Source organism: Streptomyces sp. NPDC097640 (assembly GCF_040302705.1).
Taxonomy (GTDB): Bacteria; Actinomycetota; Actinomycetes; order Streptomycetales; family Streptomycetaceae; genus Streptomyces.
On the sequence record NZ_JBEOSB010000004.1, the window covers coordinates 170,007 to 399,592 of the forward strand.

Sequence of the window (229,586 nt, forward strand, 5' to 3'; positions counted from 1 at the left end):
CTCACGGTCGGGGGCGATGACCGCGATCCATCCCGCGGCGCTCTGGGGTACGGGGCCGCCGGGGGCGCCGCCGTGGGGCGCGGGGCCGCCCGGCATGCCGCCCTGGGTGAAGTGGGCGGGCGGCCCCTGGTGCGGCCCGGGCGCCGGGGGGCTCGAAAAGTCGCCGCCGTAGGGCGGACCGGGCGGCGCCGGGGCATGGTGCGGGTGCCCGTACTGGAGCGGGGGCGCGGGGGCGTTCGGCGGCGCGGGGGCGCCCGCGGCGGCGTTCGGCGGCGGAAGCGTCCAGTCGTCGTCGGCGAAGGCCGGGCCGGGGGGCTGGGCATGCGGCGCCGTGTACTCGTGCGGCGGCGGGGCCTGCGGCGGATGGAAGCCGCCGGGGCCGGGCGGTGGCGGCGGGGCGTACGAGGTGGCCGACTGGGTCAGGAAGTTGTAGCGGCACTCCTCGCAGAAGGGCGCCTGCGCCTCACGGGGCGTACGGCACTGCGGGCACAGCTCCGCCTGGAAGGCGGCCTCCGGCGGCTGCGGGACGGGCGGCGCGGGGTAGCCGTAGCCCCCGGGCGCGCCCTGGGGCCCCGGACCGCCGGGCCCAGGAATACCGGGCCCAGGAACACCCGGGGGCGGCCCGCCGGGATAGCCCATGCCGTCCGGGAACCCGGGCGGGCCGGGCATCGGCGGGGGCGGTGGCGGTGGGACGGCGCCCGAGGGCACGGGCGTCCCCGACATCCGGTGGCCACACACCTCGCACCAGTCGTCGGCCGCTGATTGGTGACCGTTAGGGCATGTCGGCATGTCGGTGTTCCCCCTCTTGTGCCGTTCTTGGCGCTTGTTGCCGCTTTACGCGCTTTTCGCGTTACTTCTTGTCGCTTTTGACGCGAACCGTCTTGGTCGAACGCGTTTCGAGAGTCATCTCATCCGCCTCCGCGACCTTCGCTTTCAGTCGCACAGTACCTGTCGCCGCGTCGACGACGTCCACCACCTTCGCAAGCAGTTTCGCCGTGTCTTCGTTCCCCGAGGCGCTGGCCAGCTGGACGGCACGTCCCAGCTTCGCCGTTGCTCCATCCATATCTCCAGCTTTGCGGGCATCCAGTCCCTGCTGGATGGCCTGTGCCAGTTCGGCCTGGCCCGTATAGTGCGCGACCTGCGGATTCATCGCGGTGGAGGCGACCATGTCATCCGTCCAGACGGCCCGCACCAGCCCCTGGGCGAGGGGGGCCGGGAGCCCGCCGTCGGGCTGTGGCAGTACCAGGGAGACCCGGGCGGCCAGCATCTCCTGCCCGACGTCGGCAGCGGGTACCCGGACACACAGGTGGTAGTCGCGGGACTCGTCGCCCCACGAGCCCGTCGGATAGTCGCCCGCCCGCGCTCCGGCCTCGGCGCGCCGGTCGGTCAGGTCCTCGACCGTGGGCGCCACCTGCTTGACGAACGCCACCTCGGCGCCCAGCGGGGTCCAGACGCGCAGGCTGACGTCCGCGACCTCCTTGCCCATCGCGTTCTCCATCATGCGGGTGAAGTCCGCGGCCAGCGCGGCCAGATCGGAGGGGTCGGCCACGATATCGGCCGAGCCGAGCAACGCGGAGGCGACGCCGGTGACCTCCTTGACCTCCCAGTCGGTGCCCACCCCGCGCGCGTCGCAGGTGAAGCGGCCCGCGCAGGCGTCCAGCGCGGCCCGCAGCTCCTCCGGCTTCTCGTGCTCGTTGCGGCCGTCGGTGAGCAGGATGCCGTGCCGGATCGGCACATCGGCCGAGGCCAGCAGCCGGTCGGCGAGGCGCAGCCAGGTGCCGATCGCGGTGCCGCCGTCGGCGCGCAGCCGGCGCAGCGCGTCCTTGGCGCGGGCCCGGGTGGCCGGGTCGGCGATCGCCAGCCGGCCCTCGCCCGGGAACACCTCCTCCGCCTTGTGGGTGCCGGCGACCACGGCGAAGGCGACGCCGTCGCGGACCGTGTCGATCGCGGCGGCCGTCGCGTCCCGCGCGTTGCGCATCTTGGTCGGCGGATAGTCCATGGAGCCGGAGCAGTCGACCATGATGACCACGGCCGCGCCGGGGGACGGGCCGCCGTCCTGGTCCGGGGCCGGGGCGGGCGCAGGGATCGCCGGGATGGGCATCCCCCCGGTGGTGCCGCCGCCGGTCGAGGTGACCGTGACGATCGCGTTCACCTCGCGGCCCTCCTCGGGGAGGTGCTCGTTCTGGAAGACCTCGACCGAGAACCGGGGCACGGTGGTCTTGGCGAAATTGGCCATCAGATCGGCTCCTTGGTCAGATCCGCTCCCGAGGGGTGCGTCCGGAGAATCAGCCGGATCCTGCCCTGCCCGGCTCCGCGGGGAACGGCAGGACTGCCACTGTTACGTTGTCGTGGCCCCCGCCCTCCAGGGCGTGGCCGACCAGGGCGCGGGCGCTGTGCATCGGCCGGATACGGGCGTCCGGCGGCACCGCGCGGGCCATCTCCTGCGCCGATTCGGCGTAGTTCCACAGCCCGTCGGTGCACACCACCACCACACCGGGCCGGTCCGGTTTGAAGGACGCGGTGTGCGGGTCCAGTTCATAGGCGTCGGCGCCCAGCCAGCCGGTGATGGCGTGGGCCCGCTCGTCCGCGTACGCCTCGGCCTCGGACATCAGCCCCGCGGCCACCATCTGGGCCGCCCAGGAGTCGTCCTCGGTGAGCCGGGCGGGCGGGGCCGAACGGTCGTCGGGCACCCAGTAGACGCGGCTGTCGCCGATCCAGCCGACGGTCAGGATGCCGGTGGTGACCACCGCGCTGACGATGGTGCAGGCCGGCGCGTTCTGCTGGCGCTGGTGGGGCTCGTCGTGCCGCCCGGCCCCACAGGCCTCCGCCGCCAGGGAGTTCACGGCCTCGGCCGCGGCGACGATCGCCTCGTTCATGGCCTGCTGGGGGTGGACGCCGCGGGGGAGCGCGGCGAGCAGCGACTGACCGGCGGCGTGGGCGGCGGCCGCGGACGCGTCGTCGGGGCGGGTCGCCGAGGAGACCCCGTCGCAGACGACCGCGAGGACGGCCGGTGAGCCGTCGGGCAGCGCGGCGGCGGACACGGCGAACGCGTCCTCGTTGCGGTGGTGGCGCAGGCCGCGGTCGCTGGCCGCCGCGACGCCCGCCAGCTCCCGCTCCATGTGGTCGCGCTCCCGCGGCTGGGCGTGCCCGCAGGAGTCGCAGTATCCGTCCTGGTCGATGGTGCCCTCCCGGCATGCGCCGCACAGGCGGCCGCCGCTGTTCGTGTCGGTGTGTGTGGTGGTGTGCGGCGCGCCCGGCGCCCCGGGGGCCGGCTGGCCCCCGAGCGCCGCGGCGGACCGCGGGTCGGCCGCAGCGGCGCTGTCCGGCGCGGCCGGGGTGTCCCAGGCGACCGGGCCGGCCGGAGCCGCCGCGCCGGCCGGGAGAGTCGGGTCGGCCTGGCCGGCCGGGGCAGCCGGGGCGGGGGCCGGCAGCGGGTAGTCCTCCGGCTCCTGCCGCCTGGCCCGTGGCGCTCCGTTCACCGGCGGCGCCGGGCGGTCCACGGCCACGGCGGCCTCCGGCGGGGCCGACGCCACGTCGGCCCCGCACACACCGCAGAAGTTGTCACCCGACTCCAGCGGCTCTTCACAGGTCGGGCAGGCTGCCACCCGGGGCAGCTGCGGCATCTGCGGCATGATCACACCCACGTCCTGGGGCGGAAACGGTTGGCCCGTTCCACCAGTTCGATCCTTTCCTCGCCGCGCTGCGCGAGCCTGGCGAGCACCCGGTACGAGCGTTCCAAACCGAAGCGCAGTCCCCGCTCGTCCAGACTGCTGCCGAGCAGGGACGGCCGGGCGGCGTTCGGCGGTGCGCCGCTGCTGCCGGACAGTACCCAATCCAGGGCGCTGCCCAGTACTTCCGTGCACAGCCGCTCATAACGCACCGCGTCGAGGCCCAATTGTCCCAGCCGATCGACCTGTTGGGCCGAGGCCGTCAGATCGGCCAGCAGCGGCTCGTGCGCGGCGCGCTGCCGCAGCCGGGCCCGCACCGCCGCGACCCGGGCCGCCGTGTAGTGGATGGACGACTCCGGTACGGACTCGAGGGCCGCCACGGCCCCCGCGCGGTCCCCGGCGTACAGCAGCACCCGGGCCAGCCCGAAGGCGGCGCTCACATGGTTCGGGTCGGCCGTCCACACCAGCCGGTAGTACTCCGCCGCGTTGTCCAGCTGGCCGAGCACCTCGGCGCACACGCCGAGCGCCAGCTTCGGCGCGGGCTCACCGGGGAACGCGTCGTAGACGGCGTCGAAGGACAGGGCCGCGGTCTCGTTGTCCCCGGTCGCCAGCGCGTGCAGGCCCCGGTGCCAGACGATCCGCCAGTCGTCGGGATAGCCGGCCTCCAGACCGTCCAGCGCGATTCCGGCCTCGCGCGCGTGCCCCAGCTCCAGCTGGGCGCGGATGCGGCGCAGCCGCAGCTCGAGCGAGTCGGCGGGGGCGGCCCGCAGCGCCGCGTGCAGCTCGGTCGGGGTGGAGGTCAGCAGCCCGGCGAGGAACCCGGCGTTGGCGTCGTCCGGGTCCACCAGCGGCATCGGCACCGCCAGGGCGGTGGCCCGGGCGTCCGGTGGCGCGATCGCGGGCAGCGGCAGCGCGAGCACGCCCTGCGGGCGGGGCGGCTCGGCGGCCGCGGAACCCCGGCCCACGCGGCCTCCGAGCGCGGACGGATCCTGGCCCTGCTCGGCGAACAGCTGGGTGTCCACCACCCGCGGCTCGGGCCCGAACAGCGTGGACAGCGCGGGCCGGGGCCGGCCCGTCTGGAGCGCCACGACCTCCCGCAGCACCCCCGTCAGCTGGTCGGCCATCTCTTGGGCGGAGGCGAACCGGCGGTCCGGGTCGGGGTCCGTGGCCCGCACCAGCAGCCGGTAGAACGACTCGTAGCGGCGGAAGACCTCGATGTTCCCCGGGTCGGGCAGGCTGTCCGCGAAGACGTTCGTATAACCCTGGAAGTCGAAGGTGAGCACCGCGAGGGTGCGCGCCACCGTGTACAGATCCGAGGCGACCGACGGGCCCAGCTCCGAGACCTCGGGGGCCTGATAGCCGACCGTGCCGTAGATGGGGCTCTCGTCGTCGTCCATCCGCCGCACCGCGCCCATGTCGATCAGCTTGAGCTGGTCCTGCTGCTGGATGGCGTTGTCGACCTTGAAGTCGCAGTAGAGCAGATTGCGGCTGTGCAGATGGCCCAGGGCCTCCAGGGCCTCGATGCCGTACGCGCACGCCTGCTCGACCGGCAGCGGATCGCGCCTGCCGTCCGGCGCGCGGCGCGCGTTGGCGATGTCCTTCAGCGACTTGCCGCCCACGTACTCCATCACGATGTAGCCGTCGAGGCTGCCGGTGCGCTGGTCGAGGTGTTCGACGAAGTTGTAGATGCGGACGATGTTGGAGTGCTCGATCTCGGCGAGGAACCGGCGCTCCGACACGGCGACGGACAGCGCCTCCTCGTCGCCGGTGTCCAGCAGGCCCTTGAGGACCACCCAGCGGTCGGACACCGCCCGGTCGATGGCCAGATAGATCCAGCCGAGACCGCCGTGTGCCAGACAGCCCGCCACCTCGTACTGGCCGTGCACGATGTCACCCGGGCGCAGCTTGGGCACGAAGGAGTACGGATGGCCGCACTTGGTGCAGAAGCCCTCGGTGCGCCCCGGCCTTTCGCCGCGCGCCCGCCCCACCGGCGCCGCGCAGTCGCTCCGGCTGCAGAACCGCTTGCGCTCGGGCACTTCGGGGTCGGCCAGCACCGCCGTACGCGGGTCGGGGCGCGGCACCTCGGGAACGCTGACCAGGCCCGCGCCCAGGCGGCTGCGCCCGGAGCGGGCCACGGCGGAGGAGCGGGAGCTGCGCACCGACACGGAACGGGACGAGGACCGCCCCGACCCCAGCGACCGCGACAGCCGCCCGGACACCGAGCGCCGGGACGAGGCGGACCGGGACGACGACGGGCGCGAGGAGGCCCGGGAGCCGCTGCCCGACGACCCGCTCACCCCGTCGCCCCGCCTGCTGCCGGCGATGCCGGTGGGCGGCGAGCCGACCATGCCGTCACGCGAGACGACCGGGGCCATCCCGCAGGTGTCGCAGTACAGCTGGCCGCCGCCGACGTCCTCGTACGACCCGCCGCACGCGCGCCGCTGACACCTGCCCGCGTTCATAGGACTTCCCCCGTTCTACGATCCCGTGGCCCCATCTGACGCGGGACCAGGACCTCGGACGCGGCCTGCTGGTAGCGCAGCACCGCCGCTTCGGCGGCGCGCAGATCGCAGGGCGCGCTCCACAGCATCCGGCGCGCCGTGTCGTAACGCTCGATCAGCAGCGGGTCCTCGGCCATGCCGTGGCGGGCGACCTTCGCCTTGTACGCGTCCAGCCTGCCGCGCAGCTCGGCGCGGACGGCCAGCGGCGCGGTCACCGCGGTCAGCGACTCCCGGGCGCGCAGCAGCTCGTCGTCGGCGCGCTCCTCCAGGGACTCCAGCAGCGGGGAGAGCCGGTGCCACTGGGCGCGCCTGCGGTACTCGGCCGCCGTCACCAACTGCTCCTGAAGCACGGTCGGCGGGCCGCTGACCGCGGGCACCTCGGAGGCCGCGATCTTGGCCAGCACCTCGCCGCGCGCCTGCCGCGCCTCGGCGAGGGTGCGGTCCGCGCGGGAGAGCACATCGCGCAGCCGCATCAGCCGCCGCTCCGCGTCCTGCCGCACATCGAGGACCGCCTCGATCTCGCGCCGCACATCCTCCAGGGCACGGGCCGCGGCGTCGTAACGGGTGGTGTCGGGGCGGCCGCCGCCGGGCGCGGAACTCGGCGACGCACCGGACCAGAAGGCGAGCGGGTCGGAGACGACCTCGGCGCGCAGCGAGGTCAGCTCCGCGGTGATCCGCTCCAGATCGTCGCCGGAGGGGTGCTCGCCGGGGCGCACCCCGACGGAGTGGGCGAGGGAGCGGGTGCGCCGCAGCTCGGCGGAGAGCATGTCGATACGGGCGGGCAGCGCGGACCACACGGCGTCGGCCGTGACGATGACATCGAGAGCCTCGGCGTACCAGCGGTTCATCCGGTCGACCATCGCCTCGAGCGTCAGCTGCTCGCTGAGCAGCGGGGCTCCGCTGAGCGAGGCGCTGCTGGGCAGCGTGATGCCGGGGCCGCGCAGCAGCTCGGTGAGCTCGGCCAACTCGCCGGGCGTGGACCAGCGGTGGCGGGAGCGCACCTCACGGGCGGTGTGCAGCGCGTCCGTATAGGCGTCGAAGTACGTCCACAGCAGGGAGATGGCCTGCTCGGTGGTGGCCCACCGGTCCTTGGTGACGCCCGTCAGCTCGGCGCCTTCGAGGAGTCTGCGGCCGGCGTGGTCCTGGAGGGCGAGCAGCGAGGACTCGATCGCCTCGTGTTCGGCGCCGAGTCTCGCCAGTACGCGGTCCACCTCCTCGCGGCCCATGACCGGCTTGTCGGGTTCCCCCGTGGAGCTGGGGAAGGGTCCCGTGCCCCCCATCGATCACCTCTCCGTGTCCGTGCTGTGTGATCCGCGTGATCCGTATTCGCTCATCCCTGCTGCGTGCACTTACTGCGTGCATCCCTACCGCGCGCGGACCGGCCGCTAATCCTTGGCCGCTCATCCTTCGCGGGTTAATCCCTGTAGGCGGGCGCCGGTGCCGCCGGATTCTCCTCCGTTCTGCCGAGATCTTCCGCGAGCCACTTGCGGTAGGCCCGCATCCAGGGGCTGCCGGAACCGCCGGAGCGGTACTCCTCCAGCACCTTGTTGACCCGGCGTACCAGGTCCTTGTCGTCCTTGTTCATCGCCACGCCGTAGAACTCCTCGGTGAACGGCTTGCCGACGAGCTTGACGGACGGGTCCTGGGCCGCCTGTCCGGCCGCCAGGGCGTTGTCCGTGATCACGGCGTCGACCTGGCCCAGCTGTAGCCTGACCAGGCAGTCCAGCTGATTGGGCACCGGGGCGACCTTGATCGCGCCCAGGTCCTTCGCGCCGCCCTTCTCCTGGTCCAGCTCGGCCTCGGCGGTGGAACCCTGCGCCGTGCAGACCTTCTTGCCGCGCAGCGAGGTGTTGTACCCGGTGACGGACGAGCCCTTGGGGACCAGCACCTGCTGCCCCGCCTTGAAGTAGGCGGTGGAGAACGCGACGTCCTTGAGGCGGGCGCAGTTGATGGTCATGGTGCGGACGACGATGTCCACCTTGCCCTGCTGGAGGGCGTTGACCCGCTGGCTGGTGGGGATGGCGCGGTAGATGACCGCGTCAGGGTCGCCGAAGATGTCCTTGGCGATGGCGCGCACCAGGTCGATGTCGAAGCCGGTGAGGTCGCCGGTGGCCGGGTCGCGATAGCCCCAGCGGTAGCTGTTCTGGTCGACCCCGGCGATCAGCTTGCCCAGCTTGCGGCCCTCGACCTGGCGGTTCTTGATGCGCTCTATGGCCGGGCCGCTCGCGCTCGACGGCCGCAGGCTCGCCTCCGGCCGGACGCACTTCTCCGGGGCGGCGGCCGTCGTCCGCACGGACCGCGGGTGCGCCTGCCCCTCGCCGAGCCGGCTCCCGGCCCCGCCGCCCTGATCGTCCAGCGCCGTGGGCACGAAGATCGCCGTGGCCACCCCCAGGGCACACACGGCCACCGCGGTGCCCGATCGCACTGATCGCATCCTCACGCCCCCCGTCGCCCTCACCGGTACTCCGACAGCCGGCGGCCTATGCCCATCAGCGCCGCGGCCGCTCCCAACAGGGCCAGCGCGCCGGCTCCTGGCGCCAGTCCGGTCAGCGCGCCGCGCCCGTCGTCCGCCGCCCGCTTGAACTCCAACTGCTCGTGCTCCAGGGCCTTCGCCAGCAGCGCGTCGACCTGGTCGAAGGACTCGCCCGTGCTGCCCTCGCCGCCGATGACCTTCGCCCGCGCGTCGTTGTAGTTGCCCGCGTCGTCGGCGGCGCGGGCGACCTTGTGGCGCGCCTGCCACTCCCGTACGCGGGTGACGGCCTCGTTCACCGGGGCGCGGCCCGCGTCGTCGTCCGCGAGGTCCCGCGCCCGGGCCAGCAGGCTGCCGGGGGCGGCCCCGGCCTTGCCGCCCGCCTCGCTTCCGGTGTCGGCGCCGTCGTCGCCTATGAGGCCGGACATCTGCTCGGCGTAGCCCACCTCATAGGCGTCCTTGCCCTGGTTCTCGCCTTCCTTGTCGACGACGACCGCGCCGCGCGCGACCAGCGTCAGGTTCTCGTCGCCACGGGCGCGCAGCGAGTCGATGCGGGCCTCGTTGAGCACATGCAGGGACTTGGCCCCGTGCTCGTCGGAGTCGTTCAGCGCGGCGCGGGCGAGGCCGTGGCCGGCCGCCAGCCACAGCAGCACCACCGCCGAGGCGGCGGCCGAGGCCAGCAGCCCCCGGTTGAACACCCGGTTGGTGCGCAGGAAGTCGCGGCGCTGGGCCCAGCCCAGGGCGGCCAGCGCGACGACGCCGGTGCCGATCGCCGCCCACGGCCAGGATTTCGCCGCCGTGTAGTCCTCGCCGAGCCGCGCGGTCTCGGCCTGGTACAGCCGCCCCGCGGCCGGCAGCAGCTTGCCCCGCATCGTGTCGTTGGCGTACCGCAGATATGCCCCGCCCAGCGGCAGCCCCTGGCGGTTGTTGGCGCGCGCGGCTTCGACCAGGCCCGTGTAGACCGGGAGGAGTTCGTTGATCCGGCGTATCTCCTCGCGGGCGGTGGCCGAGCCTTCCGTGTTGGCCGCGGCCCGCACCAGCAGCTTGGACGCCCGGTCGATGTCCTCCTCGTACCGCCGGCGCACCTTGGCCGGCTCCTGCCCGCCGGCCAGGAAGGCGCTCGCCGCGGTGGTGTCCGCGTCGGCGAGGGAGCGGTAGATGTTCGCCGCGTCGGCGCTCAGCGGCTGGCTGTGCTCGGCCACCGCGTCGGCCGCGGTCTGTCGGTCGGAGACCTGCCAGGCCGTCACCGCCCCGAAGGCCACCACCAACGCCGCGAGCACGGCTCCGATCACGCGCAGCCTGCCCGGCTCGGTCGTCGCTGCGGCCCGGGCCCGCTCGACGCCCTCCCGCCATGCGGCCCGCCGCGGGCCCGCGGATGCGGCCGCGCCGGTGGTCGGCGGGTATGCCACGAGACCTCCCCCTCGGTCCTGACCCCTCAGTCACTGTCGGCGGCCCGTCGCCCGGTGCGGCGGGGGACAGGTATCCGGGCAGCAGTATGGACGCAGCCGCAGGCGAGCACACCTGTCGTGCCCGGATCTTGGCCCGATCGCGATCTTCGCCTCGGGGTCGTCGGTCCCGGGGTGTCCGCGTCGTCCTCCTTCTCCCAACTTCTCATACGCTTCTCAGCGCGTTTCGGTTCCCAATGACCCCCCGCGACCTGGAACGTCGGCGCCCTCAGCGCCGGGCGTAGTGTGCCCGCAGCGCGGTGTACGCGGCCGCCGGAGCGCCCGTGCGGTCCAGGCCCAGCAGTGCGGCCCCGAGCACCGGCGGCGCGGTGACCACCCTCGGTTCGGCCTTGGGCGCGCGTTCGGCGAGCAACTCGCGCACCCGGTCGTCCAGGAGCGGGTGGCGGGCCGCGAGCACACCGCCGCCGAGGACCACGGGCGTCTGCTCACCGAGCAGTTCCAGCCGGGTCAGGGCGACCGTGGCCATGGTGACCACCTCCTCGGCCTGCCGGGCGACCAGGGCGCGGGCGATCTCGTCGCCGGAGTCGGCCACCGCGAAGAGCACCGGCGCCAGTTCGTGGCGCCGGGCCGGGGCGATCCGCCCCAGGTGCAGCGCCTCGATCAGCTCGTACATGCTGGCCAGGCCGAAGTGCTCGGGCAGGGCGCGGGCCAGGGCGGTCGGCTCGCCGCGGCCGTCCTCCGCGCGCGCGGCCCACCACATCGCCTCCTTCGACAGATCGCCGCCGCCGCCCCAGTCGCCGGAGATCCGGCCGATGGCGGGGAACCGCGCGGTCCGGCCGTCGTGGCCCAGGCCCGCGCAGTTGATGCCCGCGCCGCAGACGACGGCGACGCCGGTCGGCTCTCCGTTGTCCGCGACCCCGGCCCGCAGCAGCGCGAAGGTGTCGTTGGCGACCGTGACGGTGGCCCCCCAGCCGTGGGCCGCCAGCAGCGGAGTGACCTGTTCCTCCTCAGCCGGGAGGTCCACATTGGCCAGGCAGGCCGAGACATGCTCGGCCCGCGGCGGCCCGTCGAACCCCGCGGCCCGCGCCGCCCGCGCCACCAGCGGGGCGAGCGAGGCGACGGCGGCCTCGGCGCCGACGACGGGCGGCGCGAAGCCGCCGCCGCGCGCGGTGCCGAGGACCGCCCCGTCCGGGCCGATCAGCGCCACGTCGGTCTTGCTGTTGCCCGCGTCGACCGCCAGGACGGTGGCGCGCGGCGGTTGGGCGGTCAGACCCTGGGACTGCGTCAGGCCCACGCCAGATGCTCCCGGTTGTGTGCGATGAGGGTGTCGGTCAGTTTCTCCGCGTACTCGATCTGGCCGATCAGGGGGTGGGCCAGCAGGGCGTCGAAGACCCGCTCGCGGCCGCCCTTCAGCGCCGCCTCCAGCGCCAGGTCCTCGTACGCGGTGACATGGGCGACCAGCCCCGCGTAAAGGGGCTCCAGGGGACGCACGGGCAGCGGGATCGCGCCGCGCCCGTCCACGGCCGCGGGGACCTCGATCACCGCGTCGTCCGGGAGGAAGGGCAGGGTGCCTTGGTTGAACGTGTTGACGATGCGCACCTCGCCAGTGTCCCGCAGCAGCGACGAGGTCAGATCGACCGCCGCCTCCGAGTAGAAGGCGCCGCCGCGCTTGCCCAGCAGCTCGGGCTTCTCGTCGAGCGCCGGGTCGGCGTACATCTCCAGCAGCCGGCGCTCGATCGCCGCGACCTCGGCGGCCCGCGACGGCTTGGTCCTGAGCTCCCGAACCACCGCGTCGTGCTGGTAGAAGTAGCGCAGATAGTAGGACGGCACGACGCCGAGGCGGTCGAGCAGCGCGCGCGGCATCCGCAGGTCGTCGGAGATCGCGTCGCCGTGCTCGGCGAGCAGCTTGGGCAGCACGTCCTCGCCGTCCGGGCCGCCGAGCCGCACGGCGCGCTCCCAGGTGAGGTGGTTGAGGCCGACGTGGTCCAGCGACACCTCGTCCGGGGCCACGCCCAGCAGCTTCGCGAACTTCCGCTGGAAGCCGATCGCGACATTGCACAGCCCGACGGCCCGGTGCCCCGCCGTCAGCAGCGCACGGGTCACGATGCCGACGGGGTTGGTGAAGTCCACGATCCACGCGTCGGGGTTGCGGCGGCGCACCCGCTCGGCGATGTCCAGCACCACCGGGACCGTGCGCAGCGCCTTGGCGAGCCCGCCCGCGCCGGTGGTCTCCTGCCCGACACAGCCGCACTCCAGCGGCCAGGTCTCGTCCTGGTTCCGGGCGGCCTGCCCGCCGACGCGCAGCTGGAGCAGCACCGCGTCCGCGCCGTCCACGCCCGCGTCCAGGTCGTCGGTCCAGGAGATCCGGCCGGGGTGGCCCTGCCTGGCGAAGATCCGCCGCGCCAGCCCGCCGACCAGCTCCAGCCGGTCGGCGGCCGGGTCGACCAGGACCAGCTCCTCCATCGGCAGCACATCCCGCAAGCGGGCGAATCCGTCGACGAGTTCGGGGGTGTAGGTGGATCCGCCACCCACCACTGCGAGCTTCAACCCTTGACTCCTGTCAGTGTGACGCCTTCGACGAAGGCTTTCTGAGCGAAGAAGAAGACGATGATGACGGGGGCCATGACCAGCAGCGTCGCGGCCATCGTCAGATTCCAGTTGACGCTGTGCGCGCTCTTGAAGCTCTCCAGGCCGTACGAGAGCGTCCAGGCGCCCGGATTCTGCGCGGCGTAGATCTGCGGGCCGAAGTAGTCGTTCCAGCAGTAGAAGAACTGGAAGAGCGCGACGGCCGCGATGCCCGGCTTGGCCATGGGCACGATGATCCGCAGCAGGGTCCGCAGCTCCCCGCAGCCGTCGACCTTCGCGGATTCCAGATATTCCTTGGGGATCGTCAGCAGGAACTGCCGGAGCAGAAAGATGGAGTACGCGTCGCCGAACGCCATCGGGATGATCAACGGCCACAGCGATCCCGACAGATGGAACTGCTGTGCCCACACCAGATACATCGGGACCACCACGACCTGCGGCGGCAGCATCATCGTGGAGATGACCAGGATCATGGCGGTGCGGCGGCCGCGGAAGCGGAATCTGGCGAGCGCATAGGCGACCGGCACCGACGAGAGGAGCGTGAAGGCCGTGCCGAGCCCCGCGTAGATCAGAGAGTTGCGCCACCAGTCCAGAAAGCCCGGGGTGTTGAAGACCTCGGTGTAATTGGACCAGTGCCATGCGTCGGGCCACAGATCGCCGCTCATCGCCTGGCTGTCGCTCATCACCGAGGTCAGGAAGACGAAGACGAACGGCAGCACGAAGAAGAGCGCGGCGGCGACGGCGACCGCGTGCACGGCGATCCAGTGCAGTACGGCCTTGCGGCGGGCGGCCGGGGCGGAGGAGGGGCGGGCGGCGGGCCGTACCGGTGCGGACGGTGCCGAGAGGGTGGTGGTGGTCATATCGGTTGGTCCTCTCAAGCCTTCTCAGTCGTCCGCCGACAGCAGGCCGGCACGCCGGCGCATCAGCAGGGTGGTGACGGCCATCGCGATCGCGAAGAGCACGAGCGAGAGCACACAGGCGGCGCCGGTGTTGAAGTTCTGGAAGCCCAGCGAATAGACGAGCTGTGGCACGGTGAGTGTGGAGTGGTCGGGATAGCCGGGCTGGATGACCGTGCCAGGGCCGATGCTGACGCCCGAGGCCAGCTTTCCGGCGACCAGGGCCTGGGTGTAGTGCTGCATGGTCTGCACCACACCCGTCACCACCGCGAACATCACAATGGGTGTGATCGACGGCCAGGTGACATAACGGAACTTGGTGAACGCCCCGGCGCCGTCCAGCTCGGCCGCCTCGTACTGCTCCTTGGGCACATCCAGCAGCGCGGCCATGAAGATGACCATCAGGTCGCCGATGCCCCACAGGGACAGCAGCACCAGGGAGGGCTTGGCCCAGGCCGGGTCGTTGAACCAGTTCGGCGCGTCGATCCCGACCTTGCCGAGAATTCCGTTCACCGGACCGCTGGCGGGGTTGAGGAGAAAGACGAACGCCACGGTCGCCGCGACCGGCGGGGCGAGATAGGGGAGATAGAAGGCGGTGCGGAAGAAACCGACCCCCGACTTTATCTTTGTGATCAGCAGTCCGATGCCCAGGCCGAAGACGACGCGCAGCGCGACCATCACCACGACCAGCCACAGCGTGTTCCACAGCGCCGGGCCGAACAGCGGCATCTGTTCCAGCACATACCGCCAGTTGCGCAGGCCCACGAAGGTCGGCGCCTTGATCTGGTTGTAGTGCATGAAGGAGAAGTAGACGGTGGCGATCAGCGGATAGCCGAAAAAGACGGTGAAACCGACCAGCCAGGGGGAGAGAAAACCGAGGGTGCTCAGCCGCCGGCGCAGATGCTTGCGGCGCAGGGCGGGGGCGTCTGTCGTCATCGTGGCCATGGTCGCCCTCCTCAGTCCTGAGCCTGGAGAATGTCGGCGTCTATCTGGTCGTCAAGTTCCCTGAGGCCCTTGTCCAGGTCATGGACCTTTCCCGCCTCCACGTTGTACGAGAAGTCCTGGAGCGAGGTCACGTACTGTCCGCCGTTGACCGAGGGCGGAAGGGCGTTGCTGTACTTGTTCTGCGCGATGTCGAGGAAGGCGCGGAAGGTCGGATCGGGGTCCAGCTTCGGCGAGGTGAGCGCCGCCCTGGTGGACGGCACATTGTGAATGGCGTTGGCGAAGGTGACCACCTGATCGGTGTCGGCGGTCAGGAAGCGCACCAGTTCCCAGGCGGCGTTCTGGTGTCTGCTGCTGTGCGCGATGCCCGTGACGGTGCCGGTGAGATATCCCCGGCCGTAGGTGTCTGCCTGGTCGTCGGGCACGGGCAGCGGGGCGGTGCCCCACGTGAATTTGGTGTCCTTGAGGAAGAGGCCGCGCCATTCACCGTCCAGGTGCATGGCCAGCTTGCCGGTCAGAAAGGCGTTCTGGGAGGAGAACTCATCGCCGAAGGAGGCACGGAACGTCTCCAGAGCCCCGTATCCGCCCTGTTCCCCGATCAGGTCCCGCACGGTGGCATAGAATTCCTTGATCTTTCCCTCCTTCTCCAGCCGTGCCTTTCCGCTCTTGTCGAAGTACGTCGGGCCCCACTGGGCGAAGAGCCGGTCCGGGCTGTTCTGGTAGAGCCGGAAGTTGGGCATGAAGCCTACGCGCTCCAGGCCGCCGCCCTTGGTGCGCTTGGTCAGCTTGGCGGCATCCCGCTTGAGCTCCGACATGGTGCGCGGGGGCCGCGCGATACCCGCTTCCTTGAAAGCGTCCTTGTTGTAGTACATGCCGTAGGCGTCGGCGAGCAGCGGCAGCGCACACTGCTTGCCCTCATAACTGGTGTAGTCCAGAAGCGTCTTGGGGAAGACCTTCTTCTTGTCGAGACCGGTTTTCTTCATGAACGGGTCGAGATCGGCCCACATTCCGGACGAGCAGTACTGGCCCACATTGTTGGTGGTGAAGGAGGTGACGACGTCGGGGGCGTCGCCGCCGCCCGCGCGCAGCGCCTGATTGATGGTCTCGTCGGTGACATTGCCGACGGACTTCACCTTGATATTGGGGTGGAGCTTCTCGAAGCGGGCGATGCTGGCGTTGATCGCGTTGACTTCGTTCTTCTCCGACCAGCCGTGCCAGAACTTGAGCGTGACCGGTTTGGTCGGGTCGTCGTCTGCGCTGCCGGTGCTCGGGTTGGCGCAGCCCGCGAGGAGCAGGGCGGCGGCGCCGAGCGCCGACGCGAGGTGGGCCAATGGTCGTCGTGGCATGGGCGGACTTCCTTGTGCACGGGGGAAACGGCAGGGGAAGCGGCGGTGCGGGGCGCCGGGCGGGGGGTTGGGTACGGCGGGAACCGGAAAGGGCCGGGCGGTGTATAGGAGACAGGCGATAGGGGACAGGGGAAGGGGTCAGGCGGTGTCGAAGACGGTGTGGCGGGCATCGGCGAGCGCCCTCTGGAGCGCGCCGATGAGGATCGGGTCCCCCTCGATGGCGCTGATCCGCAGCTGCGGCCGGGGCAGCGCGAGCCCGGTCATCTCGGCCTCGACCAGTTCGCGCAGCCGCTCCCCGCCGGCCTGGGCGACCTGCCCGGAGAGCACCACCAGCTCCGGGTCGACCACCGCCACGACCGAGGCGAGCCCGGTGGCCAGGCGGCGGGCCAGCTCGGTGAGGACGGCGTCGCCGGCGCCGGGCGTGCGCAGCGCGGTGGCGAGCGCCTTGGCGGCGGTGGGTGCCTCGATGCCGTGCTCCCGGGCCAGTTCGACCACGGCGGGGGAGCCGACCAGCTTCTGGAAGCCCCCGCCCGCGTCCGGCCGGGCGGCGCTGTCGTCCCCGCCGCGCGCGAGCGGAGCGCCGGGCAGCGGCATATAGCCGATCTCCCCGGCACCGCCGGTGGCCCCGCGCAGCAGTGTGCCGCCGAGCACGATGGCCGCGCCGACGCCGTCGTCGGCCCAGACCAGCGCGAAGTCGTCGAAGTCCTGCGCGGTGCCGTGGTGCTGCTCCGCGACGGCCGCGAGGTTGACGTCGTTCTCGATCACCAGGGGCGTGCCCAGCACCTCGGCCAGCTCGTCGCGCATGGTGCGGGACTGCCAGCCCGGCAGATGCGGCGCGTAGCGCAGCACCCCGGTGTGCGGGTCGAGCGCGCCGGGGGTGCCGATGACGGTCTGCCGCAGCTCGTCCCGGGTCAGCCCGGCGGCGGCCAGCGCGCCGTCCACCGCCTCGGCGACCAGCTCGCCGGTGCGGTTGCGCACCGACTCGGAGGTCGCCTCGGCGTTCACCCGGTGCTCGCCGAGGATCCGGCCGGTGATGTCGGCGACGGCGGCGGTGATGCCCTCCTGGTCGACGGCGAGCGCCGCGACATGGGCGGCGGCCGGGTTGATCTCGTACAGCTGGGCGTTGGGCCCCGGCCGTCCGGTGACGTTCCCGGTCGTCCTCACCAGTCCGGCGGCCTCCAGACGGGTCAGCAGCTGGGAGGCGGTGGGCTTGGAGAGCCCGGTCAGCTCGCCGAGCCGGGTCCTGGTCAGCGGTCCGTGCGCGACCAGCAGTTCGAGCGCGGCCCGGTCGTTCATGGCGCGCAGCACGCGCGGCGTCCCCGGAGTGCCTGATGCCGCCATGGTGGGTGCCCCCGTATCGCTCGAGCTTCTCTGTTAAGAAACTTTCCTATTGATGAACAGCAAGGTAAGGGGCGGCGCCGCGAGGCGTCAATGGGTGCGGCCGGGTCAGTGGGGTGGGCTGAGGGATCCTCCACCGGAGGTCCAGCGGCGCCTGCCACGGTCGCGGCCAGTCGAGAGAACGGGGAGTCGATGAAAAAGACCTCACGAGGGCCGCTCACGGTGCTGATCGCCGTGCTGCTCGCGGTCGCCGCCGGCGCCGGTGGAGCGACGGCCGCGTCGGGCGGCCCGGGTGGCGCCGGTGGCGCGAGGGCCGTCTCGGGCGGCGCGGGCACGGCGTCGGCGGCGCTGACGGACTCCGGAGGTGCCCGGGCCACCGACCGGGCGGCCGCGGCCGACGCGGTCCGGGCGTACTGGACGCCGGAGCGCATGCGGCACGCCGAATACGAGGGCGGCGGCCTGCCCCGAGGCGCGATGGAGCGCGTCCGGCGGCAGGTCGCGGACCCCACCGGCGAGCCCGGCTCCGTCCCCCCGGCCGCGGCGAGCAGTTCGGGCCCGCCCGCCGCGGCCGCCGAGATCCCGACCCGCGTCGGGCGGATCTTCTACGTCGACCCGTTCGACGGCATGGACAAGGCATGCGACGGCAACCCGCTGAACAGCGGCTCGCGCCGGCTGGTGGTCACCTCCGGCAGCTGTGTGTTCAGCAGGGCCGCGCACACCTGGATGAGCAACTGGGTGTTCATTCCCGGCTATTTCAGGGGGAGCGCGCCCTACGGCAAGTTCGTCGGCGACTGGGGATACACGTTCAACGCGTGGATCGACAACGGCAACATGAACTACGACTTCGGGCTGGCGACCACCCACCCCAACGAGTCCGGCCAACGGCTCGTCGACAGGGTCGGCGGCGACGGCTTCGCCTGGAATCAGCCCAAGGAAGTGTTCGTGAGCGCCAACGGATACTCCGTCAACGGGCAGATCCCCTCCGGGTGCGGCGGCTACACCCGCCCCGCCTCCTTCGGGGGCATCGAGCTGCCCTGCGCCCCGTCGGGCGGCGGGCTCTCCCGGGGCGGCCGCTGGCTGATGAGCATCGATCCCGACACCTCGCTCGGCTACGTCAACGGTGTGACGAGCATTCACCAGCCCAGCGGCTGGCTACAGAGCCCCTACGTCAACACCGAGTTCAGGGACTTCTTCTACCGGGTCGCCGACAGCTGACCGGGAGGGACCATCATGCGCGCTCTGAAGACACTCGCCGCCCGCGCCGCGCTCGCGGTGGGCACGGCCCTGGCGGTCTCCACCGCCCTTCTCGTCCCGGCCGCCCAGGCCGCGGTGGCGCCCGCGGCCGCCGAGCGGGTGGCCGCCGGGCCCACGCTGATCAGCTACGACATCCAGTCCAAGACCCTGACCGGCAGCGGCTTCCTGCCCAGCCACCGGGTGTGGGTCAGGACCGCCGTCTCGGGCGCGGTGCCGACCTGCGGCACCGTCGTCCTCACCGACCTCCGCACCAGCCCCACGCTGCTCCAGACCACGTCCGATCCGTCCGGGAACATCTCCGTCCCGGTGGACCCCAAGGCCACGCTGCCGCCCCTGCTCGTCTGCCCCAACCCGATCATCTACCTCTACGGGGCGTATCCGGGCGAGCACGTCCACTTCAGTGCCCACGACGAGCGCTATGAGAACGGCCGTCTGGTCTGGAGCAACACGCTGACCGTCACGGCGTGAGACGCCGCGCAACGTAAGACCCCGTACGCACAGCCGCGCGACCACCGAGGCTGTGCGTACGGCCGTGTCCCGGCTGCGGCGGTCCCGGCTGCGGCGCGGCTACTTCTGGACGGGCGGGGCGGCCGGCGGCGCGGCGGGCGGCGGGATCGGGGTCGTGGCCATGGACTGGGCGGAGTCCGGGTTGGACAGGGCCGACGGCGCCGCGGCGGTCGCCCCCGCCGAGTTGGCGTCCTCCTCGGGCTGGAGATCCGGGTCCACGGGGCGGCCGACGATGAGGATGCCCGCCTCGTCCAGCGCCTTCTTGATCCTCCACCGCAGCTCGCGCTCGACGCCGACTGCCTTGCCCGGCATCGTCCGTGCGGACACCCTCACGACCATGGAGTCCAGGTAGACCGCGTCCAGCCCGAGCACCTCGATCGGCTCCCACAGCCGCTCGTTCCAGGGCTCTTCCTTCGCCATGTCCACGCCGACCTGCGTGATCAGCGCGCGCACCTCGTCCAGGTCCTCGTCCGCACGGATCTGGACGTCCACGCCGGCCGTGGCCCAGCCCTGGCTGAGGTTGCCGATCCGCTTGACCTCGCCGTTGCGCACGTACCAGATCTCGCCGTTGTCACCGCGCAGCTTGGTGACGCGCAGCCCGACCTCGATCACCTCGCCGGAGGCCACCCCCGCGTCGATCGAGTCGCCGACCCCGTACTGGTCCTCCAGGATCATGAACACGCCGGACAGAAAGTCGGTGACCAGGTTGCGGGCGCCGAAACCGATGGCCACACCCGCGACCCCGGCGCTGGCCAGCAGCGGCGCCAGGTTGATCTGGAGCGTCGCCAGGATCATCAGCGCCGCCGTGCCCATGATCAGGAACGAGGCGACGGAGCGCAGCACCGAGCCGATCGCCGCCGATCGCTGACGCCGCCGCTCGGCGTTGACCAGCAGACCGGCCAGCGCGGTGCCGTCCACGGCCTGGGCGGTGCGGTTCATGCGTTCGATCAGCTTGGTGATCGCACGCCGCACGACGGACCGGAGCACGAACGCGATCACCAGGATCAAGGCGATGCGCAGCCCGATGCTGAGCCAGGTGGACCAGTTCTCCTCCACCCAGCCCGCGGCGTTGGTGGCGCTCTGCTGCGCGTCCTTCAGCGTCGTGGGAGGAGGCGTGGCGTCTGCGGCCGTAGCAGCGGACCAGAACACAGCGAAACCCTTCATGTGCGACATGCCCGCACGGAGGACCGCACGCGCAACCCCTCACACACTAGCCGGGCAAGGGAATGTGCCGTTCCTGTGTTCGAGAGCGCGTGAGGGCGCCGAGGGGGCGTACAAGAGCGGGGTGAGGGCGTCAGCCCAGCGGTTTCCGCCTCGGCCCTTCGGCGGCCCGTGATTCTCGCCACTCCCATGGGCTTCCACGGGCTCGGAAGGCCCCCGGATTCCGCTCTTCCGGCGGTATCCGCGCGGTACGCGGAAATGCCTCTCAACCGTTAACCCGGTGATGGTGGCGTTCCGGCCGGGGTTCAGGGGAAACTGGGGGAGATCGTCCCGGCGCGAGCCACGCGCCGCCGGCGTACAAGGAGGCACCCGTGCCGCATGTCCTGGTCCTCAACGCGTCGTACGAGCCGCTCGGCGTCGTACCGCTCCGCCGCGCGCTCGTACTCGTCCTCAACGACAAGGCCGTCAGCCTTGAGGACTCAGGCGCCCTGATGCACAGCGCGACCCGTGTCATACCCGCACCCAGCGTGGTCCGCCTCAAGCGTTTCGTCCGGGTGCCCTACCGGGGCCCCGTTCCGCTCACCCGCCGCGCCCTGTTCGCCCGTGACGGCGGGCGATGTGCGTACTGCGGCGGCGTGGCGACCAGCGTCGACCACGTCATTCCGCGCAGTCGCGGCGGCCAGCACACCTGGGAGAACGTGGTCGCCGCGTGTCGTCGCTGCAACCATGTCAAGGCCGACCGCCATGTCGCGGAGATCGGCTGGCGGCTGCGGCATCAGCCCGCGCCGCCGTCGGGCCTGGCCTGGCGGATCATCGGCACAGGGCATAGGGACCCGCGCTGGCTGCCATACCTGCAGCCGTACGGCGCGGACGACGCCATGGCCCGGATCGACGGCAAATCTGCCTGAGACCGGGCCATCGTCGTGTCTGCGGAGCGTTCGCGGACGGGGCCCGCGGCGGAGCGGGGGCCGCACGCGGGTTCGCTCCGCGGGGCGGTGTGGGGGCTGGTCGGCGTCCAGCGGATCGTTCCCCGCCCCGCCCCTTCCCGAACCAAGGGCTTGGCCCCTGGACCCCGTATCCGTGGCGGAGCCCCGGTTTCGGGAAGGGGCGGGGCGGGGCAGTGCCCGATGTGCGGTCCGCCGCGTGGCCGCCGCTGGCGTCAAGATCCGCCGGACACCCCGCTAGTCGGCTGTCACCGCGTATGCGGCGACCGACCACAGGGAGTAGCCGAAGCGAGTGGCGCGCTCGGCGCCCTGGATGCGGATGAAGCGGGTGCCGGGGGCGTCCATCCGTACGGTCTCGTGTCCGCCCCGGCCGTCGGAGACGGTCGCCGCCGTGCGCCAGGCGCGGCCGTCGGCCGAGACCTGGACGCGGTAGCGCGAGGCGTAGGCGTCCTGCCAGTGCAGCTCGAGCCGGCCGACGCGGGCCGGGCGGGCCAGCTCCAGCTGGAGCCAGGCGCCGTCCTCGGCGGGGGAGGACCAGCGGGTGGCGGGGTCGCCGTCGATCGCGGCGGAGGCCGGGAAGTCGGGGGTCTCGTCGGCGGAGGACGTGGCCTCGGCGCCGTCCGCGCGGGCCAGGTCCGGGCCGCCGGTGGGCGGGAAGACCCGTACGGTCAGCTCGCTCTCCTGCGAGCCGAAGCGCACCGGCACGGTGAAAGTCCCCGTCTTGGTGGACTCCGGGATCGAAACCTGGATCCGGGCGGTCGCCGTGCCCCCGCGCGGGGCGGTCACCGTCTTGTCGGCCGTGACGCGGACGCCGCGCGGCGCGCGGACGGTGAGCTTGCCGTGGATGTCCTCGGGGCGGCGGGCGGTGACGCGGGCCTCGACGACGGCGCGGCCGCCGGTCTCCGCGTCGACCACGTCCTGGGACAGCCGCAGATCGGCGGCCGGGGTGTCGGCGAACCAGGGGGTGATCTCGTGCACGGCGGGCGGAGTGGTGCCCTCCGCCCAGGTCAGCCGCACCGCGTCGGCCGTTACGCCACGGCCCGCGAGCTGCGTCCAGCCGCTGCCGGAGACCGCGCCGAGCCGCCGCCAGCCCTCCCCGGGGACATGGGCCCAGGCGGTGCCCGGCGAGTCGGCGGCGTGGCCGGTGAGGGCGGAGACGGCGCTGAGCGGGCGGGCGCGGTCGAAGCGCACGGTGACCGGCCCGTCCGGGTCCAGTGAGGTCGCCGCGTCGCCGTCGGCGGCGGCGCGCTGCGCCGCGGAGGTGCGCAGCGAGCTCAGGTCCGCGCCGTCCAGGCCCGCCCAGGCGTCGGCGCGGGCGACGGCCTCCTTCAGGAAGGGGTTCAGGACGCCCTTGCCCACCGTCACCCGGCTCCGCGCGATCTTCTCGCGCAGCCCCTGCACCTCGGTCCGGGCCCGCCAGCCCGCCGCCCCGTCGCCGCGCGCCTGGGCGGTGAGCATGTCCACGGCCCGTACCCCGGCGTCGCCGTAGCGCCCCAGCTGGTCGAGCCAGGGGCCCAGTTCGCCGCCCAGGGTCGCGGCGAGCCGGACGGGGGCGTCCCGCATCGTCGCGAAAGCCGAGCGCAGCCGGTCCGCCGCCCGGTCCAGACGCTTGTCGTCGCCCCCGGACAGCGCCGTCCAGAACTCCTCGATCAGCGGGCGCAGATACGCGGACTCCTCGCCGCCGAGGACCGAGGACGCGTCGTTCCCGGCGAGGGCGCGCAGGGCCGCGCGGGTGCGTGCGTCGGGCCCGGCCAGGTCGTCGACGGCCGCCCGCCAGGACTCCTGGGGGCGGTATCCGCGCGGGTTCCAGGCGAAGTCGGCCGCGGTGAACAGCGCGATACGGGAGGCGGTCGGCTGCTCCATGGCGTTGGCGAGCAGCCCGGCCGACTGGGTGGCGAGGGCCGGGTCGCGCCCGGTGTAGGGGCCGAGGAAGACGCGGTCCTGGGCGTAGTCGTTGACCGGGTAGTTGTCCATGGTGACCAGCGCGTGGCCGAACGCGGCGCGGGCGCCGGCCAGTTCGCTCCCGGTGATGGTCTTGGGCACCACGCCGACGCCGGTCCAGGCGACCTGCACGCCGTGGTCGAGCCGGCCGGCCAGCTCGCGCCGGAAGTCGGTGTCGCCGTCCTGGTAGTACTCGGTCGGCATCAGGGAGAGCGGGGCGGCGTCCGGATGGCGCGCGGCCAGGTGGCTCGCGACCGCGTTGGCGACCTCGGCCTGGGCCTTCGCCGCGGCTTCGGGGCCCGAGCCGAAGGTCTCGGCGTCGCTGTCGCAGTGCCACTCGCTGTAGCTGACGTCCTGGAACTGGAGTTGGAAGGCGCGCACGCCGAGCGCCCACATGGCGTCCACCTTGCGGTTGAGCGCCCTGAGGTCGTCGGCGGAGGAGAAGCACAGCTCCTGGCCGGGGGAGACCGCCCAGCCCAGGGTGACGTGGTTGCGGCGGGCGCGGTCGGCCAGCTCCCGGAACTGCTCGCGCCGCTCGGCGGGGTACGGGTCGCGCCAGCGGGCCTGGCGGTAGGGGTCGTCGCCGGGCGCGTAGAGATAGCGGTTCTGCTTCGTACGGCCCATGAAGTCGAGCTGGGCGAGCCGGTCCCGGTGGGACCAGGGCTCGCCGTAGAAGCCCTCGGTGGTGCCGCGCACGGTGGCCGCGGGCCAGTCGCGCACGGTCACCCCGGGGAAGGTGCCCCCGGTGCCCCCGCCGTTCGCGGGCCGGACCAGGAGCTGGCGCAGCGTCTGGATCGCGTGGAAGAGCCCGTCCGGGCCATTGCCGGACAGCGCGACCGTCGGCACCCCGGCCGCCCGGCCGGCCGCCAGGCGGTAGCCGCCGGAGGGCAGGTCGCCGTCTTCGGGTGCGCCCAGGGCGCGCAGCGCGCTCTGCGCGCCCCGCCCGCCGACGCGCACCACCAGCCCGTCCGCCAGGGGCATGCCCTTGGGGGTGGGCTCGGTGGCCTCGTTGACGATGCGCGCCCCGGCATCGTGCAGCAGGGCGCGCAGCGCGTCCAGCGCGTACGGGTCGGAGTCGGCGTCGGCTATGAGCGTGACCTCCCGGCCCACGCTCACCCCGGATCCCTGGGCGCGCAGCGACTGCGGACGTGGCCAGACGGGCGGCACGCCGCCGTCGCGCTCCCGGTCCGCCGTCGAGGTGCCGGGGGCACCGGGATCCCTGGGTGCGGCGGCCGCGCCCGGCGCGCCTCCCAGCAGTCCGCCGATGACGGCGGCGGCCATGGCCGTGGCACCGGCCGCCCTCGACCTTCGCCCTCGGGTTCCGCGCAGCTGCACGGGCTTCTCCTCGATACGGACTGGTGGTGCGCCTAGGTCTGGCCCTGGTACGCGCCGAGCCCACCACCGCACGCGTGAGGGTGTCAACGACGGTGACCGAAGTGCCGGTAATGCCATGGTGTGTGGTGTGACGAGATGCGCATCACGGCGGGCCGGGGCTGTGTCGAGGAGCGGCTGCGCCGCGTGGCCGCCGGACGCCCCGGACGCCCCCCGGGCGGGCCGGAGCGCGGGTGGTGACTCCGCAAGTCTCACGCCGGAAACCCGGGTTGGTCAGTAAGCTATGTGTCTCGGATCCCTTACTGCCGTCAAATCGCCTGGACCAGGGGAATGTGACCTGAAGCACGCCAGGGGGCCGATTACGTCTGCGGCCGCCTTTCATGGGTAGGCCTGCACCTGTCCCACTGCCGACATCCCACGGAGGCCCGTGTGGCCACGTCAGCTCAGCTTCTGTTCTCCGCCCTCTCCAAACCCGTGACCGCAGCGGGGGAGCCCGACCCGTTCGCCGGGGTCTCCCACCCCGACTGCGGCCTGTGTGGCCTCGAGGGATCCGGTCTGCACACGGAGGCGCCGCTCACCAGTGAGCCCGCGCCCGCCGACTTCGCCCCCCTGACCAGTGAGCCCCCGCTCGCCGCCGAGCCGCCGCTGACGAGCGAGCCGACCGGTGCCGCGTTCGGCATCGGGGCGGGCGCGGAGCCCATGGAGTTCTGAATGGAGTCCTGATGGGCAGAGCGCTCCTCGCCGAGCTGCACGGCGTCGCCACCTCGTACGAGCCCGCCCCCGGTCGCACCGTGCGGGTGTCCGACGACACCGTCGTCGCCGTGCTCGCCGCGCTCGGCGTGGACGCCTCGACCCCCGACTCCGTACAGGCCGCGCTGGAGCGGCACGAGCGCGAGATGCTCGCCCGGCTGCTGCCGCCGTGCGTCGTGGTGCGCCCCGGCAGGCCGCCGCGGCTGCGGCTGCCCGAGGGCACCGCGCTGCGGGTGGAGACCGAGGACGGCGCGGTGCGCGACTGGCGGCCCGGGGCCGACGGCCCCGCGGCCGCCGCGCCGCCCCTGGGCAGCCACACCGTGCACGCCCAGGCCCCCGACGGCCGCTCGGCCGCCGCCACCCTGATCGTCGCCCCCGACCGGATGCCGCAGCCCCCGGCGCGCAGCCACGGCTTCCTCGTCCAGCTGTACTCGCTGCTGTCCGCGCGCTCCTGGGGGATGGGCGACCTCGGCGACCTGGCCGATCTCGCCGCCTGGTCGGGCCGGGCGCTGGGCGCCGGGTTCGTCCAGCTCAACCCGCTGCACGCGGCGGTGCCCGGCACGCCCACCGAGCCCACCGACCCCTCGCCCTACCGCCCCTCCTCGCGCCGCTTCCCCGACCCGGTCCATCTGCGGGTCGAGGACGTGCCCGAGTACGCCCAGCTGCGCGGCGCCCCGCGCGAGCGGGTCGACCAGCTGCTGGACCGGGCCGCCGCGCTGCGCACCGCCGTGCTCCATGAGGGCGCGCTGATCGACCGGGACGCGGTGTGGACGCTCAAGCGGGAGGCACTGGAGCTGGTGCGGGCCGTGCCGCTGAGCCCCGGCCGCCGGGCCGCCTACTGCGACTTCCTGGCCGAGCGCGGCCAGGCCCTGGAAGACCACGCCATCTGGAGCGCGCTCGCCGAGATCCACGGCCCCGCGTGGCGCTCCTGGCCGCACGGCCTGGCCGACCCCGGCTCCGCCGCGGTCGCCCGCGCCCGCGGCGAGCACCTGGACCGGGCCGACTTCCACTGCTGGCTGGCCTGGCTGACGGACGGGCAGCTGGCCGCCGCCCAGCGCGCCGCGCTCGACGCCGGGATGGCCATCGGCCTGGTGCACGACCTGGCGGTCGGGGTGCACCCGTCGGGAGCCGACGCCTGGGCGCTGCGGGACGTCTTCGCGTCCGGGATGTCGATCGGCGCGCCGCCGGACGCGTTCAACTCCCACGGCCAGGACTGGGGGCTGCCGCCGTGGCGGCCGGACGCCCTGGCCGCCACGGGCTACGCCGCCTACCGCGATCTGCTGCGCGGGCTGCTGCGGCACGCGGGCGCGCTGCGCATCGACCATGTGATGGGCCTGTTCCGGCTGTGGTGGGTGCCGGAGGGGCGGGAACCGACCGAGGGCTGTTACGTCCGCTACGACGCGGAGGCCATGCTCGGCGTGCTCGCCCTGGAGGCGCATCGCGCCGGGGCGGTGATCATCGGCGAGGACCTCGGCACGGTCGAGCCGGGGGTGCGGGAGACGCTGGCCGGGCGCGGGGTGCTGGGCACGTCGGTGCTGTGGTTCGAGCGGAACTACCCCAGTGGGGACGGCGGGGACGGCGAGGACGGCGGGGACGGCGAGCAGGGCCGGGGCGAGGCGAGCGGGGAGACCGGGGGTGGGGTGCCCGTCCGCGCCCGCCCGCTGACGCCCGAGGAGTGGCGCGCCGACTGCCTGGCCACCGTCACCACCCACGACCTGCCGAGCACCGCTGCCCGGCTCACCGGCGGCCATGTCGAGCTGCGCCACCGGCTCGGCCTGGTCACCGGCCCGCTCGAGCGCGAACGGGCCGAGGACGCAGTGGAGGTCGCGGAGTGGCTGACGCTGCTGGGGCGGCTGGGGCTGCTGCCGGAGGGGCCGGGCGACGAGGAGGCGGCCGTCAAGGCGGTCCACCGCTTTCTGCTGCGCACTCCGGCGAAGCTGGTCGGCATATGGCTGCCGGACACGGTGGGGGACCGGCGCCCGCAGAACCTCCCCGGTACGTGGAACGAGTACCCGAACTGGCGGCTGCCCATCGCGGACGCGGCCGGCCGCCCCGTATCCCTGGAGGACCTGGTGGCCTCGCCGAGGCTGCACGCCCTGATGGGCGAGGTCACCCGGGAGGCGGGGCGTGCGGGCGGGCGTGCGGGTGTGGGCAGGCCCACCCCGGGCACGCGCGGCGCTAGGCCGTCCGATACCGTGAGTGCGTGAGCAACAAGGTCAAAAAGAACGCCGTTCGCGCCGGTGCCGTCATCGCCGCGACGACGGCCATGCTGATGGTGTCGTCCCCCGCGTTCGCGTTCCGCGACGACGGTGACGACCCGGGTCCGGGCCTGAGCGTCGCTGAGACGCTGGGCCTCTACGTCGTCACTCCCCTTGTGCTGTTCGTCGTGATCGCCGGTCTGGTGATGCTCGGCGACAAGACCCGCAAGCGCAGTGACTGACACGAACTGACACCTAGGACGCTGTGACGAGGGCGCCCCCGGCCGACCGCCGGTGGGCGCCCTTGTTGCGTTCCCGCAGTGACTCTGCCGAGCGACCCTCTCAAACGTCTTTCTCAAACATCTTTCCCGGCGCGTATCAAGCCGTTTATTTTCGCTTTAACCTACGGTGTCGTAACCTACGGAGCCGTAGGTAACGCATCGCACGACGACGTCCCCAGGAGCCCACTGTGACCCTCGCCCCCACTCGCCGTCACGGTCAGGCCGTATGGAGCGACAGCCGCCTGCTGTACGCACTCGAAGAGGTCGTCGAGGTGGAGCTCAACCGGCATCTGAAGGCCGCCAAGGAGTGGATGCCCCACGAGTACGTGCCGTGGAGCGACGGCCGCAACTTCGACGGCGTGATGGGCGGCGAGGCCTGGGCGCCCGAGCAGTCGAAGGTCACCGACGTGGGCCGGATCGCGCTCGTGGTCAACCTGCTCACCGAGGACAACCTCCCCAGCTACCACCACGAGATCGCCACGCTCTTCGGCCGCGACGGCGCGTGGGGCACCTGGGTGCACCGGTGGACGGCGGAGGAGGGCCGGCACGGCATCGTCATGCGGGACTACCTGCTCACCACCCGCGCGGTCGACCCGGTCGAGCTGGAGCGGTTCCGGATGGCGCACATGTCCGAGGGGTTCGAGTCGGACAACAACCACAGCATGCTGCACTCCGTCGCGTACGTGGCCTTCCAGGAGCTCGCCACGCGTATATCGCACCGCAACACCGGTCACCACTCCGGAGACCCGGCCTGCGACCGGATGCTCGCCCGCATCGCCACCGACGAGAACCTGCACATGGTCTTCTACCGGAATCTGCTGGGGAAGGCGTTCGAGCTGGCGCCCGACCAGACCATGTGCGCCGTCCGCGATGTGGTGGTCGGCTTCCGTATGCCGGGACACGGCATGCCCGGGTTCGAGCGGGCGGCCGCGCAGATGGCCATCGGCGGCATCTACAACCTGCGCATCCACCACGACGATGTGCTCCAGCCCGTGCTGCGCTTCCTGAAGGTGCTGGAGATCTCCGGGCTCACCGGCGACGGGCTCAAGGCGCAGGAGGAGCTCGGGCTGTACATGGGCGGCCTGGACGCGCAGGCCACGAAGTTCGACGAGCGGCGCGAGGCGATGCTGGCCCGCCGCGCGGCCCGCGCCGCCGAGCGCGTCTAGCGCGCCTGCGGCGGGCCGTTTCCCCCGCCCACGCGCGAACGGGCTGGATTCGCTCTGCGAGGCGAATCCAGCCCGTCCGGGGGAGGGCGTCAGCCCGCCGCGGCCGCCGCGTCCACCGCCTGCGCCCTGAGCGCGCGCTCGACGCCCGCCCGGCACTCCGTGACCAGGCGGCGCAGCGCCGCGCTGGGCTCGGCGGAGGCCAGCCAGGCGTCGGTCGCCTCCAGCGTCGCCTGCGAGATCTGCACCGTCGGGTAGAGGCCGACCGCGATCTGCTGCGCCATCTCGTGGCTGCGGCTGTCCCAGGCGCCCTTCACCGCGGCGAAGTACTTCTCGGCGTACGGCGCCAGCAGCTCACGCTGGTCGGTCTGGACGAAGCCGCGGATCACCGCCTCCTGCACCGCGTTCGGCAGCTTGTCGCCCTCCACGGCCGACGCCCACGCCTCGGCCTTCGCCTCCGGCGCCGGCCGCGAGGCGCGCGCGGTGGCCGCGTGCCGCTCGCCCGCCGAGGTGCGGTCCCGGCTCAGCTCCGCGGTGATCGCCTCCTCGTCGGCCCGGCCGGTCGCGGCGAGCCGCTCCAGCAGCGCCCAGCGCAGCTCGGTGTCGACGGTCAGGCCCTCGATGGTCTCGGTGCCCGCCAGCAGCCCCGACAGCAGGCCGAGCTGCTCGTCGGCGCGGGCGGTGTCGGCGAAGGCCCGGGCCCAGGCCAGCTGGTGGTCGCTGCCGGGGGCGGCGGCCCGCAGATGGGTCAGCGTGGCCTCGGTCCACTTCGCCAGGCCCGCCTCGCGCCACTCGGGGGCGGCGTACAGGTCCAGGGCCAGCTTGGCCTGGCGCTGTAGCGACTGCACGACGCCGATGTCCGACTCCTTGGCGATGCCGGACAGCACCAGGGAGAGGTAGTCGCGGGTGGCCAGCTCGCCGTCGCGGGTCATGTCCCAGGCCGAGGCCCAGCACAGGGCGCGCGGCAGGGAGGCCTCGAAGTCGCCCAGGTGCTCGGTGACCACGGCCAGCGACTCGGGGTCCAGCCGGACCTTCGCGTACGAGAGGTCGTCGTCGTTGAGGAGGATCACGGCGGGGCGCTTGCGGCCGGCCAGGGCCGCCACGGGGGTCAGCTCGCCGTCCACGTCGACCTCGATCCGGTCGCCGCGCAGCAGCTTGCCGGTGGCGCTGAGCTCGTACAGGCCGATCGCGACGCGGTGCGGGCGCAGCACAGGCTCGCCCTTGGCGCCGGGCGGCAGCGCCGGGGCCTCCTGGCGCACCGCGAAGGAGGTGATGGTGCCGGAGTCGTCGGTCTCGATCTCCGGGCGCAGGATGTTGATCCCGGCCGTCTCCAGCCACGCCTTCGACCAGGTCTTCAGGTCCCGGCCGCTGGTCTCCTCGAGCGCGCCCAGCAGGTCGGACAGCCGGGTGTTCCGGTACGCGTGGCGCTTGAAGTACGCCTGCACGCCCTTGAAGAACTCGTCCTGGCCCACATAGGCGACCAGCTGCTTGAGGACCGAGGCGCCCTTCGCGTACGTGATGCCGTCGAAGTTGACCAGGACGTCGTCCAGGTCGCGGATCTCGGCCATGATCGGGTGGGTGGACGGCAGCTGGTCCTGCCGGTAGGCCCAGGTCTTCATCGAGTTGGCGAAGGTGGTCCAGGCCTGCGGCCAGCGGCTGCCCGGCGCGTACGCCTGGCAGGCGATGGAGGTGTAGGTGGCGAACGACTCGTTCAGCCACAGGTCGTTCCACCACTCCATGGTCACCAGGTCGCCGAACCACATGTGGGCCAGCTCGTGGAGGATGGTCTCGGCGCGCGTCTCATAGGCCGCGTCCGTGACCTTGGAGCGGAAGACGTACTGGTCGCGGATGGTGACCGCGCCCGCGTTCTCCATCGCGCCGGCGTTGAACTCCGGCACGAACAGCTGGTCGTACTTGGCGAAGGGGTAGGCGTAGTCGAACTTCTCCTGGAACCAGTCGAAGCCCTGCCGCGTCACCTCGAAGATCGCGTCCGAGTCCAGGAACTCGGCGAGCGAGGGGCGGCAGTAGATACCCAGCGGCACCGACCGCCCCTGGCCCTCCCAGCTGCTGTGCACGCTGTGGTACGGCCCCACGATCAGCGCGGTGATGTACGTCGAGATGCGCGGGGTCGGCTCGAAGCGCCAGATGTTGTCCTTGGGCTCGGGCGTCGGCGAGTTGGAGATCACCGTCCAGCCCTCGGGCGCGGTCACGGTGAACTGGAAGGTAGCCTTCAGATCCGGCTGCTCGAAGTTCGCGAACACCCGGCGCGCGTCCGGCACCTCGAACTGTGTGTAGAGGTACGCCTGCTGGTCCACCGGGTCCACAAAGCGGTGCAGGCCCTCGCCGGTGTTGGTGTACGCGCAGTCCGCGACGACCCGCAGCTCGTTGCGCCCCTCCTGGAGACCGGTCAGCGCGATCCGGGAGTCCGCGAAGGCCTTGGCCGGGTCCAGCTCGTACCCGTTGAGCACCACCTGGTGCACGGTGGGGGCGACCAGGTCCGCGAAGGAGTCCGCGCCCGCCTTGGCCACGTCGAAGCGCACGGTGGTGACCGACCGGAAGGTGCCGCCCTCCTGCGCGCCGGAGAGATCGAGCTCGATCTCGTACGAGTCGACCGTGAGCAGCCGGGCCCGCCGCTGCGCCTCTTCGCGGGTCAGGTTCGTTCCAGGCACCTGGGCATCTCCTTCGAATACGACGTTTCGGCCATCCTTCCACGCAAAGCCGGTCCGCCGCCCGCGGTAATCGCCCGGCGCCGCGGGGCGCTCGTCAGGTGCCCGGAACGGGGGGCTCAGCTGAGCTCGGCCGCCACCAGCTCCGCGATCTGGACGGCGTTGAGCGCCGCCCCCTTGCGGAGGTTGTCGTTGGAGACGAAGAGCGCGAGGCCGTTGTCGACCGTCTCGTCCACCCGGATGCGCCCCACGTAGCTGGGGTCCTGGCCGGCCGCCTGGAGCGGGGTCGGGATCTCCGAGACCTCGACGCCCGGGGCGTCGGCGAGCAGCTCGTACGCGCGGGCCACGCTCAGCGGGTTCGCGAAGCGGGCGTTGAGCTGGAGCGAGTGGCCGGTGAAGACGGGGACGCGGACACAGGTGCCGGAGACCTTCAGCTCGGGGATCCCGAGGATCTTGCGGGACTCGTTGCGGAGCTTCTGCTCCTCGTCCGTCTCGAAGCGGCCGTCGTCGACGAGGTTGCCCGCGAACGGCAGCACATTGAAGGCGATGGGGCGCTTGTAGACGGCGGGCTCGGGGAACTGCGCGGCCGCGCCGTCGTGGGTCAGCGCGGTCGCGTCGTCGATGACCTTGCGAACCTGGCCGGCCAGCTCCTCCACCCCGGACAGGCCCGAGCCGGACACGGCCTGGTAGGTGGTGGCGACGAGAGCGGTGAGACCCGCCTCCTCGTGCAGCGGGCGCAGCACCGGCATGGCGGCCATGGTGGTGCAGTTCGGGTTGGCGATGATGCCCTTGGGGCGCTGCGCGACGGCGTCCGGGTTGACCTCGGAGACCACCAGCGGCACCTCGGGGTCCATCCGCCAGGCGGAGGAGTTGTCGATCACCACGGCGCCGGCCGCGGCGACCTTGGCCGCCAGCGCGCGGGAGGTCGCCCCGCCCGCGGAGAACAGCGCGATGTCCAGCCGCGAGTAGTCGGCGGTGGCCGCGTCCTCGACGGAGATCTCGGTGTCCCGCCAGGGGAGGGTGCGCCCGGCGGAGCGGGCCGAGGCGAACAGGCGCAGCTCCTCGACGGGGAAGTCCCGCTCGGTGAGGATCTTGCGCATGACCCCGCCGACCTGGCCGGTGGCTCCGACGATTCCGATCCTCACGACGCGCTCCTTGTGCTCTGTGCCTGGTGCTGGGTGCCTGGCGTGCCGTCCCATCATGCGGGTGGCCCCGGCGACCTTCCAATTTATTGTCCTGGTTCCTTGTCCGGATGCCTGGGACGGTGCATTGTCCGGTGCATGGGACAGGCCCGCGCCGGGCGTCCGCCGGCCGCGCGCCGGGCGTACGCCGTGGGCGCCCCGTGGCCTTGAGTCCCCTCGGCGTTCCCAGCTCCGGTGAACTCCGGGTGAGCGGCGGAATTCCGGCGGCGTAGTGCGGGATGACCGTTTGCTATCGCCAAGATCCACGTGCGCATTTCGGCGGCGGGCGTTGCCGCATCGTTAACTCGCAGGCCATCCCCGATGCCAACGATCCGAAGTGACAGGGCAGCCCGCTGCCCGACCGCATCCGCGTTCGCACTCGGGGAGATCCCGCATGTCCCGCATACGGTCCGCCGCCCACGCCGCCCTCGACCGCCGCACCCTTCTCGTCGCCGCCGCCTCCGCCGGTGCCGCGACCGGCCTCGGGTTCGCCTTCGGGCCCGGCGGCGGTTCGGCGACCGCCTCCCAGCCCGCCCGGGTGAGCGCCGCCGGCCGCAGGGTCGTCACCGCCCCCTCGCTCCCCTCGGAGGCCGGCACCACGCTGGAGACCTTCTCCGCCCCGCGCGGCACCGGCGCCTACCGCCGGCTCGGCGACGGCCCGGCCTGGGCCCGCACCGTGCGCACCGAGCTGGCCGGGGCCAAGAGCGGCCGGGAGGCCCGGCGCACCACGGTCGCCTCCTTCGTGCAACTCACCGACCTGCACCTCACCGATGTGCAGCACCCGCTGCGCTACGAGTTTCTGCGCGCCGGTCGCCCCGGGGCCTGGCGGCCCCACGAGGCGCTGACCGTCGTCGGCGCCGCGTCTCTGATCGAGCGGGTCAACGGCCTGCGCGGCGGACCGGCCACCGGCTCCCCGCTGTCCTTTGTCATGACCACCGGCGACAACACCGACAACAACGCGCGGGTCGAGCTGGACTGGTTCCTGGGCGTGATGAACGGCGGCCGGATCACCCCCAACACGGGCGACCCGCGCCGCTACGAGGGCGTGCAGAACAGCGGGATCAAGGCGTTCTGGCACCCGGACAGCGCGCTGCGCGACGCCGACAAGCAGGCCGGTTTCCCGCGTATCGAGGGCTTCCTGGCGGCCGCGCTGCGCACCGTCAACAGCCCCGGGCTGCGGCTGCCCTGGTACTCGACCATCGGCAACCACGACGACCTGGCCGGCGGCGTCTACTCCTTCGGCGGGAACTACTTCGCCGACCTCGCCACCGGCAGCCGCAAGCTCCAGATCATTTCGGCCGCCGAGGCCGCGGAGCGCTTCAAGGACGAGCGCAAGGGCGGCGACCCCACGGGTTCGGTCATGAAGGAGCTGCTGCGCGCCCACAAGAAGGACATGCGCACCGTCACCCCCGACGAGCGCCGCGCGCCGATCAGCCGCCACGACTACCTGGCCGCGCACCTCAGCCCCGCCCACACCGGCCCCGGCCCGGTCGGCCACGGCTACACCAAGGCCAACCTCGACGAGGGCACCTGCTACTACTCGTTCCGGATATCCGACGGCGTCCTCGGCATCAGCCTGGACACCACCGACCCGGGCGGCCACTACACCGGCTCCCTGGGCACCGCCCAGCTGCGCTGGCTGGAGCGGACGCTGAAGGCCCACAAGGACGACCGGATCCTGGTCTTCAGCCACCACTACAGCCGCAGCATGGACAATCCGAACCGCGACCCGGCCCGCCCGGGCGAGGCCCGGCACGGCGGCGACGAGGTCGTGGCCCTCTTCAAGCGCCACCCCCAGGTGCTGGCGTGGATCAACGGCCACAGCCACAAGAACGAGATCACCCCGCGCGGCACCTTCTGGGAGATCACCACCGCCTCGCACGTGGACTTCCCCCAGCTGGCCCGGGTGATCGAGGTCGTGGACAACCACGACGGCACGCTGTCGCTGTTCACCACGCTGATCGAGTCGGCCGCGCCGCGCCGCACGGACTACTCCGACCTGTCCCAGACCGGCCTCGCCGCGCTCTACCGCGAGCTGTCGTACAACGCCCCGGGGCGCAGCCAGGCCCTGGCGGGCGACGCGGACGACCGCAACACCGAGCTGCTGCTGCGCAAGGCGTGAGCCCTGGCCGGTGCGGGCCGGCCCCTCACCGGGGCCGGATCACGACGTAGGGCGCGGGCTCGCGGTCGACCGCCGCGATCAGCGCGGTGCGGACCACCGCGGCCTGCGCCTCCAGGCACTCGCGGAGCTTCCTTGGGGTGACGCGTACGACCGTGATGCCCATCCGCTCCATGTGTTCGCCCGCCGGCGCCAAGCCGCCCAGCGGGTCGTACCCGCCCTGGCGGGAGACGCGCGCGTCGATCTCCAGGGCCACGGCCTGGGCCGGCCAGTAGGCGTCCACCCCGGCCAGCAGGGTGCCGCCGGGCAGCCGCAGCTCCACGTTCCACAGCGGCTCGGGCAGGGCGTATCCGCGCACCATGTCGTACAGCAGCCCCTCGGCCATGGCCCGCCCCTCCGCCAGCAGGGCGTCGACGGCGTCGACGACATGCGGCCGGGCCAGCAGCCGGGCCCGGCTCAGCTCCGCCACGAGGGCCGACGCCTCGCAGTGGCCGTGGCGCACGGCCTCGACGAGCAGCCGGCGCACCGTCGCGGCGTCGGGCAGCTGGGCCACCGCGTCGGCGAGGGCGCGGGCGGCGGGGGCGGCCGGCAGGCCGGTGATCTCCCGGGGGCGGGGCAGGGCGGCGGCGCGGACGAAGCGCACATAGCCGGCCGGGCGGAGCCGCCGGGCGCGCGGTACGAGCACATCGACGCGGTCCAGGGCGCGCAGCGAGGGGGCGGCGGAGAAGCGGTGCAGGGCCAGCGCCGCCAGGCCGGTGATCATCGCCGCGCCGTACGGCCCGCCGCCGGCCCCGGGCACCGGGGAGCCGGCCGGGCCGCCCGCGCTGCCCGCGCGGTCCGCGCTGCCGGTGCCGCCGGCGCTGCTCGAGCCGTCCGGACCGCCCGCGCGCTCGCGGCTCGCGGCGTACAGGAGCGCCGCGCGCAGCCGCTCCTCGCCGGTCGCGGGGCCGGGGTGGAGCAGATGGACGCCCGGCAGGATCCGCTGCCAGGGGCCGCCGGGGCGGCAGCGCTCGGCGGCCTCCGCCGCCGTCACGCCGTGCTCGCGGAGTTGACGGCTCGTCAATACGCTGCGCCCGCCGTCCGGGAGGTGGTGCAGCGGGCGGGGCGAGAGCGGGGTGTCGGAGTTCATGACCCCGCCATTCCCGGGCCCGCCCGGCCCGCTAACCGCTGTTACACGCTCGTCGACAAATGCGGACAACGCCGCCCTAAAGTACGGCAGTTCGATTGCCGAAAACGCCTCATCTGCCGAAAACGCCCGTCAGACGGCCGAGCGAGCGTCGCACTCCTGTCCGCGCAGCGCCCGTGCGAGATCGTCCCGCGACTCCAGGACCAGCCGGCGCAGCGCGGGGGCCGCTCCCGGGTGGCCTGCCAGCCAGGCGTCGGCCGCCTCCAGGGTCGAGGCGTCGCCCTGCGCGGGGAACAGCCCGCGGACGATGGCCATCGCGATCTCGATCGACCGCTCCCGCCACACCCGCTCGATCGCCGCGAAGTACCGGTCCGCGTACGGCGCGAGCAGCTCCGCCTGCGACGGCTGGGCGAACCCCGCGATGGTGGCCTCCACCAGGGCGTTGGACAGGGCGTCGGACTCCACGACCGACGCCCATGCCTCGGCCTTGACCCCGGCCGACGGCCGGGCCGCCAGACAGCGCACCTGGTGGCGCCTGCCGGAGGCGGTGTCGTCGCGGGCCAGCTCCGCCGCGATCAGCGACTCGTCGGCCGCGCCCTGGGCGGCCAGCGAGGCCAGGAACGTCCAGCGCAGCTCCTGGTCGACGTCCAGCCCGTCGATCCGGGCCGTGCCGTCCAGCAGCCCGCGCAGCAGCCGCTGGTCCAGGTCCGTGGCCGCGGTCTGGGCGGAGAACCGCGCCCAGGCCAGCTGGTGGCCGCTGCCCGGGTCGGCCAGCCGCAGCTCGCGCAGCGCGCCCTCGGCGGCCCGCAGGCCGCCCTCCTCGCGCCACTCGGGCGCCGCGTAGTGCTGGAGCGCGGACTGGGCCCACGCCTGGACCATCTGGAGCACGCCGATGTCGGTCTCCGCCCCGGCGAACCGCTCCACCAGGTCCAGGAAGTCGCGGGCGGGCATCAGCGCGTCCCGCGTCAGGTTCCACAGGGCGGACCAGCACAGCGCCCGCGCGAGGGGGTCGGTCAGCTCGCCCAGATGGGCGCGCAGGGTGTCCAGCGAGACCTCGTCGAAGCGGACCTTGCAGTACGTGAGGTCGTCGTCGTTGACCAGGATCAGATCGGGCCGCTCGGCCCCGGTCAGCTCGGTCACGACCGTACGGGGGCCGTCCACGTCGACCTCGGCCCGGGCGTAGCGCACCAGCGCGCTAGTCTCGCCCGCCGCGGCGCCGTCCCGGCGGTAGAGGCCGACCGCGACCCGGTGCGGGCGCAGCGTCGGGTGCTCGGCGGAGGCGGCCTCCTGGAGGATCGACAGCTCGGTGATGTGGCCGCCCGCGTCATAGGTCGCCTGCGGGGTGAGCACATTGACCCCGGCCGTCTCCAGCCAGGCCCGCGACCAGGCGGCCATGTCCCGACCGGAGGTCTCGGTCAGCACCGACAGCAGATCGGCCAGGCGCGTGTTGCCGTACGCATGGCGCTTGAAGTAGCGGCGCGCGCCCTCCAGGAAGGCGTCCCGCCCGGCGTAGGCGACCAGCTGCTTGAGGACGGAGGCGCCCTTGGCGTAGGTGATTCCGTCGAAGTTGAGCTTGGCGTCCTCCAGGTCGTGGATGTCGGCCGTGACCGGGTGGGTGGAGGGCAGCTGGTCGGCGCGGTAGGCCCAGGCCTTGCGGCGGTTGGCGAAGGTGATCCAGCCGTCGGTGAAGCGGGTCGACTCGACGAGCGAGAAGGCGCCCATGAAGTCGGCGAAGGACTCCTTGAGCCACAGGTCGTCCCACCACTCCATGGTGACCAGGTCGCCGAACCACATATGGGCCATCTCGTGGAGGATCACATTGGCCCGGTGCTCGTACGAGGCCTGGGTGACCTTGCCGCGGAAGACGAACTCCTCGCGGAAGGTCACACAGCCCGGGTTCTCCATCGCGCCGATGTTGTACTCGGGCACGAACGCCTGGTCGTACTTCCCGAAGGGGTACGGATAGTCGAAGTGGTCGTGGAAGAAGTCCAGGCCCTGCTTGGTGACGGTGAAGATGTCGTCCGCGTCGAAGTGCTTGGCGAGCGAGGCGCGGCACAGCGCCCCCAGCGGGATCTCCAGGGCGGAGCCGTCCGGCAGGGCGCGGCTGTAGTGGTCCCGCACGTAGTGGTACGGGCCGGCGACGACCGCCGTGATGTAGGTGGAGATCGGCTCGGTCGGCGCGAAGCGGGTGGTGGCGAACCCCTCGCCGGCGTCCTGCGGCCCGGCCTCGGCCACCGCTCCGTTGCTGAGCACCGTCCAGTCCCGCGGGGCGGTCACCGAGAAGGTGAAGCGGGCCTTGAGGTCGGGCTGCTCGAAGTTCGCGAAGACACGGCGGGCGTCGGCCGGCTCGTACTGCGTGTACAGATAGACCTGGCCGTCCTCGGGGTCCACAAAGCGGTGCAGCCCCTCGCCCGTCCTGCTGTACGCGCACTGCGCGTCCACCACCAGCTCGTTCTCCGCGGCGAGGGAGTCGAGGACGATCCGCGCGCCGTCGAAGACGGCCGAAGGCGCGAGCTCCCGCCCGTTCAGCCGCACCGCGGTGACCCGCGGCGCGAGCAGATCGACGAAGGACGCGGCCCCCGGCTCGGCGCAGCGGAAGCGGATCGTGGTGGTGGAGCGGAAGGTGCGCGGCCCGCCGCCGGTGTACTCCCCGACCGCGGACCGCAGGTCCAGGGCCACGTCGTACGAGTCGACGGCCAGCAGCCGCGCTCGCTCCCGGGCTTCGTCACGGGTCAGGTTCTCGCCGGGCAAGACGCGGCTCCTTCGTCATCGTCTCGAAGATCGGAACACCCGAATCCGGGCAGTTCCGAAATCATGTCATGCGGCACTGACACCGGGAATCGGGGAATGGCCGCCGCGGCCGGACGTGTTCCCTGGAACAGCTATAGCTGTTTTCCGCATGCGCTCGTCCGAGGAGAAAACGTGACCGACACCGCCAAGACTCCTGCCGATTTCTGGTTCGACCCGCTGTGTCCCTGGGCCTGGATGACCTCCCGCTGGATGCTGGAGGTGGAGAAGGTCCGCCCGGTCGAGGTGCGCTGGCATGTGATGAGCCTGGCCGTGCTCAACGAGCCCAAGCTCGACGAACTGCCGGAGCAGTACCAGGAGATGATGCGCGGTCCCGCGTGGGGCCCGGTACGGGTGTGCATCGCCGCCGCGGACAAGCACGGTGACGAGGTGCTCGGCCCGCTCTACACCGCGCTGGGCACCCGCTTCCACAACCAGGGCCTGGAGCGGAACCGCGAGACGATCGTGGCCGCCCTGGAGGAGGTGGGCCTGCCCGCCGAGCTCGCGGACGCCGCCGACACCGACGCCTACGACGACCAGCTGCGCGCCTCCCACAAGGTCGGCATCGACCTGGTCGGCCAGGACGTGGGCACCCCGGTCATCGCGGTCCCCGGCTCGGACGGCGAGCAGATCGCGTTCTTCGGCCCGGTCGTCACCCCCGCGCCCAAGGGCGACGAGGCCGCCAAGCTGTGGGACGGCACCCTGATGGTCGCCTCGATACCCGGCTTCTACGAGATCAAGCGCACCCGCACCGTGGGCCCGATCTTCGACTGAGGAACGTCTCGCAGGACGTACGGCAGGGGCCCCGCGCGGCAGCGCCGCGCGGGGCCCTTTCACTCCCGGCCGGGGGTGGTCAGCCGCGCGCCGCCGCCACCCGCTGCTTGACGTATCCGACCACCGCGAGCGCCACCGTCAGCCCGGCCGAGAAGTACAGCTGGGTGCGGGTGTCGGACTCTCGCGTCATCAGCACCAGCACGGCGACGATCCCGGCCAGCGCCACCCACGTCAGATACGGGAACAGCCACATCTTCACCACGAGCTTCCCGGGCGCCTCGCGCTCCAGCCGCTTGCGCAGCGCCAGCTGTGAGAACGCGATGAAGCCCCACACGATCAGGACGGCCCCGCCGACCATGTTGAGCAGCCACTTGAAGACGGTGTCCGGCCACAGGTAGCTCAGCCCCACCGCGCAGAAGCCGAAGGTGGAGGAGGCGAGCACGGTGACCCGGGGCACCCCGCCGCTGACCTTGCCGAAAACGGCCGGCCCCTCGCCGCGCCTGGCGAGCGAGTACGCCATGCGGGAGGCGCCGTAGATGTTCGCGTTCATCGCGGAGAGCAGGGCCACCAGCACGATGACGTTCATGAGCTGGCCGGCCGCCGGAATGTCGAGGTGCTTGAGCACGGCCACGTACGGGCCTTCGACGACGACGGACGGGTCGTTCCACGGGATCAGGGTGACGGCGACCAGCATCGAGCCGATGTAGAACACCGCGATGCGCCACATCGCGGTGCGCACGGCGCTCGCGACCCCCTGGACCGGGCGCTCGGACTCGGCCGCCGCGATGGTGACCGTCTCCAGGCCGCCGTAGGCGAACACGGTGGCCGGCAGGCCCACGATCAGGCCGTCGAGGCCGTTGGGCATGAAGCCGTGGTTCCCGGTGAGGTTGGCGGTGCCCGGGGCGTCGGTGCCCGGGAGCACGCCGAGGATGGCCAGGACGCCCAGGATCAGGAAGAGCGAGATCGCGGTGATCTTCAGCGCGGCGAACCAGAACTCGAACTCGCCGAAGTTGCCGACGGCCGCGAGGTTCGCCCCACAGAACAGCACCATGAACAGCGCGACCCACATCCAGGACTCCGTGTCCGGCAGCCACTGGACCACGATCCCCGCCGCGCCGATCGCCTCGGCCGCGATGGCCACGCACAGCAGCGCGTAGAACATCCAGCCCACGGTGAACCCCGCCCACGGGCCGATCCCGCGCTCGGCGTGCACGGAGAAGGAGCCGGAGGCCGGGTTGGCCGCGGACATCTCGCCGAGCATGCGCATCACGAGCATCACGAGCAGCCCGGACACCACATACGCGAGCACGATCGACGGCCCGGCGGCCGCGATACCGGTGCCGGAGCTGACGAACAGGCCCGCGCCGATCACACCCCCGAGGGCGATCATCGACAGATGGCGCTGCTTCAGGCCGTGGGACAGCGGCGGGCCGCCGGCCCGGCCGTCGCCGACCGCCTCGGCGTCGTGCGCTTGCGCGGAGGACGCGGGTGTCCGGTTCATGTGTCTGTTGTGTCCATTACATGAGGTGGGGCAGATGTGTGAGGTGGTGCCAGATGCAAAACGACCTCAGTGTGCGGGGGCGCGTCCGCTCAGGACAACATGCGGGCCTGAGATGTCTGAATATCGGACCCTCGAGTGACGCTGCGTACCCACCCCATCGCCTGGCCGGCCGCCCGGTGACCGGTGGCCGCCTCCGGCTGCCGGAACTCTCCAAGCGGGCCGGTGCGGGTTTGTCGCTCGTCGACCGTGATCGCGGCCCGGCCCCCGGGTTACCGTCACCGTGTCCCACACTGCCTCTCACCTCGGAGAACCGCCGATGAGCACCGCTTCTGCCGCCACCGTCCACCCGGGCACGGTCCTCGCGGACGTGATCTTCCCGGCCCGCCGGGCCCGGCCGGTCGGCGCATCGGCCAGGTACGTCCTGACCCGGGACGCCGCCCTGGTCGTCGGCGGCGCCGCGCTCACCGGCCTCGCCGCGCAGATCTCCGTGCCCGTCCCCGGCTCCCCGGTCCCGGTGACCGGCCAGACCTTCGCGGCGCTGCTCGTCGGCACCTCGCTCGGCGCCCGGCGCGGCTTCCTCTCCCTCGCGCTCTACACCCTCCTCGGCATGGCGGGCCTGCCGTGGTTCGCCGAGGGCCACTCGGGCGCCGCGATGGCGTCCTTCGGCTATGTGCTGGGCATGCTGCTCGCCTCGGCCGCGGTGGGCGCCCTGGCGCGGCGCGGCGGGGACCGCGGGGTGCTGCGCACGGCGGGCACCATGGCGGTGGGCTCCGCGATCATCTACGCCGTCGGCGTCCCCTACCTGGCGCTGGCCGCGGACATCTCCCTCGGCCAGGCGGTCGCGGCGGGCCTCACGCCGTTCCTGATCGGCGACGCCCTGAAGGCCGCGCTGGCGATGGGCGCGCTGCCCGCCGCCTGGAAGCTGATCGGCCGCCGCGGCTGACGCCTCCCGTACGCACTCAGGCGCCGAGGGCCCATAGGGCCGTCGGCGCCTGAGTCATGCCGGGGGAGAAGCGGCTCTACGGGAGCGCGGACTCCGTGGGCTTGCCGCCGGCGCCGCCGGCCCCGTCGGAGCCCCCGACGGCCACGCGCCGGGCCGCCGGGAGCCGGTCGCGGACCAGCGCGAACGCCACGACGAGCACGGCCACGAGCGTGGAGAACAGCACCTGGTCGCGCCCGTCCTTGTCGGTCAGCATGTAGACCAGCACAAACGAGATCATCGCGATCGTCGCCCAGGTCAGATACGGGAACAGCCACATCCGGACGGTCAGCTTCTCCGGGGACTCGCGCTGGACGATCCCGCGCATCCTCAGCTGCGTGAAGCAGATCACCAGCCAGACGAACAGGGCGACCGCGCCCGAGGAGTTCAGCAGGAACTGGAAGACCGTGGTCGGCCACTGGTAGTTGAACCAGACCGCGACAAAGCCGAAGACGACCGACCCGAGGATCGCGGTCTGCGGCACCCCGCGCGAGGTGGTGCGCGCGAAGGCGGCCGGCGCGTCCCCGCGCTGCCCGAGCGAGAAGGCCATCCGGGAGGCGGTGTAGAGGCCGGAGTTCAGGCAGGACAGCACGGCGGTCAGCACGATCACATTCATGACCTGGCCCGCGTGCGGGATGCCGATCGAGTCGAGCGCGGATACGTAGCTGCCCTTGGTCTTGTCCGCGATCCCCGGGTCGTTCCACGGCAGCAGGGTCACCACGACGAAGATCGAGCCCAGGTAGAAGACCGCGATACGCCAGATGACGCTGTTGGTCGCCTTGGTCACCGCCCGCTGCGGGTCCTCGGACTCACCGGCGGCCAGGGTGACGATCTCGCTGCCCATGAAGGAGAAGACGACCAGCAGCACGCCGGTCAGGATCGCGCCCGCGCCGTGCGGCAGGAATCCGCCATGGTCGGTGAGGTGCTCGAACCCTGCCCCCTCGTTGTCCGAGCCGGGCAGCGCCCCGAAGGCGGCCAGCCCGCCCACCACGATGAACGCGGCGATCGCGACGACCTTGATCCCGGCGAACCAGAACTCGAACTCGCCGTAGGAGGAGACCGAGACCAGGTTGGCCGCGGTGAGCACCACCATCACGATCAGCGCCCAGGCCCACTGCGGCACCGCCGGCACCCAGCCCTCGAGGATCGTGGCGCCCGCGGTCGCCTCGACCGCCAGCACCACCACCCAGAAGAACCAGTAGAGCCAGCCGATCGAGAACCCGGCCCAGCGGCCGAGCGCCCGGTCGGCGTAGGCGGAGAAGGAACCCGAGGTCGGGTTGGCGGCGGCCATCTCGCCGAGCATCCGCATCACCAGGACGACCATGAGGCCGACCAGCGCGTAGGAGATGAGGATGCCGGGCCCGGCCTTGGCGATGCCGGCTCCGGACCCGACGAACAGCCCGGCGCCGATCACCCCGCCGATCGCGATCATCGACAGATGGCGGTTCTTGAGGCCCGCCTTGAGACCGTCGGGCGGGGCTCCGGGGTCGGAGGAACCGGCCTTCGCCTCGGCCGTGTTGGTCGCAGGTTGTGCGCTCATGCTCGGTCCTTTGCTCTTGGGTGACGAGCGTCGCCAGTGAAACCCAGGTGCATGATCGACTGAACCTTTGATTCTAGATTGTTACCTGGGGTTTCTCTGCGTTTCCTTGGTGCTACTAAGGGCTTCCGCAACTCGTACCCCGGGCGGTGGCGACCACACGGCCGTGTCACACTCGGGGCATGCGCGTGTACCTCGGCTCCGACCATGCCGGTTTTGAACTCAAGAACCACCTAGTGGAGTGGCTCCGGGCGGCCGGCCATGAGCCCGTCGACTGCGGCCCCCACATCTACGACGCCCAGGACGACTACCCGCCGTTCTGCCTGCGGGCCGCCGAGCGGACCGCGGCCGACCCCGACAGCCTCGGCATCGTGATCGGCGGCTCCGGCAACGGCGAGCAGATCGCCGCCAACAAGGTCAAGGGCGTGCGCGCCGCGCTGGCCTGGAGCGAGCAGACCGCCGAGCTCGGCCGTGAGCACAACAACGCCAATGTGATCAGCGTCGGCGCCCGGATGCACACGCAGGACGAGGCGACCAAGTTTGTCGAGATCTTCCTGAACACCCCGTACTCGGGTGAGGAGCGTCACACCCGGCGCATCGAGATGCTCTCGTCCTACGAGACCACCGGCGCCCTGCCGGCCATCCCCGCCCACCACCCGCAGCAGGACTGATGGCCTGATGCCCGAAGGGCACACCATCCACCGGCTGGCCGCCGACCACAGCGAGCTGTTCGGCGGCCGCGCCGTACGCGCGGCCAGCCCGCAGGGCAAGTTCGCGGACGGCGCCGCGCTGATCGACGGGCAGGTGCTCGAGCACGCCGAGGCCCACGGCAAGCACCTCTTCCTGAGCTTCGCGGCCACCGGCTGGGTCCATGTCCACCTCGGCCTGTTCGGGAAGTACAGCCTCGGCCCGGCGCCCGCCCCGCCGCCCACCGAGACCGTACGGCTGCGGCTGGCCGGCCAGGCGGTTTACGCGGACCTGCGCGGGCCGACCGCCTGCTCGCTGATCAGCGACGGCGAGAAGCAGGCGGTGCACGACCGGCTCGGCCCGGACCCGCTGCGCCCCGCGGACGACGCGGACCGCGCCTGGGCCCGGATCTCCCGCAGCCGCACCAGCGTCGCCGCGCTGCTGCTCGACCAGAAGGTGGTCGCGGGGGTCGGCAACGTCTACCGCGCCGAGGTCCTCTTCCGGCACGGCATCGACCCGTACCGTGCGGGCCGCGATCTGACCCGCACCGAGTGGGAGGCGATCTGGGCGGACCTCGTGGCGCTCATGCGCGAGGGCGTGCGGAACAACCGGATCGACACGGTCCGCCCCGAGCACACCCCCGAGGCGATGGGCCGCCCGCCGCGCGTCGACGACCACGGCGGCGAGGTCTACGTCTACCGCCGGGACCGGCGGCCCTGCCATGTCTGCGGCGGCGAGATCCGCACCGCGGACCTCGCCGCCCGCAACCTCTTCTGGTGCCCGAACTGCCAGCGCGATTAGGACCCTCAGAAGCTGTGCGGCAGCCAGGGCGCCGGGTCGCTGAGGAAGGCGGCCGACGCCTCGGCCAGCGCGCCCTGGCGCAGCTCCTGGACGCGCCCGGCGCCCGCCAGCGCGGACAGCGAAATCCCGCCAAGATATGCCGCGCCCAACTCCCGTGCGCCCAGCCGCAGCCCTGGCGCGTCGGTCGTCCGCTCACAGCTCCCGCCCTTGACGTCGCCGGCCAGCCGCCAGCGCCCCTCGTTCCACGGGCAGAAGGGGTCCGTGACCTCCAGGACCAGGTCCACCGGCAGGGCGTAGGCCCGCGCCGCGAGCGCCGCGCCCACGTCGACCGGGCGTACGTACAGCGCGTCGCGCAGCCGGACCTTGCACCTCCGGATGTCGGAGACCAGGTACTGCCACGGATCGTCTACCGGTCGGCTACCGGTCCGGATCGTGCAGGTGAGGTCGAGATCGAAGAGAAAACGCCACAGCGCGCCATAGGACGCCGGGTCCAGGGCCTCCAGATCGCGCACGATCACCACCCCCTTCGACCCGGCCAGATCCCAGTCCGGCCTGACCGCGAAGCGCACATAGCCGGTCACCGCGCCGTCCCGCTCGGCCAGCACACAGCGCAGCGGCGAGGCGCCCTCGCGGTCGTCCGGCGGGTCGAGCAGCGGCTGCCGCTCCCAGCCGGGGCGCCGCTCCAGCATCCCCGGCCGGGCGGTCACCCGCCGGGCGTAGACCGCCTCACAGGCATCCAGCCCGGCCTCGGGCGCCACCGCGCGCAGAGCCACCTCGTCGGCCCCCTCGGGGGCGCTCAGGCCCACCCGCACGGTGTCGATCTCGGCGGACGCGCTCTGGGCGGCCATGCCGAAGCCGAACCGGCCGTAGATCTCCGGCTCCGAGGCGGTCAGGACCGCCAGCGGCTCACCGGCGGCGCGGACGTCGTCCAACTGGCGGCGCATCATGGTGCGCAGCACCCCGCGCCTGCGGTGCGTCGGCTGCACGCCGACCAAGGTCAGCCCGGCCGCCGGCACCACGGCGCCGCCCGGCACCGACAAGCGGAAGCTGAACAGCCCCGCCGTCCCGGCGATCACGTCCCCGTCCCACACCCCGATCGAGCGGTCACATTCGGTCAAGTCGCGATCCAGGACGCGCTCCTCCGCGGACGGCTGGACCCCGCCGAAGGCGAGTATCAACGTTCCGTACCACTCGTCCCAGTGGGATGGGTCGAGCACACGCAGCTCCATCGTCATATTCCCATCCCTAGCAGCGGATTCCGGCACAGGCGAACGAATTTCGCTTACGATTGCCCACTCCGGTGGGTGGTTCGACGCGCCACGAATCGACGCGCGTCCGAACGGGTGGGTAGGGTCCCGATGCAATGACTGGTGGCGTAGACACTCCAACGGCCCGGATGCGCAAAGCGCTGCACCGGGCTCGCACTGGCGTGCGCAAAGCCGGAGTCGACTACTTTCGCGGCGGCGGCTCGGACCGGCTCGCCCTCACCCTGCTGCTGCTCGCCGTCCCCGCCATCGCCTTCGGCACCATCGCCCAGCCCGACTGGTGCGCCCCCGCCGCCCTCGTCCTGCCCATCGTCGCGGGCGGCCTCGTGCTGCGCCCCGCCAGCCTGCTCGCCCTCTATGGGGCGGCGGCCACCGCCCTCATCGTCGAATCCGCCGTCCTCGGTCCCTATACCGAGGAGGACACCTCCGCCCGGGTCACCCCCGGCACCATCCTGGTCGTCGCGGCCGTCGGCTTCTTCGGCCTGCTCATCGCCCAGTTCCGCAGCCGGGTAGGAGTGCCCTGGCGGCGCGGCGGCACCATGCTCTTCGACCTGCGCGAACGTATCCGCGTCCAGAGCAAGCTGCCCAGCCTGCCCAGCGGCTGGCACCGCGAGATGGCGCTGCGCCCGGCCGGCGGGCAGTCCTTCTCGGGCGACTTCGTGGTCGCGGCCCGTACGAACGGCGGCCGCACCCTCGAAGTCGTCCTCACCGACGTCTCCGGCAAGGGCATGGACGCGGCCTCCCGTGCCCTCCTGCTCTCCGGCGCCTTCGGCGGCCTCCTCGGCTCCCTGCCGCCCCACGGCTTCCTCCCCGCCGCCAACGGCTATCTGCTGCGCCAGGACTGGGACGAGGGCTTCGCGACCTCGATCCATCTCGTGCTCGACCTCGACAGCGGCGACTTCGAGCTCTTCTCGGCCGGACATCTGCCCGCGCTCCAGCTGAGCGCGGGCACGGGCAGGTGGGAGGAGAAGTCCGCCGACGGCCCCCTCCTCGGCGTCTACGACGGGGCCCAGTTCGACCCCACCAAGGGCACGCTGCGCGCCGGCGACGTCCTGATGCTCTTCACCGACGGCCTGGTCGAGACCGCGGAGCGCGACATCAGCGAGGGCATCGACCGGCTGACCGGCGAGGCCGACCGCTATGTCGCGGGCAACTTCCACGGCGCGGCGTGGCACCTGATCGAGACGGTCGCCAAGGACGTCAACGACGACCGGGCGCTGCTGCTCATCTGCCGCGAGTAGGCGGGCCTTCCCCCGCCCCGCCCTTCCCGGCCTCGGGCCCCTTCCTGGCCTCCGGGCGCTGTCGGAGACGGCCAGGGGCGCTGACGGGCGTTGTGCGGGCTTTTCCCCGCGGTTGACCTCCCGTCACCCCGGCGTCACCCTCGCGGGGCCTCCCGTGCCCTTCCAGGCCGTTCCAGGGCATGCCGGGGCGTCCCGGGGAACGTCCCCCGGCGCGCCCCGGCCGGGGCGCGGGAGGACCGGGCGGTGGCCGGGGGCCCGGCCGGGGGCTAGCCCTACCCCGGAAACGGCGGCAGCCGTCATGGCTGCGGAACCCCCGCCATCCGTAGGTTTCGAGGCATCGTCAAGCACCTCGGAAGGGCGGAGACCATGCGGCTGCGGAGGCGGCGCGAAGAGCGGCGCGAGGAGCGTCGGGGCGAGTGGGGGGAGGCCGCGGCCGACGCGGGCGGCGCAGCCGTCGAACTGCGCGGCGTGCGGCGGCAGTACGGCCGCGGCTCGCGCGCCGTGCACGCCCTGCGCGGCATCGACCTCACCCTCCCCCGGGGGAGCTTCACCGCCGTGATGGGCCCCTCCGGCTCCGGCAAGTCGACCTTCCTCCAGTGCGCCGCCGGCCTCGACCGGCCGACCGCGGGCTCGGTCCGCCTCGGCGGCACGGAGATCACCGGCATGACCGAGAACAAGCTCACCGCGCTGCGCCGCACCCGCCTCGGCTTCGTCTTCCAGTCCTTCAACCTCCTGCCCTCCCTCACCGTGGAGCAGAACGTGGTGCTCCCGATGCGGCTCGCGGGCGCGCGCCCCGACCGGGCCCGGGCCCGGGCCGTGCTCGCCCAGGTGGGGCTGCACGAGCACGGCGGGCGCCGCCCGGCCATGCTCTCCGGCGGGCAGCAGCAGCGGGTGGCCATCGCCCGCGCGCTCGTCACCAGCCCCGACGTGGTCTTCGCCGACGAGCCGACCGGTGCCCTGGACACCGGCACCGCCGCCGAGGTGCTCGGACTGCTGCGGCACGCCGTGGACGCGCTCGGCGCGACCGTCGTCATGGTCACGCACGACCCCGTGGCCGCGAGCTACGCCGACCAGGTGCTCTTTCTCGACGACGGCTCTGTCGCCGACAGCATGGCCCGCGCCGACGCCCAGGAGGTCACCGCCCGGATGGCCCGGCTCACCGCCCGCGCGGCCGCCGGCGCGCCGCCCCGTACGGCGAGCACGGCGACCGCACTGAGCACGGCGACCACGCCCGTCGGCGCGCCCTTGTCCGGAGAGACGGCCCGATGAGACCGCTCGGCAACGGGCTGGCCCGCGCCGCCGTCCGCTTCAAGCCCGCCGCCTTCGCGGGCACGTTCATCGCCCTGATACTGGCCGCCGCGATCGTGTCGGCCTGCGGGATCCTGCTGGAGACCGGGTTGCGGGCCGCGGTGCCGCCCGGGCGCTACGCGAGCGCCCCGGTCGTGGTCGCCCCGGACCAGCGGGTGGGGAACCGCGAGGCGTCGGAGCCCGCCCCCGACCGGGTCCGGCTCGACGCCTCGCTCGTCGCCACGGCCGCCCGCACCCCGGGCGCCGCGGCCGCCGCGCCCGACCTGACCTTCCCGGTCCGGGGCGGCGACGCCGCCCTGACCGCCCACGGCTGGGGCTCGGCCCCCTTCACCGGGGTCGCCCTCGGCTCCGGAGCGGCCCCGCGGGACGGCGAGGTCGTCCTGGACCCGGCGGCCGCCCGTGCGGCGCGCAGCGGCGTGGGCGGCCAGGTCACGCTGACCGCCGCCGACGGCGACCACCGCTTCCGGGTCTCCGGCATCACCCGTACGGACGGCGCGCCGGACCCCGGGCCCACCGTCTGGTTCACCGACTCCCGGGCGAGGGCCCTGTCCGGCCACCCCGCCACCGTCGACGCCGTCCTGGTCCGTCCGGAGCCCGGCACGACCCCCGCCGCGCTGGCGGACCGCCTCGGGCGCGCCCTCAAGGCGGCGCCCGGGGTACGCGTGCTCACCGGCGAGGGGCGCGGCGCGGCCCGGGAGCCTGGTCTCGCGGGGGCGAAGGACCTGCTGGAGGGGATCGGGGGTTCCTTCGGCGGGATCGCCACCATGGTCGCGATCTTCACCACCGCCGGGACCGCCGCCCTCTCCGTCGGCCAGCGCGGCCGCGAGATCGCGCTGCTGCGCGCGGTCGGCGCCACCCCGCGCCAGATCCGCCGGTCCATCGCCACGGAGGCGCTGCTGGTCGCCCCGCTCGCGGGCGCGATCGGCACGCTGCCCGGCATCGCGCTCGCGCACTGGTGGTTCGGACAGCTCCGGGACCGGGGCGCGATCCCGGCCGGGGTGGAGCTCTCGGTCTCCTGGATCCCGCTGGTCAGCGCGGTCGGCGCGGGGCTGGTCGCCGCGCTGTTCGCGGGCCTGGCCGCCGCCCGCAGACCGGCCCGGATCAAGCCGGGCCAGGCGCTGGGCGAGGCGGCCGCCGAGCCGTTCCGCCCCGGGGTGATCCGCACGCTGCTGGGCACCGCGGCCCTGGTCGGCGGCGGTGTGCTGACGGGCGTGGCGGCCTCCTCCTCGGGGGACGACGCGGCCGACGTCGCCCTCGGCATGGTGATGCTGTTCATGCTGGCCGTCGGGCTGCTCGGCCCGTTCGTCGCCCGCGGCTGCGCCTGGCTGGTCGGCCTGCCGCTGCGGGCGGGCCGGGCCCCCGCCGTCCTGGCCGCGGCCAACACCTGGGCCAACGCCCGCCGCCTGGCCTCGGCGATCACCCCGCTGGTGCTCGCGATGGCCTTCGCCTCGACGCTGGTGTTCCTGCACACCAGCGAGGACCACGCGACCGCCGGGCAGCGGAGCGCGGGCATCGTCGCCGACCACGTCGTCTCCGCGCCGGTCGGACTGCCCGCCGACGCAACGGCCCGCGCCGGCTCCGTCCGGGGCGTGGCGGCGGCGGTCGGGGTGCTGCGCACCGGAGTGCTGGTGCCGAGAGGCTCTGGCGACGGCGCCTGGCTGGCGAACGAGTCGGCGCAGGGCGTCTCGGAGGCCGGCCGGGCCCTGGCGGCCGTCCAGGACCTCGACGTCCGTACGGGCAGCCTGGCGGCGCTGGGGCGAGGCACGGCGGCCGTGGACGCCGACGTCGCCTCCGCGGTGGGGGTGAAGGTCGGCGACCGGCTCCGGCTGCGCCTCCCGGACGGCACGGCGGCCGCGCCCAAGGTCGTCGCGATCTACGGGCGGGGGCTGGGCCTGGCCCGGATCACTCTGCCCCGCGCGGCCCTGGCCTCCCATGTGACCTCGGCCTTCGACAGCCATGTGCTGGTACGGGACGCCGAGGGCGCCGACCCGGCGGCCGTCGCGGCCGAGCTCGGCCCGCTCGGCGAGGTCGCGGGACCCGGCGGCTACGCGGCCGCCCGGAACGAGGAGAGCGAGCTCAACGCGTGGGCCAACGCCGTGATGGCCGCGGTGCTGGGCGGCTTCGCCGCCGTGGCCGCAGCCAACACGCTGGTGATGACCGTGCTGGACCGCCGACGGGAGCTGGACATGCTGCGGCTGATCGGCTCGACGCGGCGGCAGGTCCTGGAGATGGTGCGCTGGGAGGCGCTGCTGGTGGTCGTCGCGGGGGTCGCGCTGGGCACGGCGATCGCGCTGGCCACACTCGTCCCGATGGCGCGCGGCCTGACCGGCGAGGGCCCGTACCTCCCGCCGCTGACGTACGCGGGCTTCGCGGGCGCCGCGCTGGCCCTCGGCCTGCTGGCGACGGCGCTGCCCGCCCGGGCGGTGCTCCGCCGCGGCCACTGACCGGCGAGAGGCAGGGGCCTGAAACAGGCCGGCGAAACGGCGAAGACCGCGCCGGGGCCGTCGTACACGGCCCCGGCGCGGTCTTCCGTCGTGCGCTCGGGTCGGGCGGTCAGGCCGCCGGGGTGGTGCGCTTCCGGGCCCGCTCGGCCGGGTCCTTGCGGAAGGCCCAGGCCATCTTCGGCTCCATCGCGAAGCGGAACACGCGCTGCACGGGTGGTGTGCAGAGCGCGGTGATCACCGCCGCGGCGATCACGGTCACCGCGATCTCACCCAGCGGCTTGTTCACCCACGGGTTGTCGTCGTACCAGCCCCAGAAGCGGGAGCCCTTGGCGAGGAAGCCGTGCAGCAGATAGCCGTACAGGGTCCCGGCGCCCAGGGCGGTGAACCACATCCGCCGCCGCGGCACCCAGGCGAAGAAGCAGGCGACCAGCACCATCGAGCAGCCGAACATCGCGAGGGTCATCACGGGCCCGGTCCACGGCGGCGCGGCCAGTTCCTGGACGCTGTCGCGGCGGTAGAACCACGCCTTGTTCATCCGCGGGCCCGCCCAGTAGGCGAACACGAACGCGGAGGCCAGCACCGGCAGCGCCAGGATCCGCGCCCGGCGCCCGCGCATCAGCTGGAAGTGCTCCGGCTTCATGTGCAGCCCGATCACGAAGAACGGCAGGAACTGGAGCACCCGCTGGAGATCGAGGTCGTCACCGATGTCGGGGGAGACCGAGGCGAGCGTCGCGATGGCCAGCGAGAGCGGGATGGGCCAGCGGATGATCTTCCAGATCGGGGTGGTCATCCGCCAGACGAACAGCGCGATCAGGAACCAGGTCAGATACCAGGGGTCCAGCAGGCTGAAGTCGAAGGTGGGGTCGTCGTCCGCCCAGCGCTTGAAGAAGGTGTACGCGATCTCGAAGATCAGATACGGCACCGCGATTCCGGTGATCAGCCGCTTGAGCCGGTCGGGCCGCATGTCGAAGCTGCGCGAGAAGTAGCCGGAGATGAGGATGAACGCCGGCATATGGAGCGAGTAGACGGTCATGTAGAGCGCTCTGGCGGTGCGGCTCCCGTCGGTGAGCGGCTCCCACGCGTGGCCCATGGCGACCAGGACGATCGCGAGGTACTTCGCGTTGTCGAAGAACGCGTCCCGCTGCTTGGGCTTGGGCCCGTTCGAAGCGGTCGGTGGACCCGTCTGATGCCCTGCTGTGTCGCTGTGCGGTGTGGGGGGAGTGGGCTCCGCCTCCCGGGCCGGGGGGAGCGGGGCCCGCTGAAAACCGTGCGGGCGCAGGGAGTTGGTCACAGGCCCTCCCACCAGGAGCTGGGGGAGAGAACCCGGGACCACACTGCGCGCCGGGGAGTGATGGCAGTGTGGAACATCTGAGGCACGATAGCCCCGAAACCTCTATTGCGTAAAACCTCGTTCAGTGCTTTGTTGCCTATCACATACATGGCCTGCACAGATACTTCTCGGGGGTAAGTCGACAAAGCGATCCCCGTGTTCGCCGCGGCGGCCCAAGCGCGCCCGATCTGTCGGGTTTCATCCAGCTTAAATGGCGACATATGCCCCGCAAGCGGCTCTGGCGGAATGTCTGGTTCATTGGCGCTTTGTCGTTATGCGCTGCGCCGCCGGAACGGTCTCGCCGGTAATTTGGAATTTCTCGCCAGACTATGTGATCAAGGCCAATTCTGATCGTCGGGCAAGTCGTCGAATTGTGGGCCGCGTCACCCTCTCCCGGCTCGTCCCGGACCGCTTCGGTGGGTAGGTGAGGTGCGGACCGACGGGCCGACGGTTGCGTCACGCGGCTCCAGTGCGGCGGCAGTTGATGGCACGATGGTGCCGCGGGGGTGTGCGAGGTCGCGTGCTTCCGGGGCCGGAGAGATGCGGAGCGACCGAGGGTGTGTGATCAGTCGTGGTCATAACAGTGTCTTTGGTGGTGCTGGTGGGGATCATCCTTGTGCTGATGGTCCGCAGCGGCAAGATCAAGTGGGGGCCCGCTCTTGTGGCGGCGCTCTTCGGGTTCCTACTCGCCTCGTCCGACCTGGCGCCGAACATCCAGGACTTCCTCGACTCGATCTCGCGCTCGATCAGCGAAATCGACCTCTGATCCGTCAGCGCCTCCGACCCGCGGAGCCGCCGGGACCCGGAAGACGGGTCCCAAGGGCGAGGCGGGTCCCGGGAAACGCGAACGGCCCGGCACTGGGGAATCCCCTGAACCGGGCCGCGAGCCATGGAGCGGGCGACGGGAATCGAACCCGCGTAGCCAGTTTGGAAGACTGGGGCTCTACCATTGAGCTACGCCCGCCTGCGCCGCCGCCCCGCCGGATGTCCCGGGCGCGGCCGCCGAGCGTGATCGCTCGACCCGCGGCACGGGAAGCATCGTAGCGGGTCCGCGCCGTATCCCGCACACCCTTGCCCACCAGTCGGAAAACCGGCAGCCGGGGCCCGCGCGGGCATGTACCCTACGTGTCGCACCGGCGGGGTGTGGCGCAGCTTGGTAGCGCGTCCGCTTTGGGAGCGGAAGGTCGTCGGTTCGAATCCGGCCACCCCGACCACTCACGATCACCACAAGCGCAAGATCGCATTGTGGGCCGCGTCATGCGTGCGGTTACTATGCAAGCTGCGCGTCTGTGACTTTCTCTAACCGGGCGCGATCCGCTGAAACGCATCACAGCAACGCAGCAGAACCCAAAGAAGTCAGCCCCAAGGAGACCGAACCGTGAAGAGCGCCGTGGAGACCCTGAACCCGACTCGGGTTCGGCTCACTGTCGAGGTGCCCTTCGAGGAGCTCAAGCCCAGCCTCGACGCGGCGTACAAGAAGATCAACCAGCAGGTCACGGTGCCCGGCTTCCGCAAGGGCAAGATCCCGGCCCGTGTGATCGACCAGCGCTTCGGCCGTGGCGCGGTGCTGGAGGAGGCCGTCAACGACGCGCTCCCGAAGTTCTACACCGATGCGGTCAACGAGGGTGAGCTGAACCCGCTCGGCCAGCCCGAGGTCGACATCACCGAGCTCAAGGACAACGAGCTGCTGGCCTTCACCGCCGAGGTGGACATCCGCCCGGCGATCGAGATCCCGGACTACTCCGGCATCGAGGTCACCGTCGACTCCGTCGAGGTCTCGGACGAGGACATCGACAAGGCCGTCGAACAGCTGCGCGACCGCTTCGCCACCACCAGCGCGGTCGAGCGTGCCGCCGCCGAGGGCGACATCGTGGTCGTCGACCTCGAGGCCAAGGTGGAGGGCGAGGTCCTCGAGGACGGCGTCGCCACCGGCGTCAACTACACGATCGGCTCCGGCGAGCTGCTCGAGGGCATCGACGAGGCGGTCACCGGCCTGGAGGCCGGCGGCTCCGCCACCTTCACCTCCGAGCTCAAGGGCGGTTCCGCCAAGGGCCAGGAGGCCGAGGTCACCGTCAAGGTCTCCGAGGTCAAGGCCCGCGAGCTGCCCGAGCTGGACGACGACTTCGCTCAGCTGGCCAGCGAGTTCGACACCTTCGAGGAGCTGCGCGGCGACACCCGCCGGCGCCTGGAGCAGTCGAAGAAGTTCGACCAGGCCACCCAGGCCCAGGAGAAGGTGCTCGACGCCCTCCTGGAGCTGGTCGAGGTCCCGATCCCCGAGAAGCTCCTCGAGGACGAGATCCAGACCCGCAAGCACAACCTGGAGCACCACCAGCTCGGCCAGATGGGTCTGACCCTGGACGCCTACCTGGAGATGCAGGAGAAGACGGCCGAGGAGTTCGAGGCCGAGCTCAAGGAGCAGGCCGAGAAGGGCATCAAGACCCAGTTCGTGCTCGACGAGCTGGTCAACAAGGAGAAGCTGTCCGTCGGCCAGGAGGAGCTCACCGAGCACCTGATGCGCCGTGCGCAGTCCTCCGGCATGAGCCCGGACCAGTTCGCCCAGGCCGTGGTCGAGGGCGGCCAGGTGCCGATGCTCGTGGGCGAGGTCGCCCGGGGCAAGGCCCTGGCGGTCGTGGTCGAGGCCGCGAAGGTCGTCGACGACAAGGGTGAGACCGTCGACCTGGACGACGAGGACGAGACGGGCGAGACCGTCGAGGCCGTCGAGGCCGCCGCCGAGGAGCCGGCTGCCGAGGCCGAGAAGGCCGAAGAGGCCGACAAGGCCGACAAGGGTGGGGAGAAGGCCGAGGGCTGATCGCCCCGCCGCCCTCTGAAAGCCCGTACGAGCGGGCCCGAACGTCTGAGCGCGTCCGGGCCCGTTCGTGGTTCCACGGCCCCGTGACGGCCCCTGGGAGGCGCCTCGCGGGAATTCCGCGGCGCGACCCCGTGCCCATGCCCCGCACACCCACGCGACCGGCAGGAACCTGCGCTCAGAGCGAACAGTTCCTGATGCGGGATGGCGCCCGCCGACCAGCGCGTTAGGGTCCGTAGATACGAGGGCAGGGGAGTCCCACGAGCCCGCCGGAGCGTACCGGCGGTTACGCCCCCCGCGTCCCAGAAGAAGACGCTGAGACGGCCAGTCGCCGTCAGAGACGAGCAGGTGGATACGTGACGAATACGATGCCTTCCGCCGCCGGCGAGCCGACCTTCGGAGGCCTCGGCGACCAGGTCTACAACCGGCTGCTCGGTGAGCGGATCATCTTCCTCGGCCAGCCGGTCGACGACGACATCGCCAACAAGATCACCGCGCAGCTGCTGCTGCTCGCCGCGGAGCCCGACAAGGACATCAACCTCTACATCAACTCTCCGGGCGGCTCGATCACGGCCGGCATGGCGATCTACGACACCATGCAGTACATCAAGAACGACGTGATCACCATCGCCATGGGCCTCGCCGCCTCGATGGGCCAGTTCCTGCTGAGCGCGGGCACCCCCGGCAAGCGCTTCGCGCTGCCGAACGCCGAGATCCTGATCCACCAGCCGTCCGCGGGCCTGGCGGGCTCCGCGTCGGACATCAAGATCCACGCCGAGCAGCTGCTGCGTACGAAGAAGAAGATGGCCGACCTCACCGCCTTCCACACCGGCCAGACCGTTGAGCAGATCACTCGCGACTCCGACCGCGACCGCTGGTTCTCGGCCGAGGAAGCCAAGGCGTACGGCCTGGTCGACGAGGTCATCGCCTCCGCGGCACACATCCCGGGCGGCGGTGGCACCGGGGCGTGAGCCGCCCGCTCCCAGCCGACCCAGCCCACTGCTCATCACCAGGACGGTGCATGTGAACACCCAGAACTTCCCCGGCAGGGACCTGTACGCCCGCCACGACGGCCCGCAGGCCGAGGCCCGCTATGTCGTACCGCGCTTCGTCGAGCGGACCTCCCAGGGCATCCGGGAGTACGACCCGTACGCGAAGCTCTTCGAAGAGCGCGTGATCTTCCTCGGCGTGCAGATCGACGACGCCTCCGCCAACGACGTCATGGCGCAGCTGCTGTGCCTGGAGTCGATGGACCCGGACCGTGACATCTCGATCTACATCAACTCGCCCGGCGGCTCGTTCACCGCGCTGACCGCCATCTACGACACCATGCAGTTCGTGAAGCCCGACATCCAGACGGTCTGCATGGGCCAGGCGGCCTCCGCCGCGGCTGTGCTGCTCTCCGCCGGCACGCCCGGCAAGCGGATGGCGCTGCCGAACGCCCGCGTGCTGATCCACCAGCCGTACAGCGAGACCGGGCGCGGTCAGGTCTCCGACCTGGAGATCGCGGCCAACGAGATCCTGCGGATGCGTTCGCAGCTCGAGGAAATGCTGGCCAAGCACTCCACGACGCCGATCGAGAAGATCCGCGACGACATCGAGCGGGACAAGATCCTCACGGCCGAGGAATCGCTGTCGTACGGTCTGATCGACCAGATCGTCTCGACCCGCAAGACCTCGGTGGGCCTGGGCTGAACTCCGGTATCGGCGCCCCCCTTGTATCCAGTAGCGCCAAGGGGGGCCCGAACGGGGCCCTGAGCAAGGTACCGTCATAGGGGGCTGGGGTCCGCCCCCGGTAACAGAAGCAGAAAGCGCAGCGCAAGCACCCGGATTCGGCTGAACAAAGCGGATCCAAGGCGAAGGGGAATCACCTCGTGGCACGCATCGGTGACGGCGGCGACCTGCTCAAGTGCTCGTTCTGCGGGAAGAGCCAGAAGCAGGTGAAGAAGCTCATCGCGGGCCCGGGTGTGTACATCTGCGATGAGTGCATCGATCTCTGCAACGAGATCATCGAGGAAGAGCTCGCCGAGACCTCCGAGGTGCGCTGGGAGGAACTCCCCAAGCCGCGCGAGATCTACGAGTTCCTCGAGGGCTATGTCGTCGGCCAGGAGGCCGCGAAAAAGGCGCTTTCCGTCGCCGTCTACAACCACTACAAGCGGGTCCAGGCCGGCGAGAACAGCGCCCACAACCGCGACGACGGCATCGAGTTGGCGAAGTCCAACATCCTGCTGCTCGGCCCGACCGGCTCCGGCAAGACCCTGCTGGCGCAGACCCTCGCCCGGATGCTCAACGTCCCCTTCGCGATCGCCGACGCCACCGCGCTCACCGAGGCGGGCTATGTCGGCGAGGACGTGGAGAACATCCTCCTGAAGCTGATCCAGGCCTCCGACTACGACGTCAAGAAGGCCGAGACGGGCATCATCTACATCGACGAGATCGACAAGGTGGCCCGCAAGAGCGAGAACCCCTCGATCACCCGTGATGTCTCCGGCGAGGGCGTGCAGCAGGCGCTGCTGAAGATCCTGGAGGGCACCACGGCCTCGGTGCCCCCGCAGGGCGGCCGTAAGCACCCGCACCAGGAGTTCATCCAGATCGACACCACGAATGTGCTGTTCATCGTGGGCGGCGCCTTCGCCGGTCTGGAGAAGATCATCGAGTCGCGGGCCGGCGCCAAGGGCATCGGCTTCGGCGCCACGATCCGCTCCAAGCGCGAGATCGAGGCCAGCGACCAGTTCCAGGAGGTCATGCCGGAGGACCTGGTGAAGTTCGGGATGATCCCGGAGTTCATCGGCCGCCTCCCGGTCATCACCTCCGTCCACAACCTGGACCGCGAGGCGCTGCTCCAGATCCTCGTCGAGCCGCGGAACGCGCTGGTGAAGCAGTACCAGCGGCTCTTCGAACTCGACGGTGTGGAGCTGCACTTCGACCGCCCGGCCCTGGAGGCCATCGCCGACCAGGCGATCCTGCGCGGCACCGGCGCGCGCGGTCTGCGCGCCATCATCGAAGAGGTCCTGATGTCGGCGATGTACGAGGTGCCGTCCCGCAAGGACGTCGCCCGCGTCGTCATCACCGAGGACGTCGTCCACTCCAACGTCAACCCGACCCTGGTGCCGCGCTCCCGCGGCAGCGAGCCGGGCGAGCGCCACGAGAAGAGCGCGTAGGGCCGAGGCCGCGCGGCAAGGCGCTGGAAGGCGCCACAGACGCGAGGAGGGCCCTGGGGAATCCCCCCGGGGCCCTCCTCGCGTCGTACGGCGTCAGCGCGCCGCTCAGGCGGGTTTGCGGGTGTCCTTGTAGATGCCCGCGGTCACCTCAGCGAACGCCTCCATGTCGGCGTCGTCCACGGTCGTGCTCTCCCCGTTGATGTCCAGCACCATGGCCGCGTCCGTCTTCTCGGCCCAGGCGCAGGCAGGGGCGTAGATCCGGTCGTACATCTTGACGACCTCGCACTCTATGCTCGGCCCGTTCTCGCCCTCGGGGTGGAACGTCTTGCGCTTCTTTTCGACCGTCGGGGAGGCGTCGCCGCCCGTGAAGCCCTTGAACATCTCGTCGCGGACCTTGTCGGGGTCGCTGAACTCCCCGTACACACCGGAGTAGGCCAGCCCCGAGTTCGAGTCGTCGGAGCGCGTGTACTGGGCGAGGACGGAGGTGGCGCCGTCGGGCATGCTGTCCTGCACGCTGGTGCCCTCGTTCTCGAGGTCCTTGGTGCCCTTGTCCAGGGTGTACGTGCCGTCGTCCAGCGACTTGGGGGCGACCAGCTTCATCGCCTTGGGCTTGTCCTCGCCCTGGCTGAGCACCACGGCGCCGGTGACGATCGCACCGATCACCACCAGACCGGCCGCCGAGATCGCGATGATCTTGGTCTTGTTGCGTCCCCCGGCGGGCGCCGCGGGCCCCGGGAAGGGCGCCTGGGGCTGGCCGTAAGGGGCGGTCGGCTGCTGGGGATAGCCGTAGCCTTGCTGCGGCTGCGGCTGCGGCTGCGGCTGCTGCTGGGGGTAGCCGTAGCCCGGCTGCTGTGCGTACGGATTGGGCTCCGCGGTCGGTTGCTGCGCCCCGCCGTACGGGTTGGGCTGACCGCCTCCGTACGGGTTGGGGCCCGTCTGGCCCCCGCCGTAAGGGCCGGGCTGCGGCGGCGGCTGGTTGTAGCTCATCGTGTGGGGGTCCCCCTCCGGGCTGCGCCTGTGAACTTCGCTGTGCGGGCCGCTACTTGATCTCCACGCGGGCGTCCTTGCGGACCTTCGCGGTGATGTCGGCGGCGGTGTCGATCGACATCCCCCCGCCGGAGAGCGCGGCCGACACGTCGGAGACGACCACATAGCCGACGGTGCTGTGGTCGGCCCACATGCACAGCGGGATGGTGAAGCTCTTGGTGGCCTCGGTGGTGCCGGTGAACTTCACGTTCTGGCACTTCATCACGGCGTCGTCCAGACCGGCCGGGGTGACCTGCTGCGGGCTGCCCTCGAGCTCGGCCTTGCCGCCGCTGCCGACGCTGGAGTCCTTCTGGGCCTCCTGCGAGATCTTCGCGAAGGCGCCGTCCACCACGGCCTGGGGGTTGTCGATCGTGCCCCACAGACCGTTGAGGCTCAGGACCTTCTGGCTCACGCCCGATCCGGCCTTGTAGCCGCCGCTGACGGACTCCGCGTTCTTGACGCCGAGCTTCTCGAAGTCGGCCTTGTCGCTCTCGCTGAGCCCGTCGCTGTTGCCGGAGGGGTCCTTGGTGTACTCGCCGGCCACCGTCTCGGGCGTGGTCAGCTTGTAGCGCTTGCCGTCGTCGGCGACGACGTTCTTGCCGCCGCCCTTGCCGCCCTTGTCGTCGTCCTTGTTGTTGTTGAACAGCAGGAACCCGCCGACCACCGCGGCCACCACGACCACCGCGCCGATGGCTATCGCCAGGCCCTTCTTGTTGCCGCCGCTCGGCGGGGGCGTCGGCTGGTACGGCCCGGGCATGCCCGGCTGCCCGTACGGCTGCTGGGGCTGCTGGCCGTAGGGGGCGGCGGGCTGCTGCCCCGGGTAGCCGTACCCGGGCTGGGGCTGCGGCGGCTGCGGCTGGCTGTACGGGTTCGGCTGGCCGTAGCCGCCGCCCTGCTGCGGGGGCTGCTGCGGGTAGCCGTAGCCGGGCTGTCCGGCCGCGCCGCCCTGCCCGTAGGGACCCGGCTGCTGGGGCTGCTGGCCGTACGGGCCCGGCTGGTTGTAGCTCATGTCTGTCCTTCGCTTTGTTGCCGGTTGTTGCTAGCTGTCTATTTGGACGCGCGCGTCGTCGCGCACCTTGACGGTGAGTTCGGCGGCGTCCTTCAGCGACATGCCGCCGCCCAGGACCGCGGCCGCCGGGTCCACCATCACGGTGATGCCCAAGGTGTCCTTGTCGCCCCAGACGCACGCGGGCGCCTGTACGGATCCCTGATCCGCGGTGAACTTCAGCGCCTGGCACTTCAGGACGTCCCCGTCGAAGCCGTCGGGGGAGAACTCCTGGGCGCTGCCCTGAGGCTGCGCCGTGCCGTTGTCCTGAAGCGCCTTGACGATGACCGCCAGGGCCAGGTCCGCCCCTCGCTTGGGGTCGGTCACCTTGCCCCAGACCCCGGTGAACTTCATCATGTTCTTCCCCGCGGACTGGTAGTCGGCCGCCACCAGATGCGGATCCTCGACGACCGGCACCTGCTGGAGGTCCTTCTTGCCGGCCTCGGACAGGTCGTTCTCGTTGGTGCCGGCCCCCTGGCGCTGATAGTCACCGGCGACCGTCTTGGGGGTGGTCAGCTTGTACGGCCCGTCGTCGCCGCCGAGCAGGAAGTAGGCCCCGCCGCCCGCGGCCCCCAGGGCGACGAGCGCGGCCACCGTGATACCCACGGCCCTGCCCTTGCGGCGGCCGCCGGCGGGTGGGGCCGGCTGCTGCGGGTAGCCGTAGCCGGGTCCCTGCGTCTGCTGTGGGGGCGGTGCCTGCTGCTGCGGCGGCTGGGCGTACGGATTCGGCTGGCCATAGGGGCCCGGCGCGCCGTAGCCGCCGTACGTACCGGGGCCGCCGTAGCCGCCCGGCGGGGCCGGCTGCTGCGGATAGCCGTAGCCCGGCTGCTGGGTGTAGGGATTATTGGGCACGGGCGGCTGGCCGGCGCCGTACGGACCCGGCTGCGCCCCGTAGGGGCCGGGCTGCGGCGGCGGCTGGTGGTAGCTCATCGTGCCCTCTCTTCGATGCCCATGACAGGTGCGCAACATCCTTCCTGACGCGTTGGCCTCCCTTTGCGGCGGGGGCACAACGGGTTCGTAACGGAGTGCCGCGGCCCTTTAGACTGCGGTCGTGACCGAGAACTCTCAGCAGCGCCCCGACAGCGGGCCCAACAGCCACCCCGAACTGCCGACCCAGTACGCGCCGGCCGATGTAGAGGGGCAGCTGTACGAGCGCTGGGTAGAGCGCGGTTACTTCGAGGCGGACGAGAACAGCGGCAAAGAGCCCTACACCATCGTCATCCCCCCGCCCAACGTCACCGGCTCCCTGCACCTCGGCCATGCCTTCGAGCACACCATCATCGATGCGCTCACGCGGCGCAAGCGCATGCAGGGCTTCGAGACGCTGTGGCAGCCCGGTATGGACCACGCGGGCATCGCCACACAGAACGTGGTGGAGCGTGAGCTGGCCAAGGAGGGCGTCTCCCGCCATGACCTGGGCCGCGAGGCGTTCGTCGAGCGGGTGTGGCAGTGGAAGGCGGAGTCCGGTGGGCAGATCTCCGGCCAGATGAGGCGCCTGGGCGACGGCGTCGCCTGGAACCGCGAGCGCTTCACCATGGACGAGGGGCTGTCCAAGGCCGTCCAGACCATCTTCAAGAAGCTCTACGACGACGAGCTGATCTACCGCGCCGAGCGGATCATCAACTGGTGCCCGCGCTGTCTGACGGCCATCTCCGACATCGAGGTGGAGTACCAGGACGACGACGGCGAGCTGGTCTCGATCCGTTACGGGGAGGGCGACGCCTCGATCGTCGTGGCCACGACCCGCGCCGAGACGATGCTCGGTGACACCGCGGTCGCCGTCCACCCCGACGACGAGCGCTACCGCCACCTGATCGGCACCGAGATCGAGCTGCCGCTCACCGGCCGCCGCATCCCGGTCGTCGCCGACGAGCACGTCGACCCGGAGTTCGGCACCGGCGCGGTCAAGGTGACCCCGGCCCATGACCCGAACGACTTCGAGATCGGCCAGCGCCACGGGCTGCCGAGCCTGACCGTCATGGACGAGCACGCGGTCATCACCGCCCACGGCCCCTTCCAGGGCCTGGACCGGCTGGAGGCGCGCAGCGCCATCGTCGGCGCGCTGCGCGCCGACGGCCGGATCGTGGCCGAGAAGCGGCCGTACGTCCACTCCGTCGGCCACTGCTCGCGCTGCAAGACGACCATCGAGCCGCGGCTGTCCATGCAGTGGTGGGTCAAGGTCGGCCCGCTGGCCAAGGCCGCGGGCGACGCGGTCCGCGACGGCCGGGTGAAGATCCACCCGGAGGACATGGCCAAGCGCTACTTCGACTGGGTCGACAACCTCCACGACTGGTGCATCTCGCGCCAGCTGTGGTGGGGCCACCGGATCCCGGTCTGGTACGGGCCGAACGGCGAGGTCGTGTGCGTCGGACCGGACGAGCAGCCGCCGTCCGGCGAGGGCTGGCACCAGGACAGCGACGTCCTGGACACCTGGTTCTCCTCGGGCCTGTGGCCGTTCTCCACGCTCGGCTGGCCGCAGGACACCGGCAGCCTGCGGAAGTTCTATCCGAACTCGGTCCTGGTCACCGGCTACGACATCCTGTTCTTCTGGGTCGCCCGGATGATGATGTTCGGCCTGTACGCGATGGACGGCACCCCGCCGTTCCACACCATCGCCCTGCACGGCATGGTGCGCGACCAGTTCGGCAAGAAGATGTCCAAGTCCTTCGGGAACGCGGTCAACCCCCTGGACTGGATGGACCAGTATGGCTCGGACGCGGTCCGCTTCACCCTCGCCCGGGGCGCCAACCCCGGCGTGGACGTGCCGATCGGCGAGGACTGGGTCCAGGCGTCCCGCAACTTCGCCAACAAGATCTGGAACGCCACGCGCTTCGCGCTGATGAACGGCGCGACGGTCGAGGGCGAACTGCCCGCCCCCGAGCGGCTGTCCGCGGCCGACCGCTGGATCCTGTCCCGGCTGAACACGGTGGTCGCCGAGGTCGACGCGTACTACGAGGACTACCAGTTCGCCAAGTTGTCGGACTCCCTCTACCACTTCGCGTGGGACGAGGTCTTCGACTGGTATGTCGAGCTGTCCAAGACCACCTTCGCGCAGGGCGGCGAGGCGGCCGACGCGTCCCGGCGGGTGCTCGGCGAGGTTCTGGACGTGATGCTGCGGCTGCTGCACCCGGTCGTCCCGTTCGTCACCGAGAAGCTGTGGACCGCGCTCACCGGCCGGGAGTCCTTGGTCATCGCCGACTGGCCGCGGGACAGCGGCTTCCGCGACGCCGCCGCCGAGCAGGAGATCACCACCGTCCAGCAGGTGGTCACCGAGGTCCGCAGGTTCCGTGCCGACCAGGGCCTCCAGCCCGGCCAGAAGGTCCCGGCGCGCCTCGACCTGTCCGGCACCCCGCTGGCGGTCCACGAGGACGCCATGCGCGCGCTGCTGAGGCTCCAGCCGGCCGGTGAGGACTTCACCGCCACCGCCTCGCTGCCGGTCGCGGGCGCGACCGTGGCTCTCGACCTGTCCGGCGCGATCGACGTCGAGGCCGAGCGCAAGCGGCTCGCCAAGGACCTCGCCGCAGCCGAGAAGGACAAGGCCCAGACCACGGCGAAGCTGAACAACGAGGCCTTCCTGGCCAAGGCGCCCGACCACGTCGTGGAGAAGATCCGGGGCCGGCAGTCGACCGCCGAGGCCGACATCGCCCGGATCACCGCCCAGTTGGCGGCCCTGCCCCAGGGCTGACCACCCAGCCGGTGCCGAAGCGCCCCCGCCCCCTCAGCCGAGGGCGGCGGGGGCGCTTCGCGTGTGTGCGGGGTCACAGCCGGGAACCAAAAGCGCCGATCCGGGAGTTATCCGCTCGTACGTCCCGGAAGGAGCACCGCCACCATGAACAAGCCGCTGCGACACGCCTCCGTGTTCAGCCTGCTGCTCGTGCTGGCCCTGCTCATCTGGGCCACCTGGATCCAGGTGGCCAGGGCCCACAGCCTCGACGACAACACCCACAACCCGCGCGTGGCCATCAAGGAGTACTCCGGGCCCCTCGGCGACATCCTGGTCGGCGGCAAGCCGGTCACCGGCTCCGCCGCCACCACCGGCGACCTGAAGTACAAGCGGACGTACACCGACGGCGAGCTGTACGCACCGGTCACCGGCTACGCCTCGCAGACCTACGGCACCACCCAGCTGGAGGCGCTCGACCGGGGCGTGCTGGACGGCTCGGACTCCCGGCTGGCCGGCCCCGACCAGCTGCTGACCCGGCAGCGGGCCAAGGCGGGCGATGTGCTCACCACCATCGACCCCGCCGCGCAGAAGGCCGCGTACGAGGGGCTCGGCAGCAAGACCGGCGCCGTCGTGGCCATCGACCCGAAGACGGGGAAGGTCCTCGCCCTGGCCAGCACCCCCTCCTACGACCCCGGCACCTTCGCGGGCTCCTCCGCCGCCGACCAGAAGGCGTGGAACGCGCTTCAGAAGGACGAGAAGCAGCCGATGCTCAACCGCGCGCTGCGCCAGACGTATCCGCCGGGCTCGGCCTTCAAGCTGGTCGTCGCCGCGGCGGCGCTGGAGGACGGGCTCTACGGCTCCGTGGACGAGCCGACGAAGAGCCCCGACCCGTATCGGCTGCCCGGCACGGTCACCGACATGACCAACGAGAGCGCGTCGGCCCCCTGCAAGAACGCGACGATACGCACCGCGCTCCAGTACTCCTGCAACACGGTCTTCGCGAAGATGGCGGTCGACCTGGGGCAGACCAAGGTCGCGGCCCAGGCGAAGAAGCTGGGCTTCGACGACTCCAAGCTGGACATCCCGGTGCGCGCCGCCAAGAGCGTCTACCCCAGCGGCATGGACGCCTCGCAGACCGCCCTGAGCGGCATGGGCCAGTTCGACGTCACCGCGACCCCGCTCCAGATGGCCATGGTCTCCGCGGCCATCGCGGACGGCGGCACCCTGATGAAGCCGTATCTGGTCGACCGCACCACCGACGGCAGCGGGGGCACCCTGGAGCGGACCGAGCCGGCCGCGTACAGCCGGGCCATGTCGTCGTCCACGGCCTCGCAGCTGCGGTCCGCGATGACGACGGTGGTGGAGCGGGGCACCGGCACCAGCGCACAGATCCCCGGGGTGACGGTCGGCGGCAAGACCGGCACCGCGCAGCACGGCGAGAACAACAGCGCGAACCCGTACGCGTGGTTTGTGAGTTACGCGGCTGACGGGCAGGGCCATCAGGTCGCGGTCGCGGTGGCGGTCGAGGACAGCGGCGCGGCCCGCGCCGACATCTCCGGCGGCGGCCTGGCCGGGCCGATCGCCAAGTCGGTGATGAAGGCGGCGCTGGGCATATGAGGGGCACCCGGCCCCCGGAGGAGGACCGAGCCCTAAAAGAGACGCGCCGGAAGCAGACCGAGCCCTGAAAGTAGACTGTGACCGTGAGCGAGAGCCCCCAGAACGAGCCCGATGAGTTCGACGAGATCGTCGGAGCCGAGACCGACCGCGACCCCGATCTCGCCGTGATCGAGGCCGGGAGCCGGACGCTGCGCACCCGGTCCGGGCCGGCGCAGGGGGACGGAGTGCCCTCCCGTCCGGCCGACCCGGAGCTGGACCGGGCGCTGCGGGAGGTGGAGGCGGAGCTCGCGGGGCGCTGGCCCGAGACCAAGCTGGACCCCTCGCTGGTGCGCGTCGAGGCGCTGATGGACATCCTCGGCTCCCCGCAACGCGCCTACCCCTCGATCCACATCACCGGCACAAACGGCAAGACCAGCACCGCCCGCATGATCGAGTCGCTGCTGGGCGCCTTCGACCTGCGCACCGGCCGCTACACCAGCCCGCACGTCCAGTCGATCACCGAGCGGATCAGCCTGGACGGGGCGCCGATCTCCGCCGAGCGGTTCATCGAGACCTACCAGGACATCCGGCCGTACGTCGACATGGTCGACGCCTCACAGGAGCACCGGCTCTCGTTCTTCGAGGTGCTCACCGGCATGGCGTACGCGGCCTTCGCGGACGCGCCGGTCGACATCGCGGTGGTCGAGGTCGGCATGGGCGGCGTCTGGGACGCCACCAATGTGATCGACGCCGGGGTCGCGGTGATCATGCCGATCTCGCTGGACCACACCGACCGGCTGGGCACCACTCCGGAGCAGATCGCGACGGAGAAGGCCGGGATAGTCAAGCAGGACGCCACGGTGGTGCTGGCACAGCAGCCGCTGGAGGCCGCGTCCGTGGTCCTCAAGCGCGCGGTCGAGGTGGATGCCACGGTCGCCCGCGAGGGCATGGAGTTCGGCGTGCTCTCCCGCGAGGTGGCGGTCGGCGGCCAGCTGCTGACCCTGCGCGGCCTCGGCGGTGAGTACCCGGAGGTCTTCCTCCCGCTGTACGGGGCCCACCAGGCGCACAACGCGGCGGTGGCGCTGGCCGCCGTGGAGGCGTTCTTCGGCGTCGGCTCGGAGCACGCCCGCATCCTGGACATCGACACGGTCCGCACCGCCTTCGCCTCCGTCACCTCCCCGGGCCGGCTCGAAGTGGTGCGCCGCAGCCCGACCGTGGTCCTGGACGCCGCGCACAACCCGGCCGGGGCGCGGGCGGCGGCCGAGGCGGTCACCGAGGCCTTCGGCTTCAGCAGGCTGATCGGTGTGGTCGGCGCGAGCGGCGACAAGGACGTACGCGGCGTCCTGGAGGCCTTCGAGCCGATCTTCGCGGAGGTGGTGATCACCCGCAACTCCACCGAGCGCGCGATGGACGTGGACGAGCTGGCCGGCTTCGCCGTCGAGGTCTTCGGCGCGGAGCGGGTGCAGGTCGAGCCGCGGCTGGACGACGCCCTGGAGGCGGCGATCACGCTCGCGGAGGAAGAGAGCGAGTACTCGGGCGCGGGCGTGCTGGTGACCGGGTCGGTGATAACGGTCGGCGAGGCCCGGCTGCTTCTGGGAAGGGGCTGACATGCGAACGCTGTGCGCATCCACCCTGATCGGTGAATTCTTTGTGATCGGCTTCGCCGGTCTGGTGGCCATGAAGGTCTCCGGCCTGTCCGTGGCCACGGTGTGGACGGTCTGCGGCATCGCCATGGCGCTGTGCGTCCTGCTGTGCGGGATGCTCGGCCGCCCCGGCGCGGTGCACATCGGCTGGGCCCTTCAGATCGGCCTGGTGCTGAGCGGCACCATCGTCACCACCATGTACGTTCTGGGCGCGGCCTTCGCGGGGCTGTGGTGGGCCTCGGTCCACTACGGCCGCAAGGTCGACGAGGCGAAGGCCCGTTTCGCTTCCGCCGGCGCCGGCACCGCCGGTGCTGACACTGCGTAACGTGGCCGTCGTTCACCCATGTAGCCTCGGCGGCACAGTTTCACCCGCATGCCACGTTCCAAGGGAGTTCTCGCAGTGACCCAGCGCACGCTCGTCCTTCTCAAGCCCGACGCCGTACGACGCGGACTGATCGGCGAGATCCTGAGCCGCATCGAGAAGAAGGCGGGCTGGACGATCAGCGCGCTGGAGCTGCGCGAGCTCGGCCGCGAGGTGCTGGAGCAGCACTACGCCGAGCACGTGGGCAAGGCCTTCTACGAGCCGCTGGTGGACTTCATGGCCTCCGGCCCGGTGGTCGCGCTGGTCGTCGAGGGCGAGCGCGTCATCGAGGGCGTACGGGCGCTGGCGGGGCCGACCGACCCGATCGCCGCGGCGCCGGGCTCCATCCGCGGCGACTTCGGCACGATCGTGCGGGAGAACCTGATCCACGCCTCCGACTCCGAGGAGTCCGCCCAGCGGGAGATCAAGATCTTCTTCCCCGGGCTCGCCTGAACCCGCCTGAACTCGTCCGGGCCGGGTTGACCGTTCATCACATGGTCACCCGGTCCCACCTGGGGCGGCCGCCATTGTTCGGCCGCCCTTCGGCATATGCGGGCCGATCGGGGGAACGCATCCCCGCGACACGACGTCACCATTAGCAGGGGGCGGGCCCGTGTTCTGCTGACAATGGCGGAGGACCCCCGCAGCGTGTTCGAGCGGGCGTGACTACGATGAGAGCTTCCGCGCCTCGCAGCGCACCACATCCTGCCGACCTCAAGCAAGCAATCGCTCAATTGGGAAGGCCTGACGCATCCTCATGGGGAACAACATGTCGTTCATCGGCCGTGACATGGCTGTCGACCTCGGGACCGCCAACACGCTGGTGTACGTCAGGGGCCGCGGGATCGTCCTCAACGAGCCGTCCGTCGTCGCCATCAACACCAACACCGGCGGAATCCTCGCGGTGGGCGCCGAGGCGAAGAAGATGATCGGCCGCACCCCTGGCAACATCGTGGCCGTGCGCCCGCTGAAGGACGGCGTGATCGCCGACTTCGAGATCACCGAGCGGATGCTGCGCTACTTCATCCTGAAGATCCACAAGCGCCGCTATCTCGCCCGCCCCCGCGTCGTCGTCTGCGTGCCCTCGGGCATCACCGGCGTCGAGCGCCGCGCGGTCATCGAGGCCTCCACCCAGGCGGGCGCCCGTCAGGTGCACATCATCGAGGAGCCCATGGCCGCCGCCATCGGCTCCGGCCTGCCCGTCCACGAGGCCACCGGCAACATGGTCGTGGACATCGGCGGCGGCACCACCGAGGTCGCGGTCATCTCGCTCGGCGGCATCGTCACCGCGCAGTCCATCCGGGTGGCGGGCGACGAGCTGGACAACGCGATCATCCAGCACATCAAGAAGGAGTACAGCCTTCTGCTCGGCGAGCGCACCGCCGAGAACATCAAGATCACGATCGGCTCCGCCTTCGAGGGCAAGGAGGAGGAGCACACCGAGATCCGCGGCCGTGACCTGGTCAGCGGTCTCCCCAAGACCGTGGTGATCTCCGCCGCCGAGGTCCGCAAGGCCATGGAGGAGCCGGTCAACTCGATCGTCGACGCGGTCAAGACCACCCTCGACAAGTGCCCGCCCGAGCTGTCCGGCGACGTCATGGACCGCGGCATCGTGCTCACCGGCGGCGGCGCCCTGCTGCGCGGCCTCGACGAGCGGCTGCGCCAGGAGACCGGCATGCCGATCCACATCGCCGAGGACCCGCTGGACTCGGTCGCGCTCGGCTCCGGCAAGTGCGTCGAGGAGTTCGAGGCGCTCCAGCAGGTGCTGGACGCCCAGCCCCGCAGATGACGATCCGGTGAATCCGCCGTACGGGTGGCCGACTTCCCGTACGGCGGAGCGGCGGTTCACTGATATACAGGCATTTGGCTCCCCATGACCGGCTACACGTGAAAATCGCCTGACGAATGACGTGGCCGGTCCGACTCCGACGAGGAAGGCACGTCGCCGCACGTGAGGGACACACGAGAGAGCCGGCTGCTCCTGGTGCTGCTGGTCGCCATCGCGTTCGCACTGATCACGGTGGACATCCGCGGCGGCGAGGACTCGCCCCTCGACGGCGCCAGGCAGGCCGCCGCATCCGTCTTCGGCCCTGTCGAGGACGGGGTCGCGTCCGCGGTCGACCCGGTCGGCAACGCCGTCGCGGCCGTACGGGACTCGGGCGAGCGGCATGACCGGATCAGCGCCCTGGAGCGGGAGAACGCGGAGCTCAAGCAGCGGCTCGGCAGCGACGACCGCAACCGCGCCCGCGTCGTCGAGCTGGACAAGCTGCGCAAGACCGCCGGCGCCGGCCAGTACGGCATCAAGGGCGCCCAGGTCATCGCCATAGGCGCGGCCCGGGGCTTCTCCTGGACCGTCACCATCGACGTGGGCAGCAAGGACGGCATCCGCCGCGACATGACCGTCATCAACGGCGACGGCCTGGTCGGCCGGGTCACCACCGTCGGCCCGTCCACGGCCACCGTCGTCCTGGCCATCGACCCGGAGTTCACCGTCGGCACCCGCATGGAGAAGTCCGGCGAGCTCGGCTTCGCCAACGGTCAGGGCGGCCGCTCGCTGCGCGTCCAGCTCCTCAACGGCAAGGCCAAGATCAAGAAGGGCGACCGGCTGGTCACCTTCGGCTCCCGCGCCAACAAGCCCTTCGTGCCCGGCGTTCCGGTCGGCGAGGTGGTCCGGGTCGACCCCTCGGGCGGCGATCTGACCCGCACCCTGCTGGTGCGCCCGTACGTGGGCTTCACCAAGCTCGACATCGTCGGGGTCGTCGTCGAGCCGCCGCGCGAGAACCCGCGGGACACGGTGCTGCCGCCCAAGCCCGCCAAGCCCAAGCCGGCGCCCACGGTCACCGTCACGGTCAAACCGACCTCGTCCCCGAGCGCCTCCGCCGACAGGAGCTGACCCATGCTGCGTCTGAACCGGGTCCTGCTCTCGACCCTCCTGGTGGTCATCGCCCTCGTCGTCCAGGTCTGTGTGCTCGCCCGGCTCCAGCTGCCCGGCGCGGTCCCCGACCTGCTGCTGCTCGTCGTGCTCGGCCTGGCGCTGGTCTACGGCCACACGGGCGGCGCGCTCATCGGCTTCGGCGCCGGCCTGCTCGCCGACCTCGCCCCGCCCGCCGACCACGCCGCCGGGCGGTACGCCCTGGTGCTGTGCGTCATCGGCTATCTGGCGGGCCTCGCCAAGCCCGAGACCGGCCAGCTCCGGTCGGCCACCGGGCCGATGCTCGTGGTCGTCGCGGCGGCCATCGGCAGCACGCTGCTGTACGCGGGCGTCGGCCAGCTCGTCGGCGACGACGCCTCCCGCCATGTGGGCCTGAGCAAGCTGTTGTTCACCGCGGCGCTGTACGACCTGCTGCTGGCGCCCTTCACCGTGCCGCTGATCATGGGGATGGCCAGAAAGAGCGAGAACGACCCGATGGCCGACAGCTCCGGCGGCTCCCGGGTCGGCAGCCAGCGCGGCGGCCTCCTGATGAAGGCCGCCAACCGAGGGACGGGACGGCTCAAGGGGGTCAAGCGCCTGTGAGGCCTCGATCCGACATTCAGTGGGGGAAGCTTTGAGGCTGCGTTCTTCCGGGGGACAACCCCCGTACCCCCGGCCTGACAACCAGTGGGGGCCGCTGTGAGCAACATCCCCGAGACCGGGCGGACTCCGCGCGTCACCATCCGGCTGGTCGCCATCCAGATCATCGTCTTCTCGCTGCTGCTCACCCTCGGCGGCCGCCTGTGGTACCTCCAGATCCGCAACGGCGACGAATACACCGCGGAAGCCGCCAACAACCACGTCCAGCAGGTCGTCCACCCCGCCGTGCGCGGCTCGATACTGGACGCCCGCGGCGTGCCGCTCGCCGACAACGAGACCCGCCTGGTCGTCTCCGCCAGCCGCACCGAGCTGATGAAGATGAAGGACGACGGGAAGGCCGTCCTCACCCGTCTCGCCGAGGTCCTGGACATGAAGCCCAAGGACGTGATGGACAAGGTCCGGCTGTGCGACGCCAAGACGGCCCAGCCCTGCTGGAACGGCTCGCCGTACCAGCCCATCCCCATCACCGACGAGGCCAGCCCCAAGCAGGCCCTCCAGATCCGCGAGCGCGAAGAGGACTTCCCGGGGATAAGCGCGGAGCCGACCGCCGTACGCCGCTACGCCGCCCCGGGCGACGCCAACGCCGCACAGGTGCTCGGCTACCTCTCCCCGGTCACCGACGAGGAGATCAAGAAGGCCGAGGACAGCCATTCGCCGCTGCTCCGCTCCGACCAGGTCGGCCGTAACGGCCTGGAGCGCGAGTACGACGACCAGCTGCGCGGCAAGGCCGGGGTCACCCGCTACGAGGTGGACAACCTCGGCCGGGTCATCGGCCAGGCGGAGAGCCAGAAGGCCCAGCCCGGCGCCAACGTCGTCACCAGCATCGACGCCCGGGTGCAGGCCGTCGCCGAAAAAGAGCTGGACCAGGCGATGAAGGACGCCCGCAAGGAGATGGACCGGAACACGGGCCGCAGGTACGAGGCGGACGCGGGCGCGGTCGTGGTCATGGAGGCGAAGACCGGCCGGGTGGTCGCGATGGCCTCCAACCCGACGTACGACCCCAACGCCTGGGTCGGCGGCATCTCCGGCAAGGACTACAAGAAGCTCACCGGCAAGAGCTCCAACTATCCGCTGCTGAACCGGGCGATCCAGGGCCAGTCGGCCCCCGGCTCGATCTTCAAGGTGATCCCGACGACGGCGGCGGTCAACGCCGGCTACCCCTTCGACGGCAACTACAACTGCTCCAGCTCGTTCAGCATCGGCTCACAGGTCTTCAAGAACTTCGAGTCGAAGGGCTACGGCCCGATCAGCCTCGGCCGGGCGCTCGAGGTCTCCTGCGACACCGTGTTCTACGACCTCTCGTACAAGCAGTGGCAGAAGGACGGCGGCAACAAGCCCAAGAAGCACCCGGCGGACTGGTTCTACAAGACTGCCCACCAGTTCGGCCTCGGCAAGGAGACCGGCATCGACCTCCCCAACGAGGTCACCGGCCGGATCCCGGACCGCCAGTGGAAGAAGGACTACTGGAAGGCCAACAAGAACGGCTGGTGCAAGTACGGCAAGAAGGACGGGAACTACGGCCAGCGGATCGCCTACGAGAACTGCCTCGAAGGCATGAAGATGCGCGCCGGTGACTCGGTGAACTACTCCATCGGCCAGGGCGACACGCTCGTCACCCCGATCCAGATGGCGACCATCTACGCCGCGATCAGCAACGGCGGCACGCTGTACGACCCGACCATCGGCAAGGCGATCATCAGCGCCGACGGCAAGAAGGTCCAGGAGATCAAGCCGAAGTCGCACGGCAAGCTGCCGATGGACGGGCAGACGCGCCGCCAGATAGACAGCGCCCTCGCGGGAGTCGCGACCCGCGGCACCGCCGCCTGGCGATTCGGCGGCTGGCCGCAGAACAAGATCCCGATGCACGCCAAGACGGGTACGGCCGAGGTCTACGGCAAGCAGACGACCTCGTGGTTCGCGACGTACACCAAGGACTACTCGATCGTCATGACGATCTCCCAGGGTGGTACCGGCTCCGGCGCCTCCGGCCCGGCCGTGCGCAACATCTACAACGCGCTCTACGGGGTGGACGCCAAGGGCGGCATCGACAACAAGAAGGCGCTGCTGCCCAAGCCCCAGGCGACCCTCCCCAAGATCGATTCCGATGGCACCATTCAGGCCCAGCCGCTGGGCCCGCCGGTCAAGGCGGTCGGAAGGCGGGACGAGCAAGCGTGAGTGCCTCTACGCACACGTACACCACGCGCCGGTTCACGCCCGAGCGCGGCACCTGGGGCAAGCTCATGGCGCGCGACTCGATCGTGCGCCGCCTGGACTGGATACTGCTGTTCGCCGCGCTGGCCCTGTCCGCCATCGGCTCCGTCCTCGTCTACTCCGCCACCCGCAACCGCACCGAGCTCAACCAGGGCGACCCGTACTACTTCCTGATCCGGCACGCCATGAACACCGGCATCGGGCTGGTGCTGGCCGTCGGCACGATCTGGCTCGGCCACCGCACGCTGCGCGGGGCCGTGCCGGTGCTGTACGCGCTGTCCGTGGTCCTCGTCCTCGCCGTCCTCACCCCGCTCGGCTCCACCATCAACGGGGCGCACGCGTGGATCGTGATCGGCGGCGGCTTCTCCCTCCAGCCCTCCGAGTTCGCCAAGATCACCATCATCCTGGGGATGGCGATGCTGCTGGCGGCGCGCGTGGACGCGGGGGACCGCGTCAACCCCGACCACCGCACCGTCGTCCAGGCCCTCGGGCTCGCCACGCTGCCCATCGCGATCGTGCTGCTCATGCCGGACCTCGGCTCGGTGATGGTCATGGCGGTGATCGTGCTCGGCGTGCTGCTCGCCTCGGGCGCGTCCAACCGCTGGGTCGTGGGGCTGATCGGCGCGGCCGTCATCGGCGCGGTCCTGATCTGGCAGCTCGGCGTGCTCGACCAGTACCAGATCGACCGCTTCGCCGCCTTCGCCAACCCGGCCCTCGACCCGGCGGGCGTCGGCTACAACACCAACCAGGCGCGGATCGCGATCGGCTCGGGCGGCCTCACCGGCAAGGGGCTGTTCCACGGCACCCAGACCACCGGCCAGTTCGTGCCCGAGCAGCAGACCGACTTCGTCTTCACGGTCGCGGGGGAGGAACTGGGCTTCCTCGGCGCGGGCCTGATCATCGTGCTGCTCGGCGTCGTGCTGTGGCGCGCCTGCCGCATCGCGCGGGACACCACCGAGCTCTACGGCACGGTCGTCGCCGCCGGGATCATCGCCTGGTTCGCCTTCCAGGCGTTCGAGAACATCGGCATGACGCTGGGCATCATGCCGGTGGCCGGTCTGCCGCTGCCGTTCGTCTCGTACGGCGGGTCGTCGATGTTCGCCGTGTGGATAGCGGTCGGCCTGCTTCAGTCGATCCGCGTACAGCGTCCCGTATCGGCCTGACGCCCGATCCGCCCGCCGCCGGGGCTGCCCTCAAACGCCGCACCGCAGTACATTCACGTCATGGCGGACACGGTGCGTGAGATCGAGCGAAAGTACGAGGCCCCCGACGACGGCCGGCTCCCCGATCTGACCGGGGTCGCCGGCGTCGCGGAGGTCGTGAACAAGGGCGTGGCCACGCTGGACGCCACGTACTACGACACCGCCGACCAGCGGCTCGCGGCGGACCGCATCACCCTGCGCCGCCGCACGGGCGGCAGCGACGCGGGGTGGCACCTCAAGCTGCCCGCCGGGCCGGACGCCCGCGACGAGATCCGCGCCCCGCTGTCGGACACACTGCCCGCCGAGCTCGCCGCCCTCGTACGCTCCCGCGTCCGCGACAAGGGGCTCGTCCCGCTGGTCCGCCTGGTGTCCGAGCGGGACGTCAGACACCTCGTGGACGCCGACGGCGCCCTGCTCGCCGAGCTGTCCGCCGACCGCGTCACCGCCAGCCGTCTGACCCCGGAGCAGAGCGAGCCGGTGGGGTGGACGGAGGTCGAGATGGAGCTCGCCCCGGGCGGCGACCCGGCGCTCCTCGACGTGCTCGAATCGCATCTGACGGAGGCGGGGCTGCGCCGCTCGGCCGCCCCGTCCAAGCTGGCCAGGGCGCTGGCCGAGACCGGCGTCGCGCGGGAGGGCACGAAGGGCGCCGAGTCGGCCGACAAGAAAGCCAAGGCGGGCAAGAAGGCGGGCAAGGGCGCGAAGGGCGCCGGGCCCACGGCGGGCGACGTGGTCCTCCGCTACGCACGCGCCCAGATAGCCGCCGTCGTCTCGCTCGACCCCGCCGTCCGCCTGGACGCGCCCGACTCCGTCCACCGCATGCGTGTCGCCACCCGCCGCCTGCGCAGCTCCTTCCGCTCCTACCGCAAGGTCCTGGACCGGGCCGTCACCGATCCCATCGGCGACGAGCTGAAGTGGCTGGCCGGCGAGCTCGGCATCGACCGCGACCGCGAGGTGCTCACCGCCCGGATCGAGGAGCGGCTCGCCGAGGTTCCCGACGAGCTGCGCGCCGGCCCCGTGGCGGAGCGGCTGGGCACCTGGTCGCGGACGAGCCGCCGTGGCTCGCGCGAGCGGCTGATCGGCGTGCTCGACGGCGAGCGCCACCTCGCCCTGCTGGCCTCCCTGGACGCGCTGTCCGCCGACCCGCCGCTGCGGCCCGCCGCCGACCGCCCCGCCGAGGACGTGATCCTCGCGGCCGTGCTGCGCGACTACGAACGGCTCGCCGCCCTCGTCGCCGCCGCCCTCGCCGCTCCCCCCGGGCACGACCGGGACATCGCCATGCACGAGGCGCGCAAGAAGGCCAAGCGCGCCCGCTACGCCGCCGAGGCCGCCCGCCCCGCGCTCGGCAAGCCCGCCAAAGCGTTCGCGGGGCTCATGACCGAGCTCCAGGAACTGCTCGGCGACCACCAGGACAGCGTGGTCGCCCGCGAGGCGCTGCGCGACCTGGCCGAGCAGGCGCACGCCGCCGGGGAGCGCGACTTCACCTTCGGCGTCCTGTACGCCCGGGAGGAGGCGCTGGCCGCGCGGCGGGAGGCCGAGCTGCCCGCGCTGTGGGCCGAGGTCTCGCGCGAGAAGCACCGGGCCGCGCTGCGGCCGTGAGCGGCGTCAGGGGTGTCCGCCGGGCGGGTTAGGCTTGGGGGTCACCCCTGTCAGCTCACGAAGGTCTCCCGGATGTCTGTCGAGTCGGTCTTTCCGCAGCTCGAGGCCCTGCTCCCGCATGTGCAGAAGCCGATCCAGTACGTAGGCGGGGAGCTGAACTCCACCGTCAAAACCTGGGACAGCTGCGACGTCCGCTGGGCGCTCATGTACCCGGACGCGTACGAGGTCGGTCTGCCCAACCAGGGCGTCATGATCCTTTACGAGGTGCTGAACGAGCGTGAGGGCGTGCTCGCGGAGCGCACGTACAGCGTCTGGCCGGACCTCGAAGCGCTCATGCGCGAGCACAAGGTGCCGCAGTTCACCGTTGACTCGCACCGCCCGGTCGCGGCCTTCGACGTCTTCGGGCTCTCCTTCTCCACCGAGCTCGGTTACACGAACATGCTCAGCGCGCTCGACCTGGCCGGGATCCCGCTCGACGCCGCGGACCGCACCGAGGACCACCCCGTCGTGGTCGCCGGTGGCCATGCCGCGTTCAACCCCGAGCCGATCGCGGACTTCATCGACTGCGCGGTGATCGGGGACGGCGAGCAGGCCGTCCTGGAGATGACCGAGATCATCCGCGCCTGGAAGGCCGAGGGCCGCCCCGGCGGCCGGGACGAGCTGCTGTTCCGCCTCGCCCGCACCGGCGGCGTCTATGTGCCGAAGTTCTACGACGTGGAGTACCTGCCCGACGGCCGGATCTCCCGCGTCGTGCCGAACCGCTCCGGCGTGCCGTGGCGGGTGTCCAAGCACACCGTGATGGACCTGGACGAATGGCCGTACCCCAAGCAGCCCCTGGTGCCGCTCGCCGAGACGGTCCATGAGCGGATGTCCGTCGAGATCTTCCGCGGCTGCACGCGCGGCTGCCGCTTCTGCCAGGCGGGCATGATCACCCGCCCGGTGCGCGAGCGCTCCATCACCGGCATCGGCGAGATGGTCGAGAAGGGTCTCAAGGCCACCGGCTTCGAGGAAGTCGGCCTGCTGTCCCTGTCCTCCGCGGACCACTCCGAGATCGGCGACGTCGCCAAGGGCCTCGCCGACCGCTACGAGGAAGACAAGATCGGGCTGTCGCTCCCGTCGACCCGGGTGGACGCCTTCAATATCGACCTCGCCAACGAGCTCACCCGCAACGGCCGCCGCTCCGGCCTCACCTTCGCCCCCGAGGGCGGCAGTGAGCGCATCCGCAAGGTCATCAACAAGATGGTCTCGGAAGACGACCTGATCAGGACCGTCGCCACCGCGTACGGCAACGGCTGGCGCCAGGTGAAGCTGTACTTCATGTGCGGCCTGCCAACCGAGACCGACGACGACGTGCTCCAGATCGCCGACATGGCCATGAAGGTCATCGCCAAGGGCCGCGAGGTCTCCGGCCAGAACGACATTCGCTGCACCGTCTCCATCGGCGGCTTCGTCCCCAAGCCGCACACCCCCTTCCAGTGGGCCCCGCAGCTCGGCGCCGAGGAGACGGACGCCCGCCTGGAGAAGCTGCGCGACAAGATCCGCGGCGACAAGAAGTACGGCCGCTCCATCGGCTTCCGCTACCACGACGGCAAGCCGGGCATCGTCGAGGGCCTGCTCTCCCGCGGCGACCGCCGGGTGGGCGCGGTCATCCGCGCGGTCTACGAGGACGGCGGCCGCTTCGACGGCTGGCGCGAGCACTTCAGCTACGACCGCTGGATGGAGTGCGCCGAGCGGGCGCTGCCCGAGTTCGGCGTGGACGTCGACTGGTACACCACCCGCGAGCGCGCCTACGAGGAGGTCCTGCCCTGGGACCACCTGGACTCCGGCCTCGACAAGGACTGGCTCTGGGAGGACTGGCAGGACGCCCTGGACGAGACCGAGGTCGACGACTGCCGCTGGACCCCGTGCTTCGACTGCGGCGTCTGCCCGCAGATGGACACGCAGATCCAGATCGGACCGACGGGCAAGAAGCTGCTGCCGCTGACGGTCAAGAACGCTGGTCCGACGCCTGCCGTGAGTGGTCACACGCACTGAGGACGAGGGCGAGGTGCCGCACCCTGGTCCACCCGGTCACTTGAGGATCTCGAGCAGCCGATCGGCGAGAGTCGCTGCTGAATGGGGATTCTGTCCGGTGATCAGGTTGCGGTCCTCCACCATGTACGGCTCCCATATCGGGCCGCGGCTGAATTCGACGCCGACCTGGTCCTTGAGTTCGGTCTCCAGCAGCCACGGTGCCCTGGAGGCCAGCCCGACCGCCTCTTCCTCCTCGTTGGTGAAGCACGTGACCCGGTAGCCCCTGAAGGGTGACTGGCCGTGAATTCTCGTGGCCAGCATCGCGGAAGGGGCGTGGCACACGATCGCGAGTGGCCTGCCGGAGGCGAGTTGCGCCGTCAGCAGGCGGCCGGCATCGGCGTCGAACGCCAAGTCCGACATGGGACCGTGACCACCGGGCAGATACACCGCGTCGTAGTCCTCGAGACGGACGTCCGAAAGTTTGAGGGGGCGGCGCAACACCTCGGCGTCACGGATGATGGCTTCCAGCTCGAGGGCTCCGTCCTCACCACCCGCCATCGAGGGGCGCAGGCTCATCATGTCGACGTTCGGGATCGCACCGCCGGGTGTCGCGACCACGACATCATGGCCGCCCTCCGTGATCTTCTTGTAGGGCATCGCGAACTCTTCGGCCCAATATCCCGTCGCATGCCTGGTGCCGTCCTTGAGCACCCAATACGTCGCCCCACTCACGATGAAGAGGACTTTCGCCACAGCGACTACCTCCCTGCCCTCTCTCCCTGCCTTCTGAATCGCTCGCACATTCATTGCACGCTCGGCACGGCAGCCCGGCAAGTCCGGTGACTCTCCGGGACACAGCCGTAGCCGAGAGAGGCGCTTCTGCCCACAGATGGACACGCGGATCCGGATCGGACCGACGGGCAGGAAGCTGCCGCCGCCGACGGCCGTCAAGTAACCCACGGCCCGACAAGTACGCTGGAAGGGGCACGGGCACGCACCCGCACAAGGTGAGGGCCCGGCCTCCGGCGTTCGACAGCAACACCTCGATCGCCAGACCTCGACAGCAAGGCTTCGACGGCAAGGAGAAGGACCCCTGGGCAAGCGACAGCCCGAAGGCCCGCCGCCCGCACCCGCGGTGCAGCGCATCCGTTTGCGCTACACCAAGCGCGGCCGCCTCCGGTTCACCAGCCACCGCGACTTCCAGCGCGCCTTCGAGCGGGCGCTGCGCCGCGCCGAGGTGCCCATGGCGTACTCGGCGGGGTTCACCCCGCACCCCAAGGTGTCGTACGCCAATGCCGCACCCACCGGCACGGGCAGTGAGGCCGAGTACCTGGAGATTCAGCTCACCGAGGCGCGCGACCCCGAAAGGCTGCGTGAGCTCCTCGACGAGTCGCTGCCCGCCGGGCTCGACGTCACCGAGGCCGTCGAGGCCCATACGCCGGGCCTGGCCGATCGGCTTCAGGCCTCCGTCTGGGAGATCCGGCTGAGCGGGGTCGCCCCCGAGGAGGCCGAGCGCGCCGTCGCCGCCTTCCTCGCCGCCGAAACGGTCGAGGTCGAACGCCGGACGAAAAACGGGTTGCGGTCCTTCGACGCACGTGGCGCCGTCGCCCGGCTCGAGGCCCTCGCGGCCCCGGTCGATAGGCCGGGGGACCCTGCCTGTGCGATACTGCGGCTGGTGGTACGGCATCTGACACCTGCCGTGCGACCCGACGACGTCCTGTCCGGTCTCCGCGCTACGGCCGACCTGGCGCCGCCGGTCCCCGCAGCGGTGACCAGGCTGGCGCAGGGGCTGCTCGATGAGGAGTCCGGCACGGTGACCGACCCGCTCGCGCCCGATCGCGAGGCAGTACCGGCCGCCCCACCCACGGCCGCCGGGCTGACCGCCGCGATGGCGCCGGAAGGTTCCGCGTAGGACCGCCGTCGATGCGCCGCCGGTGCACCAGGGAGCCACCCCGGGTCCGGCAGGCGCGCTGACCAGGAGACTTTCGCCGGTCCCGGCATTTCCGGTCCCGACGAGTGAGACGACAGCTCCCGTGCGGCGCCCGCGCCGCGGGCGGCGGCAATCGCGCAGAGCGCGGATTGCCGCCGAACGCGGACGCGGCGCCCGGGAGCGTGACGGGAGAAACGCCCGCATGCTCGAGCCTATTGAGCCGATCGAACCTATCCAGCCCTTGGGACAGCCCGCTCAGCGTGCTGTCGCCCCCAGGGACACCACCGAGAACAACACCCCCAGCGACACCCTGCCGCCGCGCCGCCGCCGCGCGGCCTCCCGGCCGGCCGGCCCGCCCGCGGCAGTGGTGGGCGACGAGGCGGCCCAGTCCGCCGCTCCGGCCATACCGGCCGCCTCGACCACCGATCTCGACGCCCAGGCCGCCGCGCCGTCCGCGTCGGCGGAGGAGCCGGTGCCCGCGCCGCGTACGCGCCGTCGCGCCACGCGGAAGGCGACGGCCCCGGCGGGCTCGCCGGAGACCGCCGAGACCGCGCTCTCCGCGGCGGAGTCCGCTCCCGCCGCTGAGGGCGGCACACCGGCCGAGGAGCCGGTGCCCGCGCCGCGCACGCGCCGCCGGGCCACGCGCAAGGCGACCGCTGAGGCGGGCTCGCCGGAGGCGGCCGCCCAGACCGCCGAGGACGCCGACGCCGCGGAGGAGGCCGCCGCGCCCGTCCGCGGGCGTCGCCGTGCGACCCGCCAGGCGTCCGCTCCTGCCGGTCCGGCAGAGCCCGCTGAGACCGTTGTCGCCGCCGAGGCCGCTGCCGTGCCCGACGAGGCGGCCGACGAGCAGCCTGCCGAGGAGTCCGATGAGGCCGCCGAGGCCGCGGCGCCGGTGCGCAAGCGCCGTCGCGCGACCCGCCAGGTGTCCGCTCCGGCCGCTTCGCCGGAGGCGGCCGAGGACGAGACCGCCGTCGCCGCCGAGGCCGCTGGCGAGGCCGCCGAGGCCGACGAGCCGGTCCGTAAGCGTCGTCGGGCGACGCGCAAGGTGACCGGCGACGAGCAGGCCGCGGAGGACGTGGCCGCGTCGGAGCCCGTCGGCGAGGACGCCGATGAGGAGGCCGTGGCTCCGGTCCGCAGGCGTCGTCGGGTGGCGCGCAAGGCGACCGCCCAGGCGGGCTCGCCGGAGGCCGCCACGGCGGAAGAGACCCAGCCCGCCGAGATCAACGAGACCGCCGAGACCGCTGACGCCGCCGCCCAGGCCGCGTCCGAGTCCGGCGCCGAGGCGGCGGAGGAGGCCGAGCCGACCGCGCGGCGTACCCGCCGCCGGGCGACGCGTAAGGCGACCGCCCCGGCAGGCTCGCCCGAGCCCGAGCCCGAGCCCGAGCCCGAGGCGCCGGAGGCGGCAGCCGCCGCTGCCGAGGTCTCTGCCGCACCCGCCGACGAGAGCGCCGCCGACGAGGACACCGCCGCGCCGCGCGCTCGTACCCGCCGTCGTACGACCCGTACGGCCGCCGCGCCCGCCGCCGACGAGTCGGCCGAGGCCCCGCGGCCGTCCGCCGGTGAGCCGGAGGCCGCCGAGGCCGAGCCGGAGGCTCCGGCCAGGGGCCGGCGCCGGGCCGTGCGCCCGCCGACCGCCGTGTTCCAGGCCCCGGTGTTCACCGAGCCGGTGTTCCAGACGCCCGAGAGCGCCGCCCTGGCCGCCGCCGCGGCCGCCGAGGAGGCGGACGAGACGGACGAGGCGGAGGACGAGGAGCCGTTCGCGGTCGCCGAGCAGGCGGCGCCCACGGCTGCCCGCCGCCGTCGCCGTCGCCGAGGTGAGCCGTTCGAAGACCAGTCTGCCCAGGCCGCCCGGGGCGCACAGCCCGAGCAGGCCGAAGCCGAAGAGACGGCCGAGACCGCCGAGGAGGCCGAGCTCGCGGACGGCGAGCACGGCGACGAGGAGTCGGGCGAGCGCCCGGCCCGCCGCCGTCGCCGCGGTGGCCGCCGCCGTCGCCGTGGCGAGGCCGCGGACGCCGAGGGTGCGGAGGGCCGCGCCGAGGGCGAGGCCGGCGAGCGCTACGAGGACGAGCACGCGGGCGAGGGCGCGGACGAGCAGGTCACCGGCGAGGCCGGGGCCGAGGAGTCCGAGGAGGACGAGGCCGGCGGCACCAGCAGCAGCCGTCGCCGCCGTCGCCGCCGCCGGCGCAGCGGGGACGCCGCCGAGGTCGAGTCGGGAGACGACCCGGAGCGTACGGTCGTCAAGATCCGCGAGCCGCGGGAGCGGCGCGCGAAGGAGGCCGAGTCCGGCGCCGACGAGGTGCAGTCCATCAAGGGCTCGACGCGCCTCGAGGCGAAGAAGCAGCGCCGCCGCGAGGGCCGTGAGCAGGGCCGCCGCCGGGTGCCGATCATCACGGAGGCCGAGTTCCTGGCCCGCCGTGAGGCGGTCGAGCGGGTGATGGTCGTCCGGGAGAACGGCGAGCGCACCCAGATCGGTGTGATGGAGGACAACGTCCTCGTCGAGCACTTCGTCAACAAGGAACAGTCGAACAGCTACGTCGGCAACGTCTACCTGGGCAAGGTGCAGAACGTCCTGCCGTCGATGGAGGCCGCCTTCGTCGACATCGGCAAGGGCCGCAACGCCGTGCTCTACGCGGGCGAGGTCAACTTCGAGGCGCTGGGGCTGTCCAACGGCCCGCGCCGGATCGAGACCGCGCTGAAGTCCGGCCAGTCCGTGCTGGTCCAGGTCACCAAGGACCCGATCGGTCACAAGGGCGCCCGGCTGACCAGCCAGGTCTCCCTCCCCGGCCGCTACCTGGTGTACGTGCCCGAGGGCTCGATGACCGGCATCAGCCGCAAGCTGCCGGACACCGAGCGCGCGCGTCTGAAGCAGATCCTCAAGAAGATCGTCCCCGAGAACGCGGGCGTTATCGTCCGGACCGCGGCCGAGGGCGCGAGCGAGGAGGAGCTGTCCCGCGACGTCAAGCGGCTTCAGGCGCAGTGGGAGGAGATCCAGAAGAAGGCGAAGGGCGGCGGCGCCCCGACGCTGCTCTACGGCGAGCCGGACATGACCGTCCGGGTTGTCCGCGACATCTTCAACGAGGACTTCTCCAAGGTCATCGTGAGCGGTGACGGCGCCTGGGACACGATCCACGGATACGTCTCGCACGTCGCCCCCGACCTCTCGGACCGGCTTCAGCGGTGGACGTCGGACGTCGACGTGTTCGCCACGTACCGGATCGACGAGCAGCTGATGAAGGCGCTGGACCGCAAGGTGTGGCTGCCCAGCGGCGGCTCCCTGGTGATCGACCGGACCGAGGCGATGGTCGTGGTCGACGTCAACACCGGCAAGTTCACCGGCCAGGGCGGCAACCTGGAGGAGACGGTCACCAGGAACAACCTGGAGGCGGCCGAGGAGATCGTGCGCCAGCTGCGGCTGCGCGACCTCGGCGGCATCATCGTGATCGACTTCATCGACATGGTGCTGGAGTCCAACCGGGACCTGGTGCTGCGGCGCCTCCTGGAGTGCCTGGGCCGGGACCGTACGAAGCACCAGGTGGCGGAGGTCACCTCGCTGGGCCTGGTCCAGATGACCCGCAAGCGGGTCGGCCAGGGCCTGCTGGAGTCGTTCTCCGAGCCCTGCGTGCACTGCAACGGCCGTGGTCTGCTCGTCCACATGGACCAGCCGACGGCGGTCGGCGGTGGCGGCAAGCGCAAGAAGAAGAAGGGTGCGGCGGCCCAGCCCGAGCAGGCGCCGGAGGTCGTCGAGGCCGCTGAGGCCGCCGAGGCGGCCGTGGTCGAGGCCGAGCCGGAGACGGTGGCCGAGGCCGCCGCCGAGGCCGCGGAGCACCGGCACGCGCCGGAGCCGGTGACCTTCGCCGCCGACGAGGAGCTGTACAGCAGCGCCGCGGAGGCCGAGGCGGCCGCGACGCGTGGCCGTACGCGGCGCCGGGCGACCCGGAAGGTGACCGCCCCCGCGGGCGCCCCGAAGGCCGCGGAGCAGCCGGAGGCGGCCGTGGTCGTGGTGCCGGTCGAGGAGCCGAAGGCCGAGGCGGCGGCTGAGCCGGAGCCGACCGTCGCGCCGGAGCCGGTGTCCGCGCCGCGTACGCGCCGTCGGGTGACCCGGAAGGTGTCCGCTCCCGCGGGCTCGCCTGCGGGCTCCGAGGAGGCGGCCGTGGTGGTCGTCAGCGCGGCCCAGGACGCCGAGCCGGAGCCGGAGCCCGAGGCCCCGGAGACGGCCCCCGAGGCGGCCGCTGAGACGGCTTCCGAGGTGGCTTCCGAGGCCGCGGCGGAGCCTGAGGAGGCGGCGGCCCCGGCGCCGGCGAAGAAGACGGCCCGCAAGGCCGCCAAGAAGGCGCCCGCGAAGAAGGCCGCGGCCAAGAAGACGGCGGCGAAGAAGACGACCGCCAAGAAGACCGCGGCGAAGAAGACGACGGCCAAGAAGCCGGTGGCCAAGAAGACCGCGGCGGCGGAGCAGCAGACGCCGTCCTCGGTCTCGGCCTCCACCGACGACTGACACCGGCGACTGACACCGGCGACCGACACCGGCGACCGAGCACGCCGCACCGGGATCCGGGGCGGGGGCTGTCCACCCGACAGGGGCGGACGCCCCCGCCCCGGCCCCGGTTTGACCCCCTGGTCCCGGCCCCGTAACCTTGACCGTCGGCGTTTGTACGCCAAACCCCTGAGCAAATCCCTCCCGCTCCGCCGGGAGAGGCCGCTCGCCGTTGCCCGGGCATCCCTTCGCGGGTGTACGCAGGTGATCGGTGAACCACTGACCGTGCCGGTCGGTGGGGAGTGGCTGGCATCAGAGGTCCCGATTACTGACGAGAGAGTGAGAACCGCGTGTACGCAATCGTGCGCACCGGCGGCCGCCAGCAGAAGGTGTCCGTGGGCGACGTCATCGAGGTCGACCGTTTGTCCAGCAGCAAGGTCGGCGACACGGTGGAGCTCTCGACTCTGCTCGTTGTCGACGGTGACGCCGTGACCAGCGACCCGTGGGTGCTGGCCGGGGTGAAGGTGCACGCCGAGGTTGTGGACCACCACAAGGGCGCCAAGATCGACATCCTGAAGTACAAGAACAAGACCGGCTACCGGAAGCGGATCGGTCACCGTCAGCTGCACACCGCGCTGAAGGTCACCAGCATCGACGCGGCTGCGAAGTAAGGGACTGAGGAGACATGGCACACAAGAAGGGCGCATCGTCCACTCGGAACGGTCGCGACTCCAACGCCCAGCGGCTCGGCGTCAAGCGCTTCGGCGGCCAGGTCGTCAACGCGGGTGAGATCCTGGTCCGCCAGCGCGGCACGCACTTCCACCCGGGTTCGGGCGTCGGCCGTGGCGGCGACGACACGCTGTTCGCGCTGGCCGCCGGTGCGGTGCAGTTCGGCACCGCGCGTGGCCGCAAGGTCGTGAACATCGTTCCGGTCGCTGAGTAATCAGCCCGGGGCGACACCACACACCTTTCCGAGGGCGGACCGCTCTTTCCCGTGACGGGGAAGCGGGTCCGCCCTCGGTGCGTTACGCCTAAGACATTCGGTACGTAAGGCGTACCGTACGTAGCTACTTTGGAGGCACAGCGTCATGACCACCTTCGTGGACCGCGTCGAGCTGCACGTCGCCGCGGGTAACGGAGGCCACGGCTGCGCCTCCGTGCACCGCGAGAAGTTCAAGCCGCTCGGCGGCCCGGACGGCGGCAACGGCGGCCGTGGCGGCGATGTGATCCTGGTCGTCGACCAGTCGGTCACCACGCTGCTCGACTACCACCACAGCCCGCACCGCAAGGCCACCAACGGCAAGCCGGGCGAGGGCGGCAACCGCTCCGGCAAGGACGGCACGGACCTGGTCCTGCCCGTCCCGGACGGCACCGTCGTCCTCGACAAGCAGGGCAACGTCCTGGCCGACCTGGTCGGGCAGGGCACCACCTTCGTCGCCGCCCAGGGCGGCCGCGGCGGCCTGGGCAACGCCGCGCTGGCCTCGGCCCGCCGCAAGGCCCCCGGCTTCGCGCTGCTGGGCGAGCCGGGCCAGGCCGGGGATGTGGTCCTGGAGCTCAAGACGGTCGCGGACGTGGCGCTGGTCGGCTACCCGAGCGCCGGAAAGTCCTCGCTGATCTCGGTGCTCTCGGCCGCCAAGCCGAAGATCGCCGACTATCCCTTCACCACCCTGGTGCCCAACCTCGGCGTGGTGACGGCCGGCTCCACCGTCTACACCATCGCCGATGTGCCGGGCCTGATCCCGGGCGCCAGCCAGGGCAAGGGCCTGGGCCTGGAGTTTCTGCGCCATGTCGAGCGCTGTTCGGTGCTCGTCCACGTCCTGGACACGGCGGCGCTCGAGTCCGAGCGCGACCCGCTGAGCGACCTGGACGTCATCGAGGCGGAGCTGGCGCAGTACGGCGGCCTCGGCGACCGGCCGCGGCTGGTCGCCCTCAACAAGGTCGACGTTCCCGACGGCCAGGACCTCGCCGACATCATCCGGCCGGACCTGGAGGCCCGGGGCTACCAGGTCGTCGAGGTGTCGGCGGTCTCCCGGCACGGCCTCAAGGAGCTCTCGTTCGCCCTGGCGAAGATTGTCGCGGAGGCGCGGGCGGCCAAGCCCCAGGAGGAGGCGACCCGTATCGTCATCCGCCCGAAGGCCGTGGACGACGCGGGCTTCAAGGTCGTCGCCGAGGACGGCTTCTACCGGGTGGTGGGCGAGAAGCCCGAGCGCTGGGTCCACCAGACCGACTTCAACAACGACGAGGCCGTCGGCTATCTCGCCGACCGGCTGGCCCGCCTGGGCGTCGAGGAGGCGCTGTTGAAGGCCGGGGCGCGGTCGGGCGACGAGGTCGTCATCGGCGCCACGGACGACGCCGTCGTCTTCGACTGGGAGCCGACCATCACGGCCGGCGCGGAGATGCTCGGCCGCCGCGGCGAGGACCACCGCTTCGAGGCCCCGCGCCCGGCCGCCCAGCGCCGCCGTGACCGTGACGCGGAGCGGGACGACGCCGAGGCCGAGTACGACGCGTTCAACCCCTTCTAGGGCGAGCGCGGCGCGTTAAACGCCCAGAGCACGGCGAGGGCCCCGGGAGAAAACTCCCGGGGCCCTCGCCGTGCTCTTGAGTCGGTGTGGGGCGTGTGCGGCGTCAGACCGCCGCCGTCTCCTCCGCCTCGGGCGAGCCCGACTCCAGCTCCGCCTCTTCCGCGGCGTCCCTGGCCTCGCGCTGCGCGGGGATCTCGTCCGCCAGCCGGGTGGCCATCCGGGCGCGGCGGGCGTCGGCCTCGGCGCACAGGTCCTGGGCGGCCTGGTCGAAGCGCACCAGCGACGGCGGGTCGGACGGGCCCAGCAGATGCACCTTCAGCTCGGCGCGGGCGGCCACGTGGGTGTCCTTCTCGGGGTCGCGGACCGACTCCAGGAGCTCGGTCACGCCCTTCGCGTCCGGGGCGAGGATGGTCGCGGCGCGCACCGTCGGGAAGCCCGACTTGAACTCGGCCTCGGTGAGCCCGCTGGTGTTCGCCACCGCGTACGGCTTCTCGCTGGTCAGGTAGTCCGAGACCACGCTCGAGACATCGCTGATCAGCAGGTCCGACTGGTTGAAGCAGGGGAAGATGGCGGGCCGGGGGCCGGTGATGATCTGGTGCTCCCACACCGGCACCGACGCCCAATAGGCGTTCTCCCAGGCCGCGGTGGCCGCGGCGACGACCGCGGCGCGGTCCTTGTCCGGGGAGCCCTGGAGGTTCATCCGCTCGATTTCGTCCGCGCTGGGGCGGAAGGAGGCGCTGGTGAGGCGGTTGAGCTCATCGGTGCGGCGGGCCAGTTCGGCGGTGGCCTCCGGGCCGGGCCGGGCGCCGCTCCGCTTGGCGTTGGCCTCGACGATCATCGCCTGGATGCGCTCGTTGGCGCGGCCCGCGCGCGGCTCGACCGAGCCGGTCATCGGGTGCGGCTTGTAGAGGAGGCGCACCTTGGGGTCGGCGAGCAGCTCGCGGACGATGTTCTCGCCGGCCAGGATGACCGAGGTGTTGCCCGGGTTGCCGTCCCAGCCCTCCCAGGTCGGCGCGTAGAGCACGGTGGTGAAGTGCTCCTCGCCCGCGCCGCCGAGCGCGCCGGTGGGCGTGGCCGCGTAGGGGCGGATCGGCGCCAGCTGCGGGCGGCCGACCTCGACGACGTCCTTGTCCTCGACGCCGATGTCGGCGAGCTGGTAGCGCTCGCGCGCCGCCGGACCCGCGACCCACACCTCGTCATACGCCTTGGCGTACGGGTTGCAGCTGGAGAGCTTGTCGCTCTCGCCGTGGTTGATGAAGGCGTGCTTGATCGACGGGATGCGCAACACCTGCGAGGTCTTGCCGGAGTTCGCCGGGTGCAGCAGCACCTTGAGCGTCGAGTGCTCCAGCCGCATCAGGTGCGCGACCTTCGGCAGACAGACGATCGGCACGTCCGTCGCCTCGATCTTCTGCACCATGAAGCGCTCACGGAGCACGATGATCGGCTTGCCGTCGAGCGCGGCGAGCGTGGAGAGCCACATGTTCGCCTGGTAGGCGGAGGTGGTGCCGCCGGAGAAGTACATGCCCACGGTCGGCTGGTACTCCGCCAGCCAAGTGTCCAGCCACGCCAGCGCCTTGGCCTCGCCGGCCACGCGCTTGCGCGGCAGCAGCCAGGTGCCCAGGTGGACGGTGCCGGCGATCGCGATCAGCAGGCCGACGGCCACGCCGATCGCGCCCCACACGGCGTCCTCGGTGCCCGCGGTGATCAGCAGGCCCGCGGTGACCGGCACCGACAGGCGCACCAGCCGGCGGCCGTGCTGGCGGGCGAACAGCCGTGGCGGGGCGTCGCTGAGTCCCAGCGCCGACGCGTCGATGTTGCGGGTGACGAACGGCAGCTGGCGGGTGCGGCGGACCAGTATGGCCACGGCCTGGCAGGCGAAGTGCGTCACATAGAACAGCAGCAGCCCGACCGTGAGCGGCGCCTGCTCGTGCAGCGGGTCGATGCCCTCTATGCGCAGCAGTCCGACCATGATGAGCATGTCTCTGAACAGCTGGCGCACCGTGACATCGAGGCGGACCTTGCTCAGCAGCGACAGCAGTCCCGGTTGCTGATGCTGGAGATAGAGATCGAGCGCGAGGCCACCCGCCGAGGCGGCGATGAGGAGGGGCACGTTCGGGAGTACGGCGCCGACGAGCTGTGTGGTGAAGAACACCAGCATCGCGAGTAGCGCCGCCAGCTGTACGGCCCGGCGGGGGGCGGTTCCGGCAGAGGGCACGGGTTGAGCTCCTGGCAGGAGAACGAGGGAAATGTATGGGGGGACCCCTGACCGTATGCCGCCGCCAGGCCCGGTGACAATCCGCGCCCGCGCCAACCGCCTCGAAACGGGTCCAATGGATCGGCCCGAGGCGCTCCGGGCGACCGGCGGGCGACGCCGGGGAGGCATCCAGGGGTCCGGCAGGCGGCCTGTGGGCGACTCTCGGGCGGCCGAAGGGCCCCCGGGTGCGTCCAGGGTGTGGCCCGTCGGTCCAGAGGCGTCCGTGGGAGGCGTCCAGGGGCGAGTCCCGGTGGCGTCCAGGGGCTGAAATGCGCGGGCGTGCGATGCCGTGGCTGACGTACATTGCCGGCTTGTCATGATGAGTGTGTAGGAGTGCGCTCGTCACGGCGTGGACGGGCAGCAGACCAGGGGACGAGCAGAGGAGCGGTGTGAGCGAGCAGGACGGGTCCGCGGCGGTAAGGGACGAGGTGACCGCGGCCCGCAGGATCGTGGTCAAGGTCGGCTCGTCCTCCCTCACCACCGCGGCGGGGGGCCTGGACGCCGACCGGGTCGACGCGCTGGTCGACGTCCTCGCCAAGTTCGCGGACGGCCCGGGCGGCCCCGGCGACGCGGACGGCAAGGAGATAGTCCTGGTCTCCTCCGGTGCCATCGCCGCGGGCCTGGCGCCGCTGGGGCTCGAGCGGCGCCCGCGCGACCTCGCCCGCCAGCAGGCCGCCGCCAGCGTCGGCCAGGGCCTGCTGGTGGCCCGCTACACCGCCTCCTTCGCGCGCTACGGCCGCCGGGTCGGCCAGGTGCTGCTCACCACCGACGACACCAGCCGCCGCGCCCACTACCGCAACGCCACCCGCACGCTGGACCAGCTGCTGGCCATGGGGGCCGTGCCGATCGTCAACGAGAACGACACGGTGGCCACGGACGAGATCCGCTTCGGTGACAACGACCGGCTCGCGGCCCTGGTCGCCCATCTGGTGCGGGCCGATCTGCTGGTGCTGCTCTCCGACGTGGACGGCCTGTACGACGGCGACCCCCGGACCCCCGGTACCTCCCGGATCGCCGAGGTCACCGGCCCCAAGGACCTGGACGGCATCTCGATCGGCAGCGCGGGCCGCTCCGGGGTGGGCACCGGCGGCATGGTGACCAAGGTCGAGGCGGCCCGGATCGCGGCCGCGGCCGGTGTCCCGGTGGTGCTCACCTCCGCCAGCCGGGCCGGTGACGCCCTGCTGGGCCGCCCCACCGGCACGTTCTTCCACCGCACCGGCCGCCGCTCCGCCGACCGGCTGCTGTGGCTGGCCCACGCCTCCGCCCCGCGCGGGGCGCTCACCCTGGACGACGGGGCGGTGCGGGCCGTGGTGGAGCGCCGTACCTCGCTGCTGCCGGCCGGTATCGCGGCGGTGGAGGGCGAGTTCAGCGCGGGGGACCCGGTGGAGCTGCGCGACACCGAGGGGCGGGCCGTAGCCCGCGGGCTGGTCAACTTCGACGCCAAGGAGATTCCCCGGCTGATCGGGCGGTCGACCCGCGAGCTGGCCCGGGAGCTGGGCCCGGCGTACGAGCGCGAGGTCGTACACCGGGACGACCTGGTCGTGTTGCACAGGTGACGGACGTCACTCAGGGGAGAGAAAATCCGACAAGTCCGTTCATTCAACGGAGAGCTTCCGGAAAACCGCCCCGCGGCCTCCCGTGGGCTGGTCAACTTTGTTGCACGGGGCCGCACCGGCAGCGGGCCCGTACGCCGAACCGCGGGTAACCGCAGCACAACACCGGCTCCGCGTGGGGCGTGAGCGGGGCAGCGAGCAACAGGAGGCCGCCGGTGAGACGAGGGCGCTCGGGGGCGCCGCCCAAAAAAGCGGCGGCGCGCACCCTTACCAGTGTCGGGACCGCGACGAGTGTCGTCACCGGTCCCGGCGTCGGAACCGGTGGCGCCGGGGCGAGGGAGGTGCCGGAGGCGGTGGGCGCGGCGGAGGCGCCCGTCGAGGCCACCCGCCTGTGGCATGTCACCCTCAGCCTCTCCGGTGCCGAGGCGCCGCTGAGGGATGTCCGGCAGGCGCTCGAGCGGCTGGCCCATGACCATCCGTTCCTGCTGACCAGCCGCTACGCCAACGATCACGCCGAGATCCGCTACTGGGAAGAGGCGCGGGACCTGCACGACGCGGCGGCGGTGGCCCTGCGGCTGTGGGGCGAGCACCGGTCCACGGCCAAGCTGCCGCCCTGGGAGATCGTCGGCCTCGAGGTCATCGACCGCGAGACCTATCACCAGCGCGTCGCGGAGGGGTACGGCCCGCCGCCGGCCTCGCCGGTGGGGGTGCACCCGTACTGACCCGGGGCGCCCCTGGGGCTCGTGTTCCTTGACGGCGCGTCCCTATGGCGCGGCTTTCCCCGTCGTGAGAATTCCGTCTCGAAAAGCGGGACGGCGGACGGCACAGGGCCGGGCGCTCAGTAGGCTTCATGCATGACCAGCGCACCGACCTCGCCCCTCACCGACCCCTGGCCGAAGTCCCCGGTCCTCCAGACCGCCTACCGGGCCCGGGCCGCCGCCGCCGACCTCGCCCCGCTGCCGCGCGCGGCCAAGGACGACGCGCTGCTGGCGATGGCCGACGCGCTCGAGGTGCGGACCAAGGAGATCCTCGAGGCCAACGCGGTCGACGTGGAGCGGGCGCGCGAGGCCGGCACCAGCGAGGCGATCGTCGACCGGCTGACCCTCACCCCCGAGCGGGTGCGGGCCATCGCCTCGGACGTACGGGACGTGGTGGCGCTGCCCGACCCGGTCGGCGAGGTGGTGCGCGGCTCGACCCTGCCCAACGGGATCGACCTGCGCCAGGTGCGGGTGCCGCTCGGTGTCGTCGGAATCATCTACGAGGCCCGGCCCAACGTCACGGTGGACGCCGCCGCGCTGTGCCTGAAGTCGGGCAACGCCGTGCTGCTGCGCGGCTCGTCGTCCGCGTACCAGTCCAACATCGCGCTGGTGAAGGTGTTGCGCGACGCGGTCGGCGGCGCCGGACTGCCCGCGGACGCGGTGCAGTTGGTGCCGGGCGAGAGCCGGGAGTCGGTGACCGAGCTGATGCGCGCCCGCGGCCTGGTGGACGTGTTGATCCCGCGCGGCGGCGCGTCGCTGATCCGTACCGTCGTCGAGGAGTCCACGGTCCCGGTCATCGAGACCGGCACGGGCAACTGCCATGTGTACGTGGACGCGCAGGCCGACCTCGACATGGCGGTCGAGATCCTGGTGAACTCCAAGGCCCAGCGGCCCAGCGTGTGCAACGCCGCCGAGACGCTGCTGGTGCACCAGGACATCGCGCCCGAGTTTCTGCCGCGCGCGCTGGACGCGCTGGCCGAGGCCGGGGTGACGGTGCACGCCGACGAGCGGGTGCTGGCCGCCGCAGAGCAGTTGGAGGGGTCCAAGGCCACGGTCGTCCCGGCGGTGATGGACGACTGGGAGACCGAGTACCTCTCGTACGACATCGCGGCGGCCGTCGTGGACTCCCTGGACGCCGCGGTGGCCCATATCCGGCTGTGGTCCTCCGGTCACACCGAGGCGATCGTCACCACCTCCCAGGCGGCCGCCCGCCGCTTCACCCAGCTGGTGGACTCGACGACGGTCGCGGTCAACGCGTCCACCCGGTTCACGGACGGCGGCCAGTTCGGCTTCGGCGCCGAGATCGGCATCTCCACGCAGAAGCTGCACGCGCGCGGCCCCATGGGCCTGCCCGAGCTGACCTCCACCAAGTACATCGTCACCGGAGACGGTCACACGCGCTGAGTGGCGTCCCCCGAACGGGGGATGCCGCGGACCGTCACGGGGTACTTCGGTCGGGTGATGGCTGCGGCGCCCCGCCTCAGCCCTGCGTTCCCCCGAATACCATTTCACCCTGCCCAAATTGACCCGTCCGGTCTACTCTGAATGGGTGCCGGACGACGTGGGAGGCAAGCCGTTCCCGGACGGCGAGGAGCCCGACGACCGCAGCCACGGGGAAGCGAACGACGAGTTCGCCACCGTGGTATTCGACGAGGACTTCGTACGATCCGCCGCGATCCACGAACCCACCGCCATCGAGCGGATGCTGGCCGCCGCACAGGCCCGCGCCGACGCCGAGGCGTCCCGCCGCCGCACCGCCGGGGTCTCCCCGGAGGACGAGCTCTACGACGACGGCTACGGCCCCGACGGCGAGTTCGGCTATGAGGACGACGACGGCGACCCGGCCGACGGATTCGGCCACGACCGGGACGCCGACGGCGCCTATGGCCCGTACGGGCGGTACGGCAGCGCCGGGCGCCCCTACCGCGGCCATGCCCGCTGGCACCGCCCGGTGGCCTGGCTGCTGGCCGTCCTGATGGGCATCGGGGTGGTCGCGCTGGCCTTCACGGCCGTCTACCGCGGCGCCTCGGGCAACCGCCAGAACCCCGCCCCGCCGCCCGCCAGCACCGGCGTGGACGCCACACCCGCCGACCGCCCGGCCGACGTGCCGTCGGGGCGGACGGAGCCGTCAGGGCCGTCGGGGTCCGCTGATTCGGATGCGCCGGTCGCCACCGCCACGGCGGTGCCGCCCTCGCCGTGAACCGGCCCTGAACGAGCCGGGTCCGGGGCGCGCGCCCGGGGCGCCTGGCCGGGTCTGTGACCGAAGTTGTGGAGTATCACCGCGTTTACCGGGGGCTGTCGCGACCTACTCTTGAGGTATGACCGGGCGTGGAAACCCTCCTGAGGGGACCCCCGAGGGCGTCCCGGGAGGTGGTGACGACGAGTATCGCTCCGTCGTTTTCGACGAGTCGTTCGTCCGCGCTGCCCGGCTCCAGGAATTCTCGGCCCAGGAGCGCATGGGCGAGCACGCCAGGGCGGTGCGCAGCCGCCACGCCTGGGCGCGGGCGGGAGCCTCGCGCCAGGCCGTCCTCCTGGTGCTGCTGATCGCCTTCGCCTTCGCGGCCGCCGTCTACATGGGCGTGCGGCACCCCTACCAGAGCCCCCCGCCACAGGCCGTCGAGCCGATGCGCAGCAGCGTGGTGCCGCTCGCGCCGCGCGGCCAGGTGCCCGGCGGGGAGCCCGCGGCCCTGTTCGAGAACAGCCCGGCCGCCACGTACGCCACCGGCGCCGAGGGCGTCACCCTGCCCGGTGTGCGGCGCACCCACAGCTTCTCCGAGAGCCAGGTGATGACCGCGCTCACCACGGCCAAGGAATACCTCGTCAAGTCGTCGCTCGACCCGGCCGTGCTCACCGGCGGCGAGGCGCGCTCCGTACGGCTGCTGCTCGACCCCGACCAGCTCGACCAGTTCGACCGCAGCTTCGAACACCCGGTCGACGACGGCCGGTACGCGGCCACCGGCTGGCTGACCCGCTTCAACCCGGCCGAGGTGGCGCTGGCCGCGCCCGTGGTGCGCGTCCACGGCACCCTCACGGCCATCGAGCGGAACGCCGCCACCCTGGAGGTCACCGCCGACCACACCTTCGTCTACGCCGTGCGGCGGCCCCACGAGGGCGGCACCGACCACGCCTCGCTGTTCACCGTACGGCGCGAGACGCGCTTCCGCTTCGACCGCGACGATCTGCGCGACCACCACCTGGAGGTGGCGCAGAGCTCGGTGCTGGCGGGCCCGCAGGCGTGCGCCGCGAACGCCGCCGGGTACCTGCGGCCGCTGCTGGCCGGGCAGAGCGCCAAGGGCGACGCACCGCCCGGCACCGACCCGTACACCTCCGGCCGCACCAAGGCGTCCCTGTGCGGCGTGCTCTCTCCACAAGCCATGCCGCACCTGTCGGGGTCCGCTTCCTGACCGCTACGGCCTCCCGACCGCTACGGCCTCCTCACCGCTACGGACGATCCGGCTCGGGACCGGCCTGGGGCGGGGTGCCGTCGCCAGGGCCGCCCTCGGCGGAGTCCTGGCCCGAATCCCTTCCCGAATCCCGGCCCGAATCCCGGGCCGGGCCCTGGGAGGGGTCCTTGGGCGCCTCTTTGGCGGACGGGGCGCCGCCGCCCGTGAACTTCTCGCGCAGCTTGCTGCCCAGGTCGCCCGCGCCACCCGCCACATCCCGCACAAACGCCATCAGCGGGTCCTTGCTGCCGCGCACCGACTCCGCGTAGTGGTTCGCCGACTCCTTGAAGGAGTCGCTGATCGAGGTGTTCTTGTCCTCGTCGCGCCGCGCATAGTGACCGTCCATGATCCGCTGGTAGTCGCGGGTCGCGGCCCACTTCTTCAGCTCGGCGGCGCGCACGGTGGTGAACGGGTGGGTGCGCGGCAGCATGTTCAGGATCTTCAGCACCGAGTCCCGCAGATCGCCGCCGGCCTCGTACTCCTCGGCCTGCTCCAGGAAGGCGTCCACGTTCATCTCGTGCAGGTGGTGGCCGCCCGCGAGCTTCATCAGCCCGCGCATCGACGCCTTCAGGTCCTGCCCGACCAGCAGCCCCGCGCGGTCCGCGGACAGCTCCGACTTGCGGAACCACTCGCGCAACGCCGTCACCAGCGCCATCACCGCGACATTGCCGAGCGGGATCCAGGCGACCTTCATCGCCAGGTTGGTCAGGAACAGCAGGATCGTGCGGTAGACCGAGTGCCCGGACAGCGCATGGCCCACCTCGTGGCCCACGACCGCCCGCATCTCCTCCTCGTCGAGCAGCTCGACCAGGCCGGTGGTCACCACGATGATCGGCTCGTCCATGCCGATGCACATCGCGTTCGGCTTCGGGTCCTGTGTGACATACATCGCGGGGATCTTGTCCAGGTCCAGGATGTAGCAGGCGTCCCGGAGCATGTCGTGGAGATGTGCGAACTGCCGGTCGCTCACCCGCACCGAATCGGACAGATACAGCAGCCGCAGGCTGCGCTCGGGCAGCAGCCCGCTCAGCGCCTTGAAGGCCACGTCGAAGCCGGTCAGCTTGCGCAGCGCGACCAGCGCGGAGCGGTCCGCCGGGTGCTCGTACGCGCGTGAGGAGATGCCCGGGAACCGCTGCCGGTCACGCCCCGGCACCCGCTCCGAGCCGCCGCCCCCGCCGTTGGACATGTCGCTGTTGCTCATCTGGCCCCCTCGCCGAACCGCTCGGCTTGACTGCATGGTCGATGCCCCCACCAGCGTAGGCCGGGCGGAGCCGTCCGCGGGGCGGGGGTTAGCGTGGAGGGATGCCTGACATGACTGACATGACTGGTCTCAACGAAGTGCTCGTCGCCGTCTCCAAGGAGGACACCGGGCCGGGCGCGCTGCTGCGTATCGTCCTCGTGGTGGGCATCGTGGGCACCGTGCTGCTCGCCTGGTTCCTGTTGCGTGGGTACAAGCAGGACTGAGATCCGGCTCGCATACGATGTGGCGGACGCACTTGCCCGCCTCGACCCGGATAGGTTCTGCCTGCGATGACCGCTTACAGCGCCGTGCACGCCCTGACGACTCTCGCCTCCGAGGGCGAGCACGTCGACAACCATCCGAGCATCAGCCCCTACATGACCGGCGGCGGGGCCCTGGTGATCCTTTTCCTGCTGCTGTGGATCACCACGCGCTTCAACCGGGACCGCTGACCGAGGTCACACTCTCCATGGGTCCCGGCGCCGGGCCGGGCCCAGTAGGGTCTGCTCGCATGGAAGAGCAGAAGGGGCACGTCAAGCGGCGGCTCGGGGTGATGGGCGGGACGTTCGACCCGATCCACCATGGTCACCTGGTCGCCGCCAGCGAGGTCGCCTCGCAGTTCCACCTGGACGAAGTGGTGTTCGTGCCGACCGGGCAGCCGTGGCAGAAGAGCCACAAGAAGGTGTCCCCGGCCGAGGACCGCTATCTGATGACGGTGATCGCGACGGCGTCGAACCCGCAGTTCTCGGTCAGCCGTATCGACATCGACCGGGGCGGCCCCACGTACACCACGGACACGCTGCGCGATCTGCGCGCGTTGAACAGTGACGCGGACCTGTTCTTCATCACCGGCGCGGACGCGCTCGCCCAGATCCTCACCTGGCGGGACGCCGAGGAGTTGTTCTCACTCGCGCACTTCATCGGGGTGACCAGGCCCGGCCACATACTGGCCGATCCGGGGCTGCCGGAGGGCGGGGTGTCGCTGGTGGAGGTGCCGGCGCTGGCGATCTCCTCCTCGGACTGCCGGGCCCGGGTCGTCCACGGTGAGCCGGTCTGGTACCTGGTGCCGGACGGCGTGGTGCGCTACATCGACAAGCGTGAGTTGTACCGGCACGACTGCTGAAGGGGCACCGCGGTGAACGACGGACACGACCCGTACGACCCGTACGAGCGGGATCCGTATCCCCAGGACCCGCAGATCTACGGCTACGACGCCTATGGCCGGCCGATCTACCAGCCGCAGGAGCCACAGCACGGCTACGACCCGTACGCACAAGGGCGACCGCAACAGCCCCAACAACCGCAGGACCCCCAGCAGGGGTACGGGTACGACCCGTACGCCCAGCAGCAGGCGCAGTACGGGCAGGCGCAGCAGCCCCAATACGACCTGTACGCGGGACAGCAGCAGTACCCGCACCAGCCCGACCCACAGCAGCAGGGCGCGCAGCAGGGCCAACAGCAGGGCTACGGCTACACCCCGTACGACACCTCCTCCTACGACACGTCGTACGCCCCCGGCGGCCGCCCGGCGGTCCCTCCGCAGCGCGACCCGGCGGACCCCGGTAGGCCTGAGGAGACGCCGTCCAGGGGAACGCCCCCCGGGGAAGCGCCCTCCAGAGCCGACGCCCCCGCCGACAAGCGGCCGGACGAGCGGCCCGACCCGGAGTCCGACCGGCAGCCCGACGGTGACGAGGCGTACCGCACCGAGCAGTTCTCCTTCGTCGAGGAGCCGGACGACGACTCCGAGGACGTCATCGACTGGCTCAAGTTCGCCGAGACCCGCTCCGAGCGGCGCGACGAGCGCAAGCGCAAGGGCCGCAACCGCCTGGTGGCGCTCGTGGTGGTCATGGTGCTCGCGGTCGTCGGCGGGGTCGGCTACCTCTGGTACGCGGGCAAGCTGCCGGGCATGTCCGACGGCGAGAAGGACGCGGCGGCCGCCGGGGGCCCGCAGAAGCGCGCCGTGATCGTGGTCAATCTGCGCGAGACCAAGGGCGGGCGCACCTCCACCGCCCTGCTGGTCGACAACGAGACCACCAAGAAGGGCGCCACCGTCCTGCTGCCCAACGCGCTCGCCCTGTCCACCGAGGACGGCGGCTCCACCACCCTCGGCCTCTCGGTGGTCGACGAGGGCTCCGACGCCACCCGCGACTCCCTGAGCACGCTGCTGGGCTCGAAGATCCAGGGCACCTGGCGGCTGGACACCCCGTACCTGGAGAACCTGGTCGAGCTGGTCGGCGGCATCACCCTGGACGCCGACGCCACCGTCCCGGGCACCGCGAAGGGCGACGACCCGCTGGTCGAGCGCGGTAAGCAGCGCGAGCTGGGCGGTGAGGCCGCCGTCGCGTACGCCACCTACCGCGGGCAGGGCGAGGCGCAGACCAAGCAGCTCGCACGCTTCGGGCAGGTCATGCAGGCGGCGCTGAAGGAGATCTCCAGCGATGCCTCCGGCGCCACCCGCACCGTGGAGTCGCTGGCCCAGATCCCGGACCCGTCGCTGAGCGAGCAGGAGCTGGGCGCGTCGCTGGCCCGGCTGGCGGAGCAGGCCAAGAGCGGCTCGTACGACACCACCATGCTGCCCGTCGAGCCGGACGGCTCGCTCAGCGAGCAGTCCACCGACCAGGTCGTCAAGAACGTCCTCGGCGGCGCGGTCAAGAACACCGACCAGGACGCGGCGCCGCGCGTCGTCGTGAAGAACGCGGGCTCCGCGCGGGGCGCGGCCAACGAGGCGCAGGTCGCCCTGGTCAACGGCGGCTTCACGGTCGTCGGCGCCACCGAGCAGGGCGGCACGCCGCAGGCGGCCTCGCAGGTGCTGTACGCCGACGCGAAGCAGGCCGCCCAGGCCAAGGAGGTCGCCAAGACGCTCGGGCTGCCCGCCTCCGCCGCACAGAAGGGCAAGGTCCCCTCGAACGCGGACATCGCGGCGCTTCTCGGCCCGGACTACACCCCGAAGCGCTGACCGGGTACCGAGCGGCCGGACGGGGTGACGGTGGGGCGTGAGACCCTTGTGGGTATCACGTCCCACCGACCGAAAGCCTTGCCTGTGACCGCCACGGACCGCTCCATCGAGCTCATCAACGCCGCCGCCCAGGCCGCCGCCGACAAGCTCGCGCACGATGTCATCGCGTACGACGTCAGCGATGTGCTCTCGATCACCGACGCCTTCCTGCTGGCCTCGGCTCCCAACGACCGCCAGGTGAAGTCGATCGTCGACGAGATCGAGGAGCGGCTGAGCAAGGAGCTGGGCGCCAAGCCGGTGCGCCGCGAGGGCGACCGCGAGGCCCGCTGGGTGCTGCTGGACTACGTGGACATCGTGGTGCACGTCCAGCACAGCGAGGAGCGCGTCTTCTACGCCCTGGAGCGGCTGTGGAAGGACTGCCCGCAGCTGGAGCTGCCGGCCGACGCCCAGGCCACCCGTGGCAAGGCCGAGGAGCACGCGCACGCGCAGGGCGCCGACGGCGGGCCGGGCGGTGAGCTGCGCTGAACGGCTCCCAGGGCGGCCGCAGCCGCCGCATAGTCCTGTGGCGGCACGGCCAGACGGCCTGGAATCTGGAGCGCCGCTTCCAGGGGACCATGGACATCGGGCTGACCGAGGCGGGCGTCGCGCAGGCGCGCCGCTCGGCCCGGCTGCTGGCCGCGCTGAAGCCGGATGTGATCGTCGCCTCCGACCTCAGCCGCGCCAAGGCGACGGCCGCCGAGCTGTCCGCCGTCACAGGCCTGGAGGTCAGCCATGACTCCGGGCTGCGGGAGAGCTACGCCGGACAGTGGCAGGGGCTCACCCATGAGGAGATCACGGCGCAGTTCGGCGAGCAGTACGCGGCGTGGAAGCGCGGCGAGCCGGTGCGGCGCGGCGGGGGAGAGCTGGAGACCGAGGTGGCCGACCGGGCCGCGCCGGTCGTGTCCGCGGCCGCCGACAAACTGCCGGACGGCGGCACGCTGGTCGTGGTCAGCCACGGCGGCACCATCCGCACCACCATCGGGCGGCTGCTCGGTCTTGAGGCGAGGGCTTGGGAGGCGCTCGGCGGGCTGTCCAACTGCTGTTGGTCGGTGCTGGGTGAGGGCGTGCGCGGCTGGCGGCTGCTGGAGCACAACGCCGGATCGCTACCGGAGCCGGTGCTCGGCGACGACGACTGACCGGATTTCCTTTTCCGGCAGGTCACCGGCTAAGCTTCATCCCGTTCGAAGCGCTCCGGCGCGACGGAGAGCGGGGCTATAGCTCAGTTGGTAGAGCGCCTGCATGGCATGCAGGAGGTCAGGAGTTCAATTCTCCTTAGCTCCACAGATCTTTGATCATGACGATCCCGCTTCCCTCAGAGGGAGGCGGGATCTTTCTTTTGCGCCCCTGTTTTTATGCCCTCGTGGCGGCGTTTTCCGCCTCCGTCTTTTCCGCCTCCGCGCCCGCCGCCCGCTCCGCCAGGATCTCGGAGACGCTCCGGGCGTGCCGGGGGCAGCCGATGAGCAGGTCGTCGATGGTGCGCAGCCGGTCCAGGTACGCCCGGCTCTGCTTGTCGCTCGGGGTGTAGACCACGACGCGGCTCTCCGGAGCCCCCTGGATCACCAGGGAGGTCGAGATCAGCCGCAGCTCGCCGACCGAGGCATGCCGCACCAGCTTGATCCGGGAGCCGGGCGGGGCGACATCCCCGCTGCGCCACATCCGGGCGAACTCCTCGCTGAGGCCCAGCAGCCGGTTGATGAACTCCTCCCAGGCGGGCTCGCCCACATGGCGGCCGTATCCGCCGCGCAGCGTCGCCACCATGAGGGGCAGCTCATTGGCCCGGTTGATGAACATGGAGCAGCAGTCGGGATGGGAGAACAGCTGCCACAGCGCGTTCCGCTCGGCGCGGGGGGCTATCGCGAGCGACGGGAAGAGGGCCCGGTACGCGTCGTTCAGCGCCAGCATGTCGTACCGCGCGTTGTAGACCACCGCCGGGAGCGGGTCCATCGCGTCGATGATGCCCTGCACCTCCGGGCCGACCGTCCGCGCCTCGTCCGCCGGGTCGGGGGCGTACGGCACCTCGGCGAGGTCGTACAGGTGCTCGCGCTCGGCCTGGTCCAGGCGCAGGGTGCGGGCCACCGCGTCCAGCACCTGGGCGCTGGCGTTGATCGGGCGGCCCTGCTCCAGCCAGGTGTACCAGGTCACGCCGACCCCGGAGAGCTGGGCGACCTCCTCCCGGCGCAGCCCCGGTGTGCGGCGGCGCAGGCCCGGGGCCATGCCCACGTCGGCGGGTGTGACCCGGGCGCGGCGGGTGCGCAGGAAGTCGGCCAGCTGCGGCCGCCGCCGGTGGGTCTTCGCTGCCATCGTCGTCTCCCCCCGAGTACCTCCGCCCTATGCTCCCCGCGGTGGCGGGTGGCTGCCAGGTGCTGTCAGTACCAGCATCGGCGGGCTCTCGTTACCCGTATCGGCCCGCCTCCACGCTCGGTCCATGACACACCCCACCCCGACCACCCCGGTGCCGCCCGGCGCGCTCGACGGCACCGGTGAATCCCGTAAAGGCGAGGCCACCGACAACCGGGCCCGGAGCCGGGCGGCGGGCCCCGGCCGGCTGCTCGCGATCGTCCTGACCGGGCAGCTCATGGCGGTCCTCGACGTCTTCATCGTCAACGTCGCCGCCCCCACCCTCCGTGCCGATCTGCATGCCTCGGGCTCCGGGCTGCAACTGGTCGTCGCGGGTTACACGATTTCCTACGCCGTGCTGCTGATCACCGGCGCGCGGCTGGGCGCCCTGATCGGCCACCGCCAGGCGTTCCTGGCCGGCCTCACGGTCTTCACCGCCGCTTCGCTGGCCTGCGGGCTGGCGCCCGGCACCGGGGCGCTGATCGCCTTCCGGTTCATCCAGGGCACGGGTGCGGCGGTGATGCTGCCGCAGGTGCTCAGCCTCATCCAGCGCACCTTCACGGGCGCTTCGCGGGCCCGCGCCCTCGGTGCCTACTCGGCGGTGCTGGCCTCCGGCGCGGCCGCCGGGCAGGTCCTGGGCGGGGTGCTGGTGCAGGCGGATCTCTTCGGGACCGGCTGGCGCCCGGTCTTCCTGGTGAATGTGCCGATCGGCCTGGTGCTGCTGATCCTGGGGCCGCGCTGGCTGGGCGGCGCCGAGGAGCGGCCCGAGGAGCGGCCGGAGGCGCGCGCGGGCGGTGGCGCGGCGGGGCGGTCCGGGGCCCTGGACCTGGCCGGTCTGCTGCTCCTCGCGGCGGCGGTGCTGCTGTTCACCGTGCCGATGGTGCTCGGCCAGGAGTGGGGATGGCCGCTGTGGGGCTGGGTCATGCTGGGCCTGAGCGTGGTCCTGGCGGCAGTCTTCGCGGTGTACGAGGCCCGGCTGGCCGGGCGGGGCGGGGCGCCGCTGATCTCGCCGCGGGTGGCGGGGGCGCCGGGCATGCCGCTGGCGATCGGCCGGATCGTCCTGGCGATGGCGGCCAACGCGGGCTTTCTGTTCGTGATGACGCTGCATGTGCAGGGCGCGCTCGGTTACGGCGCCCTGCGGGCCGGCTGGACTTTCGCGCCGACGGCCGTGGCGTTCGGCCTGGTCGGCCTCAACTGGCAGCGCATACCGGCCCGCTGGCAGCCCGTCACCGTGCCGTTCGGATTCCTGCTGGCCGCCGCCTCGTTCGCCGGGGTCGGGCTGGCGCTGCGGGACGGATCCGACGGTGGCCCCTGGCTGTTCGCCGCCCTGGTGGGCGTCGGGACGGGGCTCTCCTTCGCCTACAGCCCCGTGCTGACACGGACGTTGGCGACCATCAGGCCGCAGGACGCGGCGGATGCCAGCGGGGTGCTGGTGACATCGGCTCAACTCGGCATGCTGACCGGCGTCGCCGTCTTCGGTGCGATCTTCCTGGGCCATGGGCCGGGCGTGGACGCCTCCGCGGACGCCCTGTGGGCGACCTGCCTGGCGCTGGCGGGCGCGGCGCTGTGCGGAGCGATTGTGGGTCTGGTGATACGTGTGGGGCATCTCCGCTGACCTGGGCGGCTTCCCGTGGCAGAATCGGCGGCCGGGGGATGGGGCAACGAGTTTGAGCGGGAGGGACAGTGGGATGCCGAGCAGCATTCTGCGGTGCCCGTCCTGTGGCTCAGGGGAGGTGGCCCAGGTCCTCGGTGACAACGGCGGTGTTTCCTACGTGTGTACGGCCTGCGGCCACAGCTGGAGCTGAGTGAGATTGGGAGCGCACAGCCGGAAGTGCGACTGGTGCGGCAGCGGGACGCCGATCGTGCGCGATATGGAGCCGCTCAACCCCGACTACCAGTACTGGTGTGTGGAGTGCGCGCGGGCGCTGATCATCAAGGGCGACCCGATCGAGACGTACCGGGAGCTCGAAGGGGAGCCGATCTACGGCCGGCTCCTCGACGAGCACTGCACCCTGAAGCGTTTCTATTCCTTCGCGACGGCGTAAAGGGCGCGCGTCGGCGGCATGAAGGGTGCGTGCGAGGCGTGCCCCAAGGCCCCCGGGAAACCGATTTGGCAGATGGCCGTGGGGCCCGTGTAATGTAGGCGATGCCGCCGGGGGAACCGGGCGGAGCAAGACCTGGGGCTATAGCTCAGTTGGTAGAGCGCCTGCATGGCATGCAGGAGGTCAGGAGTTCAATTCTCCTTAGCTCCACAGTGAGAGTGGGCGGGTCGTCCGATGAGGACGGCCCGCCCATTGTCGTGGGCCTCCACCCGTCCGGAGGCAACCTCTGTGCGTGCCATTGGTGCCCTGCGGTAACCTGTTCCCATGCGTGCCGTACGCCTTCTGCTTAGCGGGCCGCGCTGATCAGTCCCGATCGGTGATCCACCCGGTCGGAATCGGCGCGGCGTCCCCTCCTGTGCGAGGGGTCTTTTTGTTTCAGGTGCGACTGCGACGAAGAGTCGCCCGGTACCGCAGGCAGAGACGATCAATGGAGCTTTGAGGACCATGAGCGAGACCAATGCCGCCCCCGAGGCGGTCGCGCCGCACCGCTACACCGCCGCGCTGGCCGCCGACATCGAGGCCCACTGGCAGGACTTCTGGGACGCGAACGGCACGTATGACGCCTCCAACCCGAGCGGCGACCTGGCCGGGGACCCCGAGGCCGCGGCGCGGCCCAAGAAGTTCGTCATGGACATGTTCCCGTACCCCTCGGGCGCCGGCCTGCACGTCGGCCACCCCCTGGGCTATATCGCCACCGACGTCTACGCCCGCTTCCACCGCATGACGGGCCACAACGTCCTGCACACCCTGGGCTTCGACGCCTTCGGCCTGCCCGCCGAGCAGTACGCCGTGCAGACCGGCACCCACCCGCGGGTGAGCACCGAGGCCAACATCGAGAACATGCGGCGCCAGCTGCGCCGCCTGGGCCTGGGCCACGACCCGCGCCGCTCCTTCGCGACGATCGACCCGGACTACTACAAGTGGACCCAGTGGATCTTCCTGCAGATCTTCAACTCCTGGTACGACCAGGAGGCCGACAAGGCGCGCCCGATCGCCACCCTGGTCGAGCAGTTCGTCTCCGGTGAGCGGGCGACCCCGGACGGGCGCCCCTGGGCGGAGCTGACCGCCGTCGAGCGTGCGGACGTGCTGAGCGGCTACCGCCTGGCATACGCCTCCGACGCGCCCGTCAACTGGTGCCCGGGCCTGGGCACCGTGCTGGCCAACGAGGAGGTCACCGCCGACGGCCGCTCCGAGCGCGGCAACTTCCCGGTCTTCAAGGCCAACCTGCGCCAGTGGAACATGCGCATCACCGCCTACGCGGACCGGCTGCTGGACGACCTGGACGCGCTGGACTGGCCGGAGGCCATCAAGCTCCAGCAGCGCAACTGGATCGGGCGGAGCGAGGGCGCCCGGGTGGACTTCCCCGTGGCGGACCACCCCGACGCCAAGATCACGATCTTCACCACCCGCCAGGACACCCTGTTCGGCGCCACCTACATGGTGCTGGCCCCCGAGCACGGCCTGGTGGACGCCATCGTCCCGGCCGCCTGGCCCGAGGGCACACACGACGTGTGGACCGGCGGACACGCCACCCCGGCCGAGGCCGTCGCCGCGTACCGCAAGCAGGCCGCCGCCAAGTCCGACGTCGAGCGGCAGGCCGAGGTCAAGGACAAGACCGGCGTCTTCGCGGGCGCCTTCGCGGTCAACCCGGTCAGCGGCGACCGGGTGCCGGTCTTCATCGCCGACTATGTGCTGATGGGCTACGGCACCGGCGCGATCATGGCCGTCCCCGCGCACGACGCCCGGGACTTCGCCTTCGCCCGCGCCTTCGAGCTGCCGATGCGCTGTGTCGTCGAGCCCTCGACGGCGTCCGACAGCTCCTCCGGAGCGGGTCGCGGCACAGATCCGTCCACCTGGGACGACGCCTTCAACTCGTATGACGCGAAGATCGTCAACTCGTCGGGCGAGGGCATCTCCCTGGACGGTCTGGGCGTCGTGGAGGCCAAGGCCCGGATGGCCGAGTGGCTGACCGGCCGCGGCATCGGCCAAGGCACCGTCAACTTCCGGCTGCGCGACTGGCTGTTCAGCCGCCAGCGCTACTGGGGCGAGCCCTTCCCGATCGTCTACGACGAGGACGGCGTGGCCCACCCGCTGCCCGAGTCGATGCTGCCGCTGGAGCTGCCGGAGGTCGAGGACTACTCGCCGCGCACCTTCGACCCCGACGACGCCGACACCTCCCCGGAGACCCCGCTGTCCCGGAACGAGGACTGGGTCAACGTGGTGCTGGACCTGGGCGACGGCGCCGGGCCCAAGCGGTACCGCCGCGAGACCAACACCATGCCCAACTGGGCCGGCTCCTGCTGGTACGAGCTGCGCTACCTGGACCCGCACAACAGCGAGCGCCTGGTCGACCCCGACATCGAGCGGTACTGGATGGGCCCGCGCGAGGGGCAGCCCACCGGCGGCGTCGACCTGTACGTCGGCGGCGCCGAGCACGCCGTGCTGCACCTGCTGTACGCGCGCTTCTGGTCCAAGGTGCTGTACGACCTGGGCCACGTCTCGTCGGCCGAGCCGTTCCACAAGCTGTACAACCAGGGCATGATCCAGGCCTATGTCTACCGGGACGGCCGCGGCATCGCGGTCCCGGCGGCCGAGGTCGAGGAGCGGGACGGCGCGTACTACTACCAGGGCGAGAAGGTCACCCGTCTGCTGGGCAAGATGGGCAAGTCCCTGAAGAACGCCGTCACCCCGGACGAGATCTGCGCCGAGTACGGGGCCGACACGCTGCGCCTGTACGAGATGGCCATGGGGCCGCTGGACGTGTCCCGGCCGTGGGACACCCGCGCGGTGGTCGGCCAGTACCGGCTGCTGCAACGGCTCTGGCGCAACGTCGTGGACGAGACCACCGGCGAGGTCACCGTCGTCGACGCCGAGCCGGACGAGGCCACGCTGCGGGCCCTGCACAAGGCGATCGACGGCGTGGGGCAGGACCTGGCGAACCTGCGCTTCAACACCGCCATCGCCAAGATCACCGAGCTGAACAACCACGTCACCAAGGCCCGCGAGGTGCCGCGCCAGGTCGCCGAGGCCCTGGTGCTGCTGATCGCGCCGCTGGCCCCGCACATCGCCGAGGAGCTGTGGCGCAAGCTGGGCCACGACACCACGGTCGTCCACGAGCCCTTCCCGGTCGCCGACCCGGCGTATGTCGTCGACGAGACCGTGACCTGCGTGGTGCAGGTCAAGGGCAAGGTCAAGGCACGGCTGGAGGTAGCGCCCTCGGTCTCCGACGAGGAGCTGGAGAAGCTGGCGCTGGGCGACCCGGCGGTGGTGGCCGCGCTGAACGGGGCGGGGATCCGCAAGGTCATCGTGCGGGCGCCGAAGCTGGTGAACATCGTCCCCGCGTGAGCGCTGCCCGATCGCTCAGCTGCCCGATCGCTCCGGGGCCGGGCCTCGGAGGGTAGGGATACCACCTAAGGGCGGGTTGGGGGTTCGTCGGGAACCCCCAACCCGCCCGTAGCGTTTACGGTGGGAAGACGAACTGATGCTGCCGGCCCGGTGCCGCCCGGCCCGTCGCCGCGAAGGAGCGCGCATGGAAGCCGTTGCCTGGATCCTGCTGCTTGTCTTCCTGCTCTTCGTCTCGGTGGGGGTCTACGCGGGTGTGCGGGCGGTCAAGGCGGCCAAGCGCGGCATCGATCGCACGGTCGGCCAGGCGCGCCGCACGGTGGAGGACACCAAGCTGAGAGCCAAGCAGTTCGCGCAGCCCGGCCCGGCCGGTGAGCTCGCCGAGCTGCGCCTGTCACTGCGCACCTCGATGCGGGCGACCCAGGAGGCGTTGCGCGCGGGGGCGCCCCAAGACTCCTCGCTGTCCGAGGCGTTGGGCCTGTTCGAGCGGCTCAGCGCCCATGGGCGCGAGCTCGACGAGGACCTGAAGCGGCTGGAGCAGGAGCCCGACAAGGGCCGTCTGGCGTCCCAGCTGCCCGAGCTCCGGGAGCGTACGGAGCGGATCACGCGCTCCGCGGACTCGCTGCGCTGGGCGGCGCAGGACCGGGCGCAGCGGTTCGCCCGGGACGACCTGGACGCGCTGGACCGCGAGATCGAGGTCGAGGCGAGCGCGCTGCGGCACTGGACGCAGGCGCCCGAGGCGCCGCCCCGACCGGCTTCCGGGCCCGCGGCGGGGGCTCAGTCCGGGGCCGGGGCGGCTGGTGGGTCCGGGTCCGCGGCGTCCGGCCCGGCGTCGTCGGCGGGCTCCACGGCGGCCGATGGGCAGCCGCGGTCCATCACCGGCCCCACCCCCACGACCGGGGCGGACCACTGGTGGCAGAAGGCGGCCGACACCGCGGGCGTGCGCCGCGAGAACACGACCTGATCATCCGGCGGGGTCGCGCTGTCAGCCCAGGCCATCCCCCGATAATCTCCCAGTCATGTCCCGCCATGTCGCGATCGTGACCGATTCCACGGCGTACCTTCCACCGGAGGCCATGGAGCGGCACCGCATCGTCTCCGTGCCGCTGACGGTGGTGCTCGGAGACCGGGCACTCGAAGAGGGGACCGAGATCTCGGCCAGGTCCCTCGCGCAGGCGCTACAGAAGCGCAGACCGGTGACCACGTCCCGGCCCAGCCCGGCGATGTTCGCGGCCGCCTACCACGCGGCCGCCGAGGCGGGCGCGACGGGCATTGTCTCCCTCCACCTGTCGGCCGAGTTCTCCGGCACCTACGACGCGGCCGTGCTCGCGGCCCAGGACGCGCCGGTGCCGGTGCGGGTGGTGGACAGCGGCATGGTGGCCATGGCGCTCGGCTTCTGCGCACTGTCCGCGGCCGAGACGGCGGAGAGCGGCGGCACGCTGGACGAGGCGGTCGCGGCCGCCGAGAAGCGGGCCGAGAGCACGGCCGCCTACTTCTATGTCGACACCCTCGACTATCTGCGCCGCGGCGGCCGGATCGGCGCGGCCCAGGCGCTGCTCGGCTCGGCCCTCGCGGTCAAGCCGCTGCTGCAACTGGACGAGGGCCGGATCGAGCTGCGGGAGAAGGTCCGCACGGCGTCCAAGGCCATCGCACGGCTCGAGGAGATCGTGGTGGAGCGGGCCGGCCTGAGCCCCGTGGACATCGCGGTGCAGCACCTGGCGGCGGGCGAGCGGGCGGCGGCTCTCGCGGAGCGGCTCCGCGAGCGGGTGCCGGGGCTCGCGGAACTGTATGTGAGCGAGGTGGGCGCGGTGATCGGCGCGCACACGGGGCCCGGACTGCTGGGCGCGGTGGTCTCGCCGCGCTAGCGGGGGTGGGCGCGCCCGTCCGGGTGACGGAGTTATCCACAACTCGTGGGTTATCCCCGGAAATTGAGGTGTGCGGGCGGGATCGGCCGGGGGCGCCTACCGTCGGACGCATGGCAACTCGATCACGCACAGTAACCACCAGGCCGGGCCGCGGCCGCCGTCACGACCGCCGCCCGCCCTCCGGCACGGGCCACCAGCTGTTCCGCCGCCGCCCCGGCACCGGCGCACGCCCGGCGGCGGTCGCATACCACCGCCATGCGCGTGCGACCGCGCTCTTCCCCGCCGCACCCCGAGTCACCGCCGCCACCCCTCAACCACCACCCCCGCCGGACAAGGCGAGCGGCGAAGAAACCACCGCGGAGGCGGCGGAGGGCCCAGGGGAGGCGGCGGAGGACACCGGGGTGGCAGACGCCGCGACGGGGGGAGAGGGCAGGACCGGCGGCCCGACCGTGTCGCGCCGCGACCGCTTGCGGCTCGCGCTGAAGGAGCGGCTGCCGCTGTGGCTCCAGCTCCGCTGCGGCATCGAGCCGCGGACCCTGGCCGCGCTGACCGTCGTGCTGCTCGTGGCGGCGGCCTTCGCGGCGTACCACTTCTGGACTGGTCGGCCGCAGACCGTCGCGGCGCCGGCCCCGGAGCCCGCTCGCAGGGCGGCCGCCGAGCCGGCCCCCGTTCCATCGCCCGGTGCGGGGCCCACGGCCGGTGCGGCGCCGACGTCAGGCGCCGGGGGCTCGGTCGTGGTCGACGTGTCGGGCAAGGTCCGCGAGCCGGGGGTGCACCGGCTGCGCTCCGGCTCGAGAGTTACCGACGCGCTGAAGGCGGCCGGAGGGGTCAGGCCGGGCACGGACCTCAGCGGGCTGAACCGGGCCCGCGTCCTGACGGACGGCGAGCAGATCGTGGTGGGAGCGCCCGCGGCCCCGACCCCCGCCGCCCCCACCGGGGCGGGTGGAGGTACGGGCGGCGAGGCCCCCGCGCCCACCGGACCGATCAGCCTGAACTCCGCCACCGCCGACCAGTTGGACACCCTTCCCGGGGTCGGCCCCGTGCTGGCCCGGCACATCATCGACTACCGCACCCAGCACGGCGGTTTCCGCTCCGTCGACGAACTCCGCGAGGTCAACGGGATCGGCGACCGCCGGTTCGCCGACCTCCGCCCGATGGTCCGCCCATGACGCCTCAGCAGGCCCCGCGCGCCCGCGCCCCGGTGCATGCCGCGGCAGACTCCCCGCGCGGAGCCTCCGCCCCGCGCCAGGAGGGCCCGGCCGACCTGCGCCTCGTACCCCCTGCCCTCGCGGCCTGGCTCGCGGCGGCGCTCGCCCTCGGAGCGTCCGGCCGCACGGTGGCCCTGGCCTGCGCGGGAGCATGCCTCGCGGCGGCCGCTCTCCTCTGGGCCACCCACCACCCCCGACGCGTGGCGCCGGATCCGCCCGACGAGCCGGCGTCCGCCGGGGCCACGACCACCGGCCGCCCGCCCGGGACTGACGCCCGATTACGAGCGACATCCTCGGGCACGACCGGGCGGGTCGCCCGGGGTGTGAGTTCGCCTGTGGGGTCGGCCAGCGGCTCGGGCGCGGCCTCGCGGGCCGGAGCGGGGGCGGCCGCCCGGGGGCCCGTGGCGCGGCGGCGCGGGTTGGCGGGGAGCGTGGCCGCGGGGTTGGTCTGCGGGGCCGCGGCGGCCGCCGTCGCCTGGGCGCACGCGGCGGATGTGCGGCGGGGGCCGGTGCCGTCGCTGGCGGGGGCGTATGCCGGGGCCACTGTGGAGCTGACCGTCACGGGCGACCCGCGCCTCACCCGTCCCCGGGTGCGAGGGGCCGCGCTCGCGCCCGTGTCCGTGGTGGTGGAGGCCGAGGCCACTCGGGTCGCCGCCGACCACGGCGGCATGACGGCCACCACCCGCGCCCCCGTCCTGCTGATCGCGCACGCCCCGCCCCGGCAGCAGGCCGCCTGGCTCGGGCTGCTGCCCTCCACGCGGCTGCGCGTGCACGGCCGCCTCGCCCCGCCGGCGCACGGCGGCGACCGCACCGCCGCCGTGGTGCGCGTCGACGGCGGCGGCGCGCCGCGGATCGTGGCCGGGCCCACCGCGGCCCAGCGCGTGGCCGGGCGGCTGCGGGCCGGCCTGCGCACGGCGACCGAAGGGCTGGCCCCGGACGCGCGGGCGCTGCTCCCGGGGCTTGTCGTGGGGGACACCTCGCGGGTGTCGCCGGACCTCGACGAGGCGTTCCGGGCCGCGGACATGACGCATCTGCTGGCGGTCAGCGGAAGCAACCTGTCCGTGATCCTCGTGCTGCTGATCGGCCCGCCCCACCTCGCCGCCCGGGCCGAGCGGCGCGGCCTCGCCGCCAGGCTGGGCATCCCGCTGCGGATGACCGCGCTGCTCGGCGGTGGGCTCACGCTCGCCTTCGTCGTGGTTTGCAGACCCGACCCCAGCGTGCTGCGCGCGGCCGCGTGCGGGCTGATCACTCTGCTGGCCATCGCCACCGGCCGCCGCCGGTCCCTGCTGCCCGCCCTGGCCGCCGCCGTCCTGGTGCTCGTCCTCTACGACCCCTGGCTGGCGCGGAGCTATGGATTTCTCCTCTCCGTACTGGCCACGGGCGCGCTGCTCACCCTCGCGCCGCGCCTCGCCGCCGCCCTGCGGCGGCGCGGGCTGCCGCCACGGCCGGCGGAGATGCTGGCCGCGGCCCTCGCCGCCCACGCGGTCTGCGCGCCGGTCGTCGTGGTGCTGGCCGGGCGGGTGAGCCTGGTGTCGATCCCCTGCAATCTGCTCGCCGAGCTCGCGGTCGCCCCGGCCACGATCCTGGGCTTCGCCGCCCTCGTCGCGGCCCCGCTCGCGTTACCGGCCGCCGAGTGCCTGGCCTGGCTGGCCGGTTGGCCGGCCGGGTGGATCGCCTCCGTGGCCCTCACGGGCGCGGGGCTGCCCGGGGCGGAGGCCGCCTGGCCGGGCGGCTGGCGGGGCGGGCTGCTGCTGGCCGCCGGCACCGCGGCCGCCCTGCTCACCGGCCGCCGCCTGCTCAGGCATCGGCTGATGTGCGCGCTCTGCGCGCTGCTCCTGCTGCTCGCGCTCGTCCGCCCGGCCCCGCTGACCCGCGTCATCACCGGCTGGCCGCCGCCCGGTTGGCGCATGGTGGCCTGCGACGTCGGCCAGGGTGACGCACTGGTCCTGTCCGCCGGCCCCGGCGCGGCCGTCGTCGTGGACACCGGGCCCGAGCCGCGTGCCGTGGACCGCTGTCTGCGGACGCTGGGCGTGGTCCGCATCCCGCTGCTCGTCCTGACCCACTTCCACGCCGACCATGTGGCCGGGCTGAGCGGCGCGTTGCGCGGCCGGGCGGTGGGCGCGATCGAGACAACGCCCCTGCGGGACCCGCCGGACCAGGCCGAGTCCGTGCTCCGCCGGGCCGAGGCGGCGCACATCCCGGTGATCACCGCCGTGCCGGGGGAGCGCCGCAGGGTCGGCCCGCTGTCCTGGGAGGTGCTGTGGCCGCCGCCCGCGGCGGGGCCACATACGGAGGGGCCAGGGGCGGGCACACCGCCCGCGGAGGGGCCGAACGACGCGAGCGTCACCCTCCTGGTCCGCACGGCGGGCCTGACCTTCCTCCTTCTGGGCGATCTCGAACCGCCCGCGCAGAGCGCCCTGTTGGCCGCTCACCCCACGCTGCCCGAGGTGGACGTCCTCAAGGTCGCCCACCACGGCTCCGCCTACCAGGACCCGCGGCTGCTGCGCCGTCTGAGCCCGCGCCTCGCGCTGATCTCCTGCGGTGCGGACAACCCGTACGGCCACCCGTCCCCCCGGACCATGGCCGCCCTCCGGGCCCAGGGCGCCGCCGTCCTCCGCACCGACTCCGCCGGCCCGATCGCCGTCACCGGCCCGGACCTGCGGGCGGCCGTCAGATGACCCAGCTCCCGTCCCGCCTGACAGGCCGCCCGCGCGGCGGCACCGGACACGGCACTCGGGCACCGTCGGCTCACTCGGCCTCCAGCCACCCGTCGTACTCGGCCGCGAAGGCGTCGAGCGCCGCCGGATCCAGCGCCTCGGCCGGGTCCTCCACGACGACCAGCCACTGCGCGTCCTCCGCGTCGTCCTCGCCGGCCAGGGCGTCCCGGATCAGGTGGGGTTCCTCGGCGATGCCGAAGCGGTCGGCGAGGGCCTCGACCACCTCTTCCGCCGCGTCGCGGTCGGGCAGCACCAGGACGTGTCGTACGGGGGCAGGTCGTGCGTCGGTCACCGGATCATTGTCGGGCATCCGGGAGACGGGGCTGTCGGGGCTGTCGGCGGGTCGTGGGATGCTGGACGGCGATGGCCAGGAAGACGACGACCGACGATCCACTCGCCCCCGTGACCCTCGCCGTGGGCCAGGAGGACCTGCTGCTCGACCGTGCCGTGCAGCAGGTCGTGGCGGCCGCCCGGGCCGCCGACCCGGACACCGATGTGCGCGACCTCGCGCCCGATGCGCTTCAGCCCGGCACGCTCGCGGAGCTGACCAGCCCCTCCCTGTTCGCCGAGCGCAAAGTCGTGGTGGTGCGCAACGCACAGGATCTCTCGGCGGACACGATCAAGGACGTGAAGGGGTATCTGAGCGCCCCCGCCGAGGAGATCACCCTGGTGCTGCTGCACGCCGGCGGCGCCAAGGGCAAGGGTCTGCTCGACGCCGCCCGCAAGGCGGGCGCGCGCGAGGTCGCGTGCCCGAAGATGACCAAGCCGGCCGACCGGCTCGCCTTCGTGCGGACGGAGTTCCGGGCCACCGGGCGCTCCGCGACGCCGGAGGCGTGTCAGGCCCTGGTCGACGCGATCGGCAGCGATCTGCGCGAGCTGGCGAGCGCCTGCGCGCAGCTCACCGCCGACGTGGAGGGCACGATCGACGAGGCGGTCGTCGCCCGCTACTACACGGGCCGCGCCGAGGCGTCCAGCTTCACGGTCGCCGACCGCGCCGTCGAAGGGCGCACGGCCGAGGCCCTGGAGGCGCTGCGCTGGGCGGTGGCCACGGGCGTGGCACCGGTGCTGATCACCAGCGCCCTCGCCCAGGGCGTGCGCGCCATCGGCAAGCTCGCCTCCGCGCCGCGCGGTGCGCGCCCCGGCGACCTGGCGCGGGAGCTCGGCATGCCGCCGTGGAAGATCGACCGGGTGCGGCAGCAGATGCGCGGCTGGTCGGCGGACGGCGTGGCCGTGGCGCTGCGCGCGGTGGCCGAGGCCGACGCCGGGGTGAAGGGCGGCGGCGACGACCCGGAGTACGCCCTGGAGAAAGCGGTGGTCACCATCGCCCGCGCCGCCCGCGCGGGCCGCTAGGCCCACAAGGACCTACAAGGGGACCCAGGCCCGCCCGGGGGCGGCGGACCTGGGCCGTAGGGCTCTCGGAGAGGCTATTTCTGGAGCTTCTCCAGCGTCCCCTTCGCGCTCGCCTTGAGCATCTCGGTGATCTCGGTGTTGCTCTTGACCGGGGTGCCCGACGAGCTCGACGCGTACTGCGACCACGTCGTCTGGTACGTCATCCAGCCGTCGCGCACGCCGAGGATCACATAGGCGCTGGTGTTGCTGCTGCTCTCGTACTCCTGGGCGACCACATACGCCTCGTCGCCGACGCCGCTGACCTTGGACACCTTGTAGTGGGTGGTGGAGGTCTTCTGGTTCTTGTACGACATGTACGTCGCCTTGAACTCGGGCGTCGGGTCGGTCTTCCGGTGCAGATACGCCGTCGTGTAGAGCCACGCGGAGGAGTAGTCACCGCCGGTGGAGGATGAGCTCGGCTCGTAGTCGACGTTGCAGGTCATCGAGTCCATGGCCGGGTCCTCCGAGCTGCTGTGCTGCGGGTTGGTCCCGGAGGTGCTGGTCTTCTCCTTGAAGGAGGCGTTCTCGATGGGGGAGAAGTCGCTGGAGGTGCACAGATTGCTCGCGTACTGGTAGCTCCCCAGGTCGGCCTTCTCCTCGGAGCTGCCGAAGCCGCCGGTCGAGAACACCACCCCGGCCCACACCGCCGAGGCCACGACCGCCCCGCCCAGGGCCCACAGCCAGCCCTTGCCGCCACCGCCGCCCGAGCCCGTGGGAGGCATGGGCATGGGGGGCTGGGTGCCCATCGGGCCGTACCCGGCCCCATACCCGGCAGGGGCACCGGCACCGGCCGCGGTCTCGGGCGTGGACCAGCCACCGGCCCCGGGGGGCCCGGCCGGACCGGGGGGCATCGCGGTGACGGCGGGCATGGCGGGCATCGTCGGCTGCGCGTACGGATACGGCGACGGCTGAGGCGGCTGTGCCTGCTGAGGGCCCTGGCTGTACGGATTCGGCTGCGCGACCGGCGGCGTGCCGGGCTGAGCCGGCTGGGGCTGCTGGGGCTGCCCATAAGGGTTGGGTGTGTCCCCCGATATCGACATGACGTGAACATACCCGATTAACAGCCAAAAGCCCCACGCTGCCCTGGGGAAAGGGCGAGCGTGGGGCCTTGTTGAAGCCGAGTGCGCCGCACCCGCGTGGCGAACGCAGGCCGCGTGCGGCGCGGTGCCGCAGCTGTTGCTGTCGGCTGCCGGACGGAGCGGGTGAGAGGGACCGCTTGGGTCCGTACCGGCGGGGTGGGGCGGCCGCCCCGGGGGTGAACCCGGGAGGAGAGCCCCGGAGGTCAGCCCTGGAGGCCGGCGACCTGGCTGGCCAGGGCCGACTTCTTGTTGGCCGCGTTGTTCTTGTGGATGACGCCCTTGCTGACGGCCTTGTCGAGCTTCCGGGACGCGACGCGGGCGGCGGCGGTGGCCTTCTCGGCGTCACCGGCGGCGACGGCCTCGCGGGTCCGGCGGATCGCGGTCTTCAGCTCGGACTTGACGGACTTGTTGCGCAGGCGCGCCTTCTCGTTCGTCTTGTTCCGCTTGATCTGGGACTTGATGTTCGCCACGTAAAGAGCCTTCGCAGGTTCGTTGGATTTCGCTGTTTCGTTTCGCATCCGGTGTCGCGCGCGAAAGAGGGCACGAGACACAGTCGGCCAGATTACCAGCAGGCTTGTCGGCGTCCCAAACCGCGACCTGGAGCCACCGGACGGGCGGCCCGAATCCACACCGAACCCGGACGCGGTCGCCAGTCATGGGACCATGGACTCACTGACAACACCGAGTCCCGCCTAGACACAGGACCCTGCGTGCCCGCGACCCCTACCAATGTGCCGGAGCCGAGCCGTACCGACCCGGCTCTCATCCGTAACTTCTGCATCATCGCGCACATCGACCACGGCAAGTCGACGCTCGCCGACCGGATGCTCCAGCTGACCGGTGTGGTCGAGCAGCGGCAGATGCGCGCGCAGTACCTCGACCGCATGGACATCGAGCGCGAGCGCGGTATCACGATCAAGTCCCAGGCGGTCCGGCTGCCCTGGGCGCCCACCCAGGATGCGGGCGCCACCCACATCCTCAACATGATCGACACCCCGGGCCACGTGGACTTCACCTACGAGGTCTCGCGCTCCCTCGCGGCCTGCGAGGGCTGCGTCCTGCTGGTCGACGCGGCCCAGGGCATCGAGGCACAGACCCTCGCCAATCTCTATCTGGCGCTGGAGAACGACCTCACGATCATCCCGGTCCTCAACAAGATCGACCTCCCGGCCGCCCAGCCCGAGAAGTACGCCGCCGAGCTGGCGCACATCATCGGCTGCGACCCCTCCGATGTGCTCAAGGTCTCCGCCAAGACCGGCGAGGGGGTGGCCGAGCTGCTGGACGAGGTGGTCCGGCTGGTCCCGGCCCCGGTGGGCGTCAAGGACGCCCCCGCCCGGGCGATGATCTTCGACTCGGTCTATGACGCCTACCGGGGCGTCGTGACCTACGTCAAGGTCGTCGACGGCATCCTGGGCAAGCGCGAGCGCATCAGGATGATGTCCACCGGCGCCGCCCACGAGCTGCTCGAGATCGGCACCAACTCGCCCGAGATGACCCCGGCCGACGGGCTGTCCGTCGGTGAGGTGGGCTATCTGATCACGGGTGTGAAGGACGTCCGCCAGTCCAAGGTCGGCGACACGATCACCCAGTTCAGCAAGGGCGCGACCGAGGCGCTTGGCGGCTACAAGGACCCCAAGCCCATGGTCTTCTCCGGGCTGTATCCGCTGGACGGCTCGGACTACCCGGAGCTGCGCGAGGCCCTGGACAAGCTTCAGCTCAACGACGCCGCGCTGGTCTACGAGCCGGAGACCTCGGCGGCCCTCGGCTTCGGCTTCCGGGTCGGCTTCCTCGGCCTGCTCCACCTGGAGGTCATCCGCGAGCGCCTGGAGCGCGAATTCGGTCTCGACCTGATCGCCACGGCGCCCAATGTGGTCTACCGCGTGGACATGGAGGACGGCTCCACACACACGGTCACCAACCCCAGCGAGTTTCCCGTGGGCAAGATCGACAAGGTGCATGAGCCGGTCGTCCGGTCCACCATCCTGGCCCCGAGCGAGTTCATCGGCGCGATCATGGAGCTCTGCCAGAACCGCCGCGGTGTGATGCTCGGTATGGACTACCTCTCCGAGGACCGGGTCGAGATCCGCTACACCCTCCCGCTCGCCGAGGTGGTCTTCGACTTCTTCGACCAGCTGAAGTCCAAGACCCGCGGCTATGCCTCGCTCGACTACGAGCCCACCGGCGAGCAGACCTCCGACCTGGTCAAGGTCGACATCCTGCTGCACGGCGACAAGGTCGACGCCTTCTCCGCGATCACCCACAAGGACAAGGCGTACGCGTACGGCGTGCGGCTGGTCGCCAAGCTGCGCGAGCTGATCCCGAGGCAGAACTTCGAGGTGCCGATCCAGGCCGCCATCGGCAGCCGCGTCATCGCCCGTGAGACGGTCCGCGCCATCCGCAAGGACGTCCTGGCCAAGTGCTACGGCGGTGACATCTCCCGGAAGCGGAAGCTGCTGGAGAAGCAGAAGGAAGGCAAGAAGCGGATGAAGATGGTCGGCAGCGTGGAGGTCCCGCAGGAGGCCTTCATCGCGGTGCTGTCCTCCGACTCCGAGGGCGAGGCGAAGGCGAAGAAGTAAGAAGACAGGGGTGACAGTGGGCCCGGCGCTCGGCGCGCCGGACCCACTGGCCGCTCCCGTGACTTCTTCCCCACCGCTTCAGCCTGGTCGTTTCCGAAGTTTCAACAAGGTGGCCGAAGCCCCCTTACGCGGTACGGTTCCGGCCCTTACCCTGATCACTGCTCGAAGGTTACTCGCGAGTCAATAAGCACGAGGCAAGCACTGAGGCGGGCTCCGGAGGATGCCGTGACCGACACACAGACTTTGCTCGAGAACCGCCCGCCGTCCCTGGCGACGCACTTCCTCCAGCGCGTCGAGGCGACGCCGGACGCCGAGGCCTTCCGCTATCCGGTCCCACCCGCCTCGGGCGAAGGCCCCGACGACTGGCAGCCGCTGACCTGGCGCGAGACCGCGGACCGGGTCTTCGCCATCGCCGCCGGCCTCATCGACCTCGGCATCCGCCCCGAGGAGCGGGTGGCGCTGGCCTGCTCCACCCGCATCGAGTGGATCCTGACCGACCTCGGCGTGCTGTGCGCGGGAGCGGCGACCACCACGGTCTATCCGAACACCAACGCCGAGGAGACGGCCTTCATCCTCTCCGACTCCGGCAGCCGGGTGCTGATCGCCGAGGACGCGGCGCAGCTCGCCAAGGTGCGGGAGCAGCGCGAGGACCTTCCCGACCTGACCCATGTCGTGGTGATCAAGGCCGAGGACGCGACCCCGGCCGAGGGCGACCCCGAGGGCTGGGTGCTCTCGCTCGCCGAGCTGGAGAAGCGCGGCACGGCCTACCTCGACGAACACCCGGACGCGGTGCGGGAGCGGATGGACGCGCTCCGCGCCGATCAGCTGGCCACGCTCATCTACACCTCGGGCACCACCGGGCGCCCCAAGGGCGTACGTCTGGCGCATGACACCTGGTCGTACATGGCCATCGTGATCGGCAATCTCGACGGCATCCTCTTCGCCGACGATGTGCAGTACCTGTGGCTGCCGCTGTCGCATGTCTTCGGCAAGGTGCTGACGGCCGGGCAGGTGTACATCGGACACACCACGGCCGTGGACGGCCGGCAGGACAAGATCATCGAGAATCTGCCGGTGGTCAGGCCCACCTACATGTGCGCCGTGCCGCGGATCTTCGAGAAGGTCTACAACGGCGTGGCGCAGCGGGCCCGCGCCGGCGGCGGCGCCAAGTACAAGATCTTCCAGTGGGCGGCCGAGGTCGCCCGCGAGTACGCCAAGACCTCCCAGGACAACTTCCGCCGCACCGGCACGGCCTCCGTGCCCATGAGCCTCAAGGCCAAGCACGCCGTCGCCGACAAGCTGGTCTACGCCAAGCTGCGCGAGGCGTTCGGCGGGCGGCTGCGGGCCGCGGTGTCCGGCGCGGCCGCGCTCGCTCCCGACATCGGCTACTTCTTCGCCGGCGCCGGTATCAACATCCTGGAGGGCTACGGCCTCACCGAGACCAGCGGCCCGGGCTTCCTGAACCCGGTGGAGTACCGCACCGGCACGGTGGGCAAGGCGTTCGCGGGCCTGGAGGTGCGGGTGGCCGAGGACGGCGAGATCCTGATGCGCGGCCCGTCCATCATGCAGGGCTACCACGGGCTGCCGGAGCTGACCGAGCAGGTGCTGGAGTCCGACGGCTGGTTCCACACCGGCGACATCGGCGAGCTCTCGCCCGACGGCTATCTCACCATCACCGACCGGAAGAAGGACCTGATCAAGACCTCGGGCGGGAAGTACGTCGCGCCGGCCGAGGTCGAGGGCCAGTTCAAGGCGGTGTGCCCGTTCGTCTCCAACATCCTGGTGCACGGCGCGGACCGCAACTACTGCACCGCGCTGATCTCCCTCGACGAGCCGACGATCATGGGCTGGGCGCAGGAGCACGGTATGCAGGGGAAGACATACGCCGAGGTGGTGGCCACGGACGAGGTGCGGGAGCTGATCGAGGGCTATGTGGGGCGGCTCAACGCGGGGCTCCAGCGCTGGCAGACGATCAAGAAGTTCCGGCTGCTGCCGCGCGATCTGGACGTCGAGCACGGTGAGCTGACGCCGAGCCTGAAGCTGAAGCGGCCGGTCGTCGAGCGGGAGTACAAGGAGCTTCTGGAGGACATGTACTCCGGCGCGCGGGAGGCATGAGCGCCCGCGGGGCGTGTGAGCGGTCGCGCGGGACGCCCGGGCGTTCCTGCGCGCCGGGCGCTCCGGACGGGGGGAACCGTGCGGGGCCCGTGGGGCGTACGAGGCGTACGATCCGCACAAGCGTTGCAGCTCCGGCACAGTGTTCACCTGATTTTTCCCCTCATCGCGGCTCACTTGCGTAACTCGGCGCATATGAGGGCGGCATGTCTGTCACCCTGTCGGTGTCGGACTACGGCGCTACGCCGGGACTGCTCAGGAGCCGCACAGTGGGGACGTCTTCTTCTGCCACACCTGCTTCTGTCACACCTGATCCGGCGCCGGGGGCGGTGCCGGGCGCAGTGCCCCGCCCCCGGCCCGGATCCGGGTACGGGCGGGCGCTCGGGGCCGTGCCCGGCACCGCGCCGGCCGCCCGGATCGCCGCCGCGCGCACCAGCCTGCCCGGCAACCCCCTGGCGGCCTCCGCCGCGCGCCGGTTCGCCCGCGCGGCCCTCGCCGACTGGAGCGCGCTCGACTTCCCCGCCGTCGGCCGGATCCCCGACCAGGTCGCGGACGAGGTCGTGCTGCTGGTGAGCGAGCTGGTCACCAATGCCGTGGTGCACGCCGGGACGGCGGTCGAGGTGAGCTGTGCGCTGGATGTGTTAACCGGAGACGGGGAAGAGCCCTCCGTGGTCGTCGAGGTGACCGACCATCACCCCACCCGCTTTCTGCGCGGCGAGCCGCCCGACGCGGACGACGACCCTGGGTGCGCCGGGCACGGGCTGCGGCTGGTCGCCGAGCTCGCCGAGTGCTGGGGCACGGCCTATCGCCGGGCCAGCAAGACGGTGTGGTTCCAGCTGCCCGTCACCGCGGTCGAGGCCATCACCTCATCGGGTGATCCGCTTCCCGCCAATTCGGGCGACGCGCCCAGGGAATCCGCGAGGGATTCTCTCAACGGCGACTCCCCGGACGACTCCCTTGAGGGCGGCACCCCCAAGGGCGGCTCCGTCAAAGACGGCTCCCTCAAAGACGGTTGCGCCGAGGACGACGCGTACGCCGTCGAACTCCTCGCCCCCGCCCCCAGACGCGCCGGGGTCCGCCCTTCCGACGCCGACTGGACCCGGGAGGGCGCGCTGTCCTTCCTCGCGGAGACGTCCGACCTGCTGACCGGGCAGTTCGACGAGGACATGGTGACCTCGCTGGCCGCCCAGCTGCTCGTGCCGCGGTTCGCCGACTGGAGCGCGGTGTGGCTCGACACGGAAGGCGGCCCGCCGCGGCTCGCCCAGGTGTGGCACGCGAGCGAGACCCGGCTCGAAACCCTCCGCCAACTGCTCGAAAAGGAGCCGCCGGAGCTGCCCGCCACCGCGCGGGGCCGGGCCGTGCCCTGGCCGTGGCCCAGCGACCCCGCCGCGTACGGGCCCGGCGGCGCGGCCCTGGCCTGCCGCCTGATCGCGGGCGGGCGCGCCGTCGGCACACTGCTGCTCGGCCGGGCCGGGCTGATGCGGGTGCCGGGCGAGGTGGCCGGCCTGGTCGAGGACTTCTCCCGCCGGGTCGCCCTGGCGCTCGCGTCCGCCCGCCAGTACACGCGGCAGGCGACCATCAGCCGGGTGCTCCAGCGCGGGCTGCTGCCCTCCCGTATCGCGAAGATCCCGGGCGTGGAGTCCGCGGTGGTGTACGAGCCGACCGGCGGCACATCCGCCGGAGGCGACTTCTACGACATCTTCCCGGCGGGCGACGGCCGCTGGGTCTTCGTGCTGGGCGACGTGTGCGGCAACGGCCCGGAGGCGGCCGTGGTGACCGGGCTCGTACGCCCCTGGCTGCGGCTGCTGGCGCGCGAGGGGTACGGCGTCGGGGCGGTCCTGGAGCGCATCAACCGGATGCTCGGCGAGGAGGCCGTCGAGGCCGCCGTCGAGGGCGCGGCGGAGGCGGTGGCCGCGGGCGTGGGGCTGCCCGTGGGCGGCGGCGCGTCGCGGTTCCTGTCGCTGCTGTACGGGGAGCTGGTGCCGATGGGCGAGGACGGCGACGACGGCATCCGCTGCACGCTCGCCAGCGCGGGGCATCCGCTGCCCCTGGTGCTCCGGCCCGACGGGTCGGTGCGCACCGTCGCCGAGCCGCAGATCCTGCTGGGCGTCGTGGACGACGTCACGTACGAGAGCGAGACCTTCGAGCTGGCGCCCGGGGAGACGCTGGTGTGCGTGACGGACGGGGTCACGGAGCACCGATCGGGCGCCCGGCAGTTCGACGACGGCGACGGGCTGGCATCGCTGCTCGGGGACTGCGTGGGGCTGGACGCGCAGGACGTGGCGGAGCGGATCCGCGGGGCGGTGCACGCGTTCGCCGTCGAGCCGCCGGACGACGATCTGGCGATGCTGGTCCTGCGGTCGCGGTAGGGCGGCGCCTGGGCGGTCGGGCCGGCTCCCCTCCCCGCCCCTACCCGACACCGGGGCTCCGCCCCGGGCCCCGGAGTGTGCGGCACCGCCGCGCGGGGCCCGGCCCCAGGCTCGGGGTCCGGGGCGGAGCCCCAGTTGAGGGAAGGGGCGGGGTGGGGGGCTGCACCGTTGTGCGCTCCACCGCGTGGCCGCCGCGGGCGTCAAGATCCGCCGATACAGGCCCTGGGCGCCCGGGGCACTGTGCCGATGGCGGACAATGGGGGGCATGCCTTCCGTACTGCCCGATGGCGAGCCCATGCCCGAGGACGGCGCGCTGCCCGCGAGCGCCCTGTCCGGGGCGGCGGGGCGGCCGCTCGGGTTCTATCTGCATGTGCCCTACTGCGCGACCCGCTGCGGGTACTGCGACTTCAACACCTACACCGCCACCGAGCTGCGCGGATCCGGCGGCGTGCTCGCCTCGCGCGACAACTACGCCGACATGGTCGTCGAAGAGGTGCGGCTCGCGCGCAAGGTGCTGGGGGACGACCCCCGGCCGGTCGAGACCGTGTTCGTCGGGGGCGGCACGCCGACCCTGCTGGCGGCCGCCGACCTCGGGCGGATGCTCGGCGCCATCCGGGACGAGTTCGGGCTGGCGGAGGGCGCAGAGGTCACCACCGAGGCCAACCCGGAGTCGGTCGACACGCGGTATCTGGAAGAGCTGCGGGCGGCCGGGTTCAACCGGGTCTCGTTCGGGATGCAGAGCGCCCGGCAGCATGTGCTGCGGGTGCTGGACCGCACCCACACCCCGGGCCGCCCGGAGGCCTGCGTGGCCGAGGCGCGGGCGGCCGGGTTCGACCATGTGAACCTGGACCTGATCTACGGCACGCCGGGGGAGAGCGACGAGGACTGGCGCGCCTCCCTGGAGGCCGCGCTGGGCGCCGGGCCCGACCATGTGTCGGCGTACGCGCTGATCGTCGAGGAGGGCACCCAGCTCGCCCGGCGGATCCGGCGCGGCGAGGTCCCGATGACCGACGACGATGTGCACGCGGACCGCTACCTGATCGCGGAGGAGACGCTGTCGGCGGCCGGATTCCGCTGGTACGAGGTTTCGAACTGGGCCACGTCAGAGGCCGGCCGGTGCCGCCACAACGAGCTGTACTGGCGCGGCGCGGACTGGTGGGGCGCGGGCCCCGGTGCGCACAGCCATGTGGGCGGCGTGCGGTGGTGGAACGTGAAGCACCCCGGTGCGTACGCGCAGGCACTGAGCGAGGGCAGGTCCCCCGGGGCGGGCCGCGAGGTGCTGACCGACGAGGAGCGCCGGGTGGAGCGGATCCTGCTGGAGCTGCGGCTCGCGGAGGGCTGCCCGCTGGACCTGCTGGCCCCGGCGGGCGCCGCCGCGGCGGCGAAGGCCATGGCCGACGGTCTGCTGGCGCCGGAGCCGTACGGAGCGGGCCGGGCGGTGCTCACCCTGCGCGGGCGGCTACTGGCCGACGCGGTGGTGCGCGATCTCGTCGACTGACCGATCGATCAACCCACCCGGTGCCGCGGCCTACGGCCCGGCCGGACCGCCCACGGTCACATGGTCGATCAGCTCCTCCACCCGCCCCAGCAGCGCCGGCTCCAGATCCCTGTAGGAGCGGACCGAGGACAGGATCCGCTGCCACGCGGCCCCCGTGTTCCCGGGCCAGCCCAGCGCCCGGCAGACGCCCGTCTTCCAGTCCTGGCCGCGCGGCACCGTCGGCCAGGCGGGGATGCCCACCGAGGAGGGCTTCACGGCCTCCCACACGTCGATGTACGGGTGCCCGACGACCAGGACGTGCTCGCCGGTGACCTCGGCCGCGATACGGGACTCCTTCGTGCCCGGGACCAGATGGTCGACCAGCACACCCAGGCGGGCGTCGGGGCCGGGGGAGAACTCGCGGACGATGGCGGGCAGATCGTCGATCCCCTCCAGATACTCCACGACCACGCCCTCGATGCGCAGATCGTCCCCCCACACCCGCTCGACCAGTTCCGCGTCGTGGCGCCCCTCGACGTAGATGCGCCCCGCGCGGGCGACCCGCGCACGGGCCTGGGGGAGCGCGATGGAGCCGGAGGCCGTGCGGCGCGGGGCCGCGGGGGCGGCGGCGCGCGGGCGCACCAGGGTGACGACACGGCCCTCCAGGAGGAAGCCGCGCGGCTCCATGGGGAAGACCCGATGTTTGCCGAAGCGGTCCTCCAGAGTCACCGTGGCGCCCTCCGCGGTCTTCTCGCAGCGGATCACGGCACCGCAGAACCCGGTGGTGACCTCCTCGACGACCAGGTCGGGGTCGGCGGGCACCTCGGGCGCGGGCGCCTGGCGCTTCCAGGGCGGGGTCAGGTCCGGGTCGTACTGTCGCACCCGAGTGACCCTAGCGCCGCGGCGCCGCCGTCAGGAGGACACGCCGAAACGAGCCGCGAGTTCCGCGCGCTGCGCCCGGACGAAACGGGCATCCACGGCGGCGCCGTGCCCCGGGACGTACACCGCGTCCTCGCCGCCGAGGGCGAGCAGCCGGTCCAGGGCGGCGGGCCACTGGCCGGGGATCGCGTCGGCACCCGCCTGGGGCGCCCCCGACTCCTCGACCAGATCCCCGCAGAAGACCACCTCGGGCTCGCCCGGGGCCTGCCCGGCGGCGAGCACGGCCAGGTCGTGGGCCGTGTGGCCGGGGCCCACGTTCGCCAGCAGGACGGTCCGGCCGCCCAGGTCAAGGGTGAGCTCGCCGCACACCGCGTGGTGCGGCCGCACCAGGTGGTCGGCGGCCTCCCCGGCGGCATCGGGGTTCGCGCCGTGGCGCACCGCGTCGTCACGCAGCACGTCCCCCTCGCGGCGCAGCAGTTCGTCGAGCCCGGCGGCCCCGTACACCTGGCAGCCCGCGAAGGCGGCGGTGCCGAGGACATGGTCGAAGTGGGGGTGGGTGAGGGCGATATGGGTGGGGCGGCGGCCGAAGAGGCGGGTGATCTCCCGGCGTACCCAGGCGCCCTCGGCGAGGTCGGCGCCGGTGTCGACGACCAGGACGCCGGTCCGCCCGGCGATCGCGCCGACCGTCGCGTCCCAGCCGGGCAGGCGGCACCGGGCCACGGACGGCGTGAGATGTTCCCAGCGCGCCTCTTCCCAACGGGTGTCCATACGGAGACGCTAGCTCCAGCGGTGGCAAAGCGTCGGCTCTTGCCCCCGCCACGGCACCCCGCCGTACACTGGCTGAGGGGTTCTGGCACTCGTGACCATTGAGTGCCAGGGGGAACACCTGATGAGACGGCTGGACTGGAGGTGCGCGGTGCTCAGCGAACGCAGACTCGAGGTACTGCGTGCGATCGTCCAGGACTATGTGGGGACGGAGGAGCCGGTCGGCTCCAAAGCCCTCACGGAGCGGCACCGGCTGGGCGTCTCCCCGGCTACGGTGCGCAACGACATGGCGGCTCTGGAGGACGAGGGCTACATCGCCCAGCCGCATACGAGCGCCGGGCGCATTCCCACGGACAAGGGCTATCGGCTGTTCGTCGACAAGCTGGCCGGGGTGAAGCCCCTGTCCACGCCGGAGCGGCGGGCCATCCAGAACTTCCTGGACGGTGCCGTGGACCTCGACGACGTGGTGGGGCGCACGGTCCGGCTGCTCGCGCAGCTGACCCGGCAGGTCGCGGTGGTGCAGTACCCGTCGCTGACCCGCTCGACGGTCCGCCATGTCGAGCTGCTGTCGATGAGCCCGGCGCGGGTGATGCTGGTTCTGATCACCGACACCGGGCGGGTCGAGCAGCGGATGGTGGACTGCCCGGCGCCCGTGAGCGAGGAGTCGCTCGCGGACCTGCGGGCCCGGCTGAACAGCAGGGTCGTGGGCCGGCGGTTCTCGGATGTGCCGCGGCTGGTGCAGGACCTGCCCGAGTCCTTCGAACAGGAGGACCGGGGGACCGTCTCGACGGTCCTGGCCACGCTGCTGGAGACGCTGGTCGAAGAGACCGAGGAGCGGCTGATGATCGGCGGCACCGCCAATCTCACCCGCTTCGGCCATGATTTCCCCCTGACGATCCGGCCCGTGCTGGAAGCGCTGGAGGAGCAGGTCGTCCTGCTCAAGCTGCTCGGCGAGGCGAAGGACTCGGGTATGACCGTACGGATCGGGCATGAGAATGCTCACGAGGGCCTGAATTCCACTTCGGTCGTGGCGGTCGGCTACGGTTCGGGCGACGAGGCGGTCGCCAAACTCGGCGTGGTCGGACCGACCCGCATGGACTACCCCGGAACGATGGGAGCGGTACGCGCAGTGGCACGTTACGTCGGACAGATCCTGGCGGAGTCGTAAGTGGCGACGGACTACTACGCAGTCCTGGGCGTGCGGCGTGATGCCTCGCAGGACGAGATCAAGAAGGCATTCCGCCGGCTCGCTCGCGAGCTGCACCCGGACGTGAATCCGGATCCCAAGACCCAAGAGCGGTTCAAGGAGATCAACGCCGCCTACGAGGTCTTGTCCGATCCCCAGAAGAAGCAGGTCTACGACCTGGGCGGCGACCCGCTTTCCGCCTCGGGCGGCGCCGGGGGCGGCGCGGGCGGCTTCGGCGCGGGCTTCGGAAACTTCTCCGACATCATGGACGCGTTCTTCGGCACCGCCTCGCAGCGCGGCCCGCGGTCCAGGACCCGGCGCGGCCAGGACGCCATGATCCGCCTCGATGTGGAGCTGAACGAGGCGGCCTTCGGGACCACCAAGGACATCCAGGTCGACACCGCGGTCGTCTGTACGACGTGCAGCGGCGAGGGCGCGGCGCCCGGCACCACGGCGCAGACCTGTGACATGTGCCGCGGCCGCGGCGAGGTGTCCCAGGTGACGCGGTCCTTCCTCGGCCAGGTCATGACCTCCCGGCCGTGCCCGCAGTGCCAGGGCTTCGGCACCGTGGTGCCGACCCCGTGCCCGGAGTGCGCGGGCGACGGGCGGATCCGCTCGCGGCGGACGCTGACGGTGAAGATCCCGGCCGGTGTGGACAACGGCACCCGGATCCAGCTCGCCGGCGAGGGCGAGGTCGGCCCGGGCGGCGGCCCGGCGGGCGATCTGTATGTGGAGATCCACGAGCTGCCGCACCCGGTCTTCCAGCGCCGCGGCGACGATCTGCACTGCACGGTGACCATCCCCATGACGGCGGCTTCCCTGGGCACCAAGGTGCCCCTGGAGACGCTCGACGGCCTGGAGGAGGTCGACATCCGGCCCGGCACCCAGTCCGGCCAGTCGATCCCGCTCCACCAGCGCGGCGTCACCCACCTGCGCGGCGGCGGCCGGGGCGACCTGATCGTCCACGTCGAGGTCCAGACCCCGTCCAAGCTCGACCCGGAGCAGGAGGAGCTGCTGCGGCGGCTGGCCAAGCTGCGGGGCGAGGAGCGGCCGCTAGGCGAATTCAAGCCAGGACAGCAGGGGCTGTTCTCGCGCCTTAAGGATGCGTTCAACGGACGGTAGGCGCCCGGCCGGGGGTCCGGGGGTGGGCCCCCGGGGGATGCAGTAAGCGGGGGCAGCAGGGCCTGTTCTCGCGCTTGAAGGACGCGTTCAACGGACGGTAGGCGCCCGGAGCCCCTCGGGGACGCGGTCCGTCCAACGGGCCCTGAGCCGAGTACAGATCGGTGCGGAGGACATGACACGATGTTGTCATGTCGTCCGCGCTGACCGATCTCTTTCGGTACCCGATCGTGCAGGCCCCGATGGCGGGCGGGGCCTCCTGCCCGCAGCTGGCCGCCGCCGTTTCCGAGGCCGGCGGTCTCGGGTTCCTCGCCGCCGGTTACAAGACGCCGGAGGCGATGTACGAGGAGATCAAACAGCTGCGGGGGCAGACCGCCCGGCCCTTCGGCGTGAACCTGTTCATGCCGCAGCCCCTCACCGCCGACCCCGCCGCCGTCGCGGTCTACCGCGAGCAGCTCGCCGGGGAGGCGGCCTGGTACGACACCCCGCTGGGCGACCCCGACGCGGGCTCCGACGACGCGTACGACGCCAAGCTGGCCGTTCTGCTCGACGACCCGGTCCCGGTCGTCTCGTTCACCTTCGGTTGCCCCACCCGCGCCGTCCTCGACGCCATCGGCAGGGCCGGCACGCGGACGGTCGTGACCGTGACCTCGCCCGCCGAGGCGCAGGCCGCCCAGTGGGCGGGCGCGGACGCCGTGTGCGTCCAGGGCGTGGAGGCGGGCGGCCACCAGGGCACGCACCGCGACGATCCGCGCGCCGACGGCACGGGTGCCGGGCTCGGGCTGCTGTCGCTGCTCGCGCTGGTCCGGGAGGTCGTACAGATCCCGGTCATCGCGACGGGCGGGCTGATGCGCGGCTCGCAGATCGCCGGGGTGCTGGCCGCGGGCGCGGTCGCGGCCCAGCTGGGGACCGCGTTCCTGGTCTGCCCCGAGTCGGGGGCCAACGCCCTGCACAAGCGGGCCATGACCGACCCGGTCTTCGGCCGCACCGAGCTGACCCGGGCCTTCTCTGGGCGTCCCGCGCGCGGGCTGGTCAACCGCTTCATGCGCGAGCACGGCCGCTACGCCCCGGCCGCCTACCCCCAGGTGCACCACCTCACCTCGGGGCTGCGGAAGGCGGCGGCGAAGGCCGGCGACCCGCAGGGCATGGCGCTGTGGGCGGGGCAGGGGCACCGGCTGGCCCGGGAGCTGCCCGCCGCGCGGCTGGTGGATGTGCTGACCGTCGAACTGGACGCGGCGCGTGAGGGGTTGGGCATCGCCTTGGACAAGGGAGCCGTGTCATGACCGCTCCCGTCTTCGTGGCCGACTCCCTGGCGGGGGCGGCCGTGGGGGCGCGGCTGGCGCTCGAGGGGCCCGAGGGGCGCCACGCCGTGTCGGTGCGCCGGCTGCGCGTGGGCGAGCCGGTGGTGCTGACGGACGGGGCCGGTACGGGCGCCTTCGGCGCCGTGGCGGCCGTCGAGGGCAAGGACCGGCTGGTGGTCGAGGTGGCCGAGGTGCGCCATGAGGCGCCGCCGAGCCCGCGGATCACCGTGGTCCAGGCGCTGCCGAAGGGCGACCGCGGCGAACTGGCCGTGGAGACCATGACGGAGACCGGCGTGGACGCCATCGTGCCCTGGGCGGCGGCGCGTTGTGTCACCCAGTGGAAGGGCGAGCGCGGCCTGAAGGCGCTGGGCAAGTGGCGGTCGACGGCCCGGGAGGCGGGCAAGCAGTCGCGCCGGCTCGTCTTCCCCGAGGTGGCGGACGCGATGACGACCCGCCAGGTTGCCCGTCTTCTGGCCGAATCCGACTTCGCGGCCGTGCTCCACGAGGAGGGCGCCGAGCCGCTCGCGACCGCGCCGCTGCCCGGCGAGGGAAGCGTCGTGCTCGTGGTCGGCCCGGAAGGGGGCGTGTCCCCCGAGGAGTTGGCGGCCTTCGCCGAGGCGGGGGCGCGCCCGTACCGCCTGGGGCCGACCGTGCTGCGCACCTCCACGGCCGGGACGGCGGCGGTCGCGCTGCTGCTGGGCCGTACGGGCCGCTGGAGCTGAGACCGCCCCCACCGCCCGCCTCTTTTGTCCCGGCCGATCGGCGGATCATGTGGCCGAGTGTGCACTTCCGGTTCACCCCGCAGCGGTGGGAACCTCTCTCTATGGGGGCATTGAGGCATCAAAGGAACGGGCTCCTCGCGGTGGCGGCGGCGGCCCTGGCGATCGGCGCCCTGGCGGCGTGCGAGCCCAGGAACGACTCCGGACTCAACTCCATCGGCGTGGCCTTCACCACGGACCGGGTCAGCACGCGCGCGCTCGAGAAGGGCGGCATCGACGTGCGCTGGATGACCTGCAACGCGGATGTGAAGGGCAAGCACACCTCCGGCCCGTCGAAGGACGCGAAGGCATCCGTGGACTGCCGGGGCAGGACCAACGACGACCGCGCGATCCGGGTCACCGGCACCGTCACCTACGAGCGCAAGAACATCTGCGTACGGGGCGACCTGACCGCCAAGGTGGACGGCCACCAGGTCTTCCAGGCGAATGTGATCGGCGACTGCAACGCGCGGAAGACGGGGCATCCCAGGCCGTCCCGGAGCACCACCCACCCGTGGGACAAGCGGACCACGCAGGGCACGGACGGCACGAAGGGCACGGAGACCGGCGGCAAGTAGCGGGAGCCGGTGGTCGGTGGTCGGTGACGCATGCTCTCGGCGGGTGGTGTGGGACCACCACGCGGTTCCGGCGCGCGGCCTCCGGGCCTGCCGGTAGCATCCGGTGCCGTACCGGCCGACGACGCGTAAGGAGCCACCGGTGGCGGGAGAACCGCAGGCCGACTGCCTGTTCTGCAAAATCGTCTCTAAAGAGGTGCCGGCGACCGTCGTCCGCGAGACCGACACGACCCTCGCCTTCCGGGACATCAACCCCCAGGCGCCGACCCACGTCCTGGTGATCCCCAAGGTCCACTACCCGGACGCCGCCTCCCTCGCGGTCGCCGAGCCGCAGATCGCCGCCGACATACTGCGCGAGGCGGGCGCGGTGGCCGCCGACGAGGAGATCGACGGCACGGGCTTCCGCGTCATCTTCAACACCGGTTCGGGCGCGGGCCAGACCGTCTTCCACGCGCACGCCCACATCCTGGGCGGCCGCGGCTTCAACTGGCCCCCCGGGTAGACCCGTTGTCCGTACGTGAACTGGTCGTCCTGGGCACCGCGAGCCAGGTGCCGACCCGACACCGCAACCACAACGGCTATCTGCTGCGCTGGGACGGCGAGGGCCTGCTCTTCGACCCGGGCGAGGGCACCCAGCGCCAGATGCTGCGGGCGGGGGTCGCGGCCCACGACATCGACCGGATCTGTGTCACGCACTTCCACGGGGACCACTCGCTGGGCCTGGCCGGGGTGATCCAGCGGATCAACCTGGACCGGGTGTCGCACCCGGTGACCGCGCACTACCCGGCGAGCGGACAGCGCTTCTTCGAGCGGCTGCGCTACGCGACCGCGTACCGCGAGACCGTATCGCTGGCCGAGGCGCCGATCAGCGGTGAGGGCGGGGTCCTGGCGCGGACCGCCGGGTACACGCTGGAGGCGCGCAGGCTCTCCCACCCGGTCGAGTCCTACGGCTACCGCCTGACCGAGCCCGACGGCCGCCGCATGCTGCCCGAGCGGCTCGCGGCGCACGGCATCCGCGGTCCGGAGGTCGGCCGGCTCCAGCAGGAGGGGGCGCTGGAGCGGGAGGGGCACACGGTCACGCTGGAGGAGGTCAGCGAGGTGCGGCGCGGGCAGCGCTTCGCCTTCGTCATGGACACCCGGCTGTGCGAGGGCGCCCACGCCCTGGCGCAGGGCTGTGACCTGCTGGTCATCGAGTCCACCTTCCTGGACGAGGACGAGCCGCTGGCGGTCGAGTACGGGCATCTCACGGCCGGGCAGGCGGCGCGGCTGGCCGCGGAGGCGGGGGTGCGGCACCTGGTGCTGACCCACTTCTCGCAGCGGTACGGCGACCCCACCGACTTCGAGCGCCAGGCGCGGGCGGCGGGCTTCGCGGGGGAGCTCACGGTGGCGCAGGACCTGATGAGCGTGGCGGTGCCCAAGCGGCGCTGAGCGCTCACGGGCCGGCCGCTCAGGGGGCCGGCCGTTCAGCGGTACGGCCCCGCTGTCGGTGCCATCGTGCACACTGGCCGCAGTCGCATCCAGCGGCCGCATTCATCCGCATTCGCCACACCATGCGGTGGCATCCGCTGAACGAGACCCACGAGATCCACTGAACGAGATCGACCGAACGGGACCGGCGACGAGGCCGGTCCGATCTGGGAGCGCACGGTGACCACAGACCACGGCCAACCGCTCGCGGCGGAGTACCAGTACCCGGCCGAGTACCCGCTGCTCGACCCGCTCGAGGCCGTCCGCAGACCCGGCGACCCCAGCTGTGACGTCTATCTCACCGGCTCGGTCTTCCTGGACATCATCTTCACCGGCCTGGACTCCGCCCCCGTGCGCGGCACCGAGTCCTGGGCGCGCGGCATGGGCTCCAGCCCCGGCGGGGTGGCCAACATGGCCACCGCGCTGGCCCGCCTGGGCCTGCGCACCTCGCTCGCCGCCGCCTTCGGCGACGACATGTACGGGGACTACTGCCGCGACGCCCTGGACCGCGGCGAGGGCATCGACCTGTCGCTGTCCCGTACGGTGCGCGGCTGGCACTCCCCGGTGACCGTGTCCATGGCCTACGAGGGCGAGCGCACCATGGTCTCCCACGGCCATGAGGCGCCGCCGCCCGAGGAGCCCGCCCCCACCTGCCCGCCCCCGGCCCGCGCGGCCATCGCCTCCCTGGTCCCGGGGAGCCGCGAGGAGTGGGTCACCCAGGCGGTCGGCCACGGCAGCATGGTCTTCGCGGACGTCGGCTGGGACGACACCGGCCGCTGGGATCCGGCCGACCTCGCCGATCTCGAGCACTGCGAGGCGTTCCTGCCGAACGCGGCCGAGGCGATGCGGTACACCCGCACCGAGTGCCCGCGCGCCGCCGCCCGCGCGCTCGCCGACAAGGTGCCGCTGGCGGTGGTCACCCTGGGCGCCGAGGGGGCGTACGCGGTGGACGGGCGGACCGGCGAGACCGCCGAGGTGCCCGCGATCGCCGTGGAGGCCCTGGACCCGACCGGGGCGGGCGATGTGTTCGTCGCGGGCTTCGTCACCGGCACCCTCGCCCAGTGGCCGCTCGCCGACCGGCTGGCCTTCGCGGGGCTGAGCGCCGCGCTGTCCGTGCAGGAGTTCGGCGGCTCGCTGTCGGCGCCCGGCTGGGTGGAGATCGCCGCCTGGTGGCAGCACGCCAAGTCGTACGACGACCAGGACCGCTCCGCGCTGCGCCGCTACGCCTTCCTGGACCGGATCCTCCCGGCGGCCGCCCGCCCCTGGCCGCTGCGCCGGGCGGTGCCCACGATCGGCTTCCGTCAGGCGTGAACCACATCCGGCCCCTCCGCCACCCCGGCCACCCCCGCCGCCCCCGCCGCCCCCGACACCCACGCCACCTCCGCCACCTCCGCCAAAGCAGCCCGGTAAAAGGGCTCGGGTCTTGTCGGTGCTCCGTCGTACCCTTGTACTCGAGGTTGTCGAGCAACGAGAACCCCGCAAGAGGAGGTAGGAGCAGGCCTCAGAGCCGGCCCATGACGCAACCAACCACAGCACGCCAGGCGCATGCGCAGTTCAAGGTCCCGACCAAGCACCCGATGGTCATGGTGCTGGGATCGGGCGACTCGCTGCTGCGCGTCATCGAGAAGGCCTTCCCGGAGACCGACATCCATGTGCGGGGCAATGAGGTCAGCGCGACCGGGGACCCCGCGGAAGTCGCCCTCATCCAGCGTCTGTTCGACGAGATGATGCTGGTGCTCCGCACCGGTCAACCGATGACAGAGGACGCGGTGGAGCGCTCGATCGCCATGCTGCGCTCCGCGGAGAACGGCGAGACCGGCGTGGAGTCCCCCGCCGAGGTGCTCACGCAGAACATCCTCTCCAACCGCGGCCGCACCATCCGCCCCAAGACGCTCAACCAGAAGCGCTACGTCGACGCCATCGACAAGCACACCGTCGTGTTCGGCATCGGCCCGGCAGGTACCGGCAAGACCTATCTGGCCATGGCCAAGGCGGTCCAGGCCCTGCAGTCCAAGCAGGTCACCCGGATCATCCTGACCCGGCCAGCGGTCGAGGCGGGCGAGCGGCTCGGCTTCCTGCCGGGCACGCTCTACGAGAAGATCGACCCGTATCTGCGCCCGCTGTACGACGCGCTGCACGACATGCTCGACCCCGACTCCATCCCGCGCCTGATGGCCGCGGGCACGATCGAGGTCGCGCCGCTGGCGTATATGCGCGGCCGCACGCTCAATGACGCGTTCATCATTCTGGACGAGGCGCAGAACACGAACCCCGAGCAGATGAAGATGTTCCTCACCCGGCTCGGCTTCGACTCCAAGATCGTGATCACGGGTGATGTCACCCAGGTCGACCTCCCCAACGGGACCAAGAGCGGTCTGCGCCAGGTGCAGGAGATCCTGGAGGGCGTCGAGGACGTCCACTTCTCCCGGCTCACCAGCACCGATGTGGTCCGCCACAGGCTGGTCGGCCGTATTGTCGACGCGTACGAGTTGTACGACAGCCGGAACGGAAAGTAAAACAACACTCTTATGGCGATCGACGTCAACAACGAATCCGGCACGGAGATCGACGAGCGCGCGGTGCTGGATGTCGCCCGTTATGCCCTGGCCCGGATGCGTATCCACCCGCTCTCCGAGCTCTCGGTGATCGTCGTCGACGCCGACGCCATGGAGCAGCTCCACATCCAGTGGATGGACCTGCCGGGGCCCACCGATGTCATGTCCTTCCCCATGGACGAGCTGCGCCCGCCCGCGAAGGACGACGAGGAGCCCCCGCAGGGCCTCCTCGGGGACATCGTGCTCTGCCCCGAGGTCGCCAAGAAGCAGGGGGAGGAGGCGCCGACCGGACACTCGATGGACGAGGAGCTCCAGCTCCTCACCGTCCACGGCGTCCTCCACCTCCTCGGCTACGACCACGAGGAGCCGGACGAGCGTGCTGAGATGTTCGGCCTCCAGGCCGCCATCGTCGACGGCTGGCGCGCCGAGCGCGGCATGACCGGCCCCTCCCCGGCCCCCACGACCCGATGACCGGCCGACTGATCACAGCCGCCGTCCTGCTGGTGGTGGTCGCCTGGCTGGCGGCCTGCGCCGAGGCCGGCCTGGCCCGCACCACCCGCTTCCGCGCCGAGGAGGCCGTGCGGGCCGGGCGGCGCGGCAGCGCCAGGCTGATGCAGGTCGCCGAGGACCCCACCCGCTATCTGAACGTCGCGCTGCTGGTGCGGGTCGCCTGCGAGATGGCGGCCGGCGCGTTCGTCACCTACGCCTGTCTGCGCGAGTTCGACGAGACCTGGAAGGCGCTGACCATCGCGATCGGCGTGATGGTCCTCGTCTCGTATGTGGCCGTCGGCGTCTCGCCGCGCACCATCGGCGCCCAGCACCCGCTGAACACCGCGACCGCCGCCGCCTATGTGCTGCTGCCCCTGGCCCGGGTCATGGGCCCCATCCCGCCCCTGCTGATCCTCATCGGTAACGCCCTCACCCCCGGCAAGGGCTTCCGCAAGGGCCCGTTCGCCTCCGAGGCGGAGCTGCGCGCCCTGGTGGACCTCGCGGAGAAGGAGTCGCTGATCGAGGACGAGGAGCGGCGCATGGTGCACTCCGTCTTCGAACTCGGCGACACCCTGGTGCGCGAGGTGATGGTGCCGCGCACCGACCTGGTGGTCATCGAGCGGTTCAAGACCATCCGCCAGGCCCTGACCCTCGCGCTGCGCTCCGGCTTCTCCCGGATCCCGGTCACCGGGGAGAACGAGGACGACATCGTCGGGATCGTCTACCTCAAGGACCTGGCCCGCAAGACGCACATCAACCGGGAGGCCGAGTCCGAGCTGGTCTCCACCGCCATGCGGCCCGCCGCCTTCGTGCCCGACACCAAGAACGCGGGCGACCTGCTGCGCGAGATGCAGCAGGAGCGCAACCACGTCGCGGTCGTGGTCGACGAGTACGGCGGCACGGCCGGGATCGTCACCATCGAGGACATCCTCGAGGAGATCGTCGGCGAGATCACCGACGAGTACGACCGTGAGCTCCCGCCGGTCCAGGACCTGGGCGACGGCATCCACCGCGTCACCGCCCGGTTCGGCCTGGACGACCTCGGCGAGCTGTACGGCACGGACCTGGACGACGAGGACGTGGAGACCGTCGGCGGGCTGCTGGCCAAGTCGCTGGGGCGGGTGCCGATCGCGGGCGCCACGGCGGAGGTCGCGGTGGAGGACGGCGGCCCGGACTCCGACCTCAAGTCGCTGCGGCTGACCGCGGAATCCACGGCCGGCCGACGCAACCGGATCGTCACGGTCCTGGTCGAACCGGTCCGCGCCACGACGGAGACCGAGCCGGAGGACTGAGGCCCCGGCCCTCGCCGGACCGTGCCGCCTATGCTCGTCCGCATGAGCGAAGCCGCACCCCTGGACCCCGAAGACCGCAAGATCGTCACCCTCGCCCGCTCCGCGCGGGCCCGTAACGGCGTCCCGGAGGGCGCCGCCGTACGCGACGAGACGGGCCGTACGTATGTCGCCGGCACGGTCGCCCTCCCCTCGCTCCCGCTGAGCGCGCTGCGGACCGCCGTCGCCATGGCGTTCGCCAGCGGGGCGAAGTCCCTGGAGGCCGCGGCCGTGGTGTCCGACGCGGAGGCCCTCCCGGACGAGGACCTCGCGGCCGTACGCGACCTGGGCGGGGAGGGCACCCCGGTGCTGCTGGCGGGCCCCGACGGCGGGCTGCGCACCACGGTCCAGGTCTGAGCGGCCCCTGCATAGCGGCCCCTACATAGAGGTCAGGCCCTCATAGCCGTCGGCTATGACGACAGATCTTGGACGCGCACCGGGTCCGGGCGGAAGGCTGAGAACAGGCCGGGGGAACGCCCCCGGCCACCACCTCCGGCCCCGTCCCAGCTCCGAGGAGCCAAGCTCATGACCGCCCTTCCCACCCGCACCCTCGGCGACCTGAAGACCACCGCCATCGGCTACGGCGCCATGGTGCTGTCCCCCGGCGTGTACGGGGAGATCGACGACGACCGCGCGCTGACCGCCCTGCGCTCCGCCCTCGACGAGGGCGCGACCCACATCGACACCTCCGACGGCTACGGCGCGGACGGCCACAACGAGAGCCTCGTCGGCCGGGCCGTCCGGGGCCGCCGCGACGAGGTCACCATCGCCACCAAGTTCGGCTTCCGCCGCCCGGAGGGCGTCGAGGGGCATGCCTTCCCCGTCAACTACACCTACGGCGAGCTGGCCGTGAACGCCGAGCCCCGCCACGTCCGCCGCTACGCCGAGACCTCCCTGCGCACCCTCGGCACCGACCGGATCGACCTCTACTACCCGCACTTCCCCGACCCCACCGTCCCGATCGAGGACACCGTCGGCGCGGTCGCCGAGCTGATCTCCGACGGCCTGGTCCGCCACCTGGGGCTGTCCAACGTCACCGCCGAGCAGCTCGCCCGCGCCCACGCCGTCCACCCGGTCGCCGCCGTGCAGGCCCAGTGGTCGATGTGGACCCCCGTAGACGCCGAACTGCTGGCCACCGCCCGCGAGCTGGGCGTGGGCATCGTGGCCTGGTCCCCGCTCGGCAGCGGCTTCCTCACCGGCACGGTCCAGTACATCCCCGCCGACGACTTCCGCCGCTTCATCCCGCGCTACCACGAGGGCAACCTCCAGGCGAACAACGACCGCTACGCGCCGCTGCGCGCCATCGCGGCCGACCTCGGCCTGACCCCGGGGCAGCTGGCGCTGGCCTGGCTGCTGCACCAGTACGAGCACGTCGTGCCGATCCCGGGCAGCCGCACCCCGGCCCACATCGCGGAGAACCTCGCCGCCGCCCGCGCCGAGCTCACCCCCGCCACCCTCGCCCGGATCGCCGAGGCCCTGGCCGCCTTCGCCCCCGAGGGCACCGGCACCCTGCTCGGCTGAACCGTCTGGTCCGCTGAGCCGTCTGCTCGGCTGAGCCGTCTGGTCCGCGGGGGCCGGGGCATCGGGGACAATGGGCGCCATGAGTGCCGCTACGTCCCCCTCCCAGCCCGAGCCGCAGGGCACCCCGCACCGCGCGGGCTTCGCCTGCTTCGTCGGCCGCCCCAACGCGGGCAAGTCGACCCTGACCAACGCACTGGTGGGGACGAAGGTCGCGATCACCTCCAACCGCCCGCAGACCACCCGCCACACCGTCCGCGGCATCGTGCACCGCCCCGACGCCCAGCTGGTGCTCGTCGACACCCCGGGCCTGCACAAGCCGCGCACCCTGCTCGGCGAGCGCCTGAACGACGTCGTCCGGACCACCTGGGCCGAGGTCGACGTCATCGGCTTCTGTCTGCCCGCCGACCAGAAGCTCGGCCCCGGTGACCGCTTCATCGCGGGCGAACTGGCCGGGATCAAGAAGACCCCCAAGGTCGCCATCGTCACCAAGACCGACCTGGTCGACTCCCAGCGCCTCGCCGAGCAGCTGATCGCCATCGACCGGCTCGGCAAGGAGCTGGGCTTCGAGTGGGCCGAGATCGTCCCGGTCTCCGCCACGGGCGGCAACCAGGTCGGCCTGCTGGCGGATCTGCTCGTGCCGCTGCTCCCCGAGAGCCCGGCCCTCTACCCCGAGGGCGACCTCACGGACGAGCCCGAGCAGGTGATGGTCGCCGAGCTGATCCGCGAGGCGGCGCTGGAGGGCGTACGGGACGAGCTGCCGCACTCCATCGCCGTGGTGGTCGAGGAGATGCTGCCCCGCGAGGACCGCCCCGCGGACCGGCCCCTCCTCGACATCCACGCCAACCTTTACATCGAGCGCCCCAGCCAGAAGGGCATCATCATCGGCCCCAAGGGCAAGCGCCTGAAGGAGGTCGGGACGAAGTCCCGCAAGCACATCGAGGCGCTCCTGGGCACGCCGGTCTTCCTGGACCTGCATGTGAAGGTGGCCAAGGACTGGCAGCGGGACCCGAAGCAGCTGCGCAAGCTGGGCTTCTGACCGCACTGGTCACCGCCGGTCGGAGGCCGGCGCAGTCGTCCGAAGCCCGGGAGGCCCCCTGGGGCCGAGCGGTGCGAGGGCGGCAGGACAGGAGAGGCCCCGAAGCAGCTGCGCAAGCTGGGCTTCTGAGCCGCGCAAGCTGGGGTTCTGACTGGGGGACGCGCTACGCGCCCTCCTTGAGCACCGTGCGCACCAGCTCGCGCTGGGCGTCGCTCAGGTGCGGGTCGGCGCAGTGGACGGTCCGGCCGTCCACCGCGATCTCGTAGTGGAAGCCGTCCGGGACGCCGCGCGGGGCCGCGAGGTGCCCGCTCTCGACGGCCTGGTGGGCCAGGGCCTCCAGGTGCTTGGCGTCGGGCCGGCCGGCGGTGTCCAGCTCGGCCCGGCGCTCGATCCCGGCGAACCCGCCGGTGCGGATGACGGAAATGCGCATGGATCCATCAGTACCCGGTGCGGCCCCACGCCGCCCGCAGGCGCGAAGATCCACCAAAGATCCGTCCGTACGGCCTCCGGCGGATCTTGACGCCTGGGGCGGGTTCGTCCCCTACCCCGCCCCTGCCGATATGGGGCTTCGCCCCTGGACCCCCCCGGGTCTGGGGCGGAGCCCCCCACGCGGCGGAGCCGCACATCGACACCGTGGGAAGGGGCGGGGTGGGGAACAGGCGCCGCCGCGTGGCCGCCGGACACCCTTCAGCGCACGCCCACGCGGGCCCGCAGGTCGGTGATGCCCACCTTGGCCCAGGCGTCCAGCACCGCCCGCTGCTCCTCGCCGTCGCCGTACCGGGACTGCGCGGTCGCCACGGTCAGCTGGGCGAAGGCGGCGAAGTCCGCGTCGGCGGCGAGCTCGCCGCCGATCAGGGTGTCGTACCAGATCTGCCCGGCCCGCTCCCAGGCGTGGCCGCCGAGGGCCTGGGCGGCGAGGTAGAAGGCGTGGTTGGGGATGCCGGAGTTGATGTGCACCCCGCCGTTGTCGCGCGAGGTGCGGACGTAGTGCTCCATCGTCGCCGGCTGCGGGTCCTTGCCGAGGACATCGTCGTCGTACGCCGTGCCGGGGGCCTTCATGGAGCGCAGCGCGACGCCGGTGACGCGGTCCGCCAGCAGTCCGGCGCCGATCAGCCAGTCGGCCTGCTCGGCGGTCTGGCTGAGCGCGAACTGCTTGGTGAGCGAGCCGAAGACATCCGACATGGACTCGTTCAGCGCGCCGGACTGGCCGAAGTACTCCAGGTTGGCCGTGTACTGGGTGACGCCGTGGGTGAGCTCGTGGGCCGTCACGTCGATGGGGATGGTGAAGTCCTTGAAGATCTCGCCGTCGCCGTCGCCGAACACCATCTGCTCGCCGTTCCAGAAGGCGTTGCCGTAGTCCTCGCCGTAGTGGACGGTGGCCTTCAGCGGCAGCCCTGAGTCATCGATGGAACGCCTGTTGTACGCCTTCAGGTACATCTCGAAGGTCGCGCCGAGACCGTCGTACGCGCGGGTCACGGTGTCGTCGCTGGTGGCCGGGGCGCCCTCGGCGCGCACCTTCTTCCCCGGCAGGGTCTCCTGGTGCCCGGCGTCGAAGATGGTGCGCTTGGGCTTGTCGGAGGGGGCCCCGGTGGGGGCCGCGGCGCCGCGGACGGTGGTGATGCGGCGGCGGGTGCGCTCCAGGGCGTCGCGCTCCAGGGTGCGGCGGGCGGGCTCGGCCAGCGCGGGGTCCTCGGCGCGGGCCAGTTTGTCGAGGACATGCGGCGGCACGATGGTGCAGAAAACAGGGCGGTTGTTCGCGTTGACGTCCATACGACGCAATGTGGCACTCTGTACATCGGTTGTCACGCCTTGACGTCGCGATTCCCGAAAACGAGTGGTTGACGGCCATTCGCGCAGGATGGGAGCGGCGGATACGTCATCCCGGATAGTGATACGGGTCGGCCGGTCCCTCGGCTCTCGGTTACGCTTCTACGCATCATGCGTTTCGGGCTGCTTCTTCTTAGCTGCCGCGGCGAGGGCCTGTAGTCGTAGGCCGACCCCCTCCCCGCGGAGTTCGGCGTTGCAGTGCATACGCCTCGTCGGCCGCCCAGCGGACATACGAGGAGCCCTACGCATCATGAGCACGTCTGATCATTCCGCGAGCGCCCAGAGCCCTGTGGGCCGCCGTACGCCGATCACCGCCGCGAGCGTCACCCAGCGTCCGTCCGGGATGCCGATCCACAAGTACGGCCAGTACGAGGCCGTGGACATCCCCGACCGCACCTGGCCGGACAACCGCATCACCGCCGCCCCTCGCTGGCTGTCCACCGATCTGCGCGACGGCAACCAGGCGCTGATCGACCCGATGTCGCCGGCCCGCAAGCGCGAGATGTTCGACCTGCTGGTACGCATGGGCTACAAGGAGATCGAGGTCGGCTTCCCCTCCTCCGGGCAGACCGACTTCGACTTCGTACGGTCGATCATCGAAGAGGGCGCGATCCCCGAGGACGTGACGATCTCCGTCCTGACCCAGGCGCGCGAGGAGCTGATCGAGCGCACCGTGGAGTCCCTGCGCGGCGCCCACAAGGCGACCGTCCACATGTACAACGCCACGGCGCCGGTCTTCCGCCGGGTCGTCTTCCGGGGCTCCCGTGAGCAGGTCAAGCAGATCGCGGTGGACGGCACCCGGCTGGTGATGGAGTACGCCGACAAGATCCTGGGCGACGAGACCGTCTTCGGCTACCAGTACAGCCCGGAGATCTTCACCGACACCGAGCTGGACTTCGCGCTGGAGGTCTGCGAGGGCGTCATGGACGTCTGGCAGCCCGAGGCCGGCCGGGAGATCATCCTCAATCTGCCCGCCACCGTCGAGCGGTCCACCCCCTCCACGCACGCGGACCGCTTCGAGTGGATGTCGCGCCATCTGTCCCGGCGCGAGCACATCTGCCTGTCCGTCCACCCGCACAACGACCGCGGCACCGCCGTCGCCGCCGCCGAGCTGGCGATCATGGCGGGCGCGGACCGCATCGAGGGCTGCCTGTTCGGGCAGGGCGAGCGCACCGGCAACGTGGACCTGGTGACGCTGGGCATGAACCTCTTCTCCCAGGGCGTCGACCCGCAGATCGACTTCTCGCAGATCGACGAGGTCCGTCGGACCGCCGAGTACTGCAACCAGATGGAGGTCCACCCGCGCCACCCTTACGCGGGCGATCTGGTCTACACCGCCTTCTCCGGCTCCCACCAGGACGCCATCAAGAAGGGGTTCGAGGCGATGGAGGCGACCGCGGCCGAGCAGGGCAGGACGGTCGACGAGATCGAGTGGGCGGTCCCGTATCTGCCGATCGACCCCAAGGACGTCGGCCGCTCGTACGAGGCGGTCATCCGCGTCAACTCGCAGTCCGGCAAGGGCGGCATCGCCTATGTCCTGAAGAACGACCACAAGCTGGACCTGCCGCGCCGGATGCAGATCGAGTTCTCGAAGATTATTCAGGCCAAGACCGACGCCGAGGGCGGCGAGGTCACCCCGGCCCAGATCTGGTCGGTCTTCCAGGACGAGTATCTGCCCACCGACGACAACCGGTGGGGCCGGATCGCGCTGCGCACCGCGCAGACCTCGACCACGAGCGAGGGCACCGACGCGCTCACCGTCGAGGCCGTCGTGGACGGCGCCGAGACCGTGCTGACCGGCTCCGGCAACGGCCCGCTGGCCGCGTTCTTCGACGCGCTGGCCTCCATTGACGTGGACGTACGGCTGCTGGACTACTCCGAGCACACGCTCAGCGAGGGCGCGGGCGCGCAGGCCGCCGCTTACATCGAGTGCGCGATCGACGGCAGGGTGCTGTGGGGCGTCGGCGTCGACGCCAACATCGTGCGGGCCTCCCTGAAGGCGGTCGTCTCCGCGGTCAACCGGGCCCGCCGCTGACCCCGGCGCGGGCAGCCGCGCCCCGGGCGCCGTCCGCCGGGCTCCGAAAGTCGGCGGCCCGGCCCCGGGAATCGGCCGCGTCAACCGCGTAAGACACCAGAAAACGGCTTCACCCACACGGGCCCCGCCCGCCGCGTACGGCGGGCGGGGCCTCGTCTTTGGCCTGTTGTCTCCGTTCGGGGTACTGACGCGGCATCATTGATGTGGCTAGCATCACGTCAGCGCGGCAATGTGGCCGAAGCGTTATGGAGGTGTGACGTGGTGCACGCGCAAGCCCGACGCGGACGGGATCTGTGTGTGATAGGCGTCCGCACCCTATGGCGGACGGTGGGCGACGGCGAGTTCTTCTGTCCCGACTGCGGAGGCGACCGTAACTACCGCCGCCGCACCGGCCGCCGCCGTATCGTCGTCCTCGGCCTCCCGGTCCTGCCGCGCGGCCCGGTCGCCCCGGTCGTCGAGTGCGCCGCCTGCGGCTGCCGCTTCGGCACCGAAGTGCTGGACCACCCCACCACCACCCGCTTCTCCGCGATGCTGCGCGACGCCGTGCACACCGTGGCCCTCGCGGTGCTCGCCGCGGGCGGCACCGACTCGCCCGCGGTGCGGCAGGCCGCGGTCGGCGCGGTGCGGGCGGCGGGGTTCACCGACTGCGGCGAGGAGCAGCTGCTGGAGCTCATCGAGGCGCTCGCCGCCGACACCGGGCGGCTGCCCGGCGCCGCCGCGTACGACGCCGAGGTCGCCGGAGCCGCGGGAGCCGCCGGAGCCGCCCTCCAGGGCGGGCGGGACACCGGGCGGGACGGCCTCGACCCGTGCGGCACCGCGCTGGCCATCGAGCTCCATGAGGCCCTGGAGCCGCTGGCCCCCCACCTGGCGCCGACGGGGCGGGAGTCGATCCTGCTCCAGGGCGCCCGGATCGCGGTGGCCGACGGCCCGTACCGGCCGGCGGAGCGCGCCGTGCTGGAGACCGTGGGCCGGGCGCTGATGATCTGCCCCGACGACACGGCCCGGCTGATGGCAGCGATGCGCGCGCCCTTCTGATCGGCGCCGGTCCGGTCCGCGCCGGTCCGGTCCGGTCTGGTCTGGTCCGCGCCGGTCCGGTCCGCTGTGATGCGCTCTGATCCGTGCCGGGCCGAGGCGTTACTACCCCGGGAGTAATCCGGCCCGTACCGCACCCGGCGCAGTAGCCGCCATCTCCCTCGCCGGCGCGACGATTCGCCCGCCCGGCGCCGGGAGCCTGGAGGGCATGCAGACCACACAGCCGACGCATACGACCGCGTCACGAAAACCGGAGGGACCGGACGAGCCCGCCCGCGCCGCGGGCGGCCGCCGCCTCCTGCCGTGGGCGGTCGTCGCCGTATGGGTCCTGGTGCTCCTGGCCGCCGTGCCCTTCGCGGGCAAGCTGGGCGACGTCAAGCGCGACACGGCCGTCGACTACCTGCCGGCGAGCGCCGACTCCACCCAGGTCGCGAAACTCCAGACGGCGCTGCCCGGCGGCGACACCACCGACCTCGTCCTCGTCTACCAGCGGGACGGCGGGCTGACCGCCGCCGACCGCGAGGCGGCCGACGCACAGGTCGCCCGGGTCGTCGCCCGCCATGAGACCGTCGCGGACCGGCCCCCGCGGGCCATCCCGTCCCGGGACCGCGCCACCGTGATGTACCCGATGGCGCTGACCGGGCTGACGGACGAGGCGGAGCGCGCCGACGCCGTCAAGGACGTACGCGCCGAACTCGCCCGCCACCCCGAGGGCCTGAGCGTCCGGGTCGGCGGCGAGGGCGCGCTGGGCGCCGACTCGCAGGAGGTCTTCGCGTCGACCGACGGCACGTTGATGTTCGCCACCGTCGGCGTCGTCGCCGTGCTGCTGATCCTCACCTACCGCAGCCCGCTGCTGTGGCTGGTGCCGCTGGGGGTCGTCGGCGCCGCCGCGATGGCCTCGATGGCCGTCGTCTACGGCCTCGTCCAGGGCTTCGACCTCGTCGTCACCAGCATGAGCTCGTCGATCATGACCGTGCTGGTGTTCGGCGCGGGCACCGACTACGCCCTGCTGCTGGTCTCCCGCTACCGCGAGGAGCTGCGCCGCCACCCGCTCCCGTACGACGCGATGCGCGCCGCCGTGCGCGGCTGCGGCCCCGCCGTCCTCGCCTCCTGCGGCACCGTCGCCGCCGGGTTGCTGTGCCTGCTCGCCGCCGACCTCAACAGCAGCAGCGGCCTCGGGCCCGTCGGCGCGGTCGGCGTGGTGTGCGCGCTCGCCGCCATGCTGACGCTGCTGCCCGCGGTGCTGGTGCTGCTCGGCCGCCGGGTGTTCTGGCCGCTGATCCCCGCGTACGGCAGCGAACCGCGCGCCCGGCGCGGCCTGTTCGCCGCGATGGGGAGTTCGGCGGGGCGCCGGCCCGGCACCGTCCTGCTCGCCGGAGGCGCGCTGCTCGGCGCCCTCGCGCTCGGCGTCCTCGCCCTGCCCGGCGACCTCAAGCAGGAGGACACCTTCACCGAGCGGCCCGAGTCCGTCGTCGCCATGCGGACCCTCGCCGACGCCTACCCCGGGAGCAGCAGCCAGCCGATCGCCGTCCTCGCGCGCACCGGGCGCGCCGGTGAAGTGCTCGACCGTGCGGGCGGTACGGAGGGCGTCGCGCGGGCCGAGCGCGGGCGCAGCGGCGGGGGATGGACCGAGATCGACGTCTACGCCAAGGCGCCCCCGCAGTCCGCGGGGGAGCGGCACACCATCCAGGCCCTGCGCGGCGATCTCCACCGGATCGCGGGCGCCGACGCCCATGTCGGCGGGGCCAGCGCCCAGGAACTCGACCTGGAGGACACCAACTCCCGCGACCGGGAGGTCGTCGTCCCGCTCGTCCTCCTCGCCGTGCTGCTGATCCTCGCCGCCCTGCTGCGCAGCCTGGTGGCGCCGCTCGTCCTGGTCGTCGCCGTGGTCGCCGTCTGGGGCGCGGCGATGGGCCTCGGCGGCCTCTTCTTCGAGCCGGTCTTCGGCTTCGCGGGCATCGACCCCGGGCTGCCGCTGCTGTCCTTCGTCTTCCTGGTCGCCCTCGGCGTCGACTACGGGATCTTTCTGATGCACCGCATGCGGGAGGAGTCGCTGCGCGGCGCGGACGTCTCCGAGGCCGCGCTCACCGCCCTGCGCACCACGGGCGGAGTGATCGCCTCGGCGGGGATGGTGCTGGCCGCGACCTTCGCGGTGCTGGGGTCGCTGCCGCTGGTGATGCTGGCCGAGATGGGGTTCGTGGTCGCGGTCGGCGTGCTGCTGGACACCTTCCTGGTCCGGACGTACCTGGTGACCTCGGCGAGCCTGCTGCTGGGGCGCCGGGTCTGGTGGCCGGGAGCGCTCTTCCGCGGCGCGGGCCGGAGATGAGCGGCGAGGTCACCCCGGCCCGAGCCGGTTCGCCCGGCTCGGGCCGGGACTTCCCCGGGGCGACCCGCCAGGATGGACCCGTGCCTCCACAGACACTCGACGAGCCCGCGCGGCGGACGGCCCCGGCCCCGGCCGCGCCGGGACCGGGGCGCCGACTGCCGGGGCGCGCGCTGCGCGCCCTCCACCGCCGCCGCGACGCGGCCGAGACCCCCGCCGAGGCCGCGTCCCGGCGACGGGTCGACGCCGCGGTCGCGGCGGCCGCGCTCGCCGTGCAGTGCGCATTGGCGCTGTTCGTGCACGGGTCGGGCGACCGCCGCATGGACGCGCTCGGGTGGGCGCTGCTGATCGGCAGCGCCCTGGCGCTGGTCGGGCGCCGGCACAGCCCGATGCTCGTCACCGTGGCGATCGTCCTCATGGTCGGCCCGTACCACGCCCTGAACTACGAGCATGTCGCCGTCGTCCCGGCCGGGCTCGCCGCCCTCTACACCCTCGCGGTCCTGGGCCCGCCGCTGCGCTCCCTGCTCACCGTCACCTTTGTCATCGGGATCATGGTGACGGTCATGTCGTGGGGCGGCCGGCCCCACGGCGCGGTGGACATGCTGCGCACCTCCGGCTGGGTGCTGTCGGTGGTGCTGATCGGCGAGGCGGTGCGGATCCACCGCCAGTACGTCGCGGCGATCGTCGAGCGCGCCGAACGCGCCGAGCGGACCCGTGAGGAGGAGGCCGCCCGGCGCGTCGCGGAGGAGCGGCTGCGGATCGCCCGCGACCTGCACGACCTGCTGGCGCACAGCATCACGCTGATCGGCGTCCAGACCTCGGTCGCCGCCCATGTCCTGATCGCCGACCCCGGCCGGCTGGACCGCGAGACGTTGGCCAAGGCGCTCGACTCCATCGCCGACACCTGCCGCGACGCCCGCACCGAACTGCGGGCCACCTTGCAGGTGCTGCGGGCGGGGGAGGGCGGCGAGGGCGGCGCGGCGGACGGGGTCGACGGGGCCGAGGGGCTCGGTACGGGGCCGCCGCCCGGGCTCGCCGGGCTGGCCGACCTGGCGGCGGCCGCGGAGGCGGCGGGCGTACGGGTGCGCATGACCGTCGACGTGGACGAGCCCGAGCTGTCGCCCGCCGTGGGCGCGGCCGTGTACCGCATCGTGCAGGAGGCCCTGACCAACGCGGTCCGCCACGCGCCCGGCACCCTGGTGCGGCTCACCCTGGGGCCGGACGGGGCGGGCGGCCTGCGCGTCGCGGCCGTGGACGACGGCCCGGCGGGCGTGGGTGCGTCGGGCGTGGGTGCGTCCGGCGCCGTCGCGTCCCCGTCCGGGCCCGAGGGTCCGGGCCGTCCGCAGGGCTACGGCCTCGTCGGGATGCGCGAGCGGGCCCGCAGCGTGGCGGGCACCCTGACCGCGGGACCGCGTCCGGACGGCCCCGGCTTCGCCGTGACGGCCGCGCTGCCGTACGGCCGGGGCGGGCTGGACGGCCGGGGCGGGCCGGAGCGCACCGCCCTGCCCGGGCAGCACCGCCCGCGGCCTCATTCACCGTTGACGGAGGGAACGACATGAGCGCGCCGCGCACGGCTTCGGACGCCCCCATCAGGGTGCTGCTCGCCGACGACCAGACCCTCGTCCGGGCCGCCTTCGCCATGCTGATCGAGTCGGCCCGCGACATGGAGGTCGTCGGGCAGGCGGGCACCGGCCGGGAGGCGGTCGAGCTCGCCCGTACCGCGCGCGCCGACCTGGTCGTCATGGACGTCCGGATGCCGGACCTCGACGGCATCGAGGCGACCCGCCGCATCGCCGCCGACGAGGATCTCGCCGGGGTGCGGATCCTCGTCCTGACCACGTACGACACCGATGAGTACGTCGTCGACGCGCTGCGCGCGGGCGCCTCCGGGTTCCTGGTGAAGGACACCCGGCCCGCCGAACTGCTGGACGCGATACGGACCGTGGCGGCCGGCGAGTCCCTGCTGTCGCCCGGCCCGACGGCCCGCCTCATCGCCCGGGTGCTGCGCCTCCCGGCCGCCCCGCCCCCGGACGCCCTCGCCCCCGCGGGCCTGGGCGCCCTCTCCGAGCGGGAGCGTCAGGTCCTCACGCTGGTGGCCCGTGGCCTGAACAACGCGGAGATCGCCGAGGCGCTCGGGCTGTCGCCGCTGACCGCCAAGACCCATGTCAGCCGCATCATGGGCAAGCTCGACGTCCGCGACCGGGCCCAACTGGTCATCGCGGCCTACGAGTGCGGCCTGGTCACCCCGTCCCGCTCCGAGGCGGGCTGATCCGCCGTCCGTCGTCCCCGTCGTCCCCGCCGTCCCCGTCGTCCGTCGGACCCGGGCCGGCGGCTCAGGCCGCGTGCTCGTGCCAGGCGAAGGGGGCGAGCTGTTCGTCCAGCGGGGCGTCGGTCATCCGGTTGGCCAGGGTCGACAGGGTGTAGGTGCCGATGCCCAGCACCACTTCGAGAGCGTTGCGCGTGGTGTATCCGTGCGCCAGAAAGGCGTTCAGGGTCTCGGGGCCGACTGCCCCCGCTCGCTCCAGCACCTCGATCGTGAAGACCCGTACGGCCTCGAGGCGTTCGTCGGCCAGGGGCCGCCGCTCCCGCAGCGCCGAGGTGAGTTCGGCGTCCGCGCCCAGCGCGGCGAGCTTGCCGGTGTGCATGGCGACGCAGACGTGGCAGGCGTTGCGGGTCGCGATGGTGAGGATGACCACCTCGCGCGCCAGCGGGTCCAGGGTCGTCGTCTCGAACAGTCCGCTGAGCTTCAGGAAGCCGTCCAGCATCTGTGGTGAGGCGGCCAGCCGCGCGACCGGCGCCGGGAGGTAGCCCAGGCGCCGGGCCGCGGCCTCCATGAGCGGGCGTGAGGCGGCCGGCGCGGACTCCGGGGTGTGGTCGACGAACGGGGTGGGTGCGGTGGACGGGTGTGCGGACATGGCGAAGCCCCCCTGGTCTAGGATAGACAACGTGGTTGTCGAAAACGTAAACCAGGTTGTCGAGTTTCGCAATGGCTGATGATGTTGAGGGCGTGCGGGATGCCCGGAACCCGCCGGGCTATGAGCTGCCCCTGCTGCTGTTCGCGGGATTCCGGTCCCTCATCGACCAGTTGCACGCCGAGCTGGCCCGCCAGGGCCATCCGGACCTCCGCCCCGCCCATGGCTTCGCCATGCAGGCCATCGGCCTCGACGGCGCCACTGCCAGCGAGCTGGGGCGGCGGCTCGGCGTCTCCAAGCAGGCCGCGGGCAAGACGGCCGACCGCCTGGAGGCGGTGGGTTACGCCGTACGGGCCGAGGACCCGGCAGATGCCCGGCGCAAGGTGATCCGGCTGACCCCGCACGGCATGGACGCGCTGGCCAGGTCCGCCGCCGTCTTCGAGGAACTGCGCGCGCAATGGGCCGCGGCGCTCGGCCCCGAGCGGCTGCGCGGTCTGGAGGACGACCTGCGCGTCATGGTGCCCCTCAGCGGCTTCCGCCTCGATGTGGCCGGGTGGTTCGGCCCCTGACCGCCGGCTACTGCGGGCTGCTGTCCGTACCGTCCGCGCCGTCCGTGCCGTCCTGTTCGGGCTCCGCCGCCCCGAACAGCTCCCGACACGGCTCGAGCCCCGTCACCCGGACCGGGACGGCGCGGTGCGCCTCCCAGCCGGCGCGCTCCAGGCGCAGCCGCTGGAGGGTGCGGGCCTGCCCGCGTACGGACAGCACCTCGATGCCGTCCGGGCGGTAGCCGATGCGCCGCGAGACGGCCAGCGAGCGCGGGTTCTCCAGCATCGCGGCCGAGATCACGCTGCGCGCCCCCAGCCCCTCGAAGGCCAGGTGGGCCACCGCCGCCCGCATCTCCGTGCCGATGCCCTGGCCCTGGTGGGCCAGGCCCAGCCAGGAGCCGGTCTCCGCCTCCCGGGTCACCGCGAAGTCGGTCGCGAACAGGTCCTGACGGCCGACCACCTTGCCCTCGTGCAGCACCACGAAGCTCATGTTCCACTTCTCCGGGCGCCACTCCGCGATGGTGCCCAGCAGGTGCTGGAAGCTGCTGCGCCCGACCTGCTCCGGCGGCGCGTCCGTCCACGGGATGGAGAACGGCATCTCGGCGGGGTCGTGCACGCCCGCCACCGCGAGCGCGGCCATCTCGTCGAGGAGCGCCAGGTCCGGAAGGCGCAATTCCAGGCGTGGTGTGGTGAGCCGGAGCCCGAAGGGCGGCCAGTAATGGGGGTCCATGGCGAGAGGTTGCCGGACATCCGGGCGTCCGTCGAAGCAATTTTGTCAACCATGGTTGACATGGGCTGTCGTGTCAACCTAGATTGACGCCATGAACGAGGCAACGAACCTCGCCGAGCGGGCGGGTGACCAGGACCCCCGGGTCGGGCTGCGTGCCGTCGCCGCGCTCCGCCGGCTGTTGGAGCAACTGGAGGCCGTGCAGGTGCGCAGCGCCCGCGCGAAGGGCTGGTCGTGGCAGGAGATCGCCGCCGAGCTGGGAGTCAGCCGGCAGGCGGTCCACAAGAAGCACGGGAGGCATTGATGTTCGAGAGGTTCACCACCAGCGCGCGTGAGGTCGTCCGGGGCGCGGTGAAGTACGCCGACGACGACGGCGGCGGCGGCACGGGCGGCGGCACCGTGGGCGAGGCGGAGTTGCTGCTCGCGCTCCTGGACCGTACGGGCACCCCCGCCGCGGACGTCCTCACCGCCCTCGGCGCGGCCGGGCGCCGCGCGGCGATCGAGCGCGACCTGGCCGCGGTGCGCCGCCGCGGCGGCATCTCGGCCGAGGACGCGAAGGCCCTGGCCGGGTTCGGCATCGACGTCGAGGAGGTCGTCGCGCGGGTCGAGGGGGTACACGGCGCGGGCGCGCTCGCCGGGCCCGCCGTGCCCCCTCGGCGGCGCGGCCGGCCGCTCCGGCGCCCCTTCACACGGGAGGCCAAGTCGGTCCTGGAACGGTCCCTGCGGATGTCGGTGGGGCGCGGCGACAAGCACATCGGCGACGAGCACCTGCTGCTGGCCCTGACCGCCCGCCCGGGTCTCGCCGCGCATGTGCTCGCCGACCACGGGGTGACGTACATCCAGGTCGAACAGGCCCTCGCCACCCACCGGGCCAAGGCCGGCTAGGTAAAGATCCGTTTCCTTTCCAACCCCCCCGCTGACCTGCGGTGAAGACCGTGATCTACAGATGGAGTAGGGCTTCCGTTTCCATTTCCGTAAAGATCCGTACGCCGACGTCCCGAACCATGCCCAAGGGACAGCCGACGGCGCACAGCCGTTCGGGGCGTCAGGGGGAAGCGGGACAGGGGGAAAGCGGAAATGTCCTTCGACGAGGAATGGGCCCAGCTCAAGGCCGCCGCGCAGGGGGAGCACTCGGTGGCGGGGCGGTCCAGCGGTATGCGGCTCAACCAGCTCGACGGTGGCGGTGGTGGTGGGGTCACCCCGTCCGGCGGGCTGTGCACGTCTCCGGCGCAGAAGAAGACGGCGGCCGGGGTGATCGAGGACGAGCTGGAGCCGGGCCTGGTGAAGGCGGGCGACGACGCGGACACCAAGTCCAACACCGCGATCACCGAGTTCCATGGCTGGGACACGGCCCTGGGGCTCAAGCATGTCCTGACCGAGTGGCAGACGCAGGTGAAGGCCCTGACGAAGCGGATGGGTGGGGAGAAGGAGGCCCTGCGCAGCACCAACGTCCTCTTCACGGGCACGGACCTGCACACCGGTTCGAGCTTCTGCAGCGTCCTCCCGCTCCCGACGTACTCGTACGGCACGCCTGCCGGCGGCGGCTCGCAGCCCACGTTGCCCCTCCCCCTCACCTCCTCGCACCCCTGAGAGGGAACCAGATGGTCACCTATCGCCAGGTCATGGACACCGACCTCGCCAAGCTGACCGACGCCGCCCAGGCGTGGGAGGACATGGCCGACGAGCTCCAGAAGCTGGAGACGACGTACCAGACCAAGGTCCAAAAGGTCAGCGCCGGAATGTCCTGGAGGGGCCTCAGCGCCAACTCCGCCGCCAACACCGCCACCCAGACCCGCCATGAGCTCGACGCGGCCCAAGTGGAGGCGCGGGCCGTCGCGGATCTGCTGCGCGATGCCCACGGCCAGTTCGTACGGCTGGTGGGCCTGGTCAAGGGCGCGGTCAAGGAGGCCCAGCAGGCCGGGATGAAGGTCGACGCCGACGGCCGGTGCACCTTCGACTACGCCAGGGCCACCAAGGAAGAGGCATTCGCCGCCCATCACGACCCCGACCTCGCGGAGACCGAGCGCTCCTGGACCAAGAGGATCGAGCAGGCCGTCCAAGCCGTCGACGACGCGGACTACGGCGTCAAACTCGCGCTGCGGGAGTCCGTGAAGGACACGGACGGCAAGGGCGATCCACATGGCTTCAACGGGGCCGCGCAGGGCGATGTCGAGGTGTACGAGGGGCGGCGGGCCACGGACCTCGGGGAGAAGCTCATCGACGGGAAGCTGTCGCCGGCGGAGCTGAAGGAAATGCAGATACTGATGCGCAACAACGCGCACAGCAAGCCCTTCAGCCAGACGTTCCTCAGCGGCCTGGGCGCCGGGGACGCCATCAAGCTGAGCGACAAGCTCGTCGGGCTCTCGTACAACCGCGACGGCACGGTCAGCAACACCGAATATCTCTCCGTGGAGCAGGGGCTGGCCCATTCGGTGGCCACGGCCACCGAGGTGCCCGGAACGCTCAAGGAGCGCCCGCCCGGCTCACCGCAGTTCAACGCCTGGCTGAACAGCCCGGACGGAAAGTTCTTCCGTGAGTGGACGGAAGGCGTCCGCAAGGTCGGCTTCGAGACGTACGGCAGCAAGCAGGTGCCGCGGTACGGCTACCAGTCGTATCTGACCATGCTCCAGAACTACGACAAGTTCGACGACCAGTACCTCTACACACTGGGCGACGACATCATCAAAGCGGAGAAGAAACAGCCTTCGGGCGTATGGGACGAGTGGACCGGCGCCGACCCCAAATTCGTCAACGATCCGCTCGACACCGTCCTGGGCCTCATGAGCAAGGACCCCGACACCGCCACCGCGTTCCTCGACCCCGAGGGCAAAGGGCCGCTGAAGAACGACCACCTCACCTATCTCATCGAGCAGCGCGACTGGCCGAAGCAGGTGATGAACGGTGGTTACGGCCCGCCCATGACGATGGACGACACGTTCGGCAAGATGGGCTTCGGCGCCGCGCTCGAAGCGGCCGCCACCGGCCATGTCCCGGGCACCGACTACCCCCTGGGGAAGCACACCGAGGACCAGGCCCGGGTGATGTACCAGGCCATCGAATCACTCAACAAGGCGGGCGCGGCCGAGAACCTGGACCCCATGCTGCGCAAGCCGATGGCGAACATCCTCGCCGACTTCACCCCCGACCTGCACCAGACCCTCGCCCGCGACAACACCCTCTACCGCGAGCACAACGGGCTCTGGAACGAGAACGGCGAACTCAGGGTCTCCGTCCCCGAGGAACACCTCGTCAAGATCATGCGCGGGGTCGCCAACGACCCGAACGCGTTCGCGGATCTCTACAACGCCCAGCGGCACTACGCGGCGGGGACCTTCGCCGGCATGCCGGAGAAGGTCTCCGAGCACACCCGGGTGCCGATCCAGGAGGCGTCCTCGGTCCTCGGCATGTACGACGGGGTGCGTGCGGACGTCCTCTTCGACGACCGCGACAAGAAGATCCAGTGGGAACGGGACTTCAACAACGCCCTCACCAGCGTCACCAGCATCGGCCCGAAGTTCGTGTCCAACAGCGCCGCCGCGTTCGGCTCGGAGATCCTCTACCGGATCATCCGCAGTGAATCCCACGGCATCATGTGGGATCGCATCAAAGAGGCCAACCTGGACGCGAGCGTGGAGAACGCCAAGCAGTTCACGGCGGGCCAGAGGGAGGTCGACTCCATGGTTGCCAACTGGGCGGAGACCCACGGCCACGCCAAGGACAGCGACTACACCAAGGACCTCATCGGCATCGGCCAGACCAAGCACGCCGAGGGCCGTAACCAGGCGCTGATCCATCTGCGCGCCGACTACTGATCCCACCTGCGCCACCCGCCCCACCTGCCCCACCCGCCCCGCCCGAACCTGGCGCCGGAAGCGGCGTGGACCGCGCGGGTCCCGCCGCACCGCCGCGGGACCCGCGTCAGCCCGTCCCCGGGCGCCTCAGGCGGGGCGTCGCGCCGCGATCAGCCGGATGCCGAGCGCCGCGTCCTCCCACGCGGTGCGCACATGCCCCAGCTTGGAAGCCGCCAGCGCGCCCTCGACCTCGCCGTCCTCCGGAGTCCGCCCGCCTGCGAGCGCGAGGTCCAGGCGCGCCGCCGCGGCCCCCAGCGGGCGTTTGGGCGGCAGCGGACACGGCAGGACGAGCCAGCCGCCGGGCAGCAGCGCCGTCGCGGTCGCGGCGACGGCCGCCCGCAGCTCGGCGCCGGGGAGCCCGGCGGCGGGCAGCCAGGCGAGCGCGAGCCGGTCGTCCGCAGCGAAGCCCGCCTCCGTGCCGTTCATGGCGTCGCCGACCCGGACCCGCACTTCTCCACCGCCCACGGCCACCGGCTCCGGCTCCAGCGCGAGCACCGGCACAAACGGGATATGACGCGCCAGCTCGACGGCCGACCGCCCGCCGTCCCCGGCCGCGCAACCCACCTGGGCCCCGGGCCGGTCCAGCAGCTCCGGCAACCCCTCCAGCCTCCCCAGCAGGGAGTTGACCAGCACATCCGCCAGCGCCGCGGCCTCCCCACCGCATCCGGTCAGCGACTCCCGCCCCGCGCCCGGCTTTCCGTCCCGCAGCCGGACCCCGCCGTCCAGCGCGCGCCGCAGCCGCGCCGCGCCCGGCTTTCCGTCCCGCAGCCGGACCCCGCCGTCCAGCGCGCGCCGCAGCCGCGCCGCGAACGCCGAGGCGCGCGGGCCGCCGATCAGCACCCGCTCCAGCCCCTCGTCGGCGACGTAGCGGCCCTCAGCGTCCTCGCCGTCCCGGCGCGCGACCGAGGCGGCCACCAGGGCCTCAAGCAGCCCCTCGGCGAGGGCCGGTGGCAGCTCCCCGGCCGCCTCCCGCGCCGTGCACGGCTCCAGCAGCCGCCCCAGCAGCCCGGTCTCGTACGCCACCCCGCACGCCAGCAGGCCCCACGCCCCGGCCGCCGGCTGCGCCGGCCGTCCCTCGAACAGGCCCGCGGGCCCCTGCGGCAGTGCCTCGGGCGCCCGCCCCGACCGTACGGCCGCCAGCAGGGCGTGGGCCCGGTCGAGCAGCGCGGCCACCGCGGCGCGCCCGTCCGGCTCCAGGGTGTCCAGGGCGCCCGGCCCGGCCGCCGCGACCACCGCCTCCGCCTCGTCGGCGAACTCCCCGCCGCCCCCGTACGCGACGGCGTGCAGCGCCCACCACCCGTCCGCGAGCTTGGCGACGGCGCGCTCCGCGGCCTCCTCCCGCACCCGCTTGCCCTCCAGGCCGACGATGGTGCGCTGACCCAGCTGGAGCAGCAGCATCTCCTGGGAGCCCTGACCGGAGATCAGGCCCAGGATGTCGCGCATGAACCGCTCCCACGGGAACGCGGACATATACGCCTCGCCGCCCTGGAGGCCCATCACCAGCTGGCCCACGCGCAGCGCGCACTCCGACGCGTGGTGCTTGGCGACGGTGGCGAACTCGTCGAAGTGCGGGTCGCGGTCCGGCGACCTGGTGCCGTCCAGCGCCCGGTAGACGCTCGCGCGGGACGTCTGGAGCAGCATGCGCAGCTCGCCCACCGACCGCTCGACATTGGGGTAGTCGAGGACCCGGCGCCCGCCGCGCCTGCGGGAGTCCAGCGCCTCCACACAGTTCTCGATCACCCCGTCGAGCGCGCCCAGCACCCCGCACGCGCTCATCGTCCGGCGGATGCGCGCATAGGTGTTGAGCTCGCTGAGCGCGTCCGCGCGCCACAGCAGCCGCGTCCGGGGCAGCCGCACCTCGTGCAGGATCACCTGGCCCAGGCCCATGGTGTGCATGCCCATGGTGTCCATGTGCACGGGCGTGACGCCCGGGTCGTCCTTCTCGACCAGGAACGCCAGCATGTCGTTGGACGCCTCGTCGCGCAGGAACAGCACGAAGAGGTCGGCGAAGCGCGCCCCGGCCAGGAAGCGCTTGGCGCCGTTCAGCACCCAAACGTCGCCTTCCAGCCGCGCTGTGGACTGGTAGTCGTACGGGTCCCGGCTCTCGTACGCGCCCTGTACCCCGAAGCGCCGGCCGGCCACGAGATCCGGAACGTACGCCTCGATCAGCTCTGGGGTGCCGCTGGACAGGATCAGCTCGGTGATCTCGACGCTGATGTCCAGCAGCACGGCGAAGCCGGGGTCGCGCGAGAGCCGGGCGATCTCCTCGACCACCACGCCCCACGCCAGCTTGTCCCGCCCCTCGCCGCCGATCTCCGTCGGCAGCGAGAACCCCAGCAGTCCCAGCTCTCCGGCCTGTTCGAAGACGCGGTTGTCCAGCGGCCGGCACTCCTTGTTGCGGAAGTGCGAACCGGGGTTGGCCGCCTCCAGGACGAAGCCCCCGAACCGCCGCCGGGCCTCGCGCCGGATCCGCTCCACCTCGGCGTCGAGCGTCCGGTGTCCGGGGGCGGCGGCCCGGTTCATCACATCGGCGGCGTGCGCCCGGCCCGTCATGCCCTGGCCTGTCATGCCGCGGCCCGTCATGCCCCGGCCCTCTGCGTGTCGCCGCTCTCCAGCTCGCGCACCAGGTCCTGGAGCGTCTCCTCGCCGAGGAAGCGCTCCAGCGGGATGGTGACGCCCGTGCGCTCCTCGACCTCGACGGAGAGCTGGGCCGCGGTGAGCGAGTCGATGCCGATCTCGCCCAGCGGCCGGTCGCCCGGCAGCCCCTGTCCGTCGAGGCCGAGCAGCTCTCCGATCAACGAGGGCAGCCAGGCGCCGGCGGACCCGGCGGTGCCGTCGCGGTGTTCGGTGGTGATCGCGTCCTCCTAAGGTCGGCCCGGCGCCGGCCCCCGGTGCTGCGGCGCGAGCCGCAGCGGCACGAGGGAGAACGCCCGGTCGTCGTCGTCAAGGTCGGTCAGCCGGCGCACCAGCCGCTCCTCGGCCTCCCGGTCCGGCCCGGCCGGGAAGCCCAGCCGCTCGACCACGCGGCGCAGCGCGGCCGAGAGCCAGGCCCGGTCGGCGGCCAGGCCGCCGAGCGCCTCCCGGCGCCACAGCCAGGTGTGCAGACAGCAGGCGCCCGCGTGCACCAGGCAGTGCCGGCGGGCCGCCTCGTACGCCTCGGAGTCGCGCGCCGTGCCGAGCGCGCGCAGCGTCTCCCGCGTCTCGTCCCGCACCTTCAGCAGGGTGTGCCCGAGCGAGGACAGCTCCTGGTCGTCGCCCAGCGCCGCCACCGCCTCGTCGAGGAGGTCGACCACCTCGTCGGCGGCGCCGTAGGTGAGCGCCGGGCGCTGGTCCCGGGGCGCCACCGGCGGCACCGGCTCGCCGAACCCGAACAGCAGCGGCAGGGGCACCTCGGCGCGCCCCGCGGCCCGCCGCCGCGCCCCGCTGACCAACTGGGCGCGCACCGTGTCCAGCTGGACCAGCTGGGTGCCCTCGAACACCGGGGTGATCGCCACATCGCGCACCAGCTTCTGGAACGCCCCGCCCGCGACCCCCTCCCGCAGATACCCCCGGGCGCTCAGCACCTCGCCGCACGCGTTCACCGCGTCCACGCACAGCGCGGGCACCACGTACTTGGCCACCGCGGACCACAGCGCCATCCGCTGCCGCGCCACATCGAGGCCGCGCGCCGCGGCCAGCCCGGTGCACTCGGCGATCAGCAGATCGGCGAAGGCCCGCGCCAGCAGCGAGCGCACCGGCGCGAGCGCCAGCGCCGGCTCGCCGTACAGCACCCGCTCGCGCGCGTGCCGCAGCGCGATGCGCAGCGCGGTGTCGGCCGCGCCGAGGCTGCTCCCGCCCACCAGTGTCCGGGTGAACTGGAGCATGCCGGTGACCATTTCGATGCCGCGGCCCGGCCGCCCGATCATCGCGCCGGCGCCGATCCGGCAGTCGCTGAGGACGAAGCCGCTCAGGTCATGGCCGCGCAGGCCGTGGGTGGGCACCTTCGGCAGCCGCCGCACCCCGTCGTCGCCGACGGCCTCGAAGTCGACCAGGAACAGCCCGAACGACGGGTCGGAGGCGGCGAGCACGGTGGCGAACGAGGACCGGCTTCCGTTGCCGACCAGCCACTTCCTCCCGTTCAGCACAAACCCGTCGGCCGTGGGCGCCGCGCGGGTGGCGGTGGCGAGCAGATCGCTGCCCGCCGCCTCCTCGCTGATCCCGGCGGTGCCCCAGGCGCGGCCGAGCGCCAGCTCGGCGACCCGGCGCCGCTGGGCGTCGTCACCCCAGACCCACACCGGGGTGGTGGCCAGGAGCGTCGAGCCGAACCCCACCGAGACCGCGAGCTCGCGGCGCGACACGGCGCGCACCACGGCCAGCAGCGACTCGAAGGAGGCGAGCCGGCCGCCCTCGGCGACCGGCACCAGATGCTCGTGCAGCCCGGCGGCCCAGGCCGCCTCGTACGCCGCGGTGGGCTCGGCCTCCAGGTCGTCCGCGCGCACCCCGCGCGCCAGCGACATACCGGTGTCCGGATCGAACGGGCAGCCCAGCGCCCGCTCCAGCTCCTCCGCCGCAGCAAACGCCGCAAACGCCGGAAACGCAGGAAACACCGGAAACGCCGAGAACATGGACAGCGATGCCCCGGTCATACGCGCTCCACCACGATCGCGTACGGCCCGCCGTCGAAGCCGTCGGCACTGTCGCCATCGGCGAGCCCCAGCTCATGGACGAACGCGACCCGACCGCCATGGCGGTGGACCGTGGTGTGCACCCGCAGCTGATCCCACAGCTGACCGGCGCGCAGCCACGTCGCGTCGACCCGGCGGATCCCCTCGGCCAGCGCCCGGCGCAGCTCGGGCACCTTCCCGCCGTGCCGCAGCACGCACTCCTCCCGCGCGCCGCCCGCGAACCCGAGGGATTCGACCCAGTACCACTGGTCCGCCACCTCGCAGTGGTGGCGGTGGACCCGGAACGTCGTGGTGTGCGAGGCGATCCGCTCGCCCTCGCGCTCGAACTCGGCCAACAGCCCGCGCACCGGCGACAGATACGGGGAGCGCTCGACCTCGTCGTCGTGGAAGCCCGCCACGAACGAGTCCGGCAGGGTGGTGGGCGCCCCCGAGAGCGCCTGGTCGCCGCTGAGCCGCAGCGGCACCGAGGTGGCGCGGGTGCGCACCGCCACGCCCGCCGGGCCCGAGACCGTCATCTCCATCTCCAGCTGCGACGAGCGCGGTCCGCGCACCCGGGCGCGCACATCGACCAGCGCCTCGTCGGCGTCGGGGAACCGCAGGGGCCGGTCGTACTCCAGCTGCCACGCCCACAGCACGAATCCCACCCGGTGCTCGGACACCAGCGTGCGGTGGCCGCACACATGGTCGCGCAGCCAGCGGGTGCCGGCCTGGAAGGCGAGCCGGCCGACGGCGGTGGGCTGGAGCTGCGCCGGGGTGAAGAGGCTCGCGTCGAGCACGACCTCGTAGGCGGAGCTGCGCGGCATCGGCGGCTAGCCTCCGGAGATCGCGGTGACGATGTCCACCCGGTCGTCCTCGGTGGCCTCCCGGTCCAGCTCGGCCAAGGTGAGCTTCTCGCCGTTGAGGGCGATCAGATGCGTGGCGCGCACGCTTCCCTCGCGGTCCATCAGCACCTCGGCCAGATCGGGGTAGCGATCGGTCAGCGCGGTCAGCCCGTCGCGCACGGTGGCGCCGCCGACCTCGATCTCGTTCTCGTAGCCGGTGAACCGGAGCAGGACGCCCCGCACTTTGACGATCACGTCGGTTCCCCTTCGTGGACCTGGTGGATGTGGTCAGATCGCTCGCGCGGGCCGGGCGGGAGCCTGCCAGCGGGCGAGCTCGTCGAGTTCGCCGGCGAGGAATCGGCGGCGTGCCAGCCAGCGCTGCACCTTGCCGCTCGATGTCTTGGGGATGGTCCGCGGCCGCACCAGGACCACGGTGTACGGCGGGACGCTCAGCTCCATCGAGACCGCCCGCCGGATCCCTTCGATGGCCACCGCGTACTGCGCCTCTTCTGCGGGGTCGGCCTCGTAAACCAGCACCAGCCGCTCGGCCGCGCCCTCGTCGTCCTCGACCGCGAAGGCGGCGCCGCAGTTGCGGCGGATCGCGGCGACCTCGGTCTCGCAGACCCGCTCGATGTCGACGGGGTGGTAGTTGCGCCCGTTGACGACGATCAGGTCCTTCAGCCGCCCCGCCGGGAACAGCTCGCCGTCCTGGAGGAACCCGAGGTCGCCGGTGCGCAGATACGGGCCGTCGCCGGTGGTGGTCGTGGCGCCGAAGGTGGCGTCGGTGTCCTGGGGGCGCCGCCAGTAGCCGTCGGCGACGCTCGGCGAGTCGATCCAGATCTCGCCCACCGCGCCCTCGCCCAGCGGTTCGCGGGTGGCCGGGTCGGCGATCAGCAGCCGGGTCCCGGGGCCGGGGGAGCCGCAGCCCACCAGTGATCCCGACCGCTCCGAAGGCCCGGCCGGGCGGGCCGTGCCGTGCGCCTCGAGCGCGTCGCGGGCGACCGACACCGAGCGCCAGCCGCCCAGTGGTTTGCCGCCGGTCACGAACAGAGTCGCCTCGGCGAGTCCGTAGCACGGATAGAACGACTCGGCTCTGAAGCCGCACGGCGCGAAACGCTCGGCGAAGCGGGTCATGGTGTCGGCGCGGACCGGCTCGGCGCCGGTGAAGAGGAGCTCGACGCCGGACAGGTCGAGCCCCTCCAGGTCCGCGTCCTTCGCGCGCCGTACGCACAGGTCGTAGGCGAAGTTCGGGCCGCCGGTGACCGTCACGCCGTAGCGGGAGACCATGCGCAGCCAGGACAGCGGGCGGCGCAGAAACGTCACCGGTGACATAAGGGTGGCCGGAATGCCCGCGGACAGCGGGGTGAGGATGCCGCCGATCAGCCCCATGTCGTGGTACGGGGGCAGCCAGACGCCTCCCGAGCTGCCCGGGTGCAGCCCGAACCCGCGGGCGATCTGCGCGGAGTTGTCGATCAGTTGGGCATGGCTGAGCATGACGCCGCGCGGCAGCGACGTGGACCCCGAGGTGTACTGGAGCAGGGCCAGCCGGTCCGGCCGGATCTCCGGCAGGGAACCCACGTCGGCCGGGTCTGCCGGGGCTGCCAGGTCGGTCGCGATCAGCCGGGGGGTGCGGCCGGCGAGCGCCGTGGTGAGCCACTCGGCCAGCACCGGGGCGAGGTCCGAGGTGGTCAGGACGGTGTCCGAGCCGGTGTCCTCGACGATGGCGGCGAGCCGCGGCATCGTACGCGCCAGCCGGGCCGGGTCGGGCGGGAAGGCGGGCACCGCGGGGACCCCGGCGTAGAAGCAGCCGAACAGCCCCGCGAGGTAGTCCAGGCCGGGCGCGAAGAGCAGCAGCGCGGGGTCGGTCCGCCCGCCGGTGGCGGCCGCCAGCCCGGCCGCGACGGCCCGTGCCCGGGTGTCGAGCTCGGCGTAGGTGATCTCGGTGGCCGACTCGTCGGCCTTGATAAACCGGTAGGCGAGGGCGTCTGGCGAGCTCGCCGCACGTTCACGCAGCAGCCGCGCGAAGCTTCCGGCCTCGCGCCCCTGTGGACCAGCCAACTGAGCCGTCACCCCCCGTGGTGGACACGGCGAGCAAGTGTTACAGCGATCTTGACGGTTGGTCAATGATCTTATTTTCAGGGTCGGTTGAGGGATGCAGCGCCGGATTCCGCGGGTTGCCGGGGGATTGACGCGAATTGCCGAGATTTCGCTGCCCCAGTACATCCGGTATTTCGGAGATGCCTTCGGCCTGTTCGGTTCGGTTTGGCATCAACTTGCCTCCTTCTTCGACCGCTTGGTCGCTGTAAGTCGCCAACCACTACGCTTCTGATCCATGGTCACACCTGAAGTAGAGCCTTACATCCGGCAGAAATTTGCCGAGAACGCAGGCCTCACGGAGGAGCAGTTATTCACGGCCGAGGCGACATTGGCCGACGTCATCGCCAGTAGCCCGCGAATGACCAACAGCATCGATCTCATGGAAGCGTTCGCACGCACCGCAAACGGATTGCGCAAGGACTACGGGGTACGGGTGCGCCTCCCCGCCCTTCCTCTCGACACCCCGATTACGACGGTGCTGAAGACCTTCCTCGAGGAATTCGAACGTGAGCAAAAGGAGGCTGCCGTATGAGTATTGCCGACACCGGCCGCGCCTCCTCCCCGGTCATCCGCCGGCCGGCCGCCTCCGACGGGCCGCCCGCCCTCATCACCGACCTCTATGCCGCGCTGACCAAGCGCGGCATGTCCCTCGTCGACGTCACCTGGGAGCAGCAGCGGCTGCACGAGTCCCGGCGGTGGAGCGTCGTGGAGCTGCTGGCGGCCGTCGACCTGGACAGCCTCACCCCGCTCGACCGCAACCTGGTCTGGAACGCGGGCCGGGCCGAGCTGACCACCAAGCCCGGGGCGGACCGCCTCGAGCGCCAGTCGGAGGCCGAGGTCCGGCGCTGGCAGGACAAGAACCCCACGATCGCCTCGATCATGGAGGCGTGCGGCACCTGGAGCCGCTACTGGAACGAAGAGGAAGCCCACCACGAGACGGTCTTCAACCGGCTGGCCGACCTCAGCGGGATGGAGCCGATCTCGGACGAGACCTTCATCCAGTTCCGCCAGGTCTTCCCCGACGACGACATGCTCCGCACCCTGGTGCTGCTCGCCATCTCGGAGATCACGGCCGCGGTCAACTACGGCCAGTGCCAGCACGTCATCGAGGACCCGGGGCTGCGCCGTATCTTCAAGCAGGTCGCCGCCGACGAGATTCAGCACCGCAACTACTTCGTCTCCTTCGCCAAGGCGCTGGTGGACAGCGGCGAATACCCGGCCAAGGACGCGTTCGCGGTGGCCCACCTCTTCCTCCGCGAGGACGGTGAGCTACAGGGGAGCGCCCGGACCCAGCTGGAACAGCGCGGTTCGCATGTGAACTGGTGGGACCAGCTCGAGGTGGGCGACAACGACTTCCGCCCCGAGGCGCTGGAGAAGAAGGAGCAGCTGATCTGCGGCGCTCTGAAGAAGATCACCGGGATCGAGGTCCATTCCCGTGAAGAGGTCGAGGACACGTGGATGGATCTCGTCGGGAGCTGATCGGTCTGGGGCACGACCTCCAGCTGGTCAGTGAACTGGAGGTCGCTTCCTCGCTCCGCGAACCCGATGTCTTCTTCACCCGCGGAGAACTGCGCCACTTCGCATCGAAGGTCTCTCCTCTGGAGAGCATGGCGGGGGCGTTCGCGGCCAAAGAAGCTCTTTTCAAAGCAATTCCGGCGGCCGCTGAAACCTGGTTCTGGACCGATGCCGAGCTGGTCCACGACCACCATGGCGCACCGCGGTTCCAGACCCATGGAGCGCTGGCGGGCCATCTGGCCCGGCACCGGCTGCGGGTGAGCGTCTCGCTTTCGCACAGCGGCGGCCTTGTCTCCGCCGTGGTCATGGTGACCGGCGGGACCTCGGCACTGACACGTTTCTTCGATACGACCAATCGGGCGGTACGACGTGTTTTTCGGCGAATCCCGGCTGACCCTGCCGGTGCGCCCCAATGACCTCGATGCGCTGGGGCATGTGAACAACGCGGTCGCGCTCGAATACCTGGAGGCCGGGCGGTGGGACTGGCTCGGCCGCCAGGGCCTGGTGCACGGCGATCGCATGATCGCGGTGGTGGCCCGCACCGAGATCGACTACCTGGCGGAGATCCCGCGCGGCCGGATCGAGGTGTGTACCTCCCTCGAGTCGCCGTCCGCGGAGGAGTTCGACGAGGACGACCTCACCTTCCGGGCGCGGTTCCGGCAGCGCATCCACCTCCCGGAGGTGGCCCGCCCCGCGGTGGACGCCCTGATCACCGTGGCCTTCCTGGACGCCGCCCAGCGGTGCCTGGTCTCGATGCAGGACTTTCTCGCGGCCTCCGCCGTCTCGAACTGAACCGGCAGGAATGGAGAGCGCGATGAGCACGGCAGCTGATCCGGCCCGTGAGCCGGCGGAGACCGAACGCTGGGTGCCGACCTCCGACGGCCATGAACTGCACCTCAGGCAGGTGCGACCGGGGGCCGGCGACGGGGGAACGCCCGGCGTGCTGTTCCTGCCGGGCCTGTTCTCGGACGGCGGCTTCTTCCTCGGCAGATCGGGGGAGGGGCCCGCGAAGGCGTTTCTGGACGAGGGCTTCACCGCGTATGTGGCCTCGCTGCGCGGTCACGGCCCCAGCCGCTGGCCCGAGCGGCGCGCCTACGACTGGAACTTCGACACCTATGTGCGCCACGACGTGCCGGATCTGGTCCGGGCGGTGTCGGCCACCCACGACGGGCCGCTGTTCGTCCTGGCCCACAGCATGGTCGGCTATGCGGCCCTGGCCGCGCTCGGTGTCGACCCCGATCTACAGAAACGGCTCGCCGGAGTGGCCACCGTCTCCTCCGCGGTCAACGACTACAGCGACGGCGGACTGTCCAAACGGGCCCAGCTGACCCTCTCCTCGGTGATCTCCCGGCTGGTCGGGCGGTTCCCCGCGCGGGCGCTGAAACAGGGACGCTTCGACGAACCGCCCGGGCTGATGCGGCAGTTCGCCGCCTGGGCCCCCTCCGGCGCCTTCCGCAGCGCCGACGGAGCGACGGACTACTGGCAGGCCCTCGGCCAGGTGACGCTGCCGGTGCTGGTCGGGATCGGCGCGGGCGACTCCTTCCACGCGTCCCCCGCCCGGGCCCGGAAGCTCGCCGACCACCTGGGCGGCGGCGCCGAGTTCACCGTCTTCGGGCGGGAGACCGGGCTCAGCTGGGACCCCGGCCATGTCGATGTGCTCCGCGGCGCCCGCGCCCAGGAGCAGGTGCTGCCCCGGCTGGTGGCCTGGATGCGCGGGATCACGTCACCCGGCGACGCCACCGACGACACGACCAAGGAGTAGGAGAGGCGCGGTGCTCGAGCACATTCAGCGCAACCAGGAGTACCCGCCCGAACGGGGCCTGTACCTGTACGACAAGTTCAGCGACCCGCCCGAGTTCATCAGTTACCGGGACTTTCCCGAGCAGGTCGCCGCGTACGCCGACCACTTCCGCGACCAGGGGATCGAGCCGGGGACGCGGGTGCTGTTCCCCTTCGAGACCTCCAGCGCGGTGATCTTCGCCTTCCTGGGCCTCATGGAGCTCGGCGCCGTCCCGCTGTCGGTCAAGCCGCTGGTCCTGGACACGCCCAGGGACTCCTATCTGGACTTCCTGGGCCGGGTCGCGCGGGACTACGAGGCGGCCCGCGTGCTGGAGGTCCCGACCCTGGCGACGCTGGACCTGCCCGTCCCCGGCCTGCCGCTGCCGCCGGCCGGGATCCGCAAGGCGGGCGCCCGGCTGCGCACCCCCGCCGCCGACGAGCCGGCGTTCGTCCAGTTCTCGTCCGGATCGACGTCCTTCCCCAAGGGGATCCCGGTCCGGCAGGACATGCTCCGCGCCAACCTGGACATGATCACCCGCACGGATGGCCGGAAGCCCGAGGAGCGGGTCAGCAGCTGGCTGCCGCTCTACCACGACATGGGCCTGGTCGGCGGCCTGCTGTCCTGCCTCGCCGTGGGGTGCGATCTGCTGCTCGCCGAGCCGATCACCTTCCTGTTCGACGCCTGTGGCTGGTGGGAGCACATGGCCCGGGAGGGCGCCGCGGGCACGGTGATCCCGAACTTCGCGGTCGACTACTCGCTCAAGCTGATGCAGGACCTCGACGCCGAGGAGCTCGCCGAGATCGACCTGTCCCGGGTGCGGTCGATCTACCTCGGCAGCGAACCCATCAACCTGCCCAACCTCGACGCCTTCCTGGACCTGATGGCCCGGGCGGGGTTGCGGCGCGATGTGTTCATGCCCTGCTACGGCATGGCGGAGGCCGTGCTGCTGGTCTCCAGCCGCCCGGTGAGCAGCGAGATCCGGGTCGTCTCCACCCCCGCGGGGGTGCCGGCCATCTCGGTGGGCCGGCCGATGCCGGAGTACAGGGTGCGGCTGCGCGATGAACAGGGCCGGGTGTGCGAGGACGGCCAACTCGGCGAGATCGAACTGACCGGCGGCAGCCTGGCCGACTCCTACCTCGACAAACAGGCCCCGCTGACGGGGGACGACGGCTACTACGCCACCGGCGACATCGGATTCCTCGACGACGGCGAGCTGTTCGTCACCGGCCGGATCAGCGACCGGATCAAGGTGGGCGGCCAGAGCTACTTCGCCGCGGACTTCGAGCAGGCGCTGGAGCAGCTGGAGTTCGTACGCGACGGCCGCACCGCAGTACTACAGATCGGCCCGGACATCGTCGTCCTGACCGAGGTGGACCGCCCGGCGCGCGAGGACATCGAGGGCAGCCGGGCGAAGATCGTCGACCATCTGGTGCGAAGGGTCGGGGTGACGGTGCGGGCCTCGGACGTGCACTACGTACGCCCCGGCCAGCTGGAGCGCACCAGCAGCGGCAAGCTGCGGCGGCGGGCGATCGCCGAGGCGTACGAGCAGGGGCGGCTGAAGGGCCTGACCTTCGGCCTGCCCGCGGGCGCTCAGGACGCGACCGGGTGAACCTACACGGCTCCGCCGCGCCGGGCCCCGCCCCAGACCCCCGTCCGGGGGCGGAGCCCAAGCCGCGCGGCGGAGCCGCATGCTGATGGCCCGGGGCTACTTCGCCCCGAGCACCAGGGCCAGTGGTGACTTCTCGCCGGAGTCCGTCGAGGGTTTCGATGCGCTGTCGTTCCCGATGTAGAGCCGCCCGCCGGCGTAGATGACCTGATGGTGCAGCGACACGCTCTCGATGAACGCGGTCTCCTCCGGGTTCTGCATCAGCTTCTTCTTCTCGTACGACTTGGTGTCGACGCGCCAGACCGCGCTGCCCTGGCTGAGCGTGGCCTCCTGGTAGGCGATGAGGGAGCCGTCCTTGTCGAGACTGACCGGCACCAGCGGGCCGCCCTCGGCGCCGTCGGCCTTGGCAGCCACCTTGCCGGTCTTCAGGTCGATGGCGACGATTTCGTTGGACGGGCCCGACTCGGCGCCCGCACGGTAGTCCGTGCCCAGGTAGAGCGTGTTGGCCGACTTGTTGACGACGATCTCCGCGCAGCCGCCGACGTCGGTCGCCTCGCAGTCGGCCTCGTACTTGCCGCCCTCCATGCCGAACTTGCTCAGCAGCTTGCCCTCTTTGCCGCTGTCGTCGACCGCCAGGAAGTCGGAGACCCCCGACCCCGACGAGCCGCCCGCGTTGACCCCGAGGACCAGCGGGTCCGTGGACACCACATGGACGTACTTGATGCCCGTGGTGACCTTGTACGAGGACTTCACCGCCCGCGTCTTCGGGTCCACCGTCTGGACCTCGAGCTGCGGGCTCCCCGACACCTCGCACTCGCGCACCGCGATCAGCTTCGGCCCCTCGCCGACATAGCCGTTGTCCGAGCAGTCCTCGTCATCGTTCGGCATCCACAGCGGCTTGCCGTCGATCGACCAGGCCGCGCCGCCGCTGATGCCGCCCGCCGCGACGGTGTCGCCGCCTATGGACACCTCATCGAACATGATCGGGCTGTCGGAGGCCCATTCGCCGGTCTCCTTGCCCTGCTTCGTCCAGAGCAGCTTGCCCTTCTTCAGATCCACGAGGCCGACCTGGGTGCAGACCGGGTTGTCCTCCGAGTCGTCCTGGAACAGGACCGCGGTCAGGCCCGACTCGGTGACCTGCGGCGATGCCCAGCAGAGCTCGCCCTTGAGCGGGATCTCCCACGCGGCGGTGCCTCCGGCGAGCGGATAGCCGACGATCTTGTTGACGTCCGACTTGACCCAGTTCTTGTCGGTCACCCACATGCCGGGGGTGTTGACCAACTCGTCGACCTTCGGCATCGGGATCTTGTTCAGCAGCCGTGCGTCGACGGTCCCGGACGCCGAGTCGCCGCCCTTCCCGCCCCCGCCGTCGTCGCCCGAGTCGCTGCCCACGGCGAGCCAGACGCCGCCGGCGACCAGCGCGATCGCCACCACGGCGCCGACGATGACCCCGACGGGCGACTTCGACTGCTGACGCCGACGGCTCGCCCGGCCACCGCCGGGCGGCGGGCCGGGCAGGGGCCCTTGCTGCGGCATGTGCGGCATCTGTGGCTGCTGCATGAGCGGCTGCTGCGGCATCTGCGGTGGGGCCGGCGGTCCCGGGGGGCCCGGCGGCGGATAGCCGTATCCGGGCGGCGGGGGCGGCTGGGACATCCCGGTTCTCCTTCTCGCAGGGGTGGTCGCACGGGTCGCACGAAAATGTGGACCGGCAATGTGAAGCGGCAGCGAGAAGGATTTCTATCAAACACGCGCCATTGATGCACGCCGCGGGTCCGGATTCCCGGAAAACCGCAGTTCACGCGATTACTGATCTAAATTCCAGTGGAAATGATCCGTGGATTATTTTCCGAATTCCGCCTGCCGGGGACCGAGCACCGTCCGCACATAGTCCTCGACCGCCGCCTCGAGCCCCACGTCCCGGCCCGTCTCCTCGCACAGCAGCCAGCGGTGTTCGAGCAGTTCGTGGTAGATCTGCGCGGTATCGGTGGAACCTCGCAGCTCCAGGGGCACGGCCCGCACGGTGGGCCGGAAGACGTCGCGGACCCAGCGGTGCGCGAGAACCTCCGGGCGCGCGCCGAGCGGATCGCCCGGAGCGTAGTCGTCCTGCGAGACCATCCAGGTCTCCAGGTCGTTGAGAAGGCTACGGGCCTGATTCTCCTCCGCGTCGAGACCGGTCAGCCGCAGCAATTGCCGCTGATGATGTCCGGCGTCCACGACTTTCGGCAGAAAAGTGACCGTATCCCCGTCCGGCGAGCTCTGGATCTGCATTTCCGCGACATCGAAACCGAGATCGTTCAGCCGCCGCACCCGCCGGTCGATGTAGTGCCGCTTGGTCAGCGGATAGACCGACTCACGGGTCAGCTCGTGCCACAGCTCGTCGTACCGCTCGACGATGGCGCGGCCGAAGAGCACCGGATCCACCGAGGGGTGCAGCGACCCGCCCGCCTCCAGGTCCATCAGCTCGCCCGCTATGTTCACCCGCGCGACCTCCAGGTCATAGCTGCGCTGCCCGCCCGACAGCCGCGGATGGAGCTGCCCGGTCTCCGCGTCCACCAGATACGCGGCGTACGCGCCCGCGTCCCGCCGGAACAGGGTGTTGGACAGCGAGCAGTCGCCCCAGGCGAAGCCGCTCAGATGCAGCCGCACCAGCAACACGGCGAGCGCGTCCAGCAGCCGCTTGATGGTGCCGGGCCGCATCGTCGTCTCGAACATCGACCGGTACGGCAGCGAGCCCACCAGATGCCGGGTGATCAGCGCGGGCTCCAGCGGCTCCCCACCTTCATCGGTCCGCCCCGTCACCACCGCGACCGCGTCCACGGCGGGCACGGCCAGCCGGTCCAGGTCCCGCAGCAGCCCGTACTCCCGCACGGCCGCCCACTCGCCGACCTCCTTGACCGCCACCACCTCCCCGCCCGCCCGCGCGAACCGCACCACATGGCGCGAGATACCGCGTGGCAGCGCGACCAGATGCTCGTCCGGCCACTGCTCCAGTGGGATGCTCCACGGCAGGTCCAGGAGGGCGGCCGGGTGCTCGGGGGAGGTCGCGGTGATTTTGAGGTCCATGGGACACCAGTGACACACCAGCGCGCCGGAGTCCAGGGTCCGGCGCCCGGCAGCGACGGGCATCACACCTGGCCGGGGGCCATTGTCGGACCCTGGCCCTACGGTTCTCACAACGCCGTCCACACCGGAGGGGCCATGACCTTCGCCGCCCGTCTCGTCACCACGCTCGCCGCGCCCCTGGACCTGGCCGCGGCGGACGCCCCGGCCCCGCAGGTCGGGCCGGAGGCCCGGCTGGTCGTGCAGCGTGGCGATGCCGAGGTGGTGGCGTACGACCTCGATGAGTACGCCGCCGGGGGCGAGGCCGCGAAGGTCCGCTTCCCGGCGCCCTGGCCGCGCCGCTTCGGCACCGTCACCGTCTCCCCTCGCCTGGACCTCGCCGTCTTCGCCGGGGTGCACGCGCTGCGCGCCGTGGACACGGCGGGGGCGGTGCGGTGGGAGGTCCGGCACGGCTGCTGGGACGGGAGCTGCCGCGAGCTGCACGCGTCGTTCGACGAATACCCCGAGTCCCACGGTCATCTGTATGCCGACAGCGGCTCGGCGGCCGTCGCGGCCGACGGCAAGCTGGTCTGGGCCCATATCCGCGGCCCGCTCGCTTCGGACGCCGACCCCGATCCGGCCGCGCTCGACGAATGGCTGGTGCTCGACGCCGCGGACGGCAAGGTGCTGGCCCGGGTGGACGCACAGACCGCGGCCGCCGGATCGGACCATGTGCCCCACCCCGACCCCGGGCAGATGGGCCTGAGCGTCGGCGAGGGCCAGGACGGGGTGCCGCTGCTGTGGGGCCGCTGGGACGGCCGGACGCTCACCGTGGACCGGCTGGGCGGCGACGACTGGGTGCTGCTGGCGGTCAGCCCGTCCGGCGACCGCTTTCTGACGGTCACGCACTACCAGGAGACGCTCGCCGTGCACCGCGCCGCCGACGGTTCGGTCCTCGCCGAGGCGGACGCCGCGACCGCCGTGCCCCGCCACCCCGAGACGCCCGCGGACAGCGACGAGGACGAGCCGTACTGGGACTACTACGCCGGCTTCCTCGACGAGGACACCGTCATCGCGGCCACGGCCGGGAGCGACGAGGAGTTCGGCGCCGAGCGCCACTGGCTGCTGGACGCGGCGCGGATGGGTGTGACCGGGCAGATCGACTACCCGTTCCCCATATCCGGCTGGCCCACGGCGCTGGGCGACGGCACCTGGCTCACCCGCTCCGAGGCCGGGGACGCCCTGCACCTGTGGACCCGGTGAGCCGGCTCAGCTCAGGGAGTCGAGCCAGCGGGTGAGGCGGTCCCCCTCGCGGGTCATGATCTCCGGGTCGCGCAGGGTGTTGGCGAGCAGGGACATGCCCTGGTAGGCGCTCACGAGCGTGAGCGCCAGGCCCTCGGGGTCGGCCATGCCCAGCTCGCGGTACTGCCGCTCCGCCCAGTCCAGCAGCTGCCGGATGACATGGCCCGCCACCAGGTCGAGGCCGCCCTCGGCGCGTTTGCCGATCTCGCTGGCGAGGGTGCCGGTGGGGCAGCCGTAGCGGGCCGCGGTGTCGCGCTGCCCGACCCACGCGGCCACCAGCCCCTTGAGACGCTCGCGCGGGTCGGGGAGCTGGTCGAGCTGGTCGGTGAGGGCCTTCAGATGGGAGACATGCTCGGCGAGGGCGGCCTCGACCAGCTCGTCCTTGGTTTTGAAGTAGTAGTACACATTGCCCGCGGGGACATCGGCGGCGCGGGCGATATCGGCGATGGTCGTGCGCTCCAGCCCCTGCTCGTGCAGGACTCGGGCCGCTGCGGCCGTCAGTCGCTGCCGCTTGCCGACGGCCTTCTGCCGACGAGGTGGCGCATCCGCTGAGTCAGTCACCCGACTAACTATAGACAACCGGTGGTCGAACTGTGCTAGCGTCGTCCGCGACGGGTTAGTCAGTCAACTAACTAACTCGACGGCCAACCTCTGGAACAGGGAGAACAACATGATCGTGGTGACCGGTGCGACCGGAAACGTCGGGCGGGCGCTGGTGCGGACGCTCACCGAGGCCCAGCTGCCGGTGACGGCCGTGTCCCGGCACATCACCGACGCCGACGCGGCCCCGGAGGTACGGGCGGTGGCCGCCGACCTGGCCGAACCGGCCGGTCTGCGGGACGCGTTCGAGGGAGCGGAGGCGCTGTTCCTGCTGGTGGCAGGCCAGGACCCGCAGGGCATCCTGGGCGTGGCGAAGGCCGCCGGGATCCGCCGGGTGGTGCTGCTGTCCTCCCAGGGCGCGGGGACCCGCCCCGAGGCGTACGGGCACCCGCGCCAGTTCGAGGCGGCCGTACGGGAGTCGGGGCTGGACTGGACGGTGCTGCGCTCGGGCGGAATGGACGGCAACGCCTTCGCCTGGGCCGAGTCGATCCGCACCCGACGGGAGGCCGCGGCGCCGTTCGGCGATGTGGGCCTGCCCTTCATCGACCCCGACGACGTGGCCGCGGTCGCCGCCGCCGTCCTGCGCGACCAGGCCCCCCACCAGGGCGCCACCTACACCCTCACCGGCCCCGCCCCCACCACCCCGCGCGAGCGGGCCGCGGCGATCGCGGCCGCGCTGGGCGAGCCGGTGCGCTTCACCGAACAGACCCGCGAGGAGGCCCATGAGCAGATGGCGCGGTTCATGCCGCTGCCCGTGGTCGAGGGCACCCTGGCCATCCTGGGCGAGCCGACCGAGGACGAGCGGCTGGTGAGCCCCGACGCCGAACGCATCCTGGGCCGGGCGCCGGGCACCTTCGCGGCCTGGGCCGAACGCAACGTCGCGGCCTTCCGGTGAGGATGCCGACGACAGTGTCGGCCGAGGACTTCCTCGCCGAGTCGCACATCGCGACCCTGACCACCTTGCGCCCCGACGGCTCGCCCCACGTGGTCGCGGTGCGCTTCACCTGGGACGCGCGGGCGAGCCTCGCCCGCGTCCTGACCGTCGACACGACGCGCAAGGCCAGGAACCTCACCGCCGGGCCGGGCGGGCGCGCGGCGCTCTGCCAGGCGGTGGGGTTCCGGTGGGTGACGCTCGAAGGTTCCGCCACCGTGCACGACGCCCCCGACCGGGTGGCCGAGGGCGTTCGCCGCTACACCGCGCGCTACGGGACGCCGCCGCCCGCCCCGCCCGGCCGGGTGGTCATCGAGATCGCGGTCGACCGCTTGACACGCCTCAACCTCCGTTAAACGGACCGGATAAAGGAACCAACCATGCCGCTTCAGCACATCCACGACTCGACCATCCACTACCAGGAGTCCGGCACCGGTGTGCCGATCGTCTTTCTGCACGGCAACCCGACCTCCTCCTACCTGTGGCGCCACGTCATGCCGGCCGTAGGGGCCGGACGGCTGCTGGCCCCCGACCTGATCGGCATGGGCGAGTCGGGCAAGCCCGATATCGACTACACCTTCGCCGACCACGCCCACTACCTGGACGCCTGGTTCGACGCGCTCGACCTTCAGGACGTGGTGCTCGTCGGGCACGACTGGGGCGGCGCGCTGGCCTTCGACTGGGCCGCGCGCCATCCGGACCGGGTGCGCGGCATCGCGTTCACCGAGACCATCGTCAAGCCGATGGCCTGGGAGGAGTTTCCCGAGGGCGGCCGGGAGCTGTTCCGGGCGATCAAGACCGACGGCGTCGGCGAGGCGATGATCCTCGACGAGAACGCCTTCATCGAGCAGGCCCTGCCCGGCACCGTCGCCACCCCCCTCAGCCAGGGCGACCACGACGTCTACCGCAAGCCCTACCCCACCCGGGAGAGCCGGCTGCCGCTCCTGCGCTGGCCGCGCTCGATGCCGCTGGGCGGTGAGCCCGCCGACGTCGTGGCCAGGATCGAGGCGTACGACCGGTGGCTGGCGGCCAGCCCCGACGTGCCCAAGCTCCTGCTGACGTTCGCGCCCGGGCCGGGGGCCATGATGCACGAGGACGTCATCGCCTGGTGCGCGGCCAACATCGCCGCCCTGGAGATCGAACGCTCCGAGGCCGTCGCCGGGCACCACACCCCCGAGGACCAGCCAGTACTGATCGCGGAAGCCGTCTCGGCCTGGGCGGACCGACACGGCCTCCGCCTCCCGTGAACCCGGTTCGGGAGCGCGGCGGCGGGGCCAGGGAGCGCCGCGCTTCGGACCCGGCTCAGCCCAGCGGACGCGGGCTGGGCCACCGCTGGCCGGCGGCCCACTCCGCGAAGGAGGTCCAGGCGACGTCCGGGAGTTCGGCGCGCAGCGCGGCGATGTCCACGGCATAGCCGGTCTCGGTGAGGAACGTGAACATGGCCCCCATGTCCTCGCTCGCCCGCCGCACCAGGTCCAGCGGCACATGGCGGTACGCCACCGGCCCGCCCGCCGCCTCGGCGATCGCCTCGGCCATCTGCCGGGGCGTGGGCGCGTCGCCCGCGACCTCCACCCGCCGTCCGATCCACCGCTCGGGGTCGGCGATCACCGCGGCCACCACCGCGCCCAGGTCGCGGCGGGCGATCTGCTGGAGCGGAGTGTCACCGGGGATCGCGAGCGACAGCAGGCCCTGGCCGATCTCGTCGAGGCCGCCCAGGGCGTTCTCGAAGAAGTACGTCGGCGCGACCACGGTCGCCGGCAGGCCCGCCTCCGCCAGCGTCTGCTCGATCCGCGCCTTGCTCTCGAAGTGGGGAATGCCGGTGGAGCGGTCCGCGGAGGCCACCGAGGCCAGCACCAGATGCGCCAGCCCCGCCCGGCCGGCGGCCTCGACGATCGCCTGCCCCTGCCGCACCTCCGCGTCCGTGCCCGACTCGAACGGCGTGGTCACCGCGTACGCCGCCGACGCGCCCTCGAACGCCGCAGTCAGCGACGCGGCGTCGGACAGGTCGCCGGGGAACACCTCCACCCCCTGCTCGGCGAGCCGGCGCGCCCGCGGCGCAGCGGGGTCACGTACCACGGCCCGTACGCTCTGCCCGGACGCCAGCAACGCCTGTGCCACCGCGCCGCCCTGTCCACCGGTGGCTCCCAGCACTGTGATCATGCGTACTCCGTAGAACGGCCGAGACCGCCGGCCTCGGAACTCGATGGGCGCGCTCGTGCCCCGTGCGCCCCATGGTTGTACACGATCATGGTCGGCTCAGGTTCGGCGGCACCCAGTCACCGTGTCGCAGGATGACGCCGAGGACGGCGCGGGCGGCGCTCGGCGTCGTCACGGGACAGCGCGAGGCGGCTACCAGGGGCGGACGAGGACGGCGCCGACCTTGCCGGGCCGCACCGCGTGCTCCACGGCGCCGGTCAGCTCGCCGAGGCCGTACACGGCGGCCACGTCGAACTGGTCCGTGAGCCCCAGCGCGATCTGCTTCGCGGTGGCGACGTCGGACGCCCGACGCTCGGCGGAGGCCTCGGACAGCCACCAGCCGAAGACGTTCTTGCCGCGCAGCGTCAGCGACCTGCTCAGCAGGGTCGAGGCATGCACCGAGATCGGCTCCTCGGCGATCTGCCCGTAACCGACCAGCTTTCCGCCCGGTGCCAGCAGATCCAGAAGGCTCCCCGCCAGCTTCCCGCCGATCGGGTCGAAGGCCACACTCACCGGGCGGCCGCCAACCACCTTGCGTACCTCGTCGGCCCAGCCCGGGTGCTCCGTCGACACGACCGGTACGTCCGGGAACCGCTCGCGCAGCACGGCGGCGCCGCGGTCGCTGCGGACGACGTTGACGAGCGGCAGGTTGTGGAACCGGCACACGCCCGTCACCAGCCGCCCGACCGACGAGCCCGCGGCGGTCTGCACCAGGAAGCCGTCGTATCCAAAGGCCAGATGCTCCTGCGCCTCACGGCGCAGCATCACCGTGGTGAGCGGGTTCACCATCATCTGCGCGGCGACCTCGTCCGACAGCTCGTCCGGTACGGCGACGACCACCTCGGCATCGGCCACGATCCACCGGGCCCACGCCCCCGGATGGAGGAAGACCGTGACCCGGCCGCCGATCCCGACACCCGGTGCCACGCGCGTGCCCGGGCCGATGGCCTCCACCACGCCGGTGGCCTCCACACCGGCCGGAACCGGCTGCGCGGCCGTCCCCGGGTAGGCCTCGATGGCCTGGAGATCGCCGGGATGCACCGTGAACGCCGTGGTGCGGACGAGGACCTGGCCGCGCTCGGGTGCCGTCGGATCGGGCTCCTCGACGACGGTCAGGACGTCGGCGGGCGGTCCGCCACGGGTGTGGACGACGCGACGGTTCATGATGAGCGCTCCGCGGTTCTCGGCCGTCGGCCGCCCACGGCGACCGGTTCGCCGCTCATGGGCCGGTGACCAGGTCGGCGTGCGTCCGGACGAAGTCCGCCACGTCGGCAGGGGGCCGTCCGGTGACCCGCTGCACACCGTCCGCCTTCCGGTCGTACCGGTTCTCCGCATGGAGCCTGGCCATGGTGGTGATGTGTTGGAAGGCATGGTCGGGCAGCCCAAGCGGCCTGAGATCGTGGTCGATCCACTCCTCCAGGGGGACGTCGCGGTAGCCGACCGGCCGGCCCAGGCACGCGGACACCTCCTCCGCCATGGCGGAGATGCCCTCCGAACGGGGGCCGGTCAGCTCGTAGATCCGCCCGATGTGCGGAGCGGGGTCGGCCAGGACCTCCTCCACGACCGCGGCGACGTCGTCGGCCGCCACCGGGGAGGTCTTCGCCTGGCCGAAGGGCAGCCTGATGGTGCCCGTCTTCGCGATCGAGGAGAAGCCGATGCGGAAGAGCGGGTTCTCCATGAACACGGTGGGCCTGATCTCGACCACGGGCAGGCCCGACCAGTCGAGGGCCTGCTCGACCAGCCACTGCTGCCGGTGCTGGACCGACTCGGAGGTATGGGTGAGGTCCATCTCGGAGACGGTCAGCTGCGACATGTTCACGAGCACCTCCAGTCGACCGTACACGCGCGCGGCGACCGCCGTCGTCAGCGCCGCCTCCAGGTACTGCGCCGACACGCCCATGCCGAAGTACAGCCGCCCGCAGCCCTCCAGGGCGCTCTCGACCTCGCCCGCCCGCGTCAGGTCCACGACCACGACCTCGGCGCCGGTCGCCCGCAGCGCCTGCGCGCGGTCGTCCTCGCGACGCACCGCGGCCCGGACGGGCAGGCCCCGTCTCCGGAGGCCCTCGACGACCGAACGTCCGACAGCGCCGACACGGCCCGCGGCGCCGGTCACCAGGATGGGCAGCGCACGCGCTCCCGGGGGTCGGTCCATAGCAGCACCCTGCGACGCACACGTCCCGGCCGCAACCGGAACCCTTGCGCCCTGGCGGCGACGGCGGGGACGATGTCGCGGCTCCGTGGTCAATTCCGTCTGGACGACGCCGACGCCGTCCGCGCCGCCCTGGCCGGGGCCCGCGCGGACTTCGCCGAGCGGCTCCCCGAGGGGCTGGAGACCCCGCTGGGCGCGTCGTGGCAGGGCGGGGCGGAGCTGTCGGGCGGACAGTGGCAGAAGCTCGCGCTGGCGCGCGCCATGATGCGCCCCCGCCCGCTGCTCACGGTCCTTGACGAGCCGGCCGCCGCGCTGGACCCCCATCGTCGTCCTGGACGGCGGAAGGGTCGCCGAGCTGGGCAGCCATGAACAACTCCTCGCCGCCAAGGGCCTGTACGCCGAGCTGTACCTGATGCGGGCGGCCGCGTACGGCGCATGAACCCGGTCGGTGGGGAGGTAGGCCTCGTGTCGAGGGATCGGTTGCAGCCGTACTGCGTGATGTAGTACTTCTTATACATGAGCGAGCAGGTGCACAACAGATTGGCGATGGTGCGCGCCGAGCGAAAGGTGTCGCGCCAGAGCCTGGCCGAGGCGGTGGGGGTGCACTACCAGACCATCGGCTACATCGAGCGAGGGCAGTACAACCCGAGCCTCGACCTGGCGCTGAAGATCGCGAAGTTCTTCGGACTGCCGGTGGAGGCGCTGTTCTCCCTCGAACCGTTCCGGCCGCTCACGGATGAGGTCTACGGGAGGAAATAGCCATGCCGACGACTCGAATGACCCGCTACGACCAGAGCATGGTGCGGCTGATGAACGACCCCCGAGGGCGTCCGCTGTACGCCACGGCCGCGCGCCGACGTCTGGCCGTCGCCACGCACATCACGCTGACCGCGGCCTTCGGCGCGCTGATGACCCACTTCTACCTCGCGGAGGCGGAGCCGATGTGGGCCGTCGTCGCCATGGCGGTGCTGCTGCTGCCCTGGATGATCGCCACGGGGCTGATCAACGGCGCCACCCGCGGCCTTCTGGAACTGCGCGAACGCGCCCTGGACGAGCGGCAGTCGGCCGAGCGCAGCCGTGTCCTGGCCCGCGCCCACCGGGCGATGACCCTGCTGCTCCTCGCTGCCGCGGCCGGCCTGCTGATCACGGGTGGGGCGAGTGGCGGCGCGCCCAAGGCCTACGTGGCGCCCGTGCTCATCGCCGCCCTCGTGTGTCACTGGCTGATGCCGCTGTGGGTGGCCGGCCTGATGGCCCAGGACGAGCCGGCCGATGACGAGGCACTCGCGGCGACGACGGCCGACACCATGGCGTGAGCCTGCGGAGCGCGTCCTACCTCGAGCGCATGAGCTGTACGAGAACCTCTGCCTCGCTGTGCTCGATGTCCTTCGTCGCGGTCAGCAACGTCACAGGGCCGGTCCGGGCCTCATCGCGCAGATGACGCAGTGCCTCGGCCCGGTCCGGCTCCGTCAGTTCGGTTTTGTAGCGGCGCTTGAACTCGGCGAATTTGGCGGGCTGATGGCCGTACCAGCGGCGCAGCTCATCGGATGGCGCCACCGCCTTGAGCCACTCGTCCAGATGGGCCCTTTCTTTGGACAGGCCGCGAGGCCACAGCCGGTCCACCAGTACGCGCCTGCCGTCGGACCGTTCGGCCTCTTCGTAAACGCGGCGCGAGCGCACCTCCTGCATGGCACCGTCATCCCTTCTCGAGTCCCTGACGTCCGCACCGACTCGACGGCTGACTCGGCCCGCCATGCGATGCGGTCCTACTACCATTATTACCACGGCCGTATCCTGAAATGGATCCCGCTATATGGGAGGCGGCAGGATGGCGAACCGTATCTGTACGGTGGGGCATTCGACTCGTGACTTCGGTGAAATGCTGGCGATTCTACGCAACCACGAGATCAGCCATCTGGTCGATGTTCGCTCGTTCCCGTCGTCCAGGAAGTTCCCTCAGTGGAACCAGTCCGCGATCATCGCCGCGCTCCCTCCCGATATCGAATATCGGTGGATCCCGAAACTGGGCGGCAGGCGGCACACCCCCAAGGGCGTGTTGAGCGTGAACGGCGCATGGCAGGTCAAGGCCTTCCGTGATTACGCCGATTACATGGCGAGCGATGAATTCGGGGAAGGCTTGGGCGAGTTGCTCGAGCTGGCCGAACACGGCCGACCTGCGATCATGTGCAGCGAGGCGGTGCCGTGGCGCTGCCATCGCCGGTTGATCACTGACGCGTTGATTGTCGCGGGCGCGGAGGTTGTGGACATCATGTCGACCACGACCGCGAAGCCGGCGGTCCTGCACAAGTACGCGCATGTCGAGGACGGGCGCCTCACCTACCCGCCTCAGGCCTGATCAGAGCATCCACGCCATGTTGGAGGCCTGGGTCGGGTAGACGAAATTCGTCTGCCGCAGGTCGTCGGCGCGTACGTTCGCCTGCATGGCCAGGGTGAAGATGTTCGTGAACTCGTCCGCCTCGGGCCCCAGCAGGTGAGCGCCGAGGAGCCTGCCGCTGTTCTTCTCGATGAGAACCTTGAACATCGAGGCCGGCTCGGCAACCCGGCGTGCGGAGTACCAGCCGGAGGAATCGCCCTGCTTGACGATGAAGTCGAGTCCCTTGGCCCGGGCCTGGTCCTCGGTCATCCCGACCGCGCCCAGCGGGGGGATGGAGTACACGACGCTCGCCATGCCGGAATGCTCGGCCGGGTGTTGGTTGCCCTCGACCACGTTGCGGGCGGCCAGGCCGCCCTCGTACTGGGCGAAGGGCGTTTCGGGCAGGCTGCCGCTGTTCGCAGCGTCACCCGCGGCGTACACGGCCGGGTTCGACACGCTCTGTAGGAAGCCGTTGACGGCGACCCCGTGACGATCGAACTGCACGCCGGCAACGTCCAGGTCCAGGTTGTCCATCTGGGGCGCCCGCCCGGCCGCATGGACGACCAAGTCCGCTTCGAATACCTGGCGACCCGAGCCTGTCTCCGCGGTGACCTTCAGCGCGCCCGGCTTCCCGTCCACGGCCACCACCGTCGCGCCCGTGCGGACGTCGATGCCCACCTCGTGGCTGCGCTCGACGAGCCGGGCGACGAGGTCCTGGTCGAAATGGGCCAGCGGCCGGGCGCCCCGGTGCAGGATCGTGACGGCGGCTCCGGCTCTCGCCGCGATGTGGCCGAACTCGAAGGCTATGTAGCCGCCGCCGACGAACACGATGCGCTGCGGCAGTGCCGTCAGGTCGAGGAACTCATCGCTCCGGGTGAGGTTGCTCTCGCCGGGAATGTGCAGGTTGGCCGGCCATGCGCCCACGGCGACGACCACATGGGTGGCGTCGAGCGTGTCGTCGCCGACCTGGACCGAGCGCGGGCCGGTGAAGCGGGCGGTCCCGTGGAAGGTCTCCACGCCATCCTTGACGAAACTGTCCTCCCGCAGCGCGGGAAACGGATCAGTGAACGTGGACTTGAACCGGATCAGCTCCGGCCAGTCGATGCCCAGTTCGCCCGCGATGCCACGGCCCTCCATGCGGCGTCTGCGGTCGATGATCTCGGCCGCTCCCACCAGTACCTTCTTGGGGTCACAGCCGCGCAGCCCGCAGGTGCCGCCGTAGGGCAGCGAGTCCACCACGGCCACGCTCCGGCCGGCGGCCCGGCAGTGCAGAGCGGCCGCCGCTCCCGCCTCCCCGGTCCCGATCACGACAACGTCGAATGACTTCTGCACGACTCCTCCATCCTGCGCCGACTGGGGTTGGGAACCGCTCGCCCGGCCCGATCCGAGATTTCTCGGAGTGAAGATCCAGTCCGGCCCGCTGAGCCCGCTGCCCTCGCTGCCAGCCGGCATCCGGACGCAACGTGCACCGCTCGCGCCGTTCGAAGGGATGGCTTCATAGCCGGGCGGCCCAGCCTCGAATCATCCGTATTTGATCCACTATAAGTGGAATTGATGTCCGGCGCCGCTCGCGCAGAGCGCCAGGCGCATCCGAAGTCGGCTGCTCCACTGTGCGGCCTACAGTCCTCGCCTCGCCTCGCCCGGTGGCCCGGCCGGGCGAGGCGAGGACCCCCAAAAACCTTCGCGCCTGCTCGCCTCGCCCGGTACGGTCTCGAGCGGCAGTTCCCGCGCTGAAAGTAGGTTTCGCCCATGGCATGTCGTATCAGTGAGCTCGTGCTCGGTTGCCGCGACCCCGAGGCGCTGGCGCGGTTCTGGTGCGAGGTCCTGGACTTCGTCGTGCTCGATCGCGAAGAGGACGGCAGCCTCGAGATCGGGCCGCGCGAAGGGTTCGGCGGCCCGCAGCCGACGATCATCCTCAGTCGCAGGGACGAGCCGGAGCCGGGGAAGTCCCGGCTGCACATCGACGTCAACGCCACCGACCGCGATCAGGACGCCGAGCTCGAACGCCTCCTGAAGCTCGGGGCGCGCCCGGCCGACATCGGCCAGACCGGCGAGGAGCAGTGGCACGTTCTCGCCGACCCTGAGGGCAATGAGTTCTGCCTGCTCAAGGCCCGCCTCAACCCGCTCTGACGGTTCTGTGTCCCCGGTGCGGCCCCAGCCGGGACGAGGCGCCCGCGGTTCAGCCCGACCGACCGGCCCGACCGACCGGCCCGACCGACCGGCCCGACCGACCGGCCCGACCGACCGGCCAACCCGGCCGGTCGGGCTGGTCAGGCAGTCAGGGGGCCGTCGGGGTGCGGAAGTAGTGGCCCTTGCCGAGGTCGTCGATCAGCCCGGGGTGGGTCGGCTGCCACCCCAGAAGCTCACGGGTCAGGGTGCTTGACGTCGGGCCGTCGTCCGCGAGGACGCCGGCCAGCCAGCCGAAGTGCTCGGCCGACTCCTCGGGGGAGAGGGAGGCGACGGGGAGGTCGAGATGGCGCCCGATCACTTCGGCGATGGCACGGATCTGTACGCCCTCGTCCCCGGTGGCGTGCAGCGTCGATCCCGCCGGGGCCTTCTCGACCGCCAGGCGGAAGACGTGCGCCGCGTCGAACCGGTGTACGGCGGGCCAGCGCTGGGTCCCGTCACCGATATAGCCGGAGACACCGCGGGTGCGGGCGATGTCGACCACCATCGCGATAAAGCCGCGGTCCCCCTCGCCGTGCACCGTCGGGGCGAGCCGCACGACCGACGAGCGGATGTCGCGGGACGCGAAGGACAGCGTCAGCTGTGCGTTGGCGTGCCGCCCGGCGCCCAGGGAGGTCGGGTCGTCGGAAGTGCCGTCCGCTTCGGTGGCCACGCGCCCAGGTGCGAGCCCGAGCGTCCCGGCGGCGATGACCAGCGGTCGCCCGGAACCCGCGAGCGCGTCGCCAAATGCCTCGATGGCGCGGCGATCCGCCTCGGCGGCCTCCTCGTAGCCCCCCGAGAAGGCGATGTCGTGCTTGAAGGCGAGGTGGATCACGCCATCCGAGGCGGCAGCCGCGCTCCGCAGGCCGTCGAGGTCGTCGAGGGTGCCGCGCCGCACCTCCGCCCCGGCCGCGGTGAGCGCGGCGGCCGAGTCGTCCGAGCGGGCGAGCCCGACGACCTGATGGCCCGCGCCGATCAGTTCGGGAACAACGGCGGAGCCGATCCAGCCGGAAGCGCCGGTGACGAAAACACGCATGAGAAAACCTCCGCTAAGCCGGCCGTCCCTGCCGCACGGCGTGACGCGGCGACCGGGACGCACCGATGGGCGATGTCAGTCACTGTCATCGACCGTAACACGGCTGATGTCATTCACTGTCATCACGTAAGATCGGCGGCATGAGTCGATGGGAGCCGAACGCGCGCGGGCGGCTCGAGCAGGCGGCGCTGGACCTCTACAGCGAGCGCGGCTTCGAGCAGACGACGGTGGCGGAGATCGCCAAGCGGGCGGGGCTCACGGAGCGCACGTACTTCCGGCACTTCGCCGACAAGCGCGAGGTCCTGTTCGGGGGCACGAGCCCGCTCCACGACCTCTTGGTGAACACCGTCGCCGCCGTGCCCGAGTCCACGGCGCCGATCGCCGTGGTGACCGCGGCCCTCGACGCCGTCGCCGCCGTGTTCCAGGGGCGCCACGCCCACTCCCGGAAGCGTCAGGCCGTCATCGTCGCCAACCCGGAGCTCCGGGAACGCGAGTTGATCAAGATGGCGGCCTGGTCCGCGGCGCTGGCCGACGCGCTGCGCCGGCGCGGCGTCGCGGACCCGGCCGCGAGTCTGGCCGCGGAGGCGGGGATCGCCGTGTTCAAGGTCGCGTACGAGCGCTGGGTCGGCGAGGCCGAGGACCGAGGCCTGGTGGAGCTCACGCGGGAGTCGTTCGACGAGCTCAGAGCCGTCACTGTGGGGGAGTGACGACTCCGGCCTCGATGTGCGCGAGTTGGGCGGCGAGGATCTCCTCGAACGCGGCGCGGCGGTCCACCCCGAGGGGTCGGACGTCGCGGGCGAAGTGGGCCAGGGCGGGGAAGCGTTCGGGGTCGGCGCCCAGTACCGCGACGCGGAACAGCTCCATGCCCTGTTCGTACTCTTCGGGGGTGATGGTGCTGACCCCGGCCTCGGAGGCGATCAACGAGGCGAGGAGGATCGCGATCCGGTGGTAGCGGGCCGGGATCTCCTCGTCGGGCAGGCCCGACGCCCGCAGGGCCTGTAGCACCTCTTCCATGACCAGCCGGGAACCGGCGCCGCTTGACGCATAGCGTCCCCAGACCGTGGCGAGCTGAGGCTGCCGGCCGAAGGCCTCTCTCACGCGCAGGGCCAGCGCGGTGATGCGCTGCTTCCAGTCGCCTTCGGGCCGGTAGTCGTCCATGGCGGCCAGGAGAATCCGGTCGGCGACGGCCCGCAGCAGTTCGGTCTTGCTGCGGAAGTGCCGGTAAAGGCTGGAGGAATCGGTCCCGAGCGCCGCGGCCAGCTTGCGCACGCTGAACGACTCGGCGTCGCTCGTACGCAGCAGCTCCGCCGCCGCATCCAGGATCTCCTCGGTCGACCAGCGCCTTCGGCCTGTCATCTCGCTCTCGCTCCTCTCGCCCGGACTCAGCATAATCTATGCACTTGCTGTTGCGCGCATCGCGTGCATAATGAGGACATGCGGGGAGAAGGGGAGAGGGAGGCATGAGCGAGGCCACTGTCTTCGAGCGCCTGGGCGGGGCGCTCCCGGTCGCGGACGAGACGGCCTTCAACGTCCTCTCCGCGGTGACGGGGACGCTGACCACCCACTACCGGTACCTCGCCACACTCGCGACGCGGACCGCTACGTCCGCGGCCTCTTCCAGGAGGTCGGCCGCGCCCTGGGCGACGAGACCCGCACCCTGGAGTAGCTCGCGGCCAACCACGAGACCCCGAAGGGAAACAACGAGCGCATCCGCACCACCTGGTTCACCCCGGCCAACTCCGCAGCCTTCGCCCAGGCCCTCGACGGCCTCACGGAACCCCTGCACGCCTCTTGACGTGGACGCGTCGCTGCTGCGTCACTGTTAGGAATCTTTCCTATCAGTCAGTCGACCGGGAGGACTCCTGTGGCACCCATCCCCCGCAGACCGCGCCGAGCGGTCGGTGCCGTTCTGGCCGCGGCCACCGCGGCGTTAACCATCGCCCTGCCGAATCTCAGCGCGGCCCAGCCCTCCGGGGCCCAGCCCGCCGGCGCGAAGGCCGCGCCCGTGCGGTACGAGGCCGAGTCCGCGGTCATCTCCGCGGGCGCGGCCGAGTCCAACCACGACGGCTACTCCGGCTCCGGATTCGTCAACTTCGACAACCAGGTCGGCAGCTACGTCGAGTTCACGGTGAACGCCCCTGCCGCGGGCAGCGCCACCCTCACCCTCGGCTACGCCAACGGCACCGACGCCAACCGCCCGCTGGATATCGCAGTCAACGGCGACCAGGCGGCGGACGACCTGGCGTTCCCGTCCACCGGCGCCTGGACCACCTGGTCGTCGGTGACCACGACCGTCACCCTCAAGGCCGGTGCCAACACCATCCGTACGACCTCGGCGGCGGCCGAGGGCGGGCCCAACCTCGACTACGTCGATGTCACCGCCGCCGACGGACCGGCCGGAACGGACTACGAGGCCGAGTCCGCCCAGATCTCCCAGGGTGCCGCGGAGTCCAACCACGACGGCTACTCCGGCACCGGATTCGTGAACTTCGACGTCGTCGCGGGCGCCTACGTCGAATTCAGCGTCGACGCGGCACAGGCCGGCCCCGCCCGGCTCGACTTCCGCTACGCCAGCTCCTCCGCCGACCGCCCGCTCGACATCGCCGTCAACGGCGCCACCGTCGCCGACGACCTCTCCTTCCCGGCGACCGGCGCCTGGACCACCTGGAAGACGGTCAGCGTGAACGCCACGCTCAAGGCCGGAAGCAACAAGGTCCGCGCGACCACCTCCGGCGTCGACGGCCCCAACCTCGACAAGCTGACCGTCACCCCGACCGGCCCCGCCGACACCGAGCGGCCGACCGCCCCCGCGAACCTGCGCAAGGACAAGGAGCCGACGGCCACCACCGTCTCGCTGGCCTGGGACGCGGCCACCGACAACGTGGGCGTCACCGGCTACGACATCTACCAGCACGGCCAGTTGATGAAGAAGGTCGGCCCGGACGTCCTCGCGGTGACCGTCGAAAACCTCGACCCCGAGACCTCGTACGACTGGACCGTCTTCGCGCGCGACGCGGCCGGAAACGCCTCTGAGGCATCCAACGCCGTCACCATCGCGACCCTGCCCGCCCCGCCGGACACCGAGCCGCCGACCACCCCCGGCAACCTGACCTCCCCCTCGAAGACGGCCACGACCGTCGATCTGTCCTGGGCCGCGTCCAGCGACAACGTCAAGGTCACGGGCTACGAGATCTACCGCGACGGCGCCCTGTCCGGCACCTCCGAGACCACGACCACCAGCGTCGCGGGCCTGACCCCGAACACCGCGTACGCCTTCAAGGTCAGGGCGTACGACCTCAAGGGCAACAAGTCCCCCTTCACGCCCGAGATCACGGTGACCACCTCCGGCACCCAGCCCGGCGGCACCCCCGACCCCGGCACGGTCAGCACCATCGCGAGCGGGGTGGACGTCGCCTGGGGCCTCGGCTTCCTGCCCGACGGCACGGGCGTCTTCACCGAGCGCAACACCTTCAACGTCTACAAGCTGACCAAGTCCGGCACGAAGACCCTGGTCGGCAAGGTGCCCAACTCCCAGACCACCGGCGGCGAGGGCGGTCTGCTGGGCCTCGAGGTCTCCCCGACCTTCGCCACCGACCACTACCTCTACTTCGTGCACACCTCCAGCGAGGGCAACCGCATCGCCCGCATGACCCTGGAGAACAACACCCTCAGCGGCTACAAGGTGCTGCTCCAGGGCATGGAGAAGAGCCGCTACCACAACGGCGGCCGGCTGCGCTTCGGCCCCGACGGCAAGCTGTACGCCTCCATGGGCGACGCGCAGACCGAGTCGCGGGCCCAGGACCGCAACTCGCTCAACGGCAAGATCCTCCGGATCAACCCCGACGGCTCCATCCCGTCCGACAACCCCTTCGGCAACGCCGTCTGGTCACTCGGCCACCGCAACCCGCAGGGCCTGGACTTCGACTCCAAGGGCCGCCTGTGGGAGTCCGAGTTCGGCAACAGCGTCATGGACGAGGTCAACCTCATCCAGAAGGGCGGCAACTACGGCTGGCCCAACTGCGAGGGCACCAGCGGCGACTGCTCCGACTCCGGCTACATCGCGCCGAAGAAGACCTGGTCCACCTCATCGGCCTCGCCCAGCGGGCTGACCATCATCAATGACCACGTCTTCGTCGCCACCACCGTGGGCAAGCGCGTCTACCGGATGCGGATCGACTCCTCGTCGAACCTCGTCGAGCAGAAGACGTACTTCCAGGGCACCTACGACCGCCTGCGCACGGTCGAGGTCGACCACGACGGCGACATCTGGCTCACCACCTCCACCGACAAGGACGGCACGGACGGTAACGACCGCATCCTGCGGATCGACATCGTCTACTCGGACGACGGCACGGCCGGTGACTTCAAGCTCGGCAGCAGCGCCTTCAACGACAACGCGACCATCCCCACCCGCCACACCTGCGCCGGGGACGGCACGGCCGGCCAGGACCCCTCGCCCCCACTGGCCTGGGGCACCGGCACCACCGGCGCGCGCAGCTGGGCCATCGTCTTCGCGGACGTCGCGAACGGCGGCAACAAGCTCCACTGGGCGATCTGGGACATCCCGGCCGCCAAGCTGTCCCTGCCCGAGGCGCTGGGGTCCGGATTCAACGTCCCCGGCCAGAGCGGCGCCAAGCAGAAGGCCATGGGCAGCGGCGCCAACGCCCAGCAGTACTTCGGCCCCTGCCCCGGCGGTTCGACCCATCCGTACACCTTCACGCTGTACGCGGTGAACACCGCGACGCTGCCCGGGATCGACTCCGGCTCGTCGATGGCCCAGATCGAAACGGCGATCAAGAATGCCGGCACGGCGAGTGTGAAGCTGCGCGGCAACTCCAACGCGGGCACGTAGCCCCTGAGGCCGATCCGGGGCCGGGCCGGGCCGGGCCGAACGGCCGGCCCGGCCCCGGATCATGCCTCAGCGCCATGGCCTCCAGCCTGAGAGCGGCGAACTGCCCCCACCGGCTTGTCGCTTCAGCAGTTCCAGGCGTGCGACCCGATGTAGTAGTTTCCGGCCAGATTGACCTTCTCACCCTTGGTGACGCAACCACCGATCGGTTGCTCCCAGCTCACCCATGCGTAGATCGTTACGCCACGGCCCGAGGTGCCGTGGTTGTAGACCGAGTGCGGGTACTTGTTCCCAGCCCAGGAACAGTCGAAGTACCAGGACTCGGAATTCCCCTCCCACTGACACCTGGATCCGGTCCCGTTCGAACCGCTCCAGGCGCAGAAGTAGCCGCTCGGGCAGTCGCTCCAGGCTTCCGTCGCGGCGGAAGCCGGCGTGATGGCCGCGGCAGTCAGCCCTCCGGAAGCCACAGCAACGGCTGCGATCAACCGTAACTTGCGTAGTACGTGCATCTCTCTCCCTCAGTGAGCTCATGACCTCGGTCACGGGGCCCCGGTCGCCGCTTAGTGCTCTGGGGCAGAAGCAGGGGACCGGAGACCCCGGAGCAGCCGGGCGGCACGGGGTTGACCGCGCTGTCCGGCTTGCATCCCAGAGAGTGCAGGCCGGCCCGGGTCATCTGCCAGGAGCCGCGGCGATCTGAGTCGTTCGTGGGACGCCCCACACACTGACGTGCTGGGACACCGGCGGAGATGACGAAACGCCGGGAATCGGCGGCCCGGGAGCACGAAGGCCGACTGGCAGGCGCGCTGTAGGGCGCGGGTGGCGATGATCCGGTCGTACGGTGCTCCGCACGCGCTTCCGCCGCCCCCGGCGGCATGAGCGGAGAACAAATCAACGCCCCGGCCGGGGGCGAGGGAAGTCGCCCACAAGGCTCTCAGAATGACCTGTGAGGGTCGTCTCGGGACGTTGTGCAGGCCGGCAATGTCTCGGGCGGCATCAACTTGCCGCTGCTGTGAATATGACGGACCCCCAAGCTCGGCGCCCCTTTATCTTGGCGCGCTCGCACGTACCATGAGCGTGCCGACGTCGTCCGGGCTCGGCGCGGGGAGCACCCGAGCATCGATGTCGACGAAGCCCGTCCGCTTGAGTAGATCGGCCCACCACTGCGGCGGGTACGACCAGCGAAGCAGGGTGAGTTTGCGGCCCGCGAGGCCGTTCCCGTACATCGGCTGCGGGCCGTAGTACCCCTCGATCGGCTCGGCTTGCGAGAAGGCCAGGATGCCGCCGGGGCTGAGGCGCCTGGCGATCAGTGGGATCAGGTCGTCAGGGTCGGTGAACCAGAGCGCGCCCCAGACGGAGAAGATCGCGTCGTATGTCGTCTCAGCGGCAGCGAGGTAGCCGCATGCCTCCGCCTCCACGAATGCCAGCCCGGGGGTATCGCCCCACCACCGGCGGGCACGCGTGACCTGGACGGCGGAGAAGTCCAGCGCTGTCACCTCGACTCCGGTACGAGCGAGGTATACGGCTTCCTTCCCTTCGGCGCAGCCCAGCTCGAGAGCGGTACGCGGGCTGCCCAGGAACTCCTCGCCGGGGCCGTGCCCGTCGTACTGAGTCCAGGCGAACGCATCGATGTCCGGCACCGGCTGCTCACCGTGCCCACGATAGGGCTTGTAGGTGTCCCAGTACTCGGGCAGCGTGCCCGACTCGCGCGGCATGGGCGTCCTCCGAGGCCTCCGACAGGCTGGACACCGTACCCATGTCTCTCGCTCGTCACAGCGGGATCGCGTCGTTTCATCCGTACGGGCGCCGAGCGCGCCAAGGTCCGGCGACATGGCGATGCCGGACCTGGCTGGTGCGTTTTGGATGGATCAGTGGCAGTTCTCGCCGAGGCGGGCGACGGGGCCCGCGCCGACCTCAAGAGCACGCTCCGGCGATCCGCGACCGCATCCACGCCGCGCCCGTCACAGCGGGATCGCGTCACCTTCCCCGTGGACGTCGGCGGGAACGACGTTGTCCGGACAGTCGAGCCATACCCGCTGACCGGCGGAGGTGACGGTGAGCCCGAATCGTGTGCGCGTCGGCCGCCCGGCCCGCGCCCACCAGGCGTGTGCCGCCTCCAGTTCGTTCCAGAGGAGCCGTGGGCCGTGCTGCCGGACCTCGTAGTCGGTGGCGTCCGGCTCGTAATCGACGGACGCCCAGGAGCCGGAGGCCGAGTCGGCGAGCCAGAGAGTCCATTCGCCGTCCGGGCCAGGGCCCGCCGCCGACCGGCAGCCCGGGACCAGGACTCCGGTGGCGAACCATGCGTCGTCATCACCGAGAAAGCTTGGGTCGAGGCGAGTGCTTCCGCGGTTGGGCTCACCTCGGACAACGGCCATGACGTCACGTTCGGGCGCCTGCGCCCGCAGCCACATGAACGAGCTGTCGCCAACGACCCGGCCGGATGCCACGGGCCCGTCCGGGCGGTCCTCGACGGTGAGCCGCAGCAGCACCCCGTTGCGCAGTGCCGTGCCCCACGGGAGGACGACGAGCCCCCCGGGCGCGGTCTGCTCGATCCAGGCGCGGGGCACGTCGTGTACGGCGCAGGTGGCGATGACCCGGTCGTACGGCGCGCCCGGAGGCCATCCGTCGGCACCGTCCGCAGTGATCACCGCGGGCCGGTGGCCTGCGGACTTCAGGGCGGCCCGCGCCCTGTCGGCGAGGGCGGGATCGACCTCGACGGTGGTCACCTGCTCGCTGCCGAGCCTGGCGGACAGGAGAGCGGCGTTGTATCCGGTGCCCGCCCCGATCTCGAGGACGCGCTGCCCGTCGTGGACGTCGAGCGCTTGGAGCATGGTGGCGACGACACTCGGCATGCTCGCCGAGCTGGACGGGGTACGCGCCGGCGCGGCGCCGGGCCGATCCTCGACCTGGGTGACGAGTGCCTCGTCGCTGTAGGCCAGGCTCCGCCAACGGTCCGGCTCGGCGGCGCGGTCGACGGGCTCGTAGCCGTCCGCGACGCGGACCCAGATGCGGTCGGGGAGGAACCCCGCGCGATCGACGCGAGTGAAGGGGCCGAGCCATGCGGCCGGAAGGTGGCCGCCGTCCGAGAGCCGCCGGGCGAGGGCTGCCGTGCCGTCGGCGGTCATCGCTTCGGCGGCTCCGGTCGCCTCGGGTCGGGGGGCGGGATGGGCTTGTCAGGCTTGTGCCCGTCGCTCTCGGCCGGGTCCGGCTTGCCTCCGTGCTTCCCCATCTGGCTTTCCTCCTGGTCGCTCCTGGCCGGCGATTGGTACCTCTCATGGTGACGGGCGGTCAGGGCGCGTGTCAGGGGCGTGCGGACGTGCTCAGTTGAGTGCGCCTTCGCGGCGGCAGCCGCCCTCGTCCTCTGTTTCATTCGATGACCGGGTCGCGCAGCTCGAACCAGATGTGCTTGCCGGTGGGGTGCGCGCCGCTTTCCCAGGTCACGCCGCAGGCGTGGGCGAGTTGCTTCATGAGGAAGAGCCCGCGGCCCCCTTCCTCGTCGGCCTCCGCCCTGCGCGGGCGGGGGAGGTCGTCCAGGGAACTGTCGCGTACGGCGATGGTGGCGATGCGGTCGCGTACGAGGGCGTCGATGTGGATGACGGGGGTGGCTGTGTGCTGGTGGACGTTGGTGACCGCCTCGGACACGAGGAGGCGGGCCGTGTCCGCGAGGTCCTCCAGGCCGTTGGCCTGGAGGAGAGCGGCGATCGCGTCACGGCAGGCTTTGGGGCTCCTGGGGGAGTTGGGGGCACTGAGCCGGTAGGCGTAGGGGGGTTCGGCGGCTTCGGGCATGGCGGGTTCTCCCAACGCGGTGCGTGATGGTTCCGATGCGCTGTGCTATCGGAACCTTACGGCACCTGGATGCACTCGTGCATCCAACCCGGATGAGCTTGTGCATCCGGATCTGGATTCGAGTAGTGTCACTGGAACACTGTGTGACGGAATGGGTAACGGGAGGGTCCGCACATGCCGCAGAAGGCAGCCCCAACCGCGCGGCAGCGCCGCGTGGGCGCGGAGTTGCGCAAGATGCGCGAACAGGCCGGGATGAGCGTGGTCCGCGCCGGTGAGCAATTGGGCGCGGACCGTACGCGTATCAGCAACATGGAGGCCGGTCGCCTCGGCGTGAGCGAAGAGCGCCTCAGGATGCTGGCCGCCATCTACTCATGTGGCGACCAGGGGTACGTTGACGCGCTTGCGGCCATGGCCTCAGAGCGTGGCCGAGGCTGGTGGGACGAGTACGACGGCAAGATGGCCGCCACCGCCCTGGACCTGGCCGAGCTCGAATTCCGGGCCGTGAGTCTCCGCGCTGTGCAGATCATGCACATCCCAGGACTCCTGCAGACCGAGGACTACGCGAAGGCCGTGTTCTCGATCGCCGAGCCGGAGCCCACTCCTGCCCAACTCCGAGTCAGCCTGTCCTTCCGGTTGCGGCGCCGCGATGTCCTGGATCGGGACGATCCGCCGCCGTGCACCTTCCTGATCCATGAAGCTGCCTTGAGGATGGAGTTCGGTGGGGCCAAGGTGGCCCGTGGCCAGTTGGAGCGCGTCCTTGAGGCATCGGAGCGGGACAATGTCACGGTGCGAGCCGTCCCCTTCTCCGCCGGAGGGTTCCCCAACGCCGGGGTCTCGGCCGCCCACGTGCGCGGGGCGGTCCCGCAGTTGGATACCGTGCAGCTCGACGCGCCCACTGGTGTGATGTTCCTCGACGGCGAGACCCATCTCGCCAACTACCGGCGGATCCTCGACCGGACGGAAGATCTGTCCCTCACGCCGGACGACACGCGCGGTTTCATTCACGCCATCGCACAACGACTCTGAAGGCATGGAGATGTCCCACATACAGTGGCGGAAGTCCTCCTATTCCGCGGACGCCCCAGACAACGCCTGCGTCGAGCTGGCCCACGCGCCCGACGCGTCGATCCTCCTGCGGGAGAGCGAAGAACCGCACACCGTGATCACAACCACCCCCGCCGCCCTCCGCGCCCTCACGCACGCCGTGAAGGCCGGGCGGTTCGATCACCTGCCCCACTAGGGACTGTGCCGAGTTGGGTCGGGACCTCTCAGCAGCTTCCCGGCCCCGGGTTCAGGTACGCAGGGCGGGCAGCCCCGCAGCCATCGCGGCGAGGGTGCGCTTGAGGGACGGCACCAGCGCCGGGCAGTCGGCGGCGAGCTCCGGTTCCTGTGCATAGAGTTCAGCGAGGGTGCGGGGCGGATGGGTCGCGGGGTAGTACGTACCCGCCAGCATCGGAGCCTGTGCGGCGAGTTCGCGTGCCTCGCCGACCGTGACGGTCGGTAGCGCGCGGGTGATCGCGTCGGCAAGTTCGCCGTTGATGGTGTTGACGGCGCGCTTGAAGTCGCGGGCGGCTGACACGGAGATGTTGTGTTCCAGGGTCGCGCCCATCTGGCTGAGCAGATCGCAGAACAGCGGCCGTGCGGCGAACGGTTCTGCCAGAGCGTCGACCGGGCCTTCGCCGTTGCTGAGCCGGGTGAGGACGTCGCCGGCCCAGCCGTGCCATTCGTCCACGGCGAGCACGAGGAAGATCTCCTCGCGGGTGCCGAAGTAGCGCACCAGGTTGGACTTGGCCAGGCCGACCGCTGCGGCTACGTTCCCCAGGCTGACCTGGCGCACGCCTGATCCAGAGGCCAGCTCCCGGGCGGCGCTCAGGATCGCTTCACGGCGCTGTTCCTTCTGTTCCGGCCGCCTGGCCCGTACGAACGTCGACTCCGGCATGGTCCCTCCATTCACGCCCATACTAACAGAACGGCGTCCTCTTGTTAGGTGGACGACGTTCTGTTACCTTCGCCTTAAGGGGACGGCGTTCTGTTATTGAGGGTGTTGGCGGGCGCCGATCTGGCTCACGTGGCGCACAGTGCCCGAGTCGAATCATTCTGTGAATGCCTCATCTCGTGAAAAGAGACGCGATCATGTATTTCATCAGCGGGGCGACCGGCAATATCGGTCGCGAAATTGTCCGACTCCTGCACGCCGCTGGGCGTCCCGTTAGGGCTCTGACACGTCAGCACGGGGATCGGGGATTTCCTGAGGGCGTCGAGATCGTGCGCGGCGATATCCGGCGGGACCTCCGGCCGATCGCCGAGGCACTCTCCGGCGTGCGCGGCGTGTTTCTCAACTCGGACGCGACCGGCCCGGCGACAGCAGAGTTCCTGCGCGCGGCACATGACCAGGGTGTCGAGCATGTCGTGCTCATCTCATCGGTGTACGTCCGCGACGGCGTGCCTGCCGACGAACAGCGCGACGAAATCGCCAGGATGCACCGAAGGAGCGAGGAACTCGCCGAAGAGTCCGGTCTTGCATGGACCCACGTGCGGGCCGAGGAGTTCGCCCTTAACGACCTTCTCCATCTCGTCCCGCAGATCCGCTACGGCGACACAGTGTACGGACCGTACGCCCACGCCGGCACCCCCACTGTGCACGAACATGATCTGGCCGCCGTCGCCGCACGGGCCCTGCTGGACGGGGCTGCCGTTCACGGCGGGACGGCGCTGCCGGTGACGGGTCCGGAGGTGCTGACCGAACCGGACCGCGTCAGGCTGCTTGCCCGGGTCACGGGCCGAATGCTGTCGCACCGGGAAATCACCCCGGAAGAGGGGCGCCAACACCTGCTGCGGGCGGGAATCTCGGACGGCATCGCCGACGCGGTGCTCACGGAACTCGCCGCGCGCACCGAGAATCCGGCCCCGGTCAGCGATACGGTCGAGCGCCTCGTCGGCCGCCCCACGCTGTCCTACCAGGACTGGCTGAGCGATCATCAAGCCGACATCGACAAGGCGCTCAAAGCGAGCGAATGAGCGGACCTCGCAGTTACACCCCCTTGGTGCCGCTGTGGGATCGCACCGGCAACAAGATCAAGGAGTGGCGCGGGCTCGCCACCCGCCACGACAAGACCCCGGTCAGCTACCTCGCCGGACTCTACCTGTGGTCAGGGGCGGCCTTCGGCAGGCCGCCCCTCGACCGTGCGACAGCGCCGCGGGCAGTCGCGTTTCAGGATGGGGCATCAGTAGTTGTCGCGGTCGACTCCCTTGGGAGTTCGGTAGGTGGGAGACCCGACGGAGAACACGATTCGGCCCTTCTTGGGCGCGGACGCATGTGCGTTTTCTTCTGAGCTGCTGACCCAGAGCTCCGCGGACAACGAGTACTTGTCCTTTTCATGTACGGCCGCTATCTCCAACTGGCGGGCCGTTGAGTTCGCGTGCCCGAAATGAGTGATACGCCACCCCTCCTTCGGAAGTTCTTCACGCAAGCGGTTGAAGCCGCGCGTCAACTCCCGATCAGACAGGCGAGAGATGGACCAGAAATGCTGGACGGAATACTCCCGTTCCCCCTGTTGGGAGGGCATTGTTGCAGGTCCGGCCGGCGACACTTTCCCTTGAAGCCGGACCATGTCGAACACATCGCTGGACAGCTTTCTGACGTGCTCCTTGGCCTGCGTTGGATGCATTTCCTTCGGAGCCGCACCATCCGAGTCACTCATGGATCCGCACCCCATGACGCATAGGAGAACCGCCGCAGCGGGCAGTGCCCGTCGACATCGCCACACCTTCCACACGTCAGACGTCCCAATTCGGCGGCTCACGCCAGTCGACCGGCAGAAGTGATCCATCGTCGCGTGGCTTCATTTTCACCTTGTCGTATTCTCCCACGATGACCTTTCCTTGGTTCTCGATACTGAGACTCGGCACATCGTTTTTGTCGTCGTAGTCCCAGTAGCCGCTGTGCCCCTCGGTATCAGTGGCCATCTGGTTGGCGCCGAAGATCGGGTCAGTTGGGTCGATGCCCGAGACCCCGCCCCCGTGGCCGAAGCGGCCAACGCCGTTTACCAAATCGTCACCCTTGGCGTGCTCATTCCAGACATGCCCCTTACCTACGTCCAGATCCGCGGCATTTTCCGCCCGGGCGCCAGGGCTGCCGGCGAACACGATGTCGTCGACGCCGAGGTCCCCGTCTTCGGCCGCGGCGCCGATGACCGTGGTCCCATATGAATGCGCGATTGCGGTGATATGAGCGTCGGAACCAGATTTGTTCGCAGCGTTGAGGCCATCGATGAACTGGCCGTACGGACCTACGGCGTTGTCCGCGTATTTATCCCGAGTGGCGTCCGAGAGTCCCGGCGGCGCATCGTAGCCTATCCAAGTAACGGTCGATACTTCCTGATCGGTCAGTGGCTGGGAGGTTTTCCACAAGTTCACCCCGCGATTGATGTCTCCATTACTGTTACTGAGTGAGGCTCCGGTTCCAGGTGTGTACACCGCGATGTGATCCGCGTCATCAGGATTTCCGTTGGCGACGATGGCCCGTCCCCGACCTTCCGCGCTGAATCCCAGCAGATACGCCTCCGGCAGGCCATCCTCTCCCGTCCTGTCAAAGCGGCGCTCAATGGCGTCCATACCATCCAAGGATTCCTTAATCCTGGTTCTTTCCCTGTCCCACGCCTGCCAGGCCAGGGTCACCTGCTTCTCTCCCTGAACGGGAAGCTGGGTTATGTTGTTCCACTTTTGCTCGTACTTCGCGGGCTCATTCTTGCCGAGCTCGTCGAGTTTCAGGTCGAGTTCCGCACGGGTTTCGGCGAGCACAGTCCGGTTCGCTTCGTCGCGCACGGCTGCGGGTAAACCGTCACGCTTGCCGAGCCCTGCTGGATCGAGGGCGAGAGTAGCGTCCTGCTCATTCTTCGAGAGGCTCTTCCACCACGTGGCGTTCTCTTCCGGATTGCTGTCCTCCAGGGGCGCTTTGATGGCGTCCAGGTATCCCTTCGCGCCGCGGCGGACACCACCCATGTCCCTCTTCGCGTCAGCCCAGTCCTCGGCGGCGACGACCAGATCGTCGTCAGCCTTCAACTTGCGCAGCTCAGGGGCCCACTTTTCGTCGGCCCGGGTGGCCTGGTGGACGGCTTGCTCAATGCGGTTGGCGATGGCCAACGCGCGGTCGTAATTCGGGTTGTCGGAGAGGTTCGATGCCTGGCGCTCGAGAGCCCTGGCCGTGTCGTTCGCGTCCCCAGCAGGGTCGATCGGGTTGCCGGTGGACTTCCTGGCGCTGCCCGTGACCGTACCGCCCTCGGGCACCTTGCCGTCGACCTTGTCGCCGGCCGCCGGGTAGCTCACCGAGCCGTCGGAGTCCACGGTGAACTGTGCGGCAGCGGCATCCTCCACAGCGGCGTCGAGCTTGTTCTTGGCTGCTCGCAGTTCGTAGGCCAGAGAGTTGAGAGCGGTGGTGATGAGTGCGCATTCGACCTGGGTGTAATGGAAGTTCGTGGACAGCTTCCGGAGTTTCCGGACAGCCTCGTCCACGGCTTCGCCCTTGAGCGATTTCCGCATGCCCGCGGTCACTTGCTGCTCGATGTCGTCCTTGGCCTGACTCGCCATGTCGCCGAGGGTCCGATAGCCGCCTGCCGCGTCCTCGAACTCAGAAGGCTTGAGGGACTTGAGGGTCGTGTAATCCACTGGTCCGCGTCACCGCCCCCGGCTCTCGCCACCGACGGGCTTCGTGTCCTTGTACAGGCCGTCCCATCTATCGAATGCGCTCTCGATGGCCGCGTCGTTCTCGTAGTGGTGATCCCCGGCCTTCTGGAGCCGGTCCTGAAAGGTGCCGCACTTGCCGCTCACACCTTTCAGATAGCGCTTCCAGGAGTGGTAGAGCTCCCGCTGGGCCGCCGCGCTCTCGATACCGCCGCCGGTCTCGCTGCCCGCGCCCAGGCCCTTCTGCTCTTCCTCCAGCTTTGTCAGCGCGGTCTTGATGTTCCCCCGGAGCTCGCCGACTCCCTGGGCCGCCTCCGTCCACGCGTTCTTGCTGGACCTCACGCTGCCCGATCCCTCTTGCTCCCAGTCGGGCTTGTCGCCGGCGCCCGCGAGGCTCATTCGGGTCTCCCCGGATGCCTCGCGCTTCATCTGCGCCCATTCCGCCTCGAACGTGGACATGCGCTTCCCTCCCCCTCGTACTGCCGTACTGCCGTACTGCGCACCCGGCAGCGATGTGCAAAACGATCATCCTAGCGTCACGCGCACGTCACGGTGCGTGTTGCTGTCTCAATATTCACCACAAACGCACAGGTCAGCGCTTAAGCCGCCGCGACTGGGCCGAGCCGTGAGGCCCCGCGTCCCCGCGGAGCGGACCGCGTACAGTCGGCCCGGCGCGCGGCGCCGGACCCGTTGCGCTCACGAGCACAGCAGGGGGGACCGTATGCCAGGGGGCCGACTCGCCGGACGCGCGGACGAACGCGCGGCGCTCGCCGAGCTGCTGGACGGCGTCCGGTCCGGCGCCGGGCGGGTCCTGGTGCTGCGGGGCGAGCCCGGCGTCGGGAAGTCCGCGCTGCTGCGGTACGCCGCGGAGCAGGCCGCCCCCGCCACGGTGCTGCGCGCCACCGGCGCCGAACCCGAGACGGGGCTCGCGTTCGCTGCCCTGCATCAGTTGCTGCGGCCGGTCGCCGGGCTCATCGACGCGTTGCCCGGTCCGCAGCGGGACGCGGTGCGCGGGGCGTTGGGGCTGGCCGCGCCGCCCGCCGCGCAGGATCGGTTCCTGGTGGCCGCGGGGGTGCTGTCGCTGCTGGCCGAGGCCGGGCGGCAGCACGGGCTGCTGTGCGTCGTCGACGATTTCCACTGGGTCGACCGGGCCTCCGCCGACGCCCTGCTGTTCGCCGCGCGCCGCCTGGACACCGACGGCGTGGGGCTGCTGATCGCCACGAGGGACACCCCCGACACCCGGTACGCGCTGCGCGACCTGCCGGAGCGGCGGCTGACCGGGCTGGACGTCGCCGACGCGGCCGCGGCCCTCGCCGGCTGGGCGGCCGTGGAGCCCTCGCCGCGGGTCGCGGCGCTGATCGCGGAGGCCACTGATGGCAACCCGCTCGCCCTCCAGGAGACCGCCGAACTGCTGACGGCCGGCCAGCTGACGGGTCACGAGCCGCTGCCCGACCCGCTGCCGCTGGGGGAGGGGGTCACCGCCGTCTACGGCGGCCAGCTCGCCGCACTGCCCGCCGGGACCCGCCGGGTGCTGCTGGTCACCGCGCTCGACGGGCGGGGCGACCCCCGGGTGGTGCTGGCCGCCGCCGCCCGGCTCGGGGCCCCGGAACGGGCGCTGGAGCCGGCCGAGGCCGCCGGGCTGCTGGTGGACGGGCCCGCCGCGATCACCTTCCGGCACCCGCTGATCCGCTCCGCGGTGCACGCCGCCGCGAGCCCGGCGGACCGGCGCGCCGCCCACGAGGCGCTGGCCGCGGTCCTCGGGGCGGCGGGCGACGCGGACCGCCGGGCGGGGCACCTGGCCGCCGTGGCCATCGGGCCCGACGAGGAGATCGCCGCGGACCTGGCCGCCGCTGCCGACCGGGCCCGCGCCCGGGGCGGCTACGCGGACGCCGCCGACGCCCTCACCCGCGCCGCGCAGCTGACGCCCGACCCCGCCGCCCGGGCCCGCCGGCTGACCGACGCGGCCGTGGCGGCCTGGCTCGGCGGGCGACCGGGCCAGGCGCACAGCGCGCTCGCGGCGGCCGGAGAGACCGCCGAGGACCCCGGCCTGCTGGCCGAACTCGCCCAGCTGCGCGGCCGCTTCGCGCTCAACTCCGGGGACGCGGCCGAGGCGTTGCGTATCTTCCTCGCCGCGGCGGACCAGGCACCCGACCGGCTCCAACTGCTCGCGGACGCCGCCGAGGCCGCCTCCTACGTGGGCGACAGCGACGCCACCGTGCGCATCGGCCGGCGTGCCGAGGCCCTGTCCGAGCCACCGCCGCCGGGTTCCGCGGACGCGTTCGTGCGGGACGTCCTGGCCGGGTCCGGTGCCTTGCAGGGCGGGGACCCCGAACGCGGGGTGCCGCTGCTCAGACGGGCCCTGGCGGCCGTCCCGGGCGACACGGCCGTCCCGGACGACGCGGGTGACGCGGGCGGCGCCGGCGACGCGGGCGAGGCCGCCACCCTGCTGTGGGCGGCCGCCGCCGCCAGCCTGCTCGGCGAAGGGGACGCCGCGGCCGCGTACGGGGCGCGGGCCGGTGCGGTCGCCCGGGTGTCCGGAATGGCGGGCACGCTGCCCGTCGTCCTGGAGAACGCCGCCACCGCCGAGCGGATGAACAGCCGGTTCGCCCTGAGCACCGCCCTGTCCACGGAAGGGCTGGCGCTCGCCCGGGAAGCGGGCATCAGCAACTCCGCGGCCGCGCACCTGGCCAACCTCGCGGTCTGCGCCGCGGTGCGCGGCGAGGAGGACGTCTGCCACACCCACGCCCGACAGGCCCTGGCCATCGCCATTCCGCACCGGCTCGGACTGCGCGTCGGCGTGGCCTCCTACGCCCTGGGCGTCCTCGACCTCGGCCTCGGCCGGTTCGCCCAGGCGCACGAGCGACTGGCGGCGCTGGTCGACGCGGGCCCGGGCGCCGGACACCCCGTGGTCGTATGGGGGTCGGTCGCCGACCGGGTCGAGGCCGCCGTGGCCGCCGGGGACGAGGCCGCCGCCCGCACCGCCGTGGCCTTCCTGGAGCGGTGGTCGGCGCACGCGGCGTCGGCGCGCTCCCGGGCGCTGCTGGCCCGCTGCCGCGCGCTGGTGGCCGAGGACGACAAGGCCGTGTCGCTGCTGTACGAGGCGCTGGGGCACCTCGCCGTCGACAGCGGGGCCGCGTACGACCGGGCCCGTACCGCGCTGCTGCTGGGCGAGCGGCTGCGCCGCGCCCGCCGGGTCGGCGAGGCGAGAGGGCATCTGCGCCAGGCCATGGAGGTCTTCCAGCGGCTGGCGGCCGAACCGTGGGAGCGGCGCGCGCGGGGCGAGCTGCGGGCCGCGGGGGAGAGCGCCGACCGCCCGGCGCCGGACGCGCTCGCCGCGCTCACCCCGCAAGAGCTGCGGATCGCCCGGCTGGTGGCCCAGGGCGCGGCCAACCGCGAGGTCGCGGCCCAGCTGTTCCTCAGCCCCCGCACCGTGGAGTACCACCTCTACAAGGTCTACCCGAAGCTGGGCATCAGCTCGCGCGCGGAGCTGACCCGGCTGCTGCTTCAGTAGCCGCCACCAGTAGTCGCCACCAGTAGCCGCCACCAGTGGTTCTACGGATGGCACCGATGGCCCGTCCCGGCAGAGTCGTCCCCGTCAACGAGAGAAGAGAGACACGCATGACGGTAGAAGGACAGCTGGTCACGGTCGGCGACATCGAGCTGTGGGCGGAGGAGTTCGGCGACCCCTCCCATCCGCCGGTGCTGCTCATCATGGGGTCGATGACCCAGGGCCTGCTGTGGCCCGACGAGTTCGTGGGCCGCATCGCGGCCGCCGGCCACCGGGTCATCCGCTACGACCACCGGGACGTCGGCCGGTCCACGGCCCGGGACTTCGAGGCCCACCCCTACACCTGGGCGGCGCTCAAGGACGACGCCCTCGGCCTGCTCGACGCCCTCGGCATCGACCGGGCGCACGTGGTCGGCCACTCCGCGGGCGGTCTGCTCGCCCAGTGGATCGCCGCGGACCACCCCGAGCGGGTGGCCACCCTCACGGTGATCGGCTCCTCGCCGCTCGGCGCCCGCGAGGGAGAGGTGCTGACCCGTGCCCTGCTCGGCGAACCGCAGCCGGCGGGCAGCCTGCCGGAGCCGCGGCCGGAGTTCCTCGAGTTCTTCCGGGCCGCCATGACGGCCGCGCCGCCCGGCACCCGCGCCGAGGCCATCGACTTCCAGATCGCGATGGCCAGGGTGATGAACGGAACGGCGCTGCCGTTCGACGAGGACGCCCAACGGCGGCTGGAGGAGCTGCTGTTCGACCGCGCCCGCGACCCGCGCACCACGGCCAACCACCGGCTGGCCGGAATGGCCGACCTGGCGTTCGAACCCGTCGGCGCGCTGGTCAGGGTGCAGGCGCCCACCCTGGTCGTCGAGGGCACCTGCGAACCGGCCAAGCCCGGACACGGGCAGCTGATCGCGGAGGCGATCGCCGGGGCCCGGCTGCTGATGGTCCAGGACATGGGCCACATGATCGCGCCGGAGGCGGTCGATCCGGTCGCGACGGCGCTCATCGCCCACTTCGCCGCCGCCTGAGCGGATGCCGTTCTCCGCGGCGTCCGCCGTCATGGAGAATGAGCGCCATGAGTCTGTTCCGCGACGACGGCATCGTGCTGCGCACCCAGAAGCTGGGCGAGGCGGACCGGATCATCACGCTGCTCACCCGTGGTCACGGCCGGGTGCGGGCCGTGGCCCGGGGGGTGCGGCGGACGAAGTCGAAGTTCGGGGCGCGGCTGGAACCGTTCAGCCATGTCGACGTGCAGTTCTTCTCGCGCGGTGGCGGCGAGCTGGTCGGCCGCGGGCTGCCGCTGTGCACGCAGAGTGAGACCATCGCTCCGTACGGCAGCGCCATCGTGACCGACTACGCCCGCTACACCGCCGGTACGGCCATGCTGGAGACCGCCGAGCGGTTCACCGACCACGAGGGCGAGCCCGCCATGCAGCAGTATCTGCTGCTGGTCGGCGCGCTGCGGACGCTCGCCTCGGGGGAGCACGAGCCGCATCTCATCCTGGACGCGTTCCTCCTCCGTTCCCTCGCCGTGAACGGCTACGCGCCGAGCTTCGACAACTGCGCGAAGTGCGGCATGCCCGGGCCCAACCGGTTCTTCTCGGTCGGCGCGGGCGGGGTGATCTGCGGGGAGTGCCGGGTGCCCGGAAGCGTCGTACCCTCGGCGGAGGCGCTGATGCTGCTGGGCGCGCTCCTGACCGGGGACTGGGCGACGGCGGACGCGTGCGAGGCGCGGCACGCCCGGGAGGGCAGCGGGCTGGTGGCGGCTTATTTGCACTGGCACCTGGAGCGGGGGCTCCGGTCGCTGCGGTATGTAGAGAAATAGACCACGGAAGCGTTGAGAGGGAGACGGCAGGCAATGGCACGACGCGGGATTCTGGGCCGACAGCGACGCGAGTACCGGGCCCCGGACCAGCACCCCTCGGGTGCCCGTCCGCCGAAGATCCCCGGTGAGCTGGTGCCGAACCATGTGGCGGTCGTCATGGACGGCAACGGCCGCTGGGCCAAGGAGCGCGGGCTGCCGCGCACCGAGGGGCACAAGGTGGGCGAGGGCGTGGTCCTCGACGTGCTCAAGGGCTGTCTGGAGATAGGGGTCAACAACCTCTCCCTCTACGCCTTCTCCACCGAGAACTGGAAGCGCTCGCCCGACGAGGTCCGCTTCCTGATGAACTTCAACCGGGACGTCATCCGCCGCCGCCGCGACGAGATGGACGAGATGGGCATCCGTATCCGCTGGGTGGGGCGGATGCCGAAGCTGTGGAAGTCGGTGGCTCAGGAGCTCCAGGTCGCGCAGGAGCAGACCAAGGACAACGACGCCATGACCATGTACTTCTGCATGAACTACGGCGGCCGGGCCGAGATCGCGGACGCGGCGAAGGCGCTGGCGGAGGACGTCAGGGCGGGGCGTCTCGACCCGTCGAAGGTCAACGAGAAGACCTTCGCGAAGTACCTCTACTTCCCGGACATGCCGGATGTGGATCTCTTCCTGCGGCCCTCGGGCGAGCAGCGCACCTCCAACTACCTGATCTGGCAGAGCGCCTACGCGGAGATGGTCTACCAGGACGTGCTCTGGCCGGACTTCGACCGCCGTGACCTGTGGCGGGCCTGCCTGGAGTACGCCTCCCGCGACCGCCGCTTCGGCGGGGCGATCCCGAACGAGGCCCAGAAGGAGAACCAGAAGTAAGGGCCCAGGGCGGCGGTGCTCACGCGTAGCCGGTCTGCGCGGTCGACCAGCGCATGCCGCCGCCCGCCAGATGCTCCAGATACCCCGCGTCGCTCACCGTCACCGTGATCTCCGCGTAGGGCCACTCCTCGAACGGGCGGTCCCGCAGCAGCCGCCACGCCCGCCAGTACTCCAGGTCGACGGGGTCGTGCCAGGTGAGCATGGCTTCCCGGTCCTCTCCCGGCTCCCAGGGCTCGCGGTCGCTCTCCAGCGCCGCGACCTCGCTCCACAGCGGCACATTGAGGACCGGGCCGCGCTCGTAGGAGGTCACGATCTCGGCGGCGCGCCGGGCGAACTCCTCCGGATCGCTCCTGGTGAACACGTACGACGAGCTCGGGTCGCGGCCCGAGCTCCAGCCCAGCTTGTACACGTCTTCGGCCCGGCGCCTGGGCTCGGCGACGGTCCTGCCGTCGTCCGCGAGGATGTATCCGCCGCTGTTGACGCGGATCATCTTGCCCAGGATGAGGTCGTAGACCTCCGAGAGATCGTCCTTCAGCCGCATGCCGGCCACGATCTCCTTGCCCCGCTCCTTGGAGATGGGGCACCGGTCCCCGCGGTGCACCTCCGGGCCGTCGTCGCCCAGGAATCCGTTGGTCAGCAGATACCAGGCGTCCACCAGCAGGGCCAGCGGGAAGGTGCGAACGGAGGGAACGCTCGCCGCGTCGGGGTTGATGATGTGCACCTTGCCGCGGAAGGTCGGGCCTTCGACGGCATCGATGGACACGGTGTAGAGATCGGTCATGGCGTGCGTCCCCCAGTCGGTCCGGCAGTGGTGATCCCTGCTGGTCACCACCATCAAGAACCGTAACCGCCGCCACCGACAACCGTGTTGGGGGTCAGGCGCGCCCGACCGTGTGCGCATTCGGCGACCTGTGGCATGATCCGCTCGCCGGCCCACGATGTGAAGAAAAGGTGATGGGGGAATGATCAAGGGTGGCAACACCTTTGTTCCGTCCGTGCCGCTGCGGATCGCCGTGCGGAGCGGGCTGGACGCCTCGGCCTTGCTCCTGACGGAGGGCGGGAGGGTTCGGGGGGACGGGGATGTCGTGTTCCACGGCGCGCCGGTCCATCCGTCGGGCGCCGTGCGGCTGGCCGGGGATGGGGACGGGGGTGAGGGCGACGGCACGGTGTGGCTGGAGGTCGGCCTCACCGCGATCGAGGAGGAGATCGTCCGCGTCCTCGTGGTCGGCTCGACGGACAGCGGCGCGATGCGGGACGTGGCCGGGCCGTCGGTGGAGGCGTTCGCGCCGGACGGTACGTCCATCGCCCGGTACGACGTGACCGACGGCGGCGGCGAGACGGCCATGGTGCTGGCGGAGCTGTACCGGCGGGCGGGCGGCTGGAAGTTCCGCGCGGTGGGCCAGGGGTACGTGGACGGCCTCGCAGGCCTGGCGACGGACCACGGCGTGGACGTGGCGGAGGACGGCCAGGCCCAGGTCCAGGCCCCCTCCGCGTCCCCGGAACCGCTTCCCGTACCGGCACCGGTGCCGACCCCCACGCCCACGCCGACGCCGACCTTGGTGGTGCCGCCTCCCGCGCCGGGCCCGGCGTACCCGGCGGACTGGTCGTTCGGCGCGGTCTTCGAGCCGTACGAGCAGGACGGCCGGGACAACGACGTGATCACGGTGGACGGACTCCCGCAGGGGCCGGTCATCGTCGAACTCACCCTCGAGGGCGGGGGATACACCGGCCTGTGGACCCTTGACCAGCGGAACAAGAAGAAGGACAACCTCGTCAACAGCACCGAGCACGCCTTCCGGGGGCGGCTGCTGACCGAGGTCCCCGGGCGCGGGCCCCTGCGCCTGCGGTTGCAGGCGGAAGGCCCCTGGCAGCTACGGGTGTTGCCGCTGGCGGCGGGCCGTCGGCTGACCGAGGAGTGGCTGGAGTGGGGCGGCCCCGACGTTCTGCTGCACACGGCGGGTACGGCCGACCTCGCCATCCGTTACCGAGGCGACGACAACCTCATCGTCCACCTCTACGAACTGGCGGAGTACAACGACCCCACGGCCCTGCCCGGGTACGAGAACGCCGTCAACGAGATCGGCAGGCGGCGAGAGACCGTGCCACTGCCCGAGGGGCCGGTCATCGTGCACCTGGAGATGGCGGACGGCCCCTGGCAGGCGCGGCTGAAGGGGCTGCGGCCGCACAGCGGGCCGCCCATGCCCATGCCCACGCCCCCGCCGGCCCCGGCTGCGGCAGCGCCCATCCCCGTCCCGGCGCCCGTCCCCGCGCCCGTCTCGCCCCCGGAGAAGGTGTCCGAGGTCCGCAAGGTGCGGGACTGGCTGCGACGGGGGAAGCGGTAGTGACGTTGCGGTGAGTCGTTGCGGTGAGTATGGGACGGCGACACGCCGCGACGACGGCGTGCCGGTGTCCCGAACTCACCGCAACGTCGGCGAGCTACACCTTGGGCGGCGTCGCGCAGTCCCCACAGGTGCCGAAGATCTCGATCGTGTGGGCCACGTCCACGAAGCCGTGTTCCGCGGCGATCGCGTCGGCCCACTTCTCCACGGCCGGGCCCTCCACCTCGACCGCCTTGCCGCAGGTGCGGCAGACCAGATGGTGGTGGTGCTCGCCGCTGCTGCATCGGCGGTAGACGGCCTCGCCGTCGGTGGTGCGCAACACATCGACCTCGCCCGCGTCGGCGAGGGACTGGAGCGTGCGATAGACCGTGGTCAGGCCGACGGAGTCGCCGCGGTGCTTCAGCATGTCGTGAAGCTCCTGCGCACTGCGGAACTCGTCCACCTCGTCCAGCGCAGCCGCTACCGCCGCCCGCTGCCTGGTGGACCGGCCGCGTACTGGGGGACCCGCGGTCACCACAGTTGCCTCCTCAACATCGCCTGCTCGTCGCCTGCTCGTACGTCGCGCATCCGCGTGGCCATTGTGCCAGGGAAAGCAGGGCGCACGGGCTAGAGCAGCACATCATCCGTTTCGCCCGCTCCAGCGGAGGCGGAGGCGGCGGAGACGCGCGCGCCGGGGACCGGGAGCGTGCAGCGCTCCTCGGCCGCCGCGGCCCTCCGTGCGCGTCTTCTCGCCAACGGGGCGGCGAGCGCGGTGATCGCGGCGAACACGGCGATGGCGAGGACGACGATGCTCGCGCCGGGCGGGACGTCCTCGTAGAAGGAGTACACCGTGCCGGAGAGCGTCACCACGATGCCGATCGCGACGGCGAGCGCGAGCGTCATCGCGAAGCCGCGCGTGGCCTGTTGGGCGGCCGCGACCGGGACCACCATCAGGGCGCTGACCAGCAGCAGGCCCACGACGCGCATGGCCACGGTGACGGTGACGGCGGCGGTGATGGCCAGCAGCAGGTTGAGGGTGCGCACCGGCAGGCCGGTCACCCGCGCGAACTCCTCGTCCTGGCAGACCGCGAACAGCTGGCGGCGCAGCCCGAGGGTGATCAGCACGACGAAGGCCGCGAGGAAGGTGATCGCGGTCACGTCCTCGCGGGAGACGGTGGTGATCGAGCCGAAGAGATACGTGGTGAGGTTGGCGTTGGAGCCGGTCGGCGAGAGGTTGATCAGCAGGACGCCGCCGGCCATGCCGCCGTAGAAGAGCATCGCGAGGGCCAGATCGCCGCGCGTCTTGCCGTACCAGCGGATCAGCTCCATGAGGACCGCGCCGAGGGCGGAGACCACGACGGCCGTCCACACCGGGTTGGTGCCGGTCAGAAAGCCGAGCGCGACGCCGGTGAGCGCGACATGGCCGATACCGTCGCCCATGATCGCCTGGCGGCGCTGGACGAGGTAGATGCCGACGGCGGGGGCGGTGATGCCGACCAGGACGGCGGCGATCAGCGCCCGCTGCATGAACGCGTAGTCGAGGATCTCCAGCATGTCAGGTCAGCAATCCCGTCCGGATCGGTTCGGCGTCGTGCGCCGCGTGCGGGTGTACGTGGTCGTGGCCCGGCAGCGCGTGCTGGCCCACGGCCTTGGGCGGCGGGCCGTCGTGGACCACACAGCCGTCGCGCAGCACCACCGCGCGGTCGATCAGCGGCTCCAGCGGGCCGAGTTCGTGGAGCACCAGCAGCACGGTGGCGCCCTGGGCGACCTGCTCGCGCAGGGTGCCGGCGAGGATCTCCTGGCTGGCCAGGTCGACCCCGGCCATCGGCTCGTCCATGATCAGCAGTTCGGGCTCGCCGGCCAGCGCGCGGGCGATCAGCACCCGCTGGTGCTGGCCGCCGGACAGCGCGCTCACCGAGTCCTTGGCGCGGTCGGCCATGCCGACGAGCTCCAGCGCCCGCCGCACCGCCGCCCGGTCCGCCGCGCGCGGCGGACCCAGCCGCCTGCGGGTGAGCCGCCCGGTGGAGACGACCTCGCGGACGGTCGCGGGGACGCCGCTGGCGGCGGTGGTGCGCTGCGGTACGTAGCCGATGCGGGCCCAGTCGCGGAAGCGGCGGCCGGGGGTGCCGAACAGCTCGAGATCGCCGCCTGACAGCGGCACCTGGCCGACGACGGAGCGCACCGCCGTGGACTTGCCTGAGCCGTTGGCGCCGAGCAGCGCGACCACCTCGCCGCGCCGTACGGCCAGGTCGACGCCGCGCAGCACGGGGCGGCCGCCGAGCGAGGCGGTGGCGCCGCGCAGCGATATGACCGTCGGGGCCTCGTCCGAGGAGGCCTTGGCGGTGTTCTCGGTGTTCTCGGGGGATGGCTCCGTGGCGGGTTCCGGCTTCATACGGCTTCCTCCGCTCGTCGTTCGCTCGTCATTTCGCGCCTCATCTCGGGCCTCATCTGGGGCCTCACTTGGTGCCCAGGGCCTTTTCGAGCGCCTTGAGGTTGGCGTGCATGACCTCGAAGTAGTCGCGGCCCTTGGACTTGCCGCTGATGCCCTCGATCGGGTCGAGCACATCGGTGCGCAGCCCCAGGTCGCCCGCCAGGGTCTTGGCGGTCTTGTCGCTCACCAGCGTCTCGAAGAAGACGGTGCCGACCTTGTCCTTCTTCGCGATCTCGTGCAGGTCCTTCACCCGGGCGGGGCTGGGCTCGGACTCCGGGTCGATGCCGGAGATGGCCTCCTGGCGCAGACCGTAGCGCTCGGCGAGGTAGCCGAAGGCGGCGTGGGTGGTGATGAAGGTGTCCGAGGCGCGGTTCTTCAGGCCCGTCCGGAAATCGTCGTTCAGCGCGCCGAGCTGCTTGACCAGCGCGGCGGTGTTCTTCTTGTAGACGGCGGCGTGGTCGGGGTCGGCCTTCTCCAGCGCCTTGCCGACACCCTCGGCGACCTGGGCGTAACGCACCGGATCCAGCCAGATGTGCGGGTCGGAGCCGGCGTCCTCGCCGGAGTGGCCGTGCTCGCCCTCTCCGTGCTCGTCGTGCCCGTGTTCATCGCCCGCCACCTCGGTACCGTGGTCTTCCAGGGAGGTGTACGAGGATGCTTCGGCGACGTGCTTCGGCTCGGCCTGCTTGACGGCGGCGTCGACGGCCGGCTGGAGCCCCTTGAGATAGACGACCAGACCGGCCTTGCTCAGATCGGCGGTCTGCCGGGCGCTGATGTCCAGGTCGTGCGGTTCCGTGCCGGGCTTGGTCAGACTGGACACATGGACGTGACCGCCGCCTATGCGCTCGGCGAGGAACTGCATCGGGTAGAACGACGCCACCACATCCAGTTTGCCGTCCGTACGGCCGTCCGTCGTATTGGCGGAGCAGGCTGTGAGCGCGGTGGCCAGGCCGAGAACGGCGACTCCGGCGACGGCGGCCGGGAGGATGGGGCGACGTATGTTCATGACTCTCATTTTCAACAAAGATGGAAACCATTGTCAACAACGGTCCGCTTGTTGATCGGTTCGCTTACCGATTTGATCCGAGGGGTGGAGCCGCCGGTAACCTGAAGCATTCGCTTTGTCGTCCGCACGCCGTCCGCAAAGCCGCCATCAGCCATAACAGAGTCGTCTCACACAGCCGTCTCACCGTCTCACTCAGTCGTCATCAGCCGTCATCAATGAAGAGAGCACCGTGGCCGCCGACAAGATCGACACCATCGTCAGCCTGAGCAAGCGCCGTGGCTTCGTCTACCCGTCCAGCGAGATCTACGGCGGGCAGCGAGCTGCCTGGGACTACGGACCGCTCGGCGTGGAGCTGAAGGAGAACATCAAGCGTCAGTGGTGGCGCTCGATGGTCACCTCACGCGACGACGTGGTCGGTCTCGACTCGTCGGTGATCCTCGCCCGCGAGGTCTGGGAGGCGTCCGGCCACGTCGCCACCTTCACCGACCCGCTCACCGAGTGCACCTCCTGCCACAAGCGGTTCCGCGCGGACCACCTGGAGGAGGCGTACGAGGCCAAGCACGGCCGGCTGCCCGAGAACGGCCTGGCGGACCTGAACTGTCCGCACTGCGGCACCAAGGGCAGCTTCACCGAGCCCAAGCAGTTCTCCGGCCTGCTCTCCACGCACCTCGGCCCGACCCAGGACTCCGGCTCGGTCGCCTATCTGCGCCCCGAGACCGCGCAGGGCATCTTCACCAACTTCCTCGCCGTGCAGCAGACCTCGCGCCGGAAGCCGCCGTTCGGCATCGCCCAGATCGGCAAGTCCTTCCGCAACGAGATCACGCCGGGCAACTTCATCTTCCGTACGCGTGAATTCGAGCAGATGGAGATGGAGTTCTTCGTCAAGCCGGGCGAGGACGAGACCTGGCAGGAGTACTGGATGGAGCAGCGCTGGAACTGGTACCGCGACCTGGGCCTCCAGGAGGCCAACATCCGCTGGTACGAGCACGCCAAGGAGAAGCTCTCCCACTACTCCAAGCGCACCGCCGACATCGAGTACCGCTTCAACTTCGGCGGCTCGGAGTGGGGCGAGCTCGAGGGCGTGGCCAACCGCACCGACTATGACCTGAAGGCCCACTCCCAGGCCTCCGGCCAGGACCTGTCGTACTTCGACCAGGAGGCCGGCGAGCGCTGGACGCCGTACGTCATCGAGCCGGCGGCGGGCGTGGGCCGCGCCATGCTGGCCTTCCTCCTCGACGCGTACGTCGAGGACGAGGCGCCCAACGCCAAGGGCAAGATGGAAAAGCGCACCGTGCTGCGGCTCGACCCGCGCCTCGCGCCGGTCAAGGTCGCCGTGCTGCCGCTGTCCCGCAACCCGCAGCTCTCGCCGAAGGCCAAGGGGCTCGCGACCGACCTGCGCAAGCACTGGAACATCGAGTTCGACGACGCGGGCGCGATCGGCCGCCGCTACCGCCGCCAGGACGAGATCGGCACGCCGTTCTGCGTCACCGTCGACTTCGACACGCTCGAGGACAACGCGGTGACCGTGCGCGAGCGCGACACGATGAAGCAGGAGCGGGTCTCCCTCGACCAGATCCAGTCCTACCTGGGCGGCCGACTGATCGGCTGCTGACCAGGGCGTTCAAAGACGCGATCAGGCCGCTACGGGCCCTGGCGCCGCGGGTAGACTGCCGCGGCGCCAGGGCCCGTCGGCTCTGCGCGGAACGGGGGTTCTGGAATCGTGCTGCGAGGTGTGACGCATCACATCACGGCCACCCGTGAGGACGGCACCGTCTTCGAGGTGAGCTACGGATACGGCGCCAGGCAGCGGCGGCTGCTCGGCTGTCTGCACTGCGACTGGGAAGAGCAGATCACCTACGGCGGCGCCCGGCACAAGGGGCTCGACCACCTCGCCCAGGCTCACGGCGCGGTCGGCAGCCCGACCATGACGGCCGACCCCCGGGCGCGGCGGCAGGTCCTCTGGGCGATGACCGTCTGCTTTCTGATCTCCGTGGTCATTTTGTGGTGGGCGACGTCTCAGACCTGAGGGCGGTGTCGGTGTCTACGTCGGCGTCGGCGTCTGTGTTGGCGGGGCCTGTCCTGCGGTCCGTCTTCAGGGCCAGCGCCGCGCACACCACCGCCAGTGGCAGCTCCGCGCACACCGCCATGGCCAGGGCCGTGGCCAGCTCGGCGCCCGGGGCCGCCGTCACGGTATCGAACCACGCGTCCACCACCAGCAGCGCGCAGGTCGCCGCCGCGGTGAGCCGGTGGCGGCCGTCGCCCCGCCGCCGCAGCAGCCCGGTGGCCACCAGCCCGAGCGCCTCCAGCGCGTCCAGGCCCGCCCAGGCCACGTTCCAGCGGCCGACCTGGGCCGTGGGCGGCAGCGTCGTCGTCAGCACGACGAGCCAGGGGACCAGCGCGGCGCCACTGACGAGGAGCACCGACTCCACGGCCCGGGTAGTCCGGGTTGCCCGGGCGGCCCAGGGCGCGCGGGCGTTCCGTGCGGGGCGGGCCGTGGGGGCGTACAGGGCGCTCATCAGAGCTGATCTCCTTCCGGCCCGACTCGGCTCGGCTGCTTCTCGGGCACGGTGATCAGCCTCCCCGGCGCGGACGCGCCTGTCGGTAACGCGAGTTGCCGAACGGGGGTGGCACTAGTTGCACCCCCGATCCGGGTACGGGCGTGAACGACCCGCCCCGAAGCGCCGGTCTAAGGTCGGCGCATGAGACTCCCCACCGCGCCACGAGCAGCGCTCGCCCGGCTGCGGCGCGACGCGGTATTCGGGCTCGCGGGCATATCCGTGCAGTTCCTGGCCCTGTTGGTGTTGAGCGTGCCGTGGCTGGTCTTCAGCGACACCGCGATGCCGCTCCTGGGCGTCCTGGCCGCCGTCGCCCTCCCGGCCGCCGCCCTGGTCGCCCTCAGCCCGGCGTTCACCCGTATGCAGCGGCGCCGCTTCACGGCCCTGCTCGGCATCGACATCCCCGGCCCGGCGCGCCGGGTGTCGGAGCTGCGCTACAACCTGCTGGTCGGGCCCGCTGTCGCGGCCGGCGGGGTGCTGGTCTGTGGCTTGACTCTGGTGGGGCTGGCGGCCACGACCGTGTTCATCTGGAGCGTGCCCGGAGGGCGGCTGAAGTTCCTCCCCAACACCACCGCGGTCGGGTATCTCACCGTGGCCGGCGTGGTCATGCTCGCCCTCGCGTACTGGCTGACCGGCGCCCTCGTACGGTTCGACCTCCGGGCCGCCACCGCGCTGCTCGGCCCCGACCCAGCCAAGGCCCTGGAGCGCCGGGTCGAGGACCTGACCGAGCGCCGCGCGGGCACCGTCGACGCGGCCGACGCCGAACGCCGCCGCATCGAGCGCGATCTGCACGACGGCGCCCAGCAGCGGCTCGTCTCCATGGCGGTCAACCTCGGCCTCGCCAAGGCCACGCTGAGCGATCTGCCCGAAGAAGCGCGCAAGGTCATCGACGAGGCGCACCGCGAGGCCAAGGAAGCCATCGAGGAACTGAACAACCTGGTGCGCGGGCTGCACCCCGCCGTTCTCGACGACCGCGGCCTCGACGCCGCCCTCTCCGGCATCGCCGCCCGCGCCCCGCTGCCGGTGCGGCTGCACATCGACATCCCCGAGCGCCCCGCGCCCACCGTCGAGGCCGTCGCCTACTTCGTCGTCTCCGAGTCCCTGGCCAACACCACCAAGCACGCGGACGCGACGGGGGCCGAGGTCACGGTCGTGCGGACGGCCGACATACTGCGGGTGGTGATCGCCGACGACGGGGTCGGCGGCGCCGATCCCGCCCGGGGCAGCGGCCTCACGGGGCTCGTGGGGCGCGTGGGCTCCGTGGACGGGACCTTCGACCTCAGCAGCCCCCGCGGGGGCCCGACCGTCATCACCGTGGAGCTGCCGTGCGTGCTGTGATCGCCGAGGACTCGGTCCTGCTGCGGATCGGCCTGGTGAAGGTCCTCCAGACCGCGGGCTTCGAGGTCGTGGCCGAGACGGATGACGCGGACGGCCTGCTCGCGGCGGTCGAGGAACACCGCCCCGCCATCGCGGTCGTCGACGTCCGTATGCCCCCCGGCTTCACCGACGAGGGCGTACGGGCCGCGCTGCTGATCCGGCACCAGTGGCCGGACACGGCGGTCCTGCTGCTGTCCCAGTACGTGGAGGAGCGCTACGCGGCGGACCTGCTGACCGCGCACACCAGCGGGATCGGCTACCTGCTCAAGCAACGCGTCGCGGACGTCGAGGACTTCATCGCCGCCCTCCACCGCGTCGCCGGCGGCGGCACCGCGCTCGACCCCCAGGTCGTCGCCCAACTCCTCGTCCGCCGCCACCGCGACCCGCTGGACCGGCTGACCGCGCGGGAGCGGGAGGTTCTGGAGCTGATGGCTCAGGGGCGGTCCAACGCGGGGATCGCGGAGGGGTTGGTGATCAGCGAGTCGGCTGTGGCGAAGCACATCAACAGCATCTTCGTGAAGCTGGACCTGCCGGTGGCGGAGGGGGATCACCGGCGGGTGCTGGCGGTCCTGCGCTTCCTGGGCGTCGGCTGAAGTTTCCCCTCCCCGCCCCTTCCCGAACCGGGGCTCCGCCCCGGACCCCTGCTTGGGGCTCCGCCCCGGGCCCCTCGGGGCTGTGCCCCGGCCCCGCTTGGGGCTGAGGCCCGGGCCCCCTTGGGGCTGCGCCCCGGGCCTTGCTTGGGGCTGCGCCCCGGACCCCCTCGGGGCTGCGCCCCGGGCCCCTCGGGGCTGTGCCCCGGGCCCGCTTGGGGCTGTGCCCCGGGCCTTGCTTGGGGCTGCGCCCCGGACCCCCTCGGGGCTGCGCCCCGGGCCCCTCGGGGCTGTGCCCCGGGCCCCTCGGGGCTGTGCCCCGGGCCCCCTCGGGGCTGCGCCCCGGACCCCCTACTTGGGCTGAGGCCCGGGCCCTGCTTGGGGCTGTGCTCCGGACGCCGCTTGGGGCTGTGCTCCGGACGCCGCTTGGGGCTGTGCCCCGGACCCCCGCTCGGGGCTGAGGCCCGGGCCCCTACTTGGGCTGAGGCCCGGACCCCCCTTGGGGCTGTGCTCCGGACGCCGCTCGGGGCTGCGCCCCGGAGGCCGCTTGGGGCTGTGCCCCGGCCCCGCTCGGGGCTGCGCCCCGGACCTCAGCCCGGTGGCCCATGGAGAACCGCGTGCGGGCCTCACTCGGCCGCGTCGGGCGTCACCGCCGCCCTTCCGCGGCCGCCTTCATCCCCAGGAACCGGCGGCCGTTCGCCTCCAGCGTCGCGGCGTCGATTCCGTGGCCGAGCAGGAATCCGACCGGGTCGGGCTGCGCCATGTCGAAGGGGTAGTCGCTGCCGCAGACGATCCGGTCCGGTGACGCATGCGAGCGCAGCAGCGTCAGCACCTGCGGATCGTGGGTGACCGTGTCGAAGTACAGCTGCTCGAACGACTCCGCGGGCGGCCGGGTACTGCCCCGGTGCACATCCTCGCGGGACCGCCAGCCGTGCCCCCATCTCCCGATCAGGGAGGGCGCGCAGCCTCCGCCGTGTACGAAGCAGATCCGCAGGCCGGGCAGGTCCTCCAGGACGCCGCCCAGGACGACCGAGGCCACGGCGGTCGTGGTCTCCACCGGGTTGCCGATCAGGTTGACCAGGTAGTGGTGGTCCCATTCCGGGCGCGGCAGTTGCATCGGGTGCACCAGCACGGACAGCCCGAGCCCGGCGGCGACGCCGAGCACCTCCCGCAGGACGCCCCGGTCGTAGGAGCGGCCGTCGACCACCGGTGGCACGGCGATGCCCGCGACGCCGTCCGCCCCGGCGAGCCGCGTCAGCTCCCGTCGGGCAGCGGCGACGTCGTCCAGCCGTACCAGGCCGAGCCCGACGAGCGTTCCGTCCGTGTGGGACACCGCGTCGGCGAGCCGCTCGTTGTAGGCGGCCACGTAGTCGTCCGCCTCGGACGGCACGTGGACCGGAAAGGCGAAGGGCGGCGCCGAGATGGCGCGGGCGCCGAGCCCCGCTTTCCGCGTGTCCGCGACGATGGCGTCGATGTCGGTCATCGCCGCGGTCGGGAACGACAGGGGAACGTCTCCGAGGAAGAGCGCGCCATCCCGGTCGTGCATGCCGCCGAGCGGGTTCCCCGGCGGCAGGCCGAGCAGTTCACGCGGCAGCCAGTGCGCGTGAACGTCGACGACTCCGGGGCGGATCGTGGGCAGGGCCACGACTTCAACGTACACACACGGGACGTCCTCCGCGCGGGCAGGAGCACGCCGAGAGCGGTCATCTGCGATCGAGATAACTGACATCCAGATCCATCGCCGGGAAGGGGGAAGCGATGAGGGGTCCCCCGCGCTGTACCCCCGTGAGAGCAGCAAGGAAGCCGCTCGACGATCACCATCAGGCGTCAACGAAGAAGGTCCCGTGTCCCAGACAACCGAGCTGCGCAGCTCCGAGCCGCGCACATCCCACCGCGCCGCGACCAGCGTCCGCGCTCCCCATGGCGTCCCGGGCTGGTTGGTCGCACTGCTGGCCGTCGCCTCCGGCATGACGGTCGCCAACCTCTACTACGCGCAGCCCCTGCTGTCCTCGCTGCGCGACGTCTTCCACATCACCACGGCCACCGCGGGCGTCCTCATCACGCTCACCCAGGTCGGTTACGTGATCGGCATGCTCTTCCTGGTCCCGCTCGGCGACCGATTGGAGAAGCGGAGCCTGATCACCGCCCTGCTGACCGTCACCACCCTGGCCCTGGTCGCGGCCGGCCTCGCCACCAGCTTCCCCATGCTGCTGATCGCCTCCCTGATCAGCGGTGCCACCTCGGTCGTCGCCCAGATCCTGGTGCCGTTCGCGGCAAGCCTGGCCCCCGACCACGCCCGCGGCCGGATCGTGGGCCGGGTGATGAGCGGCCTGCTCACCGGCATCCTGCTCTCCCGCACCGTGAGCAGCCTGGTCTCGGACATCGCCGGCTGGCGCGTCGTCTACCTAGGCTCCGCGGTCCTGATGGCCGTCCTGGCCGTGGCCCTGCGGGCAGCGCTGCCGAAGCACGCGCCCACCACCACCGTGCCGTACCACCACGTGCTGCGCTCCACCGTCGCACTGGTGCGCACCCATCCGGTGCTGCTGCGCCGCGGCCTGTACCAGGCGGCGATGTTCGGCGGTTTCAGCGCCTTCTGGACCACCGTCTCCTACGTCCTGACCAGCTCCCCCTTCAACTACTCTCCCATCGGCGTCGGCATCTTCGCCCTTGTCGGAGCCGCCGGTGCGGCCATCGCCCCGCTGGCCGGGCACTGGGCCGACCGCAAGCTCGTCCGCCCCATGACCGGTGTCGCGTTCGCCGTCGCCGCGGTGGCCTTCGCGGTCGCTGGCTTCGGTCAGCACAGCATCGTGCTGCTCGCCCTGGCCGCGATCGCCATCGACATGGCCGTGCAGACCACCCTGATCCTCGGCCAGCACACCATCTACCAGCTCGACGCCGGCGCCCGGGCCCGCCTCAACTCGGCCTTCATCGCCACCTTCTTCCTCGGCGGCGCCCTGGGCTCCCAGGTCGGCTCGATGGCCTACCGTGCCGGCGGCTGGGGTGCGGTCAGCGCCATCGGCGCAGCCCTGCCCGTGCTGGCGCTGCTGTACTGGCTCACCGAGCGGCGGGCCGCCGGACGGAAGGCGGTCCCTGTTTCCGAGTGAGCATCCCGTTCGAGCCCGGTGCGGTCCGTGACTCACGGACCGCACCGGGCTGTGGTGGCCACGGTGTGTGACGAAACCACTCAATATTGGCCAAAGCTTCCATGGGGTGCCATCGTGGACCAGATCCGGACTCGACGTGGAAGTGGTACGAGGTACGACTGGGATGATTGTGGCGGTCATGTTCGCCGTGCTCGCTGCGGGCAGCAACGCCATGGGAACCGTGCTGCAACGGCGAGCGGCCCTGGAAGTGCCGGACTCCTCGGCCCGCCTCGGGCTCGTCCGGCACCTGCTGCACAGTCCGGTCTGGTTCGGCGGCATCGTGGGGGTCGTATGCTCCGCGCTCTTTCAGGCTCTGGCCCTGAACACCGGGACCCTGGCGGCCGTCCAGCCCGTCTTCATCCTCGAACTTCCCCTGGCTCTCCTGGCCGGCAGCGCGGTGTTCCGCGTGCGGGTGTCGCGCAGGGCGTGGCTCAGCGTGCTCTGCATCTTCGTGGGTCTGGCCGTCGCGCTGTTCTCCGCGTTCCCTTCCGGAGGGCGCTCCCAGGTGCCGGGGGTCTGGTGGATGCCGACGCTCGCCGCCCTCGGCGGGGCCGGCGCCGCGCTCGCGCTGGCCGGACTCCGGCGCCCGCGGGGTCTGGCGCGCGCCGCCTGCCTGGCGGCCGCGGCCGCGATCGGCAACGCACTCACCGCGGCACTGGTCAAGTCCGCAATGGGAACGCTCAGCGAGAAGGGGGCGGCGGCGTTCTTCCTCACCTGGCAGACCTACACCTTCGCGGCCGTCGGATCGCTCTCGATCTTCCTGCTCGGATACGCCATGCAGGGCGGCCCGATGATCGCGTCCCAGCCGGCCCTCACCCTGGGAGACGCCGCGGTCAGCTTCTGCCTCGGCGTCACGCTCTTCGCGGAATCGCCGCGCCGCGGACTATGGCTCCTGCCCGCGCTCCTGGGCGTCGCCCTGCTCGGCTACGGCGTCTTCGCCCTGTCCCGCACCAGGTGCCTGGTGAACTGCGTCAACCCGGACGAAGACGCACCGCAGCGGGACGGGGAACCCGTCACAGCCGCCATGTGACGTCACGCCAGCAGGCGGGGGAGGCGCAGGCTCAGCAGGCCGGTTATGACGATGCCCACGAGCTGGATGGCCAGGGTTCTGGCCAGGGCGTCGCCCATGCCCATGGATGGGCTCAGGGTCAGGAAGAGCGTGCCGAGGGTGGCCACGCCCAGGGCCAGCGCGGACTGCTGGGTGGTGACCATCACCCCGCTGCCGACCCCGGCCCGCTCCGCGGGGACCTCGGCGAGGATGCCGCGGATCAGGACCGGGAGTTGCAGGCCCTGGCCGAAGCCGGCGATGGCGATGCCGGGCGCCAGGTCGGCCAGGGACAGGCCGGTCCAGTCGCGCTGGACGGCCAGCATCAACAGGACGATGCCGACGGCCTGGAAGACCGCGCCCGCGGTCACCACGCGGTTGCCGTACCGGCTCACCAGGCGCGGGCCCATCAGCGAGGCCACGAAGAAGGCCGCGGCCATCGGCGTCAGCGCGAGACCGGCCTCGACGGGCCCGTACCGCAGGCCCTGCTGGAGCGCGACCGCGATGACGAACATGAAGCCGCCGAAGCCCGCGCTGAACGGAAGGATCATCAGCAGGCCCCGCCGCAGCCCGGGCAGGGCGAACAGGCTCGGCGGGAGGAGCGGGACGCGGCCGGAGGATTCGAGGCGCCGCTCGGTGACGTAGAAGGCGACCGCCGCGACGGGGAAGGCGCCGAGCAGCAGCCAGGTCCACAGCGGCCAGCCCGCCGCACGGCCCTCGGTGAGCGGCAGCAGCAGCGCCACCAGGGCGAGGGCCAGCAGCGCGGTGCCGGGCACGTCGACGGGGGCGGGGTGCTTGGAGCGGGTCTCCGGGACCGCGCGGGCCGCGACGACCAGCCCGGCGGCCGCGACCGGCACATTGACCAGGAAGACGGCGCGCCACCCCGTGCCCGCGACATCGGCGGCCACCAGCACGCCGCCCAGGATCTGCCCGGCCACCATGGCGAGGCCGGCCGTGGCGCCGTACAGGCTCACCGCGCGGGCGCGGCGCGGGCCGGAGGTGGTGGCGTGGATGGTGGCGAGCACCTGGGGGAGCAGCAGCGCCGCCGCGGCGCCCTGCGCCACGCGGCCCGCCACCAGGGTCCAGGCGTTGGGCGCGAGGCCGCAGGCCAGGGACGTCACCCCGAAGGCGGCCATGCCGGCGAGGAAGAGCCTGCGCCGGCCGAAGGTGTCGCCCAGCCGGCCGCCGAGGACCAGCAGCACGGCGTACGCGACGCCGTATCCGGCGACGACCAGCTCCAGCAGGGCGGGGCCCGCGTTCAGGTCGCGGTCCATGGCGGGCAGGGCGACGTTGACGATGAAGAAGTCGATCAGGGGGAGGGCCGCACCGAGCAGCACGGTGAACAGGCCTAGTGCGTTCAGGGACCCGTCTGCGTCGCTCGGGGCTCTGGTGGCCCCGCGTGCCGGGGCCTGGGTACGGATGCTTGTCTGGGTCACGACTACGACCATCGCGCCCGGCTCAGACGGGTACCAGAGTGTCTTTATCCTGGTACTGGAACTACCTGGCAACCGGCTGAGCCCTCAGGCACCCTGGATCCCATGACCACTATGGCGCAGGAGACCACGGCCGGGGCTGCCGTCACCGATGTACGGCGGGGCGAGCTGGCGGCGTTTCTGCGCAGCCGGCGCGAGCGGATCACCCCCGAGCAGGTGGGCCTGGAGCGCGGGCGGCGCAGGCGCACGCCGGGGCTGCGCCGCGAGGAGGTCGCCCAGCTGGCCGCGGTCGGGGTCACCTGGTACACGTGGCTCGAACAGGCCCGGGACATCCATGTCTCCACGCAGGTCCTCGATTCGATCGCCCGCGCGCTGCTCCTGGACCGCAGCGAGCGCGAGCACCTGTTCGCGCTCTCCGGGGCCGTCGACCCGAGCCCCGGCGGCGAGTGCACCGCCGTGACGCCCGCGCTGGGGCTGATGCTGGAGCAGCTGGAGCCGTTCCCGGCCTGTGTGCAGAACGCCCGGCTGGACATCCTCGCGTACAACCGCACCCACGGGCGGCTGCTGTGCGACCTGGACGCGGTGCCCCCGGAGGACCGCAACTGCCTGTGGTTGTCCCTCACCCACGGGGAGTGGCGCGCCAGCATGGCCGACCCGGACGAGACGATCCGGGCGATGGCCGCCAAGTTCCGGGCGTCGATGGCCGAGCATCTGGCCGAGCCGCCGTGGAAGGCGCTGCTGAAGCGGTTCCAGGACGCCTCGCCCGAGTTCCGCGAGGTCTGGGCGCGGCATGAGGTGCTGCGCCCCGGCGACCGGGTCAAGGTCTTCCGCCAGGCGCAGGTGGGCACGCTCCGGGTCACCGGCACCAATCTGTGGATCGGCCCCGGCACCGGGCCCAAGCTGCATGTCTACACCCCGGCGGACGACGAGACGCGGGAGCGCCTGGAGCGGCTTCAGGCACTGGTTCTCGCCGAGGCCTGAGCGGGCACGCGTTCCTCGTCGCCGAACAGCGCGGCGGCGCGGCGGGCGGTGGTGGCCGCCCACTTGCCGGTGGTCGCCAGCCCGAGCAGCAGGATCGCGGCGCCGCATCCGGCGATGATCCACCACGCGGGGCGGGCGGCGTCCGTGAAGCGCGTGGCGGAGGCCGTGGCGCCCGCCGCGCCCGAGGCAAGCACCGCGCCGATGACCGCGACGCCGAGCGACTGGCCCACCTGGCGGCTGGTGGAGGCCACGGCGGCCGCGACCCCGGCCTGGGTGCGCGGCATCCCGGACACCGCGGTGTTGGTGATGGGCGCGTTGACCAGGCCGAAGCCGATGCCGAACAGCACATAGCCGATCAGCAGCAGCGCGTCGGTGGCCTGGGCGTCGAAGGCCGCGAACAGCACCCCGCTCAGCCCCATCGCCGTCCCGGCCAGCAGCAGCGGCATACGTGGCCCGCGGCTGCCGACCAGCCGCCCGGACAGCGGCGCGAAGACGAAGCACATGGCGGCCATCGGCAGCATCCACAGCCCGGCGTGCAGCGCGCTCAGCCCGCGCACGTCCTGGAGATACAGCGTGTTCATGAACAGGAACCCGCCCAGCGCCGCGAAGGCGCTCACCGCTATCACCGTGGCCCCGCTGAAGGGCGCGCTGTGGAAGAAGCGCAGCTCGATCAGCGGCTCGGTGCGCCGCCGCTCGTACGCCACGAGCGCGACCAGCGAGGCGGCGGAGACCGTGATGCACGTGGCGATCAGCGGCGAGCCCCAGCCCCGGTCGGGCGCCTCGATGATCGCGTACGTGAGCGAGCCGAGCAGGGCGGCGACCAGCACCTGGCCCACCGGATCGGTCCGGCGCGGCTTCGGGGCGCGCGACTCGGGCACGTAGCGGGCGGTCAGCACCAGGGCCAGAAGCCCTATCGGCAGATTGAGCCAGAAGATCGAGCGCCAGCCGACCGACTGCACCAGCACCCCGCCCACCAGCGGCCCGGCGGCCATGCTGATGCCGACGACCCCGCCCCACACGCCGATCGCGCGGGCCCGCTCCCGGGGCTCGGTGAAGGTGTTGGCGATGATCGACATGGCGACGGGGTTGAGCATCGAGCCGCCGACCGCCTGCACCATGCGGAAGCCCACCAGCGCCTCCAGGTTCGGCGCGAGGCTGCACAGCGCCGAGCCGAGGGTGAAGACCACCAGGCCGGTCTGGAAGGTGCGCTTGCGCCCCACCCGGTCCGCCGTGGAGCCCGCGAGCATCAGCAGCGCGGCGAGCACCAGCGTGTACGCGTCGATCGTCCACTGCATGCCCGAGACGGAGGCGTGCAGGTCACGCCGCATCGAGGGCAGCGCCACATTGAGGACGGTGTTGTCGAGGCTGACGAGCAGCAGGCTCATGCAGCAGATCGCCAGCACGAGCAGCCGCCGCCGTTGGCTCAGCTCAGGCATGATTGAACGCTACATCGACATCCACCGTCTTTTCCCCATCCTCACTCCGGGGCTTCCCCCGTGGCGGACGCGGGACATCGGGTGCGGGACAATGAGAGATCTGCCGTCCCGCTCGGTCCGGTGGCTCCGCGGAGCCACTCGAAAGCCACTCGACCGAGTCACCGCATATCCGAGAGATACCCGAGAGACACCCGAGGAAGCCCCTTCCATGACCGCCACGCAGCTCCAGATCGGACCGCACACGGTGACCCCGCCGGTGGTGCTCGCGCCCATGGCCGGGATCACCAACGCGCCGTTCCGCACCCTGTGTCGGCAATTCGCCGAAGGCGACGGCTGGGGGTCCGGGGGTTATCCCCCGGGAGATAGGGGCAGCGGGGGCAAGGGCCTGTTCGTGAGCGAGATGATCACGACCCGGGCGCTGGTCGAGCGCGACGCCAAGACCATGCGGCTGATCCACTTCGACGGCACCGAGAAGCCCCGCTCCATCCAGCTGTACGGGGTGGACCCGGCGACCGTCGGCAAGGCCGTACGGATGATCGTCGACGAGGACCTGGCCGACCACATCGACCTCAACTTCGGCTGCCCGGTGCCCAAGGTCACCCGCAAGGGCGGCGGCTCGGCGCTCCCGTACAAGCGGCACCTGCTGCGCTCGATCCTGCGCGAGGCCGTGACCGGCGCGGGCTCGCTGCCGGTGACCATGAAGATGCGCAAGGGCATCGACGACGACCACATCACCTACCTCGACGCGGGCCGGATCGCGGTCGAGGAGGGCGTGACCGCCATCGCGCTGCACGGCCGCACGGCGGCGCAGCACTACGGCGGCGAGGCCGACTGGGAGGCCATCGCCCGGCTGAAGGAGGCCGTGCCCGAGATCCCGGTGCTGGGCAACGGCGACATCTGGTCGGCGGACGACGCGCTGCGGATGATGCGGCGCACGGGCTGCGACGGCGTGGTCGTGGGCCGCGGCTGCCTGGGGCGGCCCTGGCTGTTCGGCGATCTGGTCGCCGCCTTCGAGGGCGGCGGCGCGCCCGCCCGGCCGACCCTCAGGGAGGTCGCGGCGGTCATGCGGCGCCACGCCGAGCTGCTGGCCCAGTGGCTGGAGGACGAGGAGCGGGGCGTCATCGACTTCCGCAAGCACGTCGCCTGGTACACCAAGGGGTTCTCGGTGGGCTCCGAGATGCGCAGGCGGCTGGCGATCACCTCGTCCCTGGACGAGCTGGACGCGCTGCTCGGCGAGCTGGACCTGGACCAGGAGTGGCCGCCCGGCGCGGACGGCCCGCGCGGCCGCACCTCCGGCCGCAACCGGGTGGTGCTGCCCGACGGCTGGCTGAACGACCCGTACGACTGCGCGGGCTTGAGCGCGGACGCGGAACTGGACACGTCGGGCGGCTGAGCGCGCCTCTGGTCGTCCCTCACTCCGGTTCGGCGGCCATCTCCCGCTCCGCCGTCACCAGCTCCGTACCCGCTCCGCCCGAGGTCACCAGCAGGTCCAGCGCCAGAGCCGCCGTCCAGGCGAAGTCGCGGGTGCCGCGCGCCTCGCCGGTGTACGGGTCGACGTACTCGGCGAAACCGGAGGAGACGGCCGCGTCGAGCGCGGCGGAGCGCAGCGCGTCGGCCCGGTCCACCGCGCCATGGAGCCGCAGGCCGCGCTCCACCAGCCAGTTGACGTTGAACCACGCGGGCCCGCGCCAGTAGCGGGACGGGTCGAAGGCGGCCCCCAGCAGGTCGTAGCTGGGCACCAGGCGCACCGAGGTGCCCAGGCCGAAGTGGTCGCCCGACGCGGTGCGGACCAGGGCGGCGGCGATCTCGTCCGGCAGGCCGGGCACGATCAGCGGTAGCAGACCCGCGGCGCTGAACTCAGGTATCAGCCCGCCGCCGCGCAGGTCGCGGCAGAGGAACAGCCCGGCGGCCGGGTCCCACAACCGCTCGACCAGGGCGGCGGTGAGCCGCCGCGCCCGCGCCAGGTGGGGCGCGGGGTCGGCGCCGACGGCGGCGGCGATGTCGGCCAGCGCGTGCTCGGAGGCGATCAGCAGCGCGTTGACCCCGGGGTCCTCGACCGCGAAGGCGGGCGGTGGCCCGTCGTCGCGGTAGCCGCGGTCCCGGTAGTCGGCGGCGAGCCGCACATAGCGGCCGTAGTCCAGGTCGGTGGGCCGGTCGGTGGCCGCGCCGTGGTCGAGGTCGGCGCGGCGGAAGGTGCCCGGCGGGGCGGGCTCGACGCGCGCCAGCGGGGCGTCCCAGCAGGGGCTGTTGTCCATGCCGGGCTCCCAGGGGTGGACCACGGACACCAGCCCGTGGCCGCCCAGGTCGCGGCACTCGGCCAGATAGTGGTGCCAGGCCGCGAGCCGCGGGTAGAGCCGGTCCAGGAAGCCGCGGCGGGCGGAGGCGCGCGGGTCGGCCAGGTGCACCAGCCGGCAGGCGAGCGCGTGGACCGGCGGCTGGACGATGCCGGAGGTCTCGACGGCCGAGGGGGCGCCGGCGGCCGCGCCCGCGCTGGAGGAGCGCCAGAAGTCGGGGCTCGGGAAGTACGCGTCCAGCGGCACGGCCGGGTTGAAGACGATGTGCGGGATCCGGCCGTCGCCCCACTGGGCGCTCAGCAGGGTCTCCAGCTCGCGCTGGGCGCGGCGCACCGACAGATGGCGCAGCCCGATGGCGATGAACGCCGAGTCCCAGCTCCACTGGTGCGGATACAGGCCGCGCGAGGGGACCGTGGAGGTGCCGGTCCAGTTCTCCAGGAGGACCCGCCGGGCGCCGCGCAGCAGCCGCATGGGCGCGGGCCGGTAGAGCTCGCCGCTTTCCACGAAGGACTCCGGTGGGTGGTCGTGGCTTTGCCGTTGCTGTGTTACGGCGAAGATATCCCAGCCTTATGTCTTGTCAATACGCAAAACTGATGCTGTGATGCGTTGCTCACAAGCATAAGTGGCGCGTGAGGACTGAGATGCGACTGTGGACCCGGCGGTCGAAGGCGACCGCAGCCGGGATAGCCGCGGCACTGGGCATCGGCCTGCTGGCCGGATGCTCGAGCGGCGCGACCGACAAACCCGACAACAAGCTCACCGTGTGGTCACTGGAGAGCCTGCCGCCGCGGATGGCGGCCACCCAGAAGATCGTCGACCGGTTCGAGGACAAGACCGGCATCAGCGTCAAGCTGGTGGGGGTGAGCGAGGCCCAGCTGCCCCAGATGATCATGTCGGCGGCGGCCGCCGGGCGGCTGCCCGACGTGATCGCCGCCCTCCCGCTGGGCCAGATGTGGCAGATGTACAGCAACGGCCTGGTCAACACCCGCGTCCCGGGTGAGGTGATCAAGCGGCTCGGCCCCGGCACCTTCGACGCCAACGCCCTCCGCCTCGCCTCCGACCGGGGCACCCGGCTCGGCGTACCGTCCGACGCCTGGCTCCAACTGCTCGTGTACCGCCAGGACCTGTTCGAGCGGGACGGACTGCCGGCCCCCGAGAGCTACCGCGATCTGCTGCGCGCCGCCGACCGGCTGGATGTCCGCGGCCGGGACGGGATCTCCGCCGCCACCGACCCGGCGGACGTCTTCACCCAGCAGAGCTTCGAGAGTCTGGCCCTCGCCAACGGCTGCCGGCTCATCGACGGCGCGGAAGACGGCGCGGAAGAGGGCGCGGAAGAGGGCGCGGAAGAGGGCGCGGAAGACGGCGCGGAAGACGACGCGGGAGACGGCGAGGGAGACGTGGCGCTGGACTCCCCATCCTGCCGCACCGCCTTCACCACGTACGACACCCTGGCCCGGCGGCACGGCGCGCCCGGCACCCAGACCGTCGACTCCACCCGCGCCGGCTACTTCTCCGGGAAGTCGGCGATGGTCATCTGGTCGTCGTTCCTGCTGGACGAGCTCGCGGGGCTGCGCAAGGACGCCCTGCCCAGCTGCCCCCAGTGCGCGCGTGACCGCTCGTTCCTCGCCGACAACAGCGGGATCGTCACGGCGCTCAAGGGCCCCGACGGCCAGGGGGAGGCCGCGCAGTTCGGCGACATCACCTCCTGGACCGTGACCAGGACCGCCGAGACCGAGGCGACGAAGACCTTCCTCACGTACATGATGACCTCGGGCTACGAGGACTGGTTCGGCATGGCGCCCGAGGGCAAGATCCCCGTGCGCACCGGCACCGCCGCCGCCCCCGACCGCTACCGCCGCGCCTGGCGCGCCAGCGACATGGGCGTCGACGTCAAGAGGCCGATGAACGAGGTCTTTCCCGACACGCTGCTCGACGAGCTCGCGGCGGGCGTCGGCAGGATCAAGCGCTGGGGGATCGAGCAGGGCGAGGGCGCCCTGGTCGGCGCGCTCAACGGCGAACTGCCCATCCCCAAGATCGTCTCCGCCATGACCGGCGGCCAGCTCTCGCCCGACCGGGCCGCGCACGACGCCGCCGAGGAAGTCACCGCCCTGCGGAGGTCCCTGCGATGACCACCCCCCGCCCCCGCCCCCGCCCCACGCGCGCCCGGCGCGACACCGCCGCCCGGCGCGAGAACCGCGCGGGCCTCGCCTTCGTCACCCCCACCTTCGTGGTGGTGCTGGTCGTGGTCGTGCTGCCCATCCTGTGGACCGTGCTGCTGGCCTTCCAGCGCGCCCGGCTCATCGACATCCAGGGCATGGGCCTGTTCGGCCACTGGACCCCGCACAACTTCGCGTCCGTCTTCGACTCGCCCGGCTTCTGGTCCTCCCTGTGGACCACCCTCCTGTACACCGCGGGGGCCACCTTCGGCTCGATCGCCCTCGGCCTGGTCGCCGCCCTCGCCCTGCGCCGGCCGTTCCGCGGCCGGGGGCTGCTGCGCGGGGCCATGCTGCTGCCGTACGTCGCCCCGGTCGTCGCCGTGGCCTTCGTGTGGCAGGTCGCGCTCAGCCCGCAGTACGGCATCGTCAACGCGTGGGGCGCGAAGCTCTTCGGCTGGGACGACCCGATCGCCTTCCTGTCCACCCGTCAGTACACGGTGCACCTGCTGGGGATGGGCTTCGAGGTGCCGCTGGCCCTGCTCACCGTCATCGCCTTCGAGACCTGGCGCTACTTCCCCTTCGCCTTCCTGTTCCTGCTGGCCCGGCTCCAGGCGGTGCCGCCCGGCCTGGAGGAGGCGGCCAAGGTGGACGGCGCCACGCCGAGCCAGCGGCTGAGGCACATCCTGCTGCCGCAGCTGATGCCGGTGATCGCGCTGCTGAGCGTGTTGCGCTTCATCATGACCTTCAACAAGTTCGACGACGTCTATCTGCTCACCGGCGGCGGCGCCGGGACGGATGTGGTCGCGGTGCGGGTCTACGACTTCCTCACCTCGCGCTACGACGTCGGGGCGGCCTCCGCGCAGGCGCTCGTCCTCGCCGCGGTGCTGATGGTCCTGCTCGGCGTCTACTTCGCCTTCTTCGCCCGTAAGACCCAGGAGGAGGCAGCCCGATGAGCCGCCTGACGAGCCGCCCGACGAGCCGCCAGACGAGCCGCCCCATGAGCCGTGCGCAGTTCGAGGAGCGCTTCTTCGCCGTCGCCCGCTGGGTGGTGATCGCCTTCCTCGCGCTGATCACCATCGTGCCGTTCGGCTACATGCTGCTGCTGTCGGTGAAGCCGATCGACGCGCTGCTGCTGGACCCCGGCAGCCTGTGGGTGTCCGGGAAGGACTTCACCCTCGACACCTACCGCAGCGTCCTCAAGCCGGCCGACGAGGGCGGTCAGGGCTTTCTGCGGATGCTGCTGAACTCCGCGCTGGTCTCGCTCGGCACGGTCGCGCTGACCCTGCTGGTCGCGGTGCCCGGCGCGTACGCCGTCAGCAGGCTGCGGTTCTTCGGCAGCCGCCAGGTCGGGGCGCTGTTCCTCGCGGTGTATCTGTTCCCCGCGACGCTGCTGGCCGTGCCGTTGTTCGTGATGTTCGCCAAGCTGGGACTCCAGGGCAGCCTGGTGGGGCTGGCGATCGTCTACGTCGCGCAGACCGTGCCGGTGTCGGTGTACATGATGAAGAACTACTTCGCCACCGTCCCGTACAGCGTCGAGGAGGCCGCGGCGCTGGACGGCTGCTCGCGGCTTCAGACGGTCCGCAAGGTCGTCCTGCCGCTCGCGCTGCCCTCCCTCATGGCGACCGGCCTGTACATCTTTATGATCGCCTGGAACGAATTCCTCTTCGCGCTGCTCTTCCTCGCCGCCGAACCCGACCGGTGGACCGTCTCTCTGGGCCTCCAGCAGCTCGCGGGCGGTGTCGAGGTCTCCAAGACGGTCCTGATGGCCGGATCGGTGGTGCTCACCCTCCCGGTGGTGCTGCTGTTCTTCGCCGCCGAGCGACTGTTGACCGAGGGCCTGACCAGCGGCGCGGACAAGGGGTAGGCGGGGGCAGGCATACGACCGACAGCGGCGAGGAGCGAGATGGCGGGCAGCACCGGGACCCAGGCCAGCGCGGGCCATCTGCTTCAGCTGATCCGCAGCGGGCGGGCCACCACGCGCGGGGAGCTCCAGGCCGCGACCGGGCTGTCCAGGTCCACCGTCGGACACCGCCTGGACCAGCTCTTCCGGGCGGGCTGGGTGCGCGGCGGCGCGGGGGGCACCTCCACCGGAGGGCGCCCCTCGGCGCGGCTGGAGTTCGACCCCGGCCATGCCGTGGTGCTGGCCGTCAACCTGGAGACCCGGCACGGGCGGGCCGCCGTCATGGACCTCGCGGGCACCCCGCTGGCCGAGCACACCGCGCCGCTGGACATCACGGACGGCCCCGAGCGGGTGCTGGACGAGGTCGCCGGGTGGTTCGGGCCGCTGCTGGAGCGGGCCGGTGCCGACCCCGGGCGGGTCTGCGGGATCGGGCTCTCCGTGCCGGGGCCGGTGGACTGGGAGAGCGGGCAGGCGGTGCAGCCGCCGATCATGCCGGGCTGGGACCGCTACCCGATCGCGGAGCGGATCCGGCGCGCCTTCCACCCCGCCCTCGCCCCGGTGCCGGTGCTGGTCGACAACGACGCCAATCTGATGGCGTACGGGGAGCAGCGCGCCGGCTACCCCGACTGCTCGGCGTTCGTCCTGGTCAAGGTTTCCACCGGGATAGGTGCCGGGGTGGTGGTCGGCGGCGAGATCTACCGCGGCATCGACGGCGGGGCCGGGGACATCGGCCACATCCGGCTGCACGACCGGCCCGACGCGCTGTGCATGTGCGGCTCGTACGGCTGTCTGGCGGCCGTGGCCAGCGGGCGGGCGCTGGCCCGGGACCTGAGCGCGGCGGGGCGGCCCGCCGCCTCCGGCTCGGATGTGCGCGCGCTGCTGGCGGAAGGCGATCCGACGGCGGTGCGGATGGCCCGGGACGCGGGGCGGCGGGTCGGGGAGGTGCTGGTCACCGTGGTCACGCTGCTCAACCCGGGGGTGCTGATGGTCGGCGGGGACCTGGCCGGGGTGCCGTTCCTCACCGGGGTGCGGGAGCTGCTCTACCAGCGGGCGCTGCCGCGCACCACGGCCCATCTCCAGGTGGTCACCTCGCGGCTCGGCGACCGCGCGAGCCTGGTCGGGGCCACCGCGATGGTCGTGGAGTCGCTGTACTCGCCGGAGCGGGCGGACGCCCGGCTCGCGGCGCTCGCCTGAGCGATGCTCGTCTGGCCAATGCTCGTTTGAGCGGACCCCCACTCGTTGTATCCAAAAGGCGAGATGAGGGGCCGTCAGGCCGCGTGATTCTCGCCACTCTGATAGCCCTCTCGCTCACATGAGCACTCCCGGGAAGGGGGGCCGGTACCCCCCTGCTGTCCTCACCTCTCCAAGGCGTGGCACTCCGTGCCAGTTTTGGATGTTCGACACCCCGAACCAATGATTACGCAGAGTGAGATTGACGCGCTAGAATATAGGCGCAGTGTGGGTATGTGTTCGACCCTTGAAGGTGCGGCGAGTAAGAGCCATTCGTACGAGTGACTTTCGAACTCGTGGCAGGCGGGTGGTTACGGCCGAATGACAGGGGAGTGGACATACTCAGGAACCTTCGATCTGGGTACGCTCCCCGCCGTCAGGGCAGCCGAGCCGAGGAGTTCGAGTCCCGTGCCGGAAACACAAGATCAGCAGAAGTTCGTTTACGACTTCACCGAGGGCAACAAGGATCTCAAGGACCTGCTCGGCGGGAAGGGCGCCAACCTCGCCGAGATGACCAATCTCGGTCTCCCCGTGCCACCGGGCTTCACGATCACCACCGAGGCCTGCAAGGTCTACCTCGACAGTGGTGAGGAGCCCGCGGCCCTGCGCGACGAGGTGAGTGCGCACCTCGAC

Annotated in this window: 194 protein-coding genes, 4 tRNA genes and 1 pseudogene (2 of these 199 cut by a window edge); 125 read left to right on the forward strand and 74 right to left on the reverse strand. The window is 71.7% G+C overall.

The window, feature by feature from the left end; translation table 11 throughout:
• The 13 genes from ABTY62_RS07285 to ABTY62_RS07345 form a co-directional block, all read right to left on the reverse strand.
• Positions 1-789, reverse strand: partial view of an FHA domain-containing protein gene (locus ABTY62_RS07285; protein ID WP_352128418.1) — the 5' portion only. It extends 369 nt beyond the left edge of the window; only the first 789 of its 1,158 coding nucleotides appear in the window; the start codon lies at positions 787-789; its stop codon lies beyond the left edge, outside the window.
• A 61-nt stretch (positions 790-850) separates the two neighbouring features.
• Positions 851-2,236, reverse strand: a complete 1,386-nt coding sequence (locus ABTY62_RS07290; RefSeq protein WP_352128419.1) for a vWA domain-containing protein — start codon at positions 2,234-2,236, stop codon at positions 851-853.
• 49 nt (positions 2,237-2,285) lie between these two features.
• Positions 2,286-3,632 carry a PP2C family protein-serine/threonine phosphatase gene (locus ABTY62_RS07295; RefSeq protein ID WP_352128420.1) on the reverse strand — a complete coding sequence of 449 codons (1,347 nt, stop codon included), beginning with the start codon at positions 3,630-3,632 and terminating at the stop codon, positions 2,286-2,288.
• A gap of 2 nt (positions 3,633-3,634) precedes the next feature.
• A complete protein-coding gene (locus tag ABTY62_RS07300) occupies positions 3,635-6,130 on the reverse strand; it encodes a serine/threonine-protein kinase (protein ID WP_352128421.1) in 2,496 nt (831 codons plus the stop codon).
• A complete protein-coding gene (locus tag ABTY62_RS07305; protein WP_352128422.1) occupies positions 6,127-7,449 on the reverse strand; it encodes a coiled-coil domain-containing protein in 1,323 nt (440 codons plus the stop codon). Before ABTY62_RS07305 ends, ABTY62_RS07300 begins: the two co-directional genes overlap by 4 nt.
• A gap of 134 nt (positions 7,450-7,583) precedes the next feature.
• Positions 7,584-8,603, reverse strand: coding sequence for a glutamate ABC transporter substrate-binding protein (locus ABTY62_RS07310; RefSeq protein ID WP_352128423.1), 1,020 nt, complete (start codon positions 8,601-8,603; stop codon positions 7,584-7,586).
• 20 nt (positions 8,604-8,623) lie between these two features.
• Positions 8,624-10,048, reverse strand: a complete 1,425-nt coding sequence (locus tag ABTY62_RS07315) for a GlnX family signal transduction membrane protein (protein WP_352128424.1) — start codon at positions 10,046-10,048, stop codon at positions 8,624-8,626.
• A gap of 265 nt (positions 10,049-10,313) precedes the next feature.
• The gene (locus tag ABTY62_RS07320; RefSeq protein ID WP_352128425.1) at positions 10,314-11,339 is read right to left on the reverse strand and encodes an N-acetylglucosamine kinase; all 1,026 of its coding nucleotides are present in this window, start codon (positions 11,337-11,339) and stop codon (positions 10,314-10,316) included.
• Complete coding sequence (locus tag ABTY62_RS07325; protein WP_352128426.1) at positions 11,330-12,592, reverse strand: 6-phospho-beta-glucosidase; 1,263 nt, start codon at positions 12,590-12,592, stop codon at positions 11,330-11,332. Before ABTY62_RS07325 ends, ABTY62_RS07320 begins: the two co-directional genes overlap by 10 nt.
• Complete coding sequence (locus tag ABTY62_RS07330) at positions 12,589-13,491, reverse strand: carbohydrate ABC transporter permease (protein WP_311722402.1); 903 nt, start codon at positions 13,489-13,491, stop codon at positions 12,589-12,591. Before ABTY62_RS07330 ends, ABTY62_RS07325 begins: the two co-directional genes overlap by 4 nt.
• A gap of 24 nt (positions 13,492-13,515) precedes the next feature.
• A complete protein-coding gene (locus ABTY62_RS07335; RefSeq protein ID WP_352128427.1) occupies positions 13,516-14,472 on the reverse strand; it encodes a carbohydrate ABC transporter permease in 957 nt (318 codons plus the stop codon).
• 11 nt (positions 14,473-14,483) lie between these two features.
• Positions 14,484-15,815 (reverse strand): ABC transporter substrate-binding protein, encoded by a 1,332-nt coding sequence (locus ABTY62_RS07340; protein WP_352128428.1) that lies wholly within the window; start codon positions 15,813-15,815, stop codon positions 14,484-14,486.
• Positions 15,816-15,953: 138 nt separating this feature from the next.
• Complete coding sequence (locus tag ABTY62_RS07345; RefSeq protein WP_352128429.1) at positions 15,954-17,156, reverse strand: ROK family transcriptional regulator; 1,203 nt, start codon at positions 17,154-17,156, stop codon at positions 15,954-15,956.
• A gap of 189 nt (positions 17,157-17,345) precedes the next feature.
• Here ABTY62_RS07345 and ABTY62_RS07350 point away from each other — a divergent pair, with 189 nt between their 5' ends.
• Together ABTY62_RS07350 and ABTY62_RS07355 are read left to right on the forward strand one after the other, a co-directional pair.
• Entirely contained in the window at positions 17,346-18,368 is a 1,023-nt protein-coding gene (locus tag ABTY62_RS07350; RefSeq protein ID WP_352128430.1) for a trypsin-like serine peptidase, read from the forward strand.
• A gap of 15 nt (positions 18,369-18,383) precedes the next feature.
• Positions 18,384-18,875 (forward strand): hypothetical protein, encoded by a 492-nt coding sequence (locus ABTY62_RS07355; protein ID WP_352128431.1) that lies wholly within the window; start codon positions 18,384-18,386, stop codon positions 18,873-18,875.
• Positions 18,876-18,974: 99 nt separating this feature from the next.
• Here the strand turns inward: ABTY62_RS07355 and ABTY62_RS07360 are convergent, their stop codons facing one another.
• Complete coding sequence (locus ABTY62_RS07360) at positions 18,975-20,078, reverse strand: mechanosensitive ion channel family protein (protein ID WP_352128432.1); 1,104 nt, start codon at positions 20,076-20,078, stop codon at positions 18,975-18,977.
• Between the two features lie 368 nt (positions 20,079-20,446).
• On the opposite strand from ABTY62_RS07360, the gene ABTY62_RS07365 reads away from it, so the two are divergent.
• Positions 20,447-20,983, forward strand: a complete 537-nt coding sequence (locus ABTY62_RS07365) for an HNH endonuclease (RefSeq protein WP_352128433.1) — start codon at positions 20,447-20,449, stop codon at positions 20,981-20,983.
• A 273-nt stretch (positions 20,984-21,256) separates the two neighbouring features.
• Here the strand turns inward: ABTY62_RS07365 and ABTY62_RS07370 are convergent, their stop codons facing one another.
• Positions 21,257-24,241: a beta-N-acetylglucosaminidase domain-containing protein gene (locus tag ABTY62_RS07370; protein ID WP_352128434.1), complete on the reverse strand. Its 2,985-nt coding sequence runs from the start codon at positions 24,239-24,241 to the stop codon at positions 21,257-21,259.
• A 480-nt stretch (positions 24,242-24,721) separates the two neighbouring features.
• Here ABTY62_RS07370 and ABTY62_RS07375 point away from each other — a divergent pair, with 480 nt between their 5' ends.
• The 4 genes from ABTY62_RS07375 (at position 24,722) to ABTY62_RS07390 (ending at position 28,687) form a co-directional block, all read left to right on the forward strand.
• Complete coding sequence (locus ABTY62_RS07375) at positions 24,722-25,003, forward strand: hypothetical protein (protein ID WP_352128435.1); 282 nt, start codon at positions 24,722-24,724, stop codon at positions 25,001-25,003.
• Between the two features lie 11 nt (positions 25,004-25,014).
• Positions 25,015-27,249: a 4-alpha-glucanotransferase gene (gene malQ, locus ABTY62_RS07380; protein WP_352128436.1), complete on the forward strand. Its 2,235-nt coding sequence runs from the start codon at positions 25,015-25,017 to the stop codon at positions 27,247-27,249.
• Positions 27,246-27,482 (forward strand): hypothetical protein, encoded by a 237-nt coding sequence (locus ABTY62_RS07385; protein ID WP_352128437.1) that lies wholly within the window; start codon positions 27,246-27,248, stop codon positions 27,480-27,482. Before malQ ends, ABTY62_RS07385 begins: the two co-directional genes overlap by 4 nt.
• A gap of 227 nt (positions 27,483-27,709) precedes the next feature.
• Entirely contained in the window at positions 27,710-28,687 is a 978-nt protein-coding gene (locus tag ABTY62_RS07390) for an acyl-ACP desaturase (RefSeq protein ID WP_352128439.1), read from the forward strand.
• 89 nt (positions 28,688-28,776) lie between these two features.
• On the opposite strand, the gene pepN (ABTY62_RS07395) is transcribed toward ABTY62_RS07390, so the two are convergent.
• Both pepN (ABTY62_RS07395) and ABTY62_RS07400 read right to left on the reverse strand, forming a co-directional pair.
• Positions 28,777-31,353: an aminopeptidase N gene (gene pepN / locus ABTY62_RS07395; protein WP_352128440.1), complete on the reverse strand. Its 2,577-nt coding sequence runs from the start codon at positions 31,351-31,353 to the stop codon at positions 28,777-28,779.
• A 116-nt stretch (positions 31,354-31,469) separates the two neighbouring features.
• Entirely contained in the window at positions 31,470-32,495 is a 1,026-nt protein-coding gene (locus ABTY62_RS07400; protein ID WP_352128441.1) for an aspartate-semialdehyde dehydrogenase, read from the reverse strand.
• Positions 32,496-32,925: 430 nt separating this feature from the next.
• On the opposite strand from ABTY62_RS07400, the gene ABTY62_RS07405 reads away from it, so the two are divergent.
• A complete protein-coding gene (locus tag ABTY62_RS07405) occupies positions 32,926-34,653 on the forward strand; it encodes a TIGR03767 family metallophosphoesterase (protein WP_352128442.1) in 1,728 nt (575 codons plus the stop codon).
• A gap of 25 nt (positions 34,654-34,678) precedes the next feature.
• On the opposite strand, the gene ABTY62_RS07410 is transcribed toward ABTY62_RS07405, so the two are convergent.
• On the reverse strand, positions 34,679-35,779 hold the full coding sequence (locus ABTY62_RS07410; protein WP_352128443.1) for a hypothetical protein: 1,101 nt from the start codon (positions 35,777-35,779) through the stop codon (positions 34,679-34,681).
• A 129-nt stretch (positions 35,780-35,908) separates the two neighbouring features.
• The gene (gene pepN / locus ABTY62_RS07415; protein ID WP_352128444.1) at positions 35,909-38,527 is read right to left on the reverse strand and encodes an aminopeptidase N; all 2,619 of its coding nucleotides are present in this window, start codon (positions 38,525-38,527) and stop codon (positions 35,909-35,911) included.
• Between the two features lie 171 nt (positions 38,528-38,698).
• Here pepN (ABTY62_RS07415) and ABTY62_RS07420 point away from each other — a divergent pair, with 171 nt between their 5' ends.
• Positions 38,699-39,337, forward strand: a complete 639-nt coding sequence (locus ABTY62_RS07420) for a mycothiol-dependent nitroreductase Rv2466c family protein (protein ID WP_352128445.1) — start codon at positions 38,699-38,701, stop codon at positions 39,335-39,337.
• A 79-nt stretch (positions 39,338-39,416) separates the two neighbouring features.
• Here the strand turns inward: ABTY62_RS07420 and ABTY62_RS07425 are convergent, their stop codons facing one another.
• Complete coding sequence (locus ABTY62_RS07425) at positions 39,417-40,838, reverse strand: amino acid permease (protein ID WP_352128446.1); 1,422 nt, start codon at positions 40,836-40,838, stop codon at positions 39,417-39,419.
• A gap of 316 nt (positions 40,839-41,154) precedes the next feature.
• Between ABTY62_RS07425 and ABTY62_RS07430 the strand changes: the two genes are divergently transcribed.
• On the forward strand, positions 41,155-41,781 hold the full coding sequence (locus ABTY62_RS07430) for a biotin transporter BioY (protein WP_352128447.1): 627 nt from the start codon (positions 41,155-41,157) through the stop codon (positions 41,779-41,781).
• A gap of 76 nt (positions 41,782-41,857) precedes the next feature.
• Here ABTY62_RS07430 and ABTY62_RS07435 read toward each other — a convergent pair whose 3' ends face one another.
• Entirely contained in the window at positions 41,858-43,357 is a 1,500-nt protein-coding gene (locus ABTY62_RS07435) for an amino acid permease (protein WP_352128448.1), read from the reverse strand.
• 179 nt (positions 43,358-43,536) lie between these two features.
• On the opposite strand from ABTY62_RS07435, the gene ABTY62_RS07440 reads away from it, so the two are divergent.
• Together ABTY62_RS07440 and ABTY62_RS07445 are read left to right on the forward strand one after the other, a co-directional pair.
• A complete protein-coding gene (locus ABTY62_RS07440) occupies positions 43,537-44,025 on the forward strand; it encodes a ribose-5-phosphate isomerase (RefSeq protein WP_352128449.1) in 489 nt (162 codons plus the stop codon).
• 7 nt (positions 44,026-44,032) lie between these two features.
• Complete coding sequence (locus ABTY62_RS07445) at positions 44,033-44,842, forward strand: Fpg/Nei family DNA glycosylase (RefSeq protein ID WP_352128450.1); 810 nt, start codon at positions 44,033-44,035, stop codon at positions 44,840-44,842.
• A 5-nt stretch (positions 44,843-44,847) separates the two neighbouring features.
• Here the strand turns inward: ABTY62_RS07445 and ABTY62_RS07450 are convergent, their stop codons facing one another.
• Positions 44,848-46,077, reverse strand: a complete 1,230-nt coding sequence (locus tag ABTY62_RS07450) for a GNAT family N-acetyltransferase (protein WP_352128451.1) — start codon at positions 46,075-46,077, stop codon at positions 44,848-44,850.
• A gap of 128 nt (positions 46,078-46,205) precedes the next feature.
• On the opposite strand from ABTY62_RS07450, the gene ABTY62_RS07455 reads away from it, so the two are divergent.
• From ABTY62_RS07455 to ABTY62_RS07465, 3 genes are all read left to right on the forward strand, one after another.
• Entirely contained in the window at positions 46,206-47,348 is a 1,143-nt protein-coding gene (locus ABTY62_RS07455; RefSeq protein WP_352128452.1) for a SpoIIE family protein phosphatase, read from the forward strand.
• 366 nt (positions 47,349-47,714) lie between these two features.
• The gene (locus tag ABTY62_RS07460; RefSeq protein ID WP_352128453.1) at positions 47,715-48,617 is read left to right on the forward strand and encodes an ABC transporter ATP-binding protein; all 903 of its coding nucleotides are present in this window, start codon (positions 47,715-47,717) and stop codon (positions 48,615-48,617) included.
• Positions 48,614-51,100, forward strand: coding sequence for an ABC transporter permease (locus ABTY62_RS07465; RefSeq protein ID WP_352128454.1), 2,487 nt, complete (start codon positions 48,614-48,616; stop codon positions 51,098-51,100). Before ABTY62_RS07460 ends, ABTY62_RS07465 begins: the two co-directional genes overlap by 4 nt.
• A gap of 109 nt (positions 51,101-51,209) precedes the next feature.
• Here ABTY62_RS07465 and ABTY62_RS07470 read toward each other — a convergent pair whose 3' ends face one another.
• A complete protein-coding gene (locus tag ABTY62_RS07470) occupies positions 51,210-52,391 on the reverse strand; it encodes an acyltransferase family protein (RefSeq protein WP_352128455.1) in 1,182 nt (393 codons plus the stop codon).
• Between the two features lie 640 nt (positions 52,392-53,031).
• Here ABTY62_RS07470 and ABTY62_RS07475 point away from each other — a divergent pair.
• Complete coding sequence (locus tag ABTY62_RS07475; protein ID WP_502997415.1) at positions 53,032-53,196, forward strand: hypothetical protein; 165 nt, start codon at positions 53,032-53,034, stop codon at positions 53,194-53,196.
• Between the two features lie 124 nt (positions 53,197-53,320).
• On the opposite strand, the gene ABTY62_RS07480 is transcribed toward ABTY62_RS07475, so the two are convergent.
• Positions 53,321-53,394, reverse strand: a tRNA-Gly gene (locus tag ABTY62_RS07480).
• Between the two features lie 173 nt (positions 53,395-53,567).
• On the opposite strand from ABTY62_RS07480, the gene ABTY62_RS07485 reads away from it, so the two are divergent.
• The 5 genes from ABTY62_RS07485 to clpX all read left to right on the forward strand — a co-directional run bounded on the left by ABTY62_RS07485 (position 53,568) and on the right by clpX (position 58,397).
• Positions 53,568-53,644 (forward strand) — tRNA-Pro (locus tag ABTY62_RS07485).
• A gap of 164 nt (positions 53,645-53,808) precedes the next feature.
• Complete coding sequence (gene tig / locus ABTY62_RS07490) at positions 53,809-55,239, forward strand: trigger factor (protein ID WP_352128457.1); 1,431 nt, start codon at positions 53,809-53,811, stop codon at positions 55,237-55,239.
• A gap of 353 nt (positions 55,240-55,592) precedes the next feature.
• Positions 55,593-56,207, forward strand: a complete 615-nt coding sequence (locus tag ABTY62_RS07495; RefSeq protein ID WP_089506800.1) for an ATP-dependent Clp protease proteolytic subunit — start codon at positions 55,593-55,595, stop codon at positions 56,205-56,207.
• 52 nt (positions 56,208-56,259) lie between these two features.
• Complete coding sequence (locus ABTY62_RS07500; protein WP_352128458.1) at positions 56,260-56,931, forward strand: ATP-dependent Clp protease proteolytic subunit; 672 nt, start codon at positions 56,260-56,262, stop codon at positions 56,929-56,931.
• A 179-nt stretch (positions 56,932-57,110) separates the two neighbouring features.
• Positions 57,111-58,397, forward strand: a complete 1,287-nt coding sequence (clpX, locus tag ABTY62_RS07505) for an ATP-dependent Clp protease ATP-binding subunit ClpX (RefSeq protein WP_014179676.1) — start codon at positions 57,111-57,113, stop codon at positions 58,395-58,397.
• A gap of 105 nt (positions 58,398-58,502) precedes the next feature.
• Here clpX and ABTY62_RS07510 read toward each other — a convergent pair whose 3' ends face one another.
• Genes ABTY62_RS07510 through ABTY62_RS07520 form a run of 3 tightly spaced genes read right to left on the reverse strand, consistent with a single transcriptional unit; the run spans position 58,503 to position 61,398 of the window.
• Complete coding sequence (locus ABTY62_RS07510) at positions 58,503-59,384, reverse strand: hypothetical protein (RefSeq protein ID WP_352128459.1); 882 nt, start codon at positions 59,382-59,384, stop codon at positions 58,503-58,505.
• Between the two features lie 52 nt (positions 59,385-59,436).
• A complete protein-coding gene (locus tag ABTY62_RS07515; RefSeq protein WP_352128460.1) occupies positions 59,437-60,432 on the reverse strand; it encodes a hypothetical protein in 996 nt (331 codons plus the stop codon).
• 30 nt (positions 60,433-60,462) lie between these two features.
• Positions 60,463-61,398 carry a hypothetical protein gene (locus ABTY62_RS07520; protein ID WP_352128461.1) on the reverse strand — a complete coding sequence of 312 codons (936 nt, stop codon included), beginning with the start codon at positions 61,396-61,398 and terminating at the stop codon, positions 60,463-60,465.
• A 121-nt stretch (positions 61,399-61,519) separates the two neighbouring features.
• Between ABTY62_RS07520 and ABTY62_RS07525 the strand changes: the two genes are divergently transcribed.
• The 12 genes from ABTY62_RS07525 (at position 61,520) to ABTY62_RS07580 (ending at position 78,346) form a co-directional block, all read left to right on the forward strand.
• Positions 61,520-64,153 carry a valine--tRNA ligase gene (locus tag ABTY62_RS07525; protein WP_352128462.1) on the forward strand — a complete coding sequence of 878 codons (2,634 nt, stop codon included), beginning with the start codon at positions 61,520-61,522 and terminating at the stop codon, positions 64,151-64,153.
• Between the two features lie 144 nt (positions 64,154-64,297).
• A complete protein-coding gene (locus ABTY62_RS07530; RefSeq protein WP_352128463.1) occupies positions 64,298-65,749 on the forward strand; it encodes a peptidoglycan D,D-transpeptidase FtsI family protein in 1,452 nt (483 codons plus the stop codon).
• Between the two features lie 83 nt (positions 65,750-65,832).
• On the forward strand, positions 65,833-67,335 hold the full coding sequence (gene folC / locus ABTY62_RS07535) for a bifunctional tetrahydrofolate synthase/dihydrofolate synthase (RefSeq protein ID WP_352128464.1): 1,503 nt from the start codon (positions 65,833-65,835) through the stop codon (positions 67,333-67,335).
• Between the two features lies 1 nt (position 67,336).
• Positions 67,337-67,696 carry a DUF4233 domain-containing protein gene (locus ABTY62_RS07540; RefSeq protein WP_352128465.1) on the forward strand — a complete coding sequence of 120 codons (360 nt, stop codon included), beginning with the start codon at positions 67,337-67,339 and terminating at the stop codon, positions 67,694-67,696.
• 75 nt (positions 67,697-67,771) lie between these two features.
• The gene (gene ndk / locus ABTY62_RS07545; RefSeq protein ID WP_311722446.1) at positions 67,772-68,185 is read left to right on the forward strand and encodes a nucleoside-diphosphate kinase; all 414 of its coding nucleotides are present in this window, start codon (positions 67,772-67,774) and stop codon (positions 68,183-68,185) included.
• A 316-nt stretch (positions 68,186-68,501) separates the two neighbouring features.
• The gene (locus ABTY62_RS07550) at positions 68,502-69,521 is read left to right on the forward strand and encodes a rod shape-determining protein (RefSeq protein WP_311722447.1); all 1,020 of its coding nucleotides are present in this window, start codon (positions 68,502-68,504) and stop codon (positions 69,519-69,521) included.
• A gap of 162 nt (positions 69,522-69,683) precedes the next feature.
• Entirely contained in the window at positions 69,684-70,625 is a 942-nt protein-coding gene (gene mreC, locus ABTY62_RS07555) for a rod shape-determining protein MreC (RefSeq protein WP_311722448.1), read from the forward strand.
• A 6-nt stretch (positions 70,626-70,631) separates the two neighbouring features.
• On the forward strand, positions 70,632-71,246 hold the full coding sequence (gene mreD / locus ABTY62_RS07560; protein ID WP_311722916.1) for a rod shape-determining protein MreD: 615 nt from the start codon (positions 70,632-70,634) through the stop codon (positions 71,244-71,246).
• 96 nt (positions 71,247-71,342) lie between these two features.
• Positions 71,343-73,478, forward strand: a complete 2,136-nt coding sequence (mrdA, locus tag ABTY62_RS07565) for a penicillin-binding protein 2 (RefSeq protein ID WP_352128466.1) — start codon at positions 71,343-71,345, stop codon at positions 73,476-73,478.
• Positions 73,479-73,543: 65 nt separating this feature from the next.
• Positions 73,544-74,677, forward strand: coding sequence for a rod shape-determining protein RodA (gene rodA, locus ABTY62_RS07570; RefSeq protein ID WP_352128647.1), 1,134 nt, complete (start codon positions 73,544-73,546; stop codon positions 74,675-74,677).
• A 60-nt stretch (positions 74,678-74,737) separates the two neighbouring features.
• A complete protein-coding gene (locus tag ABTY62_RS07575) occupies positions 74,738-76,312 on the forward strand; it encodes a CYTH and CHAD domain-containing protein (RefSeq protein ID WP_352128467.1) in 1,575 nt (524 codons plus the stop codon).
• Positions 76,313-76,384: 72 nt separating this feature from the next.
• Positions 76,385-78,346: a TIGR03960 family B12-binding radical SAM protein gene (locus ABTY62_RS07580; RefSeq protein ID WP_352128468.1), complete on the forward strand. Its 1,962-nt coding sequence runs from the start codon at positions 76,385-76,387 to the stop codon at positions 78,344-78,346.
• Between the two features lie 36 nt (positions 78,347-78,382).
• On the opposite strand, the gene ABTY62_RS07585 is transcribed toward ABTY62_RS07580, so the two are convergent.
• Positions 78,383-79,078 carry a type 1 glutamine amidotransferase domain-containing protein gene (locus tag ABTY62_RS07585; RefSeq protein WP_352128469.1) on the reverse strand — a complete coding sequence of 232 codons (696 nt, stop codon included), beginning with the start codon at positions 79,076-79,078 and terminating at the stop codon, positions 78,383-78,385.
• Positions 79,079-79,460: 382 nt separating this feature from the next.
• Between ABTY62_RS07585 and ABTY62_RS07590 the strand changes: the two genes are divergently transcribed.
• From ABTY62_RS07590 to obgE, 5 genes are all read left to right on the forward strand, one after another.
• Positions 79,461-80,237 (forward strand): TIGR03936 family radical SAM-associated protein, encoded by a 777-nt coding sequence (locus ABTY62_RS07590; protein ID WP_311722453.1) that lies wholly within the window; start codon positions 79,461-79,463, stop codon positions 80,235-80,237.
• A 220-nt stretch (positions 80,238-80,457) separates the two neighbouring features.
• Entirely contained in the window at positions 80,458-84,747 is a 4,290-nt protein-coding gene (locus ABTY62_RS07595) for an Rne/Rng family ribonuclease (RefSeq protein WP_352128470.1), read from the forward strand.
• Positions 84,748-85,076: 329 nt separating this feature from the next.
• Positions 85,077-85,397, forward strand: coding sequence for a 50S ribosomal protein L21 (gene rplU, locus ABTY62_RS07600; RefSeq protein ID WP_311722456.1), 321 nt, complete (start codon positions 85,077-85,079; stop codon positions 85,395-85,397).
• Positions 85,398-85,411: 14 nt separating this feature from the next.
• On the forward strand, positions 85,412-85,669 hold the full coding sequence (rpmA, locus tag ABTY62_RS07605; RefSeq protein ID WP_206348754.1) for a 50S ribosomal protein L27: 258 nt from the start codon (positions 85,412-85,414) through the stop codon (positions 85,667-85,669).
• Positions 85,670-85,814: 145 nt separating this feature from the next.
• Positions 85,815-87,248: a GTPase ObgE gene (gene obgE / locus ABTY62_RS07610; RefSeq protein WP_352128472.1), complete on the forward strand. Its 1,434-nt coding sequence runs from the start codon at positions 85,815-85,817 to the stop codon at positions 87,246-87,248.
• A gap of 103 nt (positions 87,249-87,351) precedes the next feature.
• Here the strand turns inward: obgE and ABTY62_RS07615 are convergent, their stop codons facing one another.
• Entirely contained in the window at positions 87,352-89,463 is a 2,112-nt protein-coding gene (locus ABTY62_RS07615; RefSeq protein ID WP_352128473.1) for a hypothetical protein, read from the reverse strand.
• 467 nt (positions 89,464-89,930) lie between these two features.
• Between ABTY62_RS07615 and proB the strand changes: the two genes are divergently transcribed.
• From proB to ABTY62_RS07640, 5 genes are all read left to right on the forward strand, one after another.
• Positions 89,931-91,058, forward strand: a complete 1,128-nt coding sequence (gene proB / locus ABTY62_RS07620) for a glutamate 5-kinase (protein WP_352128648.1) — start codon at positions 89,931-89,933, stop codon at positions 91,056-91,058.
• A gap of 212 nt (positions 91,059-91,270) precedes the next feature.
• Positions 91,271-91,777, forward strand: coding sequence for a DUF8830 family protein (locus tag ABTY62_RS07625; protein WP_352128474.1), 507 nt, complete (start codon positions 91,271-91,273; stop codon positions 91,775-91,777).
• 132 nt (positions 91,778-91,909) lie between these two features.
• Positions 91,910-93,217 (forward strand): glutamate-5-semialdehyde dehydrogenase, encoded by a 1,308-nt coding sequence (locus ABTY62_RS07630; RefSeq protein WP_352128475.1) that lies wholly within the window; start codon positions 91,910-91,912, stop codon positions 93,215-93,217.
• A gap of 145 nt (positions 93,218-93,362) precedes the next feature.
• Positions 93,363-94,013: an SCO2584 family spore wall biosynthesis protein gene (locus tag ABTY62_RS07635; protein ID WP_352128476.1), complete on the forward strand. Its 651-nt coding sequence runs from the start codon at positions 93,363-93,365 to the stop codon at positions 94,011-94,013.
• 118 nt (positions 94,014-94,131) lie between these two features.
• Complete coding sequence (locus ABTY62_RS07640) at positions 94,132-95,217, forward strand: SCO2583 family membrane protein (RefSeq protein ID WP_352128477.1); 1,086 nt, start codon at positions 94,132-94,134, stop codon at positions 95,215-95,217.
• Positions 95,218-95,254: 37 nt separating this feature from the next.
• On the opposite strand, the gene ABTY62_RS07645 is transcribed toward ABTY62_RS07640, so the two are convergent.
• Complete coding sequence (locus ABTY62_RS07645) at positions 95,255-96,457, reverse strand: M48 family metallopeptidase (protein WP_352128478.1); 1,203 nt, start codon at positions 96,455-96,457, stop codon at positions 95,255-95,257.
• Between the two features lie 110 nt (positions 96,458-96,567).
• On the opposite strand from ABTY62_RS07645, the gene ABTY62_RS07650 reads away from it, so the two are divergent.
• The 7 genes from ABTY62_RS07650 (at position 96,568) to ABTY62_RS07680 (ending at position 100,772) form a co-directional block, all read left to right on the forward strand.
• Positions 96,568-96,720, forward strand: a complete 153-nt coding sequence (locus tag ABTY62_RS07650) for a hypothetical protein (RefSeq protein ID WP_352128663.1) — start codon at positions 96,568-96,570, stop codon at positions 96,718-96,720.
• A gap of 66 nt (positions 96,721-96,786) precedes the next feature.
• On the forward strand, positions 96,787-96,948 hold the full coding sequence (locus ABTY62_RS07655; protein ID WP_311722467.1) for a hypothetical protein: 162 nt from the start codon (positions 96,787-96,789) through the stop codon (positions 96,946-96,948).
• Positions 96,949-97,007: 59 nt separating this feature from the next.
• The gene (gene nadD / locus ABTY62_RS07660; protein ID WP_352128479.1) at positions 97,008-97,619 is read left to right on the forward strand and encodes a nicotinate-nucleotide adenylyltransferase; all 612 of its coding nucleotides are present in this window, start codon (positions 97,008-97,010) and stop codon (positions 97,617-97,619) included.
• Between the two features lie 12 nt (positions 97,620-97,631).
• Complete coding sequence (locus ABTY62_RS07665; protein WP_352128480.1) at positions 97,632-99,452, forward strand: LCP family protein; 1,821 nt, start codon at positions 97,632-97,634, stop codon at positions 99,450-99,452.
• A gap of 84 nt (positions 99,453-99,536) precedes the next feature.
• Entirely contained in the window at positions 99,537-99,977 is a 441-nt protein-coding gene (rsfS, locus tag ABTY62_RS07670; protein ID WP_352128481.1) for a ribosome silencing factor, read from the forward strand.
• A complete protein-coding gene (locus ABTY62_RS07675; protein WP_352128650.1) occupies positions 99,974-100,627 on the forward strand; it encodes a histidine phosphatase family protein in 654 nt (217 codons plus the stop codon). The genes rsfS and ABTY62_RS07675 overlap by 4 nt, the downstream gene beginning before the upstream one ends.
• Positions 100,628-100,699: 72 nt before the next feature.
• Positions 100,700-100,772: transfer RNA gene (locus tag ABTY62_RS07680), tRNA-Ala, on the forward strand.
• A gap of 69 nt (positions 100,773-100,841) precedes the next feature.
• Here the strand turns inward: ABTY62_RS07680 and ABTY62_RS07685 are convergent.
• Complete coding sequence (locus ABTY62_RS07685) at positions 100,842-101,792, reverse strand: helix-turn-helix transcriptional regulator (protein WP_352128482.1); 951 nt, start codon at positions 101,790-101,792, stop codon at positions 100,842-100,844.
• A 124-nt stretch (positions 101,793-101,916) separates the two neighbouring features.
• Here ABTY62_RS07685 and ABTY62_RS07690 point away from each other — a divergent pair, with 124 nt between their 5' ends.
• The 8 genes from ABTY62_RS07690 (at position 101,917) to ABTY62_RS07725 (ending at position 113,023) form a co-directional block, all read left to right on the forward strand.
• Entirely contained in the window at positions 101,917-103,443 is a 1,527-nt protein-coding gene (locus ABTY62_RS07690) for an MFS transporter (protein WP_352128483.1), read from the forward strand.
• A 196-nt stretch (positions 103,444-103,639) separates the two neighbouring features.
• Complete coding sequence (locus ABTY62_RS07695) at positions 103,640-103,873, forward strand: hypothetical protein (protein ID WP_065959277.1); 234 nt, start codon at positions 103,640-103,642, stop codon at positions 103,871-103,873.
• A 134-nt stretch (positions 103,874-104,007) separates the two neighbouring features.
• Positions 104,008-104,080 (forward strand) — tRNA-Ala (locus tag ABTY62_RS07700).
• 294 nt (positions 104,081-104,374) lie between these two features.
• The gene (leuS, locus tag ABTY62_RS07705) at positions 104,375-107,275 is read left to right on the forward strand and encodes a leucine--tRNA ligase (protein ID WP_352128484.1); all 2,901 of its coding nucleotides are present in this window, start codon (positions 104,375-104,377) and stop codon (positions 107,273-107,275) included.
• A gap of 184 nt (positions 107,276-107,459) precedes the next feature.
• Positions 107,460-108,236 carry a hypothetical protein gene (locus ABTY62_RS07710; protein WP_352128485.1) on the forward strand — a complete coding sequence of 259 codons (777 nt, stop codon included), beginning with the start codon at positions 107,460-107,462 and terminating at the stop codon, positions 108,234-108,236.
• Between the two features lie 55 nt (positions 108,237-108,291).
• Complete coding sequence (locus ABTY62_RS07715; protein WP_352128486.1) at positions 108,292-109,137, forward strand: DegV family protein; 846 nt, start codon at positions 108,292-108,294, stop codon at positions 109,135-109,137.
• A 110-nt stretch (positions 109,138-109,247) separates the two neighbouring features.
• Complete coding sequence (locus tag ABTY62_RS07720; protein ID WP_352128487.1) at positions 109,248-110,306, forward strand: ComEA family DNA-binding protein; 1,059 nt, start codon at positions 109,248-109,250, stop codon at positions 110,304-110,306.
• Positions 110,303-113,023 (forward strand): ComEC/Rec2 family competence protein, encoded by a 2,721-nt coding sequence (locus ABTY62_RS07725; protein ID WP_352128489.1) that lies wholly within the window; start codon positions 110,303-110,305, stop codon positions 113,021-113,023. The genes ABTY62_RS07720 and ABTY62_RS07725 overlap by 4 nt, the downstream gene beginning before the upstream one ends.
• 70 nt (positions 113,024-113,093) lie before the next feature.
• Here ABTY62_RS07725 and ABTY62_RS07730 read toward each other — a convergent pair whose 3' ends face one another.
• The gene (locus ABTY62_RS07730; RefSeq protein ID WP_352128490.1) at positions 113,094-113,372 is read right to left on the reverse strand and encodes an RNA-binding protein; all 279 of its coding nucleotides are present in this window, start codon (positions 113,370-113,372) and stop codon (positions 113,094-113,096) included.
• 53 nt (positions 113,373-113,425) lie between these two features.
• On the opposite strand from ABTY62_RS07730, the gene holA reads away from it, so the two are divergent.
• Positions 113,426-114,412 (forward strand): DNA polymerase III subunit delta, encoded by a 987-nt coding sequence (gene holA, locus ABTY62_RS07735; protein WP_352128491.1) that lies wholly within the window; start codon positions 113,426-113,428, stop codon positions 114,410-114,412.
• Positions 114,413-114,486: 74 nt separating this feature from the next.
• Here holA and ABTY62_RS07740 read toward each other — a convergent pair whose 3' ends face one another.
• The gene (locus ABTY62_RS07740) at positions 114,487-115,179 is read right to left on the reverse strand and encodes a hypothetical protein (protein WP_352128492.1); all 693 of its coding nucleotides are present in this window, start codon (positions 115,177-115,179) and stop codon (positions 114,487-114,489) included.
• Between the two features lie 554 nt (positions 115,180-115,733).
• Positions 115,734-116,000: a 30S ribosomal protein S20 gene (rpsT, locus tag ABTY62_RS07745; protein WP_352128493.1), complete on the reverse strand. Its 267-nt coding sequence runs from the start codon at positions 115,998-116,000 to the stop codon at positions 115,734-115,736.
• A 240-nt stretch (positions 116,001-116,240) separates the two neighbouring features.
• Between rpsT and lepA the strand changes: the two genes are divergently transcribed.
• The 4 genes from lepA to hemW all read left to right on the forward strand — a co-directional run bounded on the left by lepA (position 116,241) and on the right by hemW (position 124,085).
• Positions 116,241-118,106 carry a translation elongation factor 4 gene (gene lepA, locus ABTY62_RS07750; protein ID WP_352128494.1) on the forward strand — a complete coding sequence of 622 codons (1,866 nt, stop codon included), beginning with the start codon at positions 116,241-116,243 and terminating at the stop codon, positions 118,104-118,106.
• A gap of 225 nt (positions 118,107-118,331) precedes the next feature.
• Positions 118,332-120,221 carry an AMP-dependent synthetase/ligase gene (locus ABTY62_RS07755; protein WP_352128495.1) on the forward strand — a complete coding sequence of 630 codons (1,890 nt, stop codon included), beginning with the start codon at positions 118,332-118,334 and terminating at the stop codon, positions 120,219-120,221.
• Between the two features lie 203 nt (positions 120,222-120,424).
• Positions 120,425-122,587: a SpoIIE family protein phosphatase gene (locus tag ABTY62_RS07760; RefSeq protein ID WP_502997416.1), complete on the forward strand. Its 2,163-nt coding sequence runs from the start codon at positions 120,425-120,427 to the stop codon at positions 122,585-122,587.
• A gap of 265 nt (positions 122,588-122,852) precedes the next feature.
• Positions 122,853-124,085, forward strand: a complete 1,233-nt coding sequence (gene hemW / locus ABTY62_RS07765) for a radical SAM family heme chaperone HemW (RefSeq protein WP_352128497.1) — start codon at positions 122,853-122,855, stop codon at positions 124,083-124,085.
• Between the two features lie 30 nt (positions 124,086-124,115).
• Here the strand turns inward: hemW and ABTY62_RS07770 are convergent, their stop codons facing one another.
• Together ABTY62_RS07770 and ABTY62_RS07775 are read right to left on the reverse strand one after the other, a co-directional pair.
• Positions 124,116-124,946 (reverse strand): DUF3097 domain-containing protein, encoded by an 831-nt coding sequence (locus ABTY62_RS07770; protein WP_352128498.1) that lies wholly within the window; start codon positions 124,944-124,946, stop codon positions 124,116-124,118.
• Between the two features lie 30 nt (positions 124,947-124,976).
• Positions 124,977-125,711, reverse strand: a complete 735-nt coding sequence (locus tag ABTY62_RS07775) for an MBL fold metallo-hydrolase (RefSeq protein ID WP_352128499.1) — start codon at positions 125,709-125,711, stop codon at positions 124,977-124,979.
• 148 nt (positions 125,712-125,859) lie between these two features.
• Here ABTY62_RS07775 and hrcA point away from each other — a divergent pair, with 148 nt between their 5' ends.
• From hrcA to era, 14 genes are all read left to right on the forward strand, one after another.
• On the forward strand, positions 125,860-126,876 hold the full coding sequence (gene hrcA, locus ABTY62_RS07780) for a heat-inducible transcriptional repressor HrcA (RefSeq protein ID WP_311722921.1): 1,017 nt from the start codon (positions 125,860-125,862) through the stop codon (positions 126,874-126,876).
• Entirely contained in the window at positions 126,877-128,016 is a 1,140-nt protein-coding gene (dnaJ, locus tag ABTY62_RS07785) for a molecular chaperone DnaJ (RefSeq protein WP_352128500.1), read from the forward strand.
• 188 nt (positions 128,017-128,204) lie between these two features.
• Positions 128,205-129,296, forward strand: coding sequence for a nitronate monooxygenase (locus ABTY62_RS07790; RefSeq protein ID WP_352128501.1), 1,092 nt, complete (start codon positions 128,205-128,207; stop codon positions 129,294-129,296).
• Positions 129,293-130,036 carry a 16S rRNA (uracil(1498)-N(3))-methyltransferase gene (locus tag ABTY62_RS07795; RefSeq protein ID WP_352128502.1) on the forward strand — a complete coding sequence of 248 codons (744 nt, stop codon included), beginning with the start codon at positions 129,293-129,295 and terminating at the stop codon, positions 130,034-130,036. The genes ABTY62_RS07790 and ABTY62_RS07795 overlap by 4 nt, the downstream gene beginning before the upstream one ends.
• A gap of 101 nt (positions 130,037-130,137) precedes the next feature.
• Complete coding sequence (locus ABTY62_RS07800) at positions 130,138-130,650, forward strand: hypothetical protein (protein WP_352128503.1); 513 nt, start codon at positions 130,138-130,140, stop codon at positions 130,648-130,650.
• Positions 130,651-130,789: 139 nt separating this feature from the next.
• Entirely contained in the window at positions 130,790-131,149 is a 360-nt protein-coding gene (locus ABTY62_RS07805; RefSeq protein WP_352128504.1) for a histidine triad nucleotide-binding protein, read from the forward strand.
• Between the two features lie 5 nt (positions 131,150-131,154).
• Positions 131,155-132,075 carry a ribonuclease Z gene (locus ABTY62_RS07810; protein ID WP_352128505.1) on the forward strand — a complete coding sequence of 307 codons (921 nt, stop codon included), beginning with the start codon at positions 131,155-131,157 and terminating at the stop codon, positions 132,073-132,075.
• A 219-nt stretch (positions 132,076-132,294) separates the two neighbouring features.
• A complete protein-coding gene (locus ABTY62_RS07815; RefSeq protein WP_502997417.1) occupies positions 132,295-133,425 on the forward strand; it encodes a carbohydrate kinase family protein in 1,131 nt (376 codons plus the stop codon).
• A 203-nt stretch (positions 133,426-133,628) separates the two neighbouring features.
• On the forward strand, positions 133,629-134,630 hold the full coding sequence (locus tag ABTY62_RS07820; RefSeq protein ID WP_311722499.1) for a PhoH family protein: 1,002 nt from the start codon (positions 133,629-133,631) through the stop codon (positions 134,628-134,630).
• Positions 134,631-134,642: 12 nt separating this feature from the next.
• Positions 134,643-135,140 carry an rRNA maturation RNase YbeY gene (gene ybeY / locus ABTY62_RS07825; RefSeq protein WP_311722500.1) on the forward strand — a complete coding sequence of 166 codons (498 nt, stop codon included), beginning with the start codon at positions 134,643-134,645 and terminating at the stop codon, positions 135,138-135,140.
• The gene (locus ABTY62_RS07830; RefSeq protein WP_352128506.1) at positions 135,137-136,450 is read left to right on the forward strand and encodes a hemolysin family protein; all 1,314 of its coding nucleotides are present in this window, start codon (positions 135,137-135,139) and stop codon (positions 136,448-136,450) included. The genes ybeY and ABTY62_RS07830 overlap by 4 nt, the downstream gene beginning before the upstream one ends.
• A gap of 30 nt (positions 136,451-136,480) precedes the next feature.
• On the forward strand, positions 136,481-136,843 hold the full coding sequence (locus ABTY62_RS07835) for a cytidine deaminase-like protein (protein ID WP_352128507.1): 363 nt from the start codon (positions 136,481-136,483) through the stop codon (positions 136,841-136,843).
• Positions 136,844-137,011: 168 nt separating this feature from the next.
• On the forward strand, positions 137,012-138,007 hold the full coding sequence (locus ABTY62_RS07840; RefSeq protein ID WP_352128508.1) for an aldo/keto reductase: 996 nt from the start codon (positions 137,012-137,014) through the stop codon (positions 138,005-138,007).
• A 70-nt stretch (positions 138,008-138,077) separates the two neighbouring features.
• A complete protein-coding gene (gene era, locus ABTY62_RS07845) occupies positions 138,078-139,043 on the forward strand; it encodes a GTPase Era (protein ID WP_502997418.1) in 966 nt (321 codons plus the stop codon).
• 163 nt (positions 139,044-139,206) lie between these two features.
• On the opposite strand, the gene ABTY62_RS07850 is transcribed toward era, so the two are convergent.
• On the reverse strand, positions 139,207-139,473 hold the full coding sequence (locus ABTY62_RS07850; RefSeq protein ID WP_311722505.1) for a protealysin inhibitor emfourin: 267 nt from the start codon (positions 139,471-139,473) through the stop codon (positions 139,207-139,209).
• A gap of 257 nt (positions 139,474-139,730) precedes the next feature.
• Entirely contained in the window at positions 139,731-140,813 is a 1,083-nt protein-coding gene (locus ABTY62_RS07855) for a M4 family metallopeptidase (protein WP_352128510.1), read from the reverse strand.
• A 307-nt stretch (positions 140,814-141,120) separates the two neighbouring features.
• Between ABTY62_RS07855 and leuA the strand changes: the two genes are divergently transcribed.
• The 5 genes from leuA (at position 141,121) to ABTY62_RS07880 (ending at position 148,529) form a co-directional block, all read left to right on the forward strand.
• Positions 141,121-142,905 carry a 2-isopropylmalate synthase gene (gene leuA / locus ABTY62_RS07860; RefSeq protein ID WP_352128511.1) on the forward strand — a complete coding sequence of 595 codons (1,785 nt, stop codon included), beginning with the start codon at positions 141,121-141,123 and terminating at the stop codon, positions 142,903-142,905.
• 258 nt (positions 142,906-143,163) lie between these two features.
• Entirely contained in the window at positions 143,164-143,940 is a 777-nt protein-coding gene (locus ABTY62_RS07865; protein ID WP_352128512.1) for a TerB family tellurite resistance protein, read from the forward strand.
• Between the two features lie 205 nt (positions 143,941-144,145).
• A complete protein-coding gene (locus ABTY62_RS07870; RefSeq protein WP_352128513.1) occupies positions 144,146-146,263 on the forward strand; it encodes an MMPL family transporter in 2,118 nt (705 codons plus the stop codon).
• Complete coding sequence (locus ABTY62_RS07875; protein WP_502997419.1) at positions 146,260-147,819, forward strand: sensor histidine kinase; 1,560 nt, start codon at positions 146,260-146,262, stop codon at positions 147,817-147,819. The genes ABTY62_RS07870 and ABTY62_RS07875 overlap by 4 nt, the downstream gene beginning before the upstream one ends.
• Positions 147,816-148,529, forward strand: a complete 714-nt coding sequence (locus tag ABTY62_RS07880; RefSeq protein WP_352128514.1) for a response regulator transcription factor — start codon at positions 147,816-147,818, stop codon at positions 148,527-148,529. Before ABTY62_RS07875 ends, ABTY62_RS07880 begins: the two co-directional genes overlap by 4 nt.
• Before the next feature lie 64 nt (positions 148,530-148,593).
• Here the strand turns inward: ABTY62_RS07880 and ABTY62_RS07885 are convergent, their stop codons facing one another.
• Positions 148,594-149,175, reverse strand: a complete 582-nt coding sequence (locus tag ABTY62_RS07885; RefSeq protein ID WP_352128515.1) for a carboxymuconolactone decarboxylase family protein — start codon at positions 149,173-149,175, stop codon at positions 148,594-148,596.
• 71 nt (positions 149,176-149,246) lie between these two features.
• On the opposite strand from ABTY62_RS07885, the gene ABTY62_RS07890 reads away from it, so the two are divergent.
• A complete protein-coding gene (locus ABTY62_RS07890) occupies positions 149,247-149,741 on the forward strand; it encodes a MarR family winged helix-turn-helix transcriptional regulator (RefSeq protein ID WP_352128516.1) in 495 nt (164 codons plus the stop codon).
• A gap of 7 nt (positions 149,742-149,748) precedes the next feature.
• On the opposite strand, the gene ABTY62_RS07895 is transcribed toward ABTY62_RS07890, so the two are convergent.
• Positions 149,749-150,447, reverse strand: a complete 699-nt coding sequence (locus tag ABTY62_RS07895; protein WP_352128517.1) for a GNAT family N-acetyltransferase — start codon at positions 150,445-150,447, stop codon at positions 149,749-149,751.
• Between the two features lie 91 nt (positions 150,448-150,538).
• On the opposite strand from ABTY62_RS07895, the gene ABTY62_RS07900 reads away from it, so the two are divergent.
• The 4 genes from ABTY62_RS07900 (at position 150,539) to ABTY62_RS07915 (ending at position 154,256) form a co-directional block, all read left to right on the forward strand.
• The gene (locus ABTY62_RS07900) at positions 150,539-150,748 is read left to right on the forward strand and encodes a helix-turn-helix domain-containing protein (protein WP_352128518.1); all 210 of its coding nucleotides are present in this window, start codon (positions 150,539-150,541) and stop codon (positions 150,746-150,748) included.
• Positions 150,748-151,329 carry a Clp protease N-terminal domain-containing protein gene (locus ABTY62_RS07905; RefSeq protein WP_352128519.1) on the forward strand — a complete coding sequence of 194 codons (582 nt, stop codon included), beginning with the start codon at positions 150,748-150,750 and terminating at the stop codon, positions 151,327-151,329. The genes ABTY62_RS07900 and ABTY62_RS07905 overlap by 1 nt, the downstream gene beginning before the upstream one ends.
• 192 nt (positions 151,330-151,521) lie before the next feature.
• The gene (locus ABTY62_RS07910; RefSeq protein ID WP_352128520.1) at positions 151,522-152,034 is read left to right on the forward strand and encodes a hypothetical protein; all 513 of its coding nucleotides are present in this window, start codon (positions 151,522-151,524) and stop codon (positions 152,032-152,034) included.
• Between the two features lie 11 nt (positions 152,035-152,045).
• Complete coding sequence (locus ABTY62_RS07915) at positions 152,046-154,256, forward strand: DUF6571 family protein (RefSeq protein WP_352128521.1); 2,211 nt, start codon at positions 152,046-152,048, stop codon at positions 154,254-154,256.
• 126 nt (positions 154,257-154,382) lie between these two features.
• Here the strand turns inward: ABTY62_RS07915 and ABTY62_RS07920 are convergent, their stop codons facing one another.
• The 6 genes from ABTY62_RS07920 to ABTY62_RS07945 form a co-directional block, all read right to left on the reverse strand.
• Positions 154,383-156,878 carry an acyl-CoA dehydrogenase family protein gene (locus tag ABTY62_RS07920; RefSeq protein ID WP_352128522.1) on the reverse strand — a complete coding sequence of 832 codons (2,496 nt, stop codon included), beginning with the start codon at positions 156,876-156,878 and terminating at the stop codon, positions 154,383-154,385.
• Positions 156,875-157,093 (reverse strand): acyl carrier protein, encoded by a 219-nt coding sequence (locus tag ABTY62_RS07925; protein WP_352128523.1) that lies wholly within the window; start codon positions 157,091-157,093, stop codon positions 156,875-156,877. The genes ABTY62_RS07920 and ABTY62_RS07925 overlap by 4 nt, the downstream gene beginning before the upstream one ends.
• Before the next feature lie 66 nt (positions 157,094-157,159).
• Positions 157,160-158,920: an acyl-CoA dehydrogenase family protein gene (locus tag ABTY62_RS07930; protein ID WP_352128524.1), complete on the reverse strand. Its 1,761-nt coding sequence runs from the start codon at positions 158,918-158,920 to the stop codon at positions 157,160-157,162.
• Positions 158,917-159,762: an acyl-CoA thioesterase family protein gene (locus ABTY62_RS07935; protein WP_352128525.1), complete on the reverse strand. Its 846-nt coding sequence runs from the start codon at positions 159,760-159,762 to the stop codon at positions 158,917-158,919. Before ABTY62_RS07935 ends, ABTY62_RS07930 begins: the two co-directional genes overlap by 4 nt.
• Positions 159,763-159,768: 6 nt before the next feature.
• The gene (locus ABTY62_RS07940) at positions 159,769-160,035 is read right to left on the reverse strand and encodes a MoaD/ThiS family protein (protein ID WP_352128526.1); all 267 of its coding nucleotides are present in this window, start codon (positions 160,033-160,035) and stop codon (positions 159,769-159,771) included.
• Between the two features lie 33 nt (positions 160,036-160,068).
• Positions 160,069-161,838 (reverse strand): fatty acyl-AMP ligase, encoded by a 1,770-nt coding sequence (locus tag ABTY62_RS07945; protein ID WP_352128528.1) that lies wholly within the window; start codon positions 161,836-161,838, stop codon positions 160,069-160,071.
• A 274-nt stretch (positions 161,839-162,112) separates the two neighbouring features.
• Here ABTY62_RS07945 and ABTY62_RS07950 point away from each other — a divergent pair, with 274 nt between their 5' ends.
• Genes ABTY62_RS07950 through ABTY62_RS07975 form a run of 6 tightly spaced genes read left to right on the forward strand, consistent with a single transcriptional unit; the run spans position 162,113 to position 166,781 of the window.
• Positions 162,113-162,409: a hypothetical protein gene (locus ABTY62_RS07950; RefSeq protein WP_352128529.1), complete on the forward strand. Its 297-nt coding sequence runs from the start codon at positions 162,113-162,115 to the stop codon at positions 162,407-162,409.
• The gene (locus ABTY62_RS07955) at positions 162,406-163,356 is read left to right on the forward strand and encodes an acyl-ACP desaturase (protein ID WP_352128530.1); all 951 of its coding nucleotides are present in this window, start codon (positions 162,406-162,408) and stop codon (positions 163,354-163,356) included. The genes ABTY62_RS07950 and ABTY62_RS07955 overlap by 4 nt, the downstream gene beginning before the upstream one ends.
• Positions 163,332-163,808, forward strand: a complete 477-nt coding sequence (locus ABTY62_RS07960) for a holo-ACP synthase (RefSeq protein WP_352128531.1) — start codon at positions 163,332-163,334, stop codon at positions 163,806-163,808. Before ABTY62_RS07955 ends, ABTY62_RS07960 begins: the two co-directional genes overlap by 25 nt.
• A 19-nt stretch (positions 163,809-163,827) precedes the next feature.
• Positions 163,828-164,184, forward strand: coding sequence for an acyl-CoA thioesterase (locus ABTY62_RS07965; RefSeq protein ID WP_352128532.1), 357 nt, complete (start codon positions 163,828-163,830; stop codon positions 164,182-164,184).
• Positions 164,185-164,206: 22 nt separating this feature from the next.
• Positions 164,207-165,154 (forward strand): alpha/beta fold hydrolase, encoded by a 948-nt coding sequence (locus tag ABTY62_RS07970; protein ID WP_352128534.1) that lies wholly within the window; start codon positions 164,207-164,209, stop codon positions 165,152-165,154.
• A 10-nt stretch (positions 165,155-165,164) separates the two neighbouring features.
• Complete coding sequence (locus ABTY62_RS07975; RefSeq protein WP_352128535.1) at positions 165,165-166,781, forward strand: AMP-binding protein; 1,617 nt, start codon at positions 165,165-165,167, stop codon at positions 166,779-166,781.
• Between the two features lie 96 nt (positions 166,782-166,877).
• On the opposite strand, the gene ABTY62_RS07980 is transcribed toward ABTY62_RS07975, so the two are convergent.
• The gene (locus ABTY62_RS07980; protein ID WP_352128536.1) at positions 166,878-168,431 is read right to left on the reverse strand and encodes a hypothetical protein; all 1,554 of its coding nucleotides are present in this window, start codon (positions 168,429-168,431) and stop codon (positions 166,878-166,880) included.
• Between the two features lie 186 nt (positions 168,432-168,617).
• Positions 168,618-169,841 carry a DUF4032 domain-containing protein gene (locus tag ABTY62_RS07985; RefSeq protein WP_352128537.1) on the reverse strand — a complete coding sequence of 408 codons (1,224 nt, stop codon included), beginning with the start codon at positions 169,839-169,841 and terminating at the stop codon, positions 168,618-168,620.
• 135 nt (positions 169,842-169,976) lie between these two features.
• On the opposite strand from ABTY62_RS07985, the gene ABTY62_RS07990 reads away from it, so the two are divergent.
• A complete protein-coding gene (locus ABTY62_RS07990) occupies positions 169,977-171,080 on the forward strand; it encodes a hypothetical protein (RefSeq protein WP_352128538.1) in 1,104 nt (367 codons plus the stop codon).
• Positions 171,081-171,086: 6 nt separating this feature from the next.
• Here the strand turns inward: ABTY62_RS07990 and ABTY62_RS07995 are convergent, their stop codons facing one another.
• On the reverse strand, positions 171,087-171,680 hold the full coding sequence (locus ABTY62_RS07995; RefSeq protein ID WP_352128539.1) for a TetR/AcrR family transcriptional regulator: 594 nt from the start codon (positions 171,678-171,680) through the stop codon (positions 171,087-171,089).
• Positions 171,681-171,789: 109 nt separating this feature from the next.
• On the opposite strand from ABTY62_RS07995, the gene ABTY62_RS08000 reads away from it, so the two are divergent.
• The 3 genes from ABTY62_RS08000 to ABTY62_RS08010 are packed head-to-tail and all read left to right on the forward strand — an operon-like array spanning position 171,790 to position 173,897.
• The gene (locus ABTY62_RS08000) at positions 171,790-172,614 is read left to right on the forward strand and encodes an SDR family oxidoreductase (protein WP_352128540.1); all 825 of its coding nucleotides are present in this window, start codon (positions 171,790-171,792) and stop codon (positions 172,612-172,614) included.
• A 2-nt stretch (positions 172,615-172,616) separates the two neighbouring features.
• Positions 172,617-173,006, forward strand: a complete 390-nt coding sequence (locus ABTY62_RS08005; protein WP_352128541.1) for a pyridoxamine 5'-phosphate oxidase family protein — start codon at positions 172,617-172,619, stop codon at positions 173,004-173,006.
• Between the two features lie 24 nt (positions 173,007-173,030).
• Positions 173,031-173,897: a haloalkane dehalogenase gene (locus tag ABTY62_RS08010; RefSeq protein ID WP_352128542.1), complete on the forward strand. Its 867-nt coding sequence runs from the start codon at positions 173,031-173,033 to the stop codon at positions 173,895-173,897.
• Between the two features lie 55 nt (positions 173,898-173,952).
• Here the strand turns inward: ABTY62_RS08010 and ABTY62_RS08015 are convergent, their stop codons facing one another.
• The 3 genes from ABTY62_RS08015 to ABTY62_RS08025 form a co-directional block, all read right to left on the reverse strand.
• On the reverse strand, positions 173,953-174,810 hold the full coding sequence (locus tag ABTY62_RS08015; RefSeq protein ID WP_352128543.1) for an NmrA/HSCARG family protein: 858 nt from the start codon (positions 174,808-174,810) through the stop codon (positions 173,953-173,955).
• Positions 174,811-174,999: 189 nt separating this feature from the next.
• The gene (locus ABTY62_RS08020) at positions 175,000-176,010 is read right to left on the reverse strand and encodes a zinc-binding dehydrogenase (RefSeq protein WP_352128544.1); all 1,011 of its coding nucleotides are present in this window, start codon (positions 176,008-176,010) and stop codon (positions 175,000-175,002) included.
• Positions 176,011-176,065: 55 nt separating this feature from the next.
• Complete coding sequence (locus tag ABTY62_RS08025) at positions 176,066-176,998, reverse strand: NmrA family NAD(P)-binding protein (protein ID WP_352128545.1); 933 nt, start codon at positions 176,996-176,998, stop codon at positions 176,066-176,068.
• 72 nt (positions 176,999-177,070) lie between these two features.
• Here ABTY62_RS08025 and ABTY62_RS08030 point away from each other — a divergent pair, with 72 nt between their 5' ends.
• The 3 genes from ABTY62_RS08030 to ABTY62_RS08040 all read left to right on the forward strand — a co-directional run bounded on the left by ABTY62_RS08030 (position 177,071) and on the right by ABTY62_RS08040 (position 178,308).
• Complete coding sequence (locus ABTY62_RS08030) at positions 177,071-177,364, forward strand: ATP-binding cassette domain-containing protein (RefSeq protein WP_502997420.1); 294 nt, start codon at positions 177,071-177,073, stop codon at positions 177,362-177,364.
• Positions 177,365-177,511: 147 nt separating this feature from the next.
• Complete coding sequence (locus ABTY62_RS08035; RefSeq protein ID WP_352128546.1) at positions 177,512-177,754, forward strand: helix-turn-helix transcriptional regulator; 243 nt, start codon at positions 177,512-177,514, stop codon at positions 177,752-177,754.
• A gap of 2 nt (positions 177,755-177,756) precedes the next feature.
• The gene (locus tag ABTY62_RS08040) at positions 177,757-178,308 is read left to right on the forward strand and encodes a hypothetical protein (RefSeq protein WP_352128547.1); all 552 of its coding nucleotides are present in this window, start codon (positions 177,757-177,759) and stop codon (positions 178,306-178,308) included.
• Positions 178,309-178,324: 16 nt separating this feature from the next.
• Here ABTY62_RS08040 and ABTY62_RS08045 read toward each other — a convergent pair whose 3' ends face one another.
• Complete coding sequence (locus ABTY62_RS08045; protein WP_352128548.1) at positions 178,325-178,681, reverse strand: DUF488 domain-containing protein; 357 nt, start codon at positions 178,679-178,681, stop codon at positions 178,325-178,327.
• Between the two features lie 139 nt (positions 178,682-178,820).
• Here ABTY62_RS08045 and ABTY62_RS08050 point away from each other — a divergent pair, with 139 nt between their 5' ends.
• Entirely contained in the window at positions 178,821-179,348 is a 528-nt protein-coding gene (locus tag ABTY62_RS08050; RefSeq protein WP_352128549.1) for a DUF488 domain-containing protein, read from the forward strand.
• On the opposite strand, the gene ABTY62_RS08055 is transcribed toward ABTY62_RS08050, so the two are convergent.
• Positions 179,349-180,698 carry a dihydrolipoyl dehydrogenase family protein gene (locus ABTY62_RS08055; RefSeq protein ID WP_352128550.1) on the reverse strand — a complete coding sequence of 450 codons (1,350 nt, stop codon included), beginning with the start codon at positions 180,696-180,698 and terminating at the stop codon, positions 179,349-179,351.
• A gap of 417 nt (positions 180,699-181,115) precedes the next feature.
• Here ABTY62_RS08055 and ABTY62_RS08060 point away from each other — a divergent pair, with 417 nt between their 5' ends.
• Positions 181,116-181,496 carry a VOC family protein gene (locus ABTY62_RS08060; protein WP_311722538.1) on the forward strand — a complete coding sequence of 127 codons (381 nt, stop codon included), beginning with the start codon at positions 181,116-181,118 and terminating at the stop codon, positions 181,494-181,496.
• 148 nt (positions 181,497-181,644) lie between these two features.
• Here ABTY62_RS08060 and ABTY62_RS08065 read toward each other — a convergent pair whose 3' ends face one another.
• Positions 181,645-182,568 carry an SDR family oxidoreductase gene (locus tag ABTY62_RS08065; RefSeq protein ID WP_352128551.1) on the reverse strand — a complete coding sequence of 308 codons (924 nt, stop codon included), beginning with the start codon at positions 182,566-182,568 and terminating at the stop codon, positions 181,645-181,647.
• 140 nt (positions 182,569-182,708) lie between these two features.
• Between ABTY62_RS08065 and ABTY62_RS08070 the strand changes: the two genes are divergently transcribed.
• Positions 182,709-183,275, forward strand: coding sequence for a TetR/AcrR family transcriptional regulator (locus ABTY62_RS08070; RefSeq protein WP_352128552.1), 567 nt, complete (start codon positions 182,709-182,711; stop codon positions 183,273-183,275).
• On the opposite strand, the gene ABTY62_RS08075 is transcribed toward ABTY62_RS08070, so the two are convergent.
• Positions 183,259-183,924 carry a TetR/AcrR family transcriptional regulator gene (locus ABTY62_RS08075; RefSeq protein ID WP_352128553.1) on the reverse strand — a complete coding sequence of 222 codons (666 nt, stop codon included), beginning with the start codon at positions 183,922-183,924 and terminating at the stop codon, positions 183,259-183,261. The genes ABTY62_RS08070 and ABTY62_RS08075 overlap by 17 nt on opposite strands.
• A gap of 508 nt (positions 183,925-184,432) precedes the next feature.
• Between ABTY62_RS08075 and ABTY62_RS08080 the strand changes: the two genes are divergently transcribed.
• Complete coding sequence (locus tag ABTY62_RS08080) at positions 184,433-187,420, forward strand: PQQ-dependent sugar dehydrogenase (protein WP_352128555.1); 2,988 nt, start codon at positions 184,433-184,435, stop codon at positions 187,418-187,420.
• A 221-nt stretch (positions 187,421-187,641) separates the two neighbouring features.
• Here ABTY62_RS08080 and ABTY62_RS08085 read toward each other — a convergent pair.
• From ABTY62_RS08085 to ABTY62_RS08100, 4 genes and pseudogenes are all read right to left on the reverse strand, one after another.
• Positions 187,642-187,926 (reverse strand): annotated as a pseudogene (locus ABTY62_RS08085) (peptidase inhibitor family I36 protein); the annotation flags it as partial.
• Between the two features lie 534 nt (positions 187,927-188,460).
• Positions 188,461-189,129 (reverse strand): class I SAM-dependent methyltransferase, encoded by a 669-nt coding sequence (locus ABTY62_RS08090; protein ID WP_352128556.1) that lies wholly within the window; start codon positions 189,127-189,129, stop codon positions 188,461-188,463.
• Between the two features lie 246 nt (positions 189,130-189,375).
• Positions 189,376-190,539, reverse strand: coding sequence for a methyltransferase domain-containing protein (locus tag ABTY62_RS08095; RefSeq protein WP_352128557.1), 1,164 nt, complete (start codon positions 190,537-190,539; stop codon positions 189,376-189,378).
• A 241-nt stretch (positions 190,540-190,780) separates the two neighbouring features.
• Positions 190,781-191,200, reverse strand: coding sequence for an ATP-binding protein (locus ABTY62_RS08100; protein ID WP_352128558.1), 420 nt, complete (start codon positions 191,198-191,200; stop codon positions 190,781-190,783).
• Positions 191,201-191,374: 174 nt separating this feature from the next.
• On the opposite strand from ABTY62_RS08100, the gene ABTY62_RS08105 reads away from it, so the two are divergent.
• Positions 191,375-192,226 (forward strand): helix-turn-helix domain-containing protein, encoded by an 852-nt coding sequence (locus tag ABTY62_RS08105; protein WP_352128559.1) that lies wholly within the window; start codon positions 191,375-191,377, stop codon positions 192,224-192,226.
• Positions 192,227-192,236: 10 nt separating this feature from the next.
• Positions 192,237-192,440, forward strand: coding sequence for a DUF397 domain-containing protein (locus ABTY62_RS08110; protein WP_352128560.1), 204 nt, complete (start codon positions 192,237-192,239; stop codon positions 192,438-192,440).
• A gap of 51 nt (positions 192,441-192,491) precedes the next feature.
• On the opposite strand, the gene ABTY62_RS08115 is transcribed toward ABTY62_RS08110, so the two are convergent.
• Entirely contained in the window at positions 192,492-193,139 is a 648-nt protein-coding gene (locus ABTY62_RS08115; protein WP_352128561.1) for a TetR/AcrR family transcriptional regulator, read from the reverse strand.
• Between the two features lie 194 nt (positions 193,140-193,333).
• Between ABTY62_RS08115 and ABTY62_RS08120 the strand changes: the two genes are divergently transcribed.
• Positions 193,334-194,218 (forward strand): NAD(P)H-binding protein, encoded by an 885-nt coding sequence (locus ABTY62_RS08120; protein WP_352128562.1) that lies wholly within the window; start codon positions 193,334-193,336, stop codon positions 194,216-194,218.
• Between the two features lie 206 nt (positions 194,219-194,424).
• Here ABTY62_RS08120 and ABTY62_RS08130 read toward each other — a convergent pair whose 3' ends face one another.
• The 3 genes from ABTY62_RS08130 to ABTY62_RS08140 form a co-directional block, all read right to left on the reverse strand.
• Entirely contained in the window at positions 194,425-194,901 is a 477-nt protein-coding gene (locus tag ABTY62_RS08130) for a hypothetical protein (protein ID WP_352128664.1), read from the reverse strand.
• Between the two features lie 76 nt (positions 194,902-194,977).
• On the reverse strand, positions 194,978-196,864 hold the full coding sequence (locus ABTY62_RS08135) for an alpha/beta hydrolase (RefSeq protein ID WP_352128563.1): 1,887 nt from the start codon (positions 196,862-196,864) through the stop codon (positions 194,978-194,980).
• A gap of 9 nt (positions 196,865-196,873) precedes the next feature.
• Positions 196,874-197,338, reverse strand: coding sequence for a hypothetical protein (locus ABTY62_RS08140; RefSeq protein ID WP_352128564.1), 465 nt, complete (start codon positions 197,336-197,338; stop codon positions 196,874-196,876).
• A 262-nt stretch (positions 197,339-197,600) separates the two neighbouring features.
• Between ABTY62_RS08140 and ABTY62_RS08145 the strand changes: the two genes are divergently transcribed.
• The 4 genes from ABTY62_RS08145 (at position 197,601) to ABTY62_RS08160 (ending at position 203,061) form a co-directional block, all read left to right on the forward strand.
• The gene (locus ABTY62_RS08145; RefSeq protein ID WP_352128565.1) at positions 197,601-200,390 is read left to right on the forward strand and encodes a helix-turn-helix transcriptional regulator; all 2,790 of its coding nucleotides are present in this window, start codon (positions 197,601-197,603) and stop codon (positions 200,388-200,390) included.
• Positions 200,391-200,497: 107 nt separating this feature from the next.
• On the forward strand, positions 200,498-201,406 hold the full coding sequence (locus ABTY62_RS08150) for an alpha/beta fold hydrolase (protein WP_352128566.1): 909 nt from the start codon (positions 200,498-200,500) through the stop codon (positions 201,404-201,406).
• A 47-nt stretch (positions 201,407-201,453) separates the two neighbouring features.
• Positions 201,454-202,203: a DNA repair protein RecO gene (recO, locus tag ABTY62_RS08155; protein WP_352128567.1), complete on the forward strand. Its 750-nt coding sequence runs from the start codon at positions 201,454-201,456 to the stop codon at positions 202,201-202,203.
• Positions 202,204-202,236: 33 nt separating this feature from the next.
• On the forward strand, positions 202,237-203,061 hold the full coding sequence (locus ABTY62_RS08160; protein WP_352128568.1) for an isoprenyl transferase: 825 nt from the start codon (positions 202,237-202,239) through the stop codon (positions 203,059-203,061).
• A 19-nt stretch (positions 203,062-203,080) separates the two neighbouring features.
• On the opposite strand, the gene ABTY62_RS08165 is transcribed toward ABTY62_RS08160, so the two are convergent.
• Positions 203,081-203,842 carry a hypothetical protein gene (locus tag ABTY62_RS08165; RefSeq protein WP_352128569.1) on the reverse strand — a complete coding sequence of 254 codons (762 nt, stop codon included), beginning with the start codon at positions 203,840-203,842 and terminating at the stop codon, positions 203,081-203,083.
• 181 nt (positions 203,843-204,023) lie between these two features.
• On the opposite strand from ABTY62_RS08165, the gene ABTY62_RS08170 reads away from it, so the two are divergent.
• Positions 204,024-205,403: a TerD family protein gene (locus ABTY62_RS08170; protein ID WP_352128570.1), complete on the forward strand. Its 1,380-nt coding sequence runs from the start codon at positions 204,024-204,026 to the stop codon at positions 205,401-205,403.
• A 94-nt stretch (positions 205,404-205,497) separates the two neighbouring features.
• Here the strand turns inward: ABTY62_RS08170 and ABTY62_RS08175 are convergent, their stop codons facing one another.
• From ABTY62_RS08175 to ABTY62_RS08190, 4 genes are all read right to left on the reverse strand, one after another.
• Entirely contained in the window at positions 205,498-205,917 is a 420-nt protein-coding gene (locus ABTY62_RS08175; protein ID WP_311722563.1) for a Fur family transcriptional regulator, read from the reverse strand.
• 89 nt (positions 205,918-206,006) lie between these two features.
• Complete coding sequence (locus ABTY62_RS08180) at positions 206,007-206,933, reverse strand: metal ABC transporter permease (protein WP_311722564.1); 927 nt, start codon at positions 206,931-206,933, stop codon at positions 206,007-206,009.
• 1 nt (position 206,934) lies between these two features.
• Entirely contained in the window at positions 206,935-207,771 is an 837-nt protein-coding gene (locus ABTY62_RS08185) for a metal ABC transporter ATP-binding protein (protein ID WP_352128571.1), read from the reverse strand.
• Between the two features lie 64 nt (positions 207,772-207,835).
• The gene (locus tag ABTY62_RS08190; RefSeq protein WP_352128572.1) at positions 207,836-208,813 is read right to left on the reverse strand and encodes a metal ABC transporter substrate-binding protein; all 978 of its coding nucleotides are present in this window, start codon (positions 208,811-208,813) and stop codon (positions 207,836-207,838) included.
• A 229-nt stretch (positions 208,814-209,042) separates the two neighbouring features.
• On the opposite strand from ABTY62_RS08190, the gene ABTY62_RS08195 reads away from it, so the two are divergent.
• Positions 209,043-210,425: a glycine--tRNA ligase gene (locus ABTY62_RS08195; RefSeq protein ID WP_352128573.1), complete on the forward strand. Its 1,383-nt coding sequence runs from the start codon at positions 209,043-209,045 to the stop codon at positions 210,423-210,425.
• A gap of 120 nt (positions 210,426-210,545) precedes the next feature.
• The gene (locus ABTY62_RS08200; RefSeq protein WP_352128574.1) at positions 210,546-210,839 is read left to right on the forward strand and encodes a hypothetical protein; all 294 of its coding nucleotides are present in this window, start codon (positions 210,546-210,548) and stop codon (positions 210,837-210,839) included.
• On the opposite strand, the gene ABTY62_RS08205 is transcribed toward ABTY62_RS08200, so the two are convergent.
• Positions 210,808-211,329 carry a hypothetical protein gene (locus tag ABTY62_RS08205; protein WP_352128575.1) on the reverse strand — a complete coding sequence of 174 codons (522 nt, stop codon included), beginning with the start codon at positions 211,327-211,329 and terminating at the stop codon, positions 210,808-210,810. The two genes, ABTY62_RS08200 and ABTY62_RS08205, sit on opposite strands and share 32 nt — an antisense overlap.
• Positions 211,330-211,512: 183 nt before the next feature.
• On the opposite strand from ABTY62_RS08205, the gene ABTY62_RS08210 reads away from it, so the two are divergent.
• Together ABTY62_RS08210 and ABTY62_RS08215 are read left to right on the forward strand one after the other, a co-directional pair.
• Positions 211,513-212,706: a sensor histidine kinase gene (locus ABTY62_RS08210; RefSeq protein WP_352128576.1), complete on the forward strand. Its 1,194-nt coding sequence runs from the start codon at positions 211,513-211,515 to the stop codon at positions 212,704-212,706.
• The gene (locus ABTY62_RS08215) at positions 212,694-213,338 is read left to right on the forward strand and encodes a response regulator transcription factor (RefSeq protein ID WP_352128577.1); all 645 of its coding nucleotides are present in this window, start codon (positions 212,694-212,696) and stop codon (positions 213,336-213,338) included. Before ABTY62_RS08210 ends, ABTY62_RS08215 begins: the two co-directional genes overlap by 13 nt.
• A 643-nt stretch (positions 213,339-213,981) precedes the next feature.
• Here the strand turns inward: ABTY62_RS08215 and ABTY62_RS08220 are convergent.
• The gene (locus tag ABTY62_RS08220; protein ID WP_352128578.1) at positions 213,982-214,995 is read right to left on the reverse strand and encodes an amidohydrolase family protein; all 1,014 of its coding nucleotides are present in this window, start codon (positions 214,993-214,995) and stop codon (positions 213,982-213,984) included.
• A gap of 307 nt (positions 214,996-215,302) precedes the next feature.
• On the opposite strand from ABTY62_RS08220, the gene ABTY62_RS08225 reads away from it, so the two are divergent.
• Complete coding sequence (locus tag ABTY62_RS08225) at positions 215,303-216,439, forward strand: MFS transporter (RefSeq protein WP_502997426.1); 1,137 nt, start codon at positions 215,303-215,305, stop codon at positions 216,437-216,439.
• A 163-nt stretch (positions 216,440-216,602) separates the two neighbouring features.
• Positions 216,603-217,508 (forward strand): DMT family transporter, encoded by a 906-nt coding sequence (locus tag ABTY62_RS08230; RefSeq protein WP_352128580.1) that lies wholly within the window; start codon positions 216,603-216,605, stop codon positions 217,506-217,508.
• Between the two features lie 2 nt (positions 217,509-217,510).
• On the opposite strand, the gene ABTY62_RS08235 is transcribed toward ABTY62_RS08230, so the two are convergent.
• Positions 217,511-218,971 (reverse strand): MFS transporter, encoded by a 1,461-nt coding sequence (locus tag ABTY62_RS08235; protein WP_352128581.1) that lies wholly within the window; start codon positions 218,969-218,971, stop codon positions 217,511-217,513.
• A 90-nt stretch (positions 218,972-219,061) separates the two neighbouring features.
• On the opposite strand from ABTY62_RS08235, the gene ABTY62_RS08240 reads away from it, so the two are divergent.
• Entirely contained in the window at positions 219,062-219,937 is an 876-nt protein-coding gene (locus ABTY62_RS08240) for a helix-turn-helix transcriptional regulator (protein ID WP_352128582.1), read from the forward strand.
• Here the strand turns inward: ABTY62_RS08240 and ABTY62_RS08245 are convergent.
• Positions 219,910-221,373 carry an MFS transporter gene (locus ABTY62_RS08245; RefSeq protein WP_352128583.1) on the reverse strand — a complete coding sequence of 488 codons (1,464 nt, stop codon included), beginning with the start codon at positions 221,371-221,373 and terminating at the stop codon, positions 219,910-219,912. The two genes, ABTY62_RS08240 and ABTY62_RS08245, sit on opposite strands and share 28 nt — an antisense overlap.
• 208 nt (positions 221,374-221,581) lie before the next feature.
• On the opposite strand from ABTY62_RS08245, the gene dusB reads away from it, so the two are divergent.
• Positions 221,582-222,766, forward strand: a complete 1,185-nt coding sequence (gene dusB, locus ABTY62_RS08250; RefSeq protein WP_352128584.1) for a tRNA dihydrouridine synthase DusB — start codon at positions 221,582-221,584, stop codon at positions 222,764-222,766.
• 19 nt (positions 222,767-222,785) lie between these two features.
• Here dusB and ABTY62_RS08255 read toward each other — a convergent pair whose 3' ends face one another.
• Positions 222,786-224,138: an amylo-alpha-1,6-glucosidase gene (locus ABTY62_RS08255; protein ID WP_352128654.1), complete on the reverse strand. Its 1,353-nt coding sequence runs from the start codon at positions 224,136-224,138 to the stop codon at positions 222,786-222,788.
• 170 nt (positions 224,139-224,308) lie between these two features.
• On the opposite strand from ABTY62_RS08255, the gene ABTY62_RS08260 reads away from it, so the two are divergent.
• From ABTY62_RS08260 to ppdK, 5 genes are all read left to right on the forward strand, one after another.
• Complete coding sequence (locus ABTY62_RS08260; protein ID WP_352128585.1) at positions 224,309-225,796, forward strand: ABC transporter substrate-binding protein; 1,488 nt, start codon at positions 224,309-224,311, stop codon at positions 225,794-225,796.
• Complete coding sequence (locus tag ABTY62_RS08265; RefSeq protein ID WP_352128586.1) at positions 225,793-226,776, forward strand: carbohydrate ABC transporter permease; 984 nt, start codon at positions 225,793-225,795, stop codon at positions 226,774-226,776. The genes ABTY62_RS08260 and ABTY62_RS08265 overlap by 4 nt, the downstream gene beginning before the upstream one ends.
• Before the next feature lie 44 nt (positions 226,777-226,820).
• Complete coding sequence (locus ABTY62_RS08270; protein WP_352128655.1) at positions 226,821-227,687, forward strand: carbohydrate ABC transporter permease; 867 nt, start codon at positions 226,821-226,823, stop codon at positions 227,685-227,687.
• A gap of 39 nt (positions 227,688-227,726) precedes the next feature.
• The gene (locus ABTY62_RS08275; protein WP_352128587.1) at positions 227,727-228,917 is read left to right on the forward strand and encodes an ROK family transcriptional regulator; all 1,191 of its coding nucleotides are present in this window, start codon (positions 227,727-227,729) and stop codon (positions 228,915-228,917) included.
• Between the two features lie 444 nt (positions 228,918-229,361).
• A protein-coding gene (ppdK, locus tag ABTY62_RS08280; RefSeq protein WP_352128588.1) for a pyruvate, phosphate dikinase crosses the window boundary here: on the forward strand, positions 229,362-229,586 show its beginning. Its footprint extends 2,502 nt past the window's final position; only the first 225 of its 2,727 coding nucleotides appear in the window; its start codon is at positions 229,362-229,364; its stop codon lies off the right edge, out of view.

Bases quoted from the DNA above. Each gene is read 5' to 3' on its own strand.
- ABTY62_RS07290 (WP_352128419.1), bottom strand. From the start codon at position 2,236: ATGGCCAATTTCGCCAAGACCACCGTGCCCCGGTTCTCGGTCGAGGTC.
- ABTY62_RS07295 (WP_352128420.1), bottom strand. From the start codon at position 3,632: ATGCCGCAGATGCCGCAGCTGCCCCGGGTGGCAGCCTGCCCGACCTGT.
- ABTY62_RS07300 (WP_352128421.1), bottom strand. From the start codon at position 6,130: ATGAACGCGGGCAGGTGTCAGCGGCGCGCGTGCGGCGGGTCGTACGAG.
- ABTY62_RS07305 (WP_352128422.1), bottom strand. From the start codon at position 7,449: ATGGGGGGCACGGGACCCTTCCCCAGCTCCACGGGGGAACCCGACAAG.
- ABTY62_RS07310 (WP_352128423.1), bottom strand. From the start codon at position 8,603: ATGCGATCAGTGCGATCGGGCACCGCGGTGGCCGTGTGTGCCCTGGGG.
- ABTY62_RS07330 (WP_311722402.1), bottom strand. From the start codon at position 13,491: ATGACCACCACCACCCTCTCGGCACCGTCCGCACCGGTACGGCCCGCC.
- ABTY62_RS07335 (WP_352128427.1), bottom strand. From the start codon at position 14,472: ATGGCCACGATGACGACAGACGCCCCCGCCCTGCGCCGCAAGCATCTG.
- ABTY62_RS07340 (WP_352128428.1), bottom strand. From the start codon at position 15,815: ATGCCACGACGACCATTGGCCCACCTCGCGTCGGCGCTCGGCGCCGCC.
- ABTY62_RS07345 (WP_352128429.1), bottom strand. From the start codon at position 17,156: ATGGCGGCATCAGGCACTCCGGGGACGCCGCGCGTGCTGCGCGCCATG.
- ABTY62_RS07350 (WP_352128430.1), top strand. From the start codon at position 17,346: ATGAAAAAGACCTCACGAGGGCCGCTCACGGTGCTGATCGCCGTGCTG.
- ABTY62_RS07355 (WP_352128431.1), top strand. From the start codon at position 18,384: ATGCGCGCTCTGAAGACACTCGCCGCCCGCGCCGCGCTCGCGGTGGGC.
- ABTY62_RS07360 (WP_352128432.1), bottom strand. From the start codon at position 20,078: ATGAAGGGTTTCGCTGTGTTCTGGTCCGCTGCTACGGCCGCAGACGCC.
- ABTY62_RS07370 (WP_352128434.1), bottom strand. From the start codon at position 24,241: ATGGCCGCCGCCGTCATCGGCGGACTGCTGGGAGGCGCGCCGGGCGCG.
- malQ (WP_352128436.1), top strand. From the start codon at position 25,015: ATGGGCAGAGCGCTCCTCGCCGAGCTGCACGGCGTCGCCACCTCGTAC.
- ABTY62_RS07405 (WP_352128442.1), top strand. From the start codon at position 32,926: ATGTCCCGCATACGGTCCGCCGCCCACGCCGCCCTCGACCGCCGCACC.
- ABTY62_RS07410 (WP_352128443.1), bottom strand. From the start codon at position 35,779: ATGAACTCCGACACCCCGCTCTCGCCCCGCCCGCTGCACCACCTCCCG.
- ABTY62_RS07425 (WP_352128446.1), bottom strand. From the start codon at position 40,838: ATGAACCGGACACCCGCGTCCTCCGCGCAAGCGCACGACGCCGAGGCG.
- ABTY62_RS07430 (WP_352128447.1), top strand. From the start codon at position 41,155: ATGAGCACCGCTTCTGCCGCCACCGTCCACCCGGGCACGGTCCTCGCG.
- ABTY62_RS07435 (WP_352128448.1), bottom strand. From the start codon at position 43,357: ATGAGCGCACAACCTGCGACCAACACGGCCGAGGCGAAGGCCGGTTCC.
- ABTY62_RS07440 (WP_352128449.1), top strand. From the start codon at position 43,537: ATGCGCGTGTACCTCGGCTCCGACCATGCCGGTTTTGAACTCAAGAAC.
- ABTY62_RS07445 (WP_352128450.1), top strand. From the start codon at position 44,033: ATGCCCGAAGGGCACACCATCCACCGGCTGGCCGCCGACCACAGCGAG.
- ABTY62_RS07450 (WP_352128451.1), bottom strand. From the start codon at position 46,077: ATGACGATGGAGCTGCGTGTGCTCGACCCATCCCACTGGGACGAGTGG.
- ABTY62_RS07455 (WP_352128452.1), top strand. From the start codon at position 46,206: ATGACTGGTGGCGTAGACACTCCAACGGCCCGGATGCGCAAAGCGCTG.
- ABTY62_RS07460 (WP_352128453.1), top strand. From the start codon at position 47,715: ATGCGGCTGCGGAGGCGGCGCGAAGAGCGGCGCGAGGAGCGTCGGGGC.
- ABTY62_RS07465 (WP_352128454.1), top strand. From the start codon at position 48,614: ATGAGACCGCTCGGCAACGGGCTGGCCCGCGCCGCCGTCCGCTTCAAG.
- ABTY62_RS07510 (WP_352128459.1), bottom strand. From the start codon at position 59,384: ATGAGCTACAACCAGCCGCCGCCGCAGCCCGGCCCTTACGGCGGGGGC.
- ABTY62_RS07515 (WP_352128460.1), bottom strand. From the start codon at position 60,432: ATGAGCTACAACCAGCCGGGCCCGTACGGCCAGCAGCCCCAGCAGCCG.
- ABTY62_RS07520 (WP_352128461.1), bottom strand. From the start codon at position 61,398: ATGAGCTACCACCAGCCGCCGCCGCAGCCCGGCCCCTACGGGGCGCAG.
- ABTY62_RS07530 (WP_352128463.1), top strand. From the start codon at position 64,298: ATGAACAAGCCGCTGCGACACGCCTCCGTGTTCAGCCTGCTGCTCGTG.
- ABTY62_RS07540 (WP_352128465.1), top strand. From the start codon at position 67,337: ATGCGAACGCTGTGCGCATCCACCCTGATCGGTGAATTCTTTGTGATC.
- ABTY62_RS07550 (WP_311722447.1), top strand. From the start codon at position 68,502: ATGTCGTTCATCGGCCGTGACATGGCTGTCGACCTCGGGACCGCCAAC.
- rodA (WP_352128647.1), top strand. From the start codon at position 73,544: ATGGCGCGCGACTCGATCGTGCGCCGCCTGGACTGGATACTGCTGTTC.
- ABTY62_RS07575 (WP_352128467.1), top strand. From the start codon at position 74,738: ATGGCGGACACGGTGCGTGAGATCGAGCGAAAGTACGAGGCCCCCGAC.
- ABTY62_RS07580 (WP_352128468.1), top strand. From the start codon at position 76,385: ATGTCTGTCGAGTCGGTCTTTCCGCAGCTCGAGGCCCTGCTCCCGCAT.
- ABTY62_RS07595 (WP_352128470.1), top strand. From the start codon at position 80,458: ATGCTCGAGCCTATTGAGCCGATCGAACCTATCCAGCCCTTGGGACAG.
- rpmA (WP_206348754.1), top strand. From the start codon at position 85,412: ATGGCACACAAGAAGGGCGCATCGTCCACTCGGAACGGTCGCGACTCC.
- obgE (WP_352128472.1), top strand. From the start codon at position 85,815: ATGACCACCTTCGTGGACCGCGTCGAGCTGCACGTCGCCGCGGGTAAC.
- ABTY62_RS07630 (WP_352128475.1), top strand. From the start codon at position 91,910: ATGACCAGCGCACCGACCTCGCCCCTCACCGACCCCTGGCCGAAGTCC.
- ABTY62_RS07640 (WP_352128477.1), top strand. From the start codon at position 94,132: ATGACCGGGCGTGGAAACCCTCCTGAGGGGACCCCCGAGGGCGTCCCG.
- ABTY62_RS07645 (WP_352128478.1), bottom strand. From the start codon at position 96,457: ATGAGCAACAGCGACATGTCCAACGGCGGGGGCGGCGGCTCGGAGCGG.
- ABTY62_RS07650 (WP_352128663.1), top strand. From the start codon at position 96,568: ATGACTGACATGACTGGTCTCAACGAAGTGCTCGTCGCCGTCTCCAAG.
- ABTY62_RS07655 (WP_311722467.1), top strand. From the start codon at position 96,787: ATGACCGCTTACAGCGCCGTGCACGCCCTGACGACTCTCGCCTCCGAG.
- nadD (WP_352128479.1), top strand. From the start codon at position 97,008: ATGGAAGAGCAGAAGGGGCACGTCAAGCGGCGGCTCGGGGTGATGGGC.
- ABTY62_RS07685 (WP_352128482.1), bottom strand. From the start codon at position 101,792: ATGGCAGCGAAGACCCACCGGCGGCGGCCGCAGCTGGCCGACTTCCTG.
- ABTY62_RS07690 (WP_352128483.1), top strand. From the start codon at position 101,917: ATGACACACCCCACCCCGACCACCCCGGTGCCGCCCGGCGCGCTCGAC.
- leuS (WP_352128484.1), top strand. From the start codon at position 104,375: ATGAGCGAGACCAATGCCGCCCCCGAGGCGGTCGCGCCGCACCGCTAC.
- ABTY62_RS07710 (WP_352128485.1), top strand. From the start codon at position 107,460: ATGGAAGCCGTTGCCTGGATCCTGCTGCTTGTCTTCCTGCTCTTCGTC.
- ABTY62_RS07715 (WP_352128486.1), top strand. From the start codon at position 108,292: ATGTCCCGCCATGTCGCGATCGTGACCGATTCCACGGCGTACCTTCCA.
- ABTY62_RS07720 (WP_352128487.1), top strand. From the start codon at position 109,248: ATGGCAACTCGATCACGCACAGTAACCACCAGGCCGGGCCGCGGCCGC.
- ABTY62_RS07725 (WP_352128489.1), top strand. From the start codon at position 110,303: ATGACGCCTCAGCAGGCCCCGCGCGCCCGCGCCCCGGTGCATGCCGCG.
- ABTY62_RS07730 (WP_352128490.1), bottom strand. From the start codon at position 113,372: ATGCCCGACAATGATCCGGTGACCGACGCACGACCTGCCCCCGTACGA.
- holA (WP_352128491.1), top strand. From the start codon at position 113,426: ATGGCCAGGAAGACGACGACCGACGATCCACTCGCCCCCGTGACCCTC.
- ABTY62_RS07740 (WP_352128492.1), bottom strand. From the start codon at position 115,179: ATGCCCATGCCTCCCACGGGCTCGGGCGGCGGTGGCGGCAAGGGCTGG.
- ABTY62_RS07760 (WP_502997416.1), top strand. From the start codon at position 120,425: ATGTCTGTCACCCTGTCGGTGTCGGACTACGGCGCTACGCCGGGACTG.
- hemW (WP_352128497.1), top strand. From the start codon at position 122,853: ATGCCTTCCGTACTGCCCGATGGCGAGCCCATGCCCGAGGACGGCGCG.
- ABTY62_RS07775 (WP_352128499.1), bottom strand. From the start codon at position 125,711: ATGGACACCCGTTGGGAAGAGGCGCGCTGGGAACATCTCACGCCGTCC.
- ABTY62_RS07790 (WP_352128501.1), top strand. From the start codon at position 128,205: ATGTCGTCCGCGCTGACCGATCTCTTTCGGTACCCGATCGTGCAGGCC.
- ABTY62_RS07795 (WP_352128502.1), top strand. From the start codon at position 129,293: ATGACCGCTCCCGTCTTCGTGGCCGACTCCCTGGCGGGGGCGGCCGTG.
- ABTY62_RS07800 (WP_352128503.1), top strand. From the start codon at position 130,138: ATGGGGGCATTGAGGCATCAAAGGAACGGGCTCCTCGCGGTGGCGGCG.
- ABTY62_RS07820 (WP_311722499.1), top strand. From the start codon at position 133,629: ATGACGCAACCAACCACAGCACGCCAGGCGCATGCGCAGTTCAAGGTC.
- ybeY (WP_311722500.1), top strand. From the start codon at position 134,643: ATGGCGATCGACGTCAACAACGAATCCGGCACGGAGATCGACGAGCGC.
- ABTY62_RS07830 (WP_352128506.1), top strand. From the start codon at position 135,137: ATGACCGGCCGACTGATCACAGCCGCCGTCCTGCTGGTGGTGGTCGCC.
- ABTY62_RS07835 (WP_352128507.1), top strand. From the start codon at position 136,481: ATGCTCGTCCGCATGAGCGAAGCCGCACCCCTGGACCCCGAAGACCGC.
- ABTY62_RS07840 (WP_352128508.1), top strand. From the start codon at position 137,012: ATGACCGCCCTTCCCACCCGCACCCTCGGCGACCTGAAGACCACCGCC.
- era (WP_502997418.1), top strand. From the start codon at position 138,078: ATGGGCGCCATGAGTGCCGCTACGTCCCCCTCCCAGCCCGAGCCGCAG.
- ABTY62_RS07850 (WP_311722505.1), bottom strand. From the start codon at position 139,473: ATGCGCATTTCCGTCATCCGCACCGGCGGGTTCGCCGGGATCGAGCGC.
- ABTY62_RS07855 (WP_352128510.1), bottom strand. From the start codon at position 140,813: ATGGACGTCAACGCGAACAACCGCCCTGTTTTCTGCACCATCGTGCCG.
- leuA (WP_352128511.1), top strand. From the start codon at position 141,121: ATGAGCACGTCTGATCATTCCGCGAGCGCCCAGAGCCCTGTGGGCCGC.
- ABTY62_RS07870 (WP_352128513.1), top strand. From the start codon at position 144,146: ATGCAGACCACACAGCCGACGCATACGACCGCGTCACGAAAACCGGAG.
- ABTY62_RS07875 (WP_502997419.1), top strand. From the start codon at position 146,260: ATGAGCGGCGAGGTCACCCCGGCCCGAGCCGGTTCGCCCGGCTCGGGC.
- ABTY62_RS07880 (WP_352128514.1), top strand. From the start codon at position 147,816: ATGAGCGCGCCGCGCACGGCTTCGGACGCCCCCATCAGGGTGCTGCTC.
- ABTY62_RS07885 (WP_352128515.1), bottom strand. From the start codon at position 149,175: ATGTCCGCACACCCGTCCACCGCACCCACCCCGTTCGTCGACCACACC.
- ABTY62_RS07890 (WP_352128516.1), top strand. From the start codon at position 149,247: ATGGCTGATGATGTTGAGGGCGTGCGGGATGCCCGGAACCCGCCGGGC.
- ABTY62_RS07895 (WP_352128517.1), bottom strand. From the start codon at position 150,447: ATGGACCCCCATTACTGGCCGCCCTTCGGGCTCCGGCTCACCACACCA.
- ABTY62_RS07900 (WP_352128518.1), top strand. From the start codon at position 150,539: ATGAACGAGGCAACGAACCTCGCCGAGCGGGCGGGTGACCAGGACCCC.
- ABTY62_RS07905 (WP_352128519.1), top strand. From the start codon at position 150,748: ATGTTCGAGAGGTTCACCACCAGCGCGCGTGAGGTCGTCCGGGGCGCG.
- ABTY62_RS07910 (WP_352128520.1), top strand. From the start codon at position 151,522: ATGTCCTTCGACGAGGAATGGGCCCAGCTCAAGGCCGCCGCGCAGGGG.
- ABTY62_RS07915 (WP_352128521.1), top strand. From the start codon at position 152,046: ATGGTCACCTATCGCCAGGTCATGGACACCGACCTCGCCAAGCTGACC.
- ABTY62_RS07920 (WP_352128522.1), bottom strand. From the start codon at position 156,878: ATGACGGGCCGCGGCATGACAGGCCAGGGCATGACGGGCCGGGCGCAC.
- ABTY62_RS07930 (WP_352128524.1), bottom strand. From the start codon at position 158,920: ATGACCGGGGCATCGCTGTCCATGTTCTCGGCGTTTCCGGTGTTTCCT.
- ABTY62_RS07935 (WP_352128525.1), bottom strand. From the start codon at position 159,762: ATGCCGCGCAGCTCCGCCTACGAGGTCGTGCTCGACGCGAGCCTCTTC.
- ABTY62_RS07950 (WP_352128529.1), top strand. From the start codon at position 162,113: ATGGTCACACCTGAAGTAGAGCCTTACATCCGGCAGAAATTTGCCGAG.
- ABTY62_RS07955 (WP_352128530.1), top strand. From the start codon at position 162,406: ATGAGTATTGCCGACACCGGCCGCGCCTCCTCCCCGGTCATCCGCCGG.
- ABTY62_RS07970 (WP_352128534.1), top strand. From the start codon at position 164,207: ATGAGCACGGCAGCTGATCCGGCCCGTGAGCCGGCGGAGACCGAACGC.
- ABTY62_RS07980 (WP_352128536.1), bottom strand. From the start codon at position 168,431: ATGTCCCAGCCGCCCCCGCCGCCCGGATACGGCTATCCGCCGCCGGGC.
- ABTY62_RS07985 (WP_352128537.1), bottom strand. From the start codon at position 169,841: ATGGACCTCAAAATCACCGCGACCTCCCCCGAGCACCCGGCCGCCCTC.
- ABTY62_RS07990 (WP_352128538.1), top strand. From the start codon at position 169,977: ATGACCTTCGCCGCCCGTCTCGTCACCACGCTCGCCGCGCCCCTGGAC.
- ABTY62_RS08000 (WP_352128540.1), top strand. From the start codon at position 171,790: ATGATCGTGGTGACCGGTGCGACCGGAAACGTCGGGCGGGCGCTGGTG.
- ABTY62_RS08005 (WP_352128541.1), top strand. From the start codon at position 172,617: ATGCCGACGACAGTGTCGGCCGAGGACTTCCTCGCCGAGTCGCACATC.
- ABTY62_RS08010 (WP_352128542.1), top strand. From the start codon at position 173,031: ATGCCGCTTCAGCACATCCACGACTCGACCATCCACTACCAGGAGTCC.
- ABTY62_RS08015 (WP_352128543.1), bottom strand. From the start codon at position 174,810: ATGATCACAGTGCTGGGAGCCACCGGTGGACAGGGCGGCGCGGTGGCA.
- ABTY62_RS08020 (WP_352128544.1), bottom strand. From the start codon at position 176,010: ATGAACCGTCGCGTCGTCCACACCCGTGGCGGACCGCCCGCCGACGTC.
- ABTY62_RS08025 (WP_352128545.1), bottom strand. From the start codon at position 176,998: ATGGACCGACCCCCGGGAGCGCGTGCGCTGCCCATCCTGGTGACCGGC.
- ABTY62_RS08030 (WP_502997420.1), top strand. From the start codon at position 177,071: ATGTCGCGGCTCCGTGGTCAATTCCGTCTGGACGACGCCGACGCCGTC.
- ABTY62_RS08035 (WP_352128546.1), top strand. From the start codon at position 177,512: ATGAGCGAGCAGGTGCACAACAGATTGGCGATGGTGCGCGCCGAGCGA.
- ABTY62_RS08040 (WP_352128547.1), top strand. From the start codon at position 177,757: ATGCCGACGACTCGAATGACCCGCTACGACCAGAGCATGGTGCGGCTG.
- ABTY62_RS08045 (WP_352128548.1), bottom strand. From the start codon at position 178,681: ATGCAGGAGGTGCGCTCGCGCCGCGTTTACGAAGAGGCCGAACGGTCC.
- ABTY62_RS08050 (WP_352128549.1), top strand. From the start codon at position 178,821: ATGGCGAACCGTATCTGTACGGTGGGGCATTCGACTCGTGACTTCGGT.
- ABTY62_RS08060 (WP_311722538.1), top strand. From the start codon at position 181,116: ATGGCATGTCGTATCAGTGAGCTCGTGCTCGGTTGCCGCGACCCCGAG.
- ABTY62_RS08065 (WP_352128551.1), bottom strand. From the start codon at position 182,568: ATGCGTGTTTTCGTCACCGGCGCTTCCGGCTGGATCGGCTCCGCCGTT.
- ABTY62_RS08070 (WP_352128552.1), top strand. From the start codon at position 182,709: ATGAGTCGATGGGAGCCGAACGCGCGCGGGCGGCTCGAGCAGGCGGCG.
- ABTY62_RS08075 (WP_352128553.1), bottom strand. From the start codon at position 183,924: ATGACAGGCCGAAGGCGCTGGTCGACCGAGGAGATCCTGGATGCGGCG.
- ABTY62_RS08090 (WP_352128556.1), bottom strand. From the start codon at position 189,129: ATGCCGCGCGAGTCGGGCACGCTGCCCGAGTACTGGGACACCTACAAG.
- ABTY62_RS08095 (WP_352128557.1), bottom strand. From the start codon at position 190,539: ATGACCGCCGACGGCACGGCAGCCCTCGCCCGGCGGCTCTCGGACGGC.
- ABTY62_RS08100 (WP_352128558.1), bottom strand. From the start codon at position 191,200: ATGCCCGAAGCCGCCGAACCCCCCTACGCCTACCGGCTCAGTGCCCCC.
- ABTY62_RS08105 (WP_352128559.1), top strand. From the start codon at position 191,375: ATGCCGCAGAAGGCAGCCCCAACCGCGCGGCAGCGCCGCGTGGGCGCG.
- ABTY62_RS08110 (WP_352128560.1), top strand. From the start codon at position 192,237: ATGTCCCACATACAGTGGCGGAAGTCCTCCTATTCCGCGGACGCCCCA.
- ABTY62_RS08115 (WP_352128561.1), bottom strand. From the start codon at position 193,139: ATGCCGGAGTCGACGTTCGTACGGGCCAGGCGGCCGGAACAGAAGGAA.
- ABTY62_RS08120 (WP_352128562.1), top strand. From the start codon at position 193,334: ATGTATTTCATCAGCGGGGCGACCGGCAATATCGGTCGCGAAATTGTC.
- ABTY62_RS08130 (WP_352128664.1), bottom strand. From the start codon at position 194,901: ATGAGTGACTCGGATGGTGCGGCTCCGAAGGAAATGCATCCAACGCAG.
- ABTY62_RS08140 (WP_352128564.1), bottom strand. From the start codon at position 197,338: ATGTCCACGTTCGAGGCGGAATGGGCGCAGATGAAGCGCGAGGCATCC.
- ABTY62_RS08145 (WP_352128565.1), top strand. From the start codon at position 197,601: ATGCCAGGGGGCCGACTCGCCGGACGCGCGGACGAACGCGCGGCGCTC.
- ABTY62_RS08150 (WP_352128566.1), top strand. From the start codon at position 200,498: ATGACGGTAGAAGGACAGCTGGTCACGGTCGGCGACATCGAGCTGTGG.
- recO (WP_352128567.1), top strand. From the start codon at position 201,454: ATGAGTCTGTTCCGCGACGACGGCATCGTGCTGCGCACCCAGAAGCTG.
- ABTY62_RS08160 (WP_352128568.1), top strand. From the start codon at position 202,237: ATGGCACGACGCGGGATTCTGGGCCGACAGCGACGCGAGTACCGGGCC.
- ABTY62_RS08165 (WP_352128569.1), bottom strand. From the start codon at position 203,842: ATGACCGATCTCTACACCGTGTCCATCGATGCCGTCGAAGGCCCGACC.
- ABTY62_RS08170 (WP_352128570.1), top strand. From the start codon at position 204,024: ATGATCAAGGGTGGCAACACCTTTGTTCCGTCCGTGCCGCTGCGGATC.
- ABTY62_RS08180 (WP_311722564.1), bottom strand. From the start codon at position 206,933: ATGCTGGAGATCCTCGACTACGCGTTCATGCAGCGGGCGCTGATCGCC.
- ABTY62_RS08185 (WP_352128571.1), bottom strand. From the start codon at position 207,771: ATGAAGCCGGAACCCGCCACGGAGCCATCCCCCGAGAACACCGAGAAC.
- ABTY62_RS08190 (WP_352128572.1), bottom strand. From the start codon at position 208,813: ATGAACATACGTCGCCCCATCCTCCCGGCCGCCGTCGCCGGAGTCGCC.
- ABTY62_RS08205 (WP_352128575.1), bottom strand. From the start codon at position 211,329: ATGAGCGCCCTGTACGCCCCCACGGCCCGCCCCGCACGGAACGCCCGC.
- ABTY62_RS08210 (WP_352128576.1), top strand. From the start codon at position 211,513: ATGAGACTCCCCACCGCGCCACGAGCAGCGCTCGCCCGGCTGCGGCGC.
- ABTY62_RS08225 (WP_502997426.1), top strand. From the start codon at position 215,303: ATGACGGTCGCCAACCTCTACTACGCGCAGCCCCTGCTGTCCTCGCTG.
- ABTY62_RS08230 (WP_352128580.1), top strand. From the start codon at position 216,603: ATGATTGTGGCGGTCATGTTCGCCGTGCTCGCTGCGGGCAGCAACGCC.
- ABTY62_RS08235 (WP_352128581.1), bottom strand. From the start codon at position 218,971: ATGGTCGTAGTCGTGACCCAGACAAGCATCCGTACCCAGGCCCCGGCA.
- ABTY62_RS08240 (WP_352128582.1), top strand. From the start codon at position 219,062: ATGACCACTATGGCGCAGGAGACCACGGCCGGGGCTGCCGTCACCGAT.
- ABTY62_RS08245 (WP_352128583.1), bottom strand. From the start codon at position 221,373: ATGCCTGAGCTGAGCCAACGGCGGCGGCTGCTCGTGCTGGCGATCTGC.
- dusB (WP_352128584.1), top strand. From the start codon at position 221,582: ATGACCGCCACGCAGCTCCAGATCGGACCGCACACGGTGACCCCGCCG.
- ABTY62_RS08255 (WP_352128654.1), bottom strand. From the start codon at position 224,138: ATGCGGCTGCTGCGCGGCGCCCGGCGGGTCCTCCTGGAGAACTGGACC.
- ABTY62_RS08260 (WP_352128585.1), top strand. From the start codon at position 224,309: ATGCGACTGTGGACCCGGCGGTCGAAGGCGACCGCAGCCGGGATAGCC.
- ABTY62_RS08265 (WP_352128586.1), top strand. From the start codon at position 225,793: ATGACCACCCCCCGCCCCCGCCCCCGCCCCACGCGCGCCCGGCGCGAC.
- ABTY62_RS08270 (WP_352128655.1), top strand. From the start codon at position 226,821: ATGAGCCGTGCGCAGTTCGAGGAGCGCTTCTTCGCCGTCGCCCGCTGG.
- ABTY62_RS08275 (WP_352128587.1), top strand. From the start codon at position 227,727: ATGGCGGGCAGCACCGGGACCCAGGCCAGCGCGGGCCATCTGCTTCAG.